This window comes from Ochrobactrum sp. MYb379 (assembly GCF_037479515.1).
Classification (GTDB): Bacteria; Pseudomonadota; Alphaproteobacteria; order Rhizobiales; family Rhizobiaceae; genus Brucella.
In genome coordinates this window covers 1-230,686 of record NZ_JBBGYW010000005.1, presented here as the reverse complement: position 1 = coordinate 230,686, position 230,686 = coordinate 1, and the positions used below count along the sequence as shown (strand labels likewise).

The window sequence follows — 230,686 nt, the reverse complement described above, 5'->3', positions numbered from 1 at the left end:
CTTGGCACGCATATTCCATTTGGCGACGCGCTGATTGCAGCATCGTTTCATTTTGTCTCGGTCATCACGACAACCGGCTTCACAACAGAAGATTATTCGATGTGGGGACCGCCAGCCATCGGCATCTTCTTCCTCGCCTGTTTCCTTGGCGGCTGTGCAGGCTCGACCTCAGGCGGCATCAAAATGAACCGTTTGATCATACTATGGAGCCTGACCAGAGCCAATCTCGCGCGCCTCGTGATGCCGCACGCGGTCATCAAAATCCGGTACGGTTCTTCCGAAGTCTCCGGCGAGATCGCACAGAACGTCCTGCTCTATCTGTTTCTCTATATTGCTTCGCTGGTTATCGGCGCGGTTCTGCTGGCATCTCTCGGCCTGGATTTCGTCTCGGCCTTCACCGGCGCACTGACCGCACTATCCAATGTTGGACCGGGATTTGGCGACGTCATCGGCCCGGTCGGCAACTTCTCGACCATCCACGATCCGGCACTCTGGGTGCTTTCATTCCTGATGCTGGTTGGCCGTCTCGAGCTCATCACAATCTTTATCTTGTTCACACGCACTTTCTGGATGCGCTAACAACTCTTTAGATGGTTTACATCCAGTCGTTTCTTTTGGTATGAGCAAGATAGTATTGCGCTATAATGGCGCTGAGTGTTTTAAAATTACAATTGACTGAAATTTCCTTGCGCGGAGTTTTATATGCCTATTAAGGCTGATCTGGACGACATCGATTGGAAAATCCTTCGGGAGCTCCAGAATGACGGGCGCATCACCAATGTCGAACTCGCTGAACGGGTCGGAATTTCCGCCCCTCCTTGCTTGCGCCGCGTGCGCAAACTTGAGGAGAGCGGCGTCATTCGTGGCTATCGTGCCATCCTTAACGGCAACGCACTCGGTCAGGATCTTGTCGCCTTCTGTTCTGTTGGTTTGCATCGTCAGGCAGACGCCGATTTGAAGGCTTTTGCGGAGAAGACAAAGCAGTGGCCGTTGGTACGCCGTGCATGGATGGTTTCAGGCGAATCTGACTTCCTGCTGCATTGCGTTGCACGCGATCTTAACACGTTTCAGACCTTCGTTATCGAAGAACTGACAGCAGCGCCTAATGTGGACTCAGTCCGCACAGCGCTGACCATTCGTCCCGTTAAAGACGAACCTCTGATGATTCTCTGATCAGATCAAATTCCAAGAAAAGCGACTATGTCCTGCGCAGTCGCTTTTTTATTTGGACAAGAAGTCAGCTATTAAATACGCGCTCGTAAACCGCGCTGATTGCAGCGGCCTCTTTTTCGAGCGGAAACGCTTCGCGCACATATGTTAGCGCATTTTCACCATGACGCTCAGCCATCGCTGGATCCGCCAGATATGGCTCGATTGCATCACGCAACGCATTGCCGTCACCCGCAGCAACAAAACTGCCCGTGCCTTCGACAATCATTTCCGCATAAGCGCCAGCATCACTTGCAACGACAGCGGTTTGTGAAGCCATTGCCTCCAGCGGCGTCAGCCCAAAACCTTCATTGCGTGACGGGGCAACATAGAGCGTCAAGCGCCGATACCAGATGCGCACATCCGGCACTTCGCCAAGGATACGAATACGATCTTGCAAGCCAGCCGCCGCAATACGCGCTTTAAGATCATCTTCAAAAGCCTGATGCTCAGACGTGGTGCGGCCAGTAATGATTGCTGTCCATTCCGGATATTTTGGCAAAAGCGCAATCATCGCATCGACAAACAGGTCAGTGCCCTTGGAATGACGCACACGCCCAAAACAACCAATGGCATACTTACCCGGCAAGCCTGATGCACTGAACTGATCATCCTCGCCGACTGGCGGATGAAAACGTTCAAGATCAACGCCATGCATAATCACATCATGCGGCACTTCAAGAAAGCTTCCCGAGCGGCCACTGGTCGCAATCACCGCATTCATGCGGCGGATCAACCATTTGGTGAAAGGCTTGTGATGTCGTTGTGCAGCCGATGTAAACACCAGCCGCAGCTTCATGCGCAGCACGTCACGCATAAAAATTCCGGCCAGCATTTCAATGTTGCGGCGCGCATGCCAAATGCGAAAGCGTCGCTTTACGGGCTTTTTCCAGAAGGAGAAAAGAGCCGACCAGCCAAGATGCGGAAGGCTCTCAGGCAGTCCCGGTCCCATTGTGGCAATGCCCAATCCCTTTGCACGTTGCAAAGGGATGAGCTGCACTATGGTTGAAGTCACACCTGAAAGGCGGCGCTTGAAATTAGGCGCAATGACCTCAACCTCACCGACAGGGACCGTCACTTCAGACATCAGATAAACTTGAAGCTGATGATCTCATATGAACGCGAACCGCCCGGCGCGTTAACTTCAATCGTGTCGCCTTCGCCCTTACCGATCAGTGCGCGTGCGATTGGCGAAGAAATCGAAATGCGCCCCTGCTTCACATTGGCTTCCTGGTCGCCAACGATCTGATAGACTTTTTCTTCTTCGCTCTCTTCATCGATCAGCGTGACGGTGGCGCCAAACTTGATTTTGTCGCCGGAAAGCTTCGTAACATCAATGACTTCTGCGCGACCAACGAGATCTTCCAACTCGTTGATGCGACCTTCATTCAGGCTCTGTGCTTCTTTCGCTGCGTGATATTCCGCATTTTCGGAAAGATCGCCATGCGCACGTGCTTCAGCAATCGCCTCAATAATATGTGGGCGGTCAACTTGTTGACGCGTGCGCAGTTCTTCCTTGAGGTTTTCGAAACCGCTAGGGGTCATCGGGAACTTTTCCATACCCAGTCCAGTCCTTTCCATCGCCCGCCGCACTTCCCTCCGGGATTAAATGCGACGGCAGTTTGATTGCCCGCCTGATTTTGCTTCACACTGGAGACAAAACCACCGTCCGACAGATGAAATCACCCGGCGGCACACAAAAAGAAAACGGTCCCCGAAGCAATCGCTTCGGAACCGTTCAAAGAGATGTTGGTGAAACTATAGCATTTTAAAAGATCATTTCACGAACAAAAATTTCTGCCTGTTAATTATGCGCGGAAATCGCGCTATTTTTTCGAGACAGGCCAGCTTGCAGGCCATTTTTCGGGGCCACCGGCATAATTGCCGTCACAATCGCCTTTCGAGCGCTCCTCAAGAAGCACGAAGCGGACCTTGCCATCCACGTCGTCAGTCGCTTTCCAGACATCATAGGTTCCGCAATCACCAATGCCACGACCTTTGAAAAAGGCGGTCAGTGTCTTGGATGATTGCGACCAGTCGATATTCCAAGCTTGATCAACGGTGCTCGGACCATCATCGGAAATGGTCGGCAATGAGATCGGAACCACCTTGTCATCCGACTGGCTGTAAAAGGCATAGGGCTGGTTATAGGCGCCCGGAGAACCGCACGGCACTCCAATGAGGTTCGTGCCATCAGTTATTTTTGCATTAAACCCGCCACCATTCTGAAAGGGATCTCCGTCGTCAGTGCCACAAATCGAATCCTCGCCACTGAAATCTTTACGAATGGACTCTGGCAGTTCATTAATCGTTGTTATCTGTGAAACATCTGGAGCGGGCGGAGCCGCCTTATTGCCCTTGCTCTGCAACGCCGCAACAGTGCCACTGAGCGCCTGTTGGTCATCCATATAGATCAGCCCGCCAACAAAACCTGAGAGCGAATAGTTGTAGGTCTTGTTATTGAATTGCAGCGTCAGCTTCTGACCGGCTTTCATGGCATCAATCAGCTTTTTTACGTCTGCTGCATTTTCATAATAGCCTTGGCCATCATCAAGTTTTAGCGCCGAAAGGTCGAAAGAAATCACCTGTTTGCCATCAACAGCAACCGCAATTTTGCCAGCCTTAGCGCCTTGATCAAACCCCGACAGACGCAACGAGGGCTGCGAATTAACTGCACTACTGCGATAAAGGCTGAACGATATCGGACCATTATCCGTACTTTTAAGTGCAAGTGTGCAATTTGAAGCAAAATCGCACTGAACCCAGCTATCGCGAATTTGCTTGAAAGCAGCAGTAGCAGGACCAGCATTGGCCAAAACAGCTGCAAGCGCAGCTCCTGCCAGAATGGCTTTGTTTCTAGTGAGAAAAAAAAACACGTAGCCCCTCCCGAAAAAGCGTTCCCAAACACGCCGCACAAGGAAATCCCTTGCCGCCGTTATCGACTATTGCCTATAGCATAGCCGCGAAGGGATGACGCGCCAAGCCGCTAACCTGATCCCGCATTTATGAGGCAATGATGACACGCGTTCAGGCAAATCTACTCCTTCTTCTGGCGGGCGTCATTTGGGGTATGGGCTTTGTCGCACAATCAACCGCGATGGCCAGCATTGGTCCATTTCTGTTTATTGGTGTCCGTTCGGCGATCGCCGCAGTCACTGTGCTGCCATGGTCGATTGCCGAAGGCAGACGCTCACCCCATAGGCTGCAACGCTCGAACTATCTTTACTTTATGTTTGTTGGTTCGATGCTGTTTATCGGCCTTGTCCTGCAACAGATCGGCTTGATCACCACGTCTGTCACCAATGCAGGCTTTCTCACCGGCCTTTATGTTGTGATGGTACCGGTGCTAGGTGTCATTGTGTTTCGCAACTGGCCGCATCCAATCGTCTGGCCAAGCGCTGTTGCCTGTCTTGCAGGGATATTTCTGCTATCCGGCGGCACTTTAAGCGCGCTCAAACAAGGTGACTGGCTCGTCATCATTGGCGCAGTGTTTTGGGCAATGCAGGTTTTGCTCATCAGCCGTGCCAATCGTGCAGGCCGACCAATAACACTGAGCTGCGTGCAGTTTGCCACCGCTGCGGTGGCTGGGCTGGCGATTGCCGTGGTGGTTGAAGACATCAATTGGAACTTTATTGCACTGACGTGGAAAGAACTGCTGTTTACCGGCGTGTTTTCATCAGGCGTTGCATTCACGCTGCAAGCTATCGGCCAGCGCTACACAACGTCTGCACAGGCGGCGATTTTCCTCTCATCCGAAGCAATCTTTGCCGCGATGTTTGGCGCGATCTTCCTCGGCGACCGCCTGACATTCATTGGCTTCATAGGCTGCGGGCTATTGTTTATCGCAATGATGGCAGTGGAATTGGTTCCGATGTTCTGGAAACGCAGAGCGGAACCAATCCCAGCAGCGGCTGAATAACCCTGCATTTCCAGCAAAAGTGCGAAAAGTAAAACTAGCCTCGAAAAATCAGTGCTGCACCACCGGCTATCAGCGCAAAGCCCATCACGTGATTCCACGTGAAAGCTTCTTTGAGATAAAAAATCGAGAACAGGCTAAAAATCACCAGCGTGATAACTTCCTGCATCGTCTTGAGCTGTGCAGCTGAATAGACTTCATGCCCGATACGATTAGCGGGTACAGCCAGAAAATATTCAAACAGCGCGATACCCCAGCTGATGAAAATCACTGTTATCAGCGGCGTGCTGGTGAATTTCAGGTGCCCGTACCAGGCAAAGGTCATGAATACGTTTGAGCCGATGAGAAGCAGAATCGGCAAAACGCTTGGCGAAATGAGTGCTGACATGGGAAGAACTTTGGGGACCGGAAGGATCATGTCGCGGTCTGGCCCTCAACCGCAAGATAGTGTTAGCAGAGTGACATGGAGATTTCGCCAATCTTATGACCACGAACTGCCCGATTATCGCCATAGGCTTTAACAGCGGCACTGACTGTTCGTTTACGCTTATGGTCTAATATGTGGGCAGAACCGTTTCCAGAATGAAAGGCAGGGACATGAGTTTTGCGTTGTCCAACCGCTTTCATCGTCTTGCATTGCCGACAGGTCTTGCACTTTTGACACTCTTAGCCAGTTGTTCGGGTGATCGTCCGCCGCGACCGCAGGCAGACATTGCCAATGCAGATATCGTCGTGCCGCCGCAAGCCCCACGCGAGCCGCGTGTTGTTGGTCTCGCTGAGGAAATCGAAAACAACGCCAATGAAATGACAACACAAAGCCAGCCGCATTACGCGGGCGACTATGGCTTTGCCACACCAGTGCAAAATCCTGTCAGCACGGTTGAAAACATTTATGCGATGTCGAATTCCGAAGCCGCCTGCCGAACACGCCTCAAGCGTCTTGGTGTCGTCTTCACCGAAAAATCGCCGATCAATCAGGGTGGAAGCTGTCGCATCAACAACCCGATTGAAGTGCGCGGCTTCAACAGCGGCAACATCGCTTTCAAGCCAGCAGCAACATTGAACTGTGAGGTGACGGAAGCCTTCGCACGCTGGATCAAGGGCGACCTGCAACCTTCAGCGCGGCTGCGTTATCTCTCCGGTATCAACACGATCCACAATGCGGGTGGTTATTCCTGCCGCACGATGAACCATCGTCGCGGCGCGAAAATGTCGGAGCATTCCAGTGGCAATGCCATCGATGTTACGAAAATCGTTCTGAACAACGGCAAGAGCATCACCGTTCGCAAACCCGGCTTCTTCGCCTTCCGCGAAAAAGGCTTGCTCAACAGCGTGCGCTCCGATGCTTGCTCTTATTTCACCACCGTTCTCGGACCCGGCTATAACCGCGAACACGCGGATCATTTTCACTTCGATCTGATGCAGCGCCGCAGCGGTTATCGCGCCTGCAAATAGCAAAAAGCCCGGACATATCCGGGCTTTACATTATTATTCCGCAGGAACCGGCGTTGGCTGGCCGGTCTTGTCGAGCGCGACCATAACAAACTCACCATGTGTCACCAGATCCATCTCTTCGGCGAGATAACGCTGTGCCCACGCTTCAACGCGAAGCGTGATCGACGTGCGCCCAACACGCGTGATTTCAGTGTAAACACAAAGAACATCACCAATCTTGACTGGCTTCGCGAACGACATTTCGCGCACAGCCGCCGTTACAACACGCCCCTTGGCACGCTCTGAAGCGCGAATAGCACTTGCAATATCCATCTGCGCCATAACCCAACCACCGAAAATATCGCCCGCTGCGTTGGTATCATTCGGCATGGCCTGTGTACGCACGGTCAACATGCCCTTTGGCGCGTTCAAATCAATCATCAATGTTTCCTTCGATCACCTAAAAGAGTCGGGTGAATTATGCGGCAAGCCGCGAAAGACGAAAAGTGCGACATGCGCACCGCAGCCATGCGATAAAATCTATCATTTAAAAATCGAGTAAAATTACAATTATTAATCATCATAGTAGAACAAGTTTGATTCGTTAAAGTAAAAATAATAAAAAGATAGTATCCTAGATTTATATACAAATATAAGGATATTCAAATGAAAACAATAATAACATCTTCTATTGTTGCATTAGGACTTTTATTTGAAAGCAATGCCGAAGCGGCCAGCGGTTTAGCGACAGCTACTATAAATCTTCGTACCGGCCCCGGTACACAATATCAATCTATGGGACGCATCCCAAATGGCGTTGTCATTGGTGTGGCAGGCTGCACCAACGGATATGGCTGGTGCCGTGTCAATTACCGCGGTCTTGATGGTTGGGCGTCGTCCCGCTACATCGCCGTGCAAACGGGCGGCGGATATACTACCAATGATAATTTCGGTCCTTCAGCAGCAGCCATTGGCATTCCACTCATTGCTGGACTCGTAATTGGCTCGGCAATCAACAACAACAATCGCTGGGATGATGGTCCCGGCTGGGGCTGGGGGCGACGCCCCTACAATACGGGCTGGGGGCCAGGATGGGGCCCCGGTCCAGTTCGCCCGGGTCCGGGTTGGCGCGGTCCCGGTCAATGGGGGCAGCCAAGGCCACATTGGGGTGATCGTCCCGGCTGGCGTGACCATCCCGGTTACCACCCAAATTTCTACGGTCCGGGCGATCGCTGGCGTCCAAGAGGACGATGGTAGGTGACGCCTCCTGACAGCCTGATGTCAGGAGCCACACAATTCTGATAAGGGGTGCGGCGGTTTTAATCGCTGCACCCTTTTCATTTGTGCTGCGAAATTCCATATTGTGTGCATGGCCTCCTCAAAAGACAAATACACTCAGGATTCGCAAGACGAAACACGCGGCTTTGGCGAAGTGCCACAGCGCGGTTTGTCAGGCACCCCGCTTTCAGGCTCAATCTCCGATTGGGCAAAAGATATAGGTGAAGAGGCCGACAAGCCTCAGCCACAAGCCAAAGCGGCGAAGGCGCCTAAAAAGGTGCCTGAACGCAGCAAAGAATCTTCGCGTAGTTCTCGCGGGACATCTATTGGCGGCGCTGCATCAGCCAAAGAACGTGCGGCTGCTGGCCTTAATCCGGTTTCGGGCCTCGACATGAGCCTCGAAGAGGCCACGGCGCTCAACCCTACGGGCGCGACCGCGACCGTACAGGCACTGTCAGACCTGATTGAATCGGGCAATCCGCTGTTCAAGAATGGCGAGCTATGGACGCCGCACCGCCCTGCCCGACCACCCAAGTCGGAAGGCGGCATTTCGATTCAGATGGAATCGAGCTTTGAACCATCCGGTGATCAGCCAACCGCCATTCGCGATCTGGTCAGTGGGCTAGAAGATCAAGACCGCACACAGGTTCTGCTCGGCGTCACCGGCTCCGGTAAGACCTTCACCATGGCGAAGGTCATTCAGGAAACGCAGCGACCTGCGCTCATTCTTGCGCCAAACAAAACGCTGGCAGCGCAGCTTTACGGCGAGTTCAAAAACTTCTTCCCGAACAATGCTGTCGAATATTTCGTTTCCTATTACGACTACTATCAGCCGGAAGCCTATGTGGCGCGGTCTGATACGTTCATCGAAAAAGAATCGACCGTCAACGAACAGATCGACCGGATGCGCCACGCAGCGACACGCGCGCTGATCGAACGCGATGACGTGATTATCGTCGCATCAGTCTCTTGCATCTACGGTATTGGTTCCGTCGAAACCTACACCGCCATGACGTTTGAGATGAAGATTGGCGACCGTCTCGACCAGCGCCAGCTTCTCGCCGATCTCGTGGCCCAGCAATATAAGCGGCAGGACATCAACTTCGTGCGCGGCTCGTTTCGCGTGCGTGGCGATACGATTGAAATCTTCCCGGCCCACTTGGAAGATCGCGCATGGCGTATTTCGCTGTTTGGTGATGAGATCGAAACCATCGCTGAATTTGACCCGCTGACCGCCCAGAAAACCGGCGATCTGCAATCGGTCAAGATTTACGCGAATTCGCACTATGTAACGCCGCGCCCGACGCTGAATCAGGCAATCAAGTCCATCCAGAACGAACTCCAGCATCGCCTTGTTGAGTTAAACAATGCAGGCCGTTTGCTCGAAGCACAGCGCCTTGAACAGCGCACCACTTTTGACCTCGAAATGCTGGAAGCAACCGGCGTTTGTAACGGCATCGAAAACTATTCGCGTTACCTGACAGGGCGTCAGCCGGGTGAACCACCGCCGACCCTGTTTGAATATATCCCGGACAATGCGCTCGTCTTCCTCGATGAAAGCCACGTCACGGTTCCGCAGATTGGCGGCATGTATCGCGGCGACTTTAGGCGCAAGGCAACGCTGGCCGAATATGGCTTCCGCCTGCCCTCCTGCATGGACAATCGCCCTCTGCGCTTTGAGGAATGGGACGCCATGCGTCCGCAGACCATCGCGGTTTCGGCAACGCCGGGCAAATGGGAAATGGAAGAAGCTGGCGGCGTGTTTGCCGAACAGGTTATCCGCCCAACCGGCCTGATCGATCCGCCAGTGGAAGTGCGTCCTGCGAAAAATCAGGTGGATGATGTGCTGGGCGAAATTCGCGAAACCGCACGCAAGGGCTATCGCACGCTCTGCACGGTGCTGACCAAGCGCATGGCCGAAGACCTGACCGAATATCTGCACGAACAAGGCGTTCGCGTGCGTTATATGCACTCGGACATCGACACGCTGGAACGTATCGAAATTATCCGCGACCTGCGCCTTGGCGCATTCGATGTGCTGGTGGGTATCAACCTGCTCCGCGAAGGTCTTGATATTCCCGAATGCGGTTTCGTCGCCATTCTCGATGCCGACAAGGAAGGTTTCTTGCGTTCGGAAACGTCACTCGTGCAGACCATTGGTCGTGCAGCGCGTAACGTTGACGGCAAGGTCATTCTTTACGCCGACAACATCACCGGCTCCATGACGCGCGCGATGGATGAAACCAGCCGCCGTCGCGAAAAGCAGGAAGCATATAATCTGGAGCATGGCATCACGCCTGCCTCGGTGAAGAAGAATATCACGGACATTCTGAATTCCGTTTATGAACAGGATCACGTCCGCGCAGATATTTCCGGCTTTGCCGAAGAAGGCGCGATGATGGGCAACAACCTGACCGCCCATCTCGAACATCTGCAAAAGCAGATGCGTGATGCAGCTGCCGATCTCGACTTCGAGAAGGCCGCTCGACTGCGCGACGAGATCAAGCGTCTGCGTGAAATGGAACTGGCGATTTCAGACGATCCGCTGGCGCGCGAAGTGGAGCTTGAAAGCCCGGTCACGGGTCGCACCAAAGGCCGCCACAATGCTGGCCGGAAGGTTCATCGCACGGTCGATGCGGAGCCGAAAAAGTCGCTTTTCGCTAAGCCGTCGCTCGACAATATGGGTCCCGGCACGGATATGGCAAAGCCGCTTTTCCGCAAGAATACGCTGGATGAAATGACCGTCAAGCGCACGGAAAAACCAGCGGGTGCGAATGATGCGATCATCCGCCGCGAACGCGCTGGCGTCGGTTCCTATGAAGACCCGGCTGAAGCAGCCCGCAAAAAACGTCGCCCCGGCAAAACTGGCCGACCGGGGCGGTAACATCACTCAGCTTGAGGGCTGTTTACCAGCCTTCAAGCACGATCTTGCCTTTGGCCTTACCGCTTTCCAGCACGCCATGCGCTGCTTTAAGATTAACGGCATTTATTGGTGACATAACTTCCGTCACCGTCGTTTTGATTTTGCCTGCGTCGATCAGCCGTGCAACTTCATTCAGAAGTTTGCCCTGTTCATTCATATCCGCCGTTTCAAAAACCGGACGTGTAAACATCATCTCCCAATGGATTGAGACTGACTTACGTTTCAGCGGCGCGACATCAAAAGTATCGAAATCGTCAATCAAGCCGAACCGCCCCTGTGGCGCGATCAATGACACAATCTCATTGAAGTGATCCATCGTCTGCGTGGTGGAGAACACAAAAGCCGGCGCACCAATCCCCAAAGCCTCGACCTGTTGTGCCAGAGGCTTGCTATGATCGATGACATGATGTGCGCCGAGCTCTTTCACCCAATCCTGTGTTTCAGGGCGCGAGGCAGTGGCAATCACCGTCAACTCCGTCAAAGCGCGTATCAGCTGAATGGCTATTGAGCCAACACCGCCTGCTCCGCCAATAATAAGAACAGCATTGGCAGCACCTGGCACTGGCTTACGAATGTCGAGCCTGTCAAAAAGCATTTCCCACGCGGTGATTGATGTCAGCGGCAGGCCAGCAGCCTGACTGTTGGAAATCGACGCAGGCGGCGTTCCCGCAATACGTTCGTCAACCAGACCAAACTCGCTATTGGCTCCCTGTCGAATATACGAACCCGCATACCAGACTTTATCACCAATCTTGAAATTCTCTACCGCTTCACCGGTTTCAACCACAGTCCCAACAGCGTCCCAGCCCAACACTTTCCACTGGCCTGGCTCTGCCGAAACGCCTTTGCGGATTTTATAATCAACCGGATTAACCGCAATGGCTTCGACCTGCACCAACAGATCGCGGCCTTTCGCAACAGGCTTCTCCAGTTCGACATCCCGTAGTGAATCTGCGCGATCCAGTTTGCCGGCGGTTTGATAGGCAACAGCTTTCATAGTCTTTGCTCCATTTGCTATGGAACAAATATTAGACTACAATCAGAAAATGAAAATACGCACAAAAATTGCACATAGTGTCGTGTTTTGTACTTAGTATATATAGGATACTTATGACCAAGGTTAAGCATTCCCGTTTTGATTGCAGCCCCGGTTGCTCCGTTGAGGCGGCGATCGGCCTCATCGACGGTAAATGGAAAAGTGTTGTGCTATTTCATCTCCTGGATGGAACGCTGCGGTTTAATGAATTGCGACGCCAGATACCCGGCGTGACGCAACGTATGCTGACAAATCAACTGCGCGAGCTTGAAGAAGACGGCCTGATTGACCGCAAGGTCTATGCGCAGGTTCCGCCAAAGGTTGAATATAGCCTGTCGCCGCTGGGGCGCAGCATCGAGCCCATTCTGCTTGCTTTGAAAGATTGGGGAGACACCAATATCAACCGCTTCGGCAAGCAACAGCCTGCGAAAACCGCCGCCTAGAAAGCGCGGCCTTTAACAGCCGCTCCTTCTATTGCTTAGTTTACTTACCGGCACTGCCCGCCATTCGTAATGCGATAGCCGGCGCGTTCCGCTTCACAGCGGTTTGAGAATGTCTGTGTAACACTCCCTCTGCGGGCACAGACCGGCATAAATTCGCGCGTGCAAGCACCAGCGCCCGGACGACCGGGTCTATTGCCTTGGTGTGGAGGCCGCCCCGGGCGCTCACCTCCCCAGCCGGAACCCGGCCCCGTAATAGGTCTTGAACTGCACTGGCCGTTTCCAACAATCCGATAGCCATCAGCACGGGCTTGGCAGGCATTGCCAAAAGTCTTTCGCGACGAACCGCGCTCGCCACAAACCGGCGCATAAATCATCGGGCACATTTGCGGCTGTGATGGCCCCGGCCTGACTGGTGGCCGATAATCCGGCCCACCTTCGGCGACGCAGCCCGCCAGAAACATGACGCCCGCCAACACGCTCAAACAACTGATTTTATTAAGCAGCATGACTCTCTCCCTCTATTATCTGAGTGCTAAAATGGCGCAAAGATCATTTAGAGCAAGAACATATTTTGGATATTCGATCTCCACATACGAACCCATATCGACATGTCAAAAACTTGCTTTACTCTGCACTCAAGGATTTCGGGGTTTATGAGCGGAAAAACTGCATGACGCATTCGCATCTGGCTATCGCAATCATTGCGCTTTTTCAGCTTTTTTGCTGGCCGGACGCTATTAGATCCGTATTCGCTCAAAGCGAAGCTGCAGTGGAAGTCTACGGTCCGCCGATGCCGCCGAAAAAAGCGGAGCCCACTGTCACGCGCATCTGCGAACTCATTGAAGAAAGCGCAGAAAAACGCGGCATTCCAAAAGATTTTTTCGCGCGTCTTATCTGGAAAGAAAGCCGCTTTGATCATCGCGCCGTCAGCCCTGTCGGTGCGCAGGGCATTGCGCAGTTCATGCCCTATACGGCCAAAGAACGCGGACTGGCCGACCCGTTCGACATCGAACAGGCAATTCCAGCCTCGGCAGGTTTTCTGAGCGAACTAAAAGGCGCTTTCGGAAATTGGGGCTTGGCAGCAGCAGCCTATAATGCGGGTCCGGGTCGTGTTGGCAACTGGATGCGTTCTGGGGGCTTTCTGCCGCTCGAGACCGAAGATTACGTGCTAGACCTGACCGGCGCACCTGCCGATAATTTCGCAGCTGGTCAGGAGATCACCAACAGACCACTTGATGCGAAGCTAAGCTTCAGCGAGGCCTGCAAACGCCTGCCCATCGTTCGCACCGCAACAATTCCAATGTCGCGGATCAAGCCGAAGCCTTGGGGCATTCAGGTTGCGGGCAATTTCCGGCGCAGCGCCGCAGTTAATCAATGGAACCGACTGCGCAAACAATTCAGCTCCGTGCTCGCCAGTCATAACCCGGTGATCAGCCGGGTGCGCACGCCAATTGCACGCCGAGGCATCTACGCAGTTCGTATTGGGGCGGACAGTCGTGGGGAAGCGGATAACATCTGCGCTAAACTGCGTGCAGCCGGCGGCGCATGCATAGTTTTGCGTAATAAATGAGCAATTGAGCATACTATACCATAGTATGAAACGATATATTGCCTTAAGCTTGTTCTTTTTTGGTATAAAATTAGCAATATTCTGGTAATTTTTATACAAAATAACAACGATACCGTTTCAAAGATAACCAATCTCATATTTGGTGAAAAATTTGCTTGCCAAACCTCGCATCTTAGATCAGTCTTCACGTGTCCGGGCAATTTGAGTACAACGGAAGACTGGAAGAACGGCGTGCCGGAACCGCTAGAAGTTCCGGGTTGGAGATTTAATCTCCGGCAATGATCGGTTCCTTTCCTAAGTCGATAACTGCCTGCATAACCCTCTGCCGGGTGTGTGGTGCGTTCGGCAGAAGTTGTAATTCCACCGTCTCTAATCAAGCGGTGGCGCCAAGGAAAAGGAACGGATCCCATGGCACAGACCGGACAGGTCAAATTCTTCAACTCCGAAAAAGGTTTCGGATTTATCAAGCCTGATGATGGCGGCGCAGACATCTTCGTGCACATCTCTGCTGTACAGGCTTCGGGTCTGGCAGGACTTGCTGACAACCAGAAGGTTTCTTACGAAACTGAACCGGATCGTCGCGGTAAGGGTCCTAAGGCCGTAAATATCTCGGTTAATGACTAAAACCGAATTTTACTGATAAAGAATTTGATCCCCGGCTAACGCCGGGGTTTTTTATTGTCTGAACTCTAACGTGATTTCTGCCTTCAATAAGCGGAAACTCCTGTTTAAGGCCGTTACCGAATACCTGATCAGAGCGCGAAATATTACAGACTCTGCTTCTAATTTACCGGATTATGGCGCTTTCCAAGATGTCCTTACCATTGTTCAGCCTCCATTCATGTCCAAACTATTAACTTGTTATTCATGATTGAAGCAGTGTGCCGATCCGGCCCTGCACATCAAAGAGATTAAGTTGTGCCTCTGAAGGAGCGGACAATGAACAAGTTACTTAAGACAGCTATTCTGGCAGTTGCCTCTATAGCAGCAGTCTCGGCACCGCTCGCAGCGGCTTCAGCAGATTCCTGGGGTCGCCGTGGCTGGGATAATGGTGGCTATAATCGTGGTGGATGGGACCGTGGCGGCTGGGATCGCCGTCCATACAGGCATCGTGACCGTGGCGGTGATGCTGTTGCTGCTGGCGTCATCGGCCTTGCAGCTGGCGCACTCATCGGTAGCGCGCTGAGCCAGCCACAGCCAACCTACGTGCAGCCAGCACCGGTTTACGCACCACCACCACCACCGCCTGCATATTATCCAGCACCGCCAGCGCGCAGTGTGCAATATCGCGCAGGTTATGAGCCATGGAGCCGTGGCTGGTACCAGTATTGCTCCGACCGCTACCGGTCGTTCAATGCAAATACCGGAACCTATCGCGGCTATGATGGCCGGGATCATTTCTGTTCCGCAAACTAATCGGATACACGAAACAAAAAAGCCGCCTCAAAAGGCGGCTTTTTTCATAACTCAAGTAGATCAGGCATATCCGAGATCGTTCAAAAACGGATTGTTGCGGCGTTCTTCGCCGAAACGCCCACCCGGGCCATGACCGCACAGGAAGCCAATATCGTCGCCGAGCGGCAGAAGTTTCTCTTTGATCGAACGAATGAGTGCGGCATGATCGCCACCCGGCAAGTCAGTACGTCCGACTGATCCGTTAAATAAAACATCGCCAACAATCGCAAAATGCGCTTCTGGATTATAAAAGACTACATGACCCGGCGCATGCCCCGGACAATGCAGAACGTCAAACACATGACCTGCCACGGTGACTTGGTCACCATCCTCCAACCAGCGATCTGGCGTAATGTTCCGCACGCCCTCGGTCAGGCCGTATTTCAGGCCAGTCGTCACCAAATTATCGAGCAAGAACTCATCGTCTTTGTGCGGGCCGATAACATCCACACCCAGTTCATCTCTTAATTCTGATGCGCCGCCCGCATGATCAATATGGCCATGCGTAATCCAGATCGCTTCTACTTTAACATCCTGCGATGCAATCGCTTCCTTGATGCGCTCAAGATCGCCGCCCGGATCAATCACGACGCCTTTTTTTGTGTCGCCATCAAAAAGGATTGTGCAGTTCTGCTGAAATGGCGTCACCGGAACGATGATTGCCTGCAATTGTCCCATCAAAAACTCCATTCAGTCAGCATGTTCAAAAATTTCCGTCGCTCATGAGATAATGCAGCGCATCACGCTTTCAAAGGCATAAAATAAAACGGGCGACCAAAGCCGCCCGTTTCCCCTCTCACAGGAAATCAATCGGTTGTTGTCCCCACAACCGCGTTATTCAGTTAGGCTTTGCTTGCCAGCGAGTTTTTGATCAGACCGACTATTGCCGTGAGAACGAGACCGCCCACACCACCACCCGCTACCTGACCAATCACACCATTAAGAACAGAATCCAAACCGCCGCCGGATAACATCGGCAGAAGCTGACCAAGAATGACACCACCAATGCCACCGGCGACAGTATTGCCAGCAGTACCGAGGCTCAGGTTTTTAACGGCGCCGGCAATATTGCCACCGACCGCACCCGAAACAAGCTGAAGAATGATAGGCAGTAGAGATTCCATAATCGTCACCCCATCTGAGTTAAATGCCGGAATAACGCGAGTCCGACTGGCAGAATCTTGAACTGAAACTTGCCAATGTCAAACAATAAGCATCCAAATAACAAAAAAGCGGCTCTAAAAGCCGCTTTTTCTGTTTAAAACAATGTTATTCTGCCGCTATTCGCTTCGGCTGAACTTCATTTACATAGTCCTGCATAAGCAAGCTCGTAATTTCGCCGGGCGTAAAGTGATATTTGCCAATCTCTGAAACCGGCGTCACTTCCGCAGCCGTACCACACAGGAAGCATTCGCTGAAATCTGCCAGTTCTTCTGGCATGATGACACGCTCAACAACTTCGAGACCACGACGCTTGGCAAGATCAATGATCGTGCGGCGCGTAATACCGTCGAGGAAGCAATCAGGCTTCGGCGTATGCAAAGCGCCTTCTTTCACGAAAAAGACATTGGCACCCGTAGCTTCTGCCACCTGACCGCGCCAATCAAGCATAAGCGCATCGGCATAGCCTTTGGCTTCGGCTGCATGTTTGGAAATGGTGCAGATCATGTAAAGACCAGCAGCCTTGGAGCGCGAAGGCGCTGTGCGCGGGTCTGGGCGGCAATATTCTGCGATATCGAGGCGAATGCCCTTCATTTTTTCTTCAGGCGAGAAATAGCTTGGCCACTGCCAGATCGCGATTGCCAGATGAATGCTATTGTTCTGTGCGGAAACGCCGAGCGACTCTGAACCGCGCCATGCAATCGGGCGCACATAAGCATCTTCAAAACCCTGCTTTTTCAGCAGTTCACGGCAGGCATTGTCGATTTCTTCAACACTGTAAGGAATCTCAAAACCAAGAATTCGAGCCGATTCATGCAGACGCTCAGTGTGCTCTGTCAGCTTGAAAATCTCGCCGCCATAAGCGCGCTCACCTTCAAACACTGCACTCGCATAATGCAGACCATGGGTCAGCACATGCACCTTTGCATCCTTCCAGGCGACAAATTCGCCGTCCTGCCAGATAAATCCGTCGCGTTGATCGAATGGAATCGCAGCCATTTTAGCATCCTCAAAGTTGGGCTTTGTTTTCCTGTCAGCCCGTTTGGCCCTGATGGGCCTTTCCCTAGTCAAATTCAGTCAGTTAAATCGATTAACTGGCAAGCAAGTCGTGTTTTTCTTTTAGTACAATGGTATTTTACGATCATGTACACTGATTTCCGCGCAAACAATTGTGCTGAAATCAGCCAGACAAAGCATGTAAAACAAAGATATTTCCGGTAATTACGGAAAATAACGCTCGCTATTATGCATTACCGTCCTTATTGGACAGTATGTCACAGCAAACCGCGTAATTATCTCTCCTCCAACATGCCCCAGCGCAAACTTTATTCCAAAAAAACCGGCCTGCACTTACCAAAAATTATCTTGGCGATTGAGTTATGTCAACAATGCTGACATATTTATCGCAACAGGATGGAGCCTAGATGTGAATTCGACCAACGACGTGAACTATATCAGCGATCCTCTGACGTGTCGGGAGGCTGACGATCTCAACGTCATTGAACTGCTGTTCTTCTCTTATCGCGATTTCACTGCCGATCCGGACCTGATCCTCGAAAAGATTGGATTTGGCCGCGCCCATCACCGTGTGCTGTATTTTATCAATCGTAAGCCGGGCATGACGGTTGCAGAACTTCTGGATGTGCTGCGTATTACCAAGCAAAGTCTGTCACGCGTTCTCAAGCAACTCATTGATACAGGCCATGTCGTTCAGGAAACAGGCCTAGACGATCGCCGTCATCGTAAACTTTATCCAACGAAAAGTGGCCGACAGCTTGCTCTCTCGATCACTCTGCCACAGTCGCGCCGTATCGCGCGGGCATTGGAGGGAAGTCAGCCTGACGACCGGAAAGTAATTGAGCGCTTTCTTTACAACATGGTCAATCCTGAACGGCGTGTTCAGATTGATGACTTTGCAGCAGCCGAAGCAGCTGTGGAAACGCTCACATAGACGCGCCACTTTCCTGTCGTTAAGATGTAGCATGTCGGCATATTCTGTCAGGAAAACCAAAACTGGTTCACCTGATACGAGATGCTTAGAGCGCATCCCGAAAAGTGTGTAACGGTTTTCGGACAAGATGCGCGTTAAAACAAAGAGTTGAGACGCGCCGATCTGATTCAATCAGATCAAAACGCACTCTAAAATTATTGCCACGCCCACACGATTATGCGTAGGGAGACGTGGAACAGGATGGGATCTAACGACGCCATGGCTCTAGAAGAAAAGAACCTTTCAGACGACGCGCCTCATCTTCTTGTTGTCGATGATGACACCCGCATTCGTAGCCTTCTGTCGCAATATCTGACGACAAGCGGCTTCCGGGTCACCATGGCAGCCAGCGCCGCTGAAGCGCGCCGCAAGCTCGAAGGCATTGATTTCGATCTGCTGATCCTTGATGTGATGATGCCGGGAGAAACCGGCGTATCGCTGACCCGTTCGCTGCGTGAACAAAAGACCGTGCCAATCCTGATGCTGACGGCTTTGTCAGAAACAGATAGCCGCATTGATGGTCTGTCCGCAGGTGCGGATGACTACCTGCCAAAGCCTTTTGATCCGCGCGAGTTAATCCTGCGCATCAATAATATTCTGCGTCGCGGAGCTGCTCCGGCGCAACCAAAGATCGAGCAGATCGTTTTTGGTCCATATACTTTCTTCATACCGCGCCGCGAATTGAAGAAGGGCAGCGAGACAATCAAGCTGACGGATCGCGAACAGGACATCATGGCGATTTTCGCTGAACGCGCCGGTGATACAATTCCACGTCATGAGCTGACGGGAACAGATGGTGATGTCGGCGAGCGTACCATTGACGTTCAGATTAACCGTCTGCGTCGTAAGATCGAGCAAGATCCAGCAAACCCGGTTTGGCTGCAAACCGTTCGTGGTATCGGCTACAAGCTGAGCATCGAATAGAGCGGAGCGTCGCAAATTTCAGAGCGTGACCGAAAACATAAATTAGCAGAAGCGTCTGGAGTATTCTGAGACGATGACGTCCCTCTGGAGAACCCTATCGCGTTGGTTTGCGCGCCGTATGCCCAAAGGGCTGTATGCGCGTTCGCTCATCATCATCATCGCACCGATGGTGTTGCTTCAGGCGATCATTGCTTATGTGTTCATGGAACGTCATTGGCAGATGGTGACGGAGCGGCTCTCAACCGCCGTTGTGCGCGATATTTCTGCGATCATCGACACGCTGGAAACTTATCCGCAAGAACCCGGATACGACAATCTCATCCGCATTTCGCAGCAACGTCTGGGACTTAATATCTCCATCCTGCCGCCGGACCCGCTACCACCGCCGGGACCGAAGCCTTTCTTTGCCATTCTTGATTACTTCCTGAGTGAGGAAATCACGCGCCAGATCAACCGCCCCTTCTGGGTGGATACGGTCGGCGATTCCGATCTCATTGAAATCCGCATCAAACTTGAAGACAAGGTGCTACGCGTCTTTGCTCGTCGCAGTCAGGCCTACGCATCCAATACCGGCATCTTCCTGACATGGATGATCGGCACCGCTCTTGTGTTGCTAATTATCTCTATCGCTTTTCTGCGTAATCAAATCAAACCGATCCAGCAGCTTTCACAAGCAGCGGAGAGCTTTGGTAAAGGACGGCCCATGCCGGAAGGCTTCCGCCCGCATGGCGCGGAAGAAGTCCGCCGTGCCGGTATTGCGTTCATTCAGATGCGTTCGCGCATTGAGCGCCAGATCGAACAGCGCACAGCCATGCTTTCAGGCGTCAGTCACGATCTGCGAACCATTCTGACTCGCTTTAAGCTGCAATTGGCCCTTACCGGAAATGCCATTGATACCGAGCCGCTTAATCAGGATATTGCTGACATGCAGACCATGCTCGAAGGCTATCTGGCCTTTGCGCGTGGTGAAGGATCGGAAGAAGCCGCGACATATGACGTGCGCCTGCTCTGCGATAAGCTCGCCAATGAAGCGCGGTTACGCGAGCGGGGTTTCCAGTATTCGATTGAAGGCGACAGCGAAGTCAATGTGCGTCCCAACGCGTTTTCGCGTCTTGTCAGCAATCTGGTCTCCAACGCCTTTCGCCACGCGCAGAATGTCGAGCTTTCCGTAACCCACGATGATGGCTGGTTAAAAATCGTCGTTGATGATGATGGGCCGGGCATCCCCGAAGACCGACGCGAAGACGTGTTCAAACCCTTTGTGCGCCTTGATGAAGCACGCACGCAGGATTCAGGCGGTACAGGCGGGCTTGGCCTCGCTATCGCCCGCGACATTGCCAGAAGTCATGGCGGCGACATTGAACTGGAAAACGCTCCCAAAGGTGGCCTGAGAGCGATTATTCGGATTCCGGCCTAGCGCATCCCGAAAAGCTGGGGAGCCTATTTCGGATAAGATGCGCGGCAAAAAAGTGTTAAACCTTATTCAGTGCCTGTGCCACGACATAGCCAAGCGCTGTTGCTGCAAAACATGCAGCCAATGAAATGCCGACGTTTAAAAGTGCTCGTCCGGGCATTCCCGAACGCAGCAAATCAACGGTTTGCATGCTGAATGAGGAAAAAGTGGTGAAGCCACCGCAGACGCCGACGAGGAAAGCGACACGCCAGATTTCTGGCAATTCAAAGCGGCTGGAAGCAATCGTCATTGCGCCGAAAAACGCGATGGCAAAAGAGCCAATGATGTTGACGACAATGGTGCTCCAAGGCAGATCACGGCTGATCGGTGCCAGCCACAGCGAAAACCAATAGCGCAACACGCTTCCAAACGCCCCGCCAATAGCGACGACAATCGTTCCCTGCATCTGTTCATTCCAATGACGTTAAGTGCATTGAGACTGCACCTAAAAGATCAGAATAATTTGACGCCGTCTTGAACTTTTTTATCAATTGCAGCGAGAACGACCTCGCCATTTTCATCAGGGAAGCCGAGCGTCAGCACTTCGGACATAAATGGCCCAATCTGGCGCGGTGGAAAATTGACCACGGCCATGACTTGCCGACCGATCAGATCTTCCGGCTGATAGTGCTTGGTAATTTGCGCAGACGACTTCTTAATACCGATCTTGTCACCAAAATCGATCTTCAGCTTGAAAGCTGGCTTGCGCGCTTCGGGAAATGGCACCGCTTCAACGATTGTTCCCGTGCGAATATCGACCTGCTCGAAATCGGCCCAGGTAATCGTTTCAGTTCCGCTCATCTCATTCCCCCAAAATAAATCCCGGTCTCATCGACCGGGATCAAAATTCATCATGCACGTCCGACGGTTTCAAACAGAACGCTTTCCAGCGATTCACGCGCACTTACACCAGACCAGACGACAAACTGAAACGCCTGAAAATAGGTTTCGCATGCTTCCAGTGCCGCAGAAAGCAAAACTTCAACCTGACGGCTTGTCGGCTCTGCACCACCCGCAAGAAGGAGCGACTGACGATACATAATCGCGCCTTCCTGCTGCCAAAGGTCAAAATGGCCCATCAGAAGCTTTTCATTGATGAGCGACAGCAACCGCATCACTTCATTGACGCGAGGTTCAGCAACCTTGATATCAAAGGCACAGGCCAGATGCAGCGCTTCAAAATCCTCCATCCAGGAGAACGAGATATGGTAGTCAGTCCAGTTACCCGCTACCGAAATTGCAATTTCGTCGTCGCCAGTCCGCTCGAACGTCCAGTCGTTTGAATTCGCAACATGCTCAATCACATCCACCGGATGCGCGTCGCGTGCAAATTCAAGCTCAAGAAGGCTCATGTCCGTTTCCTGTTCTGCGAAGCGCCTCGAAAGGCACTTCCAAATTCCCGGCGCGCAAGTCACTGCTCGCCCGCGCCTCGCCCCGCACAAGACCAAGTGCAGAAAAAAGACACGAATTGATCGGTCGAGGAATCGACATGCTTTAAAAACATGCAACGCCTCAATGGCACACGCACATACGCAACTGATACTGGAAAGCAGCCTGAAGACGCGAAAACTAAAACTACAGCCCCTCGCCGCTGCCTACATGACCACATTACGAATCATGTAGTGTTTTCAGTCTATTGATGCTGAATCTGAACGCCAGCCCCTTTTGTCGAAAGAGGCATTAAAGCATGTGGAAATATGAGAAGGGCAGGTCGGAACCCCTGCCTTAAGCGACTCTAAGACAAGGGTTTTTGGCAGTTACAGCCTGTTAATAAAAAATTATGAATTATCTTTGGATTTCGCTGCTGCCACAGAGGTTTTTGCCGTTTTCGCAGTCGAATCAACTTCAAATTTAGCAAGACGCGCTTCAAGTGCTTCGATTTTGACAAGCAGAGCGGCGTTTTCGGCGCGTGCTTTGATCGCCATTTCACGCACTGCTTCGAAGTCTTCGCGCTGCACAACATCAAGCGTGTTGAGCACGCGTTCGCTCTGCGAGCGCAAAGCAGTCTCGACTTCGCGGCGCACACCTTGCGCAGCGCCTGCCGCATCCGTCACAAGCTTTGCGAGTTCATCGAGAACCCGGTTCGATCCGCTGGTCATAGCTTTATTCCCTATTTCGATACGGTCTTGTTGAAAACCTCAATTTGAAATAGGGCCGTCTCGGTTCTGATGCAAGTGAAGCTGTATAAACGTGATGACTTGACCACTCAGATATCGTCGCGCATGGTCCGCCGGAAAATGGAGTTATTGAATTATGGAGACTTTGCAGTCTGCCTCTGGCCTCGCCTTTCCGAATATCGATCCGATAATCTTTTCGATCGGCCCGTTTGCCGTGCACTGGTATGGGCTGGGCTATGTCATCGGCATCATGTTCGCATGGTGGTATGGCAAGAAGCTGCTTCGTAACCATCGCCTGTGGGCCAACAACCAGCCGCCAATGAAGCCAGAAGCGCTGGATGACTTTGTCATTTGGGCAGCGCTCGGCGTGGTGATCGGTGGACGTCTTGGCTACGTACTGTTCTACAATCCCGCTTATTACTTCTCCAACCCACTGGCCATTCCAGCTGTGTGGGACGGTGGCATGTCGTTCCATGGCGGCATCTTAGGCACCACAATTGCGATGATCTGGTTTGCACGCTCACGCGGCGTCAAAGTCTGGAGCATGTTCGATACGGTTGCCGCTGGCGTTCCTGTCGGCCTTGGCGTTGTGCGCGTTGCAAACTTCATCAATGATGAACTGTGGGGCCGCGTCAGTGACGTGGCATGGGCTGTGCGCTTCCCGAATGGCGGTGGCCTGCCACGTCATCCAAGCCAGCTCTATGAAGCATTCCTCGAAGGCTTTGTTCTATTCTTCGTTCTGCTCCTGCTGGTATGGGTTGGCAAAAAATTGAAAGCGCCGGGCTTTATCGCGGGCACATTTGTTCTGGGCTATGGCCTCAGCCGTATTGTCGTTGAGTTCTTCCGCGAACCCGATGCGCAGCTTGGTTATCTATTCGGCGGATGGCTTACTATGGGCATGATCCTGTCGCTGCCAATGGTCATCATCGGACTTTGGGCCATGTGGCGCGCCAACAGAGCCGCAGCAAAACATGCCTGAGGCAACGCTTAAAGAGCGGGTGAAACGACTGATCGGCACCACGGGGCCGATCAGCGTGGCCGACTATATGGCCGCGTGCCTTGGTGATCGCGAGGCTGGCTATTACACGACGCGCGAACCTTTCGGGCGCGATGGTGATTTCATTACCGCTCCCGAAATAAGCCAGATGTTCGGCGAACTGATTGGCATATGGTGTGTCGGCGTATGGGACGCACTTGGACGCCCAACCGATGCAGTGCTTTGCGAAATCGGTCCCGGTCGTGGCACATTGATGAGCGATATGCTGCGCACGATTGCAAAGCTTGCGCCACAAATGGCAGCATCTGTTCGTGTTGCCATGGTCGAAACCAGTCCACGTCTAATAGAAAAACAGAAAGAGAAGCTTGCTCCTCTTAATACTTCTGTCGAATGGTTTGAACGCTTTGCCGATATTCCAAACGGGCCACTGATCCTCGTTTCCAACGAACTGTTCGACGCAATCCCTTTCAGGCAATTCGTGAAAGCCAATGGCCGCTTTGTGGAACGATTGATCGCGCTTGATGAACAAGACGAGTTTCAGTTTGTCAGCGGCGCTGCAGGCATTGATGCGGCACTCCTGCCCACAAAACATCAGACAGTACCCGAAGGCGCCATTTTTGAAGCAGCGCCAGCCCGAACCGCATTAATGCAGGAAATCGCGCAACGCATTACCGCGACGCTTGGTGCAGCACTCTCCATCGATTACGGCCACCTACAATCAGGCTTTGGCGACACGCTGCAAGCCATGCTGAAACATGCCTATGATGATGTATTTGCCCACCCCGGAGAGGCAGACCTAACCAGCCATGTCGATTTTGACATGCTGGAAAAAACCGCGCGCCATTGCGGCTGCAAAACCGCAACCATGACCCAAGGCGATTTTCTGCTCGCCATGGGCCTCATCGACCGCGCCGGTCGTTTGGGCGCAGGACGCGACGAAACCTTCCAACATAAAATTCGCGAAGATGTCGAACGATTGGCATCACCCGATCAGATGGGAACGCTGTTCAAAGTGCTGGCCATTAGCGACCCAAAGACAACCATCTTTCCATTCGATAAGGCCTAACAAAGGCAACCGTCAAAAAGCTGCGATTGACAAGCAAACCAGCCTCCCCCACCATCCAGCCGTTTTGAAAAGAGAAAATCCATGACCGATAAGCCGCAACCGCTTCGCTCCCCTCTGCTGGATGGCCCTGCCGGAACAAACGGCAAGCGCATTGCGCATGGTTTTTTCACACGCAAGGGCGGAGTATCTGGCGGCATCTATGCAGGTTTGAATGTCGGCAGCGGTTCCAATGACGTGCCGGAACTGGTCACCGAGAATCGCCGACGCGTTGCTGAAACGCTTGGCGTTGCATCCGATCACCTAATGACAGTGCATCAGGTCCACTCGCCTGATGTGGTTTATGTAACCGAGCCGTTAAGCACGCCGCGCCCGAAGGCTGATGCGATGGTGACCAATATTCCGGGCATTGCACTTGGTGCTTTGTCGGCAGATTGCGGCCCGGTTTTGTTTGCAGATCATGAAGCAGGTGTTATCGGTTCTGCTCATGCCGGTTGGCGCGGCGCTTTCACCGGCGTTCTCGAAAACACCATTGACGCTATGATGGAACTTGGCGCAAAGCGCGAAAACATTATCGCTGTGCTTGGACCGACAATCGGACCTGACAATTATGAAGTCGGACCGGAATTCTATGCAGAATTTACCAGCAAAGACGCATCTTTTGCCAAGTATTTTCAGCCTTCCGATAAGGAAGACCACAAGCTTTTCGATCTCTGGACCTTCATCACCGACCGCCTGACTGCCGCAGGCGTGAAAGCTGATGCGCTGCGTCAGTGCACCTATGCCAATGAAGACCAGTTTTATTCCTACCGGCGCACAACGCATCGCTCTGAGCCGGATTACGGTCGCCAGATTGCGGCAATCGCCATTGTAGAAGATTAAGGAGAACCGCATGGCCCTTCACTTCGAGCCGGAAGAATTCGCCGCACGTCGCGACCGCTTGATCCTGAAGATGGAGGAAGAAAAACTGGATGCAATCCTGCTGTTTGCGCAGGAGAGCATGTATTGGCTCACAGGCTACGACACATTCGGCTTCTGTTTTTTCCAATGTCTCGTGGTCAAGGCCGATGGGTCTACCGTTTTGATGACGCGCTCTGCCGATCTGAGACAAGCGCGTCACACATCGAACATCGAGAATATCGTGGTCTGGACGGATCGCGACAACGCAAACCCGGCAATCGACTTACGCAATATTCTCACAGAGCTTGACCTGCTGGGCACACGTATCGGTATTGAATATCAGACACATGGCCTGACAGGAGCTAATGCCCGCAAGCTCGATGAACAATTGCAGAGCTTCGCTAAACTCTACGATGCGTCTGGCATGGTGGACAGGCTGCGTCTGCTGAAAAGCCCGGCTGAAATCACCCTCACCAAACGCGCAGCGGAACTCAGCGATGATGCACTGGATGCAGCCTTAAAACTCACCAAAGCCGGCGCCAGCGAAGCTGACATTCTAGCCGCCATGATGAGCGCCAATTTTGCAGGTGATGGCGACTATCCTGCCAATGAATATATCATCGGCTCCGGTGCCGACGCCCTTCTGTGCCGCTATAAATCCGGTCGCCGGACACTCTCCGCCAACGACCAGCTGACGCTCGAATGGTCTGGCGTGTTTCGCCACTACCATGCACCCATGATGCGCACCGTCATTATCGGCGAGCCGAAACCAGAACATCATCAACTCTACAATGCAGCACGCGAAGCGCTGGAAGCCGTCGAACAAGCCATGACACCGGCCTCCACCTTTGGCGATGTGTTTGACGCGCATTCTCGCATCATGGAAGCGCACGGCCTCACCCGCCATCGGCTAAACGCCTGCGGCTATTCTGTGGGTGCTCGTTTTGCGCCATCTTGGATGGACCCGCAAATGTTCTATTCCGGCAATCCTGAAAGCATCCAGCCGGATATGACACTGTTTGCCCATATGATCATCATGGATTCAGACACACAAACCGCCATGACTTTGGGCCAGACTTATCTCACCACAAATGGTGCGGCACTGCCACTTTCACGGCATTCGCTGGATATGCCCGTCATTCCCTAGAGATGATTGTCAAGTGAGCCGGGATGAGCGATAAACTCCGTTCACAGTGCAGGAGTGGTCTGCGCTTACTGGAGAATGAAGCTGAACATGAACAAGGCTCATCTTTCAATATTGCTGTTACTGACAGGACTGCTAACCGCGTGCAACAGCACGGAATCCGCATTGAATGTGCAGGGCTCCAATCAGCAACCCGCACAAACCACCCAAAATACAACGACGCCAACACCTGCCCAGCCAGCAGCAACGACGCCAACTCAAACAACAACCCCCGCCACAACACCGGCACGCACCGCGTCTCTCAAGCCGGGCAAGCTTTACATAGCGCCGATCATCGGCGCGCCGGTCAATGTCGTGACGCCCCTCACCCACCGCATCAATGACGATGCGCGCGCCAAAGGTGTTGAGCTTGCAGGCAATGGCGGGGCGGATGCTGCCTATGTTATGAAGGGCTATTTCTCGGTTCTCTCCGAAGACAACCAGACCACTATTCTCTATGTCTGGGATGTTATGGATGCCTCTGGTAATCGTCTGCATCGTATTCAGGGACAGGAAAAAGTGCCGGGCGCAGCGGCAGACTCATGGAGCGTTGTGCCCCCTTCTGCCATGCAATCCATCGCCGATAAGACCATGCAGGAATATTCGAGCTGGCTTGCGGCAAATCGCGCATGAAAAATCAGTTATCTGGCAAAAGACTGAAATCTTTTGCTGAATCAACGGTGCCCGCCTGTGGGAAAGCACTTCGAGAAGGCTTTTTACCGCAATTGTGACCTCACAGGACTTGCAATGACGGTGACTCTTTGCAATAGGCCGCTCATTCGAGAAAACCTTGAAAGCTGCGGCACTTGACACTTTGTGAAAGAGTACGCGGCTTTAAAGTTTTTAAAGGATGACAAAGCGAAGCTGGACCTGTTTCCGTTTCGCTTGAAATCAGAGATCACGTCCGTTTCACGGACTTTTTGCGACAGAACGAAACTGCTCCGGCTTCAGAGGCAAAAAGAATGAAACTTTTCGCAGGCAATTCCAACCGGGTTCTTGCTGAATCCGTTGCTAAACATCTCGACATTCCGCTTGGCAAGGCCACTGTGCGCCGCTTCGCTGATCAGGAAATCTTCGTAGAGATTCAGGAAAACGTGCGCGGCGAAGACGTATTCGTTTTGCAATCGACCTCCTATCCAGCAAACGACAATCTGATGGAACTGCTGATCATGATCGACGCCTTCCGTCGTTCATCGGCACGCCGCATCACTGCCGTTCTGCCTTACTTCGGCTATGCCCGTCAGGATCGTAAGCCCGGACCACGCACGCCAATCTCGGCAAAGCTGGTTGCCAACCTCATCACCGAAGCCGGTGCAAACCGCGTTTTGACGCTTGATCTGCACGCAGGTCAGATTCAGGGCTTCTTCGACATTCCAACCGATAACCTCTATGCGGTTCCGGTCATCGCGCGCGATGTGAAAGCCAATTACGCCACCGGCAATTGCATGGTTGTTTCGCCAGACGTTGGCGGTGTGGTTCGTGCCCGTTCGCTCGCAAAGCGCATCGATGCACAGCTCGCAATCGTTGATAAGCGTCGTGAACGTCCGGGTGAATCGGAAGTCATGAACGTTATTGGTGACGTAACCGGCAAAGATTGCCTGCTGTTCGACGACATAGTTGATTCCGGCGGCACGCTCTGCAATGCGGCAGAAGCTCTGCTTGCCAAGGGCGCAAAGAGCGTTACTGCATACATCACGCACGGTGTTTTGTCGGGTGGCGCTGTTGCCCGTATCGCTTCGTCAAAGCTGAAAGAGCTGGTCATCACTGACTCTATCCAGCCAACAACAGCGATCAACGACGCGCATAATATCCGCGTCCTGCCGATTTCCGGTCTGATCGGCGAAGCGATTGCACGCACCGCGGCTGAAGAGTCGGTTTCAAGCCTGTTCGATTAATCTAATCAGAATACCAAGACATGCCGCAAGCAATAGCACCAGCGGCATGTTGAGCTTCAAGACGATAAGCAATAATGCCGCCGCGCCTGCGATCAGGACGGCGGCATTGTCTATTGTGCTGACATCTGGCAGCGGCAGACTGAAAACGCCGATCTGATGATCGACCACTTTGCCAAACAGCACATGCAGTGAAAACCAAAGCGCCAGATTGGCAATCACACCAACAACCGCAGCAGTGATCCCGCCAAGCATGGCAGACAGCCAGCGTAGTTGCCGCAAGCGCTCCACAAACGGCGCTCCCGCAAGTATCCAGAGAAAGCACGGCACAAAAGTAAACCAGAGCGCAATCAGCCCTCCGAACAAGCCCCCGACAAGCGGCGGCAGACCGGACAGATTGGCTGCACCCACAAAGCCGACAAAAACAAGCACGAGGATCAATGGCCCCGGCGTCGTTTCAGCCAGTCCCAACCCAGTCAGCATCTCGCCGGGTTGCATCCAGCCAAAGTGATCCACCGCTTGCTGCGCGGTATAGGAAAGCGCTGCATAGGCACCGCCAAAGGTCACAGCAGCCAGCTTTGAGAAAAATGCGGCTTCTGCGGTGAACACATGGGTACTGCCAAAGACCATATAAAGCGCAATGAGTGGCACCAGCCACAGCCCGCCCCAGATCAGGGTTTGCAGCGAAAACTCGCGAAACGCATTGGGCACAGCTTGCGCGACACTAATGCTCGCTGCTCCACCTCGCAGCCAATGACGCAATCCACCCGCAAGCGCTGCCAGCACCACGACAATCGGAAATGACAGTTTTAGAAAGGCGATTGCAATGAAAGCGGCAATTGCCACCGCATAAGAAAAGCCGGAAGCCAGTGTGCGCTTTGACATCCGGTAAAGCGCTTCAAACACAATGGCCAGCACCGCCGCTTTGAGGCCGAACAAAAGTCCCGCAACAATGTCGACATGGCCGAAGGCAACATACAGTGCTGACAAAGCCAGCATAACCACAGCACCCGGCAGAACAAACAACAGCCCGGCCAGCAACCCGCCACGCCAGCCTTTCACCGTCCAACCCGCATAGGTCGCAAGCTGCATAGCTTCCGGCCCGGGCAATAACATGCAGAAGTTCAGCGCATGAATCAGTCGCTCCTGATCCATCCAGCGCTTTTCATCGACCAGAACCCGCTGCAGCATAGCAATTTGCGCAGCCGGTCCGCCGAACGACAAAAGCCCGACTTTGCCAAAAGTGATAAATAACTCTCTGAAATCAGGCTGCGGCTGTGTTGTCATTCTTGCTCTCTGTAAAATCCTCCCAGCAGTTGCCGAGGATCATTACAGTTTCATGACAGTTTGCACAGAAGCGCTTTATTCCGCAGCCGTCGCTTCATCCGCCTGATCATCCGGCGCGTTTGGATCGCCCGGTGCGGTCTCGCATTGAAGATCAGGGAAATTGACGATACGCAAGCCTTTGAAGTCATTGCGCACTACCAACAATCCACGTTCCTCAAAATAGGTCAGCAAGCGTCGGGCACGGCTCAAGGAATGCGTACCATAAGCACGCGCGAGTGCCGCATCCGAAGGGCAAGTCGCCCCTGTCACCGCCGCCTGTGCGACAATCAGAAACACGCCCTGAACATCATCTGTGAGGCTTTCAGAAAGTGCCAGCGCCTTCTGCCATGTCTCGCCGGTTGCCACATCGCTCTCAATGCTTGCTTGCGCAACGGCAAGGCGACGGCGGAACGCAGGCAAAGCCAGCGGTTCACCCGGAACGCGATGAATGCGACAGCGCACCAGAAAGTCCTGATAAAGCACCGCAACTGAACGGAAGGACGCCTCAGGATCATCAACGATCTCGCGCATCACCTTTTCAAGCAGGCTATCGCGCTCCGCCTCGATTATTCCGGGGAACAATGGCGCTTCGACAGGTTCCGCTTCCGGCCTTGGCTTTGCCACCTGTGCGAGAATTTCAGCCGTTGATGGTGCCGGAGGCGGCGGCGGCGTGCGACGCACAACCGTGCGGATTTCCTGCGGCGCAGGCGTGAAAATCAGATCGCGCGCATCTTGCGGTGCGTCAGGCAATGGCATGAGCTTTGGCGACGACGAGCGCGCAGAGGTTTCGACTTTGCCAATTTTAATCGGCAAGGGGCGACGCGACAAAGCAGGTCCAAGGGCAATGAAATGACCGCGCTGCAGATCGCGGAACTGTTCCGCCTGCTTGCGTTCCATCCCGAGGAGATCAGACGCACGCGCCATATCAATATCAAGGAAAGTACGGCCCATCAGGAAGTTCGACGCTTCAGCAGCAACATTCTTCGCAAGCTTTGCAAGACGCTGCGTGGCGATCACACCCGCAAGGCCGCGCTTACGGCCACGGCACATCAAGTTTGTCATAGCGCCAAGCGAGAGCTTGCGCGCTTCGTCTGACACTTCACCTGCAGCAGCGGGCGCAAAGAGCTGAGCCTCGTCAACCACCACCAGCATCGGATACCAGTAATCGCGCTCGGCATCGAACAGACCGCCAAGGAAAGCTGCGGCGGCACGCATCTGCTGCTCGACGTCCAGACCTTCAAGGTTCAGCACCACAGAAACGCGATGCTGGCGAATGCGGCTTGCAATACGCGTGAGTTCTGCTTCCGAACGCGCAGCATCGACAACCACGTGGCCATGAAGATCAGCAAGCGTTACGAAATCGCCTTCCGGATCGATGATGCATTGCTGCACCCATTGTGCGCTCTGCTCAAGCAGACGGCGCAGAAGATGCGACTTGCCGGACCCTGAATTGCCCTGCACGAGAAGGCGGGTTGCGAGAAGCTCTTCAAGATCAAGCATGGCCTGCTTGCCACCACCAAGCGCCGCTGCCGAGGCAGAACCGCTTCCAGCAACAGAACCCATGTCGATACCGACCTGCATCTCGTTTCCTTTGTTTCATAAATGAAATAGCGACTCGCAATACAAAGGCGGTCGATCGGCCATCCGCTTAACATTTTTGACGCGACCAATGCCACCCGTTAAGACAAAAGCCCACAGAAGCTGTGGAACGGGTTGCATGAAAAGCCCCTTTGTTCTATAGCACCGCCATCCGCGTAGACACCCTTGGAGGCAACGCGGAATGGATCGGTCCGGTCTTTCACCTTGTGGAAGGCATTACGGGCTGTTTCATGTTGTTTGTTGGAGCATGATCCCGAAAAGTGGAAACCGGTTTTCGGACAAGATCATGCTAATAAAACCGGCAGGCGACACTCCAGTAACTTTGAAAGGTAATGCCATGAGCGATACTTACGTGCTCAAGGCCGATCTGCGCAGCCGGGTTGGTAAGGGGTCCTCCCGCGAACTTCGCCGCAACGGCCTAATTCCTGCAGTCATCTATGGCGACAAGCAGGAACCAATCTCGATTGCTGTTTCCTATAAGGAAGTTTACTACAAGATCCACGGCGGCGGCTTCAAAACCACTGTTGCTACGATCGAAGTAGACGGCAAGAAGATTCAGGTTCTCCCTAAGGACTACCAGCTGGATCCAGTTCGTGACTTCCCACAGCATGTTGACTTCCTCCGCGTTTCCGCGAAGTCGGTTGTCCATGTTAACGTTCCTGTTCACTTCAAGAACGAAGAAGCAGCACCGGGCATCAAGCGCGGCGGCGTTCTGAACATCGTTCGTCACGAGGTTGAACTGATCGTTCCAGCAAACGCAATTCCAGAAGCTCTGGAATTCGACCTGACCGGTCTCGAAATCGGCGACTCGGTTCACATTTCGGCTATCAAGCTGCCGAAGGGTGCAACTGCTGCCATTCAGGATCGCGATTTCACGATTGCTACCATTGCTGCACCTGCCGGCCTCAAGTCGGAAGAAAATGCAGAAGGCGAAGCAACGGACGGCGAATAATCGCTTTCGGCATAAGAGGGTCAGAAAACCATGCTGCTCATCGCAGGACTTGGCAATCCCGGCCCTCAATATGCGCGTAACCGACACAATATCGGTTTTATGGCGGTGGATGAAATATTCCGCCGCCATAGATTTTCCAACTGGCAGAAGAAGTTCAAAGCCGAGATCGCCGATGGCGTGATTGATGGCGAAAAAGTGCTTCTCATCAAGCCAATGACCTTCATGAACCTTTCTGGCCAGTCGATTGGCGAAGCCATGCGCTTCTACAAGCTGACCTCTGCCGATCTCGTTGTGATTTATGACGAGCTTGATCTTGCGCCTGCAAAGCTGCGCATCAAGACTGGCGGCGGCTCTGGTGGTCATAACGGCATCAAATCTATTGACGCGCATGTGCAGACGTTCGACGGCGGTAAAGACTATCGCCGTATGCGTCTTGGCATCGGGCATCCCGGCGCGAAGGAACTGGTGCACAATTACGTCCTTGGCGATTTTGCTAAGGTCGATAGTGAATGGCTGGATAAGTTGTTCGGCGCCATTTCCGACAACATTAGCTTACTCGCTAAAAAAGAAGACAACAGCTTCATGAACCGCGTAGCGGTTGCTATGGGCGACGGCAATCAGCGTCCCAGTGGGTTCAAGGCTGATCCTGCACAAGCAGCAAAAGCACCGCCAAAAGCACAGAGCCACATTCGACAGGCGCGTCAGAACGCAGCCAAGCCGAACATTCCGGCAAGCGGCCCAATGGCTGAAATGCTGAAAAAGCTGCTCGGCAAGAAGGACTAAACCATGAGCGATGTCGTTTACATGTTCGCCATGAGTCTCGATGGCTTCATTGCCAATGATGACGGCAGTTTTGACTGGCTGGAACAATTTCCGCCGGACGATGGCTTTGGCTTTGGCTTCGATGAATTCATGAGCGGCATCACTGGGATAGTCATGGGGCGCGAGACATTTGATGTTGTCGGCTTGGTACCGGAATGGCCTTATGGCTCGCTGCCAGTCGTCGTTGCAACCCATCAGACATTCGACAATTTGCCAGCAAATACCGTCACGATGGCTGGTACGCCGGATGAACTGATCGCGAAGTTGCAAGCCATGGGAGCGGATGGCCCTATATGGCTCATGGGCGGCGGCGATCTGGCGCGGCAATTTCTCGATGCCGGACTGCTTGACATCATCGATATAGGAACTATTCCGGTCATACTGGGAAGCGGCAAACCGGCTTTCAAAAAATCATCACGCCACTGGCTGGAGTTGCAATCCGCCAAGGCGCTTCATAATGGCGCCGTGCGCTCAATTTACCGCGTCAAGCGATAAGGGACGAATATCATGGGTTTCAAATGCGGCATCGTCGGTCTGCCTAATGTTGGCAAGTCCACGCTTTTCAACGCTCTGACCAAGACGGCAGCAGCACAGGCTGCAAACTATCCATTCTGCACCATTGAGCCAAATACGGGCGAAGTGGCGGTGCCTGACCCACGCCAGAGTGGCATTGCAAAAATTGCAGGCTCGAAGGAAATTATTCCGACCCGCATCAACTTTGTTGATATTGCTGGTCTCGTACGCGGCGCCTCGAAGGGCGAAGGTCTGGGCAATCAGTTCCTCGCCAATATCCGCGAAGTCGATGCCATCGTGCATGTTCTGCGTTGTTTTGTAGACGACGACATTACGCATGTTGAAGGCCGTATCGACCCTGTATCGGACGCTGAAACCGTTGAAACAGAACTGATGCTGTCGGATCTTGAAAGCATTGAACGCCGCATCGTGCAGATCCGTAAGCGCGCTTCGTCGAAGGACAAGGAAGCAACGACGGTTCTGCCGGTGATGGAACAGGCACTGGAACTGCTGCAAAATGGCAAGCCGGTTCGCTTGATGCTTAAAGATATTGCGCCAGACGATCTGCTGATCCTCAAGGGCTTGAACCTGCTGACCTCAAAGCCAGTGCTTTATGTCTGCAATGTTGCCGAAAGCGACGCAGCGAAAGGCAATGAGTACAGCGCTGCTGTCGAAAAAATGTCCAACGAACAGGGTGCGCAGAGTGTCATCATCTCGGCAGCTATTGAAGCCGAAGTCGCTCAGCTCGCTGACGAAGAAGCCAAAGAATATCTCGACGCCATGAACCTTGAAGAGCCGGGTCTCGACCGCCTCATTCGTGCGGGCTACAAGCTTCTTGACCTGATCACCTATTTCACGGCAGGACCGAAGGAAACCCGCGCATGGACTATCCGTCGTGGCACCAAGGCTCCGGGCGCAGCTGGCGTCATCCATACGGATTTCGAGCGCGGCTTCATTCGTGCGCAGACAATTGCGTATGAAGACTACATCAAGTTCAATGGTGAAGTCGGCGCAAAGGAAGCAGGGAAAGCGCGGGACGAAGGCAAGGAATACATCGTCCATGACGGCGATGTGATGCTGTTCCGCTTCAATACCTGATAAAACAAAGGCCGCTACAAAATAGCGGCCTTTTTTCTACGCATGTCTCCCAAAAGTGGGAACCGCCTTCGCGGGGAAATCAGTCCACTGGACTGATATTCTAATCCCGCTACGATGGGATTAAGACATGCGCAGGCAAAGAAACAGAGCGGCCTTCGCCGCTCTGGTGGGAGGAGACCGGATTGACTGACAAGACGCCTAAATATGCGTATGAAGATTTCACGCAAGGACTGAAGCTTCCCTTCGGTCCGCGCACTCTCACCAAAGAAGAGATTATCGAATTCGCCCGTGAGTTCGATCCGCAGCCTTTTCATCTTGATGAAGAAGCAGGCAAGGCAAGCGTCCTTGGAGGCCTCGCTGCTTCGGGCTGGCATACAGTGTCGCTTTTCATGCGCATGGTCTGGGATGCCTATCTCAAAGATTCGACTTCACAAGGCAGCCCCGGCATCGAATTCAACCGCTGGAAGCGACCAGTGCTAGCAGGCGACACACTGAGCGGCTGCTCAACAGTACTTGATCGTCGCCGCTCTAAATCCATACCGAATGTCGGATTCCTCACAGTCCATAACGAGATCGTCAATCAGCGTGGCGAGGTGGTTTGCGAGCTTCAGCATACGGCCATGGTCGGCCTTCGCAATCCTGAGCGCGAAGGAGATGCCGCATGAGTTTTATCGAAGACCATCTCGGCGAAGAACTTTCCATCGGCAGCTATACATTCACCGCAGAAGAAATCATTCACTTCGCCTCAAAGTTTGACCCGCAGCCGTTTCATCTAGATGCGGAAGCGGCCAAGAATAGCGTACTCGGCGGCCTCTGTGCATCGGGCTGGCATACAACGGCAGTGTTCATGAAGCTCAATGTGGCATCCATCGTTGAGGCAACCAAAGATGCGATGAAGCTCGGCGAGGTCCCGCCGACATTTGGCCCCTCACCCGGCTTTGAGAACCTCAAATGGCTACGTCCGGTCTATGCTGGTGATACAATCACCTACAAGCGAACGGTCCATTCTGTACGTCCGCTTGGATCGCGTCCCGGCTGGTCGATGCTTAACATGAGCAGCACCGCGTACAACCAAAACGGCAACAAGGTTTTGTCATTCGACAATGCCGCTATGGTGAAGCTGCCCGCTTAACAAAAAAGGCCCGGAGCAATTCCGGGCCGTTTTTCTGCGGGTTTTTGCGACTCAATCGCCTTCGAATTCCACAAGCGTACGCACCGGGACGCCAAGTGCTTCGAGCTTCTTGCGTCCGCCAAGGTCCGGCAGATCAATGATGAAGCAGGCCGCAACGATGTTGGCACCCATCTGCAAAAGAAGCTTCGCCGCAGCTTCGGCGGTGCCACCAGTTGCAATCAGATCATCGACCAGAATGATACGCTCACCCTTCTCGATGGCATCGCGATGCATTTCCATTTCATCAATGCCATATTCAAGGCTGTAAGCAATCCGCACGGTATCGCGTGGCAGTTTACCCTTTTTGCGGATCGGCACAAAACCCGCCGAAAGCTGATGCGCGATTGCGCCGCCGAGAATGAAACCGCGTGCTTCAATTCCTGCGACCTTATCGACCTTGTTACCAGCAAAAGGATAAACCAATTCATCAACCGCACGACGGAACGCCTGTGCGTCACCCATCAGTGTGGTGACATCACGGAACTGGACACCCGGCTTAGGATAATCAGGAATTGTTCTGATCGCGTCTTTCAAAGTGGTTTTGAGCGTCGATTCCATTTTCAGTCCTTTCAGAGGAGAAGCTTATGGCTTCGGCCCAATCATTGTATTGCCCACTCTTCAACCACGATATGGAGAGCGCGCCAAGCGGCTTCCCGTTCTTTTGAGCAACTTGTGATACTCATCCAACAAAAAGGGCGCCTCGCGGCGCCCTTTTCAACAGTCTGATTGATCAATCAGTGCTTTACATTCGACCAGATCGAACGCTTGGCGATGTAAACAAGGCCCGCAAACAGGATCAGAAAAATAATGACCCTAAAGCCGGTCTTCTTACGCTGCTCCAGATGCGGCTCAGCAGCCCACATCAGAAATGCCGAAACGTCATGCGCATACTGGTCAACCGTTTGTGGCGAGCCGTCATCATAAGTCACCTGATCATCGCTTAGCGGCTTAGCCATGGCCAGCGACTTACCCGCAATGAAGTAAGGGTTATAATGGGTGCCTTCAGCAACCTGCATACCTGCTGGCGGCTGTTCATCATAGCCGGTCAAAAGCGCGTGGATATAATCCGGTCCAGCTTCGGCATATTGCGTGAATATGTCGAAGATGAACGTCGGGAAGCCACGTTCCACTGCACGCGCCTTGGCAATCAGCGAGAAGTCTGGCGGCGCCGCACCATTATTGGCAGCGGCAGCAGCATTCACGTTCGGAAATGGCGACGGAAAATGGTCTGTCGCAATAGCCTTACGGGTGAACATTTCACCATCTGCATTCGGACCGTCTGTAACTTCATATTCCGCAGCAAAAGCCTTCACCTGATCCGGCGAATAACCAAGCGCTTCCAGATTGCGGAAAGCGACAAGGTTCATCGAATGACAGGCAGCACACACTTCCTTATAAACCTTAAGACCGCGCTGAAGCTGTCCCTTGTCATAAGTACCGAATGGGCCTGAAAAGCTCCAGCTTTCCTGCTTTGGATGATGGATAGGATAATGCTCAGGTTCCCCCTCGCCGCCACCGGCAGCAAATGCACCACCCATCGTCACACCGAGTGCCACCAGCGGAGCAATACCGAAAGCAGCGAAACTCTTGAGGATGTTTTTCATTGTTACGTCCTTCATCTCGCGCTTCAGCCTTTGATTTCCACTGGGGTAATCTCAGCCTTGCTTTCGCTCTTCTCAAGCACTGCCTCGGTAATCGAGTTCGGCAGGCGCTTCGGCTTTTCAACCAATCCAAGGATCGGCATGATGACGATGAAGAATGCGAAGTAGTAAAGCGTGCCAAACTGCGCCAACAGCGTGTATGTGCCTTCCGCAGGACGCGAACCCAACCAGCCAAGGAAAATCGCGTTGATCACGAACAGCCAGAAGAACAGCTTGAACCAAGGACGGTAAACAGCCGAGCGCACCTTCGATGTATCGAGCCATGGCACGACAAACAGGATCGCAATCGAACCAAACATCACCAGAACGCCACCAAGCTTAGAGTCGATCGGGCCAATGTTGAAAGTAATCGCACGCAGCATCGCGTAGAAAGGCAGGAAGTACCATTCAGGCACGATATGCGCCGGTGTTTTCAGCGAGTCAGCCTGAATATAGTTATCCGGGTGACCGAGGAAGTTCGGCATGTAGAAGACGAAATAAGCGAAGAAGATGAAGAAGACGAGCGCACCGAAAGCGTCCTTGATGGTCGCATAAGGCGTGAACGGCAGCGTATCGGTCTTCGATTTAACTTCGATGCCAGTCGGGTTGGTCTGGCCTGTTACATGCAACGCCCAGACGTGCAGGATAACAACGCCCACAATCATGAACGGCAGCAGGTAATGCAGCGAGAAAAAGCGGTTAAGCGTTGGATTATCAACCGCAAAGCCACCGAGCAGCAATTGCTGGATCGGTTCGCCTATCACCGGAAAGGCCGTGAAGAAGCCCGTGATAACTGTTGCACCCCAGAAGGACATCTGGCCCCATGGAAGCACATAGCCCATGAAGGCAGTTGCCATCATCAGCAGGAAGATGACCACGCCGAGAATCCACAAAAGCTCACGTGGAGCCTTGTAGGAACCATAGTAAAGACCACGGGCAATATGAAGATAAACAGCGATAAAGAAGAATGACGCGCCGTTCGCATGCATATAGCGCAGCAGCCAACCGGAATTGACATCGCGCATGATCTTTTCGACCGAATTGAACGCAATCGTCGTTTCAGCCGCATAATGCATCGCCAGCACAATGCCGGTCAAAATCTGGGCAATGAGCATGAAGCTCAGAATGCCACCGAAAGTGTACATGTAGTTCAGATTACGCGGTGTCGGATAGGCAACAAATGAATCATAGACAAGACGCGGCAAAGGTAGCCGCTCGTCGACCCATTTCTCGATGCCGGTCGAGGGCGTATATGTGGAGTGATGACCACTCATATTTTATCTCCCCAAGATCTGTTTAGCCGATCCTGATGACCGTATCGGAAGCGAATGCATATTCTGGAATGTACATGTTTTCCGGCGCTGGACCGCTGCGGATACGACCGGCGGTGTCATAGGTCGAACCGTGGCATGGGCAGAACCAGCCACCAAATGACCCGGATTCACCGAGCGGCACACAGCCAAGGTGCGTACAAACGCCGACCATGACGATCCAGTTTTCCTTGCCTTCACCTGCCGAACGCGCGACGTCTGTCGCTTCTGCATCCAAAGGAAGATTGGCATTGCGAGCAGCAATGTCTTTGAGATCGGTCAAGGCTGTAACCTTGGCGTCTTCAATTTCCTTAGCGGTACGATTGCGAATGAAAATTGGCTTGCCGCGCCACTTGACGGTCATGGATGCTCCTTCTTCGAGCGAAGATACATCGACCTCAATAGACGCTGCTGCGAGTGTCGAAGCATCGGGACGCATCTGGTCGATAAACGGCCATGCCAGTCCACCGACAGCAACGACACCGGCCATTCCCGTCGCAATATACAAAAAATCACGTCGTGTCGGCTCAGCCGTGTCGTGTGCGCTCACGTGCCAATTCCTTTTTAACCTGGATATTCAATTGATAACTCCCCTCGTCCTTCGTGCACCTGCGCAAAAGCGGTCCCGCCCTTTGCGCTCACACGCAAATTGCAGTTCTACAAGTGCTTGCAGAACGAAATTCCCTCCATCTCAACATTAAGGTGTAGGCAGGTTGAAATGCCTTGTCCAGACGCCAAGCCTAAGGGACGGCACCATGTCGCAGGGAGCGTTTTTGCGATCTTTAAATCGCTGCCAAACAAAAACCTCCGCGCAAATCTCACTTTGCGCGGAGGTTTTTATGATGCTGCAAATAGGCCTAAATTAGCGATCGATGCCCAGAAAACCGCCGGATTGCCGCGCCCAGAGGCCTGCATAAATGCCACCCTGCGCGATAAGCTCATCATGCGTGCCCTCTTCGGCAATGCGCCCCTTGTCCATAACAATCAAACGATCAAGCGCTGCAATTGTTGAAAGCCGATGTGCGATTGCGATCACGGTCTTGCCGTCCATGAGCTGACGCAGGTTCTCCTGAATGGAAGCTTCAACCTCTGAGTCGAGCGCTGATGTGGCTTCATCCAGAATAAGGATTGGTGCATTTTTCAAAATAGCGCGCGCAATCGCAATACGCTGACGCTGACCACCCGATAGCTTGACGCCACGCTCACCCACAAAGGCATCAAAGGATTTGCGGCCGTTGAAGTCTTCAAGCCTTGCAATGAACTCGTCCGCCTCTGCCTGTCGTGCGGCCTCCGCAAGATCGTCATCGGTCGCATCATCGCGCGCCAGCATGATGTTATCGCGCAATGAGCGATGCAACAGTGCCGTTTCCTGACTGACGACCGCAAAAGCGCGCCGCAGTGAGGCTTGCGTCACATCACGCACATCCTGCCCATCAACGAGGATCGCACCCTTCTCAACATCGTAGAGCCGCAGGATCAGATTGACGAGTGTGGACTTACCGGCACCGGAGTGCCCCACCAGCCCGATACGCTCGCCACCCTTGATGGAAAAGTTGATGTTATCCAGAACACCTGCAGCTTTGCCATAATGGAAAGTGACATTCTGTATATCGATCCGTGCATCCGTAATAAGCAATGGCTTTGCGTCGCGCTTATCTTCCAGACCAAGCGGTGCAGACAAAAGCTTCATCGAGTTTTCGATCAGCCCGAGCTGCCGCAGCATACCGTTTAACTGCATCATCAACCGGCCAAGCAGCATATTGAGACGCAGGATCAAACCCAGCGTGAAGGAGACCTGCCCGACGGTGATCGCGTTTTTTGTCCACAAATCGATAGTGATGCCCGCAATCACCACAATCATAACGCCCGAAAGGGCTGTCATAGCAAGTCGCACGCCTGTCAGTGAGCGCATGAATGGAAAGACTGCCGCGAGATAGCGCGTGAAGCCTTCACGCATGTAGCGCTCGTCATCATCAACGGTATTAAGCTTGATCGTCTGAATGTTCGAATAGCTATCGACGATGCGCCCATTGATCATCGATCCCGCTTCAGCAGACGCTTCCGCATTCTTTCGGATGCGCGGAAGATAGTGCCGTGCGATTAAGCCAAAAGCCACGATCCAGACAATGACTGCCGCGGCCAAGCGCCAGTCGAGCTGCCCGACCAGAACCAGCGTCGTGATGCTATAGATCGCCATAAACCAGACGACCTGAATGAGACTTTCAATCAGATCACCTGCCGCCTGTCCGGCCTGCCAGACCTTGGTGGCGATACGTCCGGCAAAATCATTCTGAAAGAAGGCGTAGGACTGTCGCTGGACATAGGAATTCGCCTGCCAGCGGATCATATTATAGAAACCCGGCGAAAGCGTCTGGCCTTCGAGCATCGTCGTCAGCGCTGTCACCACAAATCGGATGACGAGAACCGTTACCGCCATGAACAGCAGTTCCGGGCCAGCCGCCTGAAACAGTTCTGACCAGCTTCGCTCCACACCTGCACGACCGGCCTGATCAAGAATATCGACCAGCCTGCCGGTGAAATAAAACAGCCCTGCCTCAACCAGTGGCGCAAGACCGCCAACAGCCAGTGCCGTTGCAAGCGGCCATTTGGCCTGACGCGCATAATGCCAGAGAAAGGCCAGCGTTGTTGAAGGCGGTCTGAGCTTGTCCGGTTCGCGGAAGGGATCAACCCAGCGCTCGAACAGGCTGTAAACCGCTTTCATCAATTGCATATTCCTTACTGTGTCAGTTCAGCTTCGCCCTGCTCGTCAAAGCCAAGGAAGCCGCCCGACTGACGCGCCCATAGTCCAGCATAAATGCCACCGAGCGCTACAAGTTCCTCATGCGTGCCATCTTCAACAATTTGGCCCTTATCCATCACCACGAGACGATCAAGGGCTGCGATGGTCGAAAGACGATGCGCAATCGCGATAACGGTTTTGCCTTCCATCAGCGTGTTGAGGCTGTCCTGAATGGCCGCTTCCACTTCTGAGTCGAGCGCAGAGGTTGCTTCGTCCAAAATGAGGATCGGCGCATCTTTGAGCATCACACGCGCAATCGCGATACGCTGGCGCTGACCACCCGAAAGTTTCACGCCGCGTTCACCGACATGGGCATCCAGTCCGCGCCGACCTTTGGCATCGGTCAGCAAAGGAATGAACTGGTCAGCCTGTGCCAGACGAATAGCTCGCTCAACCATTTCCTCACTCGCATCCGGGCGACCATACATGATGTTCTCACGCACGGAGCGATGTAGCAGCGATGTATCCTGCGTCACCATACCGATACTTGCGCGCAGCGAATCCTGTTTGACTTTGGAGATATCCTGCCCGTCAATCAGGATGCGGCCCTTCTCCAGATCGTAGAAACGCAGCAACAGATTGACCAGCGTGGATTTACCCGCACCGGAACGCCCGACAAGACCGATTTTCTGGCCCGGCTTAATGTCAAGCGACAGGCCTTCGATAACGCCTTTGCCTTTGCCGTAGTGAAAGCCAATCTTATCGAAATCGAGCGCACCTTGGCTTACCTGCAAGACAGGTGCATTCGGAACGTCGACAACTTCATGCGCGCGCGAAATCGTGGTGATGCCATCTTCGACTGTGCCAATATTCTCGAACAGCGCCGACATTTCCCACATGATCCATTGCGACATGCCGTTGAGACGCAACACAAGGCCAATACCAACGGCCACAGCGCCGACAGAAATCGACGAGTTCATCCAGAGATTAATGCCGATCAAACCCACCGCGAAAAGCAGAATGCAATTCGAGAGATAGAGCGTGAAGTGGAACATCGTGATCATACGCATCTGGCGATGCACAGTACCCAAAAAGCCATCAAGACTTTCTTTGACGTATGACTCTTCGCGGCTTGAATGCGAGAACAGCTTCACGGTCGCTATGTTGGTATAGCTATCAACAATACGACCCGTCATGGACGACCGCGCATCCGCCTGCTGTTCCGAAATCACCCGCAAGCGCGGAATGAAGAAGCGAAGCAGGATCATGTAAACGCCAAGCCACACCGCAAACGGGATCATCAGAACAATATCGGCTGAGGCTGCGATAAACAGCGTTCCAGCGAAATAGACGATCACGTAATTGAGCACGTCGAGAAGCTTCATCACCGTTTCACGAACGGCGAGCGCTGTCTGCATCAGCTTGGTCGAGATACGTCCGGCAAACTCGTCCTGAAAGAACGACATCGACTGACGGATCAGATAGCGATGCATCAGCCAGCGCACACGCATCGGATAATTGCCGAGCAATGTCTGATGAATGAGCAGCGAATGGATCAGCACCACGCCCGGCAGGATGACCAGCACAACGCCTGCAATCAGCGAAAGCCGCCAGCCTTCATTGCTCAGAAATGTCTCGCGCGACTGGTGCGAAAGCCAGTCGACTATATTGCCCATAAAGGCAAACAGAGACACTTCGATAATTGCAATCAGTGTCGTGAAAATAGCCATGCCGATAATCCACGGCCATGAGCCACGGGTGTAATACATGCAAAAGGCTACGAGCCCGCGCGGTGGTTCACGCGGAGGCTCTTCGGGATAAGCATCGAGTCGTTTTTCAAACCATGTAAACATGGTGTCCCTTTTACGTGCACCCTATAAAATTTGAAAGACAACAACAGGAACAAAAAGGGAATATTTTTGTGATCTGTGAATAAGCCAAATTCGCAACACATAGCTGCGCAGAGATGTGTTGATGCGAGCGTTTCAGCAAAGCTCTACTCTTGCAGCCCACCGATTTGTGGGCTACCCGGCTTGTATGGATCTGCGCATTGCCCTTTACCAGCCTGACATTCCCGGCAACACCGGAACCATTCTGCGCATGGCCGCTTGCCTCGGCTTCGCGGTGGACCTTATCGAGCCTGCGGGCTTCGACGTCTCGGACCGCTCGCTGAAACGCGCCGGCATGGATTATCTCGAACAGGCAGCCCTCACCCGCCACGCCAACTGGCAGCAGTTCAATGACTGGCGTCTTCAGGCAGGCAAGCGACTGGTGCTGCTTTCCACTAAGGCAGCTGTTCCCTACACGACTTATCAGTTTCAGGAGAATGACATTCTTCTGTTTGGGCGGGAGTCTGCCGGTGTTCCAGACAGCATTCAGGACATCGCCGATGCGCGGCTGATCATCCCGATGGTACCGGGTGCGCGCTCCCTCAATCTTGCGGTTTCTGTAGCACTTACAGCAGGCGAAGCTATGCGCCAGCAAAACCTCGAAAGTGATTCTTTTTCAGTCCCATAAGAGAAGAAACGGAATCAGTTCCCGAAGCAGATTTGAATGCGCCGCAATCTTGCCGGCAGCACAGAATAAACAATTCCAATATCCGGCCAGAAAGGTTCTATCTGAAATGAAACCATCGTTCCGCACCCTTACTTTGTCGGCTTCGCTTCTTGCGACCGCACTCGCTGCACCAGCATTCGCGCAGGCTTCCGAGACCATTTCGCCAAAGGTCATGGTCATCACCATGTTTGGCGAAGAAGCAAAGCCATGGCTGGAAGGTGAAAAATTCACGCAGAAGATCAAGCTTGCAGGTCTAAGTCCTGAATATCCCGAAATCGATTGCACGGCGGAAGGCCTCTGCCACATGACCACCGCCATGGGCTTTGCTAATGCCGCAAGTGCGGTTGCTGCCATGGCACTGAGCGATAAGCTTGACCTCAAGCACACCTATTTCCTGATCGCGGGCATTGCAGGCGTTGATCCAAAGCACGGCACACTTGGTTCTGCCCATTGGGCGAAATACGCCGTCGATGCGAACTTGAACCACCGCATTGATATTCGTGAAGCTCCTGAAGGCTGGCCAACAGACTTCTTCGGTCTTGGCGCATCAAAGCCGGGCGAAAAGCCAAAATGGGCAGCAGGCACAGAAGTTTTCGAACTTAACGGTAAGCTTGCCGATTATGCACTGGCAACAACCAAAGGCGTTGAGCTTCTCGACAGCGATGATGCGAAGGAATATCGCAAGCATTACACGCAAGAAGCTGCAACCAGCGCACCAAAAGTAACGATCTGCGACACCGCATCGGCTGACACTTATTGGCACGGCACCAAGCTTGGCGAAGCAACCGAACAGTGGACCAAGCTCTTGACCGAGGGCAAGGGCGAATATTGCACCTCGCAGATGGAAGACAATGCCACGCTGACCGCGCTCAAGCGCGCAGGCGATGCAGGCAAGCTCGACTTCAATCGCGTGGCCCTTCTGCGCACCTCTTCAAACTTTGATCGTCAGGGCAAGGACCAGACCGCAGCGGAATCGCTTGCAGCAAAATCAGGCGGTTTCCCGCTGGCCACAACCAATGCCTATCGCGTTGGCAAGACCTATGCAGACAGCATCATCAAGGATTGGAAGTCGTGGGAACAGGCACCGCAGACTGACGCCAAGTAAGTCGGTAATGCTATAACGACTCAAAAATCAAAGCGCCTTTCGATAATATCGGAAGGCGCTTTTTTTGCGAGCGCATCCCGAAAAGTGTGAAGCGGTTTTCGGATACAGATGCGCGTTATCTCGAAATGGCTAATTTGAATCTGAGTTCAAAGACTTAGCGTCGGAAATTGAATCAGTTCTCTAATCCGAGGTTGGCAAGCGCCGCATTGTGAATTCGATCACATCATCAGGCCGTTCGCACCAGCTCTCGATTTCAGTCCAATAGGCAGCTTTCGGAAAACTCTCGAACCATTCACGTGCCTTATCGCGTGCAGCCTGTCGCGGCAGGGCAAATGTCTCACGGACAAAGCCATCACGCGGGAGTCGACTTTTGTTCGCGCGGCCTTTTTCAAGCTGCTTGCGCAAGCCTTCAAGCGGCGGTTTGGGCGGTGATGCTTTCATGCAATTGCCTCCCTATAGGGAAATTTACGATCCCTTCAGGGATTAAGATAGGCAAGCAACACGCCTATGACGAGTCTTTTCTTGGGGAGAGGAAATTGCCCCTGCCACTCATCTTGTGTTCGCGCTATGCCAGCGCACAGGACTTTGCTAAGTCTCATTTATATAAAACGATGACGATACATTGCGTGAGAGGATACAAAAATGCAGCGCGACGAAATTCCGGCAATCATCCCGCAAGATATCGAAGAGAAAAAACTAGCTGCTCAAAACTGGTTTGAAGAACTGCGCGATCGTATCTGCGCGAGCTTCGAGCAGCTTGAAGACGACTTGCAGGGCCAGCTTTCTGATCAGGAACCAGGCCGCTTTGTCCGCACCCCATGGCAGAAGGATGAAGGCAACGGCGGCGGTGGCGTTATGTCCATTATGCATGGCCGCGTCTTTGAAAAAGTCGGCGTCCACGTCTCGACAGTGCATGGCGAATTCACCCCGGAATTTCGCAAACAAATACCGGGTGCCGAAGAAGACCCGCGCTATTGGGCCAGCGGAATTTCATTGATCGCGCATCCGCAGAACCCGAATGTGCCAGCCGTTCATATGAACACGCGCATGGTCGTGACCTCGCGCCAGTGGTTTGGTGGTGGTGCTGACCTCACCCCTGTACTTGATCGTCGCCGCACGCAGGAAGACCCGGACACGCTGGCCTTCCACAAAGCTTTCCGCTTCATCTGCGAAAAGCACAAAGACATTGTCGATTACCAGCGCCTGAAAGAATGGTGCGACGAATATTTCTTCCTGCCGCATCGCGATGAAGCGCGTGGCATTGGCGGCATCTTCTATGACTGGCTGCATTCATCCGAAGAACAGGGCGGCTGGGACAAGGACTTCGCTTTCACCCGCGATGTGGGTCGTGGCTTCTCTGTCGTCTATCCGCATCTTGTACGCCAGAATTTCAACAAAGACTGGACGCCGCAGGATCGCGAAGAACAGCTTATCCGTCGCGGACGTTATGTGGAGTTCAATCTGCTTTATGATCGTGGTACGATCTTTGGTCTAAAGACTGGCGGCAATGTGAATTCCATTCTCTCGTCCATGCCGCCAGTGGTGAAGTGGCCGTAACATTTATTAAAACAAAGGGCCGGATTTTCCGGCCTTTTCTTTATGCGTTAAACGCTGCGTGATAGCTCACTTCGCCTATTGGTATCTCGCCATTAAAAGACAGGCACTGAAAATACTCGGCCGGTACACCGGGAAGTTTTAGCCTGTCATCTGCCTTAAAGCCAAAGCGTTGATAATAACCTGGATCACCAAGCAGCACGCAGCCCTTGGCTCCCGCCTCTTGCAGTCGCGAAAGCCCATCACGGATCAATGTACTGCCAATCCTCTGGCCATGCCTTTCGGGCGAAACGGATACCGGACCAAGTCCATACCAGCCGAGATCCTCACCGTTGATAAGAACCGGCGAGAAAGCCACATGGCCAACAAGGTCATTATGTTCTTCTGCAACCAGCGACACAGTTAGGGCAGATGCCAAACGAAGCCCATCGACAATATCTGCTTCTTTCTGGTTGCTATGTGGTGCATGCAAAAAGGCCATCTGCGTGAGATTGCGAATAGCTGTCTCGTCGCCCGCTTTCTCGTCTCTCACTAGCATAGGCCTTATGCCTTTGGCTGATTGCGAAGCTTTTCAGCCTGCGCATAGAACTTCTTTTCCCACTCGTTGTGGTTATCCAGCCCTTCTTTGATGAAAGGGGTGAAAATCGCCAAATTCATCAGCGCCCAGTTGACGAAACGCGCCGGGAATTTCAGCGGCTTCACAAAATCCACAAACAGCACCACACGCGTATGCTCGGTGTGGTTCCATGCCTCATGCTCATAGGCATCGTCGAAAATCAGGACCTTGCCTTCCTGCCAATGACAAATCTGCTTATCCACGCGGATGGCAAGCTTATCGGCAGGCTCCGGAACGATCATGCCCATATGCAGGCGCAGCACGCCATTATATGGACCGCGATGCGGCGGCAGATGCTTACCCGGCTCGAAAATCGAAAACATAGCAGTCGTCAGACCCGGAATATGCTGCACAGCATTCCATGTGTTCGGACATGCTTTGACATTCTGCTCAGACTTCACACCGAAGCCCAACAGGAAGAATGTCTTCCAATGGTTGTCAGTCGAGATTGTCTTCACGTCTGACGAAATATCCTGAAACGATGGCAGCTCGCTCTGGCGCAGCAACACCTTTTCCAGTTCCGCACGAATTGCCGGATAGGCCTTCTCAACCTCTGCCGCCCACGGGAATGTCGCATTGTCATAAACGGGCGGATTGCCGAGCTTGGCATATTTCAGATTAAGCCGCTCCGCCCATGCAACGATACCCATGAAGAAACGCGTTACCGCACCCGGACGCTCCATTGGCGCAATGCCTTGCGTGCCGAAATTCTGCTTGGGATCAGAAGAAGCATTCTGCGAAGTCGATGTATCAGGATTGGACATGCCAAGACGCTTTCAAAACAAACTAAAAAACATTCGATCATAAGTTAATGAAACTATGGCTGAATTTTACAAGTCATCAGCCGTTCATTTTATTGCGATCAAGTTTGTCCAGAAGCGTTTCGCGGTCAAGACTAAAACCGGAGTCAATCCATAAAGTTTCGAGGTTGCGCAGCACTTCACCAAGTCCCGGACCTTTTTCAATGCCAAGTTCCAGAAGATCGCTACCCGTCACCGGAAAGACCAGAGGCTCATATTTTTCCGTCATTTCAAGCAGCCGCGAATAGCCGCCAGCACGGATCATCGCGTCGTCGCTGGAGGCCGCTTCCTGACGCGCCGATGCATAAGCAAGCCGGATGCGATCTTGTATCGCCTGCGAACTGCCGCGATAAATAAGTTTCTTCAACGCCTGCTCGGAAGTCTCAGACTTAACAGCGTCCGCCCTCGCCCATGCTTCAAGCCGCGCACGCTCGGCATTCGACATTTTCAGCCGCTTGCCCAGTTCCGTCATGCGTGCCGCATCCGGCGGAACAATGCTTTCAAGCCGCAAAAGCGCATCAACTGGCCAGCCAAGATCGGCTTCCGTGCGCACGAGGCCATGAATGGAATCTATGCCCCATTTTTCGCTTTCCGGCAGAATGGCACTCAGCACGCCCGACTGCCGCATCCAGAGCAGCGAGCGCGAAGGATCAGGTGCGGCCAGAAGCTTTTTAAGTTCCGCCCAGACGCGCTCGGCAGACAGTTGCTCAAGGCCGTCTTTCAGCCGTGCGCTGGCACGCAGGCCTTCCGTTTCAGGTCGCCCTGTTCCATACCACGCAAAGAACCGAAAGAACCGCAAAATGCGCAGATAGTCTTCGCGAATACGTTCTTCCGCATCGCCAATAAAGCGCAGAGTCTTTGTTTCAATATCGGCAAGACCGCCAACATAATCGATCACATCGCCATTGGCCGTTGCATAGAGCGCATTGATGGTAAAATCACGCCGTTCGGCATCCGCTTTCCAGTCGGTTCCAAATGCCACCTTTGCATGACGGCCATCGGTCTCAACGTCCTTACGCAAGGTCGTCACTTCAAATGGCTGACCATGAATAACCACTGTTACAGTGCCATGCTCAATGCCGGTTGGCACAGGCTTAAAACCCGCTTCTTTTGCCAGTCGCACCGTATCTTCGGGTAGATGGGTCGTGGCAAGATCAATATCGCTGACAGCTGTTCCGAGCAGCGTATTGCGAACAGCACCGCCCACCACGCGCACTTCACCACCGTCGCGATTAAAAGCGGCAAAAAGCGCCTGTAATGGCTTTGCATGAAGCCAGCTGGCCTTGTCAGAAATATTCACTGTATCGCTCAACGGTAGAGCCTTTCATAAAGTCCGCGAATGATACCTGCGGTCACGCCCCAGATGAATCGTTCGTGATATGGCATTGCGTAATAAAAGCGTTCCTGACCATTAAACAACCGGCTTTCGCGCCGGTGATTGGCCGGGTTCATCAGGAATGAAAGTGGCACTTCGAAAATATCCGCAACCTCGTCCGGGTTCGGATACACGTCAAAAGGCGTATTGACCACCGCCAGAACCGGGGTAATGGAAAAGCCGCTGCCCGTGAGATAGCGCGGCATATGCCCGATGATCTCCGCCCGATCAGCAATCAGCCCGATTTCCTCATTGGCCTCGCGCAGCGCTGCATTTTCCGCCGTTCCGTCCTCCGGATCTATGGCGCCGCCCGGAAACGCAATCTGGCCGGAATGTTGGCGCAACTTTTCCGTGCGCCGCGTGAGCAGCAGAGTTGCTTCCGGCCCGCGATCCACCACTGGCACCAGCACAGCCGCATCGCGCATTTTCGATGTGACCATAGATTGCGTGAAGTCCGGATTGAGCAAATGATCACCCGTCAGATCGTCATGATCCGGCTTCCAGTGACGTACGCGTTGCGCAAAATCATTCGCGGAAAACAGGCTTTGCACATGCTCATTCATGCAATGCAGCCTCCAGCGCATCCGCAGGCATCATCGGGAAAACCGTTCCATTCGAGCGCACTGCAAACATGGTCACGCCATCAACCTCAATCTCTTCGCCCAATGCCACCAGATCATACATAACCGCACGTCCGACCAGCGCCTCAAGTCGTCCACGCATAGTGATATAGGGTTTAAGACCGCCGCTTTCATCATCAACGACAAAGCGCAACGGATGCTCAGCATCGACTTCGACAACATCACCGACATTGGTGCGGAAAGTCAGTTTCTGTGCCTCACCCTCGCCAGAGACCTGCATTTCAACAGCAATGAAATGCGCGTCCTCCACCCGAATGCCAATTTTTTCCACCGGGGTTACAAGATAGGTTTTACCGTCTTCATCCTTGCGCAACACCGTCGAAAACAGTCGAACAAGCTGCGGGCGGCCAATCGGTGTTCCCATATAGAACCATGTGCCATCGGCAAGGATTTCCATATCCAGATCACCGCAAAACGAAGGGTTCCAGCGCTCAACCGGCGGAATCCCGCGCTCTTTGGTGGCGGGTCCACTGGTAGCATCAGCATGAGCGCGCGCAATCAGCGCTTCCAGTCCGCCCATATTTTCAGCATCGCGTTTTATGCTTTGCGGCGTTTCGTTGCCTTCGGGGGTGATTTTTATCATCCGACTCGGTTATCCCTGTGCGAATGTGATTAAAACTCTTAAAGTCATGAAATAGTCACCGTTTCACGGCTTGTCAGCATATATAGTGATTTAATCGATCACATGCAGGTGCGGATATTTTTGCGAGGTCCTTATGAGCGTAGTTGTTAGCCCCGAAATCGCCAACCCCGACCAGATTGTTGCCGAAGCAGAAGCCGCACTCGCCGACATCGCACGCATAAAGGAAAATGTCGGAACGGTTATCTTCGGGCAGGAAAGCGTCATCGAACGCACGCTCGTCGCAATTCTGGCTGGCGGTCATGCACTGCTCGTCGGTGTTCCCGGCCTTGCCAAAACCAAGCTTGTAGAAACACTCGGAACAGTTCTTGGCCTTTCAGGTCAGCGCATTCAGTTCACGCCTGATCTAATGCCATCCGATATTATCGGCTCGGAAGTGATGGAACAGGATGCAGACGGCCGCCGCTCGTTCCGCTATCTCAAAGGCCCGATCTTCACGCAGCTTCTGATGGCCGACGAAATCAACCGCGCCTCGCCACGTACCCAGTCGGCCCTTTTGCAAGCCATGCAGGAATATCACGTCACCGTCGCCGGTCAGCGCTATGACCTGCCCGCACCGTTTCATGTGCTTGCAACGCAAAATCCACTGGAGCAGGAAGGCACCTATCCACTGCCTGAAGCACAGCTTGATCGCTTTTTGATGCAAATCGACATTCTCTATCCTGAACTCGATGCCGAGCGCCGCATTCTGCTGGAAACAACAGGCGTTACTGAGGCAAAGCCGCATGCGGTTCTGGATGCCGAGCGTCTGCGCCAGATGCAGGCACTGGTGCGCCGTATGCCTGTTTCAGAAAGCGTCGTTGACGCTATTCTCAAGCTCGTGCGTTCTGCACGTCCCGATGCCGATAATGAACATGCAAAGAAACACATCGCATGGGGTCCGGGTCCACGCGCAAGTCAGGCGCTGATGCTCTGTGCGCGTGCGCGTGCGCTTTATGAAGGGCGTCTCGCCCCATCCGTCGATGATGTGAAAGCGCTTGCTGAACCAGTTCTGCAACATCGCATGGCGCTTAATTTTGCAGCGCGTGCGGACGGCATGCATGTGCGTGATGTCATCGCCAATCTGGTGAAGGCTTCTGCCTGATGGTGATTGGCGCAGAAGTTTCATCGGCAGACCGCAAGGATACTTTAGCGCGTGCACGAGCGCGCGCAGCCAGTATCCCCGATCTGCTGGTTGAAGCGCAACGTGTCGTCAACACTGTGATGAATGGCTGGCATGGCCGTCGCAAACGCGGCCCCGGTGAAAACTTCTGGCAGTTCCGGCCCTATGTGCAAGGCGAAACACTGGCCCATATCGATTGGCGGCGCTCAGCGCGTGACGATCATACCTATGTGCGCGACCGCGAATGGGAATCCGCACACACTGTCTGGCTTTGGTGCGATTTCTCACCCTCGATGCTTTATCGCTCGCAGCTGTCAACGGTTTCGAAAGAAGCCCGTTCTCTGGTGCTGACCCTTGCACTGGCCGAACTTCTTTCGCGTTCAGGTGAACGCATTGCTTTCCCATCGCTGTTGCAGCCCTTTTCGGCGCGCAATGGTGCGGAACGCCTAGCAGGCGCATTGATGCATGACACCGCCTCACGCCCTTTACCCGACATTGATCTAATCCGCCGTTTTTCGGAAGTTGTGCTGGTGTCAGATTTTCTTCAACCGCTTGATGAACTGACAACTTTGCTTGACGATCTGGCGAAGCGCGGAGTTCGCGCACATCTTGTGGAAGTGGCCGACCCGGCAGAAGAGACGTTCCCCTATTCGGGACGCACCGAGTTTCGCGACCCTGAAACAGGAACAACGCTTGTTGCAGGCCGAGCTGAAACCTATGCGGAAGACTATCGCCGTCTTTATATCGCACGCCGCGATACGGTGGCCGATTTTTGCCGACGCCTTGGCTGGAGCTTTACCGTGCATCGCACCGACACACCGGCAACGCAGGCTCTGTCGCTATTGCATGATGCTTTAAGTGTATCCTCTTCAGGAGGTGCGCGCTGATGAATTTCCTGCCGCTCGCTTTTAGCTCACCACTTATTCTCGCAGGTCTTCTTGCGCTACCGGTCATCTGGTGGCTGCTACGCATGACGCCGCCGCGCCCGCAGGAAGAAACCTTCCCGCCATTGCGCATTCTGGCACAGGTTTTCAAACGCGAAGAAGTGCCGTCGAAAAGCCCATGGTGGATGACGCTGCTTCGTCTGCTGATTGCAGCGCTCGTCATTCTCGCGCTTGCTTCGCCCATCTGGAATCCGCGTCCCCTCGCCCTTTCCGGCAATGAACCGCTGGCCATCGTCATTGATAATGGCTGGGCATCGGCAGAAGACTGGCCGCAACGCGTAACGGCTGCGGAAAAACTAATTGCCGATGCGGAAGGCACCAACGCACAGATTTACGTACTTGGCACCGCAGAACCAGCCAATGCCGAGATTGGCCCTTATGATGCCAGCCGCGCATTAGAACGCTTGCAAGCCCTGCAGCCGCGCCCAATCCCCGTTGATCGCAAAGTGGCATTGGATCGCCTCGCATCGACAGTGCCACAAGGCGAAAAAATTCGGCTGGCTTTCATGAATGATGGCCTGTCGCAGCCGACTGACAACGATGCTTTCGCAAAGCTTGATCAGGATGGTCGCTTGGCCTCAGTTCTCTGGTATGCGGCTGATCTTGACCGCGTTGTGGCGCTGACCAGCATCGACAACAAAGTCGACAGCCTCGAAGCAAAAGCAATCCGTCCGGAAGGCATAACCATGCCGCGCACGCTGACGGCCTCTGCCTTTGACGACAAAGGACGTCGCATTGCGGAAGCGCCACTCTCTTTCGCCGTTGGCAGCACAGAAGCGACAGCGCGCTTTAATCTGCCGGTCGAATTGCGCAATGACTTCCGCGTCATCCGCATTGACGGCATCCAGCAGGCCGGAGCCACACGTCTGATTGATGCAGGATCAGAGCGCCGCACCATCGGCCTTCTTGCCAGTGGCGATGGCGATCTCGCACAGCCACTTTTGTCGCCGCTGCATTATATTTCGCGTGCGCTCTCGCCTTATGCAAACCTGATCGAACCACGTTCCGCAGACCTGATGAAGACTGTGCCGGAACTGCTAGATGCGAAGCCCTCCGTCCTGATCATGGCCGATATCGGCACCTTGCCAAAGCCTGTTGAAGAACAGCTTTCCAAATGGGTTGAAGATGGCGGCACACTGGTTCGCTTTGCCGGACCACGCCTCGCCGGTGCCGGTGAAAATGATCCGCTTTTGCCGGTGCGTCTGCGCAAAGGTGAACGCGCTTTGGGCGGAACACTATCATGGTCCGAGCCGCAAAAGCTTCGTTCATTTTCAGACAAAGGCCCATTTGCGGGGCTGACGGTCCCGGATGATGTGACAGTCACACGACAGGTTCTGGCGGAGCCATCTTTCGATCTCAACGACAAGGCTTATGCCACGCTTGCCGATGGTACGCCGCTTGTAACAGGCGAAAGCCAAGGCCGGGGCAATGTGGTTCTCTTCCACAGCTCGCCCGATGCCACATGGTCGAGCTTGCCGATTTCCGGTTCCTTTGTCGAAATGCTGCGCCGCATCGTGTCGCTGTCGCAGCGCACCAATGCGCAAGGCGACCAGCAATCCGTTTCACTGCCACCTTACCAGCTTCTTTCTGCCTCTGGCGAACTCACACCGCCCTCGTCGGAAGCAAAGCCTATCGTCGTGGAAAAAGACAAACTGCCCGATGTCAGCATCAACACACCGCCCGGCTTTTACGGCAATGAAGACGGTTTGAAAGCGCTCAACATTTTTGAGGGAAGCAACATCAAACTGCTGCCAATGACCCCACCCGCTCTTTCTGTTGGATTAACGCCCGCATTCTATGGTGCAGACCAATCCATTTCGCTGCGCGGTCCGTTCTTTGCAATTGCCGCAATGCTTCTGGCGCTCGACACATTGCTGATGCTCTGGCTGCGTGGCGTGTTCCGTCGTCGCATGAAAATCCGCTCGAAAATTGCAGGTATCGCCATTCTGGTCGCTGCCGCTTCTGCTATCAGCCTGATACCCGTTTCCGTGCCTTACGCCCAGGCGCAACAGGTGCACGATGATAGCAAACCCGGCGATGAAGCCACTATCAATTCCGTCTCGCAAACCCACCTCGCCTATATCATCACCGGCAATGCCGCGACCGATGACATAAGCAAAGCAGGTCTGCGCGGGCTGACTTTTGCGCTTAGCGATAAAACCGCACTAGAGCCGGGTGATCCGATTGGTGTAGACCCCGCAAAAGACGAACTGGCCTTCTACCCGCTGATTTATTGGCCGATTGACCCGGATGCGCCAATGCCGACGCCAGAGGCAATCGCTAAGGTTGACGCCTATATGCAGCAAGGTGGAACCGTGCTTTTTGATACGCGCGACCAGCTGCAGGCAGGCGCAAGCCTTGATGCATCTGCCTCGCCTGCCAATCAGCGTCTGCGTACAATTCTCGACGGAATGAATGTGCCGCCGCTTGAGCCAGTTCCCGACGATCATGTGCTGACCAAGTCTTTCTTCATCATGCCGAATTTTCCCGGCCGCTATGAAGGAAGCCCGCTCTGGGTTGAGGCAACCGCAGCGACCGATGCAGCGCGGGACAGGCCAGTGCGCACGGGCGACGGTGTTTCGCCGATCATGATAACCGCCAATGATTTTGCGGGCGCTTGGGCCGTGGATGAACAGGGCAATCCGATGTTGCCAACCGTGCCCAATGATCCGATGCAGCGCATCTATGCCATTCGTGGCGGCGTGAATATCGTCATGTATATGCTCACCGGCAATTACAAATCTGATCAGGTCCATGTTCCCGACCTGCTAGAGCGGTTGGGGAATTAATATGAATGTAGAACTTGAACCCTTCCTCTCATTGCCATGGCTGATCGGCATACTGGCACCGCTGGCGCTACTCGTTCTGGCGACAATCGCGCTGCGTATGCGCGGCGGAATTATTCGTGGCCTTGCAGCCATTGCCCTTGCGCTGGCATTGCTTAATCCGGTCATCGTCAGCGAAGAACGCGAACCGCTGAAAAGCGTCGTGGCGCTAGTGGTTGATCGCAGCCAGAGTCAGCAACTCGGCGAACGCCGCGCTGATACAGATGCATCCCTTAAATCCGTGCGGGATCAGCTTGCTACGATGCCACAGTTTGAAACGCGTGTGGTGGAAGCAGCAGAACCCGGCGAAAACGACAATGGCTATGCAACGCGGCTCTTCGGTCCGCTTGCACGCACATTGCTGGATGTTCCGCCGTCGCGCGTTGCAGGCGCCATTATGATCACCGATGGTCAGGTGCATGACATTCCGACCAGCGCAAACGCTCTCGGCTTTGACGCACCTGTTCATGCGCTTATCACCGGCAAGCCGAATGAGTTCGACCGCCGCATCAAGTTCAATAAGGCGCCGCGCTACGGCATCAGTGACAAACCGTTGGAAATGTCCTTCACTGTCATTGATGAAGGCAAAAGCTTAGGACAGTCCGCCCCCGTCGAAATCCGCGTTAATGGCGAAAAGGTCAGCGAAGAACAGGCAAAAGTTGGGCAGGAAACGCCGGTCACGATTGAACTGCCGCGCGCTGGCGTCAATATTGTTGAGATCACCACGCCAACACTTCCCGGCGAAGTGACCGGTGCTAACAACCGCGCCGTTGCAACAATCGATGGCATTCGTGAAAACCTCCGCGTGCTGCTGGTTTCAGGCGAGCCGCATAATGGCGAGCGCACATGGCGCAATCTGCTGAAATCCGATGCCGCCGTGGATCTTGTGCACTTCACTATTTTGCGCCCACCCGAAAAACAGGATGGTACACCAATCAACGAATTGTCGCTGATTGCTTTCCCAACGCGCGAGCTTTTCGTCGATAAGGTCAATGAGTTCGATCTCATCATTCTTGATCGCTACCAACACCGCGATGTGCTGCCGCTGCTCTATTATGATTACATTGCGCAATATGTTGAAAATGGCGGCGCGCTGCTGGTGGCAGCAGGTCCGGAATATGCAAGCGATATGTCAATCGCCCGCACCCCGCTTTATAGCGCCCTTCCTGCAATGCCGACCGGAACGATAACGGAAAAGGCTTTTTATCCGCGCCTGACCGACCTCGGAAAGCGTCACCCGGTAACACGCGGTCTTGATGGCAGCGATCAGGAGCCACCGCATTGGAGCCGCTGGTTCCGTACCATCGACATTGACCAACCGCGTGGCGAAACCGTCATGAACGGCGCGGACGGCAAGCCGCTTCTGGTGCTCGACCGAGTCGGCAAAGGCCGCGTTGGTATGTTCCTATCCGATCAGGGCTGGCTCTGGGCACGTGGATTTGAAGGCGGTGGTCCCTATGCCTCGCTTTATCGCCGCATCGCACACTGGCTGATGCAGGAGCCGGAACTGGAAGAAGAAGCGCTGACCGCTGGCGGCAATGGCCGCACGCTCGCAATTCATCGTCAGACCATGGGCGACAATCCCGGTCAGGCAACTGTCACCACACCATCGGGCAAGGAATTGCAGGTCAACCTTACACAGGGCAAACCCGGCCTGTTCGACGGCACATTGCAAACCGATGAGATCGGTATTTTCCGTGTGAAGAATGGTGATCTGGAAACACTTGCCCATGTGGGACCAGTGGATGCGCCTGAATTTTCAGACAGCATATCAACCACTGAACGCCTGCAACCACTGGCAGATGTCACCGGCGGCTCGGTCCATCGCGTGCATGAGAGTGCGGAAAGTTCAGTTCAGGTCCCAGCCATCACTGCTGTTGCGGCTGGCCGCACGGCAAGCGGTAGCGACTGGATTGGATTGCGCGAAACATCAGACACGCAGCTTAAAAGCGTCAATCGTCTGCCATTGTTTTCAGGATTGTTTGCGCTCGCCGCCCTGCTCTTTATCTTTGGCGGAATGTGGTATCGCGAGGGACGGTAAACCGACCCCTCGCTTTCCCCTCTTTTTAACTCTCAAACTCTGTTTGCGTGCTGAACAACACCGCTCACACCATTGAGCGCATTTGGCGCAATCTCGCAGGCAAGCATCCGCCTCGGATCGACCGGCGCTGGCATAATCATCGAACCCGGCTGCACCATTTTAAAGCCGAAAGGTGCATAATAAGGCTCGTCACCCACCAGAACGATCAGCTTATGACCGGCTTTTTCGGCCGCCTCAATCGACATGCGCATCAGCTTGCCGCCGATGCCCCGCTTCTTCCACTCAGGCCGCACAGCCAAAGGTCCGAGCAACAAAGCTGGTGTCTTGCCAACCATAACCGGCGTCTGACGAACTGAACCAACCACGATACCGCCCATCAGCGCCACAAATGACAGATCGAGATCATGTGGGCCACCTTCACGAATGAAATGTGCCGCTTTGGTAAAACGGGCAGGACCAAAAGCCTCGGCATTGATCGCTTCGATCTCGATATCGTGCGCCGGGTTTTCCTGTGCGTAGGTCAGTTCAAGTTGCTGCATGGTGGATTTGCCTGAAGAGAGAGCTGGTGGCCATAAAAGCCCAATGGAATGCAATCTGCGCAGTTTGAGCGCAGTTCTAACTTTCATCGTCGGATGAAGCGCATTCCGGTCATTGCTCTCTCCAGTGCGGCGTGATTTGACGATACCGCAATTTGACAGTTGCCTAACACCAAATTGATCACAGGTAAAACAAAATCTTTCAAAACGGCGGTGCAAACTTATCTTTTTGGCACCGTTACGCACTGTTCACGCCTTGATAGGCTGTCAAACGGCAGTTTTGGCGCTATTTTCCTTATCAAAAGGAGAAATCACATGGGACTTCTGGTTGACGGCAAATGGCAGGATGTCTGGTATGACACGAAAGCCACCAAAGGCCGTTTCGAGCGCTCAAAATCACAGTTCAGAAACTGGGTCACAGCAGATGGAAGCGCAGGCCCGAGCGGCGAAAGCGGCTTTAAAGCCGAAGCTGGCCGCTATCATCTTTACGTCTCCTATGCCTGCCCTTGGGCGCACAGAACCCTGATTTTCCGCGCTTTGAAAAAGCTCGAAGACGTCATTTCTGTTTCAGTGGTCGATGCGCTGATGGTTGAAGAAGGCTGGACCTTCTATGGCACCACTGGCAGCACGGGTGACGCGCTTTATGGCGCGGAACGTCTGCACGAGATCTACACGAAAGCTGATCCGCATTATTCTGGCCGCGTGACCGTTCCGGTTTTGTGGGACAAGCAGCGCGAAACCATCGTTTCAAATGAATCGTCTGAAATCATTCGCATGTTGAACAGTGCTTTTGACCAATTCGGCGATGCATCGCTTGATTTCTATCCGGAAGATCTACGCAGCGAAATCGATGCGCTCAACGATTTCATCTATCCAAACATCAACAATGGCGTCTATCGCGCTGGCTTTGCCACCGAACAAGACGCCTATGAAGAAGCCTTCGGGCAGGTATTTAACGCGTTAGACAAGCTGGAAGATACGCTCTCAAAGAACCGCTATCTGACAGGTTCAAACCTCACCGAGGCCGATTGGCGTTTGTTTACCACACTCGTGCGCTTTGATCCCGTCTATGTCGGGCATTTCAAATGTAATTTACGCCGGATCGCCGATTATCCAAACCTTTGGAACTACACGCGTGAACTTTATCAGGTTCCCGGTGTGGCAGAGACGGTGAATATGGAGCACATCAAGGGCCATTATTACCGCAGCCATAAGACGATCAACCCGACGGGTGTCGTTCCGCTCGGGCCTGAGATCGACTTTGCCGCACCGCATGACCGGGACCGGTTTGACGACTGAGCCTTTTCTGCAACAGTCCTTTCAGAACATCTTTGTTTTCTAAAATCTTGAGCGCCTCTTTGATCCTGATCAATGGGGCGCTTTGCTGTGCGGTCCAGAGTGCGCGCATCACTACCCCAGACTACCGGGATCAAGACTTTGAGACTAAGAATTTAGGAGAGACTGATGAACCGCTTTGCCAAAGGGCTTCTCGCAGCAACAGCACTGACATTCGCCGCACCTGCAGCCTTCGCTGCTGACGCGATTGTCGCCCAGCCCGCGACCGAAATCGTTGCCGTTCCGCAGGCGCTGTCGCCATGGCAGATCCGCGTGCGCGCACTCGGCGTCGTCGCTGAAAACAAGGGCTACGTAAACGGCGTTGATGGTTCCGGTCTCGATTACTCGGAGTCGATCACGCCAGAACTCGACATCACCTACTACTTCACCGATAACCTAGCGGCTGAACTCATCCTCGGCACCACCTATGCCAATATCAACGGCACAGGCTCAATCGAAGGTCTCGGCAAAGTCGGTAAAGTCTGGATGCTGCCGCCAACGCTGACCATGCAGTATCACTTCACCAACTTCGGTGCTTTCAAGCCTTATGTCGGTGCAGGCGTGAACTACACGATTTTCTACAATCAGGATGCAGCAGGCGTTGATTATCTGAAAGTGAAGAACACCTTTGGCGGCGCGCTTCAGGTCGGCTTCGACTACATGCTTGATGAACATTGGGGTATCAACTTCGACGTGAAGAAGCTGTTCCTCGAACCAAAATTCGACGCAACACTGGCTGATGGCGTTACACAGGTTAGCGGCAAGGCCAAACTCAACCCTTGGCTGATCGGTACAGGTATCACCTACCGCTTCTAAGCATCGATAAGGGCGCGAAAGCGCCCTTTTCTTTACCAGTTTGCAAGCGGCTCCAGATCATGCAGCGCCTCTTGCAAGCGACGTTTGGTGGAAGGCGTTGTTCCTTCCGGCAATTTATCAAGCGGGAAGAAGCCAGCTTCGGCTATTTCCCTGTCACGCTGCTTTGGTCCGGTCTGCTCGAAAGCCCGACAGACATAAAGTGCCACATGATCCCGTTTTGACGCATGCGCATTCTTATAAAGCGCAAAAAGCTCAGGCCGTCCCGTCAGGCGGATATTGCCCTCCTCACGCAGCTCTTTCTCCAGCGCCTGTCCGAATGTTTCACCGCTATCGACGCCGCCGCCTGGTAATTGCCAGCCCGGAACATAGGTATGCTTCACCAGAAAAACGGAATTGTTCTTTTCATCAATCACAATTGCCCTGACACCAAGCGTCATCGGGCGCCGCAATAGAAAATAAGTATGAAATATAAAATGGCGGAAGCGCATACCGTCAATCCTGAGCAAATGTCCTGCACGCATCATTGCTACAAAGACATCAACAAAAAGTCGCTAAACACGGTTTCGATTTAAAAAATAATACAGTACACCGAAACTATGTTTCGCCTCACCCATATTTCAGACATCCACCTGTCGCCGCTGCCCCGCATTCGCTATCGCGAGCTGGCATCAAAGCGTATCACCGGCTACATCAACTGGATGCGCAATCGCAAAGGCGCGATGCATGGGACAGTTCTGGACAATCTCATTGCCGATATGCTGACCCAGAACCCCGATCATATTGCCGTAACAGGCGATCTGGTCAATCTGGCACTCAATCTCGAAATCGACGTTGCGCATGACTGGCTGCTGAAACTCGGAGACCCAAACAATGTTTCGGTCGTCCCCGGCAACCATGATGCCTATGTACCCGGTGCGCTGGATAAATCCTGCCGCAAATGGGAGCCATGGATGCGCGGCGATGGCGTGGATAACCACGGCCAGCGACCTCTGTTCCCTTATATGCGTGAACGCGGACCCGTAGCGATGATCGGTGTCTCATCTGCGCGCGCGACAGCGCCTTTCATGGCGAGCGGCGATTTCCGCTCGGCACAGGCCAAACGTCTTGCGCTTGCACTTGATGAAGCGGGTTCACGCGGACTATTCCGCGTTGTGATGATCCATCATCCGCCGATCCATGGGGCGACACCTGCACATAAGCGGCTCTATGGCATACGCAGGTTTCAAAAGGTTATTCAGAAGCATGGTGCCGAACTGGTCATCCATGGCCACACGCATCTTGCAACGCGATACGACATTGAAGGGCTAAACGGCAAAGTGCCGGTCATCTGTGTGCCGTCGGCCAGCCAGAACTTTGGTGGGCATAAACCACCTGCACGTTATAACATCTTCAACATCGACCGGAAGCCGGAAGGCGGTTGGTCATGCCAGTGGGAACAGCACGGCATTGAAGATGCGAGCGAACGCATCATCAAAATTTCAGAGCAGAAATTATATTAGAGCGCCGTGGGCCTAAATTGGCCCACAAAGGCCGCTCTAACACTGTAAATACAAAAGGCGGCATTTCTGCCGCCTTTTCTTTGATCACTTACCAACCACCCGGTTGGCCGCCGAAACAATTGCTTCGAGCGAAGCGCTCACGATATTGTCGTTGATACCAGCACCGAACAATTTGCCGTCTGGATAGGCGACTTCAACATAGGAAATAGCGGCTGCATCCGAACCCTGCTTCAGCGAATGCTCGGAATAATCGATAACCGACATCTTCACGCCGAGATATTTCGACAGCGCATCGATGAAACCATCAATAGGGCCGGTACCCTTGCCTTCAATATTCTTGGTCACGCCATTATCAGTAATTTCAGCGGTCAGAATACGACGACCCTTCTGATCAGGATCAGGATAGGTATGATGATCGACAAACTTGATGCGGCCTTCCGCCTGTTCCACATAGAGCTTCTGAAACTCTTCATGAATGCGCTTTGACGGCAGTTCCTTGCCTTCGTCATCCGTGATGTTCTGGATGATTTCGCGGAACTCGACCTGCAGATTGCGCGGCAGGTTCAAGCCGTAATCAGCCTGCAGTATATAGGCGATACCGCCCTTACCCGACTGCGAATTGATGCGGATGATCGCTTCATAGGAACGGCCAACATCCTGCGGATCGATTGGCAGATAAGGCACTTCCCAAACAGGAGAATTGGCGGTCTTGCGAACCTTCATGCCCTTGTTAATCGCATCCTGATGCGAACCGGAGAAAGCCGTATAGACCAGCTCACCCACATAAGGATGACGCTCGGCAATCTTCAACTGGTTTGAATATTCATAGACATCCTTCATGCGATTGATGTCACGGCAATCCAACTCGGGGTCGATGCCCTGCGTGTACATGTTGAGCGCCAGCGTCACCACGTCCACATTGCCAGTGCGCTCGCCATTGCCAAACAACGTGCCTTCAACGCGGTCAGCACCAGCCATCAGTCCCAATTCGGTTGCAGCAATGCCGGTACCACGATCATTATGCGGATGCAGCGAAATGATCAGGTTTTCGCGATTATCGAGATTACGGCACATCCATTCAATCTGGTCGGCATAAACATTTGGTGTGTTCATTTCGACAGTCGATGGCAAGTTCAGGATAAGCTTGTTTTCCGCAGTCGGCTTAACAATCTCCGTCACCGCATTGCAGATTTCCAACGCCACATCCAGCTCTGTACCGGTGAAGCTTTCCGGCGAATACTGGAAGCGGTAACCGCCACCAGCCTTGGAAGCCATGTCCATGATCATCTTGGCGGCATCGGTCGCAATCTGCTTGATGCCCTTGACGTCTTTGTTAAACACCACTCGGCGCTGCAATTCACTGGTCGAATTGTAGAAGTGAATGATCGGCGTCTTCGCACCTTCCAGCGCTTCAAACGTACGGGTGATCAATTCAGGACGGCACTGCACCAGCACCTGCAAATCAACTTCATCCGGCGTATCGCCCTGCTCGATTGCCCAGCGGCAGAAGTCAAAATCGGTCTGCGAAGCCGATGGGAAACCGATTTCGATTTCCGGGAAACCCATGTCGACCAACAAGCGGAACATACGTTCCTTGCGGTCGTGGCCCATTGGATCGATCAGTGCCTGATTGCCGTCACGCAGATCAACCGAACACCAGATCGGCGCTTTTTCGATGCGCTTTGCTGGCCATGTGCGGTCATCGAGTTTTGGAAACGGGAATGGCGTATATTTTACAGCCGCGTCAGACATGCTCTTGATTGGAGCTTTACGCTGAGCGTCAGAATTTTGGGCGTTCACGTTGTGGTTCATGGTCTTCTCATCCTCCCGGCGTACTGGGCAGTTCTAAACTGCGCACACGACACGGATATCTCGTCTTAAAATTCTAATTCGGATTTTGAGAAAGGAGCATGCGTCAGCGGGACTGTCATCGACCGCCGGACGCTCCTTTCAACGAGCCCGGCGATCGCCGCTAAGGCCGAGGGTAAGAAGCGAGTTTAGAACGCAAACGTTCACGCGCGCGCTGAAAGCGACGGCGGAATGTTCCAAAGATGTTGCGTTCTTCATAACCATGTCGATGCTTTTACACGCGGGGTTTCAAACGCGCAAGACGGATTTTTTTACGCAAAAGGCACAGAACTCGTGCCAATCGGCAGCTTTGCTTCATCTTCCGGCTCCACATGGATCACGACACGCGCACTTTCGATCTGCGTTTTCAGCGCATCTTCGATTCGGTCGCATATGATATGCGCGTCGCCCACGCTCATTTCAGCAGCAACAACCAGATGAAACTCGACGAAGGTAACACGACCTGCAATGCGGGTTTTGAGATCATGCACCTCAATCGCACCACCGGCATTGGCTGAAATCACATCGCGAATCCGCATTTCCTCGGAGGGCTCAACACCAATATCCATCAGGCCCTGAACCGACTTATTTATGACGCCCCAGCCCTGCCAGAGAATGTTGATGGCTACCAAAATAGCGAGCAGCGGATCGAGAATGGCCCAGCCGGTGATAACCGCGCCAACAAGGCCGAACAGAACACCCACGGACGTAAACACATCGGTCATAATGTGCTGACCATCGGCCTCCAGCGCTGGCGAACGCGCGCTGCGACCCGTGCGAATGAGCAACAGCGCCCAGAAGCAGTTTATGGCTGCCGCAGCGGTATTGATTGCAAGACCCAGCCACGGCTCTTCAATCTCATGCGGCGCTTGCAAGGCTGACCATGCTTCTTTTGCAATCAAAAGCGCTGCAATCGTGATCAACACGCCTTCGACAACCGCCGAAATATACTCCGCCTTGTGATGACCAAACGGGTGGTTCTCATCGGCTGGCTTGTAGCTAACACTGATAGCCCACCATGCGCCGAAAGCCGCAATCACATTGACGATGGATTCGAGCGCATCCGAATAAAGCGCGACAGATCCCGTGAGCGCATAAGCCACATATTTCAAACCCATAACGCCCAGCGCAACAGGAATAGACCAAGCGGCAAGGCGCCGAACTTTTACACTCGCGTCCATCACAAACCCTAATTCTTTAAATTCTTATCCCGACAAGCGGGTTTGAGCTTAAATATAAGCTCACTGCGCATTCACTCTGGCCAAGCCAGTTAGCCGCATTTCGATAGGCGTTCTATAGCCCAGAAATTCCGATAATCGAACCCCTCTTTTTTACTTCAGCAACTTAATTTTCTCTTGCGAATGCAATGCATTACAGTTGCAAATGGTTCGCTAAAGCATAATCCGACCGGAGTGAAACGAGTGTCGATAAGATTATGCTTAAGGTAAAAAGAGTTAGAGCGCCGATCTGATAAAATCAGATCGAAACGCGCTCTAGAGCAGCTCCGAAAAGGCGTTATTTTTGAACCCCATAAACGAAAAAACCGGCCGCAGTTTTCACTACGCCCGGTTCTTTGATTGTCAGATAAAATCGCGTTTAATAGTTGGTGCGGCGTGCTTTGTGCTTCGCTGCAAAATGCACCACCACATTTTCGATCATTCGCATCCCCGCATTATGACCCAACGTCATGATGGATTCGGGGTGGAACTGCACCGCCGCCACAGGCTCTTTTTTATGTTCAAAAGCCATAATGACACCATCTTCGGTTTCTGCTGTCACCAGAAAATCATCGGAGAGACGTTCAGGATCAGCAAAGATCGAGTGATAACGACCGACCGTTATTTCCTTCGGCAAACCTGAGAAGATGCGCTCTGGCTTTGAAACCCGAATACGCGACGGCTTACCATGCATCGGAATGCGTAGCTGACGTAGCGTTCCGCCATAGGCTTCTGCGAGTGCCTGAAGCCCCAGACAAACACCGAAGATCGGCAGCTCACGCTTACGCGCTTTATCGATAGTCGCCTTGCAATCAAAGTCCTGCGGTGTTCCTGGTCCGGGCGACAGCACAACGAGATCAGGATTGATGCGATCAAACACCTCGTCTGCCACCGGCGAACGCACGGTCGCAACCGTTGCACCTGTCTGGCGGAAATAATTGGCGAGTGTATGCACGAAAGAATCTTCGTGATCGACCAACAGGATTGAAATCCCCTCGCCCACCTTTGCCGCCACGCGCTCTTCAGCAACTTGATTGCTCTTCTGCGCTTCACGCACAGCGGCAATCATAGCCGATGCTTTCAGTTCGGTTTCGGCTTCTTCTTCTTCAGGATTGGAATCAAACAGCAGCGTCGCACCGGCGCGGATTTCAGCCACGCCTTCCTTGATGCGAATTGTACGCAGCGTCAGGCCAGTATTCATGTCACCATTGAAATGCATCATGCCGATAGCACCGCCATACCATGCACGCGGGCTGCGTTCGTTGTCTTCCAGAAAACGCATAGCCCAGAGCTTTGGTGCGCCAGTAACCGTCACAGCCCATGCATGGCTCAAGAAGCCGTCAAAAGCATCCATACCGTCGCGCAGACGACCTTCAATATGATCAACCGTGTGGATGAGACGTGAATACATTTCGATCTGACGACGACCGATCACACGTACCGAACCCGGTTCGCACACGCGGCTCTTGTCGTTGCGATCCACGTCGGAACACATGGTCAGCTCGGACTCGTCTTTCTTCGAATTGAGAAGCTTCAGAATCTGCTCAGAATCTGAGATCGCATCTTCACCGCGTTTTATGGTGCCGGAAATCGGGCAGGTCTCGATACGACGACCATTCACACGCACAAACATTTCCGGCGAAGCACCAACCAGATATTCGTTCTCACCCAGATTGATGAAGAACGAATAAGGCGATGGATTGATCGACTTCAGACGACGAAAAATTTCCGAAGGAGCCGTGTGACAGCGTTCATAGAAAGTCTGCCCCGGCACGACTTCAAACAGATCACCGCGCCTGAAGCTATCCTTGGCGCGTTCAACCAGCTTGGCATATTCGCCCGGATTATGATCGCCGCGTGGCAGGTCACGCTCGGCAGGTTTGAAAGCCTGTACAGGCGTCGCGCGTGCAAGATCATGCGTGGACGAACCGCCACAGCTAAACTCATAGCGGTCCACCCATGCGCGTGCGGAGTAGTGATCCGCCACAAAGATTTCATCAGGAATGAATAGCACCAGATCACGCTGATCATCCGGGCGCTTCAACTTGTACTGGATCGCGTCAAACTGGAATGCGAGATCATAGCCGAACGCACCGTAAAGGCCGAGATTTGCATCTTCTTCGGAGAAGAAAAGGCCAACAATTGCGCGTAGCACGGTGAAGACCGAAGGCATACGCGAACGTTCTTCTTCGGTGAAGGTGCCGGTGGGTTCAGCAATCGTCAGCTCGATACGATCTTCATCGGCCTTATCGACCTTCACTTCGACAAGCACCTCAACCGTCTTGAGGATCGGGCGCAGCAGGATCACGCCGCGCTTGTTCAACGCTTCAATGCGTATTTTACGTTCTCGAGACGTGATCACCACTGGCGGATCAACGATTGCCGTGTCCCATCGCGTGTAGCGGCCCGGATATTCGTAGTTGGAAGAAAACACCGCGCCGCGCCGCTCATTAAGAGCATCGATATAGGTCTCGATGGCTCCCTTATAAGCAGTCAGATGGCGCACACGTTCGACAACAATGCCGCCCGCTGTTTCGTGCGTGAATATCTCGCTATCCGCAATTTTCGCATTCATGACTGGCAATTCCCAAGTGTTATTCGTTATCGAGCACTTCCAAAGCTCAGGCCCCTCAACCAAAGCGCATCGTGCTTCGGCTTTTTATGCTCGCATGTCTTTCCCCCAAAACCGGTTTCCACTTTTGGGAGGCATGTGATGGTCTTATTCAAACAGCCAAACAAAAAGGCCGCCCGGATAATCCCAGCGGCCTGTTTCTAAACGCAAATGCACAAACGCCTGCGTGGCCGCTTTTAGCGAGCCCACCACCAGATTTTTGTTTCAATGCGCGAAATGTTCATGACGATACTGTTAGCCTTCCCTTGCATCGCTTGCAACCGGAAAATTCACGCCTTCGTCGCGCTTTGAAGTGGGAGCGCCTTAAAGCCAAACACAAAGAAAATCCGGACTCAGTGAAGCGTCCGGATTCTCCCTTTGCCCTTAATGAGAACAAACATGATGCAAGTTAGCCAGCACCTTCCATCACACCTAAACGGGTACCGCCCACAATGCCAAATGTATAAGCATAATATAACTCTCAGTATGCTGTACCAATAGCATAGATTGCATCAATACTGCAACCATAAAGTGCATTTTAGCTACTTGATACATTCATAAGGTACAATGACCACTGATATCTCAAGCTGTCGACTTTATCAGCGCTCAACCAGAGATAAGTAAAAGTATGATGTTTCAGGAATTTTGTATGAACGATTAAGCATTTTCGTCTTGCGCCTGTCCCCAATTTGGGATTCATTTCGTTCGCAGATCATTTGCAAACAAACAAAAAGAACCGTTCTTGCAGGCGGTCAAATGGGGACATCAATGAAGAATCTCGATGTGATGGACAGGAGCATTCTGTCTGCGCTTCAGGAAAATGGCCGACTGACCAACACTGAACTTTCTGATCGTATCAATCTTTCGCAAACAGCAACTGCTGAGCGCGTCAAACGCTTGACCCGCGAAGGCTATATTCTGGGCTACTCGGCACATCTATCGCCAAAAATGCTCGATCGTTCAATGCTGGTTTTCATTGAAATCAAGCTGGACCGCACCACGCCGGAGGTGTTTGAGACGTTCTCCACGTTCACGCGCGGCAATCCAGATATTCTGGAATGCCATATGGTTGCAGGCGGCTTCGACTATCTGATCAAGGCCCGCGTCACTGATATGGACCACTACCGGCGCTTTTTGTCAGAAGCCCTGCTTTCCCTTCCCGGCGTGCGTGAATCCCACACCTATGCTGTGATGGAAGAGGTCAAGGAAACATCGCATATCGCAGTTTAATTCGATCTTCATTTTGTTGAACACGAGTCACAATTTTTAAAATTCATTTCGGCATATTGCCAAAGACATAATGCGGGTATATACCCGTATTATGTCTCATTCCTGTATTTGCATAGATCTGCGTCAGGCAGCCCGAAAAACTTCAGCCATTTATGATGAAGCATTGGCTCCGCTTGGCATCAGCGTGGCGCAGTTCAGCCTGCTGCGAAAAATCTCCCGCGCATCTACGATCTCACTCACCGAACTGGCACGCATCGCTGAGCTGGACCGCTCGACCATGGGGCGGAATGCAAAAGTGTTGCAAAAAATGGGTTTGATTGAACCCGCCACCAGCAATGACCATCGCGAGACAAGCGTCGCTCTCACCAGTGAAGGACACAGACTGGTCGAGCTGGGCGGACCATTGTGGGATCAGGCCCAAAATGAAATTGAAGCGCGACTTGGTCACAAGGGTGTCGAGCAATTGCTGGCACTTCTTGGTGCTTTGTAGCGGTTGTAGCGCACCCCGAAAAGTGTGAAGCGGTTTTCGGAACAAGATGCGCGTTGAACGAGTGAATGCAATTTGACTGAAAACAATGACTGAAGCCCGCCCCAACTTTAGTTAAGTGGACGGTTTCGTCTTCCAATATGTGGCTGGTCGAAATCCAGCCGAAACAGAGAGTTCCGAAGATGATCTCAGCTCGCCTAGCCAGTTTTCTAGCGCAACGAAACATCCACTATGGATGGGTTGTCGCTGGCGTCACCTTTCTGACCATGCTGGCGACTGCCGCCGCCATGGGCTCGGCTGGCATATTGATCGAGCCGCTCCAAAGTGAGTTCGGCTGGACCAATGCGAATATCTCTTTCGCAATGGCATTGCGGCTTGTGCTGTTCGGATTGATGGGACCATTTGCGGCCGCTTTCATGAACCAGTTTGGCCTGCGCCGTGTGGTCATGGCAGCGCTTATCATGATTTCTTTTGGGCTCGTTGGCTCAATCTTCATGACCGAGCAATGGCAGATGGTGGCACTATGGGGCGTGGTCATCGGCCTTGGAACGGGCATGACCGCACTTGTCCTTGGCGCTACCGTTGCTGCGCGCTGGTTTGAAAAGCGTCGCGGTCTGGTCGTCGGCATGATGACTGCCAGCAATGCAACAGGTCAGCTTATTTTCATGCCAATTCTGGCAAGTGTCAGCCAGAATATCGGCTGGCGTTCATCACTGATCATTGTCATTTCATTCCTGCTAGCAGCCCTCGTGCTGGTGCTGATATTAATGCGTGATAAGCCTTCAGACATTGGTCTCAAGCCCTATGGCCGTACGGCACCAATGCCCGCACCCGAGCCAAAGAAACAGTTCGGCGCCATGCTTCTGTCTCCCTTGGTGACATTGCGTGAAGCATCCTCGACAACCACGTTCTGGGTCTTGTTTCTCACATTCTTCGTCTGCGGCTTTTCCACAAACGGTCTGATCCAGACCCACTGGATTGCCCTTTGTGGCGACTACGGCATTGTGCCTGTGGGCGCGGCTGGGATTCTCGCGGTGATCGGTGCTTTCGATCTGATCGGCACAATTGCATCTGGCTGGCTTACCGACCGCTACGACAATCGCTGGCTCTTGTTCTGGTTCTATGCGCTACGCGGCCTCTCGCTGATCTATCTGACCTTCACTGACTTCTCGATCTATGAACTCGCTCTCTTCGCCGTTTTCTATGGTCTTGATTGGGTTGCGACCGTTCCGCCAACGGTGAAACTTGCAGCCGAACAATTTGGCCCGGAAAAAGCCGGCATGGTCTTTGGTTGGGTCTTCACCGGCCATCAGGTGGGAGCAGCAGCGGCAGCGGCCTTTGCAGGTTTCGTTCGCACCGACTACGACAGCTACACACCTGCGCTTATTCTGGCCGGAGCCATGTGTTTTGCAGCCGCTGCAATGGTATTCCTGATCAATCGGCCCAAGTTGCAGGCAGCTTTCCAAGCATCATGATCTTGACTTGCGGCTCTTTTTGTTCAGCGCCAAAACACCGACGCTGATCAGAAGGGCCGCAAGAGTATCAGTTAGACCGGGCACTTCGCCCAACAACAAAAGCCCAAGCACCAGCGTCACAACCGGAATAAGCGCTGACAGTGCAGCCCCTGCCGCCGTACCCAACAGAACCACGGCACGGTTGAACGCAAAGATGCCAAAGGCCGACGTCAAAACGCCCTGATAGAAACCTTGCAGAACAATGTCGTTCCACGAAGTTTCACCAATCCCCTTTTGAAGAAACAGTATGTAGATCGGCAAAAATACAATCGCTGATGCGACCGAAGAAATCGCGGCCGCATGCAGGCCATCCATGTTCTTTTTGCGAAACACCATCACATAAAGCGACCAAACGAGAGCAGCGGCAAAAAACGCGATATGCCCCATCATCTCCGCGCCGCCAAATTGCGAGAAGCCTGCAATCAATGCACTGCCCAGCAGGATCAAGCCAACTCCTGCCCAGCGCACAGGCACCAGTCGTTCATGCAGTAGAAACACGCCGAAGATCGCAACCATTGCCGTCATCAATCCCGGAATAAGCGCTGCTGCATGGGACGCTGGCGCATATTGCAGACCAAAGGCCGTTAACAATGCATAGGGGAAACCAGCGCCTGCAACCAAAAGCACAAAGCCCAGCGCGCCCAATTGCCGAAAGCCAAAGCCTTTCGCCAGCACCACCGGCAGAAGAACAAGCCCCGCAACACCAAATCGCAAAGCGATAATATCAGACGGCAATAAAGCCGTTTGAAACCCAAAGCGGGTCAAAACAAATGACCCGGACCAGACGAGGACGCCCGAAAGCCCCCATATCAGTCCTCTGATTGTATCGGACTTGGCTGCTGAATTTATCGTTTCGCTTGTGGCGACCATATGCTTTGAACTCTGATTCATAAAACTGTCTGGCGACCATCGCAGAAAACTGCCGTGTCAGCGCCACGGATAAATCAGATATGAGATATTAGTTTTTCTTATCCCGCCTTTTGCCTTCGCTTGAATGCGAGATCACAAAAGCTTTCGATCAGTGAGCGAACGGGACTATCCGCCCGCGACACGATATAAACCGTGCGAAAAGCTGGCGGATCAAAACGACAAATGCGCAGATCATGCAGATCAGCACCCGGCAAACTGATCTCTGAAATCAATGTCAAACCAGTGCCATGGCGCACCATTTCAAGAACAGTCGCAATGTCACGCGTTTTCACCTGCTCACTGCGCGCGCCACTATTTTCATGAATAACGCGGTCGATAATCAACTCACATCCCGCAGCGGCGAGTAATTTCCTGTCACGAAGCTGAGCCGGGGCAAGGGTTGCCTGCTGCATAAGCGGATCATCACGCCGCCCTATAACGACCAATTCTTCTTCGCCAATGGCTTGTGCCTGCAATTCTTCAATCGGTAATGATGTGATGCCAAGATCAGCAATACCGTCTTTGACCCATTGGCTCACATCATCATGTCCGCCTTCAAAGGCACTGAACTCTACATAGGGATAAAGCCGGGAAAATGCTTTGCGCAATTCCGGCAACACATGCTCAAGCTGACTTGGAATGGCCGCAATGCGCAAGCGCTCTTGTCCGCCACTTGTCTTGCTTCGCGCCTGACTCTCGATGCGCTCAACAGCGGAAAGTGCTGCGCGCGCATCATCAAGAATAGATTGCCCAAAGGCAGTCAAAACCGCACCATCGCGTTTGCGTGCCAGCACGGCAATTCCGAGTATTTTTTCTAGCGTTGCGATCGCCTGACTGGCTCCTGATTGCGTCAACCGCAACCGACGACCAGCAGCACCCACGCTGCGCGTTTCAGCCACTGCTTCCAACAATCGCAATTGAACCAGACTGATTTTCATCTTCGCTTACCCTGCGTTTAATCGCGCAACAACGCATCACCCCAATCAGCACGACGCGCCCAACGGAAAAGCTCGCCATCCCGCTTGGTCAAAAGCCCCTCTTCCGCAGAGCCATCATCCTTGCAAAGTTTGATGGTGACCTTGCCGCCACCGACACGCGTTGGCGCGATAACCCGCGCTGACGCCGCAAGCGATGGATCGCGTGTTGCCGCAAGATAAATGAATTTCTCGTCTTCCCACGGCACTTCGGCATCCTTAGTCAAACGATGAATCCGCGACCGCGCAACACGACGCGAAAAATGACACCAATCCGGTGCCGCTATCGGACAATCCAGCTGATGGGTGCAAGGGGCTGCGATATGCGCGCCTTGTTCTAAAAGCACAGCACGTGCATCGAGAATACGCTGCCAGCCAGCCGGTGTTCCCGGTTCCACAATCACGAACAAATGTTGCGCAGAAGCCCAGAGCTTTTCAACCAGCGTCTTGCGGTCAAGCGGTGCCAGTTCATCCAGCACATAAGCAATCGTCACCAGATCAGCCTGCGGAAGATCCGGCTTTTCTTTAATCAGATCTGCCGCCCGCCATTCGGTTTGAAGACCGATATCTGTCGCAAGTTTGCTTCCCACAGCGCGGATTGCCGGGCTTGCTTCAATCATTGTGGCAGATTGCAGATCCGGCCAACAATCGCGTGCAGCCCAAAGTGCCGTTCCCGGCCCACATCCCACATCCAGCATCGTCTGAGGCACAAATTCCGGGCACACCTCCGAAACACTCTCTAAGCTTGCACGCACCGCGGCATAAGTCGCAGGAAGGCGTGCCGCCAGATAGGCCTTGGCCGCCAGATCGTCAGAAATATGCAAACGCCCATCGCGCGTTTCCGCACGATAGCGCCGCGACAGCAGATCAGATGCGCGCTTGAGGTCGGCCAGAGCCACACCTTCGAGCGCAGCATCCACGGCCTGTCGCAAGAGTGATGGTAGTTCCATTAAGGTTTAGCGCTCCAGAACCTGCTTCACGTCGACCAGATTGGAACGCACACGCAGAATGTAAAAGCCCATAGTCGTTAGATGCGATGGCGTAAACCATGCATCCGGGCTACCGTTGGAAACTATGAATGGCTGCATATCGAGCGCCGAGCGCAACTGCCGCTCCATTTCGTCCCATACGCCATCCAGATGCTTTTCTGCCAACACACCACGGAAATCCGAATGTGCAGCACGCAGGATGCCGTAATAAGCATAGAGCTGGCCATAGGCAAACCAGAAGCGATCATCAGCACGCGTATCAAACCAACCGGCATGATAATTCTCGGCGCGGTCCTTAAGGATTGCCGAGGTCGAACCCAGATCGCTCGCAATACGGTCAACAAGCTGGATCAGATTATCAGCGCGTGCATCAAAGGTAACCTGACAGGTCTGTAGACGTGTGTTGAACGAACGCAAATCCTTGATCGCCGAACGGTAATAGCTTGGTGTTGGCGTCTTAGGGCCAAACGGGCTCAAGCCAAAATACCAGGAATCTTCCGCAAACTGCAGATTTCCACGCGCCTTCTGCAGATCGCTATCAATCTGCGATGTGCCACGCAGACGGCCAATATTGTCCACCAACTCGATAGCGGTACGACGTACCGCAGCATTGATGCCACGCTGGAACGAAGCCTTATTATCGAGAAATGGTGTGCGGTCCCAGTCAATGCCAAAGAAACCAAGCTTATAAAGCAGCATGGAGGAAATCCACGCATTCTGGTTCACGTTGAAATCGGTAAGATCAGCGGCCACTTCGGCAACGGCAGATGGCGAACATTTGCGCGCAGTCGATGGAATTTGCGCTGCCTGCATCGGCTGCGTGTCGACTGGAGTTTCAGATGTAGTTTCGCTATCGCCGGTGGTCGGTGTAGTATCCGTCCCACTTGGCGTAGGTGTCGAAGGTGCTGGCGTTGCGGCCAATGGCGCAGGTGTCGTCTGCAACTCTTCACCCGGCGTCACAGCCGTTTGGTAGCTATATTTGGCCGGATAGTCGGGATCGAAGTTTGTCCAGACCTGCGTTTGCCAGATAAAATAGACGTAAAGACCACCAAATCCGATAACGAAAACCGCAACAGCGACTTTCCACAAATTTCCGAGCTTCAGAAAAAGCCGCCATAAAGCACCGAGCGGAACAGCAATTAATCGCGCCAATGCTGCGATAAATCGGCCAAGGAAGGAGAAAACGCCCCGAACTGCATTCCACACTGTCTAAAATCCTTCCTGTTGCCTGCAATCACAGGCTCTCTGGCACTTTTATCCAACCAGCAATGTCGCATATGAAATGCAACATATCACCAGCCACTAAACACGAACGCTTGTCTCGTTCTTCAAATAGAGTGTGGCTGGCTTTTCGACAACCATCGAGCAGCATCTCATGCCAATTATCGAAGCTTTTCGCGTTGCGAGGGTTGAAACGAAACAAGCCGTGGGTAACATGGCACCACTTCGCCCTGCTTCGGCCAGAACGCTTTCTGCGCCGAACTTTTGTCTGACGGCCCAGAAAAACGAGTACAACACCCCCTAAAGTCGCAATCAGAAATATTTTCGCCGCAATGGTACTTGATCGGCGAAATCTTTGGTGTTTGCTAAACGCTGGAACCGGAACAATAATCAATTCGACAAAGGGGCCCGGTTAGAGCGCATCCCAAAAGGTGTGAAACGGTTTTTGGATAAGATGCGCGTAAAACAAATAATGAGGGCGCCGGTCTGATTTAATCAGATCGAAAGCGCTCAAATGGAGAGAGAAATGAAGTCCACATCAACGCCTTCAATGAAACGCGTCTTGAATATGCTGGCGGTCACAACAGCAATCTTTGCCATTCCAGCAGCCGCCAGCGCTGCCGAGGCGGAAAGCTGCTCAACCATTCGCTTCTCCGATGTGGGCTGGACCGACATCACGTCGACCACGGCTGTAGCAACCGAGGTTCTCAAGGGTCTTGGCTATAAGACCGACATCAAGGTTCTCTCCGTGCCAGTGACCTATGCGTCGCTGAGCAAGAAAGACATTGATGTTTTCCTTGGCTACTGGAACCCGTCAATGAGTGCCGATCTCAAGCCTTATCTGGATGATAAGAGCGTTGAGACGCTGCGCACCAATCTGACGGGCGCGAAATACACGCTCGCCGTACCAAAATACGCTTACGACGAAGGCCTTAAAGACTTTAAAGACATCGCAACCTTCAAAGACAAACTCGGCGGCAAGATTTACGGCATTGAGCCAGGCAATGACGGCAACCGCCTGATCCTCGACATGATCACCAAAGATGCCTTTGGCCTCAAATCTTTTGAACTGGCAGAATCGTCGGAACAAGGAATGCTGGCGCAGGTCGCACGCAGCATTAAGAGCAAAGATCCGGTCGTCTTCCTCGCATGGGAGCCACATCCGATGAACAAGCGCTTTGAAATCGCTTATCTCACAGGCGGCGATGATTTCTTCGGCCCGAACCTTGGTGGCGCGACCGTCGAAACCAATATCCGCGCTGGCTACGCGCAAGAATGTCCGAATGTCGGCAAGTTCCTGACCAATCTTGAATTCCAGCTTGAAATGGAAAACGAGATCATGGGAAAGATTCTCGATGACGGCGAAGAACCAGCCAAAGCTGCAACCGCTTGGTTGAAGGCAAACCCTGCCGTTCTCGATAAATGGCTTGACGGCGTGACCACGCTCGACGGCAAGGAAGGTCTGCCAGCTGTCAAGGCAGAACTCGGCCTGTAATCTTCACATTAAGGGCCGCGGGCAACCGCGGCCAAATCATTTGCACACCATGAAAACGAAAAAGCACGCAGCAGGAGACAGAATCGTTGAACTGGCTGACGGACTATAAAATTCCGGTCGGACCTACCGCAAAATCGGTGGTCGACTGGCTTACCGACAATATGAGCGGCTTTTTCGACGCGTTGGCGGCTGTGATGCAGTGGCTTATCGATGGCTTGCTGTTTCTGTTGCAGCTTCCCCATCCGTTGATCCTCATCGCCATTTTTTCTGTTATCGCATGGTTCATACAGCGCCGCATTTCCGTGGTGATCCTCACGATTATAGGCTTTTTGTTCATCATCAATCAGGGCTATTGGGATGCAACGCTCAAGACGCTGACGCTGGTGCTTTCGGCTTGCTTTCTTTGCATGGCAATCGGCGTTCCGCTCGGTATCGCCGCAGCACATCGCCCAAAGCTCTATGCCGTCATGCGCCCCATTCTCGACCTGATGCAGACGCTGCCAACCTTCGTCTATCTCATTCCGGCAATCGTCTTCTTTGGCATTGGCATGGTACCGGGTCTCCTTGCCACGGCGATTTTTGTGCTGCCTGCGCCGGTGCGACTGACACATCTTGGCATCTCATCAACACCGTCATCGCTGATCGAAGCCGGTGAAGCCTTCGGCGCATCCCGTCGTCAGCTTCTCTGGAAAATCGAGCTGCCCTACGCCATGCCGCAAATTCTGGCAGGCCTGACACAGACAATCATGCTGTCGCTCTCCATGGTGGTGATTGCAGCACTTGTGGGTGCAGACGGCCTTGGTGTGCCAGTGGTTCGCGCACTCAACTCGGTCAATACATCGCTTGGTTTTGAGTCGGGCTTCGTCATCGTCGTGGTCGCCATCATACTCGACCGCATCTTCCGCGCTTCACGCGGCAAGTAGGAGATAAAGTCATGACGATCATTTCTGTAGAAGACGTCAGCATCATATTCGGCAAGAATGTGGATAGCGCGCTGGACTTAGCTGATCGCGGTGCTTCGCGCTCGGAAATTCAGGCCGAAACTGATCTGGTGCTGGGCGTGCACGACTGCTCGCTCAATATTCAGGAAGGCGAGATTCTCGTCTTGATGGGCCTGTCCGGATCGGGAAAATCGACCCTTCTACGCGCTATTAATCGGCTTAATCCTATTTCACGCGGTCGGGTTCTTATCCGCGATGGCGAACGCACAATTGACGTCGGCAATGCTGACCGCAAAACACTGCGACACCTGAGGACCGAACTCGTCTCGATGGTCTTCCAGCAATTTGGCCTTCTGCCTTGGCGTTCAGTCGAAGAAAACGTCGCCTTCGGCCTCGAAATTTCCGGCATGAGCAAGCAGGAACGTCTCAACCACGCACGCGACCAACTCGAACTGGTCGGCCTGAAAGAATGGTCTAAGCGTAAGGTGGGCGAGCTTTCCGGCGGTATGCAGCAACGCGTTGGCCTCGCTCGCGCCTTTGCAACCGGCGCACCCATTCTGTTGATGGATGAGCCTTTCTCGGCGCTTGATCCGCTGATCCGCACACGCTTGCAAGATGAACTTTTAGCGTTTCAGTCACGACTTAAGAAAACGATTGTGTTCGTTAGCCACGATCTTGATGAAGCCATGAAAATCGGCAATCGCATCGCGATCATGGAAGGCGGACGCATTGTGCAATGTGGAACACCGCAAGACATTCTGCTCAACCCAGCGGATCGATATGTTGCAGATTTTGTCGCGCATATGAACCCGCTTGGCGTCTTGCAGGCTGGAGACATCATGACTCCGTTTGACCGCAATGCAGCCCCTCGCCCGTTTGCGGCAACGACACGAAAAGAAACACTTGTTCGGGAACTGATGAAATCAGTTGCTGATAGCAGCGGCGATGTGGGTATTGTTGAGAACGGCGCTATTATCGGTAAAATCAATTCCGATGACATTGTTCGCGCGCTCTCCTGGCATCAGCAGCGCGGACAGCATTAGAACCCAATTTTCAAAACAAAAACGCCGCCTTAAGAAGGCGGCGTTTTTCATTTCTAGCAGAACCCAGCTTTACGCCTGAGCAGCCTGACGTGCAGCCGCACGTGCTTCTACACGAGCGCGGATTGCATCAACATCCGCACGCGGCGTCGCAGCAAACAGCTTCTTGGTATAGTCGTGCTGCGGGTTGTTAAACACCTCTTCACGCGTGCCATATTCGACCACTTCGCCAAAATACATCACCATCACTTCATCAGCGATGTAACGTACGACCGAGAGGTCGTGGCTGATGAACACGTAAGTCAGACCAAATTCTTCCTGCAAATCAGAAAGAATATTGAGTACCTGTGCCTGCACCGAAAGATCAAGCGCCGAAACCGGCTCATCAAGAATGAGCAGTTTCGGATTGAGCATCAAAGCACGTGCAATCGCGATACGCTGACGCTGACCGCCAGAGAACATATGCGGGTAGCGATTGAAATGCTCTTTGCCAAGACCAACCTTGAGCAGCATTTCCATCGACTTTTCGCGACGCTCTTTGGCAGACATGTTGGTGTTGAGCAACAAAGGCTCAGCCAGAACATCACCGATCTTCTGGCGCGGATTAAGCGAGCCATAAGGGTTCTGGAACACGATCTGCACCTTCTGACGCATTTCGGCAGTCAGACCATCGCGGGCAATGTTCACATTCTCGCCGCCGATCATCAGATCGCCAGAAGTCTGTGGGTCGATCATGGTCAGGATGCGGGCAAGCGTTGACTTACCGCAACCCGATTCACCGACGATTGCCAGCGTCTTGCCTTTTTCAAGCTTGAAGCTCACGCCTTTGACGGCATGAACAACTTTTGGCTTGCCAAAAAGACCGCCACCAACATGGTAATCGCGCTTGATATCGCGCGCTTCGAGAACGATCTCGCTCATCACGCTTCTCCTGCGGCACTATTTGCCAAAACAAAGTCGGAAACAGTCGGCAGGCGATCACCCGTCGCATTTTCCGGCAAGGAGGAAAGCAATGCACGCGTGTAAGGATGCTTTGGCGCGGAAAACAACGACAACACGTCGGAGTCTTCCATCTTGTGACCCTTATACTGCACGATCACGCGATCAGCAGTTTCTGCCACAACACCCATATCATGGGTAATCATGATCAGACCCATGCCGTGCTCAACCTGAAGACGCATCAGCAGATCAAGAATCTGCTTCTGGATCGTCACGTCAAGCGCTGTTGTTGGTTCGTCAGCAATCAGCAGCTTTGGATTACACGCAATCGCAATCGCGATCATCACACGCTGACACTGGCCACCCGACATCTGATGCGGGAAGCTCGACAAGCGTTCTGCTGCATCACGAATACCAACCAGTTCAAGCAGCTCAATGGCGCGCGCACGGCTTGCAGCACCCTTAAGCCCCAGATGGCGCTTAAGCACTTCTTCAAGCTGATAGCCAACCGTGAAGCACGGATTAAGGCTTGCAACAGGCTCCTGAAAGATCATCGAAATATCGCGTCCGATAATCTTGCGGCGTTCCTTATCGGACATGCCTTTGAGGTCCTGCCCGTCAAAAGTCATGCTGTCGGCAGTCACAGTCGCGGTCTTGGGCAAAAGGCCCATGACAGCAAGCATACCCACCGATTTGCCAGAACCGGACTCGCCAACAATCGCCAGCACTTCGCCCTTATCGACCGAAATATCGATGCCATCAACGGCCTTGAATGGGCCGGTCGAGGTATCAAACGAAACCGTCAGGTTTTTGATTTCAAGCAAAGCCATCGATCAGCTCCTTTTCAGTTTCGGATCGAGCGCATCACGAAGACCGTCGCCGACCAGATTGATCGCAAGAACGGTGATTAGGATCGCAAGACCGGGGAAAGTCACAACCCACCATGCGCGCATGATGAACTCGCGAGCTTCGGCAAGCATTGTGCCCCATTCCGGTGTCGGCGGCTGCGCACCCATGCCAAGAAAGCCAAGCGCTGCAACGTCGAGAATAGCGTTGGAGAACGACATGGTTGCCTGAACGACGAGTGGCGCGAGGCAGTTTGGCAAAATGGTCTTGAACATCAGACGCAGTTTACTTGCACCGGCAAGCTTGGCTGCCGTCACATATTCACGCTCTTTTTCTGCCAAAACCGCTGCACGCGTCAAACGCGAGAAGTGTGGCAGCAGAACGAGTGTAATCGCAAGCACCGCATTGATGAGGCCCGGCCCGAGAATAGCCACCAGAACTAGCGCCAACAGCAGCGATGGGAACGCCAGAATAACGTCCATGATACGCATAAAGACAGTATCAACGCCACCACCAAAAAAGCCGGAGATGACACCAATCGTAATGCCAAGGCACATCGAGATGATAACGATCACGAAACCAACGAGCAGCGAATACTGCGCGCCATAGATGAGACGCGAAAGCATATCGCGACCGACCGCATCGGTTCCAAGCAGGAACTGCGTTGAACCGCCCTGTTCCCAGAAAGGAGGAGCCAACAGAAAATCGCGGAACTGTTCGGTTGGATTATGCGGAGCGATAACAGGTGCCAGAATAGCAACGATAACCAGCGCCAAAAATACGAAAAGACCAATAACAGCGCCGCGATTGACGCTGAAATAGAACCAGAAATCTTTCAAAGCCCGGAGTTTCCCGACTTCCATTGGAGCTTCCGGCTGAATTGCGGAGTGTGTCATGATACCCTCACTTGTGCCGGATACGCGGATTAATCAGGCCGTAAAGCAGATCGACGATCAAGTTTACGATCATGATGATGAACGCAATGATCAACAGTCCGCTCTGCACGACTGGGTAGTCGCGACGCGAAATCGAATCGAGCATCCATTTGCCGATACCAGGCCATGAGAAGATGGTTTCCGTCAGGATCGCACCTGCCATCAACACACCGACCTGAAGGCCAATGGTCGTGATAACCGGGATCATGGCATTGCGCAGCGCATGAAGACCGATAACGCGGCGAACCGGCAGGCCTTTTGCGCGAGCGGTACGCACATAATCCTCACCCAAAACTTCAAGCATCGCAGACCGTGTCTGACGCGCAATCACCGCAAGCGGAATTGTTGCAAGCACGATGGTCGGCAAAATGAGATGCGACACAGCCGATGTGAAGGCGCCCTTCTGACCCGACAAAACACTGTCGATCAGCATAAAGCCTGTAACCGGCGGGAAGTAATAGAGCAGTGATAGGCGACCCGAAACTGGCGTCCATTGCAGCGTGCCGGAGAAGAAAATGATAAGCAGCAAAGCCCACCAGAAAATCGGCATCGAATAGCCAACCAGCGAGATGCCCATCAGACCCTGATCGAACCACGAGCCGCGCTTGACAGCCGCGAGAACACCGGCAGGAATGCCCAGCAGGATCGCTACGATGATCGCACAGACAGCCAGTTCAATTGTTGCCGGAAACAGCGTGAAAAATTCTTCAATCACGGGCTTTTTCGTGACCAGAGACTGGCCGAAATCACCGTGCAGAAGGTTCCAGACATAATTGAGATATTGTTCCCATAACGGACGATCAAATCCGAGCTGAGCCAATAGCTGTGCATGGCGCTCGGGGCTGACGCCACGTTCACCTGCCATCAACAAGACAGGATCGCCCGGCAACACGCGGACGAAGGCGAAAGCCACAATCGTGATGCCGATAAAAGTCGGTATCAGATAAAGCAGTTTGTTTAAAACAAAACGGAACATACAAAAACTCCGACCGGGCGCGGAGGAAACCTCCACACCCGGCCGCTGGTGTTGTCAGATTTTACTCGGAAATATCAACTTCTTCGAAGCGATAATCACCAAGTGGGCTCTGTTTGAAGCCAGTTACCTTAGCGGACATCGGCACGAAAACAGTCGAGTGAGCGATGGTGTTCCAAGGAGCCTGTTCCTTGAAGATCACCTGTGCTTCTTCGTAAAGCTTCACGCGTTCGTCGTGGTTGGTCGTAACCTTTGCCTTCTGGATCAGGTCTTCAAATGGCTGGTAGCACCACTGAGCGCGGTTGTTGGAACCAACGCCGGCGCAACCAAGCAACGTGCCAAGGAAGTTGTCCGGATCACCATTGTCACCGGTCCAGCCAAGAATAACTGCGCCGTCACGGTCTTTTTCGCCGGACTTCTTGAGGTACTCACCCCATTCCATCGAAACGATTTCAGCCTTCACGCCAACTTTCGCAAGATCCGACTGCATAAGTTCAGCCGTACGACGTGCATTTGGCATGTAAGGGCGGCTAACAGGCATTGCCCAAAGCTTCATGCTCAGATCCTTGACACCAGCGGCTTCAAGAGCCTTCTTAGCGGCTTCTGGATCGTACTTGTCGTCTTCGATCTTGTCGTTGTAGCTCCACATTGTCGGTGGGATTGGGTTCTTAGCAACCTGTCCCTGACCCTGATAGACTGCGTCAACAATAGCCTGCTTGTTCACAGCCTGGTTCAGTGCCTTACGAACTTCAGGCTTGTCGTATGGAGCAACCATTGTGTTGTACGCGAAATAAGCAACGTTCAGACCAGCCTGCTCGTCAACCTTGAGGTTGGAATCGCCCTGAAGTTCCTGAATGTCAGCAGGTGCTGGGTAGGACATCAGGTGGCATTCGCCAGCCTTAAGCTTCTGCGCGCGAACAGCAGGATCGGTGGTGATTGCGAAAACAAGGTCATCGACCTTTGCCTTATCACCCCAATAGTCTGGGTTAGCCTTGAAGCGAACGACAGCGTCTTTCTGGTAAGCGACAAACTGGAAAGGACCTGTGCCAACCGGGAACTGGTTGAGGTCGCTCTGCTTGCCATCAGCTGCGAGCTTATCGGTGTATTCCTTGGAAATGATCGAAGCGAAAGGCATCGAGATATTTGCGAGGAAAGCAGCTTCAGGACGGGTCAGAATGAACTTGACGGTATTGTCGTCAACCTTCTGAATTTCCTTGATCAGAGTGCCCATTTCCATCGAATCGAAATATTCGTAGGTCACGCCAGACGTATATTCGTGCCAAGGATTTTCCTTGTTACCCATACGGTCATACGAGAAAATAACGTCGTCGGCGTTGAAATCGCGCGTTGGCGTGAACTGATCGCTGGAATGGAACTTTACGCCCTTACGCAGATGGAAAGTATATTCCTTACCATCTTCCGAAACTTCCCAGCTTTCAGCCAAGCCTGGTACAACTTCCGTTGTGCCGTTCTTAAATTCTGCAAGGCGATTGTAGACTGGATGCGCGGACGCATCGAACGTGTCACCGCCGGTATAGGCAGCAGGATCGAAGCCTTCAGGCGAAGCTGGCGAGCAATAGACAAAGGTCTTTGCCGATGCCGCACCGCTCATCAGAGCGACAACTGCCGTTGCCGCCAGAAGTGTTTTATAAAATTTCATTTAGTGCCCGCCTCCACGGAAATATTATTGCGCGCACCCTAAGCACGCAAGTGGCGCTTATCGAAACGTGTAGCACCCCACAATGCAAGCGATAATTTTAGAATCTTGTCGCATTCTCAACCGATTTTAGCCAAATAAATTAGATTCATATTTCTTAAGCATGCCGCTTTTTAGAAAATTGCGCTAAGCGGAGCTAATTTATAATATTTATTCGTCTCGGGGCATGCCTAATTTGAGAGCTCACAAACGCCAACACCATCACATAAGCTTGCCACCAACAGACCAGAATTGCCACAAGTCAATTAGCCCTAAATTTCTTTAGCGCGAAACATAGCGAAGAGGACCATCTGGATGCGGGCGGATAAGCCTCCACAGCCAAACCACGATAATTTGATTAGCAATCTACCGGGGTCTGCCAATATAGAATGAGATGAGACATAAGTGCTCAATAAATTTAATAATGAATTATATTCGAATATTAGAGCTTTTAAATTAAGGTTTTTCGATAGTGCCATAAATCTAAAACTGTTCAAAATGGGCTCCATCGGGTCCGATTTTATCCATTTCACCCGGTTAAAGGTGCACATTTCACGAGTTTACGGCTTTTTGCACTATTCTCGAACGGATTATCACCCCAGCTACGAGGCAGAACATGAGATAGAACGCTTATAATTTTGGGACAAATCTCTATAATTTTTTTGTCTATAATATAAGCAACGGCTTTTCAATTTCGTCATATAGTACTATTTTCGGAACGTCAGCCATATAAAATTGCTGGCAACTTTGTTAACCATATGCAGTCTTACGGGGGTATGACCGCGAATGACCATAGATAATAAATTTATTGATTTAGTAGACAATGCAGACCAGGTCGCTGATTTCTTATCAGCACTAGCTAATAATAAGAGGCTGCTAATTTTATGCAAACTATTACATAATGAAATGTCGGTAGGCGCTCTGGCAAAAGCTATTGACCTCAGTCAGTCAGCGCTTTCCCAGCACCTTGCGAAGTTACGTGCTCTCAATCTCGTATCGACGCGACGCGATGCACAAACGATTTATTACATCGTTTCGTCACCGCATATCGAACTGATGTTGTCGACGCTATCGAGTCTCTATATGAGTCCATCTCCGCGCCGACGCGAAATGGCAGCTGTGCTACATCAATAATTACAATCTCATGAGGCATAAGTCGTGCGATGAAGGAAACACAAGCCGGATCGCACGACTTTGTCGTCGAGATAACTGACGCTGATGATGCAAGGCTCGCAGCCTATAAAAACATCCGGGAGAAAGATCTGGTCGGCCGCCAACAGCGTTTTATCGCTGAGGGTAAGGTTGTCCTTAATGTTCTTTTTTCAGAATCTGCGCGCTTTGTTACGGAATCGCTTCTTATTCTCGAAAACCGTCTGAATGGCCTACAGGATCAGCTTGCACAACTGCCCGCGGGTGTAGAGGTCTATTCCGTACCGCAAGCCGTCATTGACGAGGTGACTGGATTTCATGTCCATCGCGGCATTCTGGCGGTCGGGCGTCGTAAGCCACAACCCGAACTGACGGATATGGTCAGTCAGTTGCCCGAAACTGCGCTCGTTGTGGTTTTGTGCGGCATTTCCAACCACGATAATGTCGGATCAATCTTCCGCAATGCAGCTGCTTTTGAAGCCGATTGCGTTTTGATGGACGAAACCTGCTGCGATCCTCTCTATCGAAAAGCCATACGCGTTTCGGTTGGCGCCACATTAAAGGTTCCATATTTTCACGGCTCCAATATCGAAACGATTGTGACGACGCTACAGGACGCCAAATTCAATATATTGGCGCTCAGCCCTTCATCAGCGTTGAATATCTATCAGGCGCCAAGCAACAATCGTCAGGCGCTGTTATTAGGCACTGAAGGCGAAGGGCTCCCCGCGCATCTGTTACGACAGCTCACAGGCGCTCGCATTCCAATGTCATCGCAATTTGACAGTCTCAATGTCGCTACCGCATCGGGCATTGCACTGTCGCGGTTTAGTAAGTTTAACTGAATACAAAAAAGCCTCCAGCAAATGCCGGAGGCTTTTATATTCTCTTTTACAAAATTGCCGTTAGGCAGCCGAAGCGCTGGCCGCACCAGTTACAAGGCGGCGAAGCATTTCTTCGGCGCGTGGTTCACGTTCCGAGCGAGCAATAAACCCACCGCCGAACACACGCGCCGTATTGCTGTCGTCAGAATAAAGCACGCAAGCTTGTCCGGGTGCGACGCCGCTTTCCCCGTCTACGAGCTCAACCCATGTCTTGCCATCAGCGTGATTCAGAACCGCAGGACGTGGTGGTCGCGTCGAGCGAATCTTAGCAAAGACTTCCAAGCCACCTTCCGGAAGTGCATCAAGCGCATGATCACCAAGCCAGTTCATGTCACGCAAGAATACCTTATGCGTTTCAAGCGCTTCGCGTGGGCCAACTATGACACGCGTATTGGCAGCATCCAGATGCACCACGTAAAGCGGATCGCCCGTTGCAACACCAATTCCGCGGCGCTGACCAACGGTATAGTGAACGATGCCTTCATGACGTCCAAGCACACGACCATCGATATGAACAATATCGCCCGGCGTCGCCGCTTCCGGCTTCAGCTTGGAAATGATGTCGGTATATTTGCCCTGCGGAACAAAACAGATGTCCTGACTGTCCTGCTTCTTCGCAACCGTCAGACCCATTTCTTCGGCAATCTCACGCACACGGGCTTTTGGCAGGTGACCAAGAGGGAAGCGCAGATAATCAACCTGATCCTGGGTAGTTGCGAACAGGAAGTAGCTCTGATCGCGATCAGAATCTTCCGGACGGAACATTGCACGATGGTCGCCATTCAAACCGCTGCGGATGTAGTGGCCAGTCGCCAATGCATCGGCACCGAGCTCACGCGCGGTCTGCAAGAGATCGGCAAACTTAACGGTCTGATTGCACGACACGCAAGGAATCGGTGTTTCACCGCTGACATAGGAATTTGCAAACGTATCGATCACAGCTTCGCGAAAACGCGCTTCATAATCGAGTACGTAATGAGGAATGCCTAGGCTTTCCGAAACGCGACGGGCATCTTCAATGTCCTGACCGGCACAGCATGAACCAGCGCGATGCACAGCCGCGCCATGATCATAAAGCTGCAGCGTTACGCCAACAACATCATAGCCTTCACGTTTGAGGATGCCGGCCACAACAGAAGAATCGACGCCACCCGACATGGCGACGACAACACGCGTGTCTTCCGGCTTTCCCGGCAGATCGAGGCTGTTCAGGCTCATGATAGAATCCAGCTTCCGGGCATAGGCCCTGCTTCTCAAAGTTTAGATTTGCGCCCTATATAGGTCACATGATGGGCATTTGCCAAGATGTCGCAGCAAAAACATCGCGTATTTTGCAGCAATTGCGCCACAATTTCGCGTGAGATTTTAAGAAAAATTACTGATGATCCGGGTTTTTTTTATGACTTTCTCTTCAAATAAGGCATTTTTTTGCAAGTGTTACCAGATAGTTACCAGCAGTTTAGGTAAATATTAAAAGCTGTCGGGTTACTGTTGGGTTCGATTAGGTCCTTGAGTGTTGTGTAGAGAGTACAATGGCCGATCTGACTAGACCGCGTATAAAGTATGTTATCGGTCCCGATGGCAGTCCGCTGACCATCGCCGACCTCCCCCCCGCCTCGACAAGGCGCTGGGTCATTCGCCGAAAGGCTGAAGTCGTCGCCGCTGTTCGCGGTGGGCTTCTCAGCCTTGAGGAGGCATGCCAGCGTTATACATTGACGGTGGAGGAATTTCTGGGCTGGCAATCCTCAATCGACGAGCATGGTCTCGCCGGTCTTAGGACGACCCGCATCCAGCAATATAGGCACTAGGCTCTTATTGTTTCTCTGAAACAGGAAGACACAAAATCAAACCCCGGCCGGTTCACTGGCCGGGGTTTTTCTTTTGGCTGACGCGACTATATGAGAGAGGAACAAGCGCTCTCGAAGGATAGGTTAATGGCCGGGAATATAGAGATCAAAAAGAGCGACGCTGCTGATAGCGGTCGCTATGTCGTCAACATTGATGGCGATGAAGCGGAGATGACTTATACGAAGCGAAGCTCGACGCTCATTTCAATCGATCACACATTCGTGCCCGATTCGATGCGCGGAAAAGGTGTTGCACAGGCGCTTGCGCTCAACGCTGTTGAAGACGCGCGTAAAACCGGCTGGAAGATCATTCCAATATGCAGCTTCATGCAGGCGCAAGTGAAGCGCCATGCTGATTGGGCAGATGTTATCGCGGGTGCAAACGCTTAGCGCAGGTCGCGGATGCGGCTTGCAAGGCTTTTCGGGCGCGAGATGCCTTTTGTTGTTTTTTCAGCTTCAAGCAGCTTGTTGATTGGCGAAGCAGGGCCTTCATTGTCTGCTGTAACAGCAACCATTTTGGCTGCCAGCACTGCCATCTCTTCACGCAACGCGGCATTTTCTTTCAGAATATCTGCGGGTGCGGCAGTCGCTGATGCTCCATTGCGCGCATGGCGTTCAAGCCGCTCTTGCGCATCAGAAAAATCAGCAATTAGTTTATCGAGCTTCTGCTGCAATTCTGTATTGCGGCGCTTCTCGCTTTTCAGTTCAGTCTGTGCAGCAGTCAATTGCGTCGAAACCTCGTTATAGCGAGCAGATGCATCTTTACGTTCCCGACGCATTTCGCTCATCTCATTTGCCAAACGACCATGCTCGGCCTCTTTGGCACTTAACTCTATACGAAGCGTATCGGTCAGTTCTTCAAGAGATGAAAGGTGTTTTTGCAGGCGCTGCACTTCGGCTTCGACAATTTCCGCCTCTTCCGCTGCATTCTCACGTTCAATAGTGACCTCTGCTATTCGCTTGTCGCGAGCAATGAGCGTTTCGTGAAGCTCGGCCATATCGGATTCAAGTTGAACGAAACGCTTGAGTTCATCATGTTGCTCACCGATCTGAATCAGCAGTTGCACTGATTTTCCACGTTCCAACTTGAGTTGCTGTTCGAGCTTGCTGGCGATAACCGCATGTTCTGCACGTAGGCCATCACGGTCCGCGCGAATTTCTGCAAGCGTGACTGGAAGTTCAGCATGAATTTGCCGTCGCGCCAAAAAGAAGGCACGACGCCAAACTGAAGGACCAAGCAGAACCACGACGAAAACCGCCACGAGAACGCCAAGTATGAAAATGAGCGCTGACTGGATCACGGCTTTTCACATCAGGGCGCATCTCGAAATTGTGAAACGGTTTTCGGGATACGCGTTTAAAAGACAGGAGCCGCCAGCCATATAGATGACTGGCGGCTGTTCATGATAAGAATCAGAAGGGATTCCATGTCGGCGCACCCGACAATTTCAGATAACCAATATTGACGCCCAACCGCGCACCAACGCCTGTGCGGATTGGCACCAGCATGATGTTCTGACGCTTGAGTACGTTGAAACCGACGCCGGCAATAACATAAGCCGAACCAGCGACACCGGCGTAGCGGCCATATAGGCTCTGGATGTCGTCGAGGTTATAGACGAGCATCATGACCCGCGAGCCTTGTCCGCCAAAATCCCAGCCGAGCGATGGGCCTTGCCAGAATGTGCGGTGATCACCAGCATTCTTTGTGTAAAGCGTGCCTTCGCCATAGGTCAGGCCGCCAATGAAAGCGCCAGAGCCTTCTTCACCCAGAATGTAGCCATTGGGCAGGCCAAAGCTCTGGAATGCTTTTTCAACGGCACTGGCAATGCCGCCCGACGTAGAACCAAAAAATCTGTGTCCGGAATCAACAATTTCCTGGGACGAATAAGTGTTGCTGCTCTGTGCCAGCGCATTGTGCGGCACGGCGATAATGGAGATCAAGAAGGCCGCAATAAACGCTAAACTATACGTCGCGTTGCGGAACCCGATCTGCGACAGGGACGGTATGGCCATTTATAAATTCCTTTTGCCTACCAGCTTCTCTGTCTGACGCCCTGTTAAAAGCCTTGGCGTACGTCTCTTATGAACGCTTTCGCCGAATCGCGCTTATTCTAACCGCTAAATTCTTGTCTAAATCTTTATGGACTGAAATTGGCTTTAGAATGGCGGCAAAAAACAGCTTTCTTGCGGCAACCCAACGTGGCGTGTATCCAGATTCTAAAGGTTCCTGATGATGATTCGTCGGGGTTTATGCTCATCAACTGATTGCCGCCTGACATCGGACTAAATGTCGATCATCAGAGACGGTTCGCGCCTGGAGAAAACACCATGCCATTGCCTGTTACCCTGTCCGCACTCGATCTTGGTGCGCTTCTGTGCAGCCGTATCTGTCATGACATCATTTCGCCGGTAGGCGCGATCAACAATGGCCTTGAGCTGCTAGAAGAAGGCGGCGCAGATGAAGACGCAATGGCGCTCATCAAGTCCAGCGCACGCAATGCGTCCGCCCGACTTCAGTTCGCCCGTATCGCATTTGGTGCTGCCGGTTCTGCAGGTGTGCAGATTGATACCGGCGACGCTCAGCATGTCGCCACGCAATATTTCGCAAATGAAAAGCCTGAACTGACCTGGGAAGGTGCACGCGTTCTGCTTCCAAAAAACAAGGTCAAGCTGCTGCTCAACCTGCTGCTCATCAGCAATGCGGCGATTCCTCGTGGTGGCTCGCTGGCTGTTCGCCTCGAAAATGGCGACACCGATCCACGCTTTGTGATTACTGCAAAGGGACGGATGCTGCGCGTTCCGCCAAAGTTCCTCGAGTTGCATTCAGGCGCAGAACCAGAAGAGCCAATCGACGCGCATTCGGTACAGCCGTATTATACGCTGCTGCTCGCCGAAGAAGCAGGCATGACCATTTCTATTCATGCAACCGCAGAAGACATTGTTTTCTCGGCTGAATAACGAACACAGCGCACACAAAAAAGCGCAGGGTCAAACCTGCGCTTTTTTTGTTGGCTACATATAAAATAAAAGGCTCCACTTGCGTGGAGCCTTATTCATTTCAGCCTTGATAAAGCGCTTATGCGCTTTCACGCATCTCTGCACCATCTGGCTCGCGCAGCACATAGCCACGTCCCCAAACAGTTTCGATAAAGCTCTGGCTACCTGAAACGGCATCCAGCTTCTTACGCAGCTTGCAGATAAACACGTCGATGATCTTCAGCTCAGGCTCGTCCATACCGCCGTAAAGGTGGTTCAGGAACATTTCCTTAGTGAGCGTCGTGCCCTTACGGAGCGAGAGCAGCTCAAGCATCTGATATTCTTTACCGGTCAGGTGAACGCGCTGACCACCAACTTCGACGGTCTTCGCGTCGAGGTTAACAATCAGATCGCCAGTGGTGATGACCGACTGAGCGTGACCCTTGGAACGACGAACGATCGCATGAATACGTGCGATCAGCTCATCCTTATGGAACGGCTTCGTCATGTAGTCGTCTGCACCGAAGCCGAGGCCACGAACCTTGTCCTCAATACCAGCCATGCCGGAGAGGATCAGGATAGGCGTCTTAACCTTCGACAGGCGCAGAGTACGCAGAACTTCGTAACCGGACATATCCGGCAAGTTCAGGTCGAGCAAAATGATGTCGTAATCATAAAGCTTGCCGAGATCGATGCCTTCTTCACCAAGATCGGTGGTGTAGACATTAAAGCTCTCGGACTTAAGCATGAGTTCAATGCTTTGTGCGATAGCACTGTCGTCTTCAATTAAAAGGACGCGCATACTTATCCCCTTTCCGCCGCTGACCAGATTTCCCTCACGGCAGCTGACGGAACTGTCGTTGCCTTACGCATGAAGGTGCCTGCAAATGGTTAACAAAATATGATTCCGGTTGGCAAGCCTATTTCTTTAACTATTAGAAAAAAACCGTATCCAACTGAATCACAAGCAATTATTTCGTTCATTCGATACTCATGAATCACATTAAGAAAACCTCTTAAGTGATTCAATTGACTCTAGCTTTCACCTGTTACTCAAAAAGCACACCATATTTACCGAGCCTTAATTCCTAACGCGTATGATTAACGTTGCCGGTAAAGAAATGGTTACCAAAAGGCTGAAATATTAACTTTTGTTTCGCTTAAATTAACCACTCTTAACATAGGCAGCTCAGCCGACGCCCTGAAAAGCAAGGCTTTGCAATGGTTTAAGCAGTATATTACGGGAAAACGCCTCCCTTATATGCCTGTTAATAAAGTCGGGGGGAACGCCCCAACGATTAGAAAGCTGGTTGGTGTTCAAGGAGTATTGCGTATGAAGCCACGTGAAAGCCTCGTCAGGCTGAAATTGTTCCAGGTGAAGGAAAAGCGCCGTCAGTTGGGCCAACTTGACCTGATGATGGGTGAGTTCGAACGGATGGCCGGAGAACTCGACGCCCAGATTCTATCGGAAGAGAAGAAGGCAGGCATCACTGACATTAATCATTTCGCTTATCCGACCTTTGCGAAAGCTGCACGTCAGCGTCGTGACAATCTGTTTGGTTCGATTCGTGATCTGATGCAGCAGAAAGAAGCCGCCGAAGCTGAACTCGTTGTCGCCGAAGCTGATCTTGCGAAAGCAGAAGCGCTGGAAGAGCGTGACGGCGTCAAGGCACCTCGCGAAATCGTTGAGCGCCCGCTCAACCAGCGTCGCGCGATGATCGGCTAAAAACAGCCGAACTTTATTGAAAAAGGCACGGTCTCCGAGAGGACGCCGGGCCTTTTCTATTTTCAAAGCGTCAGCAGATAGTCCTCGAAACGCTGGCCTTTCTGATGCCGAAATACTTGTCCATCGCTCACAATATTGGTGATGCGATCAAGCCGGAAGTTGCGGAAATCATTGCGACTTTCACACCAGCCGGTCAGCAACCACACGGCATCAAACATCGTCAGCCCAAGCGGCCTTACGCTGCGTTCAGTGGCTTTGTCCCGAAGATCCAGATACTCGATTTTCACGATGACGCGATCTCGAACCGCACGCCTCAGAAATGACAAATGCAGATTGGCCTTGCTATGTTCTTCCGTCATTTGCGACACAGCTCTGAGCGGAAGGCTTTTATATCGATCCCCTGCACCAGACTGCATCGTCGCACTGAGCTTGCCCGATACACGTTGCGCTGCAGCAGACAATTCTTCATCACCTCTGGCAACGACCAGTCTGACGCCAAGCATAATCGCTTCGAGCTCGTCGGCATCGAAATGCAGTGGCGGCAGAAAATACCCCTTCTCAAGCTGATACCCTAAGCCAGACTCGCCTCTAATTGGTGCACCCATGGCCTGCAAGGTCGCCATATCGCGATAAATCGTGCGGGGCGACACCTCCATGATCTCCGCAAGCGCCTCCGCCGAAACGGGCGCGGACGCAGAACGAAGCCTATCGAGCAGAGAAAAAAGGCGCAGGGTTTTCATGGGGATGGTCTATAGCACACCCCTGACAAAAACTGTCAGGGGGAAGATGTATTTGCGGCACTCCAGATGAAAAGGAGTACCTCATGTCTATCCCTTACTACGAAATCGTCGTTTACAAAATCAACGATGCCACAAGCGCTGACAAAGAACGCGATAGCGCCCGCAAGATCATCAGCGCCCTGCCCGGTTTTATATCATGGGTCCCATTCACCGGGGCCAGTGATGCCGAGGATCGCGCTGATCTCGTCGCATGGGCCTCAATGGATGACGCACTCGCCGCAGCAGAACGCGTGAGTACCGCACCTGAGTTTGCAGCCTTCAGGGCGACCCTGAAACAGATGGTATCAATAGGCCATTATACGGCACCGACAAAACCAGAAGTCCTTGTCACAGCAGGGAACGGGATTGAGTTGGGCCGTTTTCGCCTGAAATCGGGCATAAGCGAACATGCCATGCGCGAAGCCTATGCTGCGATGGTCAGCAAGCACCTCTCGCATCAACCCGGCTGGAACACGCAACATCTCGTCAAACTTGCAGACGGGACTTTTGTTGATCTGGCCTTTGCCGAGAACGAAACGACTGCCACCGAAATCTGCGCAAGCTGGCAAGGCAATGCCGACTGTGACGCGTTTCTGGCACTGATTGAGCCGATCGGCATGGAGTTCGGCACGATCCTCTGACCTGATCATGCCGCGTGATGCGCTTATTGCGCGGCATATGCCAATTCACATTTGCATTCCTGCTGCAGCTAGTAGTAGGAATTGCGCGCGATGCAGAAACACGTCCCCTCCGGGCAAGACAAGGCCCGCGATAAATTCACGATTAGCCATAAACCAAAGCCAGTCCAATGGGGCTTGCTGCTGGTTGCATCTGCGATTTTCATCTATATCGGCGAGCGACTTGGGCTACCGGCCGCATTCCTCTTGGGATCGATGCTCGGCGCGATTGTTCTGGCATCACGCGAAAGCGCGATTAAGGTTCACACCCATTTCTCGCTGCTTGCGCAGGCTATTGTTGGCTTGCTTATCGCGCGTGCCATGACGCAGGAATTTTTCAGCAATATGGGGCAGCATCTGCCGATCATCCTGCTCTCAACCGGCTTCACGCTGCTCGCCAGCACGACAGTCGGCTATCTTCTCGCAAGATTTCGTGTTTTACCGGGAACAACTGCCGTCTGGGGCGTTTCTCCGGGAGCTGCCACGGCAATCGTACTGATGGCCGAATCTTTCGGTGCAGACGCTCGACTGATCGCCTTCATGCAATATCTGCGTGTTGTTCTCGTTGCGACCGCCGCCTCGCTCGTCGTGATGTTTACGACCGATATCGAAATTGCGGCTCCAGCGGCCATAGAATGGTTTCCAGCGATAAACTGGCACACACTTGGCCCAACACTTGCCTTGATCGTCTGCGGTGCGTTTTTGGGCCAATTATCGCGCATTCCAACCGGAGCAATGCTCATACCGCTGGCGCTCGGTGCCTTGTTGCAGGATCTAGGCCTGATGACCATCGACCTGCCACCATGGTTGCTGGCAGGCAGCTATATTTTCATCGGCTGGCGCATTGGTCTTGGCTTCACACGCGGTATCATTGCACATGCGGCCCGAGCCTTTCCGGCAGTGCTTGGATCAACACTTATTCTAATTGCTGTCTGCGGATTATTCGGCATGGCGCTCGGCCATTTTTTGGGTCTCGACCCGCTCACCGCTTATCTGGCCACCAGCCCCGGCGGCGCCGATACGGTGGCAATTATCGCAGCATCAAGCCATGTCGATCTGCCATTCATTATTGCCATGCAAACAAGCCGCTTTTTCATCGTGTTGCTTGCTGGTCCGGCAATTGCCCGCTTCGTTGCGTCGCGCATTGCGAAACGGCAGAAATAAGAAAGCCCGACTTTCGCCGGGCTTTTCTCAATCACTGATTATCAGGCTTATTTGCCGTGAAAACTACGGATCGCGCCAATGATCTTGTCCTGATCTTCTTCTGACAGATACGGATGCATCGGCAGGCTCAGAATACGTGCAGGCAGGGCTTCCGAAACAGGCAAGCCGCCCGGTGCAATCGGATAATGTTTGTAAGCTGTCTGCAAGTGCAGCGGCTTCACATAGTAAATAACCGATGGAACACCAGCTGCCTGAAGATGTGCCTTCAGACCATCGCGGTTTTCGCTTTCAATCGAATACTGTGCCCAAGCCGAACGATTGCCAGCAGGCAGACCCGGAACCTTGACTACATCCTTGAGCAATTCATTGTAGCGCTTGGCAATACGGTCACGCGCTTCCATTTCGTCTTCAAGGATCGCCAGCTTTTCCAGAAGAATAGCGGCCTGAATTGTATCGAGGCGCGAGTTGAGGCCAATGCGAACATTGTCATACTGCGTTTCGCCCTTGCCGTGGAACAGCACGGAGCGCAGCGTGTCAGCGATTTCAGCATCATTGGTGAACATTGCACCGCCGTCGCCATAGCAGCCGAGCGGCTTGGCCGGATAGAAGCTTGTCGCACCAACATGGCCGAAAGCGCCGCACATGACATTGTCACGCTTGCCACCAATCGACTGAGCCGCATCTTCAATGATGAAGAGGCCTTCGCGATCAGCTACTGCGGTGATGCGGTTGTAATCGGCAGCAAGGCCAAACAGATCGACAGGAATGATTGCCTTTGGCTCAAGACGGCCTTCCTTGCGGACAGCAGCAATGGCAGCTTCAAGCTGTTCGATATTCATGTTGTAGGTGTCGGCATCCACATCGACGAAAACCGGCTCTGCACCAACAAGGGCAACAACTTCAGCGGTTGCAGCGAACGTAAACGATGGAACGAACACCGCATGGCCCGGGCCGATACCGCGTGCCATTAGAGGCATCTGCAAAGCGTCAGTACCGTTAGCACAAGCGATCACATGTTCCACGCCCAGATATTCACCGAGCTTCTTCTCAAACTCGGCCACTTCAGGACCGAGAATATAACGGCCTTCCGCAACTACCTTGGAAACGGCGGCATTGAGACGGTCTTCGATACGCGCGCGTTGCGCCCCAAGATCAATGAACTGCATGTTGGCTCCAATTTATCTGGTCCGCCCCATCAGAAGCGAATCCGCGACAATTCTCTTATTCCTTCACGCCCCTCCCTGCCATGGGGGGAGCGTTCAAAGTTTTGCGAATTTCGTAACACCAGTTGACAGAAATTTCTGTCAAAGGTTGGCTACTTAGAATGATTGACCGAACCTTCAGTCAGAATGCGCAACACATTAATTGCTTCCTGCCCATCGGTGCGCGGTGTTTCACGCGTTTCGATACAATGCAGGAAATGCTGCAATTCGCGTGTCAGCGGCATGCCTTCTTCGACAGCCACATATTCCGGCTCGACCGATTTGAAAGCCCACTGATCATTCTCACGCCAAACTTCATGCTTGTAGAATGCAAGCTTGCGATCCCAAGGTTCCGCATCGTCAAACACCAGCATGCCCTTGGTTCCGGTCACGCTCAGGCGACGCTCGCGATAAGAGTTCAATCGCGATGCAAACAGATGACCGCGAATGCCGCTCGGAAATTCGAGATGCACATGCGCAAAGTCGCTGATCTTATCAATAACCGCAGTACCCTCGCCGCGAACAGCTGAAGGCTCTTCGCCGGTAATTGCCAGAATCATCGACAAATCATGCGGTGCAAGATCCCAAAGTGCATCAAACTTGTCATGGAACTTGCCAAAGCCGACGCGGTGCGAATGCACATAGCGAACATCGCCGATGTCGCCGCTTTTCACCATATCAAGCAGTTTTTCAAAAGCTGGATGGAAACGCAGAATGTGACCGACCATGAACACGCGGTTATTTTCGCGTGCAGCTGCAACTTCTGCCTCAGCGTCTGCAACTTCAAGCGCAATCGGCTTTTCAACCAAAACGTCTTTGCCGTTCTTCACCGCTTCAATCGCATATTGCGCATGAAACTGTGCGGGCAGCGCCATAACGATGCCGTCAATATCGGGATGTGTGAAGAGCTCATCAACAGGGATATTCGGAACACCAAATTCAGAAGCAAATCGTTCTGCATTCTGTGGGTTCGCGTCAGAAACACCATGAAGGACACCGAGCCCCTTCAAGGTACGAATATGATTGCCGCCCCAATAGCCACAACCCAAAACCGCAATACGAGGTGCCATATAACTATGCCTTTGCTTTCCGCTAGTTACTTATCTACGCAAAACGTGGAAAACAAGACGAAAGCCATGCTAAGAGTGCTTGACAGGGTCCCATTACCCACATATACCGCCGCCATTCCTTGTGAAAACATTCGCTTGAGACGCTGGAAACGGTGTAGAATGGATTTTGCAAATGGTATGGCGGAGTAGCTCAGTAGGTTAGAGCAGAGGAATCATAATCCTTGTGTCGGCGGTTCGAATCCGTCCTTCGCTACCAACAACCCTCCCCACGAATTATTGCCGCTTCGGGCAAAATTTTCTCTCAACAAAACAATCAAATTATTATATCCATCAGCGAAAATTACAGCATGTCGCCCAAAAGTGGGAACCGGCTACGCGGGGCAATCACTCCACTGGAGTGATTTCTTATCCCGCTTCGATGGGATAAAGACATGCGTAAAAACACATAGATAATGCGTGTCTATTAAACGCGATACGTTGCGACACGCATTAAGAGTTGGTGGTATGATTTTTTTTAATCTCGCTTTTCTGGTGCTTCATCTGGTTTCGGTTGTGACCGGCGTTGCTGCGGGCATACTCTGGATGCGATCTGCGGGCGTTGATGTTCCAGCGATTAAGCCTTCAAAAAAGCTGCGCAAAGATGATGGCTCATTGTCTGGCGAGTGGGTTAACCAAGTCGCATCAAATCTTGATTCGCATCACAAGGGCTGGGTAAAAGCGACAGAGTATAATAAAGCCGCCGCAACTGCCGCCGCTATCGCCGCCTTATCACAGGCCGCTGTTTATGTTTTGAACATCGTGCAGAATCTTATGTCGCTATAAATTGCCGTCCAGATGTGCCAAGCTCGTCTTCGCGGACAAATCACAATACGGGGCAAAAATGAAATCATTGATCCTACTCATCACATGGATTTTCGGCGTCGCATGTGGCCTGTCACTGGCAAGCTGGCTGATGGCAAACGAACGCATCGGCGACGCAATCGTGATGCTCTACACGTCGAGCATCTTCGCTGTCGTGGCATTCGTTGTCCTTATTTATCTCGTTGCACGCCACGCATTGAATAACAAACGTCACCGATGATACTTTGCGACCACAGGCAATAGATAGATAATGTCCTCGCTCATCAACCAACCTCACCCATCCATCGACAAAGCTTCCATCAAGCAGCTGGTCGACACATTTTATGGTCGCGCGCGCGAGGATGAACTGATTGGTCCAGTTTTCACGAAAGCCGTTGCTGACTGGGATCATCACCTGGCGCAGATCGCGGAGTTCTGGTCATCGGTCATTCTGAAGACTGGCAGCTATGAAGGGCGACCCATGCCGCCGCATTTACGGCTGGGATTGCAAGGCGATCATTTTGATCGCTGGTTAGAGCTATTCGAACAGACCGCTCGTGAAGTCTTCCCGCCAGAGGGAGCCGTAATTTTTATCGACCGCGCGCGGCGTATTGCGGACAGCTTTGAAATGGCCATAGCCACGCATAGCGGGAAATTCACTAGCCCTCGCCATTCACGCAAGCCGTTATAGAAAACGCCCGCCGGTCAATTGAGCGGCGGGCGTTTTAATTTTATGCGGCGGGCTTAGTCTTTTCCGCCAGAAGCTGCTTCTCATGCCGAAGCAACATTCCGAAAAGATCACGCGGCTCGTCTGGATCGGCCAGAAGATCAAGCTGTACGTAGAAGCCGGTATCTTTCAGCTTGTCACGAACATAACGCAGCGCCGAAAAATCTTCCGTCGCAAAGCCAACCGAGTCAAACAGCGTAATCTGGCGCACATCGGTACGGCCTTCAATTTTGCCGGTAATCACTTCCCAGAGTTCCTTGACCGGATAATCGTCTGGCAACTGCTGAATTTCGCCTTCAATACGGGTCTGCGGTGGATATTCAACAAAAATATCCGAGCGACGCAGAATATCACCATGAAGCTCGGTCTTGCCCGGGCAATCGCCACCAACCGCATTGATATGCACGCCAGCACCAACCATGTTGTCGGTCAGGATTGTAGCATTGAGCTTATCGGCGGTAACGGTCGTGATGATATCCGCGCCTTCGACAACTTCCTCAACATTCTTGCAAATGACGATATCCAAACCGGTGCCTGCAAGATTGCGCGCGCATTTTTCCGAAGCGCTGCGGTCAAGATCGTAAAGGCGTAGCTTATCGATACCGAGAATTGCTTTGAATGCTAAGGCCTGAAACTCGCTCTGCGCACCATTACCGATGATCGCCATGGTGCGTGCGTTCTTTGGCGCAAGATGCTTGGCTGCAACGGCCGAAGTCGCAGCGGTGCGAAGCGCTGTCAGGATTGTCATTTCGGTCAACAGCATCGGATAACCATTGCCGACATCTGACAGAACGCCGAAAGCCGTCACGGTCTGCAAACCATCACGCGTGTTCTTCGGGTGACCGTTCACATATTTGAAGCCATAAAGTGTGCCGTCGCTTGTCGGCATCAACTCAATCACGCCTTCGTCGGAGTGCGATGCAACGCGTGGCGTCTTGTCAAAGCTTTCCCAACGGCGGAAATCTTCTTCAACATAATCAGCAAGCTCCTTGAGAAAGGTCTCTACGCCGACAGACAAAACCAGCTTCATCATGTGGTCAACACTGACGAAAGGCACGATATTGAGGTTCGGTTGGGTCATTCTAGCTCCTTACCATTCGGCGGCAAACTCTATTGGCTCGCCAGCCACGAATGCGGTTTCTGAAATCAATAATTGATGGTCGGGCGGTCCATGACACTGCGACCCAAAAGGCTCGCCATCAGGTCAACCATGACAGTTGCCGTGCGTCCGCGCTCATCGAGAAACGGGTTAAGCTCAACCAGATCAAGACTTGTCACCAAACCACTATCGTGCAGCATTTCCATAATGAGATGCGCTTCGCGGAAGGTCGCGCCACCCGGCACAGTCGTGCCAACAGCAGGTGCAATCGCCGGATCAAGGAAATCAACGTCGAGGCTGACATGCAGCAGACCGTTTTCGCTTTTCACACGATCAAGGAAACGGCGAAGAAGTGCTGCAACGCCATGCTCGTCGATCAAACGCATATCGAAAACCGAAACCTTGGTCTTCTGAATGGCTTCGCGTTCTGCCGGATCAACGCTGCGAATACCCATCATGCAGACATTCTTGGGATCAACGGCGGCGGCCAGATCAGGGAAGTAACCTTCAAAACCCTTCTGACCAGTATAATACGCAACTGGTGTGCCGTGCAGATTACCGCTCGCGGTGGTTTCCAACGTATGGAAATCCGTATGCGCATCAAGCCAGAGCACAAATTGCGTGCGGCCTTTTTCGGCAGCACGGCGCGCGATACCCGGAACAGTTCCTGCTGCGAGCAGATGATCGCCACCAAGGAAAATCGGAAAACCTTCTTCGCTTTCGCGATAGGCAGCTTCGCTGATCGCTTCGATCCATGCAACTGCATGTGGGAGCGCTTTGAGCGCCTTGTTCGGATGATCGAACGAGCGCTGCTCTGCTGGCACCAGATTGCCAAGATCTGTGTACTCGTGGCCGAGTTCTTCAATGGCTTTAGCAATACCGGCAGCGCGATAACCGTCGGGGCCCATGTTGCAGCCGAGACGTCCAGTGCCTTCCTGAACAGGCAATCCCAATATCTTGCAATGCATAAAGTAGGAATCCTTCTTTTTTCTATCTGAAATTGACCATTTAAGCTTGGCAATGTGAAGCAACCGGATTGGCAATTTTATCGGTTTGGTTTATCAGAATGGTGGATTGGCTTTTCAAAATGGAGAAAACATGGACGATCTGGATGAAAAGCTTATCACGCTTTTACGTCATAATGGCAGACGCAGCATTTCCGATGTGTCGATTGATCTTGGCGTTTCGCGCGCGACGGTTCGTGCCCGCATGGAAAAGCTGGAGCAGTCCGGCGACATTATCGGATATACGGTGATCCTGCGATCTGATGCAGTGGATCTGCCAGTGCGCGGTATCATGATGATCGAAATCGAAGGCCATGTCGCCGACCGGGTGGTAAAATCGCTTGGCGGATTTTCCGAAATTTCCGCAATTCATACCACCAATGGTCGTTTTGATTTGGTTGTGGAACTGGGTGCTGCAACACTGACCGATTTCGATGCCGTGCTACGTCGTATTCGATTGGTGCCGGGCATCAAGGCCAGCGAAACAAATCTGCTGCTGGCAACGCCGCGCTCGACGCGCGCACGTCTGTAATAAAAAAGCCGGAGAATACTCCGGCTTTTTTCACTTCTATTAGGCAAGCACAGGATAATCCGTGTAACCCTTGGCACCACCACCATACATATTCTGCTGATCCAGCTCATTGAGCGGAGCATTGTCCTTCAAGCGGCGCACAAGATCAGGGTTCGAGATGAACGGCTTGCCAAAAGCAACCACATCAGCGCGACCGCTTTCGATTTCCTGTTCGGCCAAGTCACGATCATAGCCATTATTGACCATCCAGGCAGCTTCGCCACCGGCATCACGATAAACCTGCTTGAGACGCGCATAATCAAATGGCTGCGGACCCTGCTGGAAATCACGCGGACCGCCCGTCGCACCTTCGATGATGTGAATATAGGCAAGACCGTAAGAAGCCAGCTTTTCGATCACATAATCGAACAGTGGCTGCGGATCGGAATCCGATGCGTCATTGGCAGGTGTTACTGGCGAAAGACGAATACCGACCTTACCCGCCGGGATGGATTTCGTGATAGCGTCGACCACTTCAAACAGGAAGCGCGCACGGTTTTCAATCGAGCCACCATATTCATCGGTGCGATGATTACTGTCTGAACGCAGGAACTGGTCAATCAGATAACCATTTGCAGCGTGGATTTCGACGCCGTCAAAACCAGCGACTTCAACCGCATCCTTTGCAGCCTTGGCATAGGTCGCAACAATTTCTGGCAACTCGCTCTTTTCAAGGGCGCGGGGCTCAGACGTTGGTGCAAATTCGCCGGTGCCGTCTGGATGCACCAGATAAGTCTTTGACTTTGCTGTAATGGCCGAAGGCGCGACTGGCTTGCCGCCATTTGGCTGCAATGTGTCATGCGAAATACGGCCCACATGCCACATCTGCACGACGATCTTGCCGCCGGCGCTGTGAACAGCATCGGTCACACGCTTCCAGCCAGCAAGCTGCTCATCGGAATAAAGGCCCGGCACATCGGCATAGCCCTGTCCCTGATGGCTGATCGGCGTTGCCTCGGTGATGATCAGACCGGCACTCGCGCGCTGTTCATAATAGGTGACGTTAAGGTCGTTTGGCACAGCGCGGGGCGAACGATTGCGCGTCAGCGGTGCCATAACAACACGATTGGCAAGTTTAAGATCGCCGATTGTGATTGGATCGAACAATGTGGCCATAGATGCATTTCCTTCAAGTGGGAACGATTGGGCGAATTGGTAAAATGGGCTAAAGATCGGATAGCGATTTGAGCAAGGCTGCAATTGCCTCCTCATCGCGCTTGTAGAAGGTCCATTGGCCAACACGGTGGGGCGTAATCAGCCCCGCTTTCGTCAGCACGGACAAATGAGCAGAAACGGTGGATTGCGAAAGACCACACCGTTCAAACTGACCGGCGCACACGCCCATCTCCAAAGACATGTGCTGAGCGGAGAAATGCTTCTCCGGCTGCTTAAGCCAGCTTAAAATGTCGAGACGAACAGGATGGCCAAGTGCCTTGAGTATCTCGTCCAACGGCATAGCTGCTGCTATAGATTGAATGTCCGACATCATGGTCACCTCGCTGATCTTCCTTCATATCGTCATTTCACGATATATGTATCGCTCAATTCCGATTTTAAAAGACCCTGCGCGTTCACAGGCGCGTGAACGATGAATATACATGCTTTCCTGTGGACCATTATGACGGTCGTGATTGCGTCAAAAAGCTATCCGACTATGTTCACACCAGATATTTTGAATTGGAATAAATAATGGCCAACGACATCAAGCGCATTGCCGCAATCATCGCAGCGGAAATCAACGCAAAGCCCGAACAGGCCATAGCAGCCATTGGTCTTCTGGATGAAGGCTCGACTGTGCCGTTTGTTGCGCGCTACCGTAAGGAAGTCACCGGCGGGCTTGACGACACTCAATTGCGAACGCTCGATGAGCGCCTTTCTTATCTGCGTGAGCTTGAAGCACGGCGCACCTCCATTCTGGAATCAATCCGCGGACAGGAAAAACTGACGCCCGAACTCGAACTGAAAATTGCAGGCGTTACCACCAAGGCCGAGCTTGAAGACCTCTATCTGCCCTATAAGCCCAAGCGCCGCACCAAGGCCGAAATCGCCCGCGAACGCGGCCTTGGACCGCTTGCCGAAGCCATTATGAGCGACCGCAAGCTGGTTCCAGCAGATATTGCCATACAATATGTCACCGGCGATGTTGTAGATGTAAAAGCAGCCCTTGAAGGCGCACGCGACATCATTGCGGAAGGTTTTACTGAAAATGCTGAACTGATCGGCAATCTGCGTAATTACCTCAAAGAACGCGCTATTCTGCGCTCCCGCGTCGTAACTGGTAAAGAAGCGGAAGGCGCGAAATTCTCCGATTATTTCGACCATTTTGAACGCTGGGGCAATGTTGCAGGCCATCGCGCATTGGCCATGCTCCGTGGTCGCAACGAAGATTTCCTCTCGCTCGACATCGAAATTGATGCCGACGATACTTCCCCTGTAAAACCAGTCGAACGCAAGATCGCCGCCGCTTACAATATCGGCGGAACGTTACCCGGCGACCGCTGGCTGATGGAAGTTGCAGGCTGGGCATGGCGTGTAAAGCTCTCGCTGTCCCTCTCGCTTGATCTGATGCGTGACCTGCGTGAACGCTCTGAAGAAGAGGCGATCAACGTCTTCGCCCGCAACATGAAAGACCTGCTGCTGGCCGCCCCTGCCGGTTCGCGTGCAACCATGGGCCTTGATCCGGGCATCCGCACCGGCGTTAAGGTCGCTATCGTCGATGATACCGGCAAGCTGCTTGACACAACGACAGTCTATCCTTTTCCGCCAAAGAACGATGTGCGCGGCACACAGGCCGAGCTTGCAAGCCTGATCCGCAAACACAAGATCGAGCTGATTGCGATTGGCAACGGAACAGGCAGCCGCGAAACCGAACGTCTTGTCGTGGATATGCTCAACGAATTGCCAGCGCCAAAGCCGCTCAAAGTCATCGTGTCGGAAGCAGGCGCGTCGGTCTATTCAGCCTCCGCAACCGCTGCCGCTGAATTCCCGCAGCTTGACGTTTCGTTGCGCGGTGCGGTCTCGATTGCACGCCGCTTGCAGGACCCTCTGGCAGAGCTTGTGAAGATTGAGCCAAAATCCATCGGCGTCGGCCAGTATCAGCACGATGTCGACCAGGTCCGCCTTGCCCGCTCACTGGACGCTGTGGTCGAAGACGCCGTGAACGCTGTCGGCGTCGATCTCAACATGGCATCTGCGCCGCTCCTTGCCCGGGTATCCGGCCTTGGAAAATCTCTTGCCGAAGCAATCGTCGCGCATCGTGACGAAGTTGGAGCTTTCAAGAACCGCAAGGACCTGCTGAAAGTCGCCCGCCTCGGCAACCGTGCTTTCGAGCAATGTGCAGGCTTTCTGCGTATCGCCAACGGCACCGAGCCACTTGATGCATCCTCCGTTCACCCGGAAGCCTATGGCGTTGCGAAAAAGATCGTTTCCGCCTGCGGCCGCGATGTGCGCAGCCTCATGGGTGATAGTGCTGCTCTCAAAGCGCTCGATCCGCGCGTCTTTGTCGATGAGCGTTTTGGTCTGCCAACCGTGCGCGACATCATTGCGGAACTTGACAAGCCGGGTCGCGACCCACGTCCTGGCTTTAAGACTGCGACCTTTGCCGATGGCATCGATGACATCAAGGACCTGAAACCCGGCATGGTGCTGGAAGGCACAGTTACCAACGTCGCGGCCTTTGGTGCCTTTGTCGATATCGGTGTGCATCAGGACGGACTTGTCCATGTTTCGCAGCTCGCCGATAAATTTGTCAAAGACCCGCATGAAGTGGTCAAGGCTGGCGATGTGGTGAAGGTGCGCGTGACGGAAGTGGATGTGCCACGCAAGCGCATCGGCCTCACAATGCGTAAAGATGGTGGCGAAGCCCCTGCCCCACGCAACAATGCACAACGTGATACAAAACCTGCATCGAAGCAGAACTTTGCTCCGCGCAAACAGGAACAACCATCAACCGGCGGTTTCGGCGCGGCCCTTCTGGAAGCAATGAAGAAGAAATAAACTAAATTTTATTGCCGATTGGAAAGCCGGTTGAGACTCGTCTCACCGGCATTTCATCGGTGGGAATGATCCAGCCATTGTGAATGGCGACACGCACTTCATCGCCTTCTTCCAACCGTATCGGATCGCGCACTTCAAAATGCAGGTGAATATCCGGCTTTGTCAGCGGCGATGCCTCGATGCGCGAACCGCCACCCCGATAAACGGAGCGCTTGACCCGCACGGGGATGCCGCCACTCTCGACCAATTGCAAATCCTCTGCGCGAACGCAGAGCTGCGCATTCGCACGCGGCATTTCAATGCCTGAACAACGCACCTGCGCACGGCTTCCCAGCACTAACGCCTCGCAATGTCCCGCTTGCGCAAAAGACACGACCTCCGCAGGCAGAACCATGCCATGCGCGATAAAGGACGCGACCATTTCGCTGGCCGGCTCTTCGTAAAGCTTGCGCGGCGTATCGAACTGCTGAAGCTTGCCATGATCAAGCACCGCAATCCGGTCAGCAAGCGCCATGGCCTCGGCCTGGTCATGCGTGATGTAGATAATCGTCGTACCAGTGCGCTTGTGGAAAGCCGCAAACTCGTCTTCCATCGAAGCACGCAAATGCACATCGAGATTGGCAAGCGGTTCGTCAAACAAGACCAGTGAAGGGGCTGCTACCAGACAGCGGGCCAAAGCCACACGCTGCCGCTGACCGCCCGAAAGATTGGCCGGGCGACGATCACCGAACCCATCAAGATCAACCAGTGCCAGCGCTTGGCGAACGCGGGCCTCGCGCTCGGCTTTGGCAACCTTTGCCACCCGCAGACTATAGCCGACATTCTCGGCGACCGTCATATGCGGCCACAGAGCGTAATTCTGGAAGACGATGCCGACCTGCCGCTTTTCCGGTGGCACGTTGCCGTCAACATGGGAAACGCGGCTGTCCCCAATATGGATTTCGCCGCCATCGACATCTTCAAAACCAGCAATCATCCGCAGAAGCGTGGTCTTGCCGCAGCCTGACGGTCCGAGAATAGCAACAAACTCGCCGTCCTTCACATCGAGCGACACTGCAGACAGGGCCTGAAATTCATTGAAGGCCTTGGAAACCTGTTCGATTTTCAGTCGCGCCATGGCAGCACTCCATTTGGAAGACGACGCGCAAACAGATTTGTTGCAAGCATCAGCATGAATGTCACCGCAACGGCCAGAATGGATATGGCAGCCGCATAGGCGGAATCGCCCGCCTGTTCAAAAGAAAACATCACCACGCCCAGCGTTTCCGATCCCGACGCCCAGAGAAGCGCCGAAACCGTCAGCTCACAGAATGCGGTCATGAAAATGAGCACGCCGCCTGCAAGCGTCGCTGGTGCGACAAGAGGAAATATAATGGTCCTGAGGCGATAGAAAAGCCCTGCGCCCGCAATTCGCGCTGCTTCTTCCAGCGCACGGTCGATCTGGTGAAGGCCAGCAACAGTTGGCCGCAGCGCCAAAACAAAGAAGCGTGCGAGATAAGCAAACAGGATGATCCAGAGCGTGTTGTAGAGGCTGACACCAACCACCGGCAACGGCTTCAAGAACAACAGCAAGCAAGCGATGGCCAGCACCACGCCCGGCAAAGCATAGGGCATTTCGGCTGCAAAATTGAGGATCGGCGTCCAGCGCCGTTTGCGCCATGCCAGCATATAGGCCAGCGGAACCGCGATCAGCACAGCAAACACAGCAGCCGCAAAGGACAGCATAAGGCTATTGCCAAATGCCCGCGCCGAACCCGCATGCTCAAGCATAACAAAGCGGAAATTTTCAAGCGTTGCTGTCGCAAATGTAAGCGGCACGCCATAGGCCGGAACCAGTGCTGAGAGCGTCAAGCCAATCAGCGGCAGAAACAGCACGATCACGATCAACAGCCATGCAGCTAACTCCGCCCATATAAGCCATACACCCAGCGCAAAAGGTGCTGCTGGAAGCGACGTTGAGACGATACGGAAATCGCGACGACGCGAGGCATAATCCTGTGCTGCGATCCCTGCCATAGCGATCAGACCGATCAGCACTGAAAGCACAGCAACACTCGACAGCACGGCTGGCCCACCACCCGCAAGACGCTGATAAATCAGCGTTGGCAAAACAAGATAATTCGATGGAATCCCCAGAAACGCAGGGATGCCGAAATTGCCGACACATGAGACAAAAGCTAGGGCCGCAGCACCAATGATCGATGGCGTCATCAGCGGCAGGATAATGGTGCGCAAAACGGTCCATTTGCTGGCACCGGCGCTCAGGCCTGCTTCGACCAGTTCGCGTGGGAGTTTACGCAGGCCAGCGCGCACGATCAGAAAGACCAGCGGCCCATATTGCACTCCGAGCAGAAAGATGATGCCCCAGACGGAATAAAGCGGATTACGGCTGCCAAGCGGCGGTGCCATGCCGATGAGTTTGAGCAATTGACTCGACGGGCCAAAAAGCTGAAGCCATGCAAGTGCTGTTACCTGCGGGGCAATCAGCAGCGGGGTCACATAGAAAAGCACGAAGACATTACGCCCGCGCATATCGGTCAAGCCAACGAGCAACGCCGCGACAATGCCAAAGGCCAGCGCCAGCAGCGTGCCGCCAATACCTATTTGCAGCGAATGCCATGTGGCAACCCATGTCGAACGGGTGCTTAATGTTTCAACAAGAACAGACGTTGATAGTTGTCCTTGCGGTGCAATCAACTCTAAAAGCAGCCGCATTAGTGGCAGAAGCGAAAGCACCGCAACAATCAGCGTTATACCAACAATCAGGGCCGTATCACGGCCCTGAAGATCTCGAAACATGCGCATGTTAGCTAATTATCCGCCAAACAACTCGGAGAACTGCTTCTTGTCGGCATCCGTCTGATTGAGAACCTTCTGGGTATCAATCGTCATGATGTTGATCTTGGTGCCTTCTGGCAACCATGCAGGACGGCCAACGCTTTCCTTCGCAGGCAGATAGCCCTGCTCCAATGCCAGCTTCTGGCCATCATCCGACAGGATGAAATCGACGAACTTCTTGGCACCATCGACGTTCTTGGCGGTCGCCATGATCGCAACTGGTTCGGTTACGGCAGGCACACCTTCCGACGGGAACACGAACTCAATCGGCGATCCCTTAGCCTTGGCATTGAGCGCCATGAAGTCCACAAGGATGCCATATGGCTTTTCGCCACTCGCAACCGACTTCAACACAGCGCCATTACCCTTGACGCTTGAAAGTTCGTTGGTCTTGAGGTTCTTGAAATAATCCCAACCGAGTTCCTTATCGAGCGCGAAACCGCTCAGCAGATAGGCCGCAGCACCCGAATAAAGCGGGCTTGGCATAACAACCTGGCCCTTATAATCAGCCTTGGCGAGATCAGCCCAATGTTCAGGCTTTTGCGCTGCGCCTGTATTAAAAGCGATTCCGGTGGTGATCAGCTTGGAGCCGAAATAGGTCTTGTCTGCATCGTAGCTATCCGCAGCAAAACCATCAACTTTGGCATCCGTATAAGGCAGAAGGCGCTTGTCCTTCTTGAGACCTTCCATCGTGACGGCATCGGCGATCAGCAGAACGTCAGGCTGTGGCGCGCCAGCCGAAAACTCGGCGGCGAGCTTGGTGAGGAGTTCGCTCGTTCCCGAACGGAAAATCTGCACGTCCGTATCCGGATTGGCTTTGCGGAAAGCTTCAACCGTCTTGGTCGCGTCAGCTTCAGGCTGCGACGTATAAAGTGTCAGCGTATCAGCCTGCGCAACAACGATAGACAGAGCAAGAAGAGCAGGAATTGCTGTGGCCCGCTTCAACATCTTGGTCATGGCGTTCTTTCCTCGAATTTCTATGTGGTTTTCAGCAGCATGTGCCGCTGCTCCAGCGTGATTACGCTGCATACGAGCTGAAATGGCGCAGATACTATCATATCGAGAAGCGCGATCATTCCTGTTCATGACTCACCTGTCAAACAAATCTCTAAAACATCTGCCAGAAAATCGGAACTGATTTCAGAAAGCAAAATGCCCTCCGGCAGATATACGGTCTGCGAAGGGCATGTTCAGATTGATTTGCCTTCCGCATCGCTTCCACTCTGGAAGTGATGCGGATGCCTTAAAGGGCTTAGGCTTCAAATATATGACAGCTTTAGGCTAGTTCAGATAATTATCTCTGCCGCATGTGCAACCTGTGCACCGGCTTCATAATAAGCTTCACGCAAACCACGGAAACTCTGATCTTTCGGGTCACTGACAGGCAGCGGCAGATCAACTTCGCCGATTTCTCCTGAAACCAGCTTCGCAAGATGCTTGCCGAACACTGTGCCCGGCGCGATGCCACGTCCGTTATAACCAGAGAAGCCCACAACATTGCGTGCAAGGCGATGGAACTTCGGCAGACTGTCATTGGTCATGCCAATCTTGCCATACCATTCCGACTCAAATTCCACTTCGCCAATTTGCGGGAAGAGACGCTTCAGCGATTTCTTTGCCCATGCTTTATGCACACTCGCACCCGTATTGCGCAGCGCACCGACGCTGCCAAACACAAGACGGCCCTGCTGGTCAAAACGGAACGACGACAGAACTTCCTTGGTATCCCATGCGCCCTGACGCTCAGGCAGAATGGAGCGCTTGATATTGTCCGAGAGAGGCTTGGTGGCCATGTTGAAATAGGGCAGATGCACAAGCTCGGCACGCACTTCCGGCCATGGCACATTGGTATAGGCGTTGGTTGCAACCACGACCCAGTCAGCTGTAACCGTGCCGGAAGCAGTCTTGACCACCCATTTGCCGTTTTGTTCGCTGGCACCGGTCACAGGGCTTTGCGTGAAAATTCGGGCACCAGCAGCAACGGCAGCACTGGCAAGCCCACGCACATAGGCGAGCGGCTGAATTGTGCCGGCGCGCAGATCGAGCAGCGACCCGGAATAGGCCTTGGTGCCGACCTTGGCTTCGGTTTCCTGCGCGTTGAGCAGCTTCACATTGGCACCGCGCCGCGCCCACTGCTCATAGCGAGCTTCAATATCCTTGAGGCCGTTTTTGCCTACCGCACAATGTAGCGTGCCCTGCTTTTCAACTTCACAGGCAATCTTGTGCTTCTCAATCAGTTCAAAAACCAGCTTGGGTGCATTGCCAAGTACATCGAGCAGACGGTCGCCATATTGCTGACCAAGCACGCCCGGCAGATCATCCGGCATAACCCACATGCCAGCATTGACCAGACCCACATTGCGGCCCGAACCGCCGTAGCCGATTTCAATGCCTTCCAGCACGATAGCGCTGGTACCTTTTTCAGCCAGATGCAAAGCCGTCGAAAGGCCGGTAAATCCGCCGCCCACAATCACCACATCAGCGGTGAGATCGCCTTTCAGCGCTGTGGTTTTTGGTGCAGTAGGAGCGGTCTTTTCCCAAAGACCATGCGAGCGCGGATCGTTAAGCATGGAAAGACAACCATTTCATATAATGGGAAACACGCGATGTGTCGGACTTAACTATTTCACGCACCGGAAGTCGCAAGGACAGCAATATTTCTGCAACAATTCATGCCGGTTGGGAATGACCTATACTAAAGAACGACGTTCCCCACCTGTCCTGCGATCCACTGACAGAAAACCTGCGTCAGCGGATTCTCAAGCTTACCCTCTGGAACCACCAGATAATAGTCATTCTCGGTCCGCATTGGCTGCTCGAAAAGCATGACCAATTCGCCGTTACGCAATTCCTGCTCAATCAGATAAAGCGGCAACAGCGCAAAACCAAGACCTGCGAGAGCAGCGCCGATCACCATCGAAAACTGATCAAAACGGTGGCCACGATAAGCGGACTTGCCTTCAACGCCACAGCTTTCAAACCATTGCGCCCACATTTTAGGGCGAGTTGCTAAATGCAGCAGCGGCTCGTTTTCCAGCTCTTCCGGGGTTGCGGGATGCAGCACTTTAAGAAGGCTCGGACTTGCAACAGGCACAATCACTTCTGAACACAGGAAAGTACATGTCGCATGTGCCCAGACCGGCTGGCCATAATGGATAGCCAAATCAAACGGCTGTTCTTCAAAGTCAAAAACGCCAGAACGCGAAGCAACATTGATAGCAATGCCGGGATGCTTGTCGATAAAATCCGGGATACGCGGCATCAGCCAGCGTGTACCGAATGTCGGCAGCGTTGCTACACTAAATGAAGATGTCGATTGCGCCGACGCCATGGCGCGCAGCATCGTGTCTTCCGTCTGATTGAGCAAACGCCGCACTTCTGGCAGGAATTTTCGCCCGGCATCAGACAAAAGGATGCGTTGGCGAATACGCTCAAACAGCAATACACCGAGCTGGCTTTCCAGATCCTTGATCTGACGGCTGACAGCGCTCTGCGTGAGGTTCAGTTCGTTGGCAGCTTGCGTGAAACTGCCATGCCGCGCCGCACATTCAAATGCCTGTAGCGTGGCAATATCGGGGATCAGTCTCCTGCTAAGCTTCATTCCATTCTCGCATTAACATAGTTGCGTTCGTTGCGATCATAACGGCAAATCGGCTGATATGATACATTTTCATCATAATACTGGCATGTTCCTCCTGCAAAAGACATGTCCATCCCCAAGATGACCCAAGTTCTACGGAAACCTTCGCAATGAACGAGCATAAAATCATTTCGCCAGACGCCATTCGCTCTGCTTTTTCGGCAGCCATGTCAGGCATGTACAAGGAAGAAGTGCCTGCTTATGGCACTTTGATGGAACTCGTCTCCGATGTGAACGCAAAGGTTCTCGCAGACGATGCACATCTGCATGAGCGTCTGACGGAAACCGATTCCCTTGAGCGCATTTCTGAAGAACGTCACGGTGCAATCCGCCTCGGTACTGCCGCTGAGCTGTCGATGATGCGCCGCGTTTTCTCTGTCATGGGCATGTTCCCGGTCGGCTATTACGATCTGAGTGCTGCTGGCGTCCCAGTGCATTCGACCGCCTTCCGCCCGATCGACGATGCAGCGCTTAAGCACAATCCGTTCCGTGTGTTCACCTCGTTGCTGCGCCTTGATCTGATTTCCGATGCGAAGCTGCGCGAAGAATCAGAAGAAGTGCTCGCGAAGCGCCAAATCTTCACGCCCGGCGCCATTGCGCTTGCCGAAAAGGCGGAAGCCAATGGCGGCCTTGATGAAGCCGATGCGAAAATCTTCGTTGCAGAAGTGCTTGAAACTTTCCGCTGGCACGATCATGCCAATGTCAGCGCCGAGCTTTACCATCGCCTCCACGATGCGCATCGCCTGATCGCCGACGTTGTTTCCTTCAAGGGTCCGCACATCAACCACCTGACACCACGCACGCTCGACATCGACGCCGTGCAGGTTCAGATGCCAGATCGCGGCATCAACCCCAAGGCTGTTGTCGAAGGTCCGCCAACCCGCAAATGCCCGATCCTTCTGCGCCAGACCTCGTTCAAGGCACTGGAAGAAGAAGTTTCGTTTGTCAGCGCCGACGGCACCTGGACCCCAGGCTCCCACACTGCCCGTTTCGGTGAAATCGAACAGCGTGGCGTCGCCCTCACACCAAAGGGCCGCGCGCTTTACGACAAGCTGCTCAACGACACCCGCGCAGTTGCCCGCCCTGCTCCTGATGGTTCAAACTCGGCTGAATATGTGAAAGCATTGAGCGACACCTTTGCCGCTTTCCCTGACACATGGGCAGGCGTGCGCGAAGAAGCGCTTGGCTATTTCGCCTATTCGGTTAAGGATTCCGCACGTCTTGCAGCCTTCCCGGCCAATACCGATATTGAAACTCTGATCGAAGGCGGCGCAGTCCAGTTTGACCCGATCATCTATGAAGACTTCCTGCCGGTCAGTGCCGCTGGTATCTTCCAGTCAAATCTGGGCGACGACGACGCGCAGGATTTTGTGGAAAGCCCGAACCAAAAGCGTTTCGAGGAAGATCTGGGCGCAAAGGTTCTTAATGAATTCGAGCACTATGCTCGTATCGAACGCGAATCCATCGAAGCTGTACAGGCCCGCCTGAGCGGTCTTGAAGCAGCAGAATAAAAGCATTTCCAGCAAAAGTGCGAAGCGGTTTTGCGTCGGACAATGCGTAAATATAAACAACTAGAGCAGTATCTAAGATACACAGTTTAACTTGAACTGCTCTAGTGAACCGACAGGCTAAGAGGATTAATATGAACACCGCTGTTAAAAAACTCGACGTGAAAAAAGAAGCCGCTGATCTGCTTTCAAAGCTTGGCGTTGACGCAGCCATTTACACGTCGGGCGACCTCGCTGGCTTCAGCCCGGTCTCCGGTGAACAGATCGCTTCGATCAAAACTCACAGCAAAGAAGATGCAGTCAAGATCATCGACAAGGCCGACGAAGCTTTCCGCGCATGGCGCATTGTTCCAGCTCCAAAGCGTGGCGAACTGATCCGCCTTCTGGGTGAAGAACTCCGCGCTTCCAAGGAAGATCTCGGCCGTCTCGTTTCGCTCGAAGCTGGCAAGATCCCTTCGGAAGGCCTCGGCGAAGTTCAGGAAATGATCGATATCTGCGATTTCGCAGTCGGTTTGTCGCGTCAGCTCTACGGTCTCACCATCGCAACCGAACGCGCTGGCCATCGCATGATGGAAACCTGGCATCCGCTCGGCGTTGTCGGCGTTATCTCGGCGTTCAACTTCCCTGTTGCTGTTTGGGCATGGAACTCGGCTCTCGCAATCGTTTGCGGCAACTCGGTTGTCTGGAAGCCATCAGAAAAGACCCTGCTCACCGCTATTGCATGTGACGCAATCCTGAAGCGCGCCATCAAGCGTTTTGGCGATGCTCCAGAAGGTCTGGCTGAAATCGTACTCGGCGACCGCACCGTTGGTGAAGTTCTCGTTGACAGCCCGAAGGTTCCTGTTCTTTCGGCAACCGGTTCGACCCGCATGGGCCGCGAAGTTGGTCCACGCCTTGCAAAGCGTTTTGCGCGTGCAATCCTCGAACTCGGCGGCAACAATGCCGGTATCGTTTGCCCATCGGCAGATCTCGACATGGCGCTGCGCGCAATCGCTTTCGGCGCAATGGGCACCGCTGGTCAGCGTTGCACCACGCTCCGTCGTCTGTTCGTGCATGAAAGCGTTTACGACGCGCTGGTTCCACGTCTGCAGAAGGCATATGCCAGCGTTACCGTTGGTTCGCCGCTCGAAACCACAGCTTTGGTTGGTCCATTGATCGACAAGGTTGCTTTCGACAACATGCAGAAGGCACTGAAGGAAGCAACCGCTCACGGCGGTAAGGTACAGGGCGGCGAACGCGTCGAAGCTGGCCATGAAAACGCTTACTACGTGCGTCCCGCAATCGTTGAAATGCCAAAGCAGCAGGGTCCAGTTCTCGAAGAAACCTTCGCACCGATCCTTTACGTCATGAAGTATTCCGACTTCGACGACGTGCTGGCGAGCCACAATGAAGTTGGCGCAGGCCTGTCCTCGTCGATCTTCACGCTCAACCTGCAGGAAGCAGAGCGCTTCCTTTCGGTTGAAGGTTCGGATTGCGGCATTGCAAACGTCAATATCGGTACTTCGGGTGCTGAAATCGGCGGCGCATTCGGCGGCGAAAAGGAAACTGGCGGTGGTCGTGAATCGGGCTCGGATGCGTGGAAGGGCTACATGCGCCGCGCAACCAACACCGTGAACTATTCGAAGGCTCTGCCGCTCGCACAGGGCGTTTCCTTCGACATCGACTAATCGGTCTGATTTCAGGTCAAAAGAAAACCCCGCTTTTCAGCGGGGTTTTTTTATGGCCGCAACGTATCGACCAGTTGAGATTTTTGCAATGACACGGCGAAAATGGTGAGTTCTCGAGAACCGGAGCGGAGTGTACTTTAAGGTACATGAGCACCGGAAGCGTAGAGAATCGCCATTTGCAGACCGTCAGTGCGTAAATATCGACTGGTCGATCAGCCCATGCGTTCGGAGGCGAATGACCCGGGCGAAGCCGGGAACACGACAGTACGATTGCCGTTGAGGAATGAACGGTGATGAATATGCGCATGAACTGCACGTGCCAAAACCTGCGCTTCAACATCACGGCCAATGGATACATAATCCGCAGCACTCTGCGCATGGGTCACACGCGCAACGTCCTGCTCGATAATCGGACCTTCATCAAGATCAGCGGTCACGTAATGCGCTGTCGCACCAATCAGTTTCACGCCGCGCTCATAAGCCTGCTTGTAAGGGTTTGCACCCTTAAACGACGGCAGGAAAGAGTGATGAATATTGATGATCTTGCCTGACATTTTCTTGCAAAGCGGATCAGACAGAACCTGCATATAGCGCGCGAGAACCACAAGCTCCGTGCCGGTATTTTCAACAATATCCAAAAGGCGCTGTTCAGCTTCTGGCTTGTTGGCCTTGGTCACGGCGACATGATGGAATGGAATGTCGTGATTGACGACAACCTTCTGATAATCGAAGTGGTTCGAAACAACGCCAACAATATCGATTGGCAGCGCGCCGATTTTCCAGCGATAGAGCAGATCGTTCAGGCAATGACCAAAACGCGACACCATCAGCAATGTCTTCGTGCGATGGGCATTGTCGTGGAAATCGAAATCCATCTCGAAAGGTGCAGCTATCGGCACAAAGCCATCACGCAAGACATCAAGCGCCACGCCTTCTTCGGAAATAAAGCTAACGCGCATGAAGAAGCGACCCGTGTCGAGATCGTCAAACTGGGCGCTGTCGATGATATTGCACCCCTTGCCCGAAAGATAACCCGATATGGCGGCAACAATACCGCGGGTGGACTTACAGGTGACGGTCAGGACAAAGTTATGCATAGGGGTTCCTCTATTACGCAAGCGCAACTACATCGTGATTTTTACTCTACGATGCGGTGATCGCCATGCCAGAATGCGTAATGCACTGACCGGATTGCGCTATCAAGTCGATAATGCGTGAAGAGCAAATTTGTGGGAGTATTCTCCAAAACTAAAAAGGCCCGCATAAAGCAGGCCTTCTTCATATCAATGTTGTGGCTGCGGCTCCACCGCTGTTTCATTCGCTTTTGCATCCGGCTCCTTGATGCGGAACCATGCAACATAAAGTGCAGGCAGAAACAGAAGCGTGATCGCCGTGCCAGCAATGATGCCGCCCATCATGGCGTAGGCCATCGGTCCCCAGAACACTTCACGCGCAATCGGGATCAGCGCCAGACTTGCCGCTGCAGCGGTCAGCGCTATCGGTCGCATACGATGCTGGCTTGCATCAACCACCGCATCCCATGGATGCATACCCTCCGATATGTGTTCCTCGACCTGAACGATAAGAATAACCGAATTGCGGATCAGAATACCGATCAGCGCCAGCACGCCAAGGATAGCCACAAAGCCCAGCGGTTTACCGCTTGGCAACAGCGCCGCGACCACACCGATCAGTCCTAGAGGGGCAACGGCAACCACAAGGAACAGTCGCTGGAAGCTTTGCAACTGAATCATCAGAACCGTTGCCATCACGAACAGCATTAGCGGCACAACAGCTGCAATCGGCCCCTGACTCTTACCGCTTTCCTCAACCGTACCCGCCGTCACAATCGAATACCCCGCTGGCAGCTTTTCGATGAAGCTATTCACCGAAGGCTGCAACTCACTGACGATTGTATCCGGCATGGTGTTATCGTTAATGCCAGCTGCAACGGTGATGGTTGGAATACGCGAGCGACGATAAACCACTGGCTGCTCAAGCTCGTAGCGGAAATTGGCAATGGCTGCGAGCGGCACCGAACTGCCATTGCCCGTTGCGATTTGCAAGCTCTGCAATGTATCGATGGAATCGCGTTCATGCTTCTGCGCACGCACAATGACGTCAATCAGATAGATCGAATCGCGTACCTGCGTGACCGGAATACCGCCCACCACGCTATTTAAGGTCGTTGCAATATCTTTGGATGAAATGCCAAGCTTGCGCGCCTTATCCTGCATCACATCAACCCGAATAACCCGGCCCGGTTCATTCCAGTTATAGCTGACAACACCAAGGCGTTTATCGGCACTCATAACGCCCGCGAAATCCTGCGCGATGCCACGCAGCCCCTGAATATCAGGCCCAGATATGCGATACTGCACCGGGCGCCCAACCGGCGGTCCGAGTTCAAGGAATTTCACGAACGTATCTGTGCCGACATAATCCTTGCGCAGCACTTCATCAAATTTCGCCTTCAGGCGATCACGCGCTTCGACGTCTTTAGCGACAACAACCATCTGCCCGAAATAGGGATTGGCAGGTTGCACATCGAACGACAGGATGAAGCGGATTGCACTCTGCCCGACATAGGTACTCCAATGCTCAATATCAGGATTGTCCTTGAGCATTGTCTGCTCAAAGCGCTCCATCTGTGCCTTGGTGTCAGCGATTGAGCTGTTCTGCGGCAGCGTCCAGTCGATCACCAGTTCAGGGCGATCCGACTCCGGGAAGAACTGGCGTTCAATAAAGCCCATTCCGAAAACCGAGACCACAAACAAAGCGATTGTCGAAACAATGGTGATCCACTTATGGCGCATTGCCAGCAGCAGGGTTTTTGAGAAAGCTTGAAAAAACCGGCTGGGCTTATGCTCATGATGCTTCATCTTTTTCGGCAATATTGTCACGCCGAGAAGTGGCGCGAATAACACCGCCACAATCCATGAAACGATCAGCGAAACCGCAATCACCACAAACAGCGTATAAGTATATTCACCCGCCTGACTGGAATTCAGACCAATCGGAATGAAGCCCGCAATGGTGACAAGCGTTCCCGTCAGCATCGGGAATGCGGTGTGCGAATAGACGTAAGTCGCGGCTTTGTGGATAGGGTCGCCCCGCTCTAGCCGCGCCACCATCATTTCAACCGCAATCATCGCATCATCGACGAGAAGCCCGAGAGAGATGATTAGCGCACCAAGCGATACGCGTTGCAGCGAAATATCCATCAGCGACATGACCAGAAAGGTAATCGCCAGAACCAGCGGGATCGAGAGTGACACCACAAAACCGGCACGTAAACCAAGGCTTATGAAGCTCACCGCCAGAACAATCACCACTGCTTCAAACAGCGCCGTTGTAAAGCCTGAAACCGCATCCTGAACCACTTCCGGCTGATCGGCCACTTTGGAAACATTGATGCCAACCGGCAGATCGGCCTTAACCTTTTCCATCATGGCGTCGAGCTTTTCGCCAAACTCCAGCAGATTGCCGTTCGGCTTCATTCCGACCGCAATCCCGATGGCATCCTCGCCATTGACGCGGAAAATTGCTGTCGGCGGATCAACATAGCCGCGCGTGATCGTGGCAACGTCCGAGAGGCGGAAGAAGCGATCATTGACACGCAGATTGACGGCACGCAGATCATCTTCAGAGTTAAACTGACCGCTCACCCTCACGCTGATACGCTCTGGCCCGGCCTGCACCACACCCGACGGCGTAATCGCATTCTGATCCTGAAGCGCTTTCAGAATAGCCTGCTGATCGAGACCAAGGGCTGCCACCTGCCGCGTCGAGAACTCAAGATAAATCGCCTCATCCTGCGCGCCGATCAACTCAACCTTGCCAGCGCTTGGAATGGTCAAAATTTTGGTGCGCACATCTTCCGCATAATCGCGGAGCTGCCGCATCGACAATCCATCCGATGTGAAAGCATAAATATTGCCAAACACATCGCCAAACTTGTCGTTGTAATAAGGTCCATAAACGCCGTCCGGCAGGTTCGGCTTAATGTCATCCAACATATGCCGAACATCAGACCACGCCTTGGTGACTTGCTCCTTGCGCACAGTGTCTTTCAAAAACACAAACACCACCGACTTGCCGGGTGTTGTCACGCTGCGCGTATAATCAAGCGTATCAAGCTCTTCGAGCTTCTTTTCAAGCCGGTCGGTGACCTGATTCATCGTTTCATCAATGGATGCACCCGGCCAGCTTGCCTGAACAACCATTGTCTTGACGGTAAATTCCGGATCTTCTGCACGCCCCAGATCAAGGTAAGAGACAAAGCCCGCAACCAGAAACACCAGCATGAAATACCAGACCAGCGAACGATGGTTCAAAGCCCAGTCAGAAAGATTAAAACCTTTTTTCACAGGCCGCTCCCCTTCGCATCCAGTCGGACTTTTTGTCCTTCTTCAAGCTGGTTCACGCCAGCCGTTGCCACGTAGCTACCCGCTTCAACATTATTGGCCATAAAACTATCGCGCTCACGCTCTACAACCTGAATATCATGGAGGCTTACAGTCTGCGTTTTGGGATCAACGACCCAAATTGCGGTTTTACCGTCTTTTTCCACCAGTGCCTGTATCGGCAAAATCACATGATCTTTCTGCGACCGTGTGCGGCCTGCACGAATGGTTGCGCCAAGCCGGAAACCTTCCGGTGGGTTTTCCAATGCAATGCGAACGCGACGCGTGCGTGTTTGCGCATCTGCTTGCGGTGCAACTTCACGCACAGTTCCCTGTCCTGTCACGCTTCCATCAGCCTGAAGCTGAACATGAAACGGCGTTCCTGCCACAAAAAACTCAGTCATGTTGTCAGGTATATCAAGCACGGCTTCGCGAATATCCGGGCGCGCTACCGTCATCACAGCTTGCCCTGCGGCAACCACTTGTCCAACTTCCGCATTGGTGGCTGAAATAACCCCGTCAAAATCAGGGCTTAAAACGGCATAGCCACGCTGATCCTGCGCTTTTCGCAAACCGGCCTGTGCTTTTTCAAGCCCCGCCTGAGCACTGTCACGCGCCTGCTTTGCGGCATCATAATCCGCTTGAGAAATATTGCTGCCTTTGAGCAGAATATTAAGACGCCCCTCGCTCGCAGCTGCATTGGCATATTGGGCCTCAGCACTTGCTAGATCGGCCTTTGCTGACTGCACAGAAAGATCAAGTGCGGTAGGATCAAGCATGGCGACTGTTTCGCCTTTCTTGACGAGATCACCAACAATGACAGGACGCGCAATCAGTCGCCCAAGCACCCGAAAAGCGAGATCAGTCGAATAGCGCGGCTCGATTGTACCGGCAAAACTGGTTTGTATCGCAGGCTTTGGCGTAGCAATCGTGTAAAGCACGGGACGAACAGGAGCGGCTTCTGTGGACTTATCATCCTCCTTGCCACAAGCTGCCATCGCAACAAGCGTTCCCGCCAACGCAAGAGAGCCAAAGATTTTCATAGACGGCTTCATTGCGCTGCTGCCCCTTCAAGACCTTGAACAATCTCTGTCTGGGCACCCGCGCGCAACATCTGCGCACCCTTGGTCACAACGAGATCACCTTCATTCAGACCAGACGCAACGATCACCCGCTCTTTTTCAAAAGCGAGCACCTGAACCGGAACCAGCGCTGCAAGCTTCGTATCCTTAGCCACGCGCCACACAGCCGTATTTCCGGCATCCGATGTGACAGCACTCCATGGCAGAATAAACACTTCCCGCCCATCCATATGCACGGTGCCGGTCACGATTGCACCAAGCGCCATCTGCTCAGGCACTTCCGCAATACCGACCTTCACCCGCACCGTGCCGGTTTGCGCATCGACCACCGGCGAAATTTCACGAATGCTGCCTTCGGTCTTCACATCTTCATCCGAAAGCAGACCCAGCGTCACACCCATGCCAATCTTTGCATGATTGACCAGTGTTTCCTGCACGTCGAAAATCGCATCACGTGCGCCATCTTCGGCAATCGAAAAGGCGGTTTGCGCTGCCTGCACCACCTGCCCGCTCTCAACATTGCGGGCCGTTACAACACCTGAAACGGGGGCGCGCAGCTCTGTGTAAGACAGTTCGTCGCGTGCATTGCTCAACTGGCTTTCAGCGTTGGAAACTGTGCTTTGCGCGGTCCGTAAAACCTGTTGCACCTGATCAAACTGGCTGCGCGTCGTAAAGCCCTGCCCGAGCAAAGCCTGCTGGCGTTTGAAGCTTGCCTCAGCTTGCACAAGCTGCGCACGCGCTGCGTCCTGCGATGCCTGCGCAACCCGCATATTGGCTTGCTGCTCGGCATTGTCGATGCGCGCGAGAACTTCGCCCTTATCAACATGCTGACCAATTTCGACAAGGCGTTCGACCACTTGTCCATTGACGCGGAAAGAAACATTGACCAGCGAGCGGGCAGCAATCGCACCCGATAAAGTCAATTGCGGCTGATAATCAACAAGCTTACTTTCAACCACCGCAACAGGGATTGTCCCGCTCATTTCTGCATGTGCGGCATATCCAGAACCGCCGACAATGCTACTTGTCAAAAGAACCAAAGCAATAGCTCTAAAACGAACCTGTCTTATCTGCATAAGCGGAGGGGTTTTTATAGCCATTTGCACGGTTCTCGCCTGTTTCTACGGCGCGCACAATGCTATTAAATGAGTGCTAAGGAAAGCACGCCTTCTAAACATCATTAACTGCCAATTATGAATTCTCCGGAATATCGTCACCGTCTCCGGACAAAACAAGAAGCAGAATAAATTATCTGCGTGTATCCTCAATAAGTCGAACACCAGCAGCATTTAGCTCGTATTTTGTGCGCTGCGTTCGCTCATCGCGTTGACGAATGGAAATATAACCACCCTCTGCGCTCAAGTCTGCAATTTCGCGCAACACCAGTGCATGCGCCACACCCAATATTCGCGCAAAACTGCGGCTATCCGATGCAATCTCAAGTGCAGCTGCCGCAAGAATACCAGCACCCAGCCGCGAGATTCTGCCGGATTGCGCTTCGAGTGCATCGACCAGCGCCATGTAGTCAGTGGCGTCGGTCACGCATTCACAGCCTGCACTGGCCGAAATGACACGATAATCGACTTTGATGTCGGCGTATCGCTACCCTCACCGGCACTGCCGAGCGGCACTAGCACGTTCATTTCAGGGTAGTAACCAGCAATACATCCGCGCGGAATGTCATAAGGCACAAAGCGGAAATCATGCGCAACGCGTTCAACACCGTCATTGAAATCGCCGACCACATCGGCGCGATCACCCGCTTCGACACCAATATCCGACATATCGGCAGGGTTCATGAAAACCACCTGACGCTCGCCATAAACACCGCGATAGCGGTCATCCATGCCGTAAATTGTCGTGTTGTATTGATCATGGCTTCGGAAGGTTTGCAGAACATAGCGTCCCGGCTTGCCACGCGCCTGCTGATGCTCAACCGCTTCCGGCAATGTTCCGCTCCAGAATGTCGCTTTGCCTTTTGGCGTGCGCCATTCCAGTTCGCGTGCCGAATTGCGCAAATGGAAGCCGCGCGGCACCCGGACTCGCACATTAAAATCGTAGAAATCAGGCAGCACCTTCGCAATATGATTGCGGATCAGATCATAGTCATCAGCCAGAGCCAGCCAGTTAACCGTCTTTGCTCCAAGCGTCGCATTGGCCATTCCAGCGATAATACCGATTTCCGAACGCAACAATGGCGATGCTGGTTTGTTGATGCCACCAGACCCATGCACCATGCTCATGGAATCCTCGACCGTTACAATCTGCGCAACACCTTTGGAATTCAGATCAATCTCCGTGCGCCCAAGACATGGGAGGATGAACGAATCCTGTCCCGGCACCAGATGCGAATGGTTGAGCTTGGTTGCGATATGCACTGTCAGTCGTTGCGAAGACAGCGCCTTGGCAATCATCGGGCTATCCGGCGTGGCACGGGCAAAATTACCGCCAAGCCCAATAAACGCCTTTGCTGAACCGTCCAGCATGGCACCGATTGCACCAAGCACATTATGCCCGGGCGCTCGTGGTACGTTGAAACCAAACTCTTTTTCCAATGCATCCAAAAACGCGGCGGAGGGTTTTTCATTGATACCAACGGTGCGATCGCCCTGCACATTGGAATGGCCACGCACCGGACAAAGGCCCGCACCGGGTTTTCCGATATTGCCGCGAAGCAACATGAAATTGGTAATCTCGCGAATGGTGATGACGGAATGTCGATGCTGCGTAATGCCCATCGCCCATGTGCAGATAACCTTGCCAGCCTGCATATAAATGCGTGCCGCATGTTCGAGTGACTGTCGCAACAAACCCGACTGGTCTTCGATTTCTTCCCACGTCGTCGCATCGACTGCTTTGCGATAGGCTTCAAACTCGGCCGTATGCTGCGCCAAAAACTCCCGATCAAGAACCGACGCTTCACCCTTAGCGAGAGCCTCATCATCAGCCGCAAACACAGCCTTAGCCATGCCGCGAAAAGCAGCCATATCACCGCCGAGACGCGGCTGATAATAATCGCTGGCGATTGCTTCGCTACCGCCGCGCATCATTTCGAGCTTATCTTGCGGGTCGGAAAACCGTTCCAGTCCGCGCTCGCGCACAGGATTGAAAACCACAATCTTCGCACCGCGTTCGGCTGCGCGCCGCAAATCGCCCAACATGCGCGGATGATTGGTGCCGGGATTCTGGCCAACAACAAAAATCGCATCGGCCTGCTCGAAGTCCTCAAGCAGAACAGTGCCTTTGCCAACGCCAACCGCCTGTGTCAGCGCGACACCGCTCGCTTCATGACACATGTTCGAGCAGTCAGGAAAATTATTGGTCCCATAAGAACGCACAAAAAGCTGATAGAGAAATGCAGCCTCATTAGAGGCACGGCCCGATGTGTAAAACTCAACGCGATCCGGCGTATCAAAGCTCTTTAAAATGCTGCCAATAGTCGCAAAAGCCTCATCCCACTCGACCGCTTCATATTTATCGCTCGCCGCATTATAGCGCATCGGATGTGTCAAACGCCCAGTGTTTTCCAGCGCATAATCCGTCCACGAGCGCAATTCGGACACCGTATGTTCGGTGAAAAATTTAGGCGTGGTGCGTCGTTCGGTGGCTTCCCACGCGACAGCCTTCACACCATTTTCGCAAAATTCAAACGACGAGCCATGTTCCGGGTCGCCCCATGCACAGCCGGGGCAATCGAAACCGTCGGGCTGATTGGCTTTGAGCAGTGCCCGCGCACCCGTTAAAGGCGCACCGCTGGCCAGCAATTGCTTGCCGCAGCTTTTTAACGCACCCCACCCACCAGCAGCACTCGACTTTTTGCCGATAAATCCAGTGTCGTGAGTTTTGCTCATTTTGCTATCCTCGACTGCACAGCGCGTCTTGCCCGATTATCTATGTTTTTACGCCTCTTGACCTTCAATATGCGTCAAAAGTGGCCGCTAACTGTCTCAAAATTATCTTTGCTTTATACCATATGGCATCAACATCTCAGCCAAAAAAGCCACCAGATAGTATAGTCCGAAGAGTTGTGGCATCAAATAACCGAGAGCAATCGAAACTATGATGATTGTTTTCCTTGATTTCAGCAACGCAATCGGTCATTCGACTGGTAAACAAAACTGACCACAAGGGGTGGAGAATGCCCAAAATCGTCGAAATCGCTGATCTCAAGCGATTGGCAAAGCGCCGTGTCCCGAAGATGTTCTTCGATTATGCGGACTCTGGCGCATGGACGGAATCGACCTATCGCGCCAATGAAAGCGATTTTTCGAAGATCAAGCTTCGCCAGCGCGTACTGGTCGACATGACCGATCGCTCGCTTGAAACGACGATGATCGGCGAAAAAGTTTCGATGCCTGTCGCTCTCGCCCCAACAGGTTTGACCGGCATGCAACATGCGGATGGCGAAATGCTGGCTGCACAGGCTGCCGAAGCCGCTGGCGTTCCTTTCACCCTGTCTACCATGAGCATTTGCTCCATCGAAGACGTGGCATCGGTTACGAAGAAACCATTCTGGTTTCAGCTTTATGTCATGAAAGATCGCGAGTTCGTAAAGAACCTTATCAGCCGTGCCAAAGCAGCAGGCTGTTCGGCTCTGGTGCTGACGCTTGATCTGCAAATCCTCGGCCAGCGCCATAAAGATCTGCGCAATGGCCTGTCTGCCCCGCCAAAATTCACACCAAAGCATATCTGGCAGATGGCCACCCGCCCCGGCTGGTGTCTGGGCATGATGGGTACGCAGCGCCGCACTTTCCGCAACATTGCTGGTCACGCCCAAAACGTGACTGATCTATCCTCCCTTTCATCCTGGACAGCCGAACAGTTCGACCCACAGTTGAGCTGGAACGACGTTGCCTGGATCAAGGAGCAATGGGGTGGCAAACTGATTCTCAAGGGCATCCTTGACGAAGAAGATGCATTGATGGCGGCCAAGACCGGTGCAGATGCAATCATCGTTTCCAATCACGGTGGCCGCCAGCTTGATGGTGCCGTTTCCTCCATCTCGATGCTCAGGCCAATCGTCGACGCCGTTGGCGACAAGATCGAAGTGCATATGGACGGTGGTGTGCGTTCTGGTCAGGATGTATTGAAAGCACGCGCACTCGGCGCGCAAGGCGTCTTCATTGGCCGCCCATTCCTTTACGGTCTTGGCGCAATGGGCAAAGAAGGCGTGACGCTGGCTCTCGACATCATCCGCAAAGAACTCGACGTGACCATGGCGCTTTGCGGTAAGCGAAATATTAACGACATCGATCAATCTATAATAAAGTCCGTTGATTTCAAATGAACCCAAAAAACCCGGCTCAGGCCGGGATTTTCATATACAACGATTAAGTAGCGGCTTCATTAAATGCACCATTAAGTTTAGTGCCCGCTAATAAGAAGTAACGATCGCTTAAGCATATTCATTTACCATGTTCAGCTAACGGTGCGGGAACCGTACTTTTTTCGGTTGGAGTTGGATTGATGAGATATGTTTCTGCAATAGCGCTCATATCATTTGGTGTGCTGACAGCTACAAACGGCGCGAAAGCCGCTGACATTGTTTTTGAAGAGCCACCAGTAGTAGTAGCGCCACCAGCAGCCTCTAACTGGTATATTCGCGGCGACATTGGCTATAATTTCAAGAACAAGACAGATGGCAACTGGGCTTTTTGGAATCAGGACAATCCACCTTACCGCGGCATTGACGACACGTTCAAATATGACGAGTTTAAGCTTAAAGGCGGTGCCTCGTACGGTGTGGGTGTTGGCTATCGTTTCAATGAAATGTTCCGTACTGATGCCACACTAGATTACTTCCGTGCTGGCATAAATGGTACGACGGACTGTCCTAGCTACATTAAGACTGATCCCGCACATCGACTAAACATTGTGCAAGACAACTGCCATTACAAAGATAATTCGACGGCCAATGTGTGGACAGCAATGGCTAACGCCTATGTCGACCTTCCCAAAATCGGGAATGCTTTAACGCCTTACTTTGGTGCAGGTTTGGGTGCTGCCTATGTTAAATATGACAATTGGAGCACTCGTGAGGTGTGCACCGAACCAACACCCGGTGGCTGTAACTATACCAGTGACAAAGGGGGCCTCGACAGCTGGCGCTTCGCAATGGGTCTCATGGCTGGTGTGAGCTATGATATTACTCAGCAACTCAAGCTCGATCTCGGCTATCGCTATCTGCGTATCAACGGCGGCAAAGCTTACGGTTACGACAAGGAAGACAGCAGCAGGCAACCTTATCCAAATAGTATAGATGGCCCGGGAGCAACCGGAACCCAAGCCCACGACAACGGCTTCAATATCCACACGGTTCGCGCGGGTCTTCGCTACGAATTCAACTAAGATTTGAAAAATAATTAGAAAAAACCCGGCTTATGCCGGGTTTTTTTATGCCCTCGTGACAGGCGCCTTTGATAAAAGCACTGTGCGGATTGCAAAGCTGGAATGAATACGAGCAACGCCCGGCAATCGCGACAGAATTTCCTTGTGAATGATTTCATAAGCCGCAGCATTATCGGCTTCAACGCGTAAAATATAATCAGCATCCCCGGTCATCAAATAGCATTCCTGCACTTCCGGATGCCGACGCACGGCTTCTTCAAAACGGTTGAGATATTCCTCTGTCTGGCGGTCAAGCGTAATACGTACAATCGCCACCAGCCGCTCGTCTCCGCCCGATGAACCTACAATTGCGGTATATCCGCGGATAACACCACTTTCTTCGAGAATCTGCACACGTCGCAGACAGGCTGACTGCGAAAGTCCGACTTCGGCTGCAAGCTGGCTATTGGTCATACGTCCCTCGCGGCGAAGGCAGCGGATAATATTACGGTCGATGCTATCGAGTGTCGCCATGCAGAATCTTCGATCTAAAAGCTAATAAGTGCGTAAATCATGCTAAAATTCGCACAATATGCGACAAATAGCAAAAACATTCGAATAGTCTTCGATTATCATTAAACCTATCGCTTTGGGGGCAAGGAATTGTGATCCGTACCACCAAGGCGATGTGCTTTTGGGAGGAAGCGGATTAAATTCCAGTCATCCCACTAACAAATTGAGTGCACTGGAAATGAGCCCTATGTCGATGCATTTTTCTCAAACGGAACGAGACCTCGCCGCTGGTGGCGTGCTCACTATCGACCTGGCTGCTCTCCGCCACAATTATTCGACGATTGCAAAACGCATTGCGCCAACCCGTGCGGCGGCAGTGGTTAAAGCTGATTCCTATGGCTTGGGCGCGGATCGCGTCGCGCCAGCTTTTTATGAAGCAGGTTGCCGCGATTTCTTCGTTGCCCATCTTGGCGAAGCAATTTCGCTCTGCCCTTTTCTCAATCCTGATGCGACGCTTTACGTGCTGAACGGCCTCCAGCCCGGCACGGAAGCTGCCTGCGCACGCGAGAAAATCCTGCCTGTTCTCAACTCGCTGGAGCAGATTGCAAACTGGTCAGCACTTGCGGCAAGCCTCAATGAAAAACTGCCCGCGCTTTTGCAAATTGACACAGGCATGTCGCGTCTTGGCCTATCGGCCAAAGAACTCGATCAGCTTGTCGATGACCAGCATCTTCTGGACCATATCGACGTCAAGTTTGTCATCAGCCATTTGGCGAGCGGTGATGAACCGGAAAACCCAGCCAATGCGCGCCAGCTGGCAGCCATGTCAGCAGCGCTTTCCCGTTTGCCAAAAATGCCCGTGGCATTTTCAAATTCCGGCGGCTGCTTCCTCGAAAACACCTATCACTTCAATCTCGCGCGCCCGGGCGTAGCGCTTTATGGCGTTGGACCTGCAGCTGGCGAAAATCCTATTAAGCCGGTTCTCGAATTGTCCGCACGCGTCATTCAGGTGCGCGATATCGATAAGGGTGCTGCAGTTGGTTATGGCGGCACATTTATTGCCGACAAGCCTATGCGCATTGCGACCATCGCAGTCGGCTATGCCGATGGCTGGTTCCGCGCTTTGAGCAACAAAGGCTCGGCGTTTCACGGCGATACACGTCTGCCGATTGTCGGTCGCGTTTCGATGGATTCCATCACACTTGATGTAACTGCGCTTCCCGAAGGCACACTCACACTCGGCAGCATGGTCGAACTCGTCGGCCCGCATCAGCGGCTCGAAGATGTGGCGCGGGATTGCGACACCATTCCCTATGAAATCCTGACTTCTTTAGGCCACCGCTATGCCCGCGTTTACGTGGATAGCGACGCGGCAAACACAAAAGCATAAGTATAAGAGGCGAACATGCAGATCATCATTCTCGGCAGCGGCGTTATCGGCGTCACCACGGCATATTATCTGGCCAAACAGGGCCACGAAGTGACTGTCGTTGATCGCGAAGAGGGGCCTGCGCTGGAAACCAGCTTCGCCAATGCCGGACAGGTTTCGCCGGGCTATGCATCGCCATGGGCTGCTCCCGGCATTCCATTGAAAGCTGCAAAATGGCTTTTTCAGAAACACGCTCCGCTGGTTCTGCGCCTGACATCTGATCCTAAGCAATATAGCTGGCTGTTGCAGATGCTCGCCAACTGCACCGAGAGCCGTTACAAGGTCAACAAAAGCCGCATGGTTCGTGTTGCCGAATATAGCCGCGATTGCCTTATGGCACTGCGCGATGAAACCGGCATTCAGTATGACCAGCGCACGCAGGGCACTTTGCAGCTGTTCCGCGAGCAATATCAGCTCGACGGCATTGGCAAGGATATTGAAGTTCTGCGTCAAGACGGCGTGCCGTTTGAAGTTCTCGACCGCGAAGATTGCGTGCGTGTTGAACCAGCTCTGGCCCGCGCCCGCGACAAGTTCGTCGGAGGTCTGCGCCTGCCAAACGATGAAACCGGAGATTGCTTCAAGTTCACCAACGAATTGGCCAAAATCGCTGAAGGTCTTGGCGTCAAGTTCCGCTTTGGCGTCGATATTAAATCGCTGCTGATGTCTGGCGGCAAGGTTTCCGGTGTAGAAACCTCGGAAGGCATTCTGACGGCTGATCGCTATGTTGTGGCACTCGGCAGCTACACACCTGCTCTGGTTAAATCGCTCGGCCTCAATGCGCCGATCTATCCGGTAAAAGGCTATTCGATCACCGCACCGATCATCAACGAAGAGCTGGCCCCTGTCTCGACCGTGCTGGATGAAAGCTTCAAGATCGCCATCACCCGCCTTGGTGACCGCATCCGTGTCGGCGGCATGGCGGAAGTCTCCGGCTTCACCAAAGACCTGCCCGCCGCGCGTCGCGCAACGCTTGATCTGTCGGTGAGCGATCTGTTCCCCGGTGGTGATCTCAAGGCTGCAACCTTCTGGTCGGGCCTACGTCCAATGACACCGGATTCCACGCCGATCATTGGCGCCACCCGCTATGAGAATGTGTTTATCAATGCGGGCCATGGCACGCTCGGCTGGACCATGGGTCCGGGTTCCGGCAAGCTGCTCGCCGATCTTATTTCGGGCAACAAGCCAGATATTCAGGCCGACGATCTTGGTATCGCGCGCTACGCATAATGCTTCCTGAATCAATTCAACAACGATTTGATTCAGCCCTTTGAATAGGGAAGAATATTAGAAACTCGGTGGTGTGCAGGCGCTCACCACCTCACAGGCAACTGGCCCCACGCATTTAAAGCGATGCGGTAACTTGCTTGAAAAGTAATAGGCATCACCCGGCCCTAGTATCCGGCGCTCGCTACCGACCGTCACTTCAATGCGACCGGAAATCACGATGCCGCCCTCCTCGCCCTCATGCATGAGCAAAACCTTGCCAGTATCTGATCCCGGCTCATAGCGCTCTTTGAGGATTTGCAGCGAACGCGAAAACAGGTGGTCCCCCACCTGCCGATAGGAAATCGGCCCCTTGCCGATCTCCACGAGTTCATCTGCCTGATAGAAAACCTTGTGCGGTGCATCCGGCTCAAGCGCAAAAAACTCAGCCATTCCGATAGGAATTCCATCCAGAATGCGCTTTAATGCACCCACCGACGGATTGGACTGATTGGCCTCGATCAACGATATGGTGGAATTGGTCACCCCAGCCCGTTTTGCAAGCTCGCGCTGAGACAGATTCTGCCGCATGCGCACATAACGAAGCCTGCCCCCAATATCGATGCTCATCGATGCTTCCTCATACTGTTTATGATGTTCGATATATCACAAACTTTTATATCAAAGCACGTAATTTCAACGATTTAAATTTTATGAGAAAAGGACTTGTTGCCTTCAACAAAGCATGTCCTGTTGGTCGCAAATAGGAGGTTCTAATGCTTAATAACACCAACGCGCCAAGTCTTGATAACTTCTGGATGCCCTTTACGGCAAACCGCCAATTCAAGGCTGCCCCACGCCTGCTCGCAAGCGCTTCGGGCATGTATTACACCGATGTCGACGGCCATCAGGTTCTGGATGGCACGGCTGGCCTTTGGTGCTGCAATGCCGGTCATGGTCGAAAGCAGATCACACAGGCGGTCGAGCGCCAGATTTCGACCATGGACTTCGCCCCAACCTTCCAGATGGGCCACAACATTGCTTTCGACTTCGCTGAAAAGCTCGCGGCCATTGCGCCCGGCGGCCCGGATGCCAAGCTTGATCGCGTGTTCTTCACCAATTCCGGCTCGGAATCGGTCGATACCGCACTGAAGATCGCTATCGCCTATCAGCGTGCCATTGGTCAGGGTACGCGTACCCTCATCATCGGTCGCGAAAAAGGCTATCACGGCGTTGGCTTCGGCGGCATTTCTGTCGGCGGCCTCGTCAATAACCGTCGAGTCTTCCCGCAGATTCCTGCCGATCATATGCGTCATACGCTCGATATTGGCCGCAATGCATTCTCCAAAGGCCTGCCAGCGCATGGCATCGAACTCGCTGATGATCTGGAACGTCTGGTTCAGTTGCACGGCGCAGAAAAGATTGCCGCCGTCATCGTCGAGCCAATGTCCGGTTCCGCCGGTGTTGTTCTGCCGCCAAAGGGCTATCTCGAACGCATCCGCGCGACCGCTGACAAACACGGCATTCTGGTGATCTATGACGAAGTCATCACCGGCTTCGGACGCCTCGGCACGCCATTTGCGGTTGATTACTTCGGCGTAAAGCCTGATCTCGTCACCACCGCCAAGGGCCTCACCAACGGCGCAATCCCGATGGGCGCTGTCTTTGCCAGCCGCACAGTGCATGATGCGCTGATGACCGGCCCGGAAAACGCCATCGAGCTCTTCCATGGCTACACCTATTCCGGTCATCCGGTTGCCTGTGCTGCTGGTCTTGCCACGCTTGAAATCTACGCCGAAGAAGGTCTTCTGACCCGTGGCGCAGAACTGGCCGAGCATTGGGAGAATGCGCTGCATTCGCTCAAAGACGCACCAAATGTCATCGATATCCGCAACCTCGGCCTCGTTGGCGCAATCGAACTGTCGTCACGCGAAGGCGCTGTCGGCGCACGCGCTTATGACGTGTTCACCGATTGCTTCAAGAAGGGTCTTTTGATCCGCGTCACCGGCGATGTGATCGCGCTTTCTCCACCGCTCATCGTGGAAAAGGAACAGATCGACACCATCGTATCCGTTATCGGAGATGCACTGAAACGCGCAGCCTGATCACCACCCAGTCAAGCTGCAACTTGGCCGCCGCTTTCCCCTGCGGCGGCTTTTTTCTTAAGCATTTCTAGCAAAAGTGCGCAGCGGTTTTGCGTAAGATAATGCGTAAAAACAAACAGATAGAGAAATTTTGGCATTATGCATAACCAGAACTTCTCTATGAATCACATTCTGCGCAAATTGGTCCAAGGGATTCCGCGCATTATCATTTTAGCGGCCCCTACGCGCGACGCCTCCAAAAGCGTAATAACATTACGTTACATTGAAAAAATCAGCTCTGCGACGGCGTAAATTTTGCCACAAGCGCATGACTATCGCCCGGATAAGTGAAGCGTACATGCGTCACCGGCTGATCGGCATTCCAGGTCTGGCGCTCAACGACAAGACAAGGCGAACCGGCAGGCACGCCAAGCGTCGCAGCGTTTTCGTCGGTTGAGACAACCGCGCGGATGGAATGCTGCGCATTGCTCCAAGGCACGCAGGAAACAAGCCACGGACCGGGTGAGTGCTCTGCAAAATCGGTTTCTGCCGCGCTCGGCACGGCAGTCAGACTGATGAACCGTTCTTCCAGCGCAAAGACCCGCTTCCCTGCATAATGACGGCAAACAAGTTCGATCAGTGGTGTATGTCGCGGAATGTCGATATGGCGTGCATCGGCAGGGCCGCTCAGCCGCTCGTTTCGTTTCAGTAGCTCAAAACGATAAGGCTGTCCAAGCGCTGCGACCTCATCGCGAATATCATGGATTTCGAGAATTGCTGCTTGCGACTGCGGGAAGGAAACAAAGCTGCCAGAGCGGCGCTTTCGCTCAATCAGACCGGCTTTTGCCAGCTGCGTCAGCGCCTTGTTCACGGTCATGCGCGAGCAGTTATAATATTCCGTCAGCTCGTGCTCAAACGGGATGCGATGACCGGGTTGCCATTCTCCAGAAATAATGCGCGTTTCAATATCATCCAGAATACGCTGATGCAGCGATATGGTCGCTTCGCTCTGTCTGGATGAAGTATCCTGCACTTTGTTCCCTTTGATTAGTTCAGCAATTCGCCGATCACTTTCTGGAAAGCACGCTCTGCCGCATCGCGCAAGCGGTGATGTCCGCCCTCCACCTGTTTCGCGCCGCGCACCCACACATCAGAGGCACGCGCACGACCGGCAAAAATCCAGCCATCGAGAACCGCATCCCCCTTTGCATGGGGCAGGCGCTCAACATCAAGCGATACAAAATCTGCCGAAGCACCCTGTCTCAAACCATCGCCTTCGCGACCCATAGCAATATTTCCGCCTGTCAATGCACCATCAAACAAGGCTCGTCCGGTCGAGCCTTCGTTTTTCGCCAGCACATTGCGCGCTCGATGCAGCAAACGCTGCGAATATTCATATTGCCGCAACTCGTCGCCAATGCCGATCAGCACATTGGAATCGGACCCAACACCGAACCGGCCACCATTGGCATCAAACACTGTGGCATTGAACGTACCATCGCCAAGATTGGCTTCCGTAACAGGACATAGACCGGCAATCGCACCAGCCTGAGTCATGCGCACAGTTTCCTCGTCAGTCATATGCGTTGCGTGGATGAGGCACCAGCGCGACGACAATTCCTGATGGTCAAGCAGCCATTCGACTGGTCGCTGTCCGGACCACGCAATGCAGTCCTCCACTTCCTTGACCTGTTCAGCAATGTGAATATGCACTGGCGCGTCGGGCAAAAGCTTTGCCGCAAATGTCAGCTCATCCGGGGTGACAGCACGCAGACTGTGCGGGGCCACGCCAAGCACAGCACCATCAAAGCCAGAAAGCGACCTCTCGCAACCTTCAATCAGCCGCGCAAAGCTTGCTTCATCATTGATAAATCGACGCTGCCCCTCATTGGGTGCTGCCCCGCCAAAACTCGAATGCGCATAAAGCACCGGCAACAGGGTCAGCCCGATGCCCGCGTTTTGCGCTGCCGAGACAATGCGATCCGCCATTTCCGAGATATTGCCATAATGCGTGCCGTCGCGATCATGATGCAGGTAATGGAACTCACCAACGCGGGTAAACCCGGCTTCCAGCATATCGACATAAAGCCGCAAGGCGACCGCTTCCGCCTGTTCCGGCGTCATGGTCAGCGCGAACTTATACATGACGTCGCGCCAGCTCCAGAAGCTGTCAGCCGATGGTCCGCGCCGTTCAGCAAGGCCAGCCATACCATATTGAAACGCGTGGCTGTGCAGGTTTGGCATCCCCGCTACGATCACCTTATGGTGCTCGTCTCCCGGCTTGGCTTCAACGCCAGCTTCCACAGAAGCAATTTTTCCCAGAGCCAGACCAAGTCGCACATTCTCTGCCCAACCCGCATGCAAAAGCGCTTGTTTAGCATGAATAAATTGCGTTTTTTCGACCGTGGCTGACATTATGTTTCGCTCCTCTTTGCACCCATTTTGCAGCATCACTTTTCAACAGATCGCAATTGGATGCATTTTTTCTCTTGGCGGCTTCGCTAATATGTATATACATTATCGAAAAACAGGGGAAGCGAGAAAACGCTCATGACACAAAAAACGAACTTCGTTTTAACGCAGGCGCGCATCGCCACTCTATCGGAAAAGGCAGATGGACTTGGTTTGATCGAAGCTGCAGCAATTGCCGTCAAAGATGGCAAAATCGCTTATGTCGGCGCTGAAATTGATCTTCCTGCTGAATATGCCTCGCTTGAGAAGATTGACTGCGAAGGTCGCCTGATCACGCCCGGCCTGATCGACTGTCACACGCATCTGGTCCACGCAGGCAATCGCGCGCATGAATTTGAACTGCGCCTGAATGGCGCCACTTACGAAGAAGTTGCGCGGGCGGGCGGCGGCATTGTTTCCTCTGTTAAAAACCTGCGAGCGGCCAGCGAAGATGATCTCGTGCGGGAAACCCTGCCCCGCCTTGATGCGCTGATTGCAGAAGGCGTGACGACAGTTGAAGTCAAATCGGGTTATGGTCTCGATACTCAAAGCGAAGCAAAGTCATTGCGCGCAGCGCGCCGTCTGGCGAAAGAGCGCGATGTTTCTATTCGCACCACCTTTCTGGGCGCTCATGCCCTGCCGCTGGAAATGAATGGCGATAAAGCGGCTTTCATCGACAAGATCGTCAACGAAATGCTGCCTGCCATTGCAGCCGAAAATCTCGCCGATGCGGTGGACGGGTTTTGTGAAGGTATTGCATTTTTGCCTGACGAAATCGCCCGCGTTTTCGATGCTGCAAAGGCGCACGGCCTTCAGGTCAAACTCCACGCAGACCAGCTTTCCAATCTGCATGGCGCAGCTCTTGCCGCTTCATATGATGCGCTGTCTGCCGATCATCTCGAATATACCGATGCTGACGGCGCGGCTGCCATGGCAAAGGCTGGAACCGTCGCAGTTCTGCTTCCCGGCGCTTATTATTTCATCCGCGAAACGCAAAAACCGCCAGTCGATTTTTTCCGTGCGGCTGGCACAAAGATGGCGCTGGCCACCGACAACAATCCCGGCACTTCGCCGCTGACCTCGCTTCTGCTCACCATGAACATGGGCGCAACCCTGTTCCGCATGACAGTCGATGAATGCATTGCAGGCGTCACCCGCGAAGCAGCCCGCGCCCTTGGCGTGCTTAATCAGACCGGAACGCTGGAGGTCGGCAAGGATGCTGATCTCGCCATCTGGAACGTCGAGCGTCCGGCAGAGCTTGTTTACCGCATCGGCTTTAATCCGCTCTGGAAGCGGGTTTTCAAAGGCCAGATTTAATTCATATCCCCAATGGAGTTTTCCATGAGCCTTATATTGCAGCCCGGCAGCGTTCCACTCTCGATCCTCGAGAAAGTCTATCGCGAAAACCTTGCCGTTCGCATTGATCCCTCGTTCCATACAGGCGTTGAAAAAGCAGCCGCCCGCATTGCCGAAATCGCCGCGGGCGATGCACCAGTTTATGGCATCAATACTGGCTTTGGTAAGCTTGCCTCTATCCGTATTGCTCCCGAAGATGTGGCAACACTTCAGCGCAATCTCATCCTGTCGCATTGCTGTGGCGTGGGGGAACCGCTGAGCGAAGACATCGTGCGCCTCATCATGGCGCTGAAGCTCATTTCGCTTGGCCGTGGGGCATCAGGCGTGCGGCTCGAACTCATCACCCTCATCGAAGCCATGCTTGAAAAAGGCGTGATTCCGATGATCCCGGCCAAGGGTTCGGTTGGCGCTTCTGGCGATCTCGCACCGCTCGCTCATATGGCAGCTGCCATGATCGGCGAAGGTGAAGCCTTCTATCAGGGCGAACGCCTGCTATCTGCTGACGCCCTCAATCAAGCAGGTCTCAAGCCCGTCGTTCTGGCTGCCAAGGAAGGTCTCGCCCTCATCAACGGCACACAAACCTCGACTGCACTGGCATTGGCCGGTCTGTTCCGCGCGCATCGTGCATTGCAGGCAGCCCTCATCACCGGCGCACTGTCGACCGATGCGGCAATGGGTTCAACTGCTCCGTTTCATCCAGATATTCACAGCTTACGCGGTCATCAGGGCCAGATCGATACGGCTGCAGCACTGCGCAATCTCCTGTCTGGTTCGGTTATTCGCGAGAGCCACCTTGAAGGCGACCAGCGCGTACAAGATCCTTATTGCATCCGCTGCCAGCCACAGGTCGATGGTGCCTGTCTCGACATTCTGCGCCAAGCTGCACGCACACTTGAAATCGAAGCCAATGCCGTCACCGACAATCCGCTCGTCCTGTCCGATGATAGTGTCGTTTCCGGCGGCAACTTCCATGCCGAACCGGTTGCTTTCGCAGCCGACCAGATCGCGCTTGCCGTCTGTGAAATTGGCGCGATTGCCCAGCGTCGCATTGCGCTTCTGGTTGACCCTGCGCTTTCCTTCGGTCTGCCAGCCTTCCTTGCGAAGAAGCCGGGCCTCAATTCGGGTCTTATGATTGCGGAAGTTACTTCGGCAGCGCTGATGAGCGAAAACAAGCAGATGGCGCATCCGGCATCGGTTGATTCCACACCAACCTCTGCCAATCAGGAAGATCACGTCTCTATGGCCTGCCATGGTGCTCGCCGCCTGTTGCAGATGACCGAAAACCTCAACTCAATCATTGGCATTGAAGCATTGACCGGCGCGCTCGGCGTTGAATTGCGCGGGCCCCTTGAAACCAGCCCTGAGCTGAAAGCTGCCACCGCCGTTCTGCGCGCGAATGTACCGACGCTCGACGTTGATCGCTACATGGCAAACGATCTCAAAGCCGCAAGCGAAATCATCGCCGACGGCTCGTTCGTTGCCAGCATCAGCACAACTATTCTGCCTGCACTGGAAGCCTGATATGAGTACCTTTGAAGTCAAACAGGGTCCATCATCCGTCATTCTCGGCCTGCCCCACACCGGAACGGATGTACCGGAAGACATCTGGTTACGGCTTAATGACAATGGCCGCATTCTTGCCGACACCGACTGGCATATCCATCAGCTCTATGACGGGCTGCTTGACAATGTCACGACCGTCCGCGCTACCGCCCACCGCTATTGTCTTGATGTTAATCGCGATCCGAATGGTTCGAGCCTCTATCCGGGCCAGAATACCACTGGTCTTATACCGACCACTGATTTCGACGGTCTCGCCATCTGGAAAGACGGCGAAGCGCCCAACGAAGCCGATATTCCCGATCGCATTGCCCGCTTCCACAAGCCGTATCACGATGCGCTTGCAGCCGAAATCGAACGCGTGAAGGCAATCCACGGCGTGGCGATCCTGTATGATTGCCACTCGATCCGCTCGCATATCCCGTTCCTTTTTGAAGGCAAGCTGCCGGATTTTAATGTCGGCACGGATATGGGCAAGACGTGCGATCCAAGGATCGAAGCTGCAACCGTAAACGTGACCCAAAACGCCACCGGCTACACATCCATCCTCAATGGCCGCTTCAAGGGCGGATGGACGACGCGCCATTACGGCAGGCCTGAAACCGGCGTCCACGCCATCCAGATGGAACTGGCGCAATCCACGCATCTTGCGACAGAAAGCGTCCCCTTCGACTACGACGTCGCCAAAGCTGAAAAGCTCCGTGTGTATCTCAAAACCATTCTTGAGCGGCTCGAAAACATTGCCGCCGAACTGAAACGCTGAGGAGAACATCATGTCCAACCCACGTCATAATGAGCGCGAAATCCGCGCTCCACGCGGCACCGAACTCAATGCCAAGAGCTGGCTCACCGAAGCCCCCCTGCGCATGCTGATGAACAATCTCGACCCGGATGTTGCAGAACGCCCGCATGAGCTGGTTGTCTATGGCGGCATTGGTCGTGCAGCCCGTACATGGGACGACTTCGACAAGATCGTTGCAACGCTGAAAACGCTCAACGACGACGAAACCCTGCTGGTGCAGTCGGGCAAGCCAGTCGGCGTGTTTCGCACCCACAAAGATGCGCCGCGCGTTCTGATCGCCAATTCCAACCTCGTGCCGCATTGGGCAACATGGGACCATTTCAACGAACTGGATAAAAAGGGTCTCGCCATGTATGGCCAGATGACCGCCGGTTCATGGATTTATATCGGCGCGCAGGGCATCGTTCAGGGCACCTATGAAACCTTTGTTGAAGCCGGCCGCCAGCATTATGACGGCAATCTCAAGGGCAAATGGATTCTGACCGGCGGTCTCGGCGGCATGGGCGGCGCACAGCCTCTCGCAGCCGTCATGGCAGGTGCCTGCTGCCTCGCAGTCGAGTGCGACGAAACCCGCGCCGATTTCCGCCTGCGTACTCGGTATGTCGATGAAAAGACCCACAGCCTTGATGAAGCTCTCGCCAAGATCAACGAATGGACCAAGGCAGGTGAAGCCAAATCCATTGCACTGATCGGCAATGCTGCTGAAATATTCCCGGAACTCGTCAAGCGCGGCGTTCGCCCTGACATCGTGACCGATCAGACCTCGGCACATGATCCGGTTCATGGCTATCTGCCTATCGGCTGGAGCGTTGCTGAATGGCGTGCCAAGCAGGAAAGCGATCCGAAGGGCGTTGCAAAAGCCGCCCGCGCTTCGATGAAGGTGCAGGTTCAGGCCATGCTCGACTTCCACAATGCGGGCATTCCAACTGTCGATTACGGCAACAACATCCGCCAGATGGCACTGGAAGAAGGTCTGGAAGACGCATTTGCCTTCCCCGGCTTCGTACCTGCCTATATCCGCCCGCTGTTCTGCCGCGGCATTGGACCTTTCCGTTGGGCAGCCCTTTCCGGCGATCCGGAAGATATTGCGAAGACCGATGCCAAGGTGAAAGAACTGTTGCCGGACAATAAACACCTACACAACTGGCTCGACATGGCGAAAGAACGCATCGCGTTTCAGGGTCTGCCAGCCCGCATCTGCTGGGTTGGTCTCGGCGATCGTCACCGCCTCGGCCTCGCCTTCAACGAAATGGTCCGCAATGGCGAACTGAAAGCACCTATCGTTATTGGTCGTGACCACCTTGATAGTGGCTCGGTTGCTTCGCCGAACCGCGAAACCGAATCCATGAAGGACGGTTCGGATGCCGTATCCGACTGGCCACTGCTCAATGCGCTGCTCAACACCGCATCGGGCGCAACATGGGTATCGCTCCATCACGGCGGCGGCGTCGGCATGGGCTTCTCCCAGCATTCGGGCATGGTGATCTGCTGTGACGGCTCGGAAGATGCGGATGAGCGCATTGGCCGCGTGTTGTGGAACGATCCGGCAACCGGCGTCATGCGTCATGCCGATGCAGGCTATGAAGAAGCGCTCGACTGGGCAAAGCAGCAGGGTCTGCGTCTGCCTGCGATCCTCGGAAACTAAGCCATGCGCATCTTACGCAGTGCCGATCACAAACGCATGCCGTGGAAAAACGGCGGCGGCGTAACGGTCGAAATTGCGATCTACCCTGAAAATGCGTCAGTCGATAATTTCGACTGGCGCATTTCCACTGCAACCGTTGCCAATGACGGCCCCTTCTCGGTTTTCACTGGCATTGACCGCACATTATCGGTGCTGGAAGGCAACGGCATTGTTCTCGATGTTGAAGGTGTGGAAACCACCCTCACCCGCGAGACAGCACCCTTTGCTTTTGGCGCCGATGCAAGCTCTAGTGCCCGCCTGATCGAAGGTCCAATCACCGACCTCAACGTCATGACGCGACGTAGAAACTTCGCGCATCAAGTCGAACGCATCGTCACAAATGATTCGGTGATCGTTGAAGCAGAAAGCGGCACCGTGCTTATTTTCTGTGCAGAAGGAAATTTCGAGCTAAAAAGCGACAGCAGAATCGCGCATCTCGACCAGCATGACTGCCTGATCTTATCGGAAGACACGCAATTTTCTGTAGAACTTATTGGTAAGGGCATCGCCTATAAGATTTCGATTATAGAAATATAATCAAAGGCTTATTCGATATTTTATCAGAGAGCCAAGCAAAGGCTTCTTTGCTTGGCTCTCTGGACAGAAATCGCGGTCCTGCTAATTTGTTTGCAAGAATATGTATATGCTTAAAACAAAAAAGGGGTTCACATATGAGAAAATCTTGGTTGGCAGGTGCCGCCCTCGCAGCACTCACCTTCGCTTCGAGCGCACAGGCAGAAACAAAAGTCGCAATCGGCTTTTCTGGCTGGACCGGCTTTGGTCCGCTCACACTTGCGAAAGAAGCAGGCATCTTCAAGAAGAACGGCCTCGACGTCACGCTCAATAAAATTCCACAGGCAAGCCGTCATCTGGCGCTCGCTTCTGGTGATATTCAGTGTGCCGCGACCACCGTTGAAACATGGATTATCTGGAACTCGGCAGGCGTTAAGTCAAAGCAGATTTTCCAGATGGACAAATCCTATGGTGCTGACGGCATCGCCGTGCGCGGTGACGTCAATTCCTTTGCCGATCTCAAAGGCAAGACAGTTGCTGCGTCCGCTCCCGGCACGTCGCCTTACTTCTTTCTGGCCTTCATGCTCGCTAAAAACGGCATGACCACCAAGGACGTTAAGATCGTCAACATGGAGCCAGGACCAGCAGCACAGGCTTTCGTTGCCGGACAAAACGATGCGGCCATGACTTACGAGCCGTATCTTTCCACAGTGCGCGCAGCACCAGATAAAGGCAAAATCCTCGCGACCACGCTGGAATATCCGGCTGTGATGGACACCGTTGGCTGCACACCGGATTTCCTTGAAAAGAACCCGGAAGCTGCAAAGGCTCTTGCCACCAGTTATTTCGAAGCTCTTGAAATGATTGCTGCTGATCCAGCCAAATCCTATGAAATCATGGGCAAGGACGTGAAGCAGTCTGGCGAACAGTTCGGCCAGTCAGCAGCCTATCTGCGCTGGCAGGACAAGGCAGCTAACCAAAAGTTCTTTGAAGGTGAATTCAAGGAATTCTCGGAAGAGGCAGCAAAGCTCCTGCTTGACGCTGGCGTCATCAAGAACAAGCCAAATCTCGACGAGATTGTCGACATCAGCTTTATCAAGTAAGTAACATCGCAACGCAGACTCGGAGTTCACTCCGGGTCTGTTTCATTTCCGCCCCTCTTATGAGAAGGCGACCGTCTTACTAAACGGATATGTCTATGCAGCCTATGCAACCAATCGGAAATGGAGCCCGGATTCTTCTGGGAATTCTGTTCTTCTTGCTTTTCTTCGCTTTTTGGGGCGTTGCAACGCTCGGAGGCTTTGTTTCGCCCACCTTCCTCGCTGATCCGATCACGATGGTGAAGGATGGATATGATCTCATTGCCAATCAAGGCTTTATGTCGGATATCGGCATGACTGTCTGGCGTGTGTTGGGCGGCTTCATCATGGCAAGCATCGTCGCCATCCCGCTTGGCATCGCCATGGGGGCCTATAAGCCGATTGAGGCGCTGCTCGAACCCTTCGTTTCCTTCGCGCGCTATCTGCCGGCATCAGCCTTCGTGCCGCTTCTCATTCTCTGGTCAGGCATTGGCGAAACACAAAAGCTGCTCGTTATCTTCATTGGCGCCGTGTTCCAGCTCATTCTGATGATCGCCGTCATCGTTTCCGGCACACGCCGTGATCTGGTGGAGGCTGCTTATACGCTGGGCGCCAAGGACCGTGGCGTTATTCGCCGTGTGCTTGTGCCTTCAAGCGCTCCCGATATTGCCGAAACGCTGCGCCTCGTGCTGGGCTGGGCATGGACTTATGTGATCGTGGCAGAGCTGATCGGCGCATCGTCAGGCATCGGCTATATGATCATCAATTCGCAGGCGCTGATGGCCACCGGGCAGATCATTTTCGGCATTATCGTGATCGGCGTGATCGGGCTGATTTCTGATCTGGCCTTCAAATATATCAACCGCTGGCTCTTTGCGTGGAGGTTTGCGTAATGGTTACGACAACCGAACAGGAACTCGTCGTCAAAGGCGTGAGCCGTACCTTTCCGGGTGTTCACGGCGGCAAACCAACACTGGCGCTACAGGCAACCGATCTCATCATTCCGAAGAATGATTTCGTGACTATTCTCGGCCCATCGGGCTGCGGCAAGTCCACACTCCTGCGTATTATTGCGGGTCTCGACAAGCCGACAACTGGCACGGTGACACTCGAAGGTCAGCCGGTCAAAGGACCGGGTGCTGATCGCGGTATGGTGTTCCAGTCTTATACGCTGTTTCCATGGCTGACCGTTCGGCAGAATGTCGGTTTCGGCCTGCGCGAAAAAGGCATGCCAGAAAAACAGGCCCGCGAGATCATCGATAGCTATATCGACAAAGTCGGCCTGCGCGGCTTTGAAAATCACTGGCCCAAGCAGCTTTCGGGCGGGATGCAGCAGCGCACGGCAATTGCCCGCGCACTCGCTAATGATCCAAAGATTTTGCTGCTCGATGAGCCTTTTGGCGCGCTCGACAACCAGACGCGTGGACTGATGCAGGAACTCCTACTCGGCATCTGGGAACGTGAGCAGAAAACCGTGATTTTCGTCACCCACGATATTGAGGAGTCGATATTCATGGCGACCCGCGTCGTCACGATGACCGCTCGTCCAGGCAAGATCAAATCGATCACGCCAGTCAATATCGAGCACCCGCGTTCTTATCAGGTCAAAGCCAGCCCGGAATTCTCTGAACTGCGCTTAAAGCTCACCGAAGAAATCCGCAGCGAAGCAATTACAGCAGCAAAGCAGGCTGCCTGAAAATTATTGTTCCTTCTGATGAGATGGTATCTTAAGAAAAGGCTGCGATGTTCTTCGCAGCCTTTTCTTTTTAGCGCTTTGGTTATGCGCTTTTTTCAGGACTTCCCACCATGGCCGTTTCAGCAGAACTTGAAGATCGCATCGTTTATGTGAATGGCGAATATGTCACCGCGCGCGATGCAAAAATCTCGATCTTTGATCGTGGTTTTCTCTTTGGTGACGGAATTTACGAAGTAACCGCCGTGCTAGACGGCAAGCTGGTCGATAGCGACCCGCATATGAAGCGCCTGCGTCGTTCGACAGGTGAAATCGGCATTCCTATGCCAATGAGCGAAGATGAGATTGTCGAGATCGAGCGTGAACTGATCCGCCGCAACAATCTCACTGAAGGTCTGGTCTATTTGCAAGTTACGCGCGGTGACGGTCGCGACCGTGATTTTGTCGCTAAAGGCTTGAAGCCATCCTTAGTTCTGTTCACCCAAGTTAAAGCCCTCGCCAACAGGCCGGAAGTCGCAACAGGCATCCGCGTACTTTCGCTTGATGATCTGCGCTGGAAGCGTCGCGACATCAAAACCGTCTGCCTTCTGCCACAGGCTCTCGCCAAGGAAATCGCCAAGGGTTCCGGTTGCGATGAAGCCTGGATGTTAGAGGACGGCTACGTCACCGAAGGCGCATCTTCGACCGGCTATATTGTCACGCAGGATGACGTCATCGTCACCCGCCCGAACAGCAATGCGGTCTTGCCGGGTTGCACACGTTTGTCCCTTTTACAGCTCATCGCGGAAACCGGCATGAAGCTTGAAGAGCGTCTTTTCACGATTGATGAAGCCTATGCTGCAAAAGAAGCTTTCATGACGAGTGCGGGTACTTTTGTAACGCCGATTTCGTTTATAGACGATAAGCCAATTGGTGGTGGCAAGCCAGGTCCGGTCGCACTCAAGCTGCGTGAGATTTATCTCGACCACGCTCGCCGCACGGCAATCTGAGAATAGTAAATCAGGCTGAAAACAGATCGGGCCGGAACTGAGTTCCGGCCCGGTTTGCTCACGCCTCCCTCTCCCAAAAGAGCGGAGCAAAAGCGCTAAAACACCTCGATCTTAAACATTCGCTTTCAATGCCCAAACATCTGAGGCGAATGAGATTTTGGGTATGGTGTGCCGAAATATCGCCGCCTCAGCGGCGCTGGTTATAGACGTCGATACACACCGCACCCAGCAGAACGATACCCTTGATGACCTGCTGATAGTCGATGCCAATACCCAAGATCGACATACCGTTATTCATCACGCCCATAATAAGCGCGCCGATCACAGCACCTGTTACACGGCCCACGCCGCCATAGGCCGACGCACCGCCGATGAAGCAGGCGGCAATCACATCAAGCTCAAAGCCAAGTCCGGCCTTTGGCGTTGCCGTATTAAGGCGCGCTGCGAAAACCAGACCAGCAAGTGCAGCCAGCACACCCATATTGACGAATGCAAGGAAGGTCAGTCGTTCGGTTTTCACCCCCGAAAGTTTCGCCGCATGACGGTTGCCACCAACTGCATAGATCTGACGACCAATGACTGTGCGCGTGGTGAGGAACGCATAGGCTGCAATCAGAACCGCCATAATAATCAACACATTAGGCATGCCGCGATGCGATGAAATCAGCAATGCGAGATAAGCGATACCGGCAAACAGCACTATATTCTTGATCACGAAGAAGCCAAACGGCTCTGTTTCCACCTCATGCGCAATATGACGCGCCCGCGATCTTGAGTTCTGCCAGACGAGAAAGCCAGCCAACACAATACCGAGGATCAGCGAGGTCAGATAGACGCCGCCCGTCGCACCAATAAACTCAGGAATAAAGCCCGACGACAATTTCTGAAACATCGGAGGGAATGGACCGACCGACTGTCCACCGAGAACCGCCAGCATCAAGCCTTTGAAAACCAGCATGCCTGCAAGGGTTACGATAAAGGACGGGATATTAAAATAGGCGACCCAGAACCCTTGCATCGCGCCGATAATACCACCCGCAATCAGGCACAGAATGGCAGCAATCGGGAACGGAATTCCCCAGCGCACCATCATCACGGCTGCAAGCGCTCCGATAAATCCGCACACGGAACCAACCGACAAATCAATGTGTCCGGTCACGATAATCAGCAACATGCCAAGTGCCATGATGACGATATAGCTGTTTTGTAAAACGAGGTTAGTGAGGTTCAGCGGCTTCATCAGCACGCCGCCGGTGACGATCTGGAAAAAGATCATGATCGCGATAAGCGAGAGCAGCATTCCCGATTCACGCAGATTATTTTTGAGATAACGCCCGATACCACTTGGCGCTTTCTGTCCGCCCGGGCTATTGTGAACTACGTTCTCGCTCATGATTGTTTTCCCTTATTGCGCATGATCGCACGCATGATGTTTTCCTGCGTCGCTTCTTCGCCAGCCACTTCGCCAACGAAGGCTCCCTCATGCATGACGACAATTCGGTCGCAGATCCCGATCAGCTCTGGCATTTCGGATGAAATGACGACCACGCCCTTGCCGCTTTCGGCCAGTGAATTTATGATTGTGTAAATGTCGTATTTCGCGCCAACATCGATGCCGCGCGTCGGCTCATCCAAGATCAGCACATCCGGCCCGGTGAACAGCCATTTCGACAGCACCACCTTCTGCTGGTTGCCGCCGGAAAGCGTGCCGGTTTCCTGATAAACATTGTGGCAGCGGATGCTCATCTGCTGACGATAGTCGTTGGCAACCTTCATTTCGCGGATGCTGTCGATCACGCCTTTTGGGCTGACACCACGCAAATGCGCGAGCGATATGTTGCGCGAGATATTCTCGCCAAGCACAAGACCGAGCTTTTTGCGGTCTTCGGTCACGTAAGCGAGGCCTGATTTGATGGCGCGGGCAACCGTTGAAATATCAACCGGCTTGCCATGCATCCGCGCTTCGCCGGTAATGTTCGTGCCCCATGAACGCCCAAACAGGCTCATAGCAAACTCGGTACGACCAGCGCCCATCAAGCCTGCAATGCCGACAATTTCACCGGCACGCACATTAAACGAAACATTTTTAACCGAGTGTCGCTCCGGGTGCAGCGGATGATAAACGGACCAGTTTTCAGCCTCGAAAATCACCTCACCAATCTTCGGATCGCGCTTTGGATAGCGGCTTTCGAGATCGCGATCGACCATTTTGCGGATGATCTCATCTTCTTCGACTTCACCCTCATGGCAATCCAGCGTCGCAACCGCGCGGCCATCGCGCAGCACGGTGATCTTATCGGCCACTTCACGAATTTCATTGAGCTTGTGCGAAATCAGGATCGACGTGATGCCCTGCGCACGAAACTCTTTCAACAATGCCAGCAATGCCGCGCTGTCAGTCTCGTTCAAGCTCGCTGTAGGCTCATCAAGGATCAGTAGCTTCACACGCTTTGAAAGCGCCTTGGCAATCTCGACGAGCTGCTGTTTGCCGACGCCAATATCCGTCACCAGCGTATCGGGCGATTCCGTGAGGCCTACTTTCTTCAACAGCACTTTCGTGCGCTGATAAACTTCACCGCGATCAATAACCCCGTAAGAACCGGGAGGGTTGACGAGAAAGATATTCTCGGCAATCGACATCAGCGGCACAAGGGCGAGTTCCTGATGGATGATGACGATGCCCAGCGCTTCGGAATCATTGATATCGCGGAAGTGCCGCTCTTCACCATCGAAGACAATCGAGCCGTCATAGCTGCCAGACGGATAAACACCCGACAGCACTTTCATCAGCGTGGACTTACCGGCGCCATTCTCACCGACAAATGCGTGAATTTCTCCCGGCATCACCGTGAAATTGACGTCACTCAGAGCCTTCACCACACCAAAAGATTTGCTGATGCCGCGCATTTCCAGAATTGGCTGACCGCCGATTTCCGGCTGATCTCCACGATCCTGAAGCCGAACAGGATTGGCTACACTCATCGCTCGCTCCCATTGCAATACAGCGTACAAATGTCTCAAAATTTGAAAGACAACGCTGTCAATTCTTTAGTCCACCCCAGTCAGAAAGCTGGGTTATCGAGAGCGTCGCATGTTTGAAAATACACACGGCGCTCTGGAACATCGGAAATTTAGAAATTACTTAATCTGGTCTTCTTTGTAATAACCGCTATCGACCAGAACTTCTTTCCAGTTTGACTTGTCGACGATCACAGGCTTGAGCAGATAAGACGGCACAACCTTGACGCCATTGTCATAGGTCTTGGTGTCGTTGACTTCCGGTTCCTTACCGCTCATCGCAGCGTCAACCATATCGACGGTGACTTTTGCAAGTTCGCGCGTGTCCTTGAAGATGGTGGAGTTCTGCTCACCTGCGAGGATCGACTTAACAGAAGGCACTTCGGCATCCTGACCGGAAACCGCAGGCATTGGCATGTCGCCGCTGCCATAACCGACGCCCTTGAGCGATGACAGGATACCGATGGAAATACCGTCATAAGGCGAAAGCACAGCGTCGAGCTTCTTGTCGGAATAGAAGGCCGACAGGATCGAATCCATACGTGCCTGAGCGGTTGCACCGTCCCAACGCAACGTTGCTACCTTGTCCATGCCGGTTTGACCGCTGCCAACAATAACCTTGCCGCTGTCGATGTAAGGCTGCAGAACCGACATCGCGCCATTGTAGAAGAAATAGGCATTGTTATCGTCTGGCGAGCCACCGAAAAGCTCGACATAGAACGGGCCTTCCTTGTTCTTCAGATCAAGCGCCTTTTCAATCGACTGCGCCTGCAAAACGCCAACCTGGAAATTGTCGAAGGTTGCATAATAAGAAACATTTGGCGTGTCACGGATCAGGCGGTCATAAGCGATAACCTTGATGCCTGCATCATTGGCCTTGGCCAAAACATCCGACAGTGTGGTACCGTCAATCGATGCAACGACCAACACCTTGGCACCCTTGGTGACCATGTTTTCGATCTGCGCCAACTGGTTCGGCACATCGTCTTCAGCATATTGAAGGTCGGTCTTATAACCGCGCTCCTGCAGCACCTTCACCATGTTGTCGCCATCGGCAATCCAGCGTGCCGAAGACTTGGTTGGCATTGCAACGCCAACGAGGCCCTTGTCCTCGGCATGTGCAAAGCCAGTAAAGGCAAAGGCGGCAAGCGCCGCTGCCAGTGTGAATGATTTCATGCCTGCCATTGTCTCACTCCCATAATAGAGCAGGCTCTTTGAGCCTGCCATTCTCCCAAATTTCCGCCCCCGCCGTAGGCCCTGCGGAATTCCTCCAAACACATCGCATTAAGCTTTTTCACGCATGTCTTTGTCCCAAAACCGGTTCCCACTTTTGGGAGACATGCTCTAGCCCGCGATGTTGTCCCATACCGCAACCGCCCGCTGCGCACGTTCGCGCACCTCAGCGACCGTCAACCCGGCCTTATAAAGGCTGGAACCCAAACCAAAGCAGCTCACTCCTGCTGCCCGATAGGTTGCAAAATCATTCTCCGATACGCCGCCCACGGCACCCACCGGAATATCCTTCGGCAACACAGCCGAGATCGCCTTGATACCCTCTGCACCCAGCACATTTGCCGGGAAGAATTTAAGCGCGGATGCGCCAGCATGAATTGCGCTGAAAGCCTCGGTCGGTGTGAACACGCCCGGCATCGTCACCATGCCATGCTTGGTCGCACGGCGAATAACATTAGGCTCGACATTCGGGCTGACCAGAAGTCGGCCACCAACATCATTGAGCCGATCAACACTCTCGACCGACAGCACAGTTCCAGCACCAATCAGCACATTGGCTGGTGCGAGCTTGGCAGCCTTTTCAATGGACACGAACGGCTCCGGCGAGTTGAGCGGAATTTCGATTGCTTCGAAGCCTGTTTCAATCAGTGCAGAAACAATCGCTTCCGTTTCTTCTGTCCGAATGCCGCGCAGGATAGCCACCAGCGGATAACGCAGCTTTGGCCATGCGATACGTTCGCTCATTGCGCGCCTCCCGCAAATGCGTGTTTTGCCGCCATAAACAGCCCATCGCGCACCAGCTCATCGGCTTCGATGCGATTGACTTTAATGCCTGCAATCTCAAGTGCCGATGCGTAAAGCGCACCCATCATCCCATCTGAAAGCAACAGCACTTCGCTCGTCTCTCCGAACAAAGTGCGACCACCGGCAACTTCCAGCCCGATCAACAGACCCGACAGACGTGCAAGCTGATCTGTCGGCTTATAATCATGCACCAGCCAGCCAGCGCGCACCGTAAAGAGCGCATTGGCAATAAGCTCTGGTGTCTCAAGTGAAGCTTTGACACCAGCCGCAAAGGCTGCACTCTTTGGATCAACCGGCCCAGCTCCTTCAAGCGCACCCGCCAGAACCGACTTGTCTTTCAAAAGCGCGAACAATTCGCCCGTCATGAAAGAGCGGTAATCACTGAGCTTGCCGTCTGCGATATTCACCCATTTCGCATGCGTGCCGGGCATCACCACCCGGGCATCACGCGTGCCACGATGCACCAGACCAAGTAACTTGGTTTCTTCGCCGCGCATCACATCCGGCGCATCCTCGCTTCGACGCGCAACGCCCGGCAACATGATGACATGCCGTTTCGCAGGCACGCGAACCGCAGCAGCAACGATACCTTCCAGTCCAGCAGGCAGGCTCATATAAGGCGCTTCAATCCAGCCGGTGCGCGAACCTGCCATGCCGCAGATCACCACCGGCAAATCATCAGGTGCATCAACCTGAGCCAGATGCCGTTCGAGCGTTACCTCAAAACCGGCCTCTTTCGCGTGCAGCAGCCCGTCGTCACCACGACTTTCAGTGAGTACATTGCCATCGGCATCCAGCGTCCAGAGGCGGAACCGGGTTGTTCCCCAGTCCGCAACTGCCGCGAATGGTGTTTTTGCGCCGGACATTTAGTGGTTATCTCGCGGCAGGCCACGCGTATGCGCAATGTCCTGATACTTAACGGCGTTTTCAAGAACCGCACCTGTTTCCATCTGGCCAACCACAGCGCGCTGAATCTCCTGCCAAGGGGTCTGGCTTTCCGGATATTTATATCCGCCAGCAGCCTCCAGAGCCTTGCGTCGCTCTGCGAGTTCTTCATCGGAAATCAAAATATCGGCAGTGCCGCGACCAAGATCGATACGCACACGATCACCCATCTTGAGCAGCGCCAGACCACCACCAGCAGCGGCTTCCGGTGACGCATTGAGGATCGAAGGCGAACCGGATGTGCCCGACTGACGGCCATCACCGATGCAAGGCAGCGAGCTTATGCCTTTCTTGAGAAGGTAATCCGGCGCGCGCATGTTCACGACTTCCGCCGCACCCGGATAACCGATTGGCCCAGCGCCACGCATGAACAGAACCGAACGCTCATCGATTTCCAGCGAGGGATCGTCGATGCGATGATGATAATCTTCCGGGCCGTCAAACACGATAGCCTTGCCTTCAAAGGCATTCGGGTCTTTGTCGTCATTGAGATAACGATTGCGGAATTCTTCCGAGATAACGCTCAATTTCATGATAGCCGACGAGAACAGATTGCCGCGCAGCACGCGGAAACCAGCATGGCTCTTCAATGGCTGATCATAGGTCTTGATGACATTGCTGTCTTCAATCGTAGCACCCTTACAGTTTTCACCGATGGTCTTGCCGTTAACTGTCAGCGCATCTTCATGAATGAGGCCCTGCCCCATCAGCTGATTAACAACCGCTGGCACACCGCCCGCATGGTAATAATCTTCACCGAGATATTCACCCGCTGGCTGAAGATTGACCAGAAGCGGAATTTCCTCGCCATATTTCTGCCAGTCGTCAATCGTCAGATCGACGCCAACGTGACGCGCCAACGCATTCAGATGGATCGGTGCATTGGTCGAGCCGCCAATCGCGGAATTAACGCGAATTGCGTTGATGAAGGATTCCTTGGTCATGATGTCTGTTGGCTTCAGATCTTCATAAACCATTTCCACAATACGACGGCCCGTCAGATAGGACACTTCCTGACGATCACGATAAGGCGCTGGAATCGCAGCCGAACCCGGCAGCTGCATACCAAGCGCTTCGGCCAGCGAATTCATGGTTGTCGCGGTGCCCATCGTATTGCAATAACCTGTCGAAGGTGCCGAAGACGCCACCAGCTTGATAAAGCCTGCATAGTCGATCTCGCCCTTAGCGAGCAGCTCGCGCGCCTTCCAGACGATGGTGCCCGAACCCGTGCGCTCGCCACGGAACCAGCCATTGAGCATCGGGCCAACCGAAAGCGCAATCGCCGGAATATTGACGGTTGCAGCAGCCATAAGACAAGCTGGCGTGGTCTTGTCACAACCAATCGTCAGCACAACGCCATCAAGCGGATAGCCGTAAAGCACCTCGACAAGGCCGAGATAAGCAAGGTTACGATCAAGGCCCGCAGTCGGGCGCTTACCTGTTTCCTGAATTGGGTGAACCGGAAATTCGATCACGATACCGCCCGCTTCACGCACACCTTCACGCACGCGATTGGCCAGTTCCAGATGATGACGATTGCACGGTGAAAGATCAGAACCCGTCTGCGCAATACCGATGATCGGTCGACCGGATTGCAACTCTTCCTGACTGAGACCGTAGTTCATGTAGCGCTCAAGATAGAGCGCGGTCATGTCGACATTGTCCGGATTATCGAACCATGCGCGGGAACGGAATCGTGGTGCTTTCGGATCGACGGGCTTATTCATTTCATTGTCCTGCGTGGGTAAGAGACCGCTGGGCGGTCCCAATTCCTTCGACACCGATCCTAAAAGTTAGATCGGCGTGTTGAATTTTAGTTTCTTCGCGCATCTTGTTCCGAAAACCGTTTCACACTTTTCGGGATGCGCTTTAATCTTCAAAAGTTTCAACCACATGCCGCTGTCCCAGAAGGAAGGCATCGGCCACATGAGTGAGTGGCGAAAGGTCAACATCGCTCTGCCCTTCGCTAACCAGCTTCACAAAATTCTGGTAAAGGCGCTGATATTCACGATCAGGCTCAGCCATTTTCTCAGTGCCTGCAATGGTCAGACGGCTACCGCCATGGCTGAGAAGCAGCGTGCCCTTGTCGGTCTCAACGCGAATATCCCATGTCTGCGGGCCGGTCTGGCGCCAGTCGAGCTCGAAGGAAACCGGCACGCCACTTTCGGTTTCAAAGCTAAGATCAGCTGCAATCGGTGCCGCACGATTTTCTGGGAAATAGAGATCGGATTTTGTCAGGAAGAACCGTTCCGGCAAAATATGCGTGACGATTGAGAGCGCATTAATGCCTGGATCGAACACACCAAGGCCACCCGGCTCCCAGATCCACTGCTGGCCGGGATGCCAATGGCGCACGTCTTCTTTCCACGACACCGCAACAGACCTGATTGCAGCATCTTTCAGAAATTCGCGGGCAGGCTCAACGGCTGCGGCTTCGCGCGAATGCCACGTTGCATAGAGCGTAACGCCCTGCTTTTCAGCAAAATGCGTCAGTGCCTGTACTTCCGAGATCGTCGCACCCGGAGGCTTCTCCAGCATCACATGCTTGCGCGCCTTCAGCGCCGCATAAGCCTGGTTGAATCGCCCCTGCGGCGGCGTGCAAAGCGACACCGCATCAATGGCGACATCGCTGGCAAGCAGTTGGTCAATATCGTGAAACGATGGCAGACCATCAAGACCGGCATTGCGGCTGGCAATCGCTTTCAGCTCAATACCATCAACGGCTTCAATCGATGGCAGATGCTGGTCGCGGGCAATCTTGCCAAGACCAACAATCGCCAGATTGATATTGGATGCGGTCGCCATTTTAGAGCGCCTTCACGGCAACATCGTCGGCTTTCGCCTGTGCCAGTCTGTTGACCAACGGATAACGGAAAGGCTTTGCTGAAATTTCGAACTGATCGCCCGTTTCCGTCTTCACACCTTCAGAGAAAGACAGTGTTGCGGTGCCAAAGAAATGCACATGAATGTCGCCCGGACGACGGAACAGTTCATACTTGAAATGGTGATGTTCCAAATTGGCAATCGTATGCGACATGTTCGCTTCGCCCGATAGGAACGGCTTTTCAAAGATCACGTCATCGCCGCGCTTAATGCGCGAAACGCCTTCAACATGATCTGGCAGAGCACCCACATAAAGCTCTGGACCGAGCGAAGCCTGACGCAGCTTGGAATGCGCCAGCCAGAGATAGTTCTGCTTTTCAGTCACATGATCGGAAAACTCATTGGCAAGGCAGAAGCCCAAGCGGAACGGCGTACCATCCGGACCGATCAGATAAATTCCAGCAAGTTCTGGCTCTTCGCCACCATCTTCGGCAAAAGATGGCGAGACCAGCTCACCGCCGGTTTCAACCAGCGCCGAACCATCGCCCTTATAGAACCATTCCGGCTGCACGCCGGTTTGGCCGGGCTTTGGCTTGCCACCTTCAACACCCATCAGGAACATGCGCATGGAATCGGTCGGCTTTTCAGCAGCCTGCGCGGCCTTGTGCATCTTGTCGCGACCATCCGCAGAACCAAGATGCGTGAGGCCAGTGCCTGCAACGATCAGGTGCGCCGGGTCGTCATGGGTGATCGGCAGACCAACCTGACCAGCGGCAAGCGCTGCATCAATATCAACTGCTTCGCCTTTGCCATTGCGTTCAACCTGCTCGCTCAGACTGATGCCCGCAGAAATTGCCGCCCAAGCCAGTTCATAGGTCGTCGTTACGCCATTGACGACATGTGCCGCACCTTCATCATCGCAAGCAGCCACACGTGTTTCTCCGCTCGCATCGCGGAACTGTACCAGACGTAACATTAAACCTCCCATTTTCCGCAAAACACTTGCGGAACATTCTTCCCGACCGCTTAAATGCATCCTAGTGCAAAAAGACAGCTCCTTCTTATTAATATGACTATTTCGCCAAACAGCATTTTGTCAAGCAAGTGAAAGCGCCCTCTGCGCGCCATGTGTGGACTGTCAGCACAAAACAGCTATTAAGTTAATGTTTTCGTTATATAATTAGATAATATGCACGTTTGTCGCACCCCATATTCCAGTTGTTTACAAGAAATACGCTTGCCATAAAGTAATATTATATGCTTGATAAACGAGAAGGCTGGGAGAGCCTTTTATTGGGAGGAACTAATATGAAACGCAGTCTGACGGCCCTCACGGCCGCCCTGTCTTTTGCTCTTATTTCAAGCGCATCGGCCGCCTCGTTGACAGTAGGCTTTTCGCAGATCGGTTCGGAATCGGGCTGGCGCGCTGCCGAAACCAGCGTCACCAAGCAGGAAGCTGAAAAGCGCGGCCACGCACTCAAATTTGCCGACGCACAGCAGAAGCAGGAAAACCAGATTAAGGCCGTTCGTGGCTTCATCGCACAGGGCGTTGACGCTATCCTGATCGCGCCGGTTGTTGCAACCGGTTGGGATGCGGTTCTGAAGGAAGCCAAGGAAGCAGAAATTCCTGTCGTGCTTCTCGACCGCCAGATCGATGCACCGGAAGACCTTTACCTCACTGCTGTTACATCCGATCAGGTCCATGAAGGCAAGGTCGCGGGCGACTGGCTGGTGAAGGAAGTAGGCGACAAGCCTTGCTCCGTTGTTGAACTTCAGGGCACCACCGGTTCTTCTCCAGCCATCAATCGTAAGAAGGGCTTTGAAGAAGCGCTTGCAGGCCACGACAATATCAAGATTTCCCGCTCGCAGACAGGCGACTTCACCCGTACCAAGGGCAAAGAAGTCATGGAAAGCTTCATCAAAGCTGAAGGTGGCGGCAAAGATATCTGCGCCGTTTACGCGCACAATGATGACATGGCCGTAGGCGCTATTCAGGCCATCAAAGAAGCTGGTTTGAAGCCTGGCACCGACATTAAGGTCGTCTCGATTGATGCCGTTCCTGATATTTTCCAGGCGATGGCCAATGGTGAAGCCAATGCGACAGTTGAACTGACGCCAAACATGGCGGGTCCGGCTTTTGACGCGATTGAAGCTTTCAAGGAAAAGGGCACGGTTCCACCAAAGTGGATCCAGACCGAATCCAAGCTTTACACGCAGGCTGATGATCCAAAGGGCGTTTACGAAGCCAAGAAGGGCCTCGGCTACTGATCTTCGGGTGACATTATTGTCTTCGGGTCGCGCCCTTTCGCGGCCCGGAGCAAGTTTTGCAATTCGCAAACGGAAGACTGCTATGGCTCGCCCCGACATCGCTGCGCGCGAGACGCCAGCAACGCCGCTTCTTGAAGCGCGCTCAATAACCAAATCTTTTCTCGGTGTGACTGCACTTGATCACGTCGATTTCGCGCTCAATCGTGGTGAAATCCACGCGCTTCTTGGCGAAAACGGCGCAGGAAAATCAACGCTCATTAAAATCTTGACCGGCGCCTATCACGGCTTTGACGGCTCAATATTGCTTGAGGGCCAGTTAATAGCGCCCGCGTCTGTGATGCAAGCGCAAACGCTTGGCATTGGAACCGTCTATCAGGAGGTCAATCTTCTTGAAAATCTGACGGTTGCCGAAAACCTGTTTCTCGGTCGCCAGCCGCGACGTTTCGGTTTCATCGACCGTCGCCGCATGGAAAAAGATGCCGCCACCCTGCTCGCCCGATATGGCCTCACAATTGATGTCGGTGCGCCATTGTCGGCCTATTCAGTGGCCATCCGGCAGATCATCGCAATCGCCCGGGCCGTCGATGTTTCCGGCAAGGTGCTGGTGTTGGATGAGCCAACGGCCAGTCTCGATGCGCACGAAGTTGAAATGCTGTTTGGCGTCTTGCGCCATTTGAAGGCCGAAGGTCTCGGCATCATCATCATCACGCATTTTCTGGATCAGGTCTATGATATTGCTGATTGCGCAACCGTGCTGCGCAATGGACGGCTTGTCGGCAGCCGAAACCTTGCAGACCTGCCGCGTACAGATCTGATTTCTATGATGCTCGGTCATCAGTTGCAGGAAACCGTGCGCCGCCAACTCACAGAGGAAGTCAGCGACAACACAACTGCCCCCATCCGCTTTTCTGGCTTTGGCAAGAAAGGCAGCGTTGCGCCGTTTGATCTTGCGATTAGACCGGGTGAAGCTGTCGGTATTGCCGGATTGCTTGGCTCTGGCCGCACAGAAACTGCCCTTCTAATGTTCGGCGTCGATCAGGCAGACAGTGGTGCACTCAGCATTGACGGCAAAGATACGAAACTACCCTCGCCCGTCGCAGCCATCTCCGAACGCTTTGCCTTCTGCCCTGAAGAACGAAAGACCGACGGCATTATCGGTGATTTTTCGGTGGCCGAGAATATCGCGCTCGCTGTTCAGGCAAAGCGCGGCTGGTCAAAGCCTATCTCATCACGCGAAAAAGCGGCTCTGGCCCAGCGCTATATCAAAGCGCTGGACATCCGCCCGCCTGATCCGGACAAGCCTATTAAGTTTTTGTCGGGCGGCAACCAGCAAAAGGCCATTCTGGCGCGCTGGCTAGCAACAGATCCGCGTCTGCTGATCCTTGATGAACCAACGCGCGGCATCGACATCGGCGCACATGCGGAAATCCTCAGACTAATTGGCGAGCTCTGCACCGAAGGCATGTCTCTGGTCATCATCTCTTCGGAATTTGAAGAACTTGCAGCCGTAGCAAACCGCGTTGTCGTGCTTTCGGACCGCCGCCATGTGGCAGAACTCAAGGGCGAAGAAATCACCGCTGACAACATCGTGCGTGCGATTGCTGAGACGGGAAGTAATAAGGAAGCCGCAGCATGATCGCTCGCATGGCCAAGAAACTTAAAAGACTGAGCCCCCAGCTGGCAGCCCTTGCGCTTATTCTTGCGGCAAACACTATCATTGCGCCGGGTTTTCTCGGCATTTCCTTTCAAAATGGGCGCCTCTACGGAAGCCTGATCGATATTCTGGTGCGCGCTGCACCTGTCGCCATTCTCGCAGTTGGTATGACATTGGTGATCGCAACCCGCGGCATTGATCTGTCGGTCGGCGCGGTCATGGCAATCAGCGGCGCAACGGCTGCATCGCTCATCGTTGCAGGCTATCCGCTGGCAATTGTCATACCCGTCGCACTCGGCGTTGGTCTGGTTTGCGGATTGTGGAACGGTTTTCTGGTCGCCGTTTTCGATATCCAGCCGATCATCGCAACACTGATATTGATGGTTGCGGGGCGCGGCATCGCGCAGCTTATCACCGAAGGCGCAATCCTCACCTTCAACGATGATTCCTTCGCAACCCTTGGCTCCGGTTCGTTTCTTGGTGTACCGGTGCCGGTACTCATCTGGATATTAGCGGGTCTCGTCGTGGGACTTGCGGTGCGCTCGACAGCACTTGGCTTTCTGATTGAAGCAACCGGCATCAACCGCCGCGCAGCCATGCTGGCCGGTGTTAAAGCCCGCTTTCTCCTGTTCAGTGTCTATGCAGTTTCTGGACTTTGTGCAGCGCTCGCCGGACTGATCGCAACAGCCGATATTCGCGGCGCAGATGCCAACAATGCCGGTCTCTGGCTTGAGCTTGACGCCATTCTGGCGGTTGTAATCGGCGGAACATCGCTGAATGGCGGACGCTTCTCGATCATGGCTTCGCTGCTTGGCGCACTGATCATTCAGTCGATCAATACCGGTATTCTGATGGCTGGCTTTCCGCCGGAATTCAACCTCATCATCAAAGCGGGCATTATCGTCATTGTGCTGACGTTCCAGTCGCCAGCCATCGTCAGCTTCTTCACCTTCCTGCGTGCTGAACGCAAAAACAATCCCGCAAAGCCAACGCACCAAGGAGCACGGCAATGAGAGTGCTTCGCAATCTGCCTTTCGTCACAACAGTCGCAATTTTTCTGCTCGCCTATGCTATCTGCGTTATCCAGTTTCCGAACATGCTTTCAACGCGGGTACTTGGCAATCTTCTGACCGATAATGCGTTTCTCGGCATCGCTGCCGTCGGCATGACTTTTGTGATTATCTCCGGTGGTATTGACCTTTCGGTCGGATCAGTCATCGCCTTTACCAGCGTTTTTGTGGCGGTCCTTGTCGGACAGCTTGGCGTGCATCCGCTGATTGCCTTCGGCCTCGTGCTGGTGATAGCCGCCATGTTTGGCGCGTGGATGGGAATGATGATCCATTTCCTCGGCATCCCGCCGTTTGTGGCGACACTTGCGGGCATGTTTCTGGCACGCGGCGCGGCATTCCTGATTTCAACCCAGTCAGTGCCAATTTCGCACCCGTTCATCGATACGCTACAAGGCTTTTATTTCCGGCTTCCAGGTGGCGGAAGGCTAACCTTCATCGCCATGCTGATGCTCGCAGTCTTCATCATTGCAGGCATCATTGCACATCGCACACGCTTTGGTGCCAATATCTATGCGCTTGGCGGCAATGCACAATCAGCCGAACTGATGGGCGTTCCGATTGGCCGCACGACAATCGGCATCTATACAATGTCCGGTGTGCTTTCCGGTCTCGCTGGCATCGTCTATACGCTTTACACATCATCGGGCTATTCGCTGGCAACAGTGGGCGTTGAACTTGATGCCATTGCGTCGGTTGTCATCGGCGGAACACTATTGACCGGCGGTGCGGGTCTGGTGGCAGGCACTTTTGTCGGGATTATGATACAGGGGCTGATACAGACCTATATCGTTTTCGATGGAACGCTGTCTTCGTGGTGGACAAAAATAGCGATTGGTATCTTGCTGTTCCTGTTCATTGCGCTACAGCGAGGACTTGTATGGTTTTCCGATCTAAGGATTGCCAAACAACGCATGAAGGAGGCCTGAATTGGGATTACTGGAAACGGCCATAACCGGACGCAAGCGGCATAACAGCCACGCAGTTGTCGTGGGTGAATTGGGTCGCGGCATTGTCGCGGGCACCATTCCCGAAGCCTCCATACTTCCGGGCGATAACGAATTGTCGTTGCGCTTTGGCGTTTCCCGTACTGTTCTGCGCGAGGCTATGAAAACCCTTTCCGCAAAACGTCTGATCGAACCCAAAGCCAAGGTCGGAACCCGTGTTTTGGGTGCAAGCTCGTGGAACTTCTTTGATCCAGATGTGCTGACATGGCGCTTTGAAGCAGGCTTCGATGAAGTCTTCGTCGATCATCTCGCTGAAATGCGTATGGCGCTGGAACCAGCGGCTGCCGCAGCGGCTGCAAAAAACGCAACCAGCGAAGAACTCGTTGAACTCTATGCTCTGGCTGCGAAATTTGACGATCCCAAGCACACGCCAGAATCCATTGCCAAGGTCGATCTGGAGTTTCATCTGGCGATTGCCCGTATGTCTGGCAACCCGTTCATGCGTTCAGTCAGCAGCCTGATCGAAGCTGCACTTGCGATTTCATTCCAGCTCTCTTCGCCTGCAAGTTCGCCCGAGGGTATTGCCGAGTGTGCGGCAAACCACATGCGCATTGCTCATGCAATTGCATCGCGCGACCGTCAGAAAGCACGCGCTGCTATGGAAAGCGTTATCACACTTGGCGTTGAACGCATCCGCGAGGAAATCTGACTGTTAGGAGATTTTGAGGTCAAACTTCGGATCACCACGCAGCGTATTACTCACGGTACAGATCTCCTCGGCCATTTCCGCAAGGCGATGCTTTTCATCGTCGTTCAGATCACCATCGAAATGGAATGTTATATCGAATCGTTCGATGCGTGACGGGCCTTCATGGGCCTTCTCGCCTTTTACTTCCACCCGAACATCCGTGAGTTTTTCACGCAATTCGAGCTTGGTGGCGGCAATGCGCGCACTCAGCGCCATGCAGGCAGCGACCGACGCATAAATCAAATCAAGCGGATTAAACCCCGGTAAGCTGACGCTGGTTACGATATCAACCGTACCACCTGTCGGCGTGGTGATCGTCGGCAGTTTGCCATGTGGCATCTCGGCGACTGCCCCGGTTTCGCGGGTTCTGACCTTCAGTTCACTCATGGCTGAACTCTCCTGTATTCAACACCGCGTGCAAGCCAGCAGCCGACGCTCAAATCTGTGATTACGCCCTTTTCGTCGCGGCGGAAAACAAGCTTCCACTCGCCGGGTGACGGTGCATCCATCGAACGCTGAACCGGCAACAGCCAGACATCAACCCCGACACTATAAAGCGGATACATGTCGCTTTTGCCAAGGAAGCCTTCAAACGCACCAAAAATTGCGCCCCCTTCGGAAACGAGCAACAGATCGGCGTCGAGTTCATCGCTATGATAGCGGCCTATAATGTCGTGTTTGGCTTCGCCTTTAACGCAGTGCATGCTCAAGCGCAGATTTTCAGTGGCCCGCACAAGTTCGATTGTCTCGCCATCGCGAGAGATCGTTGTCATGGCTGAGCGCGCTTCATTTGCGCTCACCACATCCATGATTTCCGGGCTGGTGCCAAAACGCGCCCGCATGCGACCAAGGCCAGCATCCTCAAGGCTCAGCACAAGCCCGGTTTCATCATCCAGCCACGAGCCAAACCATGCCGCATCAGCCTCCACCCGCGACACTTCGGATGACGATACACCCAAGGCAATATTCATCAGCTTGAAGGCAACCTCGGAAGCGCCGCCTTCAAAATTGAACATGGCGATTGTCGAAAGACGTTCATCCGCGCAATGCCAGCGCTGGCAGCGCCAGCCGCGCAAGGCACCACCATGACCAGTCAGGCGCTTACCGCCGGTTTCGTGCAAGTTGAGACCAAAGCCATAAGGTGCCGCGACACCGTCTTTGAAAGTTTGCGGCCCGCTCAACCGACGATAAAGCCCTTCTTCATCGTCACGCGTTGCATCAATGAACTGCTCCCATGCGATCATGTCATTAAGCGAGGCGCAGATGCCTGCATCGCCCATCCATTGAATACGATTTGTAGCAGGCAGGAAGCCGCGAACCGTATCGCCTTCATAACCCGTACATTCATCAAAAAGCGCAGTATCGGGGATAAGTTCCGCACTCTTCATGCCCGCAGGCGCAAATATCCGCTCAGACAGAAGATCAATCAACCTGCGCCCGGTATGGGCTTCGATGAGGTCTGCCAAAATGCGGAAATTGCCGTTGCAATAAGAGTAATGAGAGCCCGGTTCAAAATGCGTAGTCTTGAGGCGGCGCAACAGGCTTTGTGCCTGCTCCGGCAGAAACACACCTTCCGGATCGGCACCACAGAGAACACTCAGCGCCCAATAATCACGCAGACCAGACTGGTTGTTGCAGAGATCGCGAACGGCGGGGCGCTCATCTTCAAATTTGTCGAGATAAGCTTCAAGCGCGTCATCCAGCAACTCCGGCTCGCCAACCGAATCAAGCAGCATGGCACAGGTGAACTGCTTGCTGACCGAACAGATAGGCATCCGCGTTTCGACCGTCATGGGCTTGCGCGTGCGAAGATCTGCAAAACCCCAGGCGTGCTGCAACACGACGTCGCCATCCTTCAAGACGGCAACAACGCCGCCCGGACCTTTGTAATTTTGGGGAATGTGATGAACAAAGGCTTCAAGGGCAGACGTATCAAACTTGGACATGATCGACTCAGGACTCACATAATTCAATGCGTGGTAAGAGCCATCATTTCAAACGATCAATCAAGGCCATGGCAGCGTGTGGATTGTGCGCCTTATGGCCGCTGATGACGTAAAGATAGACATTACGAGCCACATTGTCAGCAAGTGGCGGCTTAATGGTTTTAAGGCTATCGGGCACATGACCAACCGCTATTGCTTTGGCCCGCTCTGCCCAATGGTCAAGCTCGTCCTCACCGTAACCAAGCTTCTTGTCTTCCTGTGTACCGAATATACGCAGATAGGCAAAAGGCGCGGTCATATCGGCAATTTCTACAAATTTGCTATCACCCGCAATCACCACCGCAACGCCATATTCCCGCAGAAGCGCAATGAAATCTGGCGAATTGAAACTGTCGTGGCGCACCTCCACAGCGTGGCGCAGATCACGTCCATCGACACGTTTTGGCAGAAGCTTCAGGAAAGCTTCAAAATCGGATGGATCGAATTTCTTCGTGCCCATGAACTGCCAGTTGATGACGCCGAGCTTGTTTTTCAGTTCAAGAAGGCCGCCACTTATAAATTTCTCGATACCCTCGCCTGCTTCAGCCAAAACACGTTTGTTGGTCGAAAAGCGCGGTGCTTTAAGCGAAAAAACGAAGTCATCCGGCGTTTCATCATGCCACTTGGCAAAAGTCGTCGGCTTCTGCGGGCCATAATAGGTGCTGTTGATTTCGATGGAGGTCAACTTGCTCGAAGCATATTCGAGCTGACGTTTTTTGGAGAGCTTTTCCGGATAGAAACTCTTATCCCACTCCTCAAAAGCCCAGCCGCCAATACCCACGCGGATTTTGCCTGAATTGTTCTGGCTCATTTTATCCATACCTCCACGACATGAGTTCATGAGCGTTGCTCATCATGTTTATGCTGTATTCATATCATCCACTGTGTTGTTATCTCTAATGCGTTTGTGAGGAGGAAACAAATGTCAGACCTAAAAGATCCGATCGTGATCGCCAGTGCGGTACGAACACCGATCGGAAGTTTTCAAGGCGCGCTCAAGGGAGAGAGTGCAACGGCGTTGGGCGCTGTCACAATCAAAGAAGCGGTCCACAGGGCTAAGCTTAACCCCGATCAAATCGACGAAGTGCTGATGGGCTGCGTATTGCCCGCAGGATTGGGACAAGCGCCCGGACGTCAGGCTGCAATTCATGCTGGCCTTTCTCAATACACACCCTGCTCGACCATCAACAAGGTTTGCGGATCGGGCATGAAAACCGTCATGTTGGGTGCCGATCTCATTTCCGCAGGAAGTGCGGAAATTGTGGTTGCTGGCGGCATGGAAAGCATGACCAATTCGCCTTATCTGCTTGAAAAGGCGCGCGGCGGCTATCGCATGGGCCACGGCAAAATCTATGATCATTTGTTCCTCGACGGCCTTGAAGACGCCTATGACAAAGGCCGCGCCATGGGAACATTCGCGGAAGAAACCGCCGATCATTACCAGTTCACGCGGCAGCAGCAGGACGAGTTTTCTTTGCGCTCACTTTCGCGCGCACTCAAAGCCACTGAATCGGGCTTTTTCGCAAACGAACTGATTTCAGTTGCAGAGCTTGACCGCGATGAGCAGCCAACCCGCGCAAAGCCTGAAAAAATACCAAACCTCAAGCCCGCTTTCCGCGAAGGCGGCACAATTACGGCCGCCAATTCCTCATCGATTTCAGATGGTGCGGCATCCCTCACCCTGATGCGCCTGTCCCAAGCTGAAAAGCTTTGCGTAGAACCGCTTGCCATTATTCGCGGCCATGCAAGCCACGCGCAACAACCTGCCCTTTTCACCACGGCCCCGATTTTTGCGATGCGGAAACTCTTCGACAAAACCGGCTGGAATGTCCGCGACATTGATTTGTTTGAAATCAATGAAGCTTTCGCCGTTGTTGTTATGGCTGCAATGCAGGAACTCGACCTCCCCGCCGACAAGGTGAATATCCATGGCGGTGCCTGCGCTATGGGCCATCCGATTGGCTGCTCTGGCGCACGCATCATCGTCACGCTGCTTCATGCCATGAAGCAGAACGATCTCAAGCGTGGCGTGGCTTCGGTCTGTATCGGTGGCGGCGAAGCAACTGCTATTGCACTGGAAGCGCTTTAAGCGGGGGAACACATGGATATTGAAGGAAAAATCGCCATCGTCAGCGGTGGTGCATCAGGTCTTGGTGCTGCAACTGCACAGGCTCTAGCAGCCAAGGGCGCGAAAGTTGCAATCCTTGATTTCAACATTGATGGTGCAAATACGGTGGCAGCCGCGATTGGCGGCATCGCCATTCAATGCAACGTATCGGACGCAGCGAGTGGTGAAGCAGCTTTTAAGGCAATCGGCGAAAAGCTCGGATCACCGCATATTCTGGTCAATTGCGCGGGCGTGGCACCAGCAAAGAAAATGCTGGCGCGTGATGGCAGCGTCATGCCGCTCGATGATTTCCGTCGTGCTGTTGAAATCAACCTGATCGGTTCGTTCAATCTGCTGCGGCTTTTTGCCGATGTCGCATCCAAAAGCGAAGCCCTGCCAACGGGTGAGCGTGGCGTGGTCATCAACACGGCATCGGTTGCGGCCTTTGACGGACAGATCGGCCAAACAGCTTATGCAGCGTCTAAAGGCGGCATTGTTGGCCTGACGCTACCAGCTGCGCGTGAACTTGCCCCCCTTGGCATTCGCGTCTGTGCAATCGCACCGGGTATCTTTGAAACCCCCATGCTCAAAGGTCTGCCGCAACCTGCACAGGATGCGTTGGGCCAGATGGTTCCTTTCCCCCCGCGTCTGGGTCGGCCAGACGAATATGCGTCGCTTGCGCTGCATATTATAGAAAACAGCATGCTCAACGGCGAAACCATCCGGCTCGATGGTGCGCTGCGTATGCCTCCGAAATAGAGCGCATACGCGCCAAAGTCTTTCAGACATTTTGAGAGTAGGGAAATGCATAAATCAACAACCAACTCCAACACACGCAATGGCGGTCAGATATTGGTGGATGCACTCGGCATTCACGGCGTCGAGCGCGTTTTCTGTGTGCCCGGCGAAAGCTATCTCGCAGCGCTGGACGCTTTTCATGACGTAAGCGACACGATTGATCTGATTGTCTGCCGTCAAGAAGGCGGCGCTGCTTACATGGCGGAGGCCTATGGCAAGCTGACCGGCAAGCCCGGCGTCTGCTTTGTCACGCGCGGCCCCGGTGCAACCAATGCTTCCGTAGGCGTTCATACCGCCTTTCAGGATTCCACACCGATGCTTCTGTTCATCGGCCAGGTCGCCAGCGATCAAGTGGAACGTGAGGCATTTCAGGAAGTTGATTATCGCCGCATGTTCGGCCAGATGGCCAAATGGGTGGTACAGATCGATGATCCCGCCCGTATCCCGGAACTGGTCAGTCAAGCTTTCCATCGCGCGGTCAACGGACGCCCCGGCCCTGTGGTCGTCGCCCTTCCCGAAGATATGCTGACATCACACGCAACCGTCAGCGATGCACCGGCTTACAAACATGTCGAGATGCATCCGGGCAATGATCAGCTACAGGACATGAAAGAACTGCTCGAAAAGGCCGAGCGGCCACTGATGATCGTCGGTGGTGGCGGCTGGAATGCCCAGGCAGTTCGCGATGTGCAAACATTCGCTGAAAACATGTCGCTGCCTGTTGCAGCATCCTTCCGCTGTCAGGATATGTTCGACAATCATCATCCGCTTTATGCCGGTGAAATGGGAACGTCGATCAGCCCGAAACTTGCGGCCCGCGTTAAGGATTCAGACCTGTTGCTCGTGGTGGGCGCGCGCCTTGGTGAAATGACCACGCAGGGCTATGAGCTGATCAGCATTCCTGTACCAACGCAGAAACTCATCCATGTTCATCCCGGTGCAGAAGAACTTGGCCGTGTTTATCATGCTGATATCCCAATCAATGCCAGCATGGCCGCCTTCACCAAAGCAGCTGCAAAGCTTGAGCCTATTGCCAGTCCAAGTTGGAAAGCTTGGGCTGAAAGCGCCAATGCCGATTACCGCGACAATCTGAAAACGCCGACAATTCCCGGTGACGTTCAGATGGGCGAGATAATGGAATGGCTGCGCGCGCATCTCACCGATGATGCCATCATCACCAATGGCGCTGGCAATTATTCGGCATGGCCGCACCGCTTTTATCAATACCGCACCTATCGCAGTCAGTTGGCCCCAACCAATGGCTCCATGGGCTATGGCGTTCCGGCAGCAGTGGCAGCAAAACTAACAGCACCCGAACGCACCGTCGTCTGCTTTGCTGGTGACGGCTGTTTTCTGATGAACGGTCAGGAACTCGCAACGGCAGCGCAATATGGTGCCAATGCGATTTTCATCGTCGTCAATAACGGCATGTACGGCACGATCCGTATGCATCAGGAGCGCACTTATCCAGGCCGCGTTTCGGGCACCGGCCTTGCAAATCCTGACTTTGCGGCTCTAGCGCGCGCCTATGGCCTGCATGGAGAAACCGTCGAAAAGACCGCCGACTTTGCAGAAGCTTTCCAGCGGTGTGAGCAATCGGGTAAGCCGGGTCTCATCGAAATCCGCATCGATCCGGAAGCGCTTTCGCCCAAGATGACGCTGAGCCAAATGCGTGAACAGGGTTTGGCAAAGCAACGCTAAGCAAGCTTCAAGTGGCTAAAATAAACACGGCCCTCTCTATTTAAGAGAGGGCCGCGCTTTTGGCATTTGCAACGTTCTGAATGAGAAGAGAATGCCCCCGCTAGACTCTTAACTCAATCCAAAAACGTCTCCAAATGCCAGACCTGTATAACTTCAAAGTGCAGCTTTCATTTGCATGCTGCTTTCATTCAATGCTTTGACCATCAACTCCACCGCCGATGAAATCGGTGCTATGATCGGCACGTCGAACATAGCCTGAAGTTGAACGGCAGCTTCGCCCAACGGGCCACCACCAATCACCACGGCCTCCGCGCCATCGCTCAGGCAAAGCTTGACCGCCAATGCGAGTTCTTCCTGTAAGCGCTGCGGCTGACCCGCTATTTCCTTTGGATCTCCGGGCGTACAGCGGATACCCGTATAAAGATGCGAAAGACCGAGATAAGCAGCACGGCGTTCTATTTGTTCTGCCAGATCAGGCGTAACAGTTGCGACGCCGTATTTGCGTCCGCCTTGTGCTGCCACGATCATTGAAGCTTCGCAAATCCCAATGACGGGTATGTCGAGGTCTCCGCGCAAGGAATCCACGCCGGGATCTCCATAAGCACTGATGATAATACCCGCACAGCTATCTTTTCTGGACTGACCAATCTCGATAACCTGCGCTTCTGAAGCACTGAGTTGCTCACCATTGACGATCATCATTGGATTGCGTGTCGATGTTTCGGCGCTCAAGACAAGCCGTTCTCCAGCTGTCCGCTGAGCAATCTCACGCATCATTCCGCTCGTCGCTTCCGAGCTGTTTGGATTGATAAGCACGATATGAGGTGCTGTTGCTGACATTCAGACATTTTCTCCCTGGTTTTTTTGGAGTGCCATCTATTCTGCGAACAGATGACACTCCTTATTTTTGAAAACGCGCCCTTAGTCGCTTTGTATTAAATTTATGCTTTCTGCGGTGTTGCCTTTGCAAAGTCTTCAACAGCAGCGCCGGTATCGGCAGGCTGGGTCAGATCTTCCATGTCACGGCCAAATGTTTCTGGTCCAAGCTGGATGCAGAAGGCGAAAATCGCATACATCGAAGCCGCCAATGCGAAGACACCGATCATGCCGTAGCCATCAAACAAAGCACCTGCAATGATCGGAACAAACGAACCAGCGGCAGAACCACTCGCGAGAATGAGCGCAACGCCAAAGCCGCGAATGCGTGTTGGATAAAGTTCAGGCGCATAAATCCAGATCGATGTGTTGAGCAGCAATACGAAGAACTGGAACACCGCACCGAAGAACAATACGAGATAGAGGCTAGTGCCCAGATAAACGATAGCCAATGCCGCAGCACAGGCGCAAACCGAGCCAATGGTCAGAACTCTTTTACGCGGGAAGTAATACCCGAAAGCGGATGCTGCAATCGCGCCAAGCACGCTGCCGCTCTGAATGATCATTGTATAAAGCAAGCTGCCCGAAAGCGTATAACCCATCGATATGAAGATCATCGGCATCAAGGTCAGCACGGAAAGCTGTGCGCCGTAGCTCATAAGAATGGCGATAGCGACCGGGACCGTGCGACCGATGAAAGGCGGCTTGAAAAGCTCCTTCCAGCTCGACTTCACAACTGTCTTTTCACTTTCGTCAGTCTTCGTCAGATATTCTGTGACCACCAAGTTCTTTGGGCGCAGCTTACCGGATGCGAGAATTGAAAGAACCTTGTTCGCCTCGTCCGTTTTTCCCTGTGATGCAAGGAAACGTGGCGTTTCCGGCACATACATGCGGAAAAAGACAACCAGCAATGCCGGGATCGCCAACACACCAAACAACCAACGCCAGTTATTTTCACCCGGGAAAATTGTGAAGACCAGCAAACCGAATGCCGGTGCAAGGAAGTTACCGAAGCCACCCGCCCCAACATTCACGAGACCGGCTGCGGTTCCACGGAATTTCGGTGAACAGAACTCTGCAAGCATGGTCACAGCGGTTGAAATTTCACCGCCAACGCCGAAACCAACAATTGCACGCGCAAAACACAACCAGCCGAAACTTGGCGCAAGAGCGCAGAGCGCGGAACCGATCGTGAAAAGAAGAAGATTGAAGGTGAGCATAACACGGCGACCGTAGCGGTCACCAAGAATACCGGAAAGAAGCCGACCGATCGCCGCACTGGCGAATGTGATCGTATTCAGGAAGCCAATATCCGTTCCTGTGAGGCCCCATTGTTCGCGCAAGATCGGGCCAACCAGACCAATCGTGTTCTGCTCGAATGAATCAAACAGACAACCAATCAGCACAAGCACCAATATCTGCTTGTGCGCATTGGTAACGCCGATACTCCCCAGCGCCTGTTCCATTTGCTTATTTTTTGCCGACGAATTGTCGGCTCGCATCATTTGTTCCCCTGCCATAGCGGTATAACCCCTTTTTTTATTACCGGCATGAAATTATTTTTTCACCATCTAGCCAGAGAAAATTGATTTTGACAAGAGAAATTTTATTGTTTATTTTCAATAGCTTAACTTGCATAATTTTTAAGCAAAAAAGATGCACACTTCACGAAAAGGTGCTAAAACTTAATGCAACCTGAAAATAGGATTTCATAATACGCCCATGAACCCAGCAGAAAGATCCTTTCTTGCGCGCGTCAGAGACGTGCTGGACGACCTCCCCCCTGCTGAAAAACGGCTTGGTGAATTTATCTGCGATTTCCCGGGCGAGCTTGCGAGTTATTCCGCTTCCGAGCTTGCTACGCTCGCTCATGTGTCCAATGCGACGGTTACCCGTTTTGTGCGCAGACTCGGCTACGAATCCTATGAAGAATCACGCCGCCATGCCCGCGAAGAAAAACAAACAGGCTCCAGACTGTTTCTTTCGAGCGTGACTGCGAATGCAGCGGGCCAGTCCTTGGGTTCTCACATCACTCAGGGGATCGCCAATCTCGAAACAACATTTCTTGCCATTCGCGAGACACAGATCGACGCCGTGGTCGAGGCTATGCTGACAGCCCGAAAGACTTGGGTGATCGGATTTCGCAGTAGCCATCCGTTTGCCGCTTATCTGCAATGGCAAATGATGCAGGTCTTAGACAACATCGCAGCTGTACCCGGTCCAGGTCAGACCATGGGTGAATATATGGCAAGTATAAAACCCGACGATTTGGTGATTGTCTTTGGTCTGCGCCGCCGCATCGCCAAAATGGATGATATTCTGTCAACGATCGAGAAACGTGGTGCCAAGCTGCTTTATATTACAGATGAAGGTGCACCGTTCCGAGCATCCGCAAAATGGCATTTCCAATGTCAGACTTTGGCACCCGGACCCATATTCAACCACGTTTCTGTTATGGCACTTTGCCACCTACTGACCACGAGAGCGATTGAGAAAGCTGGTGCTAACGGTCGCAAACGGCTCAGAGAGATCGAAACCTTTGGTGATTTTCTTGAGGAACTTTAGCAGGGATATTCACCGCGAAATTGCCCATCCTCAAATAAAATGTCCGCCAAAATTGCTTATATGCAAATATACAACTTTCGTATGATGGAATACAATTTAAAGTAGACATTTACACCTATGTCGCAGATAACCCCCGCATTGAATCGGGGGGATCAAATTGCGTACACTTAATTTGTTTATTATCGGCTTTGGCTTTAGTGCACTTGTCGTCACCTGCATTTACGCTATCGGTGGCGGACTGAGTTAAATGGCAATCTCAAAGTAGGCTTTCGCCTAAAAAGCTTGCTGAGGCTTCACGCACGGCACCAATCATAAAATCGCTGATCACACGTATGCGCGGCGCGGCCATCACGTCGACATGGCAATTCATCCAGTATTCGCGCTCAAGATGCAGCTCTCTGGGCAACACAGGTGCAAGGTCTGCATATTGGCTCGCGATAAAATATGGCAAAACGCAAAGACCATAACCTGTCAGCGTTGCGGTCAGTTGTGCGTGAATGCTTGAGCTCTGATAATTGCATCGCTGTCCGGGCAAAATCTCGCGCATGTAATCAAGGCCGGGCGTAAAGACCATATCGTCAATGTAACCGATGAACGGATGCCCGGTCAGATCTTCACGCGTTCTGATTGGCGGATGACAGTTCAGATAATCTCGATGCCCATAGATAAACAGCCTGTAAGGCGTAATCCGCTCGCTGTGATAAGGCCCTGTGCGCGGCATATGTAAAGTAATCGATAGCTCTGCTTCACGTCGTGACAGTGACATAATCTGCTGGATCGTCACAACTTCTACGGACAGACTTGGGTAGGATTGCGCAAGCACTGGCAACCGATCCGCCAAAAAGAAATTCCCGAAGCCTTCAAGTGTGGACAATCGCACGACACCCGATAGTGCCGAAAAACTGCCCGTAGCTTCGGTCTGAAACTTCATTGCCTCACGCTCCATGACCTCAGCAGGCTGAACAAAACGTTCGCCCATCGGCGTCAACAGATAACCACGCGGGTTTCGCTCAAAAAGCTTGGTCGCCAACGCTTGCTCTAGCCGATCAATCCGACGCAAAACCGTGACGTGACTTGTGCGCAATTGCCGGGCGGCAGCCGAAAGCTGGCCGGTGCGTGCGACGGCAAGAAAATATTGCAGATCATCCCATGCAAACTGACGCACCAAGTCCTCCCTTTCAGCATCTGTACAATTTCGGACAGATGCTGTTCAAAAATTGTTATTCTTGTACGCATTTGTCAATGCTACCGTTCCGACAAATAGCCCGACGGAAGGAACCGTTCTGGCTGAAGCAGAAGGATGCGCAACCTTGAGGAGGGTTGTTATTCCACTCTGAGGAGACTGCTTTACAGGAGGATTTCGCCTCCCTTTTAGGGGCGAACAGGGAGTTTTTGGGAGGAGCACTGAATGAAACTTTTTGCACTGGCGACGGCTGCACTTTTCGCTGCAACCGCGATTTCATCCGCAGCAGAAATATCAGACGGCAAAGTCAAAATCGGCATTCTGAACGACCAGTCGGGCGTTTATGCTGATTTCGGCGGCAAGTGGTCTTATGAAGCTGCAAAAATGGCTGCCGAGGATTTTGGAGGCACGGTACTGGATGCACCGATTGAAATCATCACAGCCGACCACCAGAACAAGCCAGACGTTGCCGCCAATATCGCGCGCCAGTGGTATGATACCGAACAGGTTGACGCCATTATGGAGCTAACCAGCTCGTCAGTCGGTCTCGCTGTTCAGGCACTTTCCAAAGACAAGAAAAAAATCACCATCAATACCGGTGCCGCAACATCGGAACTCACCGGCAAGCAGTGCTCGCCTTATGGTTTTCACTGGGCTTATGACACCCACGCGCTTGCAGTTGGCACCGGCGGCTCGCTTGTCGAACAGGGCGGTGATACATGGTATTTCCTGACTGCCGATTATGCATTTGGCTATTCGCTGGAAGACCAGACTTCAAAATTCGTTACGTCAAAAGGCGGTAAAGTTCTTGGCTCTGTTCGCCATCCCTTAAGCACGACAGATTATTCGTCGTTCCTTTTGCAGGCACAGGCTTCAGGTGCCAAGGTTGTCGGCCTTGCCAATGCTGGTCTTGATACATCCAACGCGATCAAACAGGCCGCAGAATTTGGCATCGTTGCCGGCGGACAGCGCCTTGCAGCACTGCTCTTCACTATTGCCGAAGTCCACGGCCTCGGCCTTGATGCGGCGCAGGGCCTGACGCTCACCGAAGGCTTCTACTGGGACCGCGATGATGAATCGCGCGAGTTCAGCAAGCGCTTCTTCGACCGTACTGGGCGTATGCCGAACATGATTCAGGCAGGCACTTATTCCGCCGTGCTGCAATATTTGAAAGCAATCAAGGAAGCAGGCACCGACGAGACCGAAGCCGTCTCCAAGAAGCTGCATGAAATGCCAGTTAACGACGTATTCGCCCGCAACGGCAAGGTCGGACCAAATGGCCGTATGATCTATGACATGTATCTGATGGAAGTGAAAAAGCCTGACGAAAGCAAGACTCCATGGGACTACTATAAGGTGCTGGCAACGATCCCCGGTGATCAGGCTTATTTGAAGCCTGAAGAAAGCGGCTGTACTCTGGTCACGCAGTAAGAGGCTGATGGCATGAACACAGCAACTCAAAATACTCCGGCTCTGCGAGAAGCAGAGCCGGCGAGGATTGTTCTTTCTGCACGTGGGCTGGGCAAGTCGTTTGGCGGCTTTCATGCGGTGAAGAATGTCGATCTTGATGTAGAGCACGCCCGTGTTCATGCGCTGATCGGCCCGAATGGTGCAGGCAAGACGACCGTCTTTAATCTGCTGACCAAGTTTCTCCAGCCGACAAGTGGCGAGATCACTCTGCTTGGCGACAACATCACAAAGACCGATCCTGCTAAAGTTGCGCGCATGGGGCTGGTGCGTTCATTTCAAATTTCTGCGACATTCCCGCATTTGACAGTGTTGGAGAATGTGAAAGTCGCGCTGCAACGCCCAAGCGGTCTGGCAACGCAGTTCTGGCGATCCTTGTCGGCGCTGGATCAGCTCGACGCAAAGGCAATTGATCTGCTGGAGCGCGTGGGTCTGGCCGATGCACGTCATGCGCTGGCTGCGGACCTGTCCTATGGCCGCAAACGTGCGCTCGAAATCGCCACCACATTGGCACTCGATCCCAAAGTGCTGCTGCTCGATGAGCCAATGGCCGGCATGGGGCACGAAGACGTGCACACCATTGCCGCCCTCATTACCGATGTGGCGAAAGATCGCGCGGTGCTGATGGTCGAACATAATCTCAAAGTGGTGGCCGACATCGCCCACCACGTCACGGTGCTGCAACGCGGCGAGATTCTCGCTTCGGGCGATTATGCCACCGTTTCTCAAGACGAGCGCGTACGCACTGCTTATATGGGAACCGAACATGAATAAAGGCCAACCCCTGCTTTCCGTGCGCGGGCTCAATGCCTGGTATGGCGAAAGTCATGCGCTGCACGGCGTAGATCTCGATATCTGGCCCGGTGAAACCATCACGCTTCTGGGCCGCAATGGGGTGGGCAAAACCACCACACTGCGCACGATCATGGGTATTATCCGCAAGCGCAGCGGAACCATCACGCTTGATGGCAAAGACATTCTGCGCGTACCGCTGCATCGCATTGCCCGCACGGGCCTTGGTTTTGTGCCGGAAGAACGCGGGATATTTGCAACGCTCAATGTGCATGAAAACCTGCTGCTGCCCCCTGTTGTTGGCAAAGGCGGAGCCATGTCGCTTGATGAGATTTATGAGCTTTTCCCCAATCTCTATGAGCGCCGTAACAGCCCGGGAACCAAGCTTTCGGGTGGCGAACAACAGATGCTGGCGATTGCCCGTATCCTGCGCACCGGTGTCAAGGTTCTGCTGCTGGATGAGCCAACCGAAGGACTTGCGCCGGTCATCATCCAGCGCATCGGCGATGTGCTGGTGGAGCTTAAAAAGCGCGGCATGACCGTGTTGCTCGTCGAGCAAAACTTCCGCTTTGCGGCAAAAGTCGCTGATCGTTTTTATCTGATGGATCATGGCGTGGTGACGGAAAACTTCCCAACCGCCGAGCTGCCCGCTCGCATGGCATCGCTCACGCAAGCGTTAGGAGTTTGAGACGATGACGATGATCTTCGGAATTCCCGTTCAGGCGCTTCTCGGACAATTGCTGGTTGGCCTGATCAATGGCTCTTTCTACGCCATGCTCAGCCTTGGCCTTGCGATTATTTTTGGTCTGTTGCGCATCATCAATTTTGCGCATGGCGCGCAATATATGCTCGGCGCATTTGTCGGCTATCTGCTGTTGAGCGGCCTTGGCATTGGCTATTGGCCAGCGCTTATTCTGGCTCCACTGATTGTGGGTCTGGGCGGCGCCATCATCGAACGCGTTGCCCTTTCAAGGCTCTATAATCTTGATCCGCTTTATGGCCTGTTATTTACCTTTGGCCTTGCACTTGTGATCGAAGGCACCTTCCGCTATTATTATGGTGCTGCCGGTCAGCCTTATGCCGTGCCACCATCACTTGCAGGCGGCAATAATCTTGGCTTCATGTTCCTACCCAACTATCGCGCATGGGTGGTGGTGGCGTCGCTCATCATCTGTATCGGCACATGGCTTCTCATTGAGAAAACCAAGCTCGGCGCTTACCTGCGCGCTGCCACCGAAAACCCAACACTGGTTAAAGCCTTCGGCATCAATGTGCCGCTGCTTCTCACCTTCACCTATGCTTTGGGTTCAGCACTTGCTGGCTTTGCCGGAATTCTGGCAGCACCGATCTATCAGGTCAGCCCGCTGATGGGGTCCAACATTATCATCGTGGTGTTTGCTGTGGTCGTGGTCGGCGGCATGGGTTCAATCCTTGGCGCGATCATCACCGGCTATGTACTAGGGCTAGCGGAAGGTCTGACCAAGGTGTTCTACCCCGAAGCTTCCAGCATCGTCATCTTCGTTATCATGGCTATCGTCCTTCTGGTGCGACCCGCCGGACTGTTCGGGAAGGAGGCTTGATATGGCTGATACTGTTCTTAAAGCAACGACGGCAAATCATCAGGCAAAAGCGCCGAACCTCAACAGCTTGTCTGCCATCATTCTGGCGATTGCCGTGGCTGGACTGATCGTAGCGCCCTTCATGGTCTACCCGATCTTCCTGATGAAGATGCTGTGCTTTGCGCTGTTTGCCTCCGCCTTCAATCTGCTGCTCGGCTATACCGGCATTTTGTCCTTTGGCCATGCAGCCTTCTTTGGAGGTGCCGCCTATGTGACAGCCCATGCCGTCAAAGTATGGGGTGTCACGCCAGAAATCGGCATCCTGCTTGGCGTGGTGGCTGCGGCCGTGCTCGGTCTTGTGATTGGCTATCTCGCAATCCGCCGTCAGGGCATCTATTCGACGATGATCACACTGGCGCTAGCGCAGATGTTCTTCTTCTTCTGTTTGCAAGCGGCGTTCACCCACGGCGAAGACGGTCTTCAGGGCGTGCCACGCGGCTATCTCTTTGGCTTAATCGATCTCAACCAACCGATGAATATGTATTATTTTGTGCTGGCAGTGTTTGTAATCGGCGTGTTTGCCATCTGGCGCATCATCAATTCGCCTTTCGGCATGATCCTCAAATCAGTCCGCGAAAACGAAAACCGCGCTGTCTCATTGGGCTATTCCGTCAATCACTACAAGCTCGCAGCCTTTGTCATGTCGGCAGCACTTGCAGGCCTTGCAGGCGGCATGAAAGCACTCGTGTTCCAGTTTGCAACACTCACCGATGTGGGCTGGCAGATGTCGGGCGAAGTGATCCTGATGACGCTGCTTGGCGGGATCGGGACGCTGATCGGCCCAATCGTCGGCGCAGCCTTCGTGGTCGCTCTTCAGAACTATCTCGCAACCTCTGACTTCCCCGTAACAATCGTCACTGGCGTCATCTTCATGGCATGCGTCCTACTCTTCCGAAAAGGTATCGTCGGTGAGTTCTATGCATCGCGGCTTGGAAAAAAATTGTTCGGATAACCGGCACTCCCGGAGCCGCATGTTCATCAGATAGCGGCTCCACCTTTTTACTGGATATGAAATCATGACCGACACCTACGATTACATCGTGGTTGGCGCGGGCACGGCTGGCTGCGCCCTTGCGAACCGCCTTTCTGCCGATCCAAATCGTTCCGTGCTGCTACTGGAAGCAGGCGGCAAAGACAATTACGCGTGGATTCATATCCCCGTCGGCTATCTTTATTGCATCGGCAATCCGCGCACCGACTGGTGTTTTACCACAGAAGCGGAAGCAGGCCTGAATGGGCGCTCTCTCGGCTATCCACGCGGCAAGGTGCTTGGTGGCTGCTCCTCCATCAATGGCATGATCTATATGCGCGGACAGGCACGCGATTATGATTTGTGGCGGCAGGCCGGTTGCGACGGCTGGGGCTGGGACGACGTGTTGCCCTTCTTCAAAAAATCCGAAGACAATTTTGCAGGTGCAGATGATCTGCATGGTGCAGGTGGCGAATGGCGCGTTGAAAATGCCCGCCTGCACTGGGATATTCTGGATGCTTTTCGTGATGCAGCGGTTGCGGCTGGCATCCCATCAACGGATGATTTCAATCGCGGTAACAATGAAGGTGTGTCCTATTTTAAGGTCAACCAGAAGCGCGGCATTCGCTGGAATACAGCAAAGGCTTTTCTGCGCCCAGCTCTTAATCGCAAAAACCTGCGCGTTGAAACGGGCGCCCATGTGCGCCGCATTGAGATTGAGGAGTTACGCGCCACTGGCGTTACCTTCGATCAGAACGGCACAACCCGCACCATAAAAGCAAAACGCGAAGTGATTCTCGCGGCGGGTGCAGTTGGCTCGCCACAAATCCTCGAGCTTTCGGGCATCGGACGCGGCGATATTCTCCAGCAGACAGACATTCCCGTTAAGCTCGAACGCAGACAGCTGGGCGAAAACCTGCAAGATCACCTGCAACTGCGCTGTGCTTATAAAGTCAGTGGCATTCCAACGCTGAATGAGAAAGCCAGCAAACTCACTGGCAAAGCCATGATCGGGCTGGAATATCTGCTGCGTCGCTCTGGCCCCATGTCGATGGCTCCTAGTCAACTCGGTGTCTTCACACGCTCAGACCCATCTTATGAAACCGCCAATCTGCAATATCACGTGCAGCCATTAAGCCTCGATAAATTTGGTGATGCAGTTCACCCCTTCCCAGCCTTTACAGCAAGCGTCTGCAATCTGCGGCCCGACAGTCGCGGCTCGATCCATATCAAATCACCAGATCACCGCACCCAACCGGCAATCAAGCCAAACTATCTTTCCGCAGAAAGCGACCGCCGAGTAGCCGCCGATGCGATCCGCCTCACCCGCCATATCGTGGCACAGGTACCTTTGCAAAAATATCGTCCGGAAGAATTCAAGCCCGGACCAAGCTATGAAACGCAGGAACAGCTGGAAAAAGCGGCGGGCGATATCGGCACAACGATTTTCCATCCGGTCGGCACGTGTCGTATGGGGGCAGATGCAGATGCGATTGTCGATCCGCGCCTGCGTGTAAACGGTATTCAGGGACTACGCGTAGCCGATGCCTCGGTCATGCCGGGAATCACGTCAGGTAATACGAATTCACCCACTTTGATGATCGCCGAGAAGGCCGCGCAGATGATTATTTCGGATAATTACTAAAGCATTTCCAGCAAAAGTGGGAACCGGTTTTGCGTTCGGAAATGCTGAAGAAATATCTATAGAGCGGTTCCAACGATGGCATATTTACGGAACCGATCTAGAACGAGATTCCTCACACCCGCACAAACTGAAAAGACAATCCGCTCACGCGACTGTGAACGCAATTTCACAATCGCTGAATCTCGTGAAGCTGAAATAATTTTTCTTGTTTCTTGTCTAATAAACGGGAATTATCGGCATCAAGGTGGGCAGGGGGAGAAAGATCATCTAATTTGATCGCTTTCCGGGACCGGCTCTCCAAAAAACTTTAGACAAGGAAAATAAGAATGTCGTCAGTCCTTTCCCGCTATTCGCTGACCCGCCGCGCTGGTCTGAAAGCCGCTCTTTTCACTGTTGCAGCCCTCACCGTTGGCTTTGCAGCTGCACCTAGCCACGCAGAAGATAAGACCATCAAGGTCGGCATCATGGGCGGCGAAGACGAAGACGTCTGGAAAGTCGTTGCTGAAGAAGGCAAGAAGCACGGCCTCATCATCGAGCGCGTAACCTTCAACGATTACAACCAGCCAAATGAAGCGCTTGAGCGCAAGGAAATCGACGCGAACGCTTTCCAGCATAAGCCGTACCTCGACGAACAGATCAAGCAGCATGGCTACAAGATCGACGTTGCCGGTTATACCGCAGTCTGGCCAATCGGCATTTACTCGCGCAAGATCAAGAGCCTTGATGAACTCAAGGAAGGTGCAGTCGTCGGCGTGCCAAACGATCCATCGAATGAAGGTCGTGCGCTCCGCGTTCTCGAAGCAAGCGGCCTTATCAAGCTGAAGCCTGAAGCAGGCATCCTTGCAACGCCAATCGACATTGTTGAAAATCCTAAGAAGATCGAAATCAAGGAACTCGACGCCGGTGTCGTCGGTCGCTCGATTGATGATCTCGATGTCGCCATCGTGAACAACGACTGGGCTGGCAAAGCGGGCCTCAAAAAGGAAGAAGCGATCGGCTGGGAATCCAAGGAAAACAACCCATACAACAACTTCATCGCGGTCCGTACCGAAGATGCAAACGCCGATTGGGTAAAGAACCTTGTTTCATCCTTCCAAAACGATACCGTGAAGGCTGAAATCGACCGCGTTTACAAGGGCACAGGCATTCCAGCCTGGAACTAATTGCTCTCTATGCCTGAAAGACCGCGCCGGAAAAGCATTTCCGGCGCGGCTTTTATTGACGTAAGCGAAAAAATTGCCCAAAAGCATCCGCGCGTGCTTATGAAAAGCCGCCTATGCCCTTTGGCGTCATTTTCCTTGAAGCCTTATCAAACTATTCATTCGCAGCCTCCCTGCTGCGAGATAAAAAATAGAAGAAACGACCGTGACCATTGAACAGCCACCTGCCGCATTAGCGCCCATCGTCGCCATGAAAGACGTGCGTCGAATGTTCGGTGAGACGCCGGCAATCAATGGCGTCTCTCTTTCCGTCGCACGCGGCGAAATTCTCGGTATTATCGGCCGCAGTGGCGCGGGCAAATCAACGCTTATCCGTTGCGTCAATGGCCTCGAGAAGCCCGACAGTGGTTCGATTCTGATTGAAGGTCGTGAGATTACCGGCCTTGGTGAAGACGCGCTGCGCCCTGTTCGCCGCCGCATCGGCATGGTGTTTCAGCACTTTAATCTGCTCTCCGCCAAAACTGTTGCGCAGAACGTTGCACTGCCGCTTAAAATTGCAGGCATGCCGAAAGCAAAACGCATCAAGCGCGTGGCCGAACTGCTGGATCTGGTCGGTCTCTCCGATAAAGCGAAGCAATATCCGGCACAGCTTTCCGGTGGCCAGAAGCAGCGCGTCGGCATTGCACGCGCACTTGCTGCTGAACCCGCCGTTCTGCTTTCTGACGAAGCCACTTCAGCGCTTGATCCTGAGACAACCCTGTCGATTCTGGCGCTGCTTAAAGACATCAATACCAAGCTCGGCTTGACCATCCTGCTCATTACCCATGAGATGGAAGTGATCCGCCGCATCGCCGACCGGGTGATTGTGCTGGATCACGGCGTCATTGCTGAAGAAGGTCCGGTCTGGAAAGTGTTTGCCAATCCGCAGTCGCCAATCACACAAAGCATGCTGCAAGTGCTGGAGCCGGAATTGCCTGCCGTGTGGCGCGAGCGTCTTGAGAAAACCGGCGATCATGCCATTCTCAAGGTCAAGCTTTCAGGTGCCGCTGCCAAAGGTGCATTCTTCAGCGAAGCAACGCTTGCAACAGGCATTCCGCTGCAACTGATTCATGGCGGCATGGATACCATTCAAGGCGAACCCGTTGGAACTATGTTCATTGGCTTACCCGCGCAGGACAAGGCCAAACTAGACGCCGCTATCGCCTATCTCAACACCCATGCAGACGCCACGGAGGTTCTCGGCTATGTCTCAGGCAATGCTTGATCTTCTCTGGCGCTCCTTCTGGGAGACCATGATCATGACCGGCTTTTCGAGCCTGATTTCGCTCGTCGTTGGTCTTCCGCTGGCACTCATCATGATTCTGACTGAACGTGGTGGCCTTGCACAAAATCTGACTATCAATGCCATCCTCGGCGCCATCATCAATGGCTTTCGTTCAGTGCCTTTCATCATTTTGCTTGTGGCACTCATTCCGGTGACGCGTTTTGTTGTCGGCACATCAATCGGTACATGGGCATCCATCGTGCCACTATCGATTGCCGCTATTCCTTATTATGCGCGTATAGCAGAAGTCTCACTGCGCGAAGTGGATAACGGTCTCGTTGAAGCTGCCCGCTCGATGGGTGCTAACCGCTGGACAATCGTGCGTGAAGTGCTGGTGCCAGAAGCCCTACCCGGCATTATCGCTGGCTTCACCGTGACAATCATCACGCTTATTGGCGCATCTGCCATGGCTGGTGCCATTGGTGCGGGGGGCTTAGGCGATCTGGCCATTCGTTACGGTTATCAGCGCTTTGAAACGCAGATCATGATTGCTGTTGTGATTATTCTTATCATCATGGTGTGCGGCATTCAGTTGATCGGCGATTATCTCGTCAATCGTCTCGACAAGCGCAACCTGCGTTCACGCAGCTAAATATTGACTGACAGGAGGGTGTTTACCGCACCCTCTTTCGAAAACCGACTTCCAACGTATTGCCATCTGGATCAAAGACAAGAGCTGCGTAATAGCCCATCTCTTCCGGCCCCTGATAGGCCGGTGGCCCGCTCTCCTTGCCGCCACCTTTAAGAGCGGCTTGATGAAAAGCCTCTACATCGTCGCGACTACTCGCATTGAACATAAGATGCAGATGATTGCCCGGCTTGCCATCAGGCTCGTCAGCGCCCGCTTTCGGCGCTTTGTGTATCCAAAGAAACGGCACTGGTGCCCTCTCCCCTCCACTGACGAAGAAGCCGCTGTCCGAATGGGCAATAATGGTGAGGCCGAGCTTAGGCATGCAGCTTTCATAAAATGATAAGCTGCGGCGAAGGTCTTTGCTTTGAAAACCGATGTGATCGAAGAGCGACATAAAGACTATTATATGCCAGCATTACATAAAGAAAAGTGGCGCTCACAACTTTGGAGAACGCCACCGTTATTCTTGCGGGAAAGATAATGATTAACCGCGCGTGCGGGCCAGACCGGCCTTGGCAGGCTGATAGCTTGCATCAAGCTGAATAGCGCGCGTGTAAGAATTGGCAGCTTTTGCCTTATCGCCGCGTTGTTCATAAACCAGCGCCTGATTGGCCCAGCTTTCAGCGATGTTTCCATCAAGCGTAATTGCCGTATTGAAATCATCGAAGGCGTTGTCGTAATCGCTCAACGCCACATAAGAAATGCCGCGGCCATTGTAAGGTTCAGGCGCAGTCGAATTGAGTGAAATCGCTTTCGAGAAATCTTCAATCGCCTGCTTATGCTGACCCTTGGCCTGATAAATCAAACCACGATTGTGATAGGCGCGGCCATCGGTCGTCTGCAAAGCGATTGCCTGATTGAAATCACTCAATGCCTGATCAAGACGTCCGGCCTGACGGTAAACATTGCCACGACCGACATAGGCTGCATCATATTGCGGGTTAATCTGGATCGCACGGCTATAGTCCTGCGCGGCCTTACCGTTGTCATTCATGTAACGGTAGATCAGGGCGCGGTTGGCATAGGCCTGATAGAAATTCGGATTAAGGGCTATCGCCTGATCAAAATCGCGCAGCGCTTCCTTATAGCGTCGTGCCTTGCCGTAAGCAGAGCCTCGAACGTTGTAAGCCTCAGGATCGCGCGGATTGCTCTGGATAACGCTTGTCAGCGAGCCAATGTTCTCATTCGACCCTTGAGCACGATCAACCGTGCTCAACGCGGTTTGCGTCGAAGAGCTCTGACAGCCGACGAGACCAAGAGCCAAGACGGCTGTTGCAGCCAATAGGCTGTTACGGGCAACAAATTTGCCGGACGAGTGCATCACCTTAAAGCGCGTTGGCAACGGCAGCGTTCCTTTCTGCGTGAGCGCAGCACGGGAGCGTACCCAAGCTTGCGTCAACTTTGTCCCCGACTGTTATAACAGCCATGATGTTTTCATTGTATAGCACAGATGAAGATAGCAGGAAAAACCGCCGATCAACTCAACTGGCCAAAACTATGTTTCTCTGACGTATCAAGCTCAACGCCACAATAAAGGTCAGTATATGGCAGCGCACTGACACTTCAAATCGGCATGTCTTATCTCGTGAAGCGCCTTCAAAGTGCGCCACAAACCTTCAGACATGCAAAAACCGGCGCAAGCCATAAGCTGCACCGGCAAGCAAAAGGCGCCACACAGGCAGCGCCAATTTCAGGTCACTTAGCGAGCTGCGGGACGACCGCCGCCGATAAGGCCTTCACGCTGAGCGCGCTTACGAGCCAGCTTACGCGAACGACGAACGGCTTCTGCCTTTTCGCGAGCGCGCTTTTCAGATGGCTTTTCATAATGGCCACGCATCTTCATTTCGCGGAAGATACCTTCGCGCTGCATCTTTTTCTTAAGAGCGCGGAGAGCCTGATCAACATTGTTATCGCGGACGAGTACCTGCACGTGTAATCCCGTATCGGTTAGAATTTCGATTTAGCCTGAGGCATTAAGGGCGTCTCTTAACGATGTTCAGCTGATAGAGTCAACTGTCTATACGCCCAAAGGCTCCCAAGCTTCGCAACTTAAACGTTGCAAATTGGGGCTGGCATTACCAGATAGCCCGGCTTTTGTCCACCTTAAGATGGCACTTTGCCCAGTCTTGGGCACAAATAATGACTTCACGACAAATTATAGTGACTAAATCGCGCCCTATAGGCTAGAGAGCCTCCACTTTCCGCACAATTCAGCCTCATTGCTCAATCATAGCAAAAAAACGGCTAATACACCGCCTTATCCCCATTCGTTGATTCCTTCTGTCGAGATTTATGTCTTTTCGCAAACGACTCGTTATTCAATTCACAGGCTATGAAGGCCTACATCCCAAAGCCGTCCGCGTGCGCCATGCGCTTGCGTTGAAGGATTTCGACCGTTTGTGGCGTGCGAAGACCAAATTGCCGCCGATGAAAGACGAGCCGGATGACTGCGGCACGTTCACCGCAACGACTCAGGGCAATGGCTGGCAGACGGAAACAGAATTCTGCCAGTTCGGCACCGCAGACATCTTTGACGATTACGCCGCTCGTTCCACGCCTAGGCGTATGCTGACGGGCTTCCGCGCCTTCATGAACATTTTCTTCACAGGCACCCTGCTCCGCTATCTGATGACAAGCTGGCGCTTTGTGATGTTCTTCATGTGGCCATTTCTGTTGTCAATTGTGATTATCGCAATAGCAGCGCTTATCGCCTATGCCCCCATGCTGGCAGGTTTCCCCGTCTGGAACCTCATCTGGTCACTGCCGATCGCCGCTGTGGTTGCAACATTGCTGGTCCGTTGGCCGGGCGACCGATTCTTCATGTCTTATCTGCTCGATGATTGGTCGGCAGCCTATGACCGCATCTATGATCGCAACGATAAGCTGAAAGCGCGCCGCAGAGCCTTTGCAGAAGCGCTGAAAAAGAAAATAGAAGAAAGCAATGCGGACGAAGTGATTATCGTCGGCCACAGCCTCGGCACAGTTCCCGCCGTTGAAGCGCTTGCAGACCTTCAACGCGAACGCCCTGACCTTTTGCGCAAGCAGCCTGTATCGATGCTAGCTATTGGTTCCTGCCTGCTGATGATCGCACTGCACCCAAAAGCAAAAGCCTTGCGCGAAGACGTTCGCGTTGTGATGGAAGAAAGCCCGGTTCTCTGGTCAGAATTTCAGGTTCTCACCGACATTATCCATTTTTATGGTTCTGATCCTGCGAAGGCGCTCAAAATCAACACGCAAAACCCGCCGCTTATCCACCGTATCCGCTTTAAGAATGTGCATAGCGAGAATCGCTACAAACGTTCAAAGGGGAATTTCTTCCTGATGCATCTGCTTTACATGCGCGGTGCAGAGAAGAAGAATTTCTACGATTTCGGCATGTTTTTGCACGGTCCGTTCTTCTTCCGCGATCTGATGACAGCGCATAAAGACAAAGCCGCCCCTCTCGATGAAGAAGGACGGCTCTTAGTTTCGTAATCAGAGGTGCTATTAGCCGCGTGGCGGCTCGACAACTGAGATGGTGATCCATGTCGCGGTTAGCGCTGGCTTCACCAAGTTTTCGACTTCCAGCGTCACTTCGTAGTGATTGACCACACGGCCTGATGGACGAATATCCGCACTCGACAGCTTAAACCGCGCACGCACGCGTGCGCCAGTCTTTACCGGCGACATGAAGCGCACTTTGTCAAAGCCATAATTGATGCCCATCGTTGCACCCTGCAACATCGGCAATGCCTCGAAAGCCAATGTCGAGAGCAGTGACAGCGTCAGAAAGCCGTGTGCAATCGTGCCGCCGAAAGGCGTTTCCTTGGCTGCGCGCTCAGGATCAACATGGATGAACTGGTGGTCATCCGTTGCATCGGCAAACTGATCGATCATCGACTGTGTGACTTCACGCCACTCAGAGCATCCAACTTCCGTACCGACTGCTTCGCGCAACTGGTCGAGCGTAATTGCGTCTTTCATTCCATGAAACTTTCTGCTGAACTGATACTCTGTTGTTGTCTATTAATAACGCAACAGCAAGACGGTTAATCAGGCAGTAACCAGTATTTCACGGGCAATATCATCCCAATGCGCAAAAACCCGTTCCGCACCCTTGGATGATAAGCGTTCAGCATGACCCTCATATGTATGTCCGCCGCCAGTATAGCCAAAAGCGGTCATGCCAGCCGCAATCGCACCCTCAACGCCAAAAGGCGAATCTTCGATCACCACGCAGCGCGCAGGATCGACACCCATCTTATCGGCAGCAAAGAGGAACAAATCTGGCGCAGGCTTGCCGCGCTTGACCATGCTGGATGAATAAACCGCATCACCAAAATATTGGCTGATTCCAGTCTTCTCGAGACTGAACGCAATACGCTCTGGCTGCGATGACGACGCCACACAACGCTTGTTGGGCAACACCTTCAGGAAATCTGCAATACCAGTTGCTGGCTGCAAATGCTCTGCAAACAAGACTTTTGTTTCAGGCCAAAACTGGCTTAGAGCCTCGTCTGGCAGATGATGGCCAGTCAGGTCGGCTATCATCGCCAGAATATCTGCCTGCTTCATGCCGATGCCTTTGGCAACAGTCCCTTCCGGCAGCATCATGCCGTAATTGGCATAAACCTGCTCAAAAGCGCGGCAGGAAAGCGGTTCGCTATCGACGAGAACACCGTCGCAATCGAAGATAACAAGGTCGAAGGGGGATGCGTTGCTCATGAGAACTCCGGTAGAATGCGTATTTTGTCGCGACAATTTAAGATGCGCACTTTTCAGTGTTGATATAGAGACTGTTCGTCAATTGCGCATCAATAACTATAGAAGCATGAAAAAATTATCGCGGAGACTCTCATGACAACGAATGTGGCACTGGTTGGACTGGCGCGGGACTTACAAATGCGCGCTCAAACAGGCAAACCAATCCGCATCGGTCTTATCGGCGCTGGCGAAATGGGAACAGACATCGTCACACAAGTGGCGCGTATGCCCGGCATTGAAGTCGGCGCTCTTTCCGCCCGTCGTCTGCCAAACACATTCAAAGCTGTTCGCACCGCCTATGGCGACGATGACAATGCGCACGAAGCTAACACCGAAAGCGCCATGACGAGCGCTATCGAAAGCGGAAAGATCGCAGTCACCAATGATAATGATCTAATCCTCTCCAATCCGCTGATCGACGTCATTATCGATGCCACCGGCGTTCCGGAAGTGGGTGCAGAAACCGGTATCAAGGCTATCGAGCATGGCAAGCATCTTGTGATGATGAATGTCGAGGCCGATGTCACCATCGGGCCTTACCTCAAGGCACAGGCCGACAAGCAAGGCGTCATCTATTCGCTGGGTGCAGGCGACGAGCCTTCCTCCTGCATGGAGCTGATCGAGTTTGTCTCAGCGCTTGGCTACGAAGTGGTTTCGGCTGGAAAGGGCAAAAATAACCCGCTTAATTTCGATGCCATCCCTGATGACTATCAGGCAGAAGCCGACCGCCGGAACATGAATGTCCGTCTGCTGGTCGAATTCATCGATGGCTCTAAAACCATGGTCGAAATGGCCGCGATTGCTAATGCGACTGGACTTGTTCCAGACATTGCCGGCATGCACGGCCCTCGCGCAAGCGTCGATCAGTTGAGCAGCACACTCATCCCGCAAGCCGATGGCGGCGTTCTGAGTAAAAGCGGTGTGGTTGATTATTCCATCGGCAAAGGCGTCTCGCCCGGCGTGTTCGTTGTGGCCAAAATGGACCACCCTCGCCTAAATGAGCGACTGGAAGATCTGAAGATCGGCAAAGGTCCCTATTTTACCTTCCACCGTCCTTACCACCTCACTTCGCTGGAAGTGCCGCTCACGGTTGCCCGCGCCGTTCTGCACGGCAAAGCCGATATGGTGCCGCTGCCAAAGCCAGTTGCAGAAGTCTGCGCTGTCGCCAAGAAAGATATGCAGCCCGGCGAAAAACTCGATGCAATTGGACAATATTGCTATCGTTCTTGGATCATGACGACACCAGAAGCACGCACCGCCCAGGCTATTCCTTGCGGCTTGCTGCAAAACGGCACCGTCACTGCACCAATCAAAAAGGGTGAACTCATCACCTATGCCAACGCAGCACCACAGCCCGGCTCAAAGATTGCTGAGCTGCGTGCGTTGCAGGACAAGATGATCTACGGCTGATCGAAATTTACCAGCGCAAATAAAAACGGCGGCTTCGAGCCGCCGTTTTTGTTTCTTGCCAGAACGTCCCGGCCTTATGAGATTCGGGGAAATGGCGTGCCGAAAATGGTGGGGTTCGAGAACCGGAGCGGAGTGTACTTAAGGTACATGAGCACCGGAAGCGTAGAACCACGCCATTTGCAGGCCGCCAGAACCCGAATCTCAAAGGCCTAGTGGTCGAGAGCCTTAACGATATTTTCAACCATCTTCTTCGCGTCGGCAAAGAGCATCATGGTGTTGTCACGGAAGAACAGCTCGTTTTCCACGCCAGCATAGCCTGAACCCATGCCGCGCTTGATGAAGAGTACCGTACCCGCCTTGTCGACATCCAGAATCGGCATACCAAAGATCGGCGATTGTGGGTCGGTCTTCGCTGCCGGATTGGTCACGTCATTCGCGCCAATCACAAAGGCAACATCAGCCGTCGCAAATTCCGAATTGATGTCTTCAAGCTCGAACACTTCATCATAAGGCACGTTGGCTTCGGCCAAGAGCACGTTCATATGGCCCGGCATACGACCGGCAACAGGGTGGATTGCATATTTCACTTCCACGCCTTCGGCTTTCAACTTGTCGGCCATTTCACGCAGCGCGTGCTGTGCCTGTGCCACCGCCATACCGTAACCCGGCACGATGATGACCTTCGATGCATTCTTCATAATGAAGGCCGCATCGTCCGCCGAACCCTGCTTAACCGGGCGCTGTTCGACTTCGCCGCTAGCGGCGGCAGAAGTGTCACCGCCGAAGCCACCGAGAATAACCGAGATGAACGAGCGGTTCATGCCCTTACACATGATATAGGACAGGATCGCACCGGACGAGCCAACCAGCGCACCGGTAATAATCAGCGCCAAATTGCCAAGCGTGAAGCCAATGCCTGCTGCAGCCCAACCCGAATAGGAGTTAAGCATCGACACGACAACCGGCATATCCGCGCCGCCAATCGGGATAATGATCAGCACACCAAACACCAGCGCCAGAATGACAATAAGCCAGAACACGAAATGGCTTTCGGTGTTGGTTAGAACGGCAATCAGAATCACGATTGCAGCAGCAAGTCCCGCATTGATAACATGGCGTCCCGGCAGCATGATTGGTCTGCCCGACATGCGGCCATCAAGCTTCAAAAATGCGATAATCGAACCAGTGAAGGTGATTGCACCAATGGCTACACCGATCGACATTTCAATCAGCGCCTGACCGTGGATCTGACCCACTTCGCCAATACCGAAAGAATGTGGTGAGTAAATCGCGGCAGCGGCAACAAGAACCGCAGCAAGACCGATCAGCGAGTGAAACGCTGCCACAAGCTGCGGCATTGCCGTCATGGCAATGCGGCGTGCGATAACTGCACCAATACCGCCACCAATGGCGATACCAAGAATGATCAGCACCAAACCACCGAAGCTTGGACGTGCCAGCAACAGTGTGGTGATGATAGCGATACCCATGCCAACCATACCATAGGTGTTACCCTGACGGCTGGTGGTTGGGTGAGAAAGGCCGCGTAGTGCCATGATGAACAGGACGCCGGAGACCAGGTAGAGGAAGGCTGCGAGATTGACACTCATGATGGCTCAGCCCTCACTTTTCTTTTTTCTTGTACATGGCAAGCATGCGCTGGGTGACGAGGAAGCCGCCGAAAATATTCACACTTGCTAGGATAAGCGCGATGAAGCCGAAGCCCGTAGCCCAACCAGAAAGCGAAAGGCCAACCGCGAGAAGTGCGCCAACCACGATCACCGATGAAATGGCGTTGGTAACGGCCATCAGCGGCGTATGCAGTGCAGGGGTCACCTGCCAGACAACGTAATAGCCGACGAAAATCGACAGAACGAAAATCGCAAGGCGGAAGACAAACGGATCAACCACACCACCACTTGCACTATGCACAGCAAGCGCTGCGGCATCGCCATAACCGCCTGCATTTTCTGCCGCCTGCCTGACGGCATCTGCCGCCTGATTGAGGCTCTCAAGAGCTTTTTCGAGTGCTGTATCGGACATTATGCCTCTCCTCCGTCAGCGGAAGTTTTTGCAGGCTTAGCGGGAGTTTTACGGACCGCCTTACGAACGGGCTCTTCAGCCTCACCTTCGATAACAGCTGCTTTTGCCTTTGGCGCCGCTTTTGGCTTTGCTGCCTTTTCAACTGCCGCCACCGGTGCAGTTTCCACTTCAGCCTTGGCAAAAGCGGGATGCACGACTTTACCCGCGTGAGTTAGAAGAGTTGCCTTTACCAGCTCTTCTTCTGGGTCAAATCGGAAAAGCTTGGCTTCTTTATCGACCAGCGTTTCGAGGAATGCATAAAGGTTGCGCGCATAAAGCTGCGAAGCTGTCGCTGCAATACGTCCTGGCACATTGAGATGCCCGACGATCTTCACACCATTCACCTCCGCAACCTCACCGGCCACAGCGCCTTCAACATTGCCGCCGCGTTCAACGGCCAGATCAATCAGCACCGAACCCGGACGCATGGCCGCAACCATTTCCTTCGTCACAAGACGCGGAGCCGGACGACCCGGAATAAGCGCCGTGGTGATGACAATATCCTGCTTGGCAATATGGTCAGCAACGAGTGCCGCCTGTTTCGCCTGATATTCCTTCGACATTTCCTTGGCGTAGCCACCGGAAGTTTCAGCCGCCTTGAACTCTTCATCCTCGACTGCAATGAACTTTGCGCCAAGTGACGCCACTTGTTCTTTTGCAGCAGGGCGAACGTCGGTCGCAGTCACAACGGCTCCCAAACGGCGTGCGGTCGCAATCGCCTGAAGACCCGCAACGCCTGCCCCCATGACAAACACACGTGCGGCAGGAACAGTGCCCGCCGCCGTCATCATCATTGGCATCGCGCGATCATAGGTTTCTGACGCATCAATCACTGCCTGATAACCCGCCAGATTGGCCTGCGATGAGAGAACATCCATCACCTGCGCGCGGGTAATGCGCGGCATGAATTCCATTGTGAAAGCGGAGATGCCAGCTTTGCCCAATGCCGCAACAGCATCTTCATGACCATAAGGATCAAGCATCGCGAAAAGCGCTGCCCCCGATCTATACCCTTTGAGTTCCGCATCGTTCGGACGGCGCACCTTCAGGATAACGTCTGCCGCTTTGGCATCCGCCGTAGTCCCTATGCGTGCACCAGCAGTGGCAAACTCGGTATCGATGATACGCGATTTTTCGCCTGCACCTTTTTCCACCACGACATCAAAACCAAGCGCGATGAATTTCTTCACCGTCTCGGCAGATGCCGCAACGCGGGTCTCAACGGGATCACTCTCTTTCGGAATGAATATAGTCTGGGCCAACTGGTTTCCCTTTCGTGGCTTGAGACGCACCGATCTAATTGGCATCGGACCGGCGCTACAAGTATTAATTTTTTCGCGTATCTTTTCCGAAAACCGCTTCACACTTTTCGGGATACGCTCTGATCCGACCTCGCAGCCGGGCAAAGTTCGAGCTTCCGGGAAGAAGCCCTCAAAATCTTGAAACAGACGACATGCATAAAGCCCCGGTAAAGCGCGTATTGCACCCATACCAAGGCATTCGATCAAATCATGCGGATGATTGCTGTTTTAAATCCCTAGAGCAGGAACCATGCAGCGGCGCAGATCAGAACAAACAGAACGGTCGCGGAGAAGAAACCTCCCGCAAAAAAACCGAACGCCATGGCAGCCAGAAGTGCGACAACCGCTACGGTGCCCCATTTAAACATGCCCATGAAACCAGCATAAGTTTTATCATGCTCGGTATAATCCATTGGCGCGCCAATTTCAGCTGGGGCCGTATTATGATGTTCTGCCATTTTTAGTTCCACCCATTGAGATATTTTGTCGAAGTCTAGACAGAATATCTACAATCTTCAATGCACTACATCACGGTCGAAGGCCATTTAAAGAAACGGCTTCCTCGGTGGCTGTCGTCATCCCTCGTTCCGCATCAAACGGCTCCGCGATCCAAATAGCTTCTATTTTTATAAATTGCTAGATTTAATTCTTTAAAGAAACTTTCAAAATGAATTTAATAATAAAAAGAAATTATCATAAATAAATTTGAGATGGATGCCTTATCAGACACCCAGCCCAGTATATTTAGCAGTTGGCATAATTGTTAGCGGCCCAACACCATTGGTAAGGCTGCTAAACATGGCGCGACGTTCATGCGGTTGCGATTTGAAAAATGGGAAACGCACGGCAACGGCGTCGCGAATATTGCGAATGGGCGCAGCACCTAACCCGACCCTGATACCATAGCCTTCGTGCTCGCGCGCTTCAGCCATAACGGTCGTACCAAAAATGCGCTTGTAAAACGCCATATGCTCGGGTTTCACCGATGCAAGGCATTGATCTGCTTCAAAATATTCAGAAGCCATCGCCGCGATGCGCAGCGTGACATAGGGGATTGCCGGATATTCGCTCAACAATTCCGGGTCTGCAGCAAAGCGTGTCGGATCGACAAAGCTCATACCGCTATTGAGCAACGGATCGAGAATATCGGGGAAAAGAGCATAACTCGTGCCGCGACGATGATCGGGCGTGATGTGATGAATACGCAGCGTGCTCACAAGCTGCCCATCGATGTGAATGCCAAACACGAAAGCGTGGCTATCGCGGTCAATATCATCGACAATTGATGGCACTGCCGCTTCATGCATTACATTCGCAGTTCGATAGGACCGATAGCGCAGACGTCCAATCTCTTCGAGATCTTCCGCATGAACAACGCGACGATATTCCACCCGATCCAGAAACTGCAATAGCTGCCGCGCGAAATTAGATAGTGGCGGTGGCCCGCCAGAGACAGCTTCATTACTCATTCAAATTGCATCCGCACCCCGTCAAATCACTGCGCAGAATAAGGTGCTTTATAAGCGTGTAAAGGTGAAAGATTGAGTTTTTATCACTTGTCGATGACATAAACTCTCATTGGCCCTATCAAGCCTTTCATCTAGCATAACCGGCAGTTGTATAAATGAGAAATGGCCGCACAAGCGGCCATCCCAAATAGCAATTCGATCACTAATCCAACTCGTTGGCCAGCGACTGAAACATGTGGATTGTTTCATCCTTCACCGCAGCGCCATCGACGTTGTAATTTGCATAGGCTGAGGTTTTCACAATCACCACATGCTTGAGCGGATTGACATAGATAAACTGGCCATAAATGCCAACACCGACGAAATCCCCCTGTGGCTCGGTTGGTATCCACCACTGATAACCGTAACCATAAGCAGCTTTTCCGTCAGACGTTAATCTACCCGGCATCAGATGGGGAGCATCCGGGGTGACTGAATCATGCACCCACTGGGCTGACACAATTTGCTCACCACGATAATTCCGCCCCTCGTTCATATAAACCAGACCGAAACGCGCAAAATCACGAAGAACAGCATTTAAACCACCTGCTGCAACGACTTCCCCCGTTGAATCAGTCAGCCAGTAGGCATCTGCTTCGGCTCCGAGTTTCGACCAAAGCCGATCTTCAAAATATTTCTGAAGAGGAACGCCTGTGGCACCTTCGAGAACCATCCCAAGCACCTGCGTATCCGCCGAGACATATTGATTGACTGTTCCTTGCGGACGTTCATTTTTAAGATGCGCGGTGAAGTCAATCACCGAGCCCGTCAATATCTGAATAATGTATCTGACGATATCGGAATTCAAATCACCATAGTTTTCGTTAAATCCAATGCCTGATGACATCTGGAGCACGTTTTTTACCGTAACGCCTTTATAACCACCCTGCGCGAGCACGGGAGCATATTGATCAACAGTTTCATCGAGTTTGATTTTGCCATCAGCAACGGCATTCCCAATCAAAAACGAAACAAAAGACTTTGACAGAGACATCGCAATCGATTGCGTGGCTTGAGTATTGCCGCGGGCATACTCCTCATGAATGATGTTACCGTCTTTGAGAACGATAAAACCAGTAGTGCCTGTCCTCTTGAGGAACGCATTAAGATCGCGCGCTTCACCCTTATAATTATAGGTTGCAGGCAAAGGCTTATCGATGACTGGCAACGTACTTACATCAGCCGGATGCGCCACCTGAACTGAACTATACTTCTTATAAAGATTGCGAAAATTAGCGTCGATCACATCGGGCTTAAACGTCTGCGCATACTGATATACTGCCCAATATTCGTGGATTTTTTTCCAGAAAATCGCAGCTCCGCCAGCGGCCAGAACAATTATGAGAATCAACATATATAATAAATATCGAAAATAACGCCTCATGTTCCCACTCTTATAAATAAAAAGAATAACGAGTACCTATCAGATTCAGACGTGTTCAAAAAATGACACTCTTATATCATCATTCTTCTATGGTTGCTGAAAGTCACTATATATAGCGGGGAGAATTTTTTAAAAAATTGGAAAAAGTAATAGGACAGAGGGTTTGCAAAGATATTTTGTAAGCTCGAACCGCCCTAGGCCACACGACCCGTGTCGTGATGGACGATAGCCTTCGCAGTCGATGAACGGATTTCATCCGCTGGCATTGGTTTGCCCATGAGATAGCCCTGCACCAGATCGGCACCGGCAGCAACACGGATCAACGCCAGTTGCTCCTCCGTTTCCACACCTTCTACGGTAACGGCTAGGCCCAACTCATGCGAGAGCTGCGTCACGCCGCGTAACAGCATGAGAGAGCGGCGATCCGTCGTAATGTCCTGCACAAAGGAACGATCTACCTTAACCTTTGTCAGAGGCAGGCTGTTGAGATAGCTGAGGCTGGAATATCCCGTTCCAAAATCATCAAGCGCGATATTAATACCCGCATTTTTAAGACGCTGCAAAACAAGCGAAGTCTGGTTCCGGTCGGCAATAATCGCGCTTTCGGTTACTTCCACTTCCAACTGCCGCGCAGGAAGCCTCGATTTTTGCAAGGCATTCGCGATAACCCGGGTAATATCGCTATTTTTCAGATCGATTGCAGACAGATTGACTGAAACCCCAACGCGATCACCCCACAACATGCAATCCTGACATGCCTGATCAAGCATAAAACTCGTTATCTGCGAAATAATTCCAATTTCTTCAGCAAGAGGAATAAACTCAGCAGGAGAGATCGGACCAAGTTCTGCATGATTCCAACGTGCGAGCGCTTCATAAGCAACCACGCGCAATGATTGCGCACTGACTATCGGCTGATAAACGACCTTAATCTCACCATTCGCAATCGCTTGTCTCAGATCAGCTTTTAACTTCTGACGTCCGCGATATTTGGTGTCCATCGCACCAACAAACAGCGCCCACTGTCTGCCCTCTTCGCTCTTTGCTTCATAAAGCGCGAGGTCAGCGTTCATATGCATGCTGGCAATATCACATTTTTCAACGCTTTCAGTGGCAATACCCGCGCTGATTTCGATGTGAACCTGATCGCCCTCCAGATCGTAAGTACCGCTTGTAATGGAAACAATATGCTCCATCACCGGATCAACTTCATCTTCACTGTTCAGGTCAAAAACAAAAACGACGAATTCATCGCCACCGAAGCGGGACGCGACATAGCGCTGCGGATCAAGCGAGTTTAAGCGATCAGCAAAAAGCCTGAGAAACATATCTCCAACGTGATGTCCGAGCGTATCGTTTACATGCTTGAAATGGTTGATATCGATAACGATCAACGCGGCCAGCGTGTCTTTATCTTTGTGTGCCAGCAGCGATCGGACCATCGTTTCAAAATAGTTTCGATTAGGAAGTCCGGTTAATCCGTCAAAGCGCGCCATATGCTGAATGCGCACTTCCGATTCAACCCGCAGCGTCACATCTTCAAACATCAGCACAACGCCGGCATTTGATGTCTGATTTGAAACGCACTCAATATAGCGGCTATCAGCAAGTTGAAAAATATCGCGCGACTTACGACCTGCTAGAAGGTCGTGCATACGCAGACTGATATTTTTAAGATCGTTATGCGGAAATAATCCCTGGCGAAAACAGTAACGCAGCAAAACCTCTAGCTTACGTCCCCGTAGCTTCGTGTGCTCCGCAATTTTCAGCAGTGCCTTGGTTTTATGATTGATAACAGCGATACGCTGCTGAGCATCAAACATAAGCAAGCCTTGCGGCATATTGTTAAGAGCAGCATCAAAACGGCTGGCGACGACGGATAAGCGCCTCTTGCCCATGACTGCCGCAAACAGAAACTCGCGCAGTCCATTCGCCATCTGAATATTGGATAAAAAATACGGGATCAGCAGCAAACCAATCACAACGTGAAAGGGAGTCCCCGCAAGAATAAGGCCCGCAAGTACCGGCAGCAAAGTACATGCTGACATCAGTATCACAGCTTTCGCCGAAGCATAATTACGCCCAACAATTGATACCACAGAGGCAAGCAGGATCGTCAGGCTGGCAAGCTCTGCGAAGGAGTCTCGTAAAATATAGCTTGAAAAAAAGCACAACATACCGAGTGTTGCGCAAACCAGAGAAGCTCCAACCAAGTAGCGCGCTTCCCACTTGTCCAGATCTTCATGAGAAAGGTTGCCAAGCTTTGCCTGGTCAAATTTGTGCATGTCATAAAGGCGACCGATGGCGACAATTGTAAAAAAACCAGCAAAACCGAGAAAACGCCAGTCCGCTGTTTTTACATAAATTACAACACACGCCACAACATGGGCGAGCAAGCCAAACCATAACGTTGTTCGATTGCCATAAAGCGATCGCAAAAAAGATAGCCGCACATCGGTGGGCATATCAGGTTGAAGGCTTCGCCACATCTGTTTAATCGTACCCCTTTCATAAGGGCTACTATGCCACTAATCACTTAAAAATACCTTTCGCAGAACTAAACCACAAGCTGTCATCGTAACAATCAGCAGCTGTATTCTGTTATCCATATAGATAAATACAGCGCTTAGGCACTTAAGCAGTAATACAACTCTGAGGATTTATTTCTGCTTGTTCAGACTATTCAAAAAAGTCAGCATATTCTAACAGAAGAAGCATTTTATTTTTAGCGACGCCGATGCTTATCGCTAGAATCTCTCGAATCCTTAGTTACAAGCCCTAATTTTGCGAAACTTTCAGACGAAGAAAAATACTGAGCAGTTATTGGGCGCCATTCGCTCCATGAGAAAAAACCACCCTTGATTGTATCAGTCAACTTCACACACACCAGCACACCCCACATGCAATCCGTAAAAATTGCTCGATAGATTTTTTAGACCACTCCTACGCACTAAGTAGGGTTTGACGTTTTTTTGCACGTCCGATCCATTCTCCAACAAATTGCCCATTGATTCGCAGATTGCGCAGCGCTCCTCGGCGCATTAAATATGGCGAAATCAGAAGCCTCCGCTGGAATCCAATCACCCATGTCGCAAAAGAATCGCCCGCTCATCGCCGTCCCCACCGATGTAAAGCCGTTTGAAAACTACGTATGGCACTCGGCTCCTGAACAATATCTTGCGGCAGCAATTGATGTTGCAGAAGTCACCCCGCTTCTCGTGCCAAGCTTCGGTGACAAAATGGATATTGAGGCCATTCTAGATGGCGTGGATGGCCTGCTGGTGACTGGCTCGAAATCCAACGTCAATCCAGAGCTTTATGGCGTCGAGCAAAGTGCGGCTTTCGAGCCATATGATAATGCGCGCGATGCAACATCACTCCCGCTCATCCGTGCCGCAATTGAAAAAGGCGTGCCGGTTCTGGCTATCTGCCGGGGCATACAGGAATTAAACGTGGCTCTGGGTGGCACGCTGGCGACTGAAATTCAGGAGCTCGAAGGTCGGATGGATCACCGTGCGCCAGAAGCCGCCAGTCAGGAAGAGCGCTTTGCTATCCAGCATCCAATCAAAATCGCACCCGACTCATGCCTTGCCGAAATTCTCAAATCCGATAGCGTGAAGGTCAACTCGGTTCACCGTCAGGCAATCGACAAGCTTGCCCCAGTTCTCGCCGTTGAAGCAACCGCAGAGGACGGCACGATTGAAGCCGTCTCCGTCAAGAATGCAAAGGGCTTTGTCGTTGGCGTTCAGTGGCACCCGGAATATTGGGTTCAGACGGATGCACCATCACGCAAGATTTTCGAGGCTTTCGGTGAAGCTGTGCGTGCGCACAAGGCACAGCGCACATCATAAAGCGCATTCCGAAAAGTATGAAACAGTTTTCGGATAAGGTACGCGTTAAAATAGGAGTCTGGAGCGCCGATCTGATCCAATCAGATCGGCGCTCTATATTATCAGGCTTTCTTCAGATTAGCCGTTTCCGACACGGGCGTCAGTGCTTCGCCCTTGTCGAACCATGAAATCAGATTGTCGATCACAAGATCGGCCATGCCCTCACGGGTCTTTTCCGAAGCTGAGCCGATATGCGGCAGCAAGACCGTGTTTGGCGCATCAAGAAGCGCCTGCGGCACGTTCGGTTCATTGGCGAAAACATCAAGACCCGCAGCGGCAATCGTGCCGTTCTTTAAAGCCTCTGCAAGTGCCGCTTCATCCACGACTGAACCGCGGCCAATATTGATGAGAACGCCTTCCGAACCAAGTGCCCTCAAAACTTCCGCATTGACCGCTTTTTCAGTTTCAGCACCACCGGGGGCTACGAGAATTAGCGTATCAACTGCGTTTGCCAGTTCAAGCAGGCTTGGATAATAGGCATAGCTAACATCATCAGACTTGCGGCGGTTGTGATAGGAAATCGGCAAGCCAAATGCCTCAACGCGATAGGCAACAGCTTTACCAATACGGCCGAGGCCGAAAATACCCACCTTACGGCCACGCAGCGAGAGTTTTGAGAGCGGATAGCGGCCCTGCTTGACCCACTCGCCAGAACGCAGAAATTCCTGCGACTTTGACAATTCGCGAACCGTATCGATCAGCAGACCAATGGTCGTATCAGCCACTTCATCGTTCAGCACATCAGGCGTATTCGTGACCATGACGCTCTTGGTGGCCGCATGTTTTGCATCAACCGCATCATAACCAACGCCGAAATTGCCGATAATTTCAAGATTTGGCAGCGCATCAATCAAGCCTGCATTTACCGTCGACATGCTGGCAATACCTGTGACATCCCCGGCCCAGCTCGCTTCAACCAGCGCCGCATCGCCCTTGGGAATGCGTTTGACCTTAAATTCACCCGACAGCCGCTGCACGGCATATTCGTTAAAATTACCGAGCACCAGAATGGTCGCTTCACGTTGGGTCATGCCAGCTTCCTTATGTTCATGCAAAAATAAAGCGAGCCAGGCAAATGGCTCGCTTATTGAAGAAAAGTTCAGAGGTTTTTGGGTTTGGATGTAGATTGCCGAATGTGTAGTTCCGGCTTGATCAGTTCCTGATCATGCGAAACCTCCACACCATTTAATTGATCAAGAAGCGCGCGAGCCGCACGGCGACCCACCTCCCGCTGACCGTTCCAGACAGTCGTCAATGCAGGCGTCGCAATCGCTGCTTCTTCCAGATCGTCATAACCAGTCACGGAAATATCTTCGCCCGGCACAAGACCAGCGCGCGCGATACCATTCATCAAACCAATGGCAGAAAGATCGTTCCAGCAAACGGCTGCTGTGGGCTTATCTTTAAGTGCCAAAAACTGTGGCGCAACTTCAAAGCCGGCCTGTTTGGTACGCGGTCCAGCAATGCGCCATTCCGGCTTCACTTCCAGTCCGGCCTTCTGCATCGCCTGCAAATAGCCCTGATAACGATCCCGACCTGTCGAGGTTTGGTCGGTACCACCGATCATCGCGATGCGCGTGTGACCAAGTGAAATCAGATGATTGGTGGCAAGGCCAATGCCATAAGCATCGTCGCCACGGAAAACCGGCGCATGAACGCCATCCACATCACGCGCAATCAGCACAACCGGCAGACCATTGTCTTCCGCCAGCTGAATATCTTCCGGCGGTGTGCCAATGGCTGGCGACATAATCACACCATCTGCGCCAAGCTGCAAAAGCGTATCCATAAAGGTGCGCTGCTTTTCCAACTGGTCATAATGGTTGGACAAAATGAAGGTCTGGCGCGAGCGATCCAGTTCGGTTTCAATCGAGCGCAGAATTTCGGCAAAGAACGGGTTCATGATGTCATGAACCACGACACCCACAATGCCGGAACGCGAAGTACGTAGGCTCGCAGCGCGACGGTTATAAATATAACCAATCGCGCGGGCATGCTCTTTGATTTTCTCACGGGTTTGGTCGGCGACAAGCGGGCTGTCGCGCAATGCCAGCGAAACGGTGGCCGTCGAAACACCAAGCGCATCTGCGATGGTCGATAGCTTGATTTTCTGAGCCAAGTCGCCTCCCCGAAATGATCTTGCATCAATCACAACGGGAATCGCTTCAGATCATTTCAAAGAGAGAAGCGGCCATCCCATTTCAATTGGTTATGCCATTGCAATCAATGAATTGAAAGTTTTTTCAGCGCGGCTTTATAGCCTTACACTCATTCCACATCGTCCTCATCAACAACTTCCTTGTCCAACTCCTCGGACAGGCGCACAGAACCACGTGCTTGCAGGTTGTTTTCCATACGGCCAAGCATCTTGAGAAACGCTTTGCGCTCTTTCTTATCAAGACCTTTGAGCATGTCTTTTTCGGTCTTGCGAATGGACTTCTCAATGATCTTAATCGCCTCAATACCCTGCGGCGTAAGAAACACATGCGACTGTCGCTGATCGGTCTCTGACGCGCGCTTGACGACAAAACCCTGGCTTTGCAGTCGTGTGATGGTTTTTGTAATGGTCGGCGGACGCACGCCAAGCCGTTGCGCCAGAACACCCGGCGGCAGACCATCTTCAGCGGCCAGTTGCAGCATCACTGCATCCTGACCGGCATAAAGCCCCAATTCGAGAAGACGTGTGGCAAGCACTGTCCGTGTGAGCCGTGCTACCGATTGCATCCGGTAGAGCATCACTGCCTTGTTGTCCTTGCTCATCGCCACCTCACCCTTGGTCATCCGACTAATAAAGTGCAATCTATAGTAAGATATTGTCTGACATATGAAGCCGCAAGCACCTGCAACATGTTAAGGTAAATATTGCGGCTGCAAAGTAACTTTGCCGCAGCAAATAAAATTTCGCGGCTAACATTGCACGTCTTTGGCACATGCGAAACGCAAATGTCGGAATCTGACCAATGGTTGCTGTTTTAATCGATCAACATTAGGCTCATGCCCGATAGTTTAAGAATATTCAGCACGGAGAAAAACATGACCGACCTGCGCGACCAGAACAGCGACATGATTGTCGTCCTGCCACTTGGCGCTCACGAACAGCATGGCCCTCACCTGCCCTTTGAAACGGATACAATCATTGCTGAAGGCATTGTCGCGCGTGTCAACGAAGCACTGCCTTCTAACTTGAACGTCAATTTCCTGCCAGCCCAGCCAGTTGGCTACTCCATTGAACATATGGATGTAGAAGGCACGCAAAGCCTTGCTTTTTCGGAAGCCGTCAATCAATGGATCGGTATGGGCGAAAATCTCCATGCAGGCGGCATCCGTAAGCTCGTGATGCTCAATGCACATGGCGGCAATTCACCACTGATGACCATTGTTGCAACAGAGCTGCGCACCCGCCTCGATATGCTGGCTGTGGCGACAAGCTGGACACGCTTCGGACTGCCCGAAGGACTAATTACGCCAGAAGATAAAGCGCTCGATATTCATGGCGGCTTCATTGAAACATCAGTGATGCTGGCACTACGGCCTGATCTGGTCGATATGTCAAAGGCTCAAAATTTCCCAAGCAAACAATCTGACTTCGTAAAAGAGTTCAAACATTTGCGCGCCTATGGCCCGCATGCTTTTGGCTGGAAAATGCACGATCTCAACTCGCAAGGCGTTGCCGGTAACGCCAGCGCCGCGACCGCCGAAGCTGGCGAAAAAATCCTAGCCCATGCTGTTGCGGGCTTCATTGAACTTCTGCAAGATGTGGATCAGTTTGAACTTGCACGCTTTACGCCGGAAGTGTTGGCAAGAACGTGATTGGAGTGGATGTTATAATATAGCGTTGCATATAGCATTCCCGGATACCTTCCCTTATATGAAATACCCGATCTGAAGCCTTACAGGAGCGCATCTGCGCGACCATCAAAAGGCAGCAACGCAAGAGGCATGAACAATGAGCCAGGCTGAAGCCCAAACTGAGGACAAGTTGACCACAGAAGCAGCCCGCATTCCCGTTACCGTTCTGACCGGATATCTGGGCTCGGGTAAAACCACGCTTCTCAACCGCATTCTTACCGAAAATCACGGCAAGCGTTATGCGGTTATCGTCAACGAATTTGGTGAGATCGGCATAGATAACGATCTGATCGTCGAGTCGGACGAAGAAATCTACGAAATGAACAATGGCTGCATTTGCTGCACCGTGCGCGGCGATTTGATTCGCGTTGTGCAGGGCCTGATGCGCCGCCCGGGCCGTTTTGATGCGATTATCGTCGAAACCACCGGCCTTGCCGATCCAGTTCCGGTTGCGCAGACTTTCTTCATGGATGACGATGTGCGCGCAAAGACGGTACTTGATGCCGTTGTTGCCCTTGTCGATGCCAAGCACCTTCCGCTGCGCCTGAAAGACAGCCGCGAAGCCGAAGACCAAATCGCATTTGCTGACGTGGTACTGATCAACAAGACCGATCTTGTTACACCGGAAGAACTGGCAGCTGTTGAAGCCACTGTCCGCGCGATCAATCCACATGCAGTCATGCATCGCACTGAACGCTCAGCCATTCCGCTTGATCGCGTACTTGATCGCGGCGCCTTTGACTTGAAGCGCGCGCTCGAAAACGATCCGCACTTCCTTGATCATGATCACCCCGATCACGTTTGTGGCCCTGATTGTGATCACGACCATGGACATGATCATCACCATCATCATGGGCACGATCATCATCATGGGCACGATCATCATCACCACCACGATCATGACCATACCTGCGGCCCGGACTGTAATCATGATCATGGGCATGACCACGGCCATGATCACAAACACGATCACCATCATCATGACCATGCATCGCCGATCCACGATGTGACTGTAACTTCGGTTTCGCTTCGTTTGGGTGAAGTTGACCCGGCAAAGTTCTTCCCATGGATTCAGAATATCACCCAGACACAGGGCCCGAATATTCTGCGTCTTAAAGGTATCATTGCATTTAAGGACGACCCGGACCGTTACGTGGTTCAGGGCGTGCACATGATCATCGAAGGTGATCATCAGCGCGCATGGAAACCAGAAGAAAAGCATGAAAGCCGTCTGGTCTTCATCGGACGTGAGCTGGATGCGGCTGAACTCAAAGCTGGCTTTGAGAACTGCCAAGCCTAGTAAGATTAGCAAAGTAAAATTGGACACTGATGCCTACAGTTGCCCCACTCGACCTTGACGGTCATTGCCTTTACGCCCGTTTTATAAACGGCGTTCCCTTCTTTGCTCTGGCCGATGGAACGATCCATCGGCTGGACAATGGCCACCAGAACAGCACGGCGCATGACGGACTACTCAGTGCAACACTGTCCTTTGACGGCAAATCACTGCTCACCGGCGGCGAAGATGGCCGCGTCTGCCAAACCTCCTCCGATGGTACGGTAACGGAGCTTGCCAAAGTTCCGCGCAAATGGATGACGGCAATTGCGAGCGGCCCAAGCGGCACTGTTGCTTTCGCTTCAAGCCGCTCGGCATGGGTGCGTACATCCAATGGCAAAGTGCAGGAATACCCGCAGGAACGCAGCGTCGAAGGCATTGCTTTCGCGCCGAAAGGCCAACGTCTGGCAATTGCCCGCTATAATGGCGCAACGCTGATCTGGACAGGCACCGAAGCAAAGCCTGTGGAGCTTGAATGGAAAGGCGCACATATCGGTGCGATCTTCTCCCCCGATGGCCGTTTCCTGATCACATCGATGCAGGAAAACGCGCTGCATGGCTGGCGATTGGAAGACAGCAAGCACATGCGTATGACCGGCTATCCAGCGAAGGTTAAAGATTGGTCGTGGAGCGTAAAGGCCAAATGGCTTGCCACTTCGGGCGCACCGGCTGCAATTGTCTGGCCCTTTGCTGGTAAAGATGGCCCGATGGGCAAGGCACCGCTGGAACTGGGGCTTCGTGGCGACAGCATGGTGACATCCGTCGCCTGCCACCCAGTCGAAGATATCACCGCCATTGGTTATAATGACGGCATGGTGCTTCTGGTACGCTTTGAAGATCAGAAGGAAGTTCTTCTGCGCCGCCCCGGGAAGAGTGCAATCACCAGCATGGGCTGGGATGATCAAGGCACACGTCTCGCATTCGGCTCTGAAACGGGCGACTGTGGCGTCATCGATATGACAACCACCTGATCAGCATAGTCAAACAAAAGGCCCCGATCGGGGCCTTTTTTATTACTTCGCTTTCATCGTGACCGTTGGTCCACCGTCTGGACCAAGGGAAGCCACCCATTGGCTGATAGCGGAGGCATCTTTGTCACCAAGCATATGATTGGCGTCAATCGTCCGCGCATCAACCTTCGCGCCACCGGCACGCAACAGCGCCGAGAGAGCCGGTGCGAATGGCGAGTACAGCTTGTCTTCTTCACCCGTAATCGTCAGAACGCGTGTCTTGCCAAGATTGGCAACCGACACATTATCCAGAACCGGCATGGAGCGCATCAGCACGGCACGCTTCACCAAGTCCGGGTGAAGCATCATGGTTGCTGCTAGCAAATTTGCGCCATTCGAATAGCCAACAAATGTCGCATGTGGCAAATCAAGATCTTTCTCGTCAGCAAGCCGTGTGAGAAATGTCACAAACGCATTGGCTTCGAGCTTCACATCTTTCTGGTCAAATTTGACGGGCGTGATGCGCTTATACCAGCGTGTGCCACCATCCTGCATCACGCGTCCACGGACACCCAGAAGTGTCGCGCGCGGCCAGATTTTTGATGCCATGGGAACGAGGCTGGCTTCGTTACCGCCCGAACCATGTAACAGAACAATCACTTCATTGGAGGCATTTTCAGGCTTATAAAAACGATAGATGAACCGCTTGCTGCGCGAGAAATTCTGTTCCGGCGTCGTTTCAACATCCATTTTCTTGTCACGCATTGTTACGCCCTCACCCAGCCGGGGAGTGCCAGTTTCATCTTTCATAGAGGCGGAGATGCCGTTTAACGCCATGCCCTGCGACTTGCTCACGACCTTAACAGGCATGAGTTCACCCTCTGCGAAAGCAGTGCTTGTTGTTGCTGCGAGCGCCATCATTATGGCGGCTATAAACGTCTTCTTTACCATAAGCTCAACTTGCCACTTATATGTTAACGAAGGTTTTAAGGCAGCCCCCCGGATCCGATTAAGACCCGTGCCAATTCGGTTTACGCGGTGCTCTTAACAACAGAGATTTAGCAAGAATGTGACGAAAACACGGAAAATTACAATCTGTCACATTACTGTTACACTTATTTTGCCTATCAACATCACGTGAGGCATAATTGGGTAGCAAAAAAATCATTCTTTTGACGTGTTTAGAGCGAAAACTGCCCTAACTATAAAAAATTATTCTGGCGGAGAAAATTTCGATATGAGCAGCTTCAAGCCTGGCCGTTTTTCATCTGCCCGCCTCAATTCAGGCGATGTGACGCCTAAAAGCCTTTATCTGCATCGACGTGAATTTCTGATTGGCGCGGGTGCGATTGCTGCGACAGGCTTTGCCTCCGGCGCTTTTGCTGACCCACTGAAAGCAGCCGCATCGGCCTATAAGGTTGATGAGAAACTGACACCAAAGGAGTCGGTGACCACTTATAATAATTTCTATGAGTTCGGCACCGATAAGAGCGATCCTGCCGCCAATTCAGGAAAATTCAAACCATTGCCATGGCGCTTGAAAGTCGATGGGCTAGTCAAACAGCCAAAAGAATTCGACATGCAAGAGCTGATTGCCAAAATGCCGCTCGAAGAACGCATCTATCGTATGCGGTGCGTCGAAGCATGGTCGATGGTTATTCCATGGATAGGCTTTCCGCTGGCAAGCCTGCTTTCGCAAGTCGAACCGCTCGGCTCTGCCAAATACATCGCTTTCACAGGCGTTGTGCGTCCTGAAGAAATGCCCGGCCAGAAGGGATTGTTCCAAGCCCTGAACTGGCCTTATGTCGAAGGCTTGCGCCTTGATGAGGCCATGCATCCGCTAACACTTCTGTCAGTCGGGCTTTATGGTGAGACATTACCAAACGCGAATGGCGCACCTATCCGCCTTGTCGTGCCATGGAAATATGGTTTCAAAGGCATCAAATCGATTACCAAGATCAGCTTCGTGGAAAAGCAACCTCCAACATCATGGCAAGAACAAGCCGCCAATGAATACGGCTTCTATGCCAATGTGAACCCCGACGTTGATCATCCGCGCTGGTCGCAGGCAACCGAACGCAGAATTGGCGAAGGCAGCTTCTTTAGCGCCAGCCGCCGCCCGACTTTGCCGTTCAATGGTTATGGGGATGAAGTCGCTTCGCTCTATGCGGGCATGGATTTGCGGAAAAACTACTGACATGGTCGCAAAATCCCGCTCAGCGCGTATCAACGATCTGAAAATTTGGTGCCTCTATATTGTGGGCCTGATTCCCGCTGTCTGGACTTTTTATCTTGCCGCAACCGATAAGCTCGGTGCAGACCCGATCAAAAGCTTCGAGCATACGCTTGGCCTATGGGCGCTGCGGTTTCTGATTCTGACCTTATTGGTCACGCCGATCCGAGACGTCACAGGCGTCAGTCTGCTGCGTTATCGCCGCGCACTTGGCCTTTTAGCCTTCTATTATGTGCTGATGCATTTCACCGTCTATATGGTGTTGGATCAGGCGTTGAATATTTCATCTGTCATTGCCGACATTGTGAAACGACCTTTCATTACCATCGGCATGATCAGCCTCGTGCTTCTGGTGCCTCTGGCGCTCACATCAAACAACTGGTCAATCCGTAAACTGGGGAAACGCTGGATAACCCTGCACAAGCTAATCTATGTGGCGATTGCCGGTGGTGCGATTCACTTTCTGATGTCAGTCAAAAGCTGGCCTGCCGAACCGGTTATTTACGCCGGAATTGTCACAATGCTTTTGCTGTGGCGCGTGGCGCGCCCATATTTTAAAAAAGGCAAACAAACAAAGCGCCCACGAGAGGCCGCGCTAATATTAAGGAAATAAGTTGCAGCAGCTTTGTTTCAATAAACTCTAATCTATCAGATAAATCGGCTTTCCCGCTGGATAGGCGATGACAATGAAATGCAAATCATGCCAGTATCGCGTCGTCATTTGATGAATGAAGCGGCAAGCGAATACGGGATATCCATGTCATCTATCTTGAAATCCAAACCCGTCCGCTTCACAGCCAAATTCGTCTTTGTCTTATTCGTTATCTTCTTTGCGATCTGGTCCAGCTTCGCAATGTGGTTCCAGCTACCATTTGGCAATGCTGTGCGCGGCTCAATCATTGCTGCGTGGCTGGCGATCTCGCTTTGGGTCGTTGCAGGTGAACGCCAATTTTATTGCCGCCGTAAACGTCTTCTTTTCTGCCTGCTTGCACTGGTTTTTCTGGGATGGTGGGCAACGATCCGCCCATCACTTAACCGCATCTGGGCGGCAGAAGTCGCACGCACCGTCACCGGAAAAGTAGATGGCAATCAGGTTACGCTCTATAATGTGCGTGACTTCGATTGGCGAACCGTGAACGACTTCACACCAGTCTGGAAAGATGAGACCTATAATATCGACAAGATAACGTCCGTAGACCTCTATCTGTCCTATTGGACAGGTCCGGCTATCGCCCACACACTACTGTCGTTTGGCTTTGAAGATGGGCGACACGTTGTGTTCTCTGGCGAAATTCGCAAGGAGCATCACGAAAGCTACTCGGCAGTTGGCGGTTTTTTCCGTGAATTTGAACTGGCGATGATCGCAGCCGAAGAAAGCGACATTATTTTTCTGCGAACCAATGTCCGCAAAGAAGATGTCTATCGCTATCAGATCGATCTTCCGCCAGCAGCAGCGCGAGAACTGTTTCTGTCTTATGTTGAAGAAGGAAACCAGCTCGCTCAAAAGGCCAAATTCTACAACACGGTGACGACCAACTGCACGACCATTATCTTCCAAATGGCGCGGTTTCTCGATCCGGGCATCCCCTTCGATTACAGAATTCTGCTGTCCGGCTATCTGCCCGGCTATCTCCATGACCACGGATGGATAAAGAACGATGGCAGCACCATCGAAGAAGCCCGCCAGCGCGCCTCTATTGATGCGAAGGCACAGGCAGGGGATCGCGAAGGCTATTCAGAACGCATTCGCCAATAAAAAAACCCCGCGCGAGCGGGGTTTTAACTCAGCGACTGCGTAATATTAGATTGCAGCAGTGATAATGATTTCGACTTTGTAGTCAGGTGTTGCAAGTGCTGCTTCACCGGTCGCGCGTGCTGGTGTATTGGCCTTATCGACCCAGCTATCCCAGACTGCGTTCATTTCAGCAAAGTCTTTCATGTCTGCAAGCCAGATGATCGCCTGAAGGATCTTCGACTTGTCAGAACCAGCAGCTGCCAGCAGACGATCAACTTCAACCAGAACGGCCTTGGTCTGATCGGTTACGCTTGCGCCCGGCTCGCCAACCTGGCCAGCAAGATAAACGGTATTGCCGTGAACAACGGCCTGGCTCATACGTGGTCCGACTTCGATACGACGGATGCTCATGGTGAACTCCTCTCATGACTGCTGCGGATATATCCGCTTATAAAAATGGTGCACGTTCTTATGAAAGCACCCGCCCGCTTTGGCAATGCTGATCCGTATATATTGTCGAGAATTGTGAACCGACAATTGACTCTTTGCACCCCTTTCCCTATAAGCCGCACCACGTTCGCCCATAAGGGTCAATGGATGGCTTTTGCTATCCTGCTTTTAGGGAAAAGAACTCGCTCCTGTTCAATAGAGCTTGGTCCTGAAACGTAACTATCGAGTTCAGACAAGACCATGCTCGTCGTAAAGACAGAACCAAGAAGGGCCGCACACCGCGGTATTAAATAAATGAAGCGTACTTTCCAGCCATCCAATCTCGTCCGCAAGCGTCGTCACGGTTTCCGTGCACGCATGGCAACAGCCGCCGGTCGTAAAGTTCTTGCTGCTCGCCGTTCGCGCGGCCGCAAGCGGCTTTCCGCTTAATCTTTCCCCGCGCGACCAGCGCGGTGATTAAAGATATGAAAAAGCAGAAACAAATACTCCGCCTTCGCAAGAGAGCGGAGTTTTTGTCTGTCAGGAATGGTGAAAAACGGCGTGGTCCACTGTTTCTTTTAGAAGTCCGGGAACGGACAGAAGAAGAATCTGCAGCTGCCAAAATCGGCGAAAAGCCCCGCGCAGGCTTCACTGTCACCAAGAAAAACGGCAATGCAGTAGTACGCAATCGTATCCGTCGCAGGTTGCGAGAAGCGGTTCGTTGTCACGTGGGGAGTGACATGGCGCTCTCGACCGACTATGTCATCGTAGCACGCGAGCAAGCACTTACTGCGCCCTTTTCGCAACTGACCGCAGAACTCTCCAAACGCATTAAAGCCAAGGATGATCGGCGGGGCGAAAAGAAACGCCGAACGGAAAGACCGGAATCAGGACCCGTCGATGGAAAATAATCGTAATTTCTTCATAACCATTGCACTGTCCATCCTCGTATTAACGCTGTGGCAAGTATTCTATCTGGGACCTAAAACGGAAGCCCAGCGGGAGCAGACACGCATTGAGGAACAGCAGCGCCAGACCCAGCAGGCCACTCAAAGTGGTCAGGGCAGCGCTCAGGGCGATACTCCACAGATGCCTGGCACGTCCGGCGCAATTCCCGGCCAGCATGATAGTGCAGCCGCAGGCGGCACTCTGACCCGCGAAGCAGCTGTTGCACAGTCGCAGCGCGTGGACATTGACACCGTATCGCTGCGCGGTTCGATCAATCTGACTGGCGCACGCCTCGATGATCTCTATCTCAAGAAGTATCATGAGACCGTTGACGACAAGTCGCCTGAAATCGAGCTGCTTGCTCCGTCGGCGCTCAAACAGGGCTATTTTGTAGAGCTCGGCTTTACCGGCAACGAAGCAACTGGCGAAGTTCCGGGGCCAAACACTGTCTGGGCGGTCGAAGGCAACAACAAGCTGACAGCATCGACGCCTGTTACGCTGACCTACACCAACGACAAGAACGTCACGTTCAAGCGCGTCATCTCAGTTGACGATGCTTACATGTTCGCCGTTGACGACACGATCACCAACAACACCGGCACGCCAATCTCGCTTGCATCTTATGGCCGAGTTACTCGCTTCAACCAGCCAGAACATGCAAGTGCGACTTACGTTCTCCATGAAGGCCTGATCGGCGTCATGGGTCAGGACGGCCTTCAGGAAATCAAATATTCCAAGGTCGAAGACGACAAGGACATTTCGTTCAAGGACGTCATCGGCGGTTGGGTCGGCATCACCGACAAATATTGGGCAGCAACGCTGGTTCCTCCGCAGAGCGAAAAGTTTACTGCTCGCTTCTCGCACTTCACAGACGGTCGCCCACGCTACCAGTCTGATCTTCTAAGCGCTCCGGTTACTATCGACGCCGGTCAGTCGCAGACGATAAAGAACCACGTTTTCGCTGGTGCGAAGGTCGTTCAGGACATCCAGAACTACGAAACAAAGCTCGGCATCAAGCAGTTCGAACTGCTGATCGACTGGGGTTGGTTCTACTTCATCACCAAGCCGATGTTCTACCTCATCGACTGGATCTACAAGTTCTCGGGTAACTTCGGCGTGGCCATTCTGGTTGTCACTGTTCTGCTCAAGGGCCTGTTCTTCCCGCTTGCTAACAAGTCTTACAAGTCGATGGCCCGCATGAAGCTCGTGCAGCCAAAAATGACGGAAATCCGCGAGAAATATGCGGATGACAAGATGAAGCAGCAGCAGGAAATGATGCAGCTTTACAAGCAGGAAAAGATCAATCCGCTTGCAGGTTGCTGGCCAGTTCTGGTTCAGATTCCGGTATTCTTCGCGCTCTATAAGGTTCTCTACGTCACCATCGAAATGCGCCATGCGCCGTTCTTTGGCTGGATTCATGACCTTGCGGCACCAGATCCAACATCGATCTTCAACCTGTTTGGCCTGCTGCCTTTCGCAGTGCCTGCGTTCCTCATGATCGGCGTCTGGCCAATCATCATGGGCATCACCATGTTCTTGCAGATGCGCATGAACCCGACGCCTCCGGATCCAACACAGGCGATGATCTTCACTTGGATGCCGATCATCTTCACATTCATGCTGGCATCATTCCCAGCCGGTCTCGTGATTTACTGGGCATGGAACAACACACTGTCCATTCTCCAGCAGGGCTTCATCATGAAGCGTCAGGGCGTCAAGATCGAGCTCTTTGACAATCTGAAAGACGTATTCAAGCGAAAGCCCAAAGAGGCGAAAAAGTAAAAATACAAAAGCCCGGTCGAAAGATCGGGCTTTTTTTATGCTCGTTCATGCTCAGTGGTTGACAATACGGCCCATAGCATTGATGCGTGTCTTTTACAGAATTATAGACCAGGAAGACGACATTGAGCGATCAGGACAAAAAGCTGGCAGCAGCCCAGTTAGCAGCAGATGCGACCCGCGCAGCGCACGCAGCTTTGGTTGAAGAAGGTCGCCTGCTGTTCAAGAAGTCGTGGATCTTCATCCGTGGCGTGCCCTCGATGAAGTTTCTTCCCGCTGAAGGCCCGGTTGAAATCGCTTTTGCCGGGCGTTCCAATGTTGGCAAGTCATCGCTGATCAATGCGATTGTCGGCAAAAAGGCTCTGGCACGTACATCCAACACCCCGGGCCGCACGCAGGAACTCAACTACTTCGTTCCAGATGGTTATTCCGGCGAGAATGGCGATCTGCCGCCACTCGCACTCGTCGACATGCCGGGCTATGGCTTTGCAGAAGCACCTAAGTCGCATGTCGATGCATGGACGCGCCTCGTGTTCGATTACCTGCGTGGACGCACGACATTGAAGCGCGTTTACCTGCTGATTGACTCGCGCCACGGCATCAAGAAGAATGACGCTGAAGTGCTCGATCTCCTCGACAAAGCAGCTGTGTCTTATCAGATTGTGTTGACCAAAACCGATAAGATCAAGGCTGCGGGCATTCCGCGTTTGATCGAGGAAACCCATGCGCTCACCAAAAAGCGTGCAGCCTGTTTCCCCGGCATCATCACGACGTCGTCGGAAAAGGGCCTCGGCCTTGATGAGTTGCGCGCAGCTATCGCACTGGTCGCCAAGGAATAGGCTTCAGTCAACTTGGGCAAACATCGGACTGATGGTTTAGCCCCTGATTGAGCTGCTCAAATTGCGTGGTGGTTTTCGAGCCATCACGCGTGATACGCACCACATAGATGCTGTCGAAATCAGTGCCATCCCAAGTGGGAACTGCGGCTTTGTCTCCGCCTTCAGCCTTCAGAATATTTCGGGCCAGCTTCACAATCTGCTTGTGCTCCCAGCCGATCAGAACGGTGGCATCTTTATATTCAGGCTTCTCAAGCGCATTCTGCAACTTGCCTATATCCTGATACCCAAAGCGCGTATCGACGGGCATGCCGAATTTTATAGCGGTTGGCTCAACTGTAGCAAGCGGTCGATTATAGGCATAGTGAGCACCTTTATCCTCTTTCAGCTCGGCAGGGTTGGGCGCGAAAATAACGTCCGGTTTGCCAAATTCTGCCTCTATAACGACCGGCAATTTCAACGAACGGTTAAGGCCGCGACAATTCAACTGCCCAAGCCCCTGCTCCGGCTTTTCACCATGTCTTACCATAACAATGGTCTCGGTCGTCGGTGCAGCCTGAGCGACACCTAAGCCCGCAAGGGAAATAAGTGCCGTGAAAATTATTCGCTGCATGAAATGCTCCATTCAAAAAGTGATTGTTGGCCCTTCATCATGGCTTTTAATGCGGCGGTTGAGACTAAGCCGTTCAAATAATCGCGAACAAAAAACGGAAAACCGTTTTACAGAGCGGCGCATATTGCTTAGAAAAGCCTGCCCCTCTTGCCCTGTCGCCAGCCATGGAACCCACGATGACGACTCTTGAAAATCCTGAAATGCAAGCGCAACTCCTCTCAGCAGCCCTGCCCTATATGCAGCGCTACGAGAACAAGAATGTCGTGGTGAAATATGGCGGTCACGCCATGGGCAACCCAGAACTCGGCAAAGCCTTTGCCCGCGACATCGCGCTACTGAAGCAATCAGGCATAAACCCAATCGTCGTGCATGGCGGTGGTCCGCAGATTCAGGCTATGCTGACCAAGCTCGGCATCGAATCCCGTTTTGAAGGCGGCCTTCGCGTCACCGACGAAAAGACGGTTGAAGTGGTGGAAATGGTTCTGGCCGGTTCCATCAACAAGGAAATCGTCGCTCTCATCAATGCTGAAGGCGAATGGGCCATCGGCCTGTGCGGTAAAGATGGCAACATGGTTTTCGCGCGCAAAGCGCACAAAACTGTTATCGATCCCGATTCCAACATCGAAAAAGTGCTTGATCTGGGCTTTGTCGGCGAACCGGCAGAAGTTGATCGCACGCTTCTCGATCTGCTGGCGCGTTCCGAAATGATCCCGGTTATTGCGCCGGTTGCACCGGGTCGCGATGGCCATACCTACAACATCAATGCCGATACGTTCGCAGGCGCTATTGCTGGCGCGCTGGCTGCAACGCGTCTTCTGTTCCTGACCGACGTTCCCGGCGTTCTCGACAAAGACAAGAACCTTATTAAGGAATTGTCGGTTGCTGATGCGCAAGCGCTGATTAAAGACGGCACGATTTCCGGCGGCATGATCCCAAAGGTCGAAACCTGCATCGATGCGATACGTCGCGGCGTTGAGGGCGTTGTCATCCTAAACGGCAAGACACCGCACTCGGTTCTGCTGGAACTTTTCACCGAGCATGGTGCTGGCACACTGATCGTGCCATAAAAGCGCATTCCGAAAAGTGTGCAGCGGTTTTCGGGAGAAATACGCGCAAAAAGATAAAGTGCTATGACCAATCAACCTGAAGCCTCAGCCTTTGCTCACATCACCGACTGGGTATTTGACCTCGACAACACGCTTTATCCACACGCCGCCGATCTGTTTTCGCAGATCGATGTGCGGATGACGAACTATGTAGAAAAGCTGCTCAATCTGCCGCGTGACGAAGCACGCAAGATTCAAAAGCAGTTTTATCTGGAATATGGAACCACGCTCAAAGGTCTGATGGAATGCCACGAAATCGACCCGGACGATTTTCTCAAGCATGTCCATGACATCGATTACACATGGCTAACACCCGATCCGGCATTGGGAGAAGCAATCCGCGCCCTGCCCGGTCGTCGCTTCATCTTCACCAATGGTGATCGTGGTCATGCAGAGCGCGCAGCACGTCAGCTCGGCATTCTCGATGATTTCGATGATATTTTCGACATTGTAGCTGCTGGCCTGACGCCAAAGCCTGAGCGCGTCACTTATGATCGTTTTCTGGGTGCTTTCGGCATTGATGCGCGAAATGCTGCCATGTTCGAGGATCTGGCACGCAATCTGGTTGTGCCAAAGACACTTGGCATGAAAACAGTGCTGATTGTACCGAATAATTTTGAGCCGACATTCTCCGAGATATGGGAAAGCGATCCGGAATTTACTGATCAGGTCGATTATGTCACCGACAATTTGACCCAATTTCTGCAAACCATAAATGCAGACCGATAGCCAGTTTACCGGCCTTGAAAAACGTATTGATAAGGCAGCTCACAGCCTTCTCGACAGCTTGCCCCGCCATCGCATCAGCGATGCGCTAATAGAGTTTCTGGTTTTTGGATTAAAACAAGCATGGGCCTGCCTGTTCGGCGGCGCGATGCTGGGCCTCATCATCCTTACACGCTGGTTCTGGCCAGAAGGTGATGCCGGATTTATTACCCGCTACGATTTCCTGTTTCTTTCCGCCGTTGTGATTCAGCTTGGTATGCTTGTCTTCAAGCTGGAAGCTTGGGAAGAAGCCAAGGTCATCGTCATTTTCCATATTGTCGGAACGGCGATGGAAATATTCAAAACCGATGCTGGCTCGTGGATTTATCCAGAGGAAAACTTCTTCCGCATTGGCGGTGTACCGCTGTTTTCCGGCTTCATGTATGCAGCCGTCGGCTCCTATATGGCGCGTATCAATCGCATCTTCGACATAAGGCTCAATAATTATCCGCCGCTTTGGACGACGATCGTGCTGGCAGCTGCGATCTATATCAATTTCTTCACCCACCACTTCTTATGGGATATGCGCTGGGTGTTGTTTGCCGCAACCTTCGCGCTCTACTGGCGCACAACGATGCATTATCGCGTGTTTCGCTTCCGGCATAAAATGCCACTGTTGATCGCGTTTCTGCTGACATCGCTTTTCATCTGGATAGCGGAGAACATCGGAACATGGTCAAAAGTCTGGCTTTATCCAAACCAGCGCAATGGCTGGGAACTGGTTTCACTCAGCAAACTCGGCTCATGGTATCTACTGATGATTATTTCCGTCGTGCTGGTGACACTCGTTCACCGCCCACGCGAATATTCAGAAAACGAAAACGCCCGGCCATAACAGACCGGGCGCTCTGAAAGCTTAAATCGAAGAGATCAGAGCTTATAGAAATTCTTGATCTCGTCCCAAGCCTCATCGGCTGTATCAACGAAGGTCAGCAATTCAATATCTGCGGGCGAAATTGTGCCCTGCTCTGCCAGAAACTCGATATTGATCGCCTTGCTCCAGAACTCTTTGCCAAACAGAATGAGTGGCATGCGTTCCATGCGATCGGTTTGGATCAGCGTCATTGCTTCGAACAGTTCATCCATCGTGCCAAAGCCACCCGGAAATACGCAGATCGCTTTCGCACGCATTAGAAAATGCATCTTACGTATCGCAAAATAATGGAAGTTGAAGCAAAGGTCAGGCGTTACATAAGCGTTTGGTGCCTGCTCATGCGGCAACACGATATTAAGACCAATAGTCGGCGCGCCAACATCCGCAGCCCCGCGATTGCCCGCTTCCATTACGCCCGGACCACCGCCAGTTACGACAATAAACTCACGATAATAGGTGGTCGCTGAATATTCAGAGCAGATGCGGGCAAACTTGCGCGCTTCTTCATAATAGCGCGAATTTGCCTCAAGGTTTTTTTTCTGCACTTCGTTCTTTGCGGCCCATGCGTCACCGCCCGGTTCTGGAATACGTGCACCACCGAACATAACGACAGTTGACTTGATACCACGGTCCGCAAGGATCAGTTCTGGCTTCAAAAGCTCAAGCTGGAGCCGGATCGGACGCATATCGCGTCGCGTCATGAAGTCATCATCCATGAAGGCAAGCCGATAGGCCTCAGCCTCAGTCTGAGGTGTCTTTGGCACGGTACGCGCCTGTTTAACGGCTTCCTCAGAATTCGGGAAAGGCGTCCAGCCAGTCTTCTCCATCGGGTTCATGCTTGCCTGCTCCTTCAATTTCAATGCGTTTTGTTGCCTTAGCATTATTTTCAGCGTTAAATTCTTAATCTGGCGCAATTGCGTTGAGTTATTTCGCACAATAACGCGATTGACCCATATCCTGCCTTCGCTTAATCACTTGGCTGACAACTGCCGGCCAAAAAGACGGCAGCCGCTTATCCTGCCAGTTTATGGAGACCGCCATATGACCAAGCCAGATTTCGCCTCCCTTGAAAAGGTCATCGAAAAGGCTTTTGACGAACGCGATGGCATCAACACAGCAACCCGCGGCGAAGTTCGCGATGCTGTTGAGCAGTCGCTTCTTTTGCTCGATCGCGGTGAAGCGCGTGTGGCAGAAAAACAGGCGGACGGCAACTGGCAGGTTAATCAGTGGCTCAAGAAAGCGGTCCTACTTTCGTTCCGCCTCAACCCGATGCAGATCATCAAGGGCGGCCCCGGCGAAGCTTCCTGGTGGGACAAGGTTCCTTCCAAGTTTGACGGCTGGACAGCCAATGAATTCGAAAAGGCCGGCATTCGCGCCGTTCCCAATTCGGTTGTGCGCTATTCGGCTTACATCGCACCTAATGCGATCCTGATGCCATCCTTCGTCAATCTCGGCGCGTATGTCGATGAAGGCACGATGGTCGATGCATGGGCCACCGTTGGCTCCTGTGCGCAGATCGGCAAGAATGTGCATCTGTCGGGCGGCGTCGGCATCGGTGGCGTTCTGGAGCCAATGCAGGCTGGTCCAACCATCATCGAAGACAATTGCTTCATTGGCGCGCGTTCGGAAGTCGTTGAAGGCTGTATCGTTCGTGAAGGTGCCGTGCTTGGCATGGGCGTATTCATCGGCAAATCGACCAAGATTGTTGATCGCGCAACCGGCGAAATATTCTATGGCGAAGTGCCACCTTATTCGGTCGTCGTTGCTGGCACCATGCCGGGCAAAAATGTACCGGGCGAAAACTGGGGCCCAAGTCTTTATTGCGCTGTAATCGTTAAGCGCGTCGATGAAAAGACCCGCTCGAAGACTTCTATCAATGAATTGCTGCGCGATTAATTTGCCAGCATAATCAAAGAAAAAAGGCGAAGCCCGAAAGCTTCGCCTTTTTTGTATTCACTGCCAAAAGGCTTATTTCTGGTAGCTCGAAGGCGATGCATCGCTGAAACGATGTGCAGAACCATCTGAGTATGTGTTCGTTGGGATCGATGCAGTTGCAGTGTGATCAACGCGCTGGGCAGCGACTGGTGTGCGATCCTTTGCGTACAGATCAGCCGGTTCACCAACATGTGGGTTTCCAGCAAAAGCGGCACCGGCACTAAGAGCAACAGCTACGGTAGCAAGAACAAACTTTTTCATTTTCATAATCCTTCTATCACCCCATCGGATGGCAATTTGCCTATCCCTTCGGGGACTCCGGGATGGCAAACAACCATCCTCCGGGGAGATTTGTTAAATTGATCATTTTCAAATATCGGGTTGTAAGAACCTTGGGAGGCCGCACTTACAACCCGCAATCTCTGTCGTTACGATTTAAAATTAAACTGTAACGACCAATGTCATAATCGTATTCTTAGTTCTGGTAGCTCGATGGCGATGCATCACCAAAACGGTGAGCGGAACCATCCATATTGACCGTCTGGCCAATAGTTGCAGTTGCGGTGTTGTCTACGCGCTGCGAAGCAACAGGAGTGCGATCATTTGCATAAAGATCTGCAGGTTCACCTACATGAGGATTTTCAGCAAAAGCAGCACCGGCGCTAAGAGCAAGGGCAGCAGCAGCAAGAACAAACTTATTCATTTTCTATCTCCTTAGTCATTTGGGCGACGTTCTGTGCGTCGTCCTCATGAGCCTCAAATGGGTGACAGTGATGAAAAATTCCAGTCACGAAAATGTTTTCTTAATCACACATTCGTGCGCCCAACTTCTTCTAACAGGCATGTAAAAATTAGAATTATATATTTTTTACAATATGTTGAATCATATATCAGCAGTAACCAATTTGTTATCATGTCATTTTTGTTCACTTTTTGCGAACACTGTGTCGCCTTTTATTGTGTAACAATATCGAACAATGAATGGTGTTAATCACAATTGCACGGCTAACGATTTCATCTGCAATCTTAAAAAATACACTGAGTCTGGGTCTGCTAATCGCGCAAATGAAAAAGGGAGCGCGCTATGCGACCCCTTCTGCCTGACAGCTCTCGCTTATAGTGATTAAATTAATTGCTGGCGACGTTTACAGAGCGGCCTGCAATTGAAACCCATTGCCCCGAATGCGACGGTGACTGCATTTTAATATAGCGATAAGAAGTCTTCTCAACTGGCAACACCTCTGATCGCATATTGTCGAGAATGTAATCACCACGATCGGTTCGCACGGTCAGCACGATATGTGCCTCGCTTCCCTGCACCATGGTAATCAAAAGCTGCGACGGGCTGATCCCGCGCGCCATAAGCTTGGCACGCTTTAGCAGCACATAATCCTCGCAATCGCCTTTGCCGTTCTTCGGAATGGTCCAGTAATCACGCTTACCGTAATTGTCCTGATCGGAAACCGGCTTGATCGCGGCATTGACCGAAGCATTAACGCTTTGCAGCAGCTTCATACGATCCGGCGTCAGTTTCATCGGTGCAAGAGCACGGTGCGAACTGCAATCGCGCGGTGTGCGCTTGCAGTAATCCAGATGCCCATAAGGAATGCTGGTAATCCCGCCCGCTTCACTCCATTGACCGGCCTTTGCCGGGGCAATAGCTGCGCCAGACAATGCCACGAAACCTAATGCTGCTGTCATCAATAAACGCATAGCGGATTCCCATTTTTAAAATGCTCCGAAAAGCATTTCCTAGAAACTGTTCCCGTTGACCGGCCCGTTTCCCGGGTCTCGCTATCAACCTTTTTTTAACTAACGATGACAGTGGCCCTCTGGTCAAGGAAATTTCATTCCCGATTTGCGACATTCTGAGAAAAGCCGCGATTAAAAGAGCTTTGGTTCGTCGAACCTCCATTTTCTAAAACCCATGCGCACTGCATCTTGTTTACGCTAACGAGGGATTGTTGTTTCATCTGGGGGCGTCCCGATCTAATCTCAAGCCCACACGATTCTCAGAACAAAGCTTTGACATCATGAGCCTTCCTACCAATCCCGCTGAAAACCTCGCTTCTCTTATTCGTTGCCCGTCGGTTACGCCCGCTGAAGGCGGCGCGCTGACCGCATTGGAAGCAATGCTTGAGCCTATGGGCTTTTCAATCCAGCGCCCTGTCTTCACCGACGAAGATACGCCTGACATCGAAAACCTTTATGCGCGCAAATCTGGCAATGGGGCGCATCTGATGTTTGCGGGCCATACGGATGTGGTGCCTCCCGGCAATGAAGGCGACTGGAAGCACCCTCCTTTTTCCGCTGCGATTGAAGACGGTATCATGTATGGCCGTGGTGCAGTCGACATGAAGGGTGGCATTGCCTGCTTTGTGGCAGCGGTTGCACGTCATATCGAAAAGCAAGGTAGCCTCAAGGGCAGCGTCTCTTTCCTCATCACAGGCGATGAAGAAGGCCCAGCGATCAATGGCACCGAAAAGCTGTTACAATGGGCCAAAGACCGTGGTGAAACATGGGACGCATCGCTTGTTGGCGAGCCAACAAATCCCGATACGCTTGGCGACATGATCAAGATCGGGCGTCGCGGTTCAATCTCCGGCACGATCACAGTTCATGGTGTGCAGGGCCATGCCGCCTATCCGCACCTTGCCGAAAATCCCGTGCGTGGCATCACAACCCTTGTCGATAGTCTGCTCTATCCAGCTTTTGATGAAGGCACTGAAGATTTTCAGGCCAGCAATCTGGAAGTCACCACCATCGATGTTGGCAACAAGGCCACCAATGTCATAGCCAATAAGGCGGTAGCGTCCTTAAATATCCGTTTCAACGATACGTGGACGGCAGACAGCCTGAAGGCCGAAATCATCTCGCGTCTTGAAAAGGCTTCGCGCAATGACCGCCTTCGTCCGGGCCGCGAAACACCAATCAATTATGAACTGACATGGCGCGAACATCCGAGCCATGTGTTCCTCACACGCGATGAGAAGCTGATCGGCACGCTCACATCTTCTGTAGAGGCTGTCACCGGCAAACGTCCGAAGCTGTCTACATCGGGCGGCACGTCAGATGCGCGCTTCATCAAAGATTATTGCCCGGTCGTCGAATTCGGCCTTGTTGGACAAACCATGCATATGGTTGACGAGCGCGTGGCTCTTGCCGACCTTGAAGGGCTGACACAGATATACGAACGCTTCATCGCTGACTTCTTCGGATAAGGGAACGACATGCCCAGTCTGGATGATATTTTCAGATATTTCACGGGCGTCTGGAAGATGATGCTTGGCCGCAAAGACGGCCTTGCATATCTGGACATCTCAGCAGAAGATTTCTGGGCATCTTTCTATGCGATTATCGTGGCTCTCCCGCCGCTTCTTGCGACATGGGTCGCCTATTCGGCCGATCTGACAGCGGGCCGCGATGAAGCTGGTCTCCGCCTTGCAATCGTTATCCGTGCAGCTATCGTTGATATTGCTGCGTGGATAATTCCGCTTGTCATTATCGGCCTACTTGCCCGCCGCATTGGCATATCAAAGCGTTACGCGCCTTACGTCATCGCAACCAATTGGGGCAGCGCGTTGCTGGCTTGGCTTTTCGCGCCAATAACCCTCATTCAACTGTTCTTTCCGGGAGCGCTGGATTTTGCGACGCTGTTCGCTTTTGTACTTTTCGGCATCTCAATTATCTTGAGCTACCGACTGACATTCATCGTACTGCAACGCCCGCACGCCTATGTCGCACCATTTTATGCCTGTGTGTTTTTCGGCTCACTGTTTATCACAGTGTTCCTGCAACAGCTGTTTGGCATCGGAATTGGCGCGGAGAGTTTTTAAAGCGCATCCCGAAAAGTGTGAAACGGTTTTCGGACAAGATGCGCGTCTAAACAAAGAATTAGAGCGCGGATCTCATTCAATCAGATCGAAACGTGCTCTAAAACGGAAACGGGTAGTCGACGCCAACCAGATACAGACCATAAGGTGGCGCAACCTGACCGCAAGCCTTGCGGTCTTTCGCTTCCAAAGCGGCCTGCAAATCATCAGCCGTCCAGCGGCCAACGCCCACTTCCATCAGGCTGCCTGCAAAGGAACGCACCTGATTATGCAAGAATGAACGCGCCGAAACCCGCATTTCGACATAATCGCCCGTACGCGTAATATCGAGCCGGTCGAGCGTCTTGATCGGGCTTTTTGCCTGACATTGCGTCGCGCGAAATGTCGTAAAATCATGTTCGCCGAGCAAGCGCTTTGCAGCTTCATGCATGGCTTCGTGGTCAAGGCGCTTCTGCACCCACCACACGCGCTGATAATCTATCGCTAAGGGCGAACGGCGATTATGAATGCGATAAAGATAATGTCGGCCACGCGCCGAAAACCGCGCATCAAAAGCATCCGTTGTCTTTTCGACATTCAAAATACTGATGCGCTCGTTGGCCATCACCAGATGCGCGTTCAACGCATCGCGAACCTTGGCCGCACCCCAATCCTTGGCAAGATCAACATGAATAACCTGAGCGCAAGCATGAACACCCGTATCTGTACGCCCCGCTGCACCTAGTGTCAGATCTTCACCGCAAAACTTCTTAAACGCCTTTTCAATGGCGTTCTGCACAGCATAGCCGTTTTCCTGCCGCTGCCAGCCGACATAGGGCGTGCCGTCATATTCGACCGTGATCTTATAACGAGGCACCGCTCAAAGCACCTTCGTCACGTTTGCACCACGCAGAAACTCTTGTGCAGGCAAAGGCTTACCGCCAGACCGTTGCAATGTCACAAGACGCACAGCGCCATCACCACAAGCAATCGTCAGACGATCATCAAGCACGGTTCCTGGCGTTCCACTACCTTCGCCCAATGTGGAGCGCTGGAGTTTGACGCGTTCGACTGCACCGTTGATTTCCATCTCGCACCACGCACCCGGAAACGGAGAGATGCCGCGGATTGTGTTGTGAACATCCTTCGCAGGCTTCGACCAGTCGATACGCGCCTCGGCCTTGTCGATCTTGGCGGCATAAGTTACACCATCGTCGGCCTGCGGCTGAAGCGTTAGACTCTCACGCTCAAGCGCGCCCAATGCGCGCACCATCAGATCAGCACCGATCAAGCTCAAACGATCATGCAATTCACCTGCCGACATATCCGGCGTGATCGCAACTTTCTCGACCATGGCAACGGGACCAGTATCAAGCCCCACATCCATTTTCATAATCATCATGCCGGTTTCAGTATCACCGGACATGATCGCACGCTGAATAGGCGCCGCTCCACGCCAGCGCGGCAGAAGCGAGGCATGGCCATTGTAACAACCCAAACGCGGCGCATCGAGAATAGCCTGTGGCAGCAGCAGGCCATAAGCCACGACAATTGCGACATCGGCTTCAAGGCTCGCAAAGACGTCCTGCTCTTCGGTGCCTTTGAGACTTTTCGGCGTGAAAACCGGAATGCCAAATTCTTCGGCCTTTTCGTGCACCGGCGACTTGGTCAGTTCCAGTCCGCGACGGCCAGCCGGACGCGGTGGCTGCGAATAGACCGCGACCACTTCATAGCCCTGACCGATGATAGCTGTGAGGATTGGCACGGAGAAATCCGGCGTCCCCATAAAGACGATCCGCATCACAAAGCCTTACTTGGCGCGCGCTGGCTTGCGAGCTTTTTGAACTTCTTGATCACCATATCGCGCTTAAGTTTGGAGATATGATCGATAAACAGCACGCCATTCAGATGATCGATTTCATGCTGCAAGCAGGTCGCCATCAGCCCATCGGCTTCCATCGACTTTTCCTTGCCATCCGCATCGAAGTAATTGACCTTGATCGTCGCAGGTCGCTCAACCTCAGCATAATAATCCGGGATGGAAAGGCAGCCTTCTTCATAGACGCTGCGCTCGTCCGATGAGACTACAATCTCCGGATTGATGAAGACGTGCGGCTCTTTCGGAGCGTCTTCCTTAGCGAGATCAATCACCAGCATCCGCAGAGGTTCGCCCACCTGAATGGCAGCGAGACCAATGCCCGGCGCGTCATACATGGTATCAAACATGTCGCCGGCAAATTTGCGCAATTGATCGTCAAAGCGTTCAACTGGCTTGGACAGTTCACGCAGAAGAGGATCCGGAAGAATGATAAGCGGTTTAATAGACATGCGTTTCACGTAATCGCTTGCGCGAGAATCGTCAATTATAACTTGCAAAATGTTCTTGTTTTGATCTCATCAAGGCAACACGAATCAGCTAAGCTTCACCTATGGAAAACCAGAATCTCTTGAACGAACCACTTTTGCAGCTTGGCGCAACCTCTTTCACGCTTGGAGATATACTCCTTGCGGGCATAGTCGTGCTGGTTGTTTGCCTTGCAATCTTTCTCATTGCGGCGGCCCGATCTGCCCGACTTCGTGCCGTTGCGGAAGCACAGGCCGAAGACCGTGCGCGCGATGCGGAATATCGCATGGCGGAGATTCTGAAAGCCCAATCCGAAATGCAGGGGCGGATGCAGACCATGGCCGAAGTCTTCGGCTCACGACAAGCAGAGCTTAATCAATCAATCCGCGAACGTCTCGACGGCATGACCCATCGCATCGGCCAGACCATGACCGAGCAGACACGCTCCACCCATGAAAATCTTGCAAAGTTGCAGGAGCGTCTAGCGGTCATCGACACAGCACAAAACAATATCCAGTCGCTTGCCGGTCAGGTCGTGCAGTTGCAGGCAATCCTCGCCAACAAGCAGACGCGCGGCGCATTCGGCCAGTCACGCATGGAAGCGATCATTGCCGATGGCTTGCCGCAAGGCGCTTACGAGTTTCAGGCAACACTGTCCAATGGAACACGCCCCGACTGCCTCGTGAGGATGCCTAACAACTCACCATCATTGGTGATTGACGCAAAATTTCCGCTCGAAGCATGGAATTCCATGCGTGCAACCGAACAGCCTGAGGCACGTAAGGCCGCCATTGCGCAGTTTCGACGCGATATGGAAGTACATATCAAAGACGTCTCCGACAAATATCTGATCACGGGCGAAACACAGGACACGGCCTTCTTGTTCGTGCCTTCTGAATCGATCTTTGCGGATATTCACGAGCATTTTGAAGCGCTGATACATCGCGCTCACCGCGCGCGGATCGTGATCGTTTCACCCTCGCTGCTGATGCTTTCAATTCAGGTTATTCAATCAATCCTCAAAGACGCGCGTATGCGCGAGCAAGCCCATGTCATTCAGGGCGAAGTGGTGCGTTTAATGGAAGATGTGGGTCGCCTTGATGAACGCGTGCGCAAGCTGCAAACCCATTTCCTACAAGCCAACAAAGACATTGACGATATTCTGGTGTCTTCAAACAAAGTGACGAAGCGCGGTGCAAAGATCGAAGCGCTGGAATTTGGCCCGGCACCTGCTGAAGAGCCTCAGCGTCCGACGCGACAGTCGGATAACGCACCCACCCAAATGCGCCTGCGCGTGGTGGATGAGGATTAGAGCAATTTCCAAGAAAAACTTAGAGCGTATCCTGAAAAATATGAAAAACTTTTGGGATACGCTCTAAGAGTTTGTTGGAAGGACTCACTCTTTCAAAGAAGTGAGAGCCTCCGTTACTGCTACAAAGCGTTTGAAGTGAATTTTCAGAACCTGCGTGACGACGTCAACATCGGCAATTTTTCCATGTTGAAGCACAAAACTTAGACCAAATGGATTGCCATTCAGCCTGTTTAAGTCGGGATTTGCCGTGCTTGGCGTAACGACCAAGCACCCCCATGCTGCAGCGACTGCATTCAAATCATCAACAACGCGCTCTTGCCCTGCATGGGCAAAGCCTGAAGTCGCCATACCAGTAAATGTCTTGTTGAGATATTTACCGTTTACTGCAGCCTCGTGATTGGCATCGATAAACGCCTTCATCGCCGATGACATTAATCCGGTGTGAGAGGGCGAAGAGAATACAAACCCGTCCGCCCACTCAAGATCAATCGCCGAAGCATATTCTAGTTCTGACAACTCGGCGCTTGGAGCTTGAAGTTCCACGCGCCGAATTCTGACACTCGCGCCCAGTTCTTCAAGAACCGGAGAAAGAAGCCGTGCAAGCACAAGATTTGCACCAAAGTTACTAGAAATAGCGATGAGTATCCGCGCCATAACAACTCCAGAAAATTATTTAGCTTCCGAGAATTTTTGCAAGATATACCCACACTGGAGCAGCGATCACAAAACCTAGCACGCTGACTGCAAGTGACGATGTTCCTGTTCGCGTATAAACCTGAAAGCGGCTGGAAATAATAATGCCCGAGAATGCTGGCGGAAGCGCAACACTGAGAACCAGCATTTGCAGAACGAGCGGGCTAAGACCGCAGAGCCAGCCAGCAATCAGAAATACACCGGGCATCAGTATGAGCTTGAAAGCCGTATTGTAGGCAACTTCTTTGTCGAGTTCGATTTTGTAGGCTGCAAGTGTCAGACCCGCTGCAAAAACCGCCACGCTGGAATTGGCCTGTGCCAACAGTTTGAAAGTTGGATCGAACTGGGCAGGCACTTTAATGCCAACAAGAACAAGCGCTACGGCCAGCACTGGGGCCCACACCACTGGCTCCTTGAACGCGGAAAGCAGTGCATTGTCTTTGGGTGCATCAGCAGTTGTCTTGTCGCCGCCGCCACCTGCATTCAAGAGGTAAAGCCCAATCGGAATGGTAACAGCGTTCACAACAATCGCCACAATGGCGATGACAAGACCAGTTTCAACGCCGGTGCCATAAAGAGGATCCAGGATAGCGTAGCCTAGGAATCCGATTGTTGGTGATCCGGCGATCAAGGCGCAAACGGCGGCTTCCGCCTTGCTTCGCTTGAAGAACCACTGCATCGTGAAGTAGGAAAGCATGAAAAGCGCAACCAGACCGACGAAAGAAATAATCGTCAATGTCGCATTTTCAAACAACATCGCGCGGTCCGCGCGAACGATGGAAACAAACAGAGCGGCGGGAAGTGCGAAATCCAGAACCAGCTTATTGAAAACTTTTGCCTGATCTTCTGCGAAGATGTTTTTCTTACCGCTGACATAGCCTAAGATCATAACAACAAAGATCGGGATGAGGTCAGAGACCAGCATCTTCGACATGAATTCTTCCATGATCATTCCCCTTGACATAGCTGCCGCCTCAAACGCCAAAGGATTAGTCCGACGCGATCAACAGCCCATGGCACCCAAAATTGCACATAGTATCGTACGGAAAATAAGGGAGTTCGTTCATCAGAACGAACTCCTTAGATCTCAGCGAAGCGTCAGCCTTTGACGATCGTCTGGTATTTCTGACGCAGCGCTCCCATCAGCGGATCACCAACATCAAGATGCCCCTTCACGAGCTCTTTCGGCGTCAATGCAAGCCAGTTGTTGAGAGATACGTCCTTATATTCACCGGTGTGAAAGACGTTCAGAACACGGACAGGCTCATTGCCGGTATTTTCGATGTAATGCGCCAATGTCTTGGGTACATAGCCTACATCGCCCGCAACGAAATCGAAGGTACGCGCGTTGTTGACAGCATCAAAAACCGTCATGCGGGCCTGACCACTGATATAATACTGAATTTCATCAGCATCGGGATGCCAATGAATTTCACGCATGCCACCCGGTTCCAGATCGATAAACAGCGCCGCAAGATTGGTCACTGCGAAATTGCTGCTGTCGACAACCTGCGTCGCACCACCTTCAAAATGGTTCTTCTGCTGCTTGGATGCACGGAACACATACTTGTCCGTAAAGCTCACTGCACCAAGATCACGACGAACTTCTTCGAGCGGAGCTGGTACAGGCTGGCGGAAAATATATTTTTCTTCGGAAGGAATACCGTCAAAAGCGCTTTCAGGTACACCAAAATTCTTAGCAAGAACTTCGCGCGGAGTATGTGCAAATAGCTCTGTCACAAGCAAAGTCTGGTTTTCAGAGAAATTACCGTCGTTGAAGACAAGTACGAACTCCGTGCCCTCTTCAAGCCCCTGAATTGCATGTGGAAAACCGGCAGGCGCAAGCCAAAGGTCACCCGGCTCAAGATCTTCAACCAATGTCTGACGCTTATCATCCACCAAATAGAAGCGAACCTTCCCTTTCAGGACATAAGCCCACTCGGCTTCTTTGTGCCAATGCATCTCGCGAACGACGCCAGCAGGAAGGCGCATGTTGACAATTGCCAACTCTTTCAAGCTGCCCATTTCACGCTGGGTAACTTCACGTGCCCAACCACCGTCTTCAAGACGGTTATGTGCCATGGCAAAAGGAAATTTCAGATTTGGAATGCCGCCATGATCTGTTTCAGGGGGCAGCAGAATATCGGGGTTCTGCGCTTCCACTTCCAGATTACGCGGCCCTACAATATCCGCACCCTTTGTGCCACGTATCGGCTGCACAATATCTGTCATCGACTTGCCCTTCCCAAAAAAGTTTAAACCCGTTACAATTCGTGAGTAAATACAGATTGGGGTAACGCATCAAGTATAAATAATATTTTTAATTCTTATCTATTCTCTTGATAGATTTCTTGAGGGCCTATATTCTGCGCCGATTAATAGGCTGATTAAAAACGGCCGTTACCAAAGTTTCTAGGCCAATTAAAAGCTATTTTGGATAGTCCAATATCGATTATTTTCACAAAAAAACCGCGCCGTGATTTTCATGTTTCCAAAATGCACAGAGCACAAATTCTGGATGCTACCTTATAAAGCAAATAGCCCGCTCGGGGCGGGCTGTTGTTGGGGGCGTTTTGCCCTTGTATTGTTATACGGGCAACACGGTTGATATATCTTCTTTAGATTTTTGGATACTTTGGTTTTGTGTTCCGGATTTATCCGGTTTGTCGTGTAATTGATTATCGATTTTGGCCGAACGGTACGCACATAAGTAGATATAGGTGCATGGGGCTGCATAAGATGATTGACGTATTTGGGTGATATTTGGTTGCGGACACACAACTACCGATACCGACATTCGTTGGAGGTAGCAATCTAGCAACCTTTAAAAGCGAGATACCATCACGCCTTACGGCATATCTCCATGAAGGTTACGGTACACGATAGCGGCATCCGATTCCGCTGGGCATCGGATAGAGTAACAAGAGCCGTCGATAGGATCGTTTCATAGGCCATTCTTATAAAGTCGCAGGCTTGGATTAGCGCCCAAAGCTCGGGGACACGAAGCTCGCTTTACGGAGCCTCTACCGCGCCATCAACCCATTGCTACTTAATGGCTTCCATCTGTGGAATCGCCCTTGTTGATCGGCACTTTTCAAAAGCATCGTGAGAGTGTCCCGGCGCACCAGATCAAATTCCGACTGACCTCTCCTTTCCCGAGAAGGACATCTTTGAGGAGTGTGGTTCCCTACTTCCGAGCCTTAGGTCAGTCGAATGATTGCCTCGCTGAACAGATTCAGAGACGTTTCGGCCCCAGGGGAGGACGTCACAATTCCGAAACATTTTTTGAGCTTGCTGGCTTGATCCTCAAGGTGCGCCACTTGCCGACGCGGAGCTGAGGACCGAGTTCGCGCGGCACAGGGGCGATTTAGTCCAGCTCGATGCCTTGAACCGCGAACTTAATAGCCGCGACACAGACGAGGCGTTCGACCTTCAGATAGAGATCGTGCAAGTCCTGACAAATCCTCGAAAGGCCGCGCAGACTACCCCGAAAGGAGATCCTGTCGTTGCCTGGCTGAAGGCTTTTCTCCTAAGCCACCGGATGTCCGCAGCCGACGAGCGTCCTCTTCACCAATATCGAATGTCATATGCCAAATATCAGGGCGCACGCTTACTTCTTAAGGTGTCGAGACCAAGCTTGACCGGGACGATGGTCCTGCGGCAAGCCTGTTTGTGGCCTTTTGCGCGTAGTGGTTTCGGCGCGAAGAGACATCACTCCTCCTTCGCTGGGTTGCCCTTGCGCCGAATGTATTCGGCGCCATTCCCAAAAACCGCCGTCGGAATCTCGGAATATGGTTCATCGTCGCTGGCAGAATATCTCCGAAAACTGATGAGGTTCGCTTTAGCGGGCAGCAACCACGACCATGTACGAGGGTTCGTCGGCGACATTTCTAACGAAATTCGAATCTCGCTCAGGCTAGATGGTTTCATTAATCTCTCTTGTAAACTTATCCTGAAACTCGTCGAATGGAAGCGAATGGCGGATCAAGGACCGGCGGGCGTCGGCCCACTATCGTCTCTTGACGCGCAGCACCCTGGCTGGAAGGATTCGCTCCCGATCTACATTCCCGGCGACGACGACAGGACCACGAGATCGTCGACTATGAAGCCATCATCATTCGCCGCATCTTTTTGGAATTCGCCAACGGTATTGGTACACGCACCATTGCACGCACATTAAATGAAGAAGGCGTTTCAGGACCTGCGGGAAAGCTATGGAACGACACCACTATCCGCGGACATGTAAAGCTTGACACCACGCTCATAAACAATGAACTCTATATCGGTCGTTTGATCTGGAACAGGCTGCGCTATATCAAAGGCCCATCAAGCGGCAAACGGGTTTCACGACTCAATCCAAAATCCGACTGGATTATCAAAGACGTTCCGGAACTCCGTATTGTTGATGACGCACTCTGGCACGCGGTGCGTGCGCGTCAGGGCGAGATTGCCAAGACGTTCATCCACGTCACAGAGGCTATTCGTAACCATCACAAACAAAACCGCTTAAACGGAACCCGCAGACCAAAATCGCTTCTGTCTGGCCTCGTCACATGCGGCATATGCCAAGGCTCACACTCGCTGCGCGGTTTAGATCGCTTTGTTTGCTCCAACCACATCAGCAAAGGAACCTGCACGAACAGTCGAACGATTGCGCGGAGCATACTGGAAGCTCGCGTGCTTGCAGGACTTGAACGTCATATTATGACTCTAGAGATTGTCGAAGCCATAACCAATGTCATGTATCATCAGTCCATGAAACAAAAGATGGACCTATTGGAAACGCGCAAGGCAGAGCTAACCGCCCTCCTCGTAAATCTGCCAGATGGCATGCCTGACATTCTTCCAAGCGCTTCCGCGATCTATAGGATGCAAGTCACAGCACTTAAAAAAAGCGCTGAACGATCCCGAACAACGACAGGCCGCCTCGCAGCGACTTCGCTGCTTAATTGACAAGATTTCTCTGACGCCGGGCCAAAAACATGGCCAAGTCGATGCAAACTGGCACGGTGAATTGGGTGCAATTCTAGGCAGGATAGAACGTCAAACCATTGGAACGTCTGCAAAAACAAAAATCCCGCAGCTATGGATTGATTATCGATTTGGTTGAACGGGCTTCTCATGTAGCTTGTAGAGGCGGTATAGCTACGAATATGGCGTGTGCATCAAAGGTTTTAGTATTTTTTTTTGAGATTTTGGTTGCGGGGGCAGGATTTGAACCTGCGGCCTTCAGGTTATGAGCCTGACGAGCTACCGGGCTGCTCCACCCCGCGTCAAAGAATTACGGACTTTTGAGCCCGGAAGCGAAGTCAGGCCCTTATACTAGGTTAGGCCTGATGAGGTGAGATCGTTTAAAAATCGATTGATTATCGATTTTAGACCGAACGGGCTGCTCCGAGCCACTCTCACTTAGTCATATATTCGGTATTTTGCGCGCTTACTGCGTTGAAAGTCTGTTTGTATGGATTTGAGAAGATGTTGATTATTTGTGTGCTTAGCAGACCTGGCAGCGACCTACTCTCCCGTGTCTTAAGACAAAGTACCATTGGCGCTGGAGCGTTTCACGGCCGAGTTCGGAATGGGATC

At 52.8% G+C, this 230,686-nt stretch carries 220 protein-coding genes, 2 tRNA genes and 1 rRNA gene (1 of these 223 cut by a window edge); 110 read left to right on the top strand and 113 right to left on the bottom strand.

Annotation, left to right across the window (positions count from 1 at the left end):
• Both WH356_RS13435 and WH356_RS13430 read left to right on the top strand, forming a co-directional pair.
• On the top strand, positions 1-579 hold the 3' portion of the coding sequence (locus WH356_RS13435; RefSeq protein ID WP_339511786.1) for a TrkH family potassium uptake protein. The gene continues 822 nt to the left of window position 1, outside the view; the window shows 579 of its 1,401 coding nt (coding positions 823-1,401); its start codon lies off the left edge, out of view; the stop codon is at positions 577-579.
• A gap of 123 nt (positions 580-702) precedes the next feature.
• Complete coding sequence (locus WH356_RS13430; RefSeq protein WP_007875947.1) at positions 703-1,173, top strand: Lrp/AsnC family transcriptional regulator; 471 nt, start codon at positions 703-705, stop codon at positions 1,171-1,173.
• Between the two features lie 64 nt (positions 1,174-1,237).
• Here the strand turns inward: WH356_RS13430 and WH356_RS13425 are convergent, their stop codons facing one another.
• From WH356_RS13425 to WH356_RS13415, 3 genes are all read right to left on the bottom strand, one after another.
• Positions 1,238-2,296 carry a glycosyltransferase family 4 protein gene (locus WH356_RS13425; protein WP_339511575.1) on the bottom strand — a complete coding sequence of 353 codons (1,059 nt, stop codon included), beginning with the start codon at positions 2,294-2,296 and terminating at the stop codon, positions 1,238-1,240.
• Entirely contained in the window at positions 2,296-2,769 is a 474-nt protein-coding gene (gene greA, locus WH356_RS13420; protein ID WP_339511784.1) for a transcription elongation factor GreA, read from the bottom strand. Before greA ends, WH356_RS13425 begins: the two co-directional genes overlap by 1 nt.
• A 266-nt stretch (positions 2,770-3,035) precedes the next feature.
• A complete protein-coding gene (locus WH356_RS13415; protein ID WP_339511573.1) occupies positions 3,036-4,085 on the bottom strand; it encodes a DUF1176 domain-containing protein in 1,050 nt (349 codons plus the stop codon).
• A gap of 140 nt (positions 4,086-4,225) precedes the next feature.
• Between WH356_RS13415 and WH356_RS13410 the strand changes: the two genes are divergently transcribed.
• Positions 4,226-5,128 carry a DMT family transporter gene (locus WH356_RS13410; protein WP_339511782.1) on the top strand — a complete coding sequence of 301 codons (903 nt, stop codon included), beginning with the start codon at positions 4,226-4,228 and terminating at the stop codon, positions 5,126-5,128.
• A gap of 34 nt (positions 5,129-5,162) precedes the next feature.
• Here WH356_RS13410 and WH356_RS13405 read toward each other — a convergent pair whose 3' ends face one another.
• Entirely contained in the window at positions 5,163-5,513 is a 351-nt protein-coding gene (locus WH356_RS13405) for a DMT family protein (protein ID WP_339511780.1), read from the bottom strand.
• Between the two features lie 209 nt (positions 5,514-5,722).
• Between WH356_RS13405 and WH356_RS13400 the strand changes: the two genes are divergently transcribed.
• Positions 5,723-6,580, top strand: a complete 858-nt coding sequence (locus WH356_RS13400) for an extensin-like domain-containing protein (RefSeq protein ID WP_339511571.1) — start codon at positions 5,723-5,725, stop codon at positions 6,578-6,580.
• 33 nt (positions 6,581-6,613) lie between these two features.
• On the opposite strand, the gene WH356_RS13395 is transcribed toward WH356_RS13400, so the two are convergent.
• Complete coding sequence (locus WH356_RS13395) at positions 6,614-7,000, bottom strand: acyl-CoA thioesterase (RefSeq protein ID WP_339511569.1); 387 nt, start codon at positions 6,998-7,000, stop codon at positions 6,614-6,616.
• A gap of 225 nt (positions 7,001-7,225) precedes the next feature.
• On the opposite strand from WH356_RS13395, the gene WH356_RS13390 reads away from it, so the two are divergent.
• Together WH356_RS13390 and uvrB are read left to right on the top strand one after the other, a co-directional pair.
• A complete protein-coding gene (locus WH356_RS13390; protein WP_339511568.1) occupies positions 7,226-7,816 on the top strand; it encodes an SH3 domain-containing protein in 591 nt (196 codons plus the stop codon).
• 112 nt (positions 7,817-7,928) lie between these two features.
• On the top strand, positions 7,929-10,721 hold the full coding sequence (gene uvrB / locus WH356_RS13385) for an excinuclease ABC subunit UvrB (protein WP_339511567.1): 2,793 nt from the start codon (positions 7,929-7,931) through the stop codon (positions 10,719-10,721).
• A gap of 22 nt (positions 10,722-10,743) precedes the next feature.
• Here the strand turns inward: uvrB and WH356_RS13380 are convergent, their stop codons facing one another.
• A complete protein-coding gene (locus tag WH356_RS13380; protein WP_339511565.1) occupies positions 10,744-11,757 on the bottom strand; it encodes a zinc-binding alcohol dehydrogenase family protein in 1,014 nt (337 codons plus the stop codon).
• A gap of 113 nt (positions 11,758-11,870) precedes the next feature.
• On the opposite strand from WH356_RS13380, the gene WH356_RS13375 reads away from it, so the two are divergent.
• Complete coding sequence (locus tag WH356_RS13375) at positions 11,871-12,239, top strand: winged helix-turn-helix transcriptional regulator (RefSeq protein ID WP_339511563.1); 369 nt, start codon at positions 11,871-11,873, stop codon at positions 12,237-12,239.
• 44 nt (positions 12,240-12,283) lie between these two features.
• Here WH356_RS13375 and WH356_RS13370 read toward each other — a convergent pair whose 3' ends face one another.
• On the bottom strand, positions 12,284-12,745 hold the full coding sequence (locus WH356_RS13370; RefSeq protein WP_339511561.1) for a Kazal-type serine protease inhibitor domain-containing protein: 462 nt from the start codon (positions 12,743-12,745) through the stop codon (positions 12,284-12,286).
• Positions 12,746-12,909: 164 nt separating this feature from the next.
• Here WH356_RS13370 and WH356_RS13365 point away from each other — a divergent pair, with 164 nt between their 5' ends.
• The 3 genes from WH356_RS13365 to WH356_RS13350 all read left to right on the top strand — a co-directional run bounded on the left by WH356_RS13365 (position 12,910) and on the right by WH356_RS13350 (position 15,225).
• Positions 12,910-13,809 (top strand): transglycosylase SLT domain-containing protein, encoded by a 900-nt coding sequence (locus WH356_RS13365; RefSeq protein ID WP_421565829.1) that lies wholly within the window; start codon positions 12,910-12,912, stop codon positions 13,807-13,809.
• Between the two features lie 408 nt (positions 13,810-14,217).
• Complete coding sequence (locus tag WH356_RS13355) at positions 14,218-14,433, top strand: cold-shock protein (protein WP_250038789.1); 216 nt, start codon at positions 14,218-14,220, stop codon at positions 14,431-14,433.
• 315 nt (positions 14,434-14,748) lie between these two features.
• Positions 14,749-15,225 (top strand): BA14K family protein, encoded by a 477-nt coding sequence (locus WH356_RS13350; RefSeq protein WP_339511557.1) that lies wholly within the window; start codon positions 14,749-14,751, stop codon positions 15,223-15,225.
• A gap of 60 nt (positions 15,226-15,285) precedes the next feature.
• On the opposite strand, the gene WH356_RS13345 is transcribed toward WH356_RS13350, so the two are convergent.
• The 3 genes from WH356_RS13345 to WH356_RS13335 form a co-directional block, all read right to left on the bottom strand.
• Positions 15,286-15,942 (bottom strand): MBL fold metallo-hydrolase, encoded by a 657-nt coding sequence (locus tag WH356_RS13345; protein WP_339511555.1) that lies wholly within the window; start codon positions 15,940-15,942, stop codon positions 15,286-15,288.
• 164 nt (positions 15,943-16,106) lie between these two features.
• Entirely contained in the window at positions 16,107-16,388 is a 282-nt protein-coding gene (locus WH356_RS13340) for a hypothetical protein (RefSeq protein ID WP_250038786.1), read from the bottom strand.
• A gap of 145 nt (positions 16,389-16,533) precedes the next feature.
• Entirely contained in the window at positions 16,534-17,424 is an 891-nt protein-coding gene (locus tag WH356_RS13335) for a branched-chain amino acid aminotransferase (protein WP_339511552.1), read from the bottom strand.
• Positions 17,425-17,851: 427 nt separating this feature from the next.
• Between WH356_RS13335 and WH356_RS13330 the strand changes: the two genes are divergently transcribed.
• The 3 genes from WH356_RS13330 to WH356_RS13320 all read left to right on the top strand — a co-directional run bounded on the left by WH356_RS13330 (position 17,852) and on the right by WH356_RS13320 (position 20,756).
• On the top strand, positions 17,852-18,376 hold the full coding sequence (locus tag WH356_RS13330; protein WP_250038784.1) for a MarR family winged helix-turn-helix transcriptional regulator: 525 nt from the start codon (positions 17,852-17,854) through the stop codon (positions 18,374-18,376).
• A 240-nt stretch (positions 18,377-18,616) separates the two neighbouring features.
• Complete coding sequence (locus WH356_RS13325; protein WP_339511550.1) at positions 18,617-19,339, top strand: response regulator transcription factor; 723 nt, start codon at positions 18,617-18,619, stop codon at positions 19,337-19,339.
• A 73-nt stretch (positions 19,340-19,412) separates the two neighbouring features.
• Positions 19,413-20,756 (top strand): ATP-binding protein, encoded by a 1,344-nt coding sequence (locus WH356_RS13320; RefSeq protein ID WP_339511548.1) that lies wholly within the window; start codon positions 19,413-19,415, stop codon positions 20,754-20,756.
• 55 nt (positions 20,757-20,811) lie between these two features.
• On the opposite strand, the gene crcB is transcribed toward WH356_RS13320, so the two are convergent.
• The 4 genes from crcB to WH356_RS13300 form a co-directional block, all read right to left on the bottom strand.
• Complete coding sequence (gene crcB, locus WH356_RS13315) at positions 20,812-21,198, bottom strand: fluoride efflux transporter CrcB (protein ID WP_339511546.1); 387 nt, start codon at positions 21,196-21,198, stop codon at positions 20,812-20,814.
• 47 nt (positions 21,199-21,245) lie between these two features.
• Positions 21,246-21,593 carry a tRNA-binding protein gene (locus WH356_RS13310; RefSeq protein WP_339511544.1) on the bottom strand — a complete coding sequence of 116 codons (348 nt, stop codon included), beginning with the start codon at positions 21,591-21,593 and terminating at the stop codon, positions 21,246-21,248.
• A 50-nt stretch (positions 21,594-21,643) separates the two neighbouring features.
• Complete coding sequence (locus WH356_RS13305; protein ID WP_250038779.1) at positions 21,644-22,144, bottom strand: YbjN domain-containing protein; 501 nt, start codon at positions 22,142-22,144, stop codon at positions 21,644-21,646.
• A gap of 426 nt (positions 22,145-22,570) precedes the next feature.
• Positions 22,571-22,891 carry an accessory factor UbiK family protein gene (locus WH356_RS13300; protein ID WP_339511541.1) on the bottom strand — a complete coding sequence of 107 codons (321 nt, stop codon included), beginning with the start codon at positions 22,889-22,891 and terminating at the stop codon, positions 22,571-22,573.
• A gap of 151 nt (positions 22,892-23,042) precedes the next feature.
• Between WH356_RS13300 and lgt the strand changes: the two genes are divergently transcribed.
• From lgt to WH356_RS13270, 6 genes are all read left to right on the top strand, one after another.
• Complete coding sequence (gene lgt / locus WH356_RS13295; protein WP_339511778.1) at positions 23,043-23,888, top strand: prolipoprotein diacylglyceryl transferase; 846 nt, start codon at positions 23,043-23,045, stop codon at positions 23,886-23,888.
• Positions 23,881-24,972, top strand: a complete 1,092-nt coding sequence (locus WH356_RS13290) for a class I SAM-dependent methyltransferase (protein ID WP_339511539.1) — start codon at positions 23,881-23,883, stop codon at positions 24,970-24,972. The genes lgt and WH356_RS13290 overlap by 8 nt, the downstream gene beginning before the upstream one ends.
• An 81-nt stretch (positions 24,973-25,053) precedes the next feature.
• Positions 25,054-25,851, top strand: coding sequence for a peptidoglycan editing factor PgeF (gene pgeF / locus WH356_RS13285; protein ID WP_339511537.1), 798 nt, complete (start codon positions 25,054-25,056; stop codon positions 25,849-25,851).
• 10 nt (positions 25,852-25,861) lie between these two features.
• Positions 25,862-27,016 carry a M24 family metallopeptidase gene (locus WH356_RS13280; RefSeq protein ID WP_339511535.1) on the top strand — a complete coding sequence of 385 codons (1,155 nt, stop codon included), beginning with the start codon at positions 25,862-25,864 and terminating at the stop codon, positions 27,014-27,016.
• Positions 27,017-27,091: 75 nt separating this feature from the next.
• Complete coding sequence (locus WH356_RS13275) at positions 27,092-27,685, top strand: hypothetical protein (RefSeq protein ID WP_339511533.1); 594 nt, start codon at positions 27,092-27,094, stop codon at positions 27,683-27,685.
• 329 nt (positions 27,686-28,014) lie between these two features.
• Complete coding sequence (locus WH356_RS13270) at positions 28,015-28,947, top strand: ribose-phosphate pyrophosphokinase (RefSeq protein ID WP_339511531.1); 933 nt, start codon at positions 28,015-28,017, stop codon at positions 28,945-28,947.
• Here WH356_RS13270 and chrA read toward each other — a convergent pair.
• Both chrA and WH356_RS13260 read right to left on the bottom strand, forming a co-directional pair.
• Positions 28,930-30,231 (bottom strand): chromate efflux transporter, encoded by a 1,302-nt coding sequence (gene chrA / locus WH356_RS13265; protein WP_339511529.1) that lies wholly within the window; start codon positions 30,229-30,231, stop codon positions 28,930-28,932. The two genes, WH356_RS13270 and chrA, sit on opposite strands and share 18 nt — an antisense overlap.
• Positions 30,232-30,306: 75 nt before the next feature.
• Positions 30,307-31,851 (bottom strand): ATP-binding protein, encoded by a 1,545-nt coding sequence (locus tag WH356_RS13260; RefSeq protein ID WP_339511527.1) that lies wholly within the window; start codon positions 31,849-31,851, stop codon positions 30,307-30,309.
• Between the two features lie 355 nt (positions 31,852-32,206).
• Here WH356_RS13260 and WH356_RS13255 point away from each other — a divergent pair, with 355 nt between their 5' ends.
• The 6 genes from WH356_RS13255 to WH356_RS13230 all read left to right on the top strand — a co-directional run bounded on the left by WH356_RS13255 (position 32,207) and on the right by WH356_RS13230 (position 36,386).
• Complete coding sequence (locus tag WH356_RS13255) at positions 32,207-32,821, top strand: 50S ribosomal protein L25/general stress protein Ctc (RefSeq protein WP_339511776.1); 615 nt, start codon at positions 32,207-32,209, stop codon at positions 32,819-32,821.
• A 30-nt stretch (positions 32,822-32,851) separates the two neighbouring features.
• On the top strand, positions 32,852-33,604 hold the full coding sequence (gene pth, locus WH356_RS13250) for an aminoacyl-tRNA hydrolase (RefSeq protein ID WP_339511525.1): 753 nt from the start codon (positions 32,852-32,854) through the stop codon (positions 33,602-33,604).
• Between the two features lie 3 nt (positions 33,605-33,607).
• On the top strand, positions 33,608-34,138 hold the full coding sequence (locus WH356_RS13245; protein WP_339511523.1) for a dihydrofolate reductase family protein: 531 nt from the start codon (positions 33,608-33,610) through the stop codon (positions 34,136-34,138).
• A gap of 12 nt (positions 34,139-34,150) precedes the next feature.
• Entirely contained in the window at positions 34,151-35,254 is a 1,104-nt protein-coding gene (gene ychF, locus WH356_RS13240) for a redox-regulated ATPase YchF (RefSeq protein ID WP_339511521.1), read from the top strand.
• Positions 35,255-35,436: 182 nt separating this feature from the next.
• On the top strand, positions 35,437-35,919 hold the full coding sequence (locus tag WH356_RS13235) for a MaoC family dehydratase (protein ID WP_339511519.1): 483 nt from the start codon (positions 35,437-35,439) through the stop codon (positions 35,917-35,919).
• Complete coding sequence (locus tag WH356_RS13230) at positions 35,916-36,386, top strand: MaoC family dehydratase (RefSeq protein WP_339511517.1); 471 nt, start codon at positions 35,916-35,918, stop codon at positions 36,384-36,386. Before WH356_RS13235 ends, WH356_RS13230 begins: the two co-directional genes overlap by 4 nt.
• Positions 36,387-36,437: 51 nt before the next feature.
• Here the strand turns inward: WH356_RS13230 and WH356_RS13225 are convergent, their stop codons facing one another.
• The 6 genes from WH356_RS13225 to WH356_RS13200 all read right to left on the bottom strand — a co-directional run bounded on the left by WH356_RS13225 (position 36,438) and on the right by WH356_RS13200 (position 43,968).
• Positions 36,438-36,983 (bottom strand): adenine phosphoribosyltransferase, encoded by a 546-nt coding sequence (locus tag WH356_RS13225; protein WP_339511515.1) that lies wholly within the window; start codon positions 36,981-36,983, stop codon positions 36,438-36,440.
• 176 nt (positions 36,984-37,159) lie between these two features.
• Entirely contained in the window at positions 37,160-38,029 is an 870-nt protein-coding gene (locus WH356_RS13220) for a cytochrome c1 (RefSeq protein WP_339511513.1), read from the bottom strand.
• A 23-nt stretch (positions 38,030-38,052) separates the two neighbouring features.
• Positions 38,053-39,339: a cytochrome b gene (locus WH356_RS13215; RefSeq protein ID WP_339511511.1), complete on the bottom strand. Its 1,287-nt coding sequence runs from the start codon at positions 39,337-39,339 to the stop codon at positions 38,053-38,055.
• 22 nt (positions 39,340-39,361) lie between these two features.
• The gene (gene petA, locus WH356_RS13210; RefSeq protein ID WP_339511509.1) at positions 39,362-39,925 is read right to left on the bottom strand and encodes a ubiquinol-cytochrome c reductase iron-sulfur subunit; all 564 of its coding nucleotides are present in this window, start codon (positions 39,923-39,925) and stop codon (positions 39,362-39,364) included.
• 312 nt (positions 39,926-40,237) lie between these two features.
• Positions 40,238-42,097, bottom strand: a complete 1,860-nt coding sequence (locus WH356_RS13205; protein WP_339511774.1) for an ABC transporter ATP-binding protein — start codon at positions 42,095-42,097, stop codon at positions 40,238-40,240.
• Between the two features lie 14 nt (positions 42,098-42,111).
• Positions 42,112-43,968 carry an ABC transporter ATP-binding protein gene (locus tag WH356_RS13200; protein WP_339511507.1) on the bottom strand — a complete coding sequence of 619 codons (1,857 nt, stop codon included), beginning with the start codon at positions 43,966-43,968 and terminating at the stop codon, positions 42,112-42,114.
• Between the two features lie 184 nt (positions 43,969-44,152).
• Between WH356_RS13200 and WH356_RS13195 the strand changes: the two genes are divergently transcribed.
• On the top strand, positions 44,153-44,632 hold the full coding sequence (locus WH356_RS13195; protein WP_339511772.1) for a tRNA (cytidine(34)-2'-O)-methyltransferase: 480 nt from the start codon (positions 44,153-44,155) through the stop codon (positions 44,630-44,632).
• Positions 44,633-44,738: 106 nt separating this feature from the next.
• On the top strand, positions 44,739-45,776 hold the full coding sequence (locus WH356_RS13190; RefSeq protein WP_339511505.1) for a purine-nucleoside phosphorylase: 1,038 nt from the start codon (positions 44,739-44,741) through the stop codon (positions 45,774-45,776).
• Between the two features lie 180 nt (positions 45,777-45,956).
• Here WH356_RS13190 and WH356_RS13185 read toward each other — a convergent pair whose 3' ends face one another.
• Positions 45,957-46,217, bottom strand: a complete 261-nt coding sequence (locus WH356_RS13185; protein WP_339511504.1) for a hypothetical protein — start codon at positions 46,215-46,217, stop codon at positions 45,957-45,959.
• Positions 46,218-46,418: 201 nt separating this feature from the next.
• Here WH356_RS13185 and hemF point away from each other — a divergent pair, with 201 nt between their 5' ends.
• A complete protein-coding gene (gene hemF / locus WH356_RS13180; protein WP_339511502.1) occupies positions 46,419-47,333 on the top strand; it encodes an oxygen-dependent coproporphyrinogen oxidase in 915 nt (304 codons plus the stop codon).
• 40 nt (positions 47,334-47,373) lie between these two features.
• Here hemF and WH356_RS13175 read toward each other — a convergent pair whose 3' ends face one another.
• The 5 genes from WH356_RS13175 to WH356_RS13155 all read right to left on the bottom strand — a co-directional run bounded on the left by WH356_RS13175 (position 47,374) and on the right by WH356_RS13155 (position 51,345).
• Positions 47,374-47,868 carry a GNAT family N-acetyltransferase gene (locus WH356_RS13175; RefSeq protein WP_339511500.1) on the bottom strand — a complete coding sequence of 165 codons (495 nt, stop codon included), beginning with the start codon at positions 47,866-47,868 and terminating at the stop codon, positions 47,374-47,376.
• A gap of 5 nt (positions 47,869-47,873) precedes the next feature.
• Positions 47,874-48,710, bottom strand: a complete 837-nt coding sequence (locus WH356_RS13170; RefSeq protein WP_339511498.1) for an aspartyl/asparaginyl beta-hydroxylase domain-containing protein — start codon at positions 48,708-48,710, stop codon at positions 47,874-47,876.
• Between the two features lie 76 nt (positions 48,711-48,786).
• Entirely contained in the window at positions 48,787-50,058 is a 1,272-nt protein-coding gene (locus tag WH356_RS13165) for a CCA tRNA nucleotidyltransferase (protein ID WP_339511496.1), read from the bottom strand.
• Positions 50,055-50,684 (bottom strand): CoA pyrophosphatase, encoded by a 630-nt coding sequence (locus tag WH356_RS13160; protein WP_339511494.1) that lies wholly within the window; start codon positions 50,682-50,684, stop codon positions 50,055-50,057. The genes WH356_RS13165 and WH356_RS13160 overlap by 4 nt, the downstream gene beginning before the upstream one ends.
• Positions 50,677-51,345 (bottom strand): DUF1285 domain-containing protein, encoded by a 669-nt coding sequence (locus WH356_RS13155; RefSeq protein ID WP_339511492.1) that lies wholly within the window; start codon positions 51,343-51,345, stop codon positions 50,677-50,679. The genes WH356_RS13160 and WH356_RS13155 overlap by 8 nt, the downstream gene beginning before the upstream one ends.
• Before the next feature lie 133 nt (positions 51,346-51,478).
• Between WH356_RS13155 and WH356_RS13150 the strand changes: the two genes are divergently transcribed.
• From WH356_RS13150 to WH356_RS13135, 4 genes are read left to right on the top strand one after another with little or no spacing between them, the layout of a single operon-like run.
• Positions 51,479-52,486, top strand: a complete 1,008-nt coding sequence (locus tag WH356_RS13150) for an AAA family ATPase (RefSeq protein WP_339511490.1) — start codon at positions 51,479-51,481, stop codon at positions 52,484-52,486.
• On the top strand, positions 52,486-53,391 hold the full coding sequence (locus tag WH356_RS13145) for a DUF58 domain-containing protein (RefSeq protein ID WP_339511488.1): 906 nt from the start codon (positions 52,486-52,488) through the stop codon (positions 53,389-53,391). Before WH356_RS13150 ends, WH356_RS13145 begins: the two co-directional genes overlap by 1 nt.
• On the top strand, positions 53,391-56,237 hold the full coding sequence (locus WH356_RS13140; protein ID WP_339511486.1) for a DUF4159 domain-containing protein: 2,847 nt from the start codon (positions 53,391-53,393) through the stop codon (positions 56,235-56,237). The genes WH356_RS13145 and WH356_RS13140 overlap by 1 nt, the downstream gene beginning before the upstream one ends.
• A gap of 1 nt (position 56,238) precedes the next feature.
• A complete protein-coding gene (locus WH356_RS13135) occupies positions 56,239-58,314 on the top strand; it encodes a hypothetical protein (RefSeq protein ID WP_339511484.1) in 2,076 nt (691 codons plus the stop codon).
• A 32-nt stretch (positions 58,315-58,346) separates the two neighbouring features.
• On the opposite strand, the gene WH356_RS13130 is transcribed toward WH356_RS13135, so the two are convergent.
• Positions 58,347-58,853 carry a GNAT family N-acetyltransferase gene (locus tag WH356_RS13130; protein ID WP_339511482.1) on the bottom strand — a complete coding sequence of 169 codons (507 nt, stop codon included), beginning with the start codon at positions 58,851-58,853 and terminating at the stop codon, positions 58,347-58,349.
• Positions 58,854-59,165: 312 nt separating this feature from the next.
• On the opposite strand from WH356_RS13130, the gene WH356_RS13125 reads away from it, so the two are divergent.
• A complete protein-coding gene (locus tag WH356_RS13125) occupies positions 59,166-60,149 on the top strand; it encodes a glutathione S-transferase family protein (protein WP_339511480.1) in 984 nt (327 codons plus the stop codon).
• 165 nt (positions 60,150-60,314) lie between these two features.
• Entirely contained in the window at positions 60,315-61,001 is a 687-nt protein-coding gene (locus WH356_RS13120) for an OmpW/AlkL family protein (protein ID WP_339511478.1), read from the top strand.
• 32 nt (positions 61,002-61,033) lie between these two features.
• On the opposite strand, the gene WH356_RS13115 is transcribed toward WH356_RS13120, so the two are convergent.
• The gene (locus WH356_RS13115; RefSeq protein ID WP_339511476.1) at positions 61,034-61,489 is read right to left on the bottom strand and encodes an NUDIX domain-containing protein; all 456 of its coding nucleotides are present in this window, start codon (positions 61,487-61,489) and stop codon (positions 61,034-61,036) included.
• A gap of 108 nt (positions 61,490-61,597) precedes the next feature.
• On the opposite strand from WH356_RS13115, the gene WH356_RS13110 reads away from it, so the two are divergent.
• Positions 61,598-62,500: a metallophosphoesterase family protein gene (locus WH356_RS13110; protein ID WP_339511474.1), complete on the top strand. Its 903-nt coding sequence runs from the start codon at positions 61,598-61,600 to the stop codon at positions 62,498-62,500.
• An 84-nt stretch (positions 62,501-62,584) separates the two neighbouring features.
• Here WH356_RS13110 and leuA read toward each other — a convergent pair whose 3' ends face one another.
• The 3 genes from leuA to WH356_RS13095 all read right to left on the bottom strand — a co-directional run bounded on the left by leuA (position 62,585) and on the right by WH356_RS13095 (position 68,140).
• The gene (gene leuA / locus WH356_RS13105) at positions 62,585-64,312 is read right to left on the bottom strand and encodes a 2-isopropylmalate synthase (protein WP_421565839.1); all 1,728 of its coding nucleotides are present in this window, start codon (positions 64,310-64,312) and stop codon (positions 62,585-62,587) included.
• 308 nt (positions 64,313-64,620) lie between these two features.
• The gene (locus WH356_RS13100; protein WP_339511472.1) at positions 64,621-65,529 is read right to left on the bottom strand and encodes a cation diffusion facilitator family transporter; all 909 of its coding nucleotides are present in this window, start codon (positions 65,527-65,529) and stop codon (positions 64,621-64,623) included.
• A gap of 415 nt (positions 65,530-65,944) precedes the next feature.
• Complete coding sequence (locus WH356_RS13095; protein ID WP_339511470.1) at positions 65,945-68,140, bottom strand: anthranilate synthase component I; 2,196 nt, start codon at positions 68,138-68,140, stop codon at positions 65,945-65,947.
• 804 nt (positions 68,141-68,944) lie between these two features.
• Here WH356_RS13095 and WH356_RS13090 point away from each other — a divergent pair.
• The 3 genes from WH356_RS13090 to WH356_RS13080 all read left to right on the top strand — a co-directional run bounded on the left by WH356_RS13090 (position 68,945) and on the right by WH356_RS13080 (position 71,368).
• Positions 68,945-69,406: an Lrp/AsnC ligand binding domain-containing protein gene (locus WH356_RS13090; protein WP_339511468.1), complete on the top strand. Its 462-nt coding sequence runs from the start codon at positions 68,945-68,947 to the stop codon at positions 69,404-69,406.
• Between the two features lie 91 nt (positions 69,407-69,497).
• Positions 69,498-69,896 carry a MarR family winged helix-turn-helix transcriptional regulator gene (locus WH356_RS13085; RefSeq protein WP_339511466.1) on the top strand — a complete coding sequence of 133 codons (399 nt, stop codon included), beginning with the start codon at positions 69,498-69,500 and terminating at the stop codon, positions 69,894-69,896.
• A gap of 179 nt (positions 69,897-70,075) precedes the next feature.
• Positions 70,076-71,368, top strand: coding sequence for an MFS transporter (locus tag WH356_RS13080; RefSeq protein ID WP_339511464.1), 1,293 nt, complete (start codon positions 70,076-70,078; stop codon positions 71,366-71,368).
• Here WH356_RS13080 and WH356_RS13075 read toward each other — a convergent pair.
• From WH356_RS13075 to WH356_RS13060, 4 genes are all read right to left on the bottom strand, one after another.
• The gene (locus WH356_RS13075) at positions 71,363-72,298 is read right to left on the bottom strand and encodes a DMT family transporter (RefSeq protein ID WP_339511462.1); all 936 of its coding nucleotides are present in this window, start codon (positions 72,296-72,298) and stop codon (positions 71,363-71,365) included. The genes WH356_RS13080 and WH356_RS13075 overlap by 6 nt on opposite strands.
• A gap of 77 nt (positions 72,299-72,375) precedes the next feature.
• A complete protein-coding gene (locus tag WH356_RS13070; RefSeq protein WP_339511460.1) occupies positions 72,376-73,254 on the bottom strand; it encodes a LysR family transcriptional regulator in 879 nt (292 codons plus the stop codon).
• A 17-nt stretch (positions 73,255-73,271) separates the two neighbouring features.
• On the bottom strand, positions 73,272-74,240 hold the full coding sequence (locus WH356_RS13065) for a small ribosomal subunit Rsm22 family protein (RefSeq protein ID WP_339511459.1): 969 nt from the start codon (positions 74,238-74,240) through the stop codon (positions 73,272-73,274).
• 6 nt (positions 74,241-74,246) lie between these two features.
• Positions 74,247-75,485 (bottom strand): DUF2333 family protein, encoded by a 1,239-nt coding sequence (locus WH356_RS13060; protein WP_339511458.1) that lies wholly within the window; start codon positions 75,483-75,485, stop codon positions 74,247-74,249.
• 541 nt (positions 75,486-76,026) lie between these two features.
• Here WH356_RS13060 and WH356_RS13055 point away from each other — a divergent pair.
• From WH356_RS13055 to choV, 3 genes are all read left to right on the top strand, one after another.
• Positions 76,027-76,995 (top strand): choline ABC transporter substrate-binding protein, encoded by a 969-nt coding sequence (locus WH356_RS13055; RefSeq protein ID WP_421565841.1) that lies wholly within the window; start codon positions 76,027-76,029, stop codon positions 76,993-76,995.
• Positions 76,996-77,081: 86 nt separating this feature from the next.
• The gene (gene choW / locus WH356_RS13050; protein ID WP_339511456.1) at positions 77,082-77,918 is read left to right on the top strand and encodes a choline ABC transporter permease subunit; all 837 of its coding nucleotides are present in this window, start codon (positions 77,082-77,084) and stop codon (positions 77,916-77,918) included.
• An 11-nt stretch (positions 77,919-77,929) separates the two neighbouring features.
• Positions 77,930-78,979, top strand: a complete 1,050-nt coding sequence (gene choV, locus WH356_RS13045) for a choline ABC transporter ATP-binding protein (protein WP_339511454.1) — start codon at positions 77,930-77,932, stop codon at positions 78,977-78,979.
• 69 nt (positions 78,980-79,048) lie between these two features.
• Here choV and WH356_RS13040 read toward each other — a convergent pair whose 3' ends face one another.
• The 5 genes from WH356_RS13040 to WH356_RS13020 all read right to left on the bottom strand — a co-directional run bounded on the left by WH356_RS13040 (position 79,049) and on the right by WH356_RS13020 (position 84,329).
• On the bottom strand, positions 79,049-79,897 hold the full coding sequence (locus WH356_RS13040; RefSeq protein ID WP_339511452.1) for a dipeptide ABC transporter ATP-binding protein: 849 nt from the start codon (positions 79,895-79,897) through the stop codon (positions 79,049-79,051).
• Positions 79,897-80,745 (bottom strand): ABC transporter ATP-binding protein, encoded by an 849-nt coding sequence (locus WH356_RS13035; protein ID WP_250038731.1) that lies wholly within the window; start codon positions 80,743-80,745, stop codon positions 79,897-79,899. The genes WH356_RS13040 and WH356_RS13035 overlap by 1 nt, the downstream gene beginning before the upstream one ends.
• A gap of 3 nt (positions 80,746-80,748) precedes the next feature.
• Positions 80,749-81,657, bottom strand: a complete 909-nt coding sequence (locus WH356_RS13030) for an ABC transporter permease subunit (RefSeq protein ID WP_339511449.1) — start codon at positions 81,655-81,657, stop codon at positions 80,749-80,751.
• A 7-nt stretch (positions 81,658-81,664) separates the two neighbouring features.
• Positions 81,665-82,672, bottom strand: coding sequence for an ABC transporter permease subunit (locus WH356_RS13025; protein ID WP_339511446.1), 1,008 nt, complete (start codon positions 82,670-82,672; stop codon positions 81,665-81,667).
• Between the two features lie 61 nt (positions 82,673-82,733).
• Positions 82,734-84,329 (bottom strand): ABC transporter substrate-binding protein, encoded by a 1,596-nt coding sequence (locus WH356_RS13020; protein WP_339511444.1) that lies wholly within the window; start codon positions 84,327-84,329, stop codon positions 82,734-82,736.
• Positions 84,330-85,151: 822 nt separating this feature from the next.
• Between WH356_RS13020 and WH356_RS13015 the strand changes: the two genes are divergently transcribed.
• Together WH356_RS13015 and WH356_RS13010 are read left to right on the top strand one after the other, a co-directional pair.
• The gene (locus WH356_RS13015; protein ID WP_310009699.1) at positions 85,152-85,499 is read left to right on the top strand and encodes an ArsR/SmtB family transcription factor; all 348 of its coding nucleotides are present in this window, start codon (positions 85,152-85,154) and stop codon (positions 85,497-85,499) included.
• 29 nt (positions 85,500-85,528) lie between these two features.
• On the top strand, positions 85,529-86,359 hold the full coding sequence (locus WH356_RS13010; protein WP_339511440.1) for a TrmH family RNA methyltransferase: 831 nt from the start codon (positions 85,529-85,531) through the stop codon (positions 86,357-86,359).
• Positions 86,360-86,419: 60 nt separating this feature from the next.
• On the opposite strand, the gene mnmA is transcribed toward WH356_RS13010, so the two are convergent.
• A complete protein-coding gene (gene mnmA, locus WH356_RS13005; protein ID WP_339511438.1) occupies positions 86,420-87,616 on the bottom strand; it encodes a tRNA 2-thiouridine(34) synthase MnmA in 1,197 nt (398 codons plus the stop codon).
• A gap of 314 nt (positions 87,617-87,930) precedes the next feature.
• Here mnmA and sciP point away from each other — a divergent pair, with 314 nt between their 5' ends.
• Positions 87,931-88,206 (top strand): CtrA inhibitor SciP, encoded by a 276-nt coding sequence (gene sciP / locus WH356_RS13000; RefSeq protein WP_250038723.1) that lies wholly within the window; start codon positions 87,931-87,933, stop codon positions 88,204-88,206.
• A 126-nt stretch (positions 88,207-88,332) separates the two neighbouring features.
• Positions 88,333-88,635 carry a GNAT family N-acetyltransferase gene (locus WH356_RS12995; protein WP_339511436.1) on the top strand — a complete coding sequence of 101 codons (303 nt, stop codon included), beginning with the start codon at positions 88,333-88,335 and terminating at the stop codon, positions 88,633-88,635.
• Here the strand turns inward: WH356_RS12995 and WH356_RS12990 are convergent.
• Together WH356_RS12990 and WH356_RS12985 are read right to left on the bottom strand one after the other, a co-directional pair.
• Positions 88,632-89,522: a hypothetical protein gene (locus WH356_RS12990; RefSeq protein WP_339511766.1), complete on the bottom strand. Its 891-nt coding sequence runs from the start codon at positions 89,520-89,522 to the stop codon at positions 88,632-88,634. The two genes, WH356_RS12995 and WH356_RS12990, sit on opposite strands and share 4 nt — an antisense overlap.
• Positions 89,523-89,658: 136 nt before the next feature.
• On the bottom strand, positions 89,659-90,261 hold the full coding sequence (locus WH356_RS12985; RefSeq protein ID WP_339511434.1) for a DUF1134 domain-containing protein: 603 nt from the start codon (positions 90,259-90,261) through the stop codon (positions 89,659-89,661).
• Positions 90,262-90,576: 315 nt separating this feature from the next.
• On the opposite strand from WH356_RS12985, the gene chpT reads away from it, so the two are divergent.
• On the top strand, positions 90,577-91,206 hold the full coding sequence (chpT, locus tag WH356_RS12980; protein ID WP_339511432.1) for a histidine phosphotransferase ChpT: 630 nt from the start codon (positions 90,577-90,579) through the stop codon (positions 91,204-91,206).
• 118 nt (positions 91,207-91,324) lie between these two features.
• Here the strand turns inward: chpT and ctrA are convergent, their stop codons facing one another.
• Positions 91,325-92,026 (bottom strand): response regulator transcription factor CtrA, encoded by a 702-nt coding sequence (ctrA, locus tag WH356_RS12975; RefSeq protein ID WP_339511430.1) that lies wholly within the window; start codon positions 92,024-92,026, stop codon positions 91,325-91,327.
• Positions 92,027-92,557: 531 nt separating this feature from the next.
• Between ctrA and WH356_RS12970 the strand changes: the two genes are divergently transcribed.
• On the top strand, positions 92,558-92,950 hold the full coding sequence (locus WH356_RS12970; protein WP_250038718.1) for a flagellar export protein FliJ: 393 nt from the start codon (positions 92,558-92,560) through the stop codon (positions 92,948-92,950).
• Positions 92,951-93,012: 62 nt separating this feature from the next.
• Here the strand turns inward: WH356_RS12970 and WH356_RS12965 are convergent, their stop codons facing one another.
• Positions 93,013-93,690 carry a helix-turn-helix transcriptional regulator gene (locus tag WH356_RS12965; protein ID WP_339511428.1) on the bottom strand — a complete coding sequence of 226 codons (678 nt, stop codon included), beginning with the start codon at positions 93,688-93,690 and terminating at the stop codon, positions 93,013-93,015.
• A gap of 83 nt (positions 93,691-93,773) precedes the next feature.
• Between WH356_RS12965 and WH356_RS12960 the strand changes: the two genes are divergently transcribed.
• Positions 93,774-94,370 carry a hypothetical protein gene (locus WH356_RS12960; RefSeq protein ID WP_339511425.1) on the top strand — a complete coding sequence of 199 codons (597 nt, stop codon included), beginning with the start codon at positions 93,774-93,776 and terminating at the stop codon, positions 94,368-94,370.
• Between the two features lie 90 nt (positions 94,371-94,460).
• Positions 94,461-95,570 carry an AbrB family transcriptional regulator gene (locus tag WH356_RS12955; RefSeq protein ID WP_339511422.1) on the top strand — a complete coding sequence of 370 codons (1,110 nt, stop codon included), beginning with the start codon at positions 94,461-94,463 and terminating at the stop codon, positions 95,568-95,570.
• 47 nt (positions 95,571-95,617) lie between these two features.
• Here WH356_RS12955 and WH356_RS12950 read toward each other — a convergent pair whose 3' ends face one another.
• Both WH356_RS12950 and WH356_RS12945 read right to left on the bottom strand, forming a co-directional pair.
• Positions 95,618-96,736, bottom strand: coding sequence for a DegT/DnrJ/EryC1/StrS family aminotransferase (locus WH356_RS12950; RefSeq protein WP_339511420.1), 1,119 nt, complete (start codon positions 96,734-96,736; stop codon positions 95,618-95,620).
• 149 nt (positions 96,737-96,885) lie between these two features.
• A complete protein-coding gene (locus tag WH356_RS12945) occupies positions 96,886-97,842 on the bottom strand; it encodes a Gfo/Idh/MocA family protein (RefSeq protein ID WP_339511418.1) in 957 nt (318 codons plus the stop codon).
• Between the two features lie 179 nt (positions 97,843-98,021).
• Here WH356_RS12945 and WH356_RS12940 point away from each other — a divergent pair.
• The 4 genes from WH356_RS12940 (at position 98,022) to WH356_RS12925 (ending at position 99,373) form a co-directional block, all read left to right on the top strand.
• Positions 98,022-98,098, top strand: a tRNA-Met gene (locus WH356_RS12940).
• Between the two features lie 248 nt (positions 98,099-98,346).
• On the top strand, positions 98,347-98,664 hold the full coding sequence (locus WH356_RS12935; RefSeq protein WP_339511416.1) for a hypothetical protein: 318 nt from the start codon (positions 98,347-98,349) through the stop codon (positions 98,662-98,664).
• 58 nt (positions 98,665-98,722) lie between these two features.
• The gene (locus WH356_RS12930) at positions 98,723-98,923 is read left to right on the top strand and encodes a hypothetical protein (RefSeq protein WP_339511414.1); all 201 of its coding nucleotides are present in this window, start codon (positions 98,723-98,725) and stop codon (positions 98,921-98,923) included.
• A 30-nt stretch (positions 98,924-98,953) separates the two neighbouring features.
• A complete protein-coding gene (locus WH356_RS12925) occupies positions 98,954-99,373 on the top strand; it encodes a group III truncated hemoglobin (protein ID WP_339511412.1) in 420 nt (139 codons plus the stop codon).
• 40 nt (positions 99,374-99,413) lie between these two features.
• Here WH356_RS12925 and WH356_RS12920 read toward each other — a convergent pair whose 3' ends face one another.
• The gene (locus tag WH356_RS12920) at positions 99,414-100,490 is read right to left on the bottom strand and encodes an ornithine cyclodeaminase (RefSeq protein ID WP_339511410.1); all 1,077 of its coding nucleotides are present in this window, start codon (positions 100,488-100,490) and stop codon (positions 99,414-99,416) included.
• Positions 100,491-100,555: 65 nt separating this feature from the next.
• A complete protein-coding gene (rocF, locus tag WH356_RS12915) occupies positions 100,556-101,476 on the bottom strand; it encodes an arginase (protein WP_339511408.1) in 921 nt (306 codons plus the stop codon).
• A 130-nt stretch (positions 101,477-101,606) separates the two neighbouring features.
• On the opposite strand from rocF, the gene WH356_RS12910 reads away from it, so the two are divergent.
• Entirely contained in the window at positions 101,607-102,044 is a 438-nt protein-coding gene (locus tag WH356_RS12910) for an Lrp/AsnC family transcriptional regulator (protein ID WP_339511406.1), read from the top strand.
• Positions 102,045-102,083: 39 nt separating this feature from the next.
• On the opposite strand, the gene WH356_RS12905 is transcribed toward WH356_RS12910, so the two are convergent.
• The gene (locus WH356_RS12905; RefSeq protein WP_339511404.1) at positions 102,084-103,199 is read right to left on the bottom strand and encodes an alkene reductase; all 1,116 of its coding nucleotides are present in this window, start codon (positions 103,197-103,199) and stop codon (positions 102,084-102,086) included.
• A gap of 49 nt (positions 103,200-103,248) precedes the next feature.
• Positions 103,249-103,569: an ArsR/SmtB family transcription factor gene (locus tag WH356_RS12900; protein WP_339511764.1), complete on the bottom strand. Its 321-nt coding sequence runs from the start codon at positions 103,567-103,569 to the stop codon at positions 103,249-103,251.
• Positions 103,570-103,772: 203 nt separating this feature from the next.
• On the opposite strand from WH356_RS12900, the gene WH356_RS12895 reads away from it, so the two are divergent.
• Complete coding sequence (locus tag WH356_RS12895; protein ID WP_339511402.1) at positions 103,773-106,079, top strand: Tex family protein; 2,307 nt, start codon at positions 103,773-103,775, stop codon at positions 106,077-106,079.
• Position 106,080: 1 nt separating this feature from the next.
• On the opposite strand, the gene WH356_RS12890 is transcribed toward WH356_RS12895, so the two are convergent.
• The 5 genes from WH356_RS12890 to WH356_RS12870 form a co-directional block, all read right to left on the bottom strand.
• Positions 106,081-107,196, bottom strand: coding sequence for an ABC transporter ATP-binding protein (locus WH356_RS12890; protein WP_339511400.1), 1,116 nt, complete (start codon positions 107,194-107,196; stop codon positions 106,081-106,083).
• Entirely contained in the window at positions 107,184-108,884 is a 1,701-nt protein-coding gene (locus WH356_RS12885) for an ABC transporter permease (protein WP_339511398.1), read from the bottom strand. The genes WH356_RS12890 and WH356_RS12885 overlap by 13 nt, the downstream gene beginning before the upstream one ends.
• Before the next feature lie 9 nt (positions 108,885-108,893).
• The gene (locus tag WH356_RS12880; protein WP_339511396.1) at positions 108,894-109,874 is read right to left on the bottom strand and encodes an ABC transporter substrate-binding protein; all 981 of its coding nucleotides are present in this window, start codon (positions 109,872-109,874) and stop codon (positions 108,894-108,896) included.
• Between the two features lie 329 nt (positions 109,875-110,203).
• On the bottom strand, positions 110,204-111,487 hold the full coding sequence (locus tag WH356_RS12875; RefSeq protein ID WP_339511394.1) for an NAD(P)/FAD-dependent oxidoreductase: 1,284 nt from the start codon (positions 111,485-111,487) through the stop codon (positions 110,204-110,206).
• A gap of 125 nt (positions 111,488-111,612) precedes the next feature.
• Entirely contained in the window at positions 111,613-112,518 is a 906-nt protein-coding gene (locus WH356_RS12870) for a LysR family transcriptional regulator (RefSeq protein ID WP_339511392.1), read from the bottom strand.
• 149 nt (positions 112,519-112,667) lie between these two features.
• On the opposite strand from WH356_RS12870, the gene hglS reads away from it, so the two are divergent.
• Complete coding sequence (gene hglS, locus WH356_RS12865; RefSeq protein WP_339511390.1) at positions 112,668-114,068, top strand: 2-oxoadipate dioxygenase/decarboxylase HglS; 1,401 nt, start codon at positions 112,668-112,670, stop codon at positions 114,066-114,068.
• Between the two features lie 131 nt (positions 114,069-114,199).
• The gene (gene amaB / locus WH356_RS12860) at positions 114,200-115,732 is read left to right on the top strand and encodes an L-piperidine-6-carboxylate dehydrogenase (RefSeq protein WP_339511388.1); all 1,533 of its coding nucleotides are present in this window, start codon (positions 114,200-114,202) and stop codon (positions 115,730-115,732) included.
• A 212-nt stretch (positions 115,733-115,944) separates the two neighbouring features.
• Here the strand turns inward: amaB and purU are convergent, their stop codons facing one another.
• From purU to WH356_RS12830, 6 genes are all read right to left on the bottom strand, one after another.
• Positions 115,945-116,829, bottom strand: a complete 885-nt coding sequence (purU, locus tag WH356_RS12855; RefSeq protein WP_339511386.1) for a formyltetrahydrofolate deformylase — start codon at positions 116,827-116,829, stop codon at positions 115,945-115,947.
• Between the two features lie 186 nt (positions 116,830-117,015).
• Positions 117,016-120,102, bottom strand: a complete 3,087-nt coding sequence (locus tag WH356_RS12850) for an efflux RND transporter permease subunit (protein WP_339511384.1) — start codon at positions 120,100-120,102, stop codon at positions 117,016-117,018.
• Positions 120,099-121,181: an efflux RND transporter periplasmic adaptor subunit gene (locus WH356_RS12845; RefSeq protein ID WP_421565847.1), complete on the bottom strand. Its 1,083-nt coding sequence runs from the start codon at positions 121,179-121,181 to the stop codon at positions 120,099-120,101. Before WH356_RS12845 ends, WH356_RS12850 begins: the two co-directional genes overlap by 4 nt.
• Positions 121,182-121,189: 8 nt before the next feature.
• Complete coding sequence (locus tag WH356_RS12840; RefSeq protein WP_339511380.1) at positions 121,190-122,320, bottom strand: efflux RND transporter periplasmic adaptor subunit; 1,131 nt, start codon at positions 122,318-122,320, stop codon at positions 121,190-121,192.
• 148 nt (positions 122,321-122,468) lie between these two features.
• A complete protein-coding gene (locus WH356_RS12835) occupies positions 122,469-122,741 on the bottom strand; it encodes a hypothetical protein (RefSeq protein ID WP_339511762.1) in 273 nt (90 codons plus the stop codon).
• Between the two features lie 17 nt (positions 122,742-122,758).
• Positions 122,759-125,071 carry an FdhF/YdeP family oxidoreductase gene (locus WH356_RS12830; RefSeq protein ID WP_339511378.1) on the bottom strand — a complete coding sequence of 771 codons (2,313 nt, stop codon included), beginning with the start codon at positions 125,069-125,071 and terminating at the stop codon, positions 122,759-122,761.
• Positions 125,072-125,358: 287 nt separating this feature from the next.
• Here WH356_RS12830 and WH356_RS12825 point away from each other — a divergent pair, with 287 nt between their 5' ends.
• Complete coding sequence (locus WH356_RS12825) at positions 125,359-126,507, top strand: alpha-hydroxy acid oxidase (RefSeq protein ID WP_339511375.1); 1,149 nt, start codon at positions 125,359-125,361, stop codon at positions 126,505-126,507.
• A 179-nt stretch (positions 126,508-126,686) separates the two neighbouring features.
• Positions 126,687-127,568 carry an outer membrane protein gene (locus WH356_RS12820; protein WP_339511373.1) on the top strand — a complete coding sequence of 294 codons (882 nt, stop codon included), beginning with the start codon at positions 126,687-126,689 and terminating at the stop codon, positions 127,566-127,568.
• A 45-nt stretch (positions 127,569-127,613) separates the two neighbouring features.
• On the opposite strand, the gene WH356_RS12815 is transcribed toward WH356_RS12820, so the two are convergent.
• Complete coding sequence (locus WH356_RS12815; RefSeq protein ID WP_310009665.1) at positions 127,614-128,081, bottom strand: Lrp/AsnC family transcriptional regulator; 468 nt, start codon at positions 128,079-128,081, stop codon at positions 127,614-127,616.
• A gap of 217 nt (positions 128,082-128,298) precedes the next feature.
• Here WH356_RS12815 and alr point away from each other — a divergent pair, with 217 nt between their 5' ends.
• Positions 128,299-129,450 (top strand): alanine racemase, encoded by a 1,152-nt coding sequence (alr, locus tag WH356_RS12810; protein ID WP_339511370.1) that lies wholly within the window; start codon positions 128,299-128,301, stop codon positions 129,448-129,450.
• 15 nt (positions 129,451-129,465) lie between these two features.
• Complete coding sequence (locus WH356_RS12805) at positions 129,466-130,716, top strand: D-amino acid dehydrogenase (protein WP_339511368.1); 1,251 nt, start codon at positions 129,466-129,468, stop codon at positions 130,714-130,716.
• Positions 130,717-130,773: 57 nt separating this feature from the next.
• Here WH356_RS12805 and WH356_RS12800 read toward each other — a convergent pair whose 3' ends face one another.
• Complete coding sequence (locus WH356_RS12800; protein WP_140903681.1) at positions 130,774-131,322, bottom strand: cupin domain-containing protein; 549 nt, start codon at positions 131,320-131,322, stop codon at positions 130,774-130,776.
• Positions 131,323-131,468: 146 nt separating this feature from the next.
• On the opposite strand from WH356_RS12800, the gene WH356_RS12795 reads away from it, so the two are divergent.
• Positions 131,469-132,797: an aspartate aminotransferase family protein gene (locus WH356_RS12795; protein WP_339511362.1), complete on the top strand. Its 1,329-nt coding sequence runs from the start codon at positions 131,469-131,471 to the stop codon at positions 132,795-132,797.
• 11 nt (positions 132,798-132,808) lie between these two features.
• Here the strand turns inward: WH356_RS12795 and WH356_RS12790 are convergent, their stop codons facing one another.
• The 3 genes from WH356_RS12790 to WH356_RS12780 all read right to left on the bottom strand — a co-directional run bounded on the left by WH356_RS12790 (position 132,809) and on the right by WH356_RS12780 (position 135,191).
• Positions 132,809-132,934 (bottom strand): hypothetical protein, encoded by a 126-nt coding sequence (locus tag WH356_RS12790; RefSeq protein WP_339511796.1) that lies wholly within the window; start codon positions 132,932-132,934, stop codon positions 132,809-132,811.
• A 134-nt stretch (positions 132,935-133,068) separates the two neighbouring features.
• Positions 133,069-133,809, bottom strand: coding sequence for a histidine utilization repressor (hutC, locus tag WH356_RS12785; protein ID WP_339511360.1), 741 nt, complete (start codon positions 133,807-133,809; stop codon positions 133,069-133,071).
• Positions 133,810-133,823: 14 nt separating this feature from the next.
• Complete coding sequence (locus WH356_RS12780; RefSeq protein ID WP_339511358.1) at positions 133,824-135,191, bottom strand: formimidoylglutamate deiminase; 1,368 nt, start codon at positions 135,189-135,191, stop codon at positions 133,824-133,826.
• A 135-nt stretch (positions 135,192-135,326) separates the two neighbouring features.
• On the opposite strand from WH356_RS12780, the gene hutI reads away from it, so the two are divergent.
• The 9 genes from hutI (at position 135,327) to WH356_RS12735 (ending at position 144,903) form a co-directional block, all read left to right on the top strand.
• Positions 135,327-136,544, top strand: coding sequence for an imidazolonepropionase (gene hutI, locus WH356_RS12775; RefSeq protein ID WP_339511356.1), 1,218 nt, complete (start codon positions 135,327-135,329; stop codon positions 136,542-136,544).
• Positions 136,545-136,568: 24 nt separating this feature from the next.
• Complete coding sequence (gene hutH, locus WH356_RS12770; protein WP_339511354.1) at positions 136,569-138,104, top strand: histidine ammonia-lyase; 1,536 nt, start codon at positions 136,569-136,571, stop codon at positions 138,102-138,104.
• Between the two features lies 1 nt (position 138,105).
• Positions 138,106-138,906, top strand: coding sequence for an N-formylglutamate deformylase (gene hutG, locus WH356_RS12765; protein ID WP_339511352.1), 801 nt, complete (start codon positions 138,106-138,108; stop codon positions 138,904-138,906).
• 10 nt (positions 138,907-138,916) lie between these two features.
• Positions 138,917-140,590, top strand: coding sequence for a urocanate hydratase (hutU, locus tag WH356_RS12760; protein ID WP_339511351.1), 1,674 nt, complete (start codon positions 138,917-138,919; stop codon positions 140,588-140,590).
• 3 nt (positions 140,591-140,593) lie between these two features.
• The gene (locus WH356_RS12755) at positions 140,594-141,166 is read left to right on the top strand and encodes a HutD/Ves family protein (protein WP_339511350.1); all 573 of its coding nucleotides are present in this window, start codon (positions 140,594-140,596) and stop codon (positions 141,164-141,166) included.
• 134 nt (positions 141,167-141,300) lie between these two features.
• Positions 141,301-142,245: an ABC transporter substrate-binding protein gene (locus tag WH356_RS12750; protein ID WP_339511349.1), complete on the top strand. Its 945-nt coding sequence runs from the start codon at positions 141,301-141,303 to the stop codon at positions 142,243-142,245.
• 95 nt (positions 142,246-142,340) lie between these two features.
• Complete coding sequence (locus tag WH356_RS12745; RefSeq protein ID WP_339511348.1) at positions 142,341-143,114, top strand: ABC transporter permease; 774 nt, start codon at positions 142,341-142,343, stop codon at positions 143,112-143,114.
• Entirely contained in the window at positions 143,114-143,917 is an 804-nt protein-coding gene (locus WH356_RS12740; RefSeq protein ID WP_339511347.1) for an ABC transporter ATP-binding protein, read from the top strand. Before WH356_RS12745 ends, WH356_RS12740 begins: the two co-directional genes overlap by 1 nt.
• Before the next feature lie 110 nt (positions 143,918-144,027).
• Positions 144,028-144,903 (top strand): D-amino-acid transaminase, encoded by an 876-nt coding sequence (locus tag WH356_RS12735; protein WP_339511346.1) that lies wholly within the window; start codon positions 144,028-144,030, stop codon positions 144,901-144,903.
• A gap of 187 nt (positions 144,904-145,090) precedes the next feature.
• Here WH356_RS12735 and mmsB read toward each other — a convergent pair whose 3' ends face one another.
• The 8 genes from mmsB to araD1 all read right to left on the bottom strand — a co-directional run bounded on the left by mmsB (position 145,091) and on the right by araD1 (position 154,702).
• On the bottom strand, positions 145,091-146,296 hold the full coding sequence (gene mmsB, locus WH356_RS12730; RefSeq protein ID WP_339511344.1) for a multiple monosaccharide ABC transporter permease: 1,206 nt from the start codon (positions 146,294-146,296) through the stop codon (positions 145,091-145,093).
• Complete coding sequence (gene mmsA / locus WH356_RS12725; protein WP_339511342.1) at positions 146,293-147,885, bottom strand: multiple monosaccharide ABC transporter ATP-binding protein; 1,593 nt, start codon at positions 147,883-147,885, stop codon at positions 146,293-146,295. Before mmsA ends, mmsB begins: the two co-directional genes overlap by 4 nt.
• Before the next feature lie 156 nt (positions 147,886-148,041).
• Positions 148,042-149,106, bottom strand: coding sequence for a multiple monosaccharide ABC transporter substrate-binding protein (chvE, locus tag WH356_RS12720; RefSeq protein ID WP_094505407.1), 1,065 nt, complete (start codon positions 149,104-149,106; stop codon positions 148,042-148,044).
• A gap of 159 nt (positions 149,107-149,265) precedes the next feature.
• Positions 149,266-149,898, bottom strand: coding sequence for a 2-dehydro-3-deoxy-6-phosphogalactonate aldolase (locus WH356_RS12715; protein WP_339511340.1), 633 nt, complete (start codon positions 149,896-149,898; stop codon positions 149,266-149,268).
• Complete coding sequence (locus WH356_RS12710) at positions 149,895-150,824, bottom strand: 2-dehydro-3-deoxygalactonokinase (RefSeq protein ID WP_339511339.1); 930 nt, start codon at positions 150,822-150,824, stop codon at positions 149,895-149,897. Before WH356_RS12710 ends, WH356_RS12715 begins: the two co-directional genes overlap by 4 nt.
• Entirely contained in the window at positions 150,825-152,630 is a 1,806-nt protein-coding gene (locus tag WH356_RS12705; protein WP_339511337.1) for an IlvD/Edd family dehydratase, read from the bottom strand.
• Positions 152,631-152,772: 142 nt separating this feature from the next.
• Entirely contained in the window at positions 152,773-153,708 is a 936-nt protein-coding gene (locus WH356_RS12700; protein ID WP_339511335.1) for a Gfo/Idh/MocA family protein, read from the bottom strand.
• Position 153,709: 1 nt separating this feature from the next.
• Positions 153,710-154,702 carry an AraD1 family protein gene (gene araD1 / locus WH356_RS12695; RefSeq protein WP_339511333.1) on the bottom strand — a complete coding sequence of 331 codons (993 nt, stop codon included), beginning with the start codon at positions 154,700-154,702 and terminating at the stop codon, positions 153,710-153,712.
• Positions 154,703-155,034: 332 nt separating this feature from the next.
• Here araD1 and ytfQ point away from each other — a divergent pair, with 332 nt between their 5' ends.
• The 5 genes from ytfQ (at position 155,035) to WH356_RS12670 (ending at position 160,371) form a co-directional block, all read left to right on the top strand.
• On the top strand, positions 155,035-155,994 hold the full coding sequence (gene ytfQ / locus WH356_RS12690; protein WP_339511331.1) for a galactofuranose ABC transporter, galactofuranose-binding protein YtfQ: 960 nt from the start codon (positions 155,035-155,037) through the stop codon (positions 155,992-155,994).
• Positions 155,995-156,076: 82 nt separating this feature from the next.
• Positions 156,077-157,630, top strand: coding sequence for a sugar ABC transporter ATP-binding protein (locus tag WH356_RS12685; RefSeq protein ID WP_339511329.1), 1,554 nt, complete (start codon positions 156,077-156,079; stop codon positions 157,628-157,630).
• The gene (locus WH356_RS12680; protein ID WP_339511327.1) at positions 157,627-158,661 is read left to right on the top strand and encodes an ABC transporter permease; all 1,035 of its coding nucleotides are present in this window, start codon (positions 157,627-157,629) and stop codon (positions 158,659-158,661) included. The genes WH356_RS12685 and WH356_RS12680 overlap by 4 nt, the downstream gene beginning before the upstream one ends.
• Entirely contained in the window at positions 158,658-159,644 is a 987-nt protein-coding gene (yjfF, locus tag WH356_RS12675) for a galactofuranose ABC transporter, permease protein YjfF (RefSeq protein ID WP_310009635.1), read from the top strand. Before WH356_RS12680 ends, yjfF begins: the two co-directional genes overlap by 4 nt.
• 1 nt (position 159,645) lies before the next feature.
• Positions 159,646-160,371, top strand: coding sequence for a FadR/GntR family transcriptional regulator (locus tag WH356_RS12670; protein WP_339511324.1), 726 nt, complete (start codon positions 159,646-159,648; stop codon positions 160,369-160,371).
• 3 nt (positions 160,372-160,374) lie between these two features.
• Here WH356_RS12670 and WH356_RS12665 read toward each other — a convergent pair whose 3' ends face one another.
• Genes WH356_RS12665 through WH356_RS12655 form a run of 3 tightly spaced genes read right to left on the bottom strand, consistent with a single transcriptional unit; the run spans position 160,375 to position 163,206 of the window.
• Positions 160,375-160,797 (bottom strand): OsmC family protein, encoded by a 423-nt coding sequence (locus WH356_RS12665; RefSeq protein ID WP_339511322.1) that lies wholly within the window; start codon positions 160,795-160,797, stop codon positions 160,375-160,377.
• Positions 160,794-162,356 carry a D-aminopeptidase gene (locus tag WH356_RS12660; protein WP_339511320.1) on the bottom strand — a complete coding sequence of 521 codons (1,563 nt, stop codon included), beginning with the start codon at positions 162,354-162,356 and terminating at the stop codon, positions 160,794-160,796. Before WH356_RS12660 ends, WH356_RS12665 begins: the two co-directional genes overlap by 4 nt.
• 43 nt (positions 162,357-162,399) lie before the next feature.
• Positions 162,400-163,206, bottom strand: a complete 807-nt coding sequence (locus tag WH356_RS12655) for a DUF72 domain-containing protein (RefSeq protein ID WP_339511318.1) — start codon at positions 163,204-163,206, stop codon at positions 162,400-162,402.
• 111 nt (positions 163,207-163,317) lie between these two features.
• Here WH356_RS12655 and WH356_RS12650 point away from each other — a divergent pair, with 111 nt between their 5' ends.
• The 3 genes from WH356_RS12650 to WH356_RS12640 are packed head-to-tail and all read left to right on the top strand — an operon-like array spanning position 163,318 to position 167,001.
• On the top strand, positions 163,318-164,484 hold the full coding sequence (locus WH356_RS12650) for an acetyl-CoA C-acyltransferase (protein WP_339511317.1): 1,167 nt from the start codon (positions 163,318-163,320) through the stop codon (positions 164,482-164,484).
• A 12-nt stretch (positions 164,485-164,496) separates the two neighbouring features.
• Complete coding sequence (locus tag WH356_RS12645; protein ID WP_339511316.1) at positions 164,497-165,261, top strand: SDR family oxidoreductase; 765 nt, start codon at positions 164,497-164,499, stop codon at positions 165,259-165,261.
• A 45-nt stretch (positions 165,262-165,306) separates the two neighbouring features.
• Positions 165,307-167,001, top strand: a complete 1,695-nt coding sequence (locus WH356_RS12640; protein ID WP_339511315.1) for a thiamine pyrophosphate-binding protein — start codon at positions 165,307-165,309, stop codon at positions 166,999-167,001.
• A 153-nt stretch (positions 167,002-167,154) separates the two neighbouring features.
• Here the strand turns inward: WH356_RS12640 and WH356_RS12635 are convergent, their stop codons facing one another.
• Both WH356_RS12635 and WH356_RS12630 read right to left on the bottom strand, forming a co-directional pair.
• Positions 167,155-167,841 carry an aspartate/glutamate racemase family protein gene (locus WH356_RS12635; protein ID WP_339511313.1) on the bottom strand — a complete coding sequence of 229 codons (687 nt, stop codon included), beginning with the start codon at positions 167,839-167,841 and terminating at the stop codon, positions 167,155-167,157.
• Positions 167,842-167,942: 101 nt separating this feature from the next.
• Positions 167,943-169,397, bottom strand: coding sequence for an MFS transporter (locus WH356_RS12630; protein WP_339511311.1), 1,455 nt, complete (start codon positions 169,395-169,397; stop codon positions 167,943-167,945).
• Between the two features lie 202 nt (positions 169,398-169,599).
• Between WH356_RS12630 and WH356_RS12625 the strand changes: the two genes are divergently transcribed.
• The gene (locus WH356_RS12625; protein ID WP_339511309.1) at positions 169,600-170,442 is read left to right on the top strand and encodes a MurR/RpiR family transcriptional regulator; all 843 of its coding nucleotides are present in this window, start codon (positions 169,600-169,602) and stop codon (positions 170,440-170,442) included.
• Positions 170,443-170,698: 256 nt separating this feature from the next.
• Here WH356_RS12625 and WH356_RS12620 read toward each other — a convergent pair whose 3' ends face one another.
• Positions 170,699-171,607, bottom strand: a complete 909-nt coding sequence (locus WH356_RS12620; protein WP_339511307.1) for a LysR family transcriptional regulator — start codon at positions 171,605-171,607, stop codon at positions 170,699-170,701.
• Positions 171,608-171,850: 243 nt separating this feature from the next.
• Here WH356_RS12620 and WH356_RS12615 point away from each other — a divergent pair, with 243 nt between their 5' ends.
• The 9 genes from WH356_RS12615 (at position 171,851) to WH356_RS12575 (ending at position 181,194) form a co-directional block, all read left to right on the top strand.
• Positions 171,851-173,056: an ABC transporter substrate-binding protein gene (locus WH356_RS12615; protein ID WP_339511305.1), complete on the top strand. Its 1,206-nt coding sequence runs from the start codon at positions 171,851-171,853 to the stop codon at positions 173,054-173,056.
• Between the two features lie 12 nt (positions 173,057-173,068).
• On the top strand, positions 173,069-173,866 hold the full coding sequence (locus WH356_RS12610) for an ABC transporter ATP-binding protein (protein WP_339511303.1): 798 nt from the start codon (positions 173,069-173,071) through the stop codon (positions 173,864-173,866).
• Positions 173,859-174,572 (top strand): ABC transporter ATP-binding protein, encoded by a 714-nt coding sequence (locus tag WH356_RS12605; protein WP_339511301.1) that lies wholly within the window; start codon positions 173,859-173,861, stop codon positions 174,570-174,572. Before WH356_RS12610 ends, WH356_RS12605 begins: the two co-directional genes overlap by 8 nt.
• A 4-nt stretch (positions 174,573-174,576) precedes the next feature.
• Positions 174,577-175,464, top strand: coding sequence for a branched-chain amino acid ABC transporter permease (locus WH356_RS12600; protein ID WP_094505359.1), 888 nt, complete (start codon positions 174,577-174,579; stop codon positions 175,462-175,464).
• A 1-nt stretch (position 175,465) separates the two neighbouring features.
• Complete coding sequence (locus WH356_RS12595; RefSeq protein ID WP_339511297.1) at positions 175,466-176,455, top strand: branched-chain amino acid ABC transporter permease; 990 nt, start codon at positions 175,466-175,468, stop codon at positions 176,453-176,455.
• Between the two features lie 64 nt (positions 176,456-176,519).
• Positions 176,520-178,118: a GMC family oxidoreductase gene (locus WH356_RS12590; RefSeq protein ID WP_339511295.1), complete on the top strand. Its 1,599-nt coding sequence runs from the start codon at positions 176,520-176,522 to the stop codon at positions 178,116-178,118.
• Between the two features lie 326 nt (positions 178,119-178,444).
• Positions 178,445-179,281: a MetQ/NlpA family ABC transporter substrate-binding protein gene (locus tag WH356_RS12585; protein WP_339511293.1), complete on the top strand. Its 837-nt coding sequence runs from the start codon at positions 178,445-178,447 to the stop codon at positions 179,279-179,281.
• A gap of 202 nt (positions 179,282-179,483) precedes the next feature.
• Positions 179,484-180,542, top strand: a complete 1,059-nt coding sequence (locus tag WH356_RS12580) for a methionine ABC transporter ATP-binding protein (RefSeq protein WP_339511291.1) — start codon at positions 179,484-179,486, stop codon at positions 180,540-180,542.
• Positions 180,523-181,194, top strand: a complete 672-nt coding sequence (locus WH356_RS12575; RefSeq protein ID WP_007876310.1) for a methionine ABC transporter permease — start codon at positions 180,523-180,525, stop codon at positions 181,192-181,194. Before WH356_RS12580 ends, WH356_RS12575 begins: the two co-directional genes overlap by 20 nt.
• Positions 181,195-181,216: 22 nt before the next feature.
• Here the strand turns inward: WH356_RS12575 and WH356_RS12570 are convergent, their stop codons facing one another.
• The 3 genes from WH356_RS12570 to rpsU form a co-directional block, all read right to left on the bottom strand.
• The gene (locus tag WH356_RS12570; RefSeq protein WP_339511289.1) at positions 181,217-181,627 is read right to left on the bottom strand and encodes a VOC family protein; all 411 of its coding nucleotides are present in this window, start codon (positions 181,625-181,627) and stop codon (positions 181,217-181,219) included.
• A 90-nt stretch (positions 181,628-181,717) separates the two neighbouring features.
• Positions 181,718-182,554, bottom strand: a complete 837-nt coding sequence (locus WH356_RS12565) for a tetratricopeptide repeat protein (RefSeq protein ID WP_339511761.1) — start codon at positions 182,552-182,554, stop codon at positions 181,718-181,720.
• A 378-nt stretch (positions 182,555-182,932) separates the two neighbouring features.
• Entirely contained in the window at positions 182,933-183,163 is a 231-nt protein-coding gene (gene rpsU / locus WH356_RS12560) for a 30S ribosomal protein S21 (RefSeq protein WP_339511287.1), read from the bottom strand.
• Between the two features lie 362 nt (positions 183,164-183,525).
• Here rpsU and WH356_RS12555 point away from each other — a divergent pair, with 362 nt between their 5' ends.
• The gene (locus WH356_RS12555; RefSeq protein ID WP_339511285.1) at positions 183,526-184,707 is read left to right on the top strand and encodes an alpha/beta hydrolase; all 1,182 of its coding nucleotides are present in this window, start codon (positions 183,526-183,528) and stop codon (positions 184,705-184,707) included.
• Positions 184,708-184,719: 12 nt separating this feature from the next.
• On the opposite strand, the gene WH356_RS12550 is transcribed toward WH356_RS12555, so the two are convergent.
• Entirely contained in the window at positions 184,720-185,196 is a 477-nt protein-coding gene (locus WH356_RS12550) for a MaoC family dehydratase (protein WP_339511283.1), read from the bottom strand.
• Between the two features lie 69 nt (positions 185,197-185,265).
• Positions 185,266-185,937 (bottom strand): HAD family hydrolase, encoded by a 672-nt coding sequence (locus WH356_RS12545; protein ID WP_339511281.1) that lies wholly within the window; start codon positions 185,935-185,937, stop codon positions 185,266-185,268.
• Positions 185,938-186,069: 132 nt separating this feature from the next.
• Between WH356_RS12545 and WH356_RS12540 the strand changes: the two genes are divergently transcribed.
• Positions 186,070-187,386, top strand: a complete 1,317-nt coding sequence (locus WH356_RS12540; protein WP_339511279.1) for a 1-deoxy-D-ribulose 5-phosphate reductoisomerase — start codon at positions 186,070-186,072, stop codon at positions 187,384-187,386.
• Between the two features lie 209 nt (positions 187,387-187,595).
• Here the strand turns inward: WH356_RS12540 and WH356_RS12535 are convergent, their stop codons facing one another.
• The 7 genes from WH356_RS12535 to WH356_RS12505 all read right to left on the bottom strand — a co-directional run bounded on the left by WH356_RS12535 (position 187,596) and on the right by WH356_RS12505 (position 196,150).
• Positions 187,596-188,996 carry an NAD(P)(+) transhydrogenase (Re/Si-specific) subunit beta gene (locus WH356_RS12535; protein WP_339511277.1) on the bottom strand — a complete coding sequence of 467 codons (1,401 nt, stop codon included), beginning with the start codon at positions 188,994-188,996 and terminating at the stop codon, positions 187,596-187,598.
• A gap of 13 nt (positions 188,997-189,009) precedes the next feature.
• A complete protein-coding gene (locus WH356_RS12530; RefSeq protein ID WP_250038642.1) occupies positions 189,010-189,429 on the bottom strand; it encodes an NAD(P) transhydrogenase subunit alpha in 420 nt (139 codons plus the stop codon).
• A complete protein-coding gene (locus WH356_RS12525) occupies positions 189,429-190,730 on the bottom strand; it encodes a Re/Si-specific NAD(P)(+) transhydrogenase subunit alpha (protein ID WP_339511274.1) in 1,302 nt (433 codons plus the stop codon). The genes WH356_RS12530 and WH356_RS12525 overlap by 1 nt, the downstream gene beginning before the upstream one ends.
• Before the next feature lie 275 nt (positions 190,731-191,005).
• Entirely contained in the window at positions 191,006-191,227 is a 222-nt protein-coding gene (locus tag WH356_RS12520; RefSeq protein WP_339511272.1) for an aa3-type cytochrome c oxidase subunit IV, read from the bottom strand.
• A 264-nt stretch (positions 191,228-191,491) separates the two neighbouring features.
• Positions 191,492-192,238 (bottom strand): N-acyl amino acid synthase FeeM domain-containing protein, encoded by a 747-nt coding sequence (locus WH356_RS12515; protein WP_339511270.1) that lies wholly within the window; start codon positions 192,236-192,238, stop codon positions 191,492-191,494.
• A 202-nt stretch (positions 192,239-192,440) separates the two neighbouring features.
• Positions 192,441-193,661: a serine hydrolase domain-containing protein gene (locus WH356_RS12510; RefSeq protein WP_339511268.1), complete on the bottom strand. Its 1,221-nt coding sequence runs from the start codon at positions 193,659-193,661 to the stop codon at positions 192,441-192,443.
• A gap of 194 nt (positions 193,662-193,855) precedes the next feature.
• Positions 193,856-196,150: a putative bifunctional diguanylate cyclase/phosphodiesterase gene (locus tag WH356_RS12505; protein WP_339511266.1), complete on the bottom strand. Its 2,295-nt coding sequence runs from the start codon at positions 196,148-196,150 to the stop codon at positions 193,856-193,858.
• Between the two features lie 597 nt (positions 196,151-196,747).
• Here WH356_RS12505 and WH356_RS12500 point away from each other — a divergent pair.
• Positions 196,748-197,512, top strand: coding sequence for a gamma-glutamyl-gamma-aminobutyrate hydrolase family protein (locus WH356_RS12500; protein ID WP_339511264.1), 765 nt, complete (start codon positions 196,748-196,750; stop codon positions 197,510-197,512).
• A 101-nt stretch (positions 197,513-197,613) separates the two neighbouring features.
• On the opposite strand, the gene WH356_RS12495 is transcribed toward WH356_RS12500, so the two are convergent.
• From WH356_RS12495 to WH356_RS12485, 3 genes are all read right to left on the bottom strand, one after another.
• The gene (locus tag WH356_RS12495) at positions 197,614-198,582 is read right to left on the bottom strand and encodes a 2-hydroxyacid dehydrogenase (RefSeq protein WP_339511262.1); all 969 of its coding nucleotides are present in this window, start codon (positions 198,580-198,582) and stop codon (positions 197,614-197,616) included.
• A gap of 68 nt (positions 198,583-198,650) precedes the next feature.
• Positions 198,651-199,670 carry a LacI family DNA-binding transcriptional regulator gene (locus WH356_RS12490; RefSeq protein WP_250038635.1) on the bottom strand — a complete coding sequence of 340 codons (1,020 nt, stop codon included), beginning with the start codon at positions 199,668-199,670 and terminating at the stop codon, positions 198,651-198,653.
• 149 nt (positions 199,671-199,819) lie between these two features.
• On the bottom strand, positions 199,820-200,311 hold the full coding sequence (locus tag WH356_RS12485) for a MarR family winged helix-turn-helix transcriptional regulator (RefSeq protein ID WP_339511259.1): 492 nt from the start codon (positions 200,309-200,311) through the stop codon (positions 199,820-199,822).
• A 273-nt stretch (positions 200,312-200,584) separates the two neighbouring features.
• On the opposite strand from WH356_RS12485, the gene WH356_RS12480 reads away from it, so the two are divergent.
• The 3 genes from WH356_RS12480 (at position 200,585) to WH356_RS12470 (ending at position 203,707) form a co-directional block, all read left to right on the top strand.
• Positions 200,585-201,361 (top strand): creatininase family protein, encoded by a 777-nt coding sequence (locus WH356_RS12480; RefSeq protein ID WP_339511257.1) that lies wholly within the window; start codon positions 200,585-200,587, stop codon positions 201,359-201,361.
• A 136-nt stretch (positions 201,362-201,497) separates the two neighbouring features.
• Positions 201,498-202,700, top strand: a complete 1,203-nt coding sequence (locus WH356_RS12475) for a CobW family GTP-binding protein (RefSeq protein ID WP_339511255.1) — start codon at positions 201,498-201,500, stop codon at positions 202,698-202,700.
• Positions 202,701-202,729: 29 nt separating this feature from the next.
• Positions 202,730-203,707 carry a WD40 repeat domain-containing protein gene (locus WH356_RS12470; RefSeq protein ID WP_339511253.1) on the top strand — a complete coding sequence of 326 codons (978 nt, stop codon included), beginning with the start codon at positions 202,730-202,732 and terminating at the stop codon, positions 203,705-203,707.
• Between the two features lie 42 nt (positions 203,708-203,749).
• On the opposite strand, the gene WH356_RS12465 is transcribed toward WH356_RS12470, so the two are convergent.
• The gene (locus tag WH356_RS12465; protein ID WP_339511760.1) at positions 203,750-204,607 is read right to left on the bottom strand and encodes an alpha/beta hydrolase; all 858 of its coding nucleotides are present in this window, start codon (positions 204,605-204,607) and stop codon (positions 203,750-203,752) included.
• A gap of 316 nt (positions 204,608-204,923) precedes the next feature.
• Between WH356_RS12465 and msrP the strand changes: the two genes are divergently transcribed.
• From msrP to WH356_RS12450, 3 genes are all read left to right on the top strand, one after another.
• On the top strand, positions 204,924-205,883 hold the full coding sequence (gene msrP / locus WH356_RS12460) for a protein-methionine-sulfoxide reductase catalytic subunit MsrP (protein WP_339511251.1): 960 nt from the start codon (positions 204,924-204,926) through the stop codon (positions 205,881-205,883).
• Position 205,884: 1 nt separating this feature from the next.
• A complete protein-coding gene (gene msrQ / locus WH356_RS12455) occupies positions 205,885-206,532 on the top strand; it encodes a protein-methionine-sulfoxide reductase heme-binding subunit MsrQ (RefSeq protein ID WP_339511249.1) in 648 nt (215 codons plus the stop codon).
• A 144-nt stretch (positions 206,533-206,676) separates the two neighbouring features.
• The gene (locus WH356_RS12450; RefSeq protein WP_339511759.1) at positions 206,677-207,675 is read left to right on the top strand and encodes an Lnb N-terminal periplasmic domain-containing protein; all 999 of its coding nucleotides are present in this window, start codon (positions 206,677-206,679) and stop codon (positions 207,673-207,675) included.
• 45 nt (positions 207,676-207,720) lie between these two features.
• Here the strand turns inward: WH356_RS12450 and WH356_RS12445 are convergent, their stop codons facing one another.
• Positions 207,721-208,065 (bottom strand): RidA family protein, encoded by a 345-nt coding sequence (locus WH356_RS12445; protein WP_310009588.1) that lies wholly within the window; start codon positions 208,063-208,065, stop codon positions 207,721-207,723.
• 333 nt (positions 208,066-208,398) lie between these two features.
• On the opposite strand from WH356_RS12445, the gene rpmH reads away from it, so the two are divergent.
• From rpmH to yihA, 4 genes are all read left to right on the top strand, one after another.
• On the top strand, positions 208,399-208,533 hold the full coding sequence (rpmH, locus tag WH356_RS12440; RefSeq protein WP_094505388.1) for a 50S ribosomal protein L34: 135 nt from the start codon (positions 208,399-208,401) through the stop codon (positions 208,531-208,533).
• A 35-nt stretch (positions 208,534-208,568) separates the two neighbouring features.
• Complete coding sequence (gene rnpA, locus WH356_RS12435; RefSeq protein ID WP_250038627.1) at positions 208,569-208,994, top strand: ribonuclease P protein component; 426 nt, start codon at positions 208,569-208,571, stop codon at positions 208,992-208,994.
• Positions 208,984-210,813 carry a membrane protein insertase YidC gene (gene yidC, locus WH356_RS12430; RefSeq protein WP_339511240.1) on the top strand — a complete coding sequence of 610 codons (1,830 nt, stop codon included), beginning with the start codon at positions 208,984-208,986 and terminating at the stop codon, positions 210,811-210,813. Before rnpA ends, yidC begins: the two co-directional genes overlap by 11 nt.
• A 122-nt stretch (positions 210,814-210,935) precedes the next feature.
• On the top strand, positions 210,936-211,649 hold the full coding sequence (yihA, locus tag WH356_RS12425) for a ribosome biogenesis GTP-binding protein YihA/YsxC (protein ID WP_339511238.1): 714 nt from the start codon (positions 210,936-210,938) through the stop codon (positions 211,647-211,649).
• A 7-nt stretch (positions 211,650-211,656) separates the two neighbouring features.
• Here yihA and WH356_RS12420 read toward each other — a convergent pair whose 3' ends face one another.
• Positions 211,657-212,259 (bottom strand): hypothetical protein, encoded by a 603-nt coding sequence (locus WH356_RS12420; RefSeq protein WP_339511236.1) that lies wholly within the window; start codon positions 212,257-212,259, stop codon positions 211,657-211,659.
• A gap of 176 nt (positions 212,260-212,435) precedes the next feature.
• On the opposite strand from WH356_RS12420, the gene argB reads away from it, so the two are divergent.
• The 3 genes from argB (at position 212,436) to WH356_RS12405 (ending at position 214,965) form a co-directional block, all read left to right on the top strand.
• On the top strand, positions 212,436-213,326 hold the full coding sequence (gene argB, locus WH356_RS12415; RefSeq protein ID WP_094505418.1) for an acetylglutamate kinase: 891 nt from the start codon (positions 212,436-212,438) through the stop codon (positions 213,324-213,326).
• 63 nt (positions 213,327-213,389) lie between these two features.
• Complete coding sequence (locus WH356_RS12410) at positions 213,390-214,094, top strand: pyrimidine 5'-nucleotidase (protein ID WP_339511234.1); 705 nt, start codon at positions 213,390-213,392, stop codon at positions 214,092-214,094.
• Positions 214,081-214,965, top strand: coding sequence for a DUF817 domain-containing protein (locus tag WH356_RS12405; protein WP_339511232.1), 885 nt, complete (start codon positions 214,081-214,083; stop codon positions 214,963-214,965). The genes WH356_RS12410 and WH356_RS12405 overlap by 14 nt, the downstream gene beginning before the upstream one ends.
• A 35-nt stretch (positions 214,966-215,000) precedes the next feature.
• On the opposite strand, the gene WH356_RS12400 is transcribed toward WH356_RS12405, so the two are convergent.
• A complete protein-coding gene (locus WH356_RS12400; RefSeq protein ID WP_339511230.1) occupies positions 215,001-215,840 on the bottom strand; it encodes an LOG family protein in 840 nt (279 codons plus the stop codon).
• Between the two features lie 205 nt (positions 215,841-216,045).
• Between WH356_RS12400 and dapD the strand changes: the two genes are divergently transcribed.
• Positions 216,046-216,900, top strand: a complete 855-nt coding sequence (gene dapD / locus WH356_RS12395) for a 2,3,4,5-tetrahydropyridine-2,6-dicarboxylate N-succinyltransferase (protein ID WP_339511228.1) — start codon at positions 216,046-216,048, stop codon at positions 216,898-216,900.
• A 72-nt stretch (positions 216,901-216,972) separates the two neighbouring features.
• Here the strand turns inward: dapD and WH356_RS12390 are convergent, their stop codons facing one another.
• From WH356_RS12390 to WH356_RS12380, 3 genes are all read right to left on the bottom strand, one after another.
• Positions 216,973-217,200: a hypothetical protein gene (locus tag WH356_RS12390; RefSeq protein ID WP_339511226.1), complete on the bottom strand. Its 228-nt coding sequence runs from the start codon at positions 217,198-217,200 to the stop codon at positions 216,973-216,975.
• Positions 217,201-217,414: 214 nt separating this feature from the next.
• Complete coding sequence (locus WH356_RS12385) at positions 217,415-217,642, bottom strand: hypothetical protein (protein ID WP_094505394.1); 228 nt, start codon at positions 217,640-217,642, stop codon at positions 217,415-217,417.
• A gap of 425 nt (positions 217,643-218,067) precedes the next feature.
• On the bottom strand, positions 218,068-218,652 hold the full coding sequence (locus tag WH356_RS12380; RefSeq protein WP_339511220.1) for a transglutaminase-like cysteine peptidase: 585 nt from the start codon (positions 218,650-218,652) through the stop codon (positions 218,068-218,070).
• A gap of 320 nt (positions 218,653-218,972) precedes the next feature.
• Here WH356_RS12380 and dapE point away from each other — a divergent pair, with 320 nt between their 5' ends.
• Both dapE and WH356_RS12370 read left to right on the top strand, forming a co-directional pair.
• Positions 218,973-220,160: a succinyl-diaminopimelate desuccinylase gene (gene dapE, locus WH356_RS12375; RefSeq protein WP_339511218.1), complete on the top strand. Its 1,188-nt coding sequence runs from the start codon at positions 218,973-218,975 to the stop codon at positions 220,158-220,160.
• A 9-nt stretch (positions 220,161-220,169) separates the two neighbouring features.
• Positions 220,170-220,775: a hypothetical protein gene (locus WH356_RS12370; RefSeq protein ID WP_339511216.1), complete on the top strand. Its 606-nt coding sequence runs from the start codon at positions 220,170-220,172 to the stop codon at positions 220,773-220,775.
• Positions 220,776-220,872: 97 nt separating this feature from the next.
• On the opposite strand, the gene truA is transcribed toward WH356_RS12370, so the two are convergent.
• From truA to def, 3 genes are read right to left on the bottom strand one after another with little or no spacing between them, the layout of a single operon-like run.
• Positions 220,873-221,628 carry a tRNA pseudouridine(38-40) synthase TruA gene (gene truA / locus WH356_RS12365; RefSeq protein ID WP_339511214.1) on the bottom strand — a complete coding sequence of 252 codons (756 nt, stop codon included), beginning with the start codon at positions 221,626-221,628 and terminating at the stop codon, positions 220,873-220,875.
• A 3-nt stretch (positions 221,629-221,631) separates the two neighbouring features.
• Positions 221,632-222,552 (bottom strand): methionyl-tRNA formyltransferase, encoded by a 921-nt coding sequence (fmt, locus tag WH356_RS12360; RefSeq protein WP_339511212.1) that lies wholly within the window; start codon positions 222,550-222,552, stop codon positions 221,632-221,634.
• Positions 222,552-223,079 (bottom strand): peptide deformylase, encoded by a 528-nt coding sequence (gene def, locus WH356_RS12355; RefSeq protein WP_339511210.1) that lies wholly within the window; start codon positions 223,077-223,079, stop codon positions 222,552-222,554. Before def ends, fmt begins: the two co-directional genes overlap by 1 nt.
• 101 nt (positions 223,080-223,180) lie before the next feature.
• Between def and WH356_RS12350 the strand changes: the two genes are divergently transcribed.
• Complete coding sequence (locus WH356_RS12350; protein WP_339511208.1) at positions 223,181-224,407, top strand: DNA recombination protein RmuC; 1,227 nt, start codon at positions 223,181-223,183, stop codon at positions 224,405-224,407.
• 84 nt (positions 224,408-224,491) lie between these two features.
• On the opposite strand, the gene WH356_RS12345 is transcribed toward WH356_RS12350, so the two are convergent.
• The 3 genes from WH356_RS12345 to WH356_RS12335 all read right to left on the bottom strand — a co-directional run bounded on the left by WH356_RS12345 (position 224,492) and on the right by WH356_RS12335 (position 227,332).
• On the bottom strand, positions 224,492-225,061 hold the full coding sequence (locus WH356_RS12345) for a flavodoxin family protein (RefSeq protein ID WP_339511206.1): 570 nt from the start codon (positions 225,059-225,061) through the stop codon (positions 224,492-224,494).
• A 19-nt stretch (positions 225,062-225,080) separates the two neighbouring features.
• Positions 225,081-226,034: a transporter YfdV gene (gene yfdV, locus WH356_RS12340; protein WP_339511204.1), complete on the bottom strand. Its 954-nt coding sequence runs from the start codon at positions 226,032-226,034 to the stop codon at positions 225,081-225,083.
• Positions 226,035-226,198: 164 nt separating this feature from the next.
• The gene (locus WH356_RS12335; RefSeq protein ID WP_339511202.1) at positions 226,199-227,332 is read right to left on the bottom strand and encodes a cupin domain-containing protein; all 1,134 of its coding nucleotides are present in this window, start codon (positions 227,330-227,332) and stop codon (positions 226,199-226,201) included.
• Between the two features lie 1,806 nt (positions 227,333-229,138).
• On the opposite strand from WH356_RS12335, the gene WH356_RS12330 reads away from it, so the two are divergent.
• Complete coding sequence (locus tag WH356_RS12330) at positions 229,139-230,053, top strand: recombinase family protein (protein ID WP_339511758.1); 915 nt, start codon at positions 229,139-229,141, stop codon at positions 230,051-230,053.
• 243 nt (positions 230,054-230,296) lie between these two features.
• On the opposite strand, the gene WH356_RS12325 is transcribed toward WH356_RS12330, so the two are convergent.
• Both WH356_RS12325 and rrf read right to left on the bottom strand, forming a co-directional pair.
• Positions 230,297-230,373, bottom strand: a tRNA-Met gene (locus WH356_RS12325).
• 228 nt (positions 230,374-230,601) lie between these two features.
• Positions 230,602-230,686 (bottom strand): 5S ribosomal RNA (rrf, locus tag WH356_RS12320); the annotation flags it as partial.

Coding starts and splice junctions, on each gene's coding strand:
- yidC (WP_339511240.1), top strand. CDS start 208,984: ATGGAAAATAATCGTAATTTCTTCATAACCATTGCACTGTCCATCCTC.
- WH356_RS12610 (WP_339511303.1), top strand. CDS start 173,069: ATGAACACAGCAACTCAAAATACTCCGGCTCTGCGAGAAGCAGAGCCG.
- WH356_RS12935 (WP_339511416.1), top strand. CDS start 98,347: ATGATTTTTTTTAATCTCGCTTTTCTGGTGCTTCATCTGGTTTCGGTT.
- WH356_RS12645 (WP_339511316.1), top strand. CDS start 164,497: ATGGATATTGAAGGAAAAATCGCCATCGTCAGCGGTGGTGCATCAGGT.
- WH356_RS13275 (WP_339511533.1), top strand. CDS start 27,092: ATGAAGCTGAACATGAACAAGGCTCATCTTTCAATATTGCTGTTACTG.
- ychF (WP_339511521.1), top strand. CDS start 34,151: ATGGGTTTCAAATGCGGCATCGTCGGTCTGCCTAATGTTGGCAAGTCC.
- WH356_RS12800 (WP_140903681.1), bottom strand. CDS start 131,322: ATGAGCATCGATATTGGGGGCAGGCTTCGTTATGTGCGCATGCGGCAG.
- WH356_RS13355 (WP_250038789.1), top strand. CDS start 14,218: ATGGCACAGACCGGACAGGTCAAATTCTTCAACTCCGAAAAAGGTTTC.
- hutI (WP_339511356.1), top strand. CDS start 135,327: ATGACACAAAAAACGAACTTCGTTTTAACGCAGGCGCGCATCGCCACT.
- WH356_RS13110 (WP_339511474.1), top strand. CDS start 61,598: ATGTTTCGCCTCACCCATATTTCAGACATCCACCTGTCGCCGCTGCCC.
- rocF (WP_339511408.1), bottom strand. CDS start 101,476: ATGCATTGCAAGATATTGGGATTGCCTGTTCAGGAAGGCACTGGACGT.
- dapE (WP_339511218.1), top strand. CDS start 218,973: ATGAGCCTTCCTACCAATCCCGCTGAAAACCTCGCTTCTCTTATTCGT.
- WH356_RS12515 (WP_339511270.1), bottom strand. CDS start 192,238: ATGAGTAATGAAGCTGTCTCTGGCGGGCCACCGCCACTATCTAATTTC.
- WH356_RS12840 (WP_339511380.1), bottom strand. CDS start 122,320: ATGGCTATAAAAACCCCTCCGCTTATGCAGATAAGACAGGTTCGTTTT.
- WH356_RS13065 (WP_339511459.1), bottom strand. CDS start 74,240: ATGGAACTACCATCACTCTTGCGACAGGCCGTGGATGCTGCGCTCGAA.
- WH356_RS13400 (WP_339511571.1), top strand. CDS start 5,723: ATGAGTTTTGCGTTGTCCAACCGCTTTCATCGTCTTGCATTGCCGACA.
- hutG (WP_339511352.1), top strand. CDS start 138,106: ATGAGTACCTTTGAAGTCAAACAGGGTCCATCATCCGTCATTCTCGGC.
- WH356_RS13280 (WP_339511535.1), top strand. CDS start 25,862: ATGGCCCTTCACTTCGAGCCGGAAGAATTCGCCGCACGTCGCGACCGC.
- WH356_RS12910 (WP_339511406.1), top strand. CDS start 101,607: ATGGACGATCTGGATGAAAAGCTTATCACGCTTTTACGTCATAATGGC.
- WH356_RS12600 (WP_094505359.1), top strand. CDS start 174,577: ATGACGATGATCTTCGGAATTCCCGTTCAGGCGCTTCTCGGACAATTG.
- WH356_RS13175 (WP_339511500.1), bottom strand. CDS start 47,868: ATGCTAGTGAGAGACGAGAAAGCGGGCGACGAGACAGCTATTCGCAAT.
- WH356_RS12410 (WP_339511234.1), top strand. CDS start 213,390: ATGACCAATCAACCTGAAGCCTCAGCCTTTGCTCACATCACCGACTGG.
- WH356_RS12970 (WP_250038718.1), top strand. CDS start 92,558: ATGAAGCCACGTGAAAGCCTCGTCAGGCTGAAATTGTTCCAGGTGAAG.
- WH356_RS12605 (WP_339511301.1), top strand. CDS start 173,859: ATGAATAAAGGCCAACCCCTGCTTTCCGTGCGCGGGCTCAATGCCTGG.
- WH356_RS12335 (WP_339511202.1), bottom strand. CDS start 227,332: ATGACAGATATTGTGCAGCCGATACGTGGCACAAAGGGTGCGGATATT.
- WH356_RS13245 (WP_339511523.1), top strand. CDS start 33,608: ATGAGCGATGTCGTTTACATGTTCGCCATGAGTCTCGATGGCTTCATT.
- WH356_RS13290 (WP_339511539.1), top strand. CDS start 23,881: ATGCCTGAGGCAACGCTTAAAGAGCGGGTGAAACGACTGATCGGCACC.
- WH356_RS13405 (WP_339511780.1), bottom strand. CDS start 5,513: ATGTCAGCACTCATTTCGCCAAGCGTTTTGCCGATTCTGCTTCTCATC.
- WH356_RS13350 (WP_339511557.1), top strand. CDS start 14,749: ATGAACAAGTTACTTAAGACAGCTATTCTGGCAGTTGCCTCTATAGCA.
- ctrA (WP_339511430.1), bottom strand. CDS start 92,026: ATGCGCGTCCTTTTAATTGAAGACGACAGTGCTATCGCACAAAGCATT.
- pth (WP_339511525.1), top strand. CDS start 32,852: ATGCTGCTCATCGCAGGACTTGGCAATCCCGGCCCTCAATATGCGCGT.
- WH356_RS13055 (WP_421565841.1), top strand. CDS start 76,027: ATGAAGTCCACATCAACGCCTTCAATGAAACGCGTCTTGAATATGCTG.
- WH356_RS12755 (WP_339511350.1), top strand. CDS start 140,594: ATGCGCATCTTACGCAGTGCCGATCACAAACGCATGCCGTGGAAAAAC.
- WH356_RS12815 (WP_310009665.1), bottom strand. CDS start 128,081: ATGGCGACACTCGATAGCATCGACCGTAATATTATCCGCTGCCTTCGC.
- msrQ (WP_339511249.1), top strand. CDS start 205,885: ATGGTCGCAAAATCCCGCTCAGCGCGTATCAACGATCTGAAAATTTGG.
- WH356_RS12995 (WP_339511436.1), top strand. CDS start 88,333: ATGGCCGGGAATATAGAGATCAAAAAGAGCGACGCTGCTGATAGCGGT.
- WH356_RS12615 (WP_339511305.1), top strand. CDS start 171,851: ATGAAACTTTTTGCACTGGCGACGGCTGCACTTTTCGCTGCAACCGCG.
- WH356_RS12930 (WP_339511414.1), top strand. CDS start 98,723: ATGAAATCATTGATCCTACTCATCACATGGATTTTCGGCGTCGCATGT.
- WH356_RS13370 (WP_339511561.1), bottom strand. CDS start 12,745: ATGCTGCTTAATAAAATCAGTTGTTTGAGCGTGTTGGCGGGCGTCATG.
- WH356_RS12625 (WP_339511309.1), top strand. CDS start 169,600: ATGAACCCAGCAGAAAGATCCTTTCTTGCGCGCGTCAGAGACGTGCTG.
- WH356_RS12660 (WP_339511320.1), bottom strand. CDS start 162,356: ATGTCCAAGTTTGATACGTCTGCCCTTGAAGCCTTTGTTCATCACATT.
- WH356_RS12520 (WP_339511272.1), bottom strand. CDS start 191,227: ATGGCAGAACATCATAATACGGCCCCAGCTGAAATTGGCGCGCCAATG.
- WH356_RS12870 (WP_339511392.1), bottom strand. CDS start 112,518: ATGAAGCTTAGCAGGAGACTGATCCCCGATATTGCCACGCTACAGGCA.
- WH356_RS12880 (WP_339511396.1), bottom strand. CDS start 109,874: ATGACCAAGATGTTGAAGCGGGCCACAGCAATTCCTGCTCTTCTTGCT.
- WH356_RS12895 (WP_339511402.1), top strand. CDS start 103,773: ATGGCCAACGACATCAAGCGCATTGCCGCAATCATCGCAGCGGAAATC.
- WH356_RS13160 (WP_339511494.1), bottom strand. CDS start 50,684: ATGAATGAGCATGTGCAAAGCCTGTTTTCCGCGAATGATTTTGCGCAA.
- WH356_RS12745 (WP_339511348.1), top strand. CDS start 142,341: ATGCAGCCTATGCAACCAATCGGAAATGGAGCCCGGATTCTTCTGGGA.
- WH356_RS13320 (WP_339511548.1), top strand. CDS start 19,413: ATGACGTCCCTCTGGAGAACCCTATCGCGTTGGTTTGCGCGCCGTATG.
- WH356_RS13325 (WP_339511550.1), top strand. CDS start 18,617: ATGGGATCTAACGACGCCATGGCTCTAGAAGAAAAGAACCTTTCAGAC.
- WH356_RS13380 (WP_339511565.1), bottom strand. CDS start 11,757: ATGAAAGCTGTTGCCTATCAAACCGCCGGCAAACTGGATCGCGCAGAT.
- greA (WP_339511784.1), bottom strand. CDS start 2,769: ATGGAAAAGTTCCCGATGACCCCTAGCGGTTTCGAAAACCTCAAGGAA.
- WH356_RS12555 (WP_339511285.1), top strand. CDS start 183,526: ATGTCTTTTCGCAAACGACTCGTTATTCAATTCACAGGCTATGAAGGC.
- WH356_RS13340 (WP_250038786.1), bottom strand. CDS start 16,388: ATGGAATCTCTACTGCCTATCATTCTTCAGCTTGTTTCGGGTGCGGTC.
- WH356_RS12985 (WP_339511434.1), bottom strand. CDS start 90,261: ATGGCCATACCGTCCCTGTCGCAGATCGGGTTCCGCAACGCGACGTAT.
- chpT (WP_339511432.1), top strand. CDS start 90,577: ATGCCATTGCCTGTTACCCTGTCCGCACTCGATCTTGGTGCGCTTCTG.
- WH356_RS12890 (WP_339511400.1), bottom strand. CDS start 107,196: ATGGCGCGACTGAAAATCGAACAGGTTTCCAAGGCCTTCAATGAATTT.
- choV (WP_339511454.1), top strand. CDS start 77,930: ATGACGATCATTTCTGTAGAAGACGTCAGCATCATATTCGGCAAGAAT.
- WH356_RS12635 (WP_339511313.1), bottom strand. CDS start 167,841: ATGTCAGCAACAGCACCTCATATCGTGCTTATCAATCCAAACAGCTCG.
- alr (WP_339511370.1), top strand. CDS start 128,299: ATGAGCCCTATGTCGATGCATTTTTCTCAAACGGAACGAGACCTCGCC.
- WH356_RS13190 (WP_339511505.1), top strand. CDS start 44,739: ATGAAACCATCGTTCCGCACCCTTACTTTGTCGGCTTCGCTTCTTGCG.
- mnmA (WP_339511438.1), bottom strand. CDS start 87,616: ATGAGCCTGAACAGCCTCGATCTGCCGGGAAAGCCGGAAGACACGCGT.
- WH356_RS13070 (WP_339511460.1), bottom strand. CDS start 73,254: ATGAAAATCAGTCTGGTTCAATTGCGATTGTTGGAAGCAGTGGCTGAA.
- WH356_RS13030 (WP_339511449.1), bottom strand. CDS start 81,657: ATGACACACTCCGCAATTCAGCCGGAAGCTCCAATGGAAGTCGGGAAA.
- rpmH (WP_094505388.1), top strand. CDS start 208,399: ATGAAGCGTACTTTCCAGCCATCCAATCTCGTCCGCAAGCGTCGTCAC.
- WH356_RS13225 (WP_339511515.1), bottom strand. CDS start 36,983: ATGGAATCGACGCTCAAAACCACTTTGAAAGACGCGATCAGAACAATT.
- yjfF (WP_310009635.1), top strand. CDS start 158,658: ATGAGAGTGCTTCGCAATCTGCCTTTCGTCACAACAGTCGCAATTTTT.
- pgeF (WP_339511537.1), top strand. CDS start 25,054: ATGACCGATAAGCCGCAACCGCTTCGCTCCCCTCTGCTGGATGGCCCT.
- WH356_RS12735 (WP_339511346.1), top strand. CDS start 144,028: ATGGCCGTTTCAGCAGAACTTGAAGATCGCATCGTTTATGTGAATGGC.
- WH356_RS13395 (WP_339511569.1), bottom strand. CDS start 7,000: ATGATTGATTTGAACGCGCCAAAGGGCATGTTGACCGTGCGTACACAG.
- WH356_RS13365 (WP_421565829.1), top strand. CDS start 12,910: ATGACGCATTCGCATCTGGCTATCGCAATCATTGCGCTTTTTCAGCTT.
- WH356_RS13135 (WP_339511484.1), top strand. CDS start 56,239: ATGAATGTAGAACTTGAACCCTTCCTCTCATTGCCATGGCTGATCGGC.
- WH356_RS12795 (WP_339511362.1), top strand. CDS start 131,469: ATGCTTAATAACACCAACGCGCCAAGTCTTGATAACTTCTGGATGCCC.
- WH356_RS12960 (WP_339511425.1), top strand. CDS start 93,774: ATGTCTATCCCTTACTACGAAATCGTCGTTTACAAAATCAACGATGCC.
- WH356_RS13215 (WP_339511511.1), bottom strand. CDS start 39,339: ATGAGTGGTCATCACTCCACATATACGCCCTCGACCGGCATCGAGAAA.
- WH356_RS12655 (WP_339511318.1), bottom strand. CDS start 163,206: ATGAGCCAGAACAATTCAGGCAAAATCCGCGTGGGTATTGGCGGCTGG.
- WH356_RS12805 (WP_339511368.1), top strand. CDS start 129,466: ATGCAGATCATCATTCTCGGCAGCGGCGTTATCGGCGTCACCACGGCA.
- WH356_RS13130 (WP_339511482.1), bottom strand. CDS start 58,853: ATGCAGCAACTTGAACTGACCTACGCACAGGAAAACCCGGCGCACGAT.
- crcB (WP_339511546.1), bottom strand. CDS start 21,198: ATGCAGGGAACGATTGTCGTCGCTATTGGCGGGGCGTTTGGAAGCGTG.
- WH356_RS12390 (WP_339511226.1), bottom strand. CDS start 217,200: ATGAAAAAGTTTGTTCTTGCTACCGTAGCTGTTGCTCTTAGTGCCGGT.
- WH356_RS13115 (WP_339511476.1), bottom strand. CDS start 61,489: ATGCGCTTCCGCCATTTTATATTTCATACTTATTTTCTATTGCGGCGC.
- ytfQ (WP_339511331.1), top strand. CDS start 155,035: ATGAAACGCAGTCTGACGGCCCTCACGGCCGCCCTGTCTTTTGCTCTT.
- WH356_RS13010 (WP_339511440.1), top strand. CDS start 85,529: ATGAAGGAAACACAAGCCGGATCGCACGACTTTGTCGTCGAGATAACT.
- WH356_RS13305 (WP_250038779.1), bottom strand. CDS start 22,144: ATGAGCCTTCTTGAGCTTGAATTTGCACGCGACGCGCATCCGGTGGAT.
- WH356_RS12505 (WP_339511266.1), bottom strand. CDS start 196,150: ATGTGGCGAAGCCTTCAACCTGATATGCCCACCGATGTGCGGCTATCT.
- WH356_RS13200 (WP_339511507.1), bottom strand. CDS start 43,968: ATGTTTACATGGTTTGAAAAACGACTCGATGCTTATCCCGAAGAGCCT.
- WH356_RS12480 (WP_339511257.1), top strand. CDS start 200,585: ATGACCGACCTGCGCGACCAGAACAGCGACATGATTGTCGTCCTGCCA.
- WH356_RS12710 (WP_339511339.1), bottom strand. CDS start 150,824: ATGTCCGGCGCAAAAACACCATTCGCGGCAGTTGCGGACTGGGGAACA.
- WH356_RS13375 (WP_339511563.1), top strand. CDS start 11,871: ATGACCAAGGTTAAGCATTCCCGTTTTGATTGCAGCCCCGGTTGCTCC.
- WH356_RS13430 (WP_007875947.1), top strand. CDS start 703: ATGCCTATTAAGGCTGATCTGGACGACATCGATTGGAAAATCCTTCGG.
- WH356_RS13300 (WP_339511541.1), bottom strand. CDS start 22,891: ATGACCAGCGGATCGAACCGGGTTCTCGATGAACTCGCAAAGCTTGTG.
- WH356_RS13170 (WP_339511498.1), bottom strand. CDS start 48,710: ATGTCCAATCCTGATACATCGACTTCGCAGAATGCTTCTTCTGATCCC.
- chrA (WP_339511529.1), bottom strand. CDS start 30,231: ATGACAACACAGCCGCAGCCTGATTTCAGAGAGTTATTTATCACTTTT.
- WH356_RS12955 (WP_339511422.1), top strand. CDS start 94,461: ATGCAGAAACACGTCCCCTCCGGGCAAGACAAGGCCCGCGATAAATTC.
- WH356_RS12945 (WP_339511418.1), bottom strand. CDS start 97,842: ATGGCACCTCGTATTGCGGTTTTGGGTTGTGGCTATTGGGGCGGCAAT.
- leuA (WP_421565839.1), bottom strand. CDS start 64,312: ATGAACCACAACGTGAACGCCCAAAATTCTGACGCTCAGCGTAAAGCT.
- WH356_RS12685 (WP_339511329.1), top strand. CDS start 156,077: ATGGCTCGCCCCGACATCGCTGCGCGCGAGACGCCAGCAACGCCGCTT.
- WH356_RS13025 (WP_339511446.1), bottom strand. CDS start 82,672: ATGTTCCGTTTTGTTTTAAACAAACTGCTTTATCTGATACCGACTTTT.
- WH356_RS12570 (WP_339511289.1), bottom strand. CDS start 181,627: ATGTCGCTCTTCGATCACATCGGTTTTCAAAGCAAAGACCTTCGCCGC.
- WH356_RS12965 (WP_339511428.1), bottom strand. CDS start 93,690: ATGAAAACCCTGCGCCTTTTTTCTCTGCTCGATAGGCTTCGTTCTGCG.
- WH356_RS13410 (WP_339511782.1), top strand. CDS start 4,226: ATGACACGCGTTCAGGCAAATCTACTCCTTCTTCTGGCGGGCGTCATT.
- WH356_RS12575 (WP_007876310.1), top strand. CDS start 180,523: ATGTCTCAGGCAATGCTTGATCTTCTCTGGCGCTCCTTCTGGGAGACC.
- WH356_RS12465 (WP_339511760.1), bottom strand. CDS start 204,607: ATGATGGCGCTCGCAGCAACAACAAGCACTGCTTTCGCAGAGGGTGAA.
- hemF (WP_339511502.1), top strand. CDS start 46,419: ATGCAGCGCGACGAAATTCCGGCAATCATCCCGCAAGATATCGAAGAG.
- WH356_RS13140 (WP_339511486.1), top strand. CDS start 53,391: ATGAATTTCCTGCCGCTCGCTTTTAGCTCACCACTTATTCTCGCAGGT.
- WH356_RS13270 (WP_339511531.1), top strand. CDS start 28,015: ATGAAACTTTTCGCAGGCAATTCCAACCGGGTTCTTGCTGAATCCGTT.
- msrP (WP_339511251.1), top strand. CDS start 204,924: ATGAGCAGCTTCAAGCCTGGCCGTTTTTCATCTGCCCGCCTCAATTCA.
- WH356_RS12845 (WP_421565847.1), bottom strand. CDS start 121,181: ATGAAAATCTTTGGCTCTCTTGCGTTGGCGGGAACGCTTGTTGCGATG.
- WH356_RS12550 (WP_339511283.1), bottom strand. CDS start 185,196: ATGAAAGACGCAATTACGCTCGACCAGTTGCGCGAAGCAGTCGGTACG.
- WH356_RS12650 (WP_339511317.1), top strand. CDS start 163,318: ATGTCAGACCTAAAAGATCCGATCGTGATCGCCAGTGCGGTACGAACA.
- WH356_RS12780 (WP_339511358.1), bottom strand. CDS start 135,191: ATGTCAGCCACGGTCGAAAAAACGCAATTTATTCATGCTAAACAAGCG.
- WH356_RS12630 (WP_339511311.1), bottom strand. CDS start 169,397: ATGGCAGGGGAACAAATGATGCGAGCCGACAATTCGTCGGCAAAAAAT.
- WH356_RS12640 (WP_339511315.1), top strand. CDS start 165,307: ATGCATAAATCAACAACCAACTCCAACACACGCAATGGCGGTCAGATA.
- WH356_RS12565 (WP_339511761.1), bottom strand. CDS start 182,554: ATGCACTCGTCCGGCAAATTTGTTGCCCGTAACAGCCTATTGGCTGCA.
- WH356_RS13095 (WP_339511470.1), bottom strand. CDS start 68,140: ATGAATGCGAAAATTGCGGATAGCGAGATATTCACGCACGAAACAGCG.
- WH356_RS13020 (WP_339511444.1), bottom strand. CDS start 84,329: ATGAAATTTTATAAAACACTTCTGGCGGCAACGGCAGTTGTCGCTCTG.
- WH356_RS12665 (WP_339511322.1), bottom strand. CDS start 160,797: ATGAGTGAACTGAAGGTCAGAACCCGCGAAACCGGGGCAGTCGCCGAG.
- WH356_RS13260 (WP_339511527.1), bottom strand. CDS start 31,851: ATGCAGGTCGGTATCGACATGGGTTCTGTTGCTGGAAGCGGTTCTGCC.
- WH356_RS13155 (WP_339511492.1), bottom strand. CDS start 51,345: ATGATAAAAATCACCCCCGAAGGCAACGAAACGCCGCAAAGCATAAAA.
- WH356_RS12950 (WP_339511420.1), bottom strand. CDS start 96,736: ATGCAGTTCATTGATCTTGGGGCGCAACGCGCGCGTATCGAAGACCGT.
- WH356_RS12530 (WP_250038642.1), bottom strand. CDS start 189,429: ATGTCCGATACAGCACTCGAAAAAGCTCTTGAGAGCCTCAATCAGGCG.
- WH356_RS13090 (WP_339511468.1), top strand. CDS start 68,945: ATGAAGAATCTCGATGTGATGGACAGGAGCATTCTGTCTGCGCTTCAG.
- WH356_RS13255 (WP_339511776.1), top strand. CDS start 32,207: ATGAGCGATACTTACGTGCTCAAGGCCGATCTGCGCAGCCGGGTTGGT.
- WH356_RS13390 (WP_339511568.1), top strand. CDS start 7,226: ATGAAAACAATAATAACATCTTCTATTGTTGCATTAGGACTTTTATTT.
- WH356_RS12700 (WP_339511335.1), bottom strand. CDS start 153,708: ATGGCGACCGCATCCAATATCAATCTGGCGATTGTTGGTCTTGGCAAG.
- WH356_RS13150 (WP_339511490.1), top strand. CDS start 51,479: ATGAGCGTAGTTGTTAGCCCCGAAATCGCCAACCCCGACCAGATTGTT.
- WH356_RS13100 (WP_339511472.1), bottom strand. CDS start 65,529: ATGGACGCGAGTGTAAAAGTTCGGCGCCTTGCCGCTTGGTCTATTCCT.
- WH356_RS12400 (WP_339511230.1), bottom strand. CDS start 215,840: ATGAACCCGATGGAGAAGACTGGCTGGACGCCTTTCCCGAATTCTGAG.
- WH356_RS12900 (WP_339511764.1), bottom strand. CDS start 103,569: ATGTCGGACATTCAATCTATAGCAGCAGCTATGCCGTTGGACGAGATA.
- WH356_RS12820 (WP_339511373.1), top strand. CDS start 126,687: ATGAGATATGTTTCTGCAATAGCGCTCATATCATTTGGTGTGCTGACA.
- WH356_RS12470 (WP_339511253.1), top strand. CDS start 202,730: ATGCCTACAGTTGCCCCACTCGACCTTGACGGTCATTGCCTTTACGCC.
- WH356_RS13335 (WP_339511552.1), bottom strand. CDS start 17,424: ATGGCTGCGATTCCATTCGATCAACGCGACGGATTTATCTGGCAGGAC.
- WH356_RS12740 (WP_339511347.1), top strand. CDS start 143,114: ATGGTTACGACAACCGAACAGGAACTCGTCGTCAAAGGCGTGAGCCGT.
- WH356_RS12590 (WP_339511295.1), top strand. CDS start 176,520: ATGACCGACACCTACGATTACATCGTGGTTGGCGCGGGCACGGCTGGC.
- WH356_RS12475 (WP_339511255.1), top strand. CDS start 201,498: ATGAGCCAGGCTGAAGCCCAAACTGAGGACAAGTTGACCACAGAAGCA.
- WH356_RS13145 (WP_339511488.1), top strand. CDS start 52,486: ATGGTGATTGGCGCAGAAGTTTCATCGGCAGACCGCAAGGATACTTTA.
- WH356_RS12875 (WP_339511394.1), bottom strand. CDS start 111,487: ATGCTTAACGATCCGCGCTCGCATGGTCTTTGGGAAAAGACCGCTCCT.
- hutU (WP_339511351.1), top strand. CDS start 138,917: ATGTCCAACCCACGTCATAATGAGCGCGAAATCCGCGCTCCACGCGGC.
- WH356_RS13035 (WP_250038731.1), bottom strand. CDS start 80,745: ATGGCTTTGCTTGAAATCAAAAACCTGACGGTTTCGTTTGATACCTCG.
- WH356_RS12485 (WP_339511259.1), bottom strand. CDS start 200,311: ATGAGCAAGGACAACAAGGCAGTGATGCTCTACCGGATGCAATCGGTA.
- WH356_RS12535 (WP_339511277.1), bottom strand. CDS start 188,996: ATGAGTGTCAATCTCGCAGCCTTCCTCTACCTGGTCTCCGGCGTCCTG.
- sciP (WP_250038723.1), top strand. CDS start 87,931: ATGGCCGATCTGACTAGACCGCGTATAAAGTATGTTATCGGTCCCGAT.
- WH356_RS12825 (WP_339511375.1), top strand. CDS start 125,359: ATGCCCAAAATCGTCGAAATCGCTGATCTCAAGCGATTGGCAAAGCGC.
- WH356_RS12385 (WP_094505394.1), bottom strand. CDS start 217,642: ATGAATAAGTTTGTTCTTGCTGCTGCTGCCCTTGCTCTTAGCGCCGGT.
- dapD (WP_339511228.1), top strand. CDS start 216,046: ATGACCAAGCCAGATTTCGCCTCCCTTGAAAAGGTCATCGAAAAGGCT.
- WH356_RS12495 (WP_339511262.1), bottom strand. CDS start 198,582: ATGACCCAACGTGAAGCGACCATTCTGGTGCTCGGTAATTTTAACGAA.
- WH356_RS13205 (WP_339511774.1), bottom strand. CDS start 42,097: ATGAAAGCGGTTTACAGCCTGTTCGAGCGCTGGGTTGATCCCTTCCGC.
- WH356_RS12790 (WP_339511796.1), bottom strand. CDS start 132,934: ATGCCAAAATTTCTCTATCTGTTTGTTTTTACGCATTATCTTACGCAA.
- WH356_RS12715 (WP_339511340.1), bottom strand. CDS start 149,898: ATGAGCGAACGTATCGCATGGCCAAAGCTGCGTTATCCGCTGGTGGCT.
- WH356_RS13085 (WP_339511466.1), top strand. CDS start 69,498: ATGTCTCATTCCTGTATTTGCATAGATCTGCGTCAGGCAGCCCGAAAA.
- WH356_RS12370 (WP_339511216.1), top strand. CDS start 220,170: ATGCCCAGTCTGGATGATATTTTCAGATATTTCACGGGCGTCTGGAAG.
- rnpA (WP_250038627.1), top strand. CDS start 208,569: ATGAAAAAGCAGAAACAAATACTCCGCCTTCGCAAGAGAGCGGAGTTT.
- WH356_RS13040 (WP_339511452.1), bottom strand. CDS start 79,897: ATGAGCGAGATCGTTCTCGAAGCGCGCGATATCAAGCGCGATTACCAT.
- WH356_RS12350 (WP_339511208.1), top strand. CDS start 223,181: ATGGAAAACCAGAATCTCTTGAACGAACCACTTTTGCAGCTTGGCGCA.
- WH356_RS13075 (WP_339511462.1), bottom strand. CDS start 72,298: ATGAATCAGAGTTCAAAGCATATGGTCGCCACAAGCGAAACGATAAAT.
- chvE (WP_094505407.1), bottom strand. CDS start 149,106: ATGGCAGGCATGAAATCATTCACACTGGCAGCGGCGCTTGCCGCCTTT.
- mmsA (WP_339511342.1), bottom strand. CDS start 147,885: ATGAGTGTAGCCAATCCTGTTCGGCTTCAGGATCGTGGAGATCAGCCG.
- WH356_RS12420 (WP_339511236.1), bottom strand. CDS start 212,259: ATGCAGCGAATAATTTTCACGGCACTTATTTCCCTTGCGGGCTTAGGT.
- WH356_RS12380 (WP_339511220.1), bottom strand. CDS start 218,652: ATGCGTTTATTGATGACAGCAGCATTAGGTTTCGTGGCATTGTCTGGC.
- WH356_RS12510 (WP_339511268.1), bottom strand. CDS start 193,661: ATGAGGCGTTATTTTCGATATTTATTATATATGTTGATTCTCATAATT.
- uvrB (WP_339511567.1), top strand. CDS start 7,929: ATGGCCTCCTCAAAAGACAAATACACTCAGGATTCGCAAGACGAAACA.
- WH356_RS12680 (WP_339511327.1), top strand. CDS start 157,627: ATGATCGCTCGCATGGCCAAGAAACTTAAAAGACTGAGCCCCCAGCTG.
- WH356_RS12450 (WP_339511759.1), top strand. CDS start 206,677: ATGTCATCTATCTTGAAATCCAAACCCGTCCGCTTCACAGCCAAATTC.
- WH356_RS13230 (WP_339511517.1), top strand. CDS start 35,916: ATGAGTTTTATCGAAGACCATCTCGGCGAAGAACTTTCCATCGGCAGC.
- WH356_RS13195 (WP_339511772.1), top strand. CDS start 44,153: ATGGATCTGCGCATTGCCCTTTACCAGCCTGACATTCCCGGCAACACC.
- amaB (WP_339511388.1), top strand. CDS start 114,200: ATGAACACCGCTGTTAAAAAACTCGACGTGAAAAAAGAAGCCGCTGAT.
- WH356_RS13080 (WP_339511464.1), top strand. CDS start 70,076: ATGATCTCAGCTCGCCTAGCCAGTTTTCTAGCGCAACGAAACATCCAC.
- WH356_RS12705 (WP_339511337.1), bottom strand. CDS start 152,630: ATGAATAAGCCCGTCGATCCGAAAGCACCACGATTCCGTTCCCGCGCA.
- WH356_RS13310 (WP_339511544.1), bottom strand. CDS start 21,593: ATGAGCGGAACTGAAACGATTACCTGGGCCGATTTCGAGCAGGTCGAT.
- WH356_RS13125 (WP_339511480.1), top strand. CDS start 59,166: ATGGGACTTCTGGTTGACGGCAAATGGCAGGATGTCTGGTATGACACG.
- WH356_RS12920 (WP_339511410.1), bottom strand. CDS start 100,490: ATGACCCAACCGAACCTCAATATCGTGCCTTTCGTCAGTGTTGACCAC.
- WH356_RS12595 (WP_339511297.1), top strand. CDS start 175,466: ATGGCTGATACTGTTCTTAAAGCAACGACGGCAAATCATCAGGCAAAA.
- WH356_RS13185 (WP_339511504.1), bottom strand. CDS start 46,217: ATGAAAGCATCACCGCCCAAACCGCCGCTTGAAGGCTTGCGCAAGCAG.
- mmsB (WP_339511344.1), bottom strand. CDS start 146,296: ATGAGCGAGAACGTAGTTCACAATAGCCCGGGCGGACAGAAAGCGCCA.
- WH356_RS13220 (WP_339511513.1), bottom strand. CDS start 38,029: ATGAAAAACATCCTCAAGAGTTTCGCTGCTTTCGGTATTGCTCCGCTG.
- def (WP_339511210.1), bottom strand. CDS start 223,079: ATGTCTATTAAACCGCTTATCATTCTTCCGGATCCTCTTCTGCGTGAA.
- WH356_RS12750 (WP_339511349.1), top strand. CDS start 141,301: ATGAGAAAATCTTGGTTGGCAGGTGCCGCCCTCGCAGCACTCACCTTC.
- WH356_RS12835 (WP_339511762.1), bottom strand. CDS start 122,741: ATGGCGCTGGTCGATGCACTCGAAGCGCAATCCGGCAGAATCTCGCGG.
- WH356_RS12345 (WP_339511206.1), bottom strand. CDS start 225,061: ATGGCGCGGATACTCATCGCTATTTCTAGTAACTTTGGTGCAAATCTT.
- hutH (WP_339511354.1), top strand. CDS start 136,569: ATGAGCCTTATATTGCAGCCCGGCAGCGTTCCACTCTCGATCCTCGAG.
- yfdV (WP_339511204.1), bottom strand. CDS start 226,034: ATGTCGAAGATGCTGGTCTCTGACCTCATCCCGATCTTTGTTGTTATG.
- WH356_RS12905 (WP_339511404.1), bottom strand. CDS start 103,199: ATGGCCACATTGTTCGATCCAATCACAATCGGCGATCTTAAACTTGCC.
- argB (WP_094505418.1), top strand. CDS start 212,436: ATGACGACTCTTGAAAATCCTGAAATGCAAGCGCAACTCCTCTCAGCA.
- WH356_RS12500 (WP_339511264.1), top strand. CDS start 196,748: ATGTCGCAAAAGAATCGCCCGCTCATCGCCGTCCCCACCGATGTAAAG.
- purU (WP_339511386.1), bottom strand. CDS start 116,829: ATGCATAACTTTGTCCTGACCGTCACCTGTAAGTCCACCCGCGGTATT.
- WH356_RS12585 (WP_339511293.1), top strand. CDS start 178,445: ATGTCGTCAGTCCTTTCCCGCTATTCGCTGACCCGCCGCGCTGGTCTG.
- WH356_RS12405 (WP_339511232.1), top strand. CDS start 214,081: ATGCAGACCGATAGCCAGTTTACCGGCCTTGAAAAACGTATTGATAAG.
- WH356_RS13015 (WP_310009699.1), top strand. CDS start 85,152: ATGACCATAGATAATAAATTTATTGATTTAGTAGACAATGCAGACCAG.
- hglS (WP_339511390.1), top strand. CDS start 112,668: ATGAACGAGCATAAAATCATTTCGCCAGACGCCATTCGCTCTGCTTTT.
- WH356_RS13345 (WP_339511555.1), bottom strand. CDS start 15,942: ATGGGACAATTGCAGGCAATCATCGTTCCGGTGACGCCATTTCAGCAG.
- fmt (WP_339511212.1), bottom strand. CDS start 222,552: ATGCGGATCGTCTTTATGGGGACGCCGGATTTCTCCGTGCCAATCCTC.
- araD1 (WP_339511333.1), bottom strand. CDS start 154,702: ATGTTACGTCTGGTACAGTTCCGCGATGCGAGCGGAGAAACACGTGTG.
- WH356_RS12540 (WP_339511279.1), top strand. CDS start 186,070: ATGACAACGAATGTGGCACTGGTTGGACTGGCGCGGGACTTACAAATG.
- WH356_RS13120 (WP_339511478.1), top strand. CDS start 60,315: ATGAACCGCTTTGCCAAAGGGCTTCTCGCAGCAACAGCACTGACATTC.
- WH356_RS12830 (WP_339511378.1), bottom strand. CDS start 125,071: ATGAGCAAAACTCACGACACTGGATTTATCGGCAAAAAGTCGAGTGCT.
- WH356_RS12545 (WP_339511281.1), bottom strand. CDS start 185,937: ATGAGCAACGCATCCCCCTTCGACCTTGTTATCTTCGATTGCGACGGT.
- WH356_RS13425 (WP_339511575.1), bottom strand. CDS start 2,296: ATGTCTGAAGTGACGGTCCCTGTCGGTGAGGTTGAGGTCATTGCGCCT.
- WH356_RS12445 (WP_310009588.1), bottom strand. CDS start 208,065: ATGAGCATCCGTCGTATCGAAGTCGGACCACGTATGAGCCAGGCCGTT.
- WH356_RS12925 (WP_339511412.1), top strand. CDS start 98,954: ATGTCCTCGCTCATCAACCAACCTCACCCATCCATCGACAAAGCTTCC.
- WH356_RS12885 (WP_339511398.1), bottom strand. CDS start 108,884: ATGCGCATGTTTCGAGATCTTCAGGGCCGTGATACGGCCCTGATTGTT.